Origin of the sequence: Bradyrhizobium sp. LjRoot220 (assembly GCF_964252915.1) — a bacterium.
Classification (GTDB): Bacteria; Pseudomonadota; Alphaproteobacteria; order Rhizobiales; family Xanthobacteraceae; genus Bradyrhizobium.
In genome coordinates this window covers 54,452-247,500 of record NZ_CAXUPS020000009.1, presented here as the reverse complement: position 1 = coordinate 247,500, position 193,049 = coordinate 54,452, and the positions used below count along the sequence as shown (strand labels likewise).

The following is a 193,049-nucleotide window of genomic DNA, read 5'->3' as shown; positions in this document are numbered from 1 at the left end:
ACATGCGAAGTGATGTTTCGCGGACGATTTGAAAGGCGCTTTGTTAGCAGGCCACTTTGTCGATCTTCAATTCCATCTGGTGGAGCCAGACGGGATCGAACCGACGACCTCATGCTTGCAAAGCACGCGCTCTCCCAGCTGAGCTATGGCCCCGTACCAGAAGACGAATGCTTCACGTCGATTATTGAGACGTGATGCGCTCGATCAAGGTGGTGGGCCTGGGAAGACTTGAACTTCCGACCTCACGCTTATCAAGCGCGCGCTCTAACCAACTGAGCTACAAGCCCCTAACACGAGAGGCCGCAATGGCGCGCAGCCGGCTCACGCCAGCTGCATCGCACAAGCGCTAAGCCCCTGGCGCGTGTTCGTCCGCGAAGAAAGAGAAACGTAGACGGCGAAATCCCGCCAATGCAGCTCAACGATCCTGACGATCGTTGGCCACTGATGTTTCTAAAACGGTTCGATAGAAGCAAGCTTCTGAAGAACCATCCTTAGAAAGGAGGTGATCCAGCCGCAGGTTCCCCTACGGCTACCTTGTTACGACTTCACCCCAGTCGCTGACCCTACCGTGGCCGGCTGCCTCCCTTGCGGGTTAGCGCACCGTCTTCAGGTAAAACCAACTCCCATGGTGTGACGGGCGGTGTGTACAAGGCCCGGGAACGTATTCACCGTGGCGTGCTGATCCACGATTACTAGCGATTCCAACTTCATGGGCTCGAGTTGCAGAGCCCAATCCGAACTGAGACGGCTTTTTGAGATTTGCGAAGGGTCGCCCCTTAGCATCCCATTGTCACCGCCATTGTAGCACGTGTGTAGCCCAGCCCGTAAGGGCCATGAGGACTTGACGTCATCCCCACCTTCCTCGCGGCTTATCACCGGCAGTCTCCTTAGAGTGCTCAACTAAATGGTAGCAACTAAGGACGGGGGTTGCGCTCGTTGCGGGACTTAACCCAACATCTCACGACACGAGCTGACGACAGCCATGCAGCACCTGTCTCCGGTCCAGCCGAACTGAAGAACTCCATCTCTGGAGTCCGCGACCGGGATGTCAAGGGCTGGTAAGGTTCTGCGCGTTGCGTCGAATTAAACCACATGCTCCACCGCTTGTGCGGGCCCCCGTCAATTCCTTTGAGTTTTAATCTTGCGACCGTACTCCCCAGGCGGAATGCTTAAAGCGTTAGCTGCGCCACTAGTGAGTAAACCCACTAACGGCTGGCATTCATCGTTTACGGCGTGGACTACCAGGGTATCTAATCCTGTTTGCTCCCCACGCTTTCGTGCCTCAGCGTCAGTATCGGGCCAGTGAGCCGCCTTCGCCACTGGTGTTCTTGCGAATATCTACGAATTTCACCTCTACACTCGCAGTTCCACTCACCTCTCCCGAACTCAAGATCCTCAGTATCAAAGGCAGTTCTGGAGTTGAGCTCCAGGATTTCACCTCTGACTTAAAGACCCGCCTACGCACCCTTTACGCCCAGTGATTCCGAGCAACGCTAGCCCCCTTCGTATTACCGCGGCTGCTGGCACGAAGTTAGCCGGGGCTTATTCTTGCGGTACCGTCATTATCTTCCCGCACAAAAGAGCTTTACAACCCTAGGGCCTTCATCACTCACGCGGCATGGCTGGATCAGGCTTGCGCCCATTGTCCAATATTCCCCACTGCTGCCTCCCGTAGGAGTTTGGGCCGTGTCTCAGTCCCAATGTGGCTGATCATCCTCTCAGACCAGCTACTGATCGTCGCCTTGGTGAGCCATTACCTCACCAACTAGCTAATCAGACGCGGGCCAATCTTTCGGCGATAAATCTTTCCCCGTAAGGGCTTATCCGGTATTAGCACAAGTTTCCCTGTGTTGTTCCGAACCAAAAGGTATGTTCCCACGCGTTACTCACCCGTCTGCCGCTGACGTATTGCTACGCCCGCTCGACTTGCATGTGTTAAGCCTGCCGCCAGCGTTCGCTCTGAGCCAGGATCAAACTCTCAAGTTGGACTTGAAACTTCAAACCGGCTGATCACAACGTTTGACGAGGTCCCACCATTTTTTGCCGGCCGAAGCCGACAAGCTGCCTACGATTCACATCGTGGGCAACGATGGTGTAACCTATGTAAACGTGTACCGCCGAAGTCTTTCGTCCGGCCCCAACACTTCAATACTTGCGTATTCAAGTAATCGAGGCCCGCAAGGACTCCGCCGTCCACGTTTCTCTTTCTTCATCTTCACTTGTCAAACAGCCCGGGACCCGAAGGACCCATCTCCCATTACTAGGAGCTTCCCACTACTGGGAGTTCCGGAAGCATCTTCACCGGACGGCAAATAACAACCGATTGGTATCGGCTGTTGATTCACTCATCATAATGAGGAGCTTCACGGGCGCGACAACTTGCCTTGGCCTCAGGGCCAAAGCAGCGCCGCGCTCAGTGGTCGGGTTATAGGCCCACCCGATCGGACCTGTCAACGCCCTTCGTCAACAAATTGTCGCATGATGTGGAAGAAATTTTGGGGCCCAAGAAGTCTATATGTTTGGGGGCTTTACGCCGTACTTGAGCCACAATCCTGCGACGTTCTGGCTATAACGTAAGCATTGAACCGCCGGATGCCAGTGGGGGCTGCCGGCGCTCATCTACCAGGGACTGGCGATTTCGATGAACCCGTCGCCTTTCCCCACGCGGCCGAGAAACATCGAGAGATCTGCACATCATTGACGTTCGAGACTCCGGCCGGTCTTCTGGCCTCTGATTCCCGAATATCGATTCGTGCGGCGCGCGATGCACCGGAATCCTCCTGATAGGGACGAAACCGGGTCTGGATCGAGCGAAGGTCTTGTCGAATGTTGATGGAATTTGGGGGGACACAGGGTTGAATCAGAAGGCGTCACGCGGGAGCGGCTATGGACGCGAGACCGGGATCATTGATCTTGGTCACGAGCCGCCGCTTTCCGTCGATGGCACCGAGGCCGCGGTAATCGACCGCCGCCGTGTCTCCGTACAATGGTTCAGCGGCACTATTCTGACCGGTCTGTGCGGCGCGGCTCTGATCGGCGGCGCCGTTTTCGCGTCGCTCGACGGCGAAATGACCTTTGCCAAGGTACCGGAGCGCGTCGAAGGTGCGTTGCGCGGCGCGTTCGGCGCCAATGATCGCGCCGCCAGCCTGCACAAGAGCGACCGCCTGCCGCCGCCCGGTGACTCGACCGCCGCCCGCAACGTCCTGCGGGTCTCGACCGTCACCCGGGTTGGCAACCGCGACGTGATGCGGGTTCGGCCCTACATCCGTATCTCCGGCAATCTGTCGATGACGACGAGCGACCTTTCCGCCAAAATCCCGCCCTTCAACGCCCAGCGCATGCTGACCGATGTCGGCGCCCCCACCCCCGCGGCCGCCGACGATCCGAACAACCCCGACGCCGTCGAACCCGACGCCGAGGTCTCCTTCGTCACCAAGGATCTCGCACCGGCGCTGCCGAAGGCGAAACTCGCCGCCGTGGTCGCCCTCGACGAAGTCCTGATGCGGGTGCGCGACGCGGCCAACTGGCGCGGCAACACCGGCGGCGTACGCTATACAACACTGGCAAACGCCACCGCCGATGCCAGTGGCGTGCATTCCGACATGAAGCTGGCCTACGCCACCGAGGGCAACGTTTCCGATCCCTATGCCGGCTTTGAAACCCGCGTGGTGCCGGAAAACGTCACGCTGCTGCCGAAGACCAAAGATCAAATCACCGGCGGCAATCCTTCCAACGAACGCGTTCACGTCGTGAAGAAGGGCGATACCGTCACCTCGATCCTGCGCGATCAGGGTGCGACGCCGGACGAGGCCCGGGCCATCGCCGCAACGCTTGGCGCCCGCGGCCGCGACGGCGGCCTGAAGGAAGGCCAGAAACTCCGCATCCTGATGGCCCCCGCGGCCCCCGGTCCGGGCGTGCGGCTGCAGCCTTACCGGGTGATCGTCGCCAACGAAACCACCATCGAGGCCGTTGCCGCGTTATCCGACATCGGCAAATACGTCGCCGTCGACGTGCAGAGCATGAATACGGTTGCCGAGGCTGCCGCCAACAAAGACGACGACGATGATGATGAGGACGATGGCACCGGCGTCCGGCTCTACCAGAGCATTTATGAGACCGCGCTGCGCAACAAGGTGCCGGCCATCGTCATCGAGGACATGGTCAAGATCTATTCCTACGACGTCGACTTCCAGCGCAAAGTGCAGCCCGGCGATTCCTTCGACGTATTCTTCGCTGGCGAAGACGAAGGCTCGACCATCACCGAAAAGACCGAAGTACTGTTCGCTTCGCTCACGGTCGGCGGCGAAACCAAGAAATACTACCGCTTCCAGACCCCCGACGACGCGGTCGTCGACTATTACGACGAGACCGGCAAGAGCGCGAAGAAGTTCCTGGTGCGCAAACCCGTCAACAACGCGATCATGCGCTCGGGTTTCGGCGGACGCCGCCATCCGATCCTCGGCTACACCAAGATGCACACCGGCGTCGACTGGGCCACGCCTTACGGCACGCCGATCTTCGCTTCCGGCAATGGCGTTGTCGAGAAAGTCGGCTGGGAAGGCGGCTACGGCAAGTACGTCAAGCTGAAGCACAACAACGGTTATGAGACCGCCTACGGCCACATGTCGGCCTTTGCCAAGGGCATGGAGCCCGGCAAGCGGGTGCGTCAGGGCCAGGTCATCGGCTTCGTCGGCTCGACCGGCATGTCGACCGGCGCCCATGTCCACTACGAAATCCTGGTCAACGGCCGCTTCGTCGACCCGATGCGCGTGAAGTTGCCTCGGGGCCGCTCGCTCGAAGGCCCGGTCATGGCAAGCTTCGAGAAAGAACGCGATCGCCTCGACATCCAGATGAACAATCGCGGCAATGCCGCGCGCGTCTCCGACGCTGCCGGTGCGCCATCGGTGCGGCAAGTCAGCAATCGCTGAGCCGTTTCAATTCCCGGCTTTTCACTTCCCGGCTTTTCACCTCGTATGTTCGTTAGCGTGAAGTTGAATGCGCGACTGTTCCGCGACGCGGAATGTTTTGCGTGCGCATGTACTCACCCAAGTTCCTCCGCGACAAAATCGCATCGCACGCGTCGCGATAATGCTTGCGAGCGTTTCGGACGCGGTCCACTCTTGCTGCAACAAGACGACGGGGGGCAGCGGAGGATGCAGGCATATCTGGCACGGCGGTTGTTGGCGCTTGTCCCGGCGCTGTTCTTCGCCAGCCTGATCGTCTTCGTCATCGTTCGGCTGGTGCCGGGCAACGTCATCGACATGATGCTGGCCCAGAACGACGTCGGCGCTGACAAGCTCTCGCGTGACCAGCTGATCGCAACGCTTGGTCTCGATCGCCCGATGTGGCTGCAGTATTTTCACTGGATCGGCGGCATTCTTTTTCACGGCGATTTCGGCCGCTCGCTCTGGCAGAACACGCCGGTGCGCGAACTGCTCGGCGCGCGGCTGCCGGTCACGTTCCAGCTCGGCTTCATGGCGCTGGTCATCGCGCTGTGCATCGCGCTGCCGATCGGCATCTATTCTGCAATCCGGCAGGACACCGCCGGGGACTATCTCACCCGTTCGTTCTCGATCCTGATGCTGGCGGTACCGAGCTTCTGGATGGGCACCATGGTGATGGTGTTCCCGTCGATCTGGTGGGGCTGGTCGCCGCAGGTGGGGTTCGTCCCCTTCACCGAAAACCCGCTGCAGAACCTCAAGCAGATGATCCTGCCGGCGATCATTCTGGGCACCGCGCTGTCGGCCATCACCATGCGCCTGACCCGCACCATGATGCTGGAGGTGCTGCGCCAGGACTACATCCGCACCGCCTGGGCCAAGGGCTTGTCGGAACAACTGGTCGTCATCAGGCATGCGCTGCGCAACGCACTGATCCCGGTGGTCACGCTGATCGGCCTGCAGGCGCCAATCTTGATCGGCGGCGCCGTCATCGTCGAGCAGATCTTCGTCATTCCCGGCATGGGCCTGCTGCTGCTCGATGCCATCAGCCAGCGCGACTACCCGATCATCACCGGCGTCAGCCTGGTGATCGGTCTTTGCGTGATGCTGATCAATCTCGCGGTCGATTTGAGCTACGGCCTGCTCGATCCCAAGGTGAGATACCGCTGATGACGCTGGCGATCGACATCCCGGCCACCACCGGCAGGACCGAGCGCAACGGCGCCCTCCGCTTTGTCATCCGCCTGTTCCGCGAGAAGCCTCTGGGTGCCGCCGGCGGCGTCATCTTCATCCTGTTCCTGCTGTGCGGACTGTTCGCCGACGTGCTGGCGCCCTATGGCATGAACCAGATCAGCCCGCGCAACCGCCTGACGGCGCCGTCCTGGGCCTATCCGTTCGGAACCGACAATCTCGGCCGCGACATGCTCTCGCGCTGCCTGTATGGCGCGCAGATTTCGGTGATCATCGCCTTTACCGCCGCATCGCTGGCGACCGTCATCTCGATCGTGATCGGCATCCTCACCGGTTATCTCGGCGGCAAGGTCGATCTCGTCACGCAGCGCTTCGTCGATGCCTGGATGAGCTTTCCCGATCTCATCATCCTGCTGGTCGTGGTTTCCGTGCTCGGCCCCGGCCTGCCGCAGATCATCGGCACGCTGGGCTTGCTGCTCGGCATCGCCGGCTCGCGCATCATCCGTTCCGCCGTGGTGTCGGTGCGCGAGAACATGTATGTGCACGCCGCCCAATCGATCGGCGCCTCAACCAGGCGCATCCTGTGGCGACACATCCTGCCCAACATCATGCCGCCGATCATCGTGCTGTTCACGACCCGCGTCGGCACCGTGATCCTCGCCGAGTCGAGTCTGTCGTTCCTCGGTCTTGGCGTGCCGCCGCCGACGCCGACCTGGGGCGGCATGCTGTCGGGCTCGGGCCGCACCTTCATGTTCCAGGGACCCTGGCTGGCGCTGGCGCCGGGTCTTTGTCTGACGGTCGTCGTCTACGCCACCAACGTGTTCGGAGATGCCTTGCGGGATCTGCTCGATCCACGCATGCGCGGATCAAGATAGACCAAAAAATAATATCCGGGAGGAAGTCATGTCCTATTCACGCGCCGCATCACGTCTCGCCGCTGCGTCTGTCGCCGTGGCCCTATCGCTTGCAACACCTGCATTCTCGCAATCAGAAGGGCCGCCCAAGCCCGGCGGCACGCTGGAGGTGGGGACGGTTTATGTCACGCTGTCAGCGCTGTCCTGGGATCTCGCCGACTGGAACTGGAAACAGAACCACGATACCGGCCAGGTCTACGAGCAACTGTTCGCCGCAGACCTCTCCAAGTCCAAACGGCTTGGCGGCAAGCATTCGTTCTATGCCGATGCCTGGATTCCTTCGGATGCGATCCGCGGCGAACTTGCGGAAAAATGGCAATGGAAGGAAAATCCGCTCCGCATCGAGATCAATTTGCGCAAGGGCGTGATGTTTCCCGACAAGCCCGGGGTGATGGCGGCGCGCGAACTGGTCGCCGATGACGTGGTGTTCTCGTTCAACCACCGCGACAAGAGTCCGAAGAAAATCGCCACTTATTTCGATCACATCGACAAGGTCGAGGCCACCGACAAGCACACCGTACTTTTCACTTTCAAGAACTACAATGCGGAATGGGATTATCGCTTCGGCTGGGGCTATTATTCCGGCATCATCCCGAAGGAAGTCGCCGATGCAGGCGGCGGCAACTGGAAGAACGTCAACGGCACCGGCCCGTTCCAGCTTGCCGAGTACGTACAAGGCAATTCGAACACCTATGTCAAAAACCCGAACTACTGGGGCACCGAGAAGATCAACGGCGTCGAAACCAAACTTCCGCTGGTCGACAAGGTGGTCTACCGCACCATCAAGGACGAGGCGACCTTCCTCACGGCATTGCGAACCGGCAAACTCGACATTCTCGAAACCATCAGGTGGTCCGCCGTCGATGAGCTGAAGAAGAGCGCGCCGCAGCTCCAATGGTCGAAATGGCTCTCGATGAGCGGCCAGTTTCTCGCCATGCGCGTCGATACCAAGCCGTTCGACGATGTCCGCGTCCGGCGCGCCCTCAATCTCGCCGTCAACAAGCAGGAGATCGTCAAGGAATATTACGGCGGCAATGCCGAGCTGTTCGCCTACCCGCAGCACCCCGATTATCTCGGCTATTTCGAGCCGCTGGAGGCGATGCCTGATACGATCAAGGAACTCTTCACCTACAACCCCGCGAAAGCCAAAAAGCTGCTCGCCGAGGCCGGCGTGCCCAAGGGGTTTACCTTCAAGGTGCAGGTCTGCGCGTGCTCGCCCGACCATATCGACCTGATACCGCTGCTGGCGGCCTATTATGAACAGGTCGGCGTCAAGCTGGACATTCAAACCCTGGAATACGGTGCGTTCCTTTCGGCCATGACCACCAAGACCAATGCGCCGGGCTATCTCATGAACAACGGGCACACCAATCCAACGACGACCATTCGCAAGAGCTTCGTCAAAGGCCAGGTCTGGAACCCGTCGCAATGGTCCGATCCAGAATACGACAAGAAGATGGACGCGGTTTATCTCGAGCCCGACGAGACCAAACGCCAGGCCATGCTGAAGGAGATGACGCGGGAGATTCTGGACAAGGCGCCCTACGTGTGGCTTCCGACGCCGTACATCTTCACGGCCTGGTGGCCTTGGGTGAAGAACTATGGCGGCGAACTCCGCGCCGGCGCCGTTCGTCCGGGACCGATCTACGCCCGGATCTGGATCGATCAGGAACTCAAGAAGAAGATGGGCCATTGAGCGGGACGGCGGCAATGACACGCCCGCTGCTCGAGGTCAAAAACCTGACGACGCGGTTCCGCACCGAGCGCGGCACCGTGACCGCGGTCGATGGGGTCTCGTTCCATGTCGATCCCGGCGAGACGCTCGCGATCGTCGGCGAGTCCGGATCCGGCAAGAGCGTCACCGCGCTCTCGGTGCTGCGCCTGATCCCGAACCCGCCGGGCCGGATCGAGAAGGGCGAGATCCTGTTCGACGGCACCGACCTGTTGAAGCTCGACGATCCCGGCATCCGCGCGGTCCGCGGCAACAAGATCGCGATGATCTTCCAGGAGCCGATGTCCTCGCTCAACCCAGCGTTGACTGTCGGCCTCCAGGTGGCCGAGCCGATCAACGTGCATCGGGGCACACCGTGGGAGAAGGCCTATGAGGCAGCGACTGAACTGATCGGCCGGGTCCGGATTGGCGATGCCGCCAGCCGGCTCGGCTCCTATCCGCACCAGTATTCCGGCGGCATGCGCCAGCGCGTCATGATCGCGATGGCGCTGGCCTGCGCGCCGCGCCTGATCATCGCCGATGAGCCGACCACGGCGCTCGACGTCACGGTGCAGGCGCAGATCCTCGATCTGCTGAAGGAAGTCACGCGCGAGACCGGCTCCTCGCTGATCCTCATCACCCACGATCTCGGCGTCGTCGCCCGGTATGCCGACCGCGTCGCGGTGATGTATGGCGGCCGCATTGTCGAAGTCGCCCCGGCGCGTGAACTCTATGCCCGGCCGCAGCATCCCTACACATCAGGCCTGATGGCGTCCGTCCCCCGCCTCGATGGCGGTGGCGGCCGGCGACTGATGCCGATCGAAGGCCAGCCCCCTGACCTCGCCAGCCTGCCGCCCGGCTGCGCCTTCGGACCGCGCTGCCGATCGATCCTCGACCAATGCCGAACCGCGAAGCCTGAACTGGTTCAGGTCGCCGACCGTCACGCCAAAGCGTGTTTCGCCCATGTCTGACGCGCTGCCCGAAGCCACCAGCGATACCATCCTCCGCGTCGAGGATCTGAAGGTCCATTTCCCCATCACCAAGGGTATCATCCTGCAGCGCCAGGTCGCGACCGTCAAAGCGGTCGACGGCGTCTCCTTCACGATTAGGCGCGGCGAGACGCTTGGCCTCGTCGGCGAAAGCGGCTCCGGCAAATCGACGACGGGACTGGCGGTGCTGCGGATGCTGACGCCGACCGCCGGGCGGATCGTGTTCGAAGGACAGGACATCGCGCCGCACCGGGGCGCCGAACTGCTGGGTGTGCGGCGCCGGATGCAGATGGTCTACCAGGACCCTTATGGCTCGCTCAATCCGCGCATGACGATCCGCAACATCGTCGGCGAACCGCTGGCGGTTCATGGCCTCGATGGCGACAAGGCGGCGACCCGCGACAAGATCGCCTCCCTGATCGCCTCCGTCGGCCTGTTGCCCGACATGGCCGACCGCTATCCGCATGAGTTCTCCGGCGGCCAGCGCCAGCGCATCGGCATCGCACGCGCGCTGGCGCTGGAGCCGAGCCTATTGATTGCGGACGAGCCGGTGTCCGCGCTCGACGTCTCGATCCAGGCCCAGGTCATCAACCTGTTCATGGATCTGCAGGAACACCTCGGGCTGACGTATCTGTTCATCGCGCATGACCTGGCGGTGGTCCGCCATATCTCGACGCGCATCGCCGTGATGTATCTCGGCCGCCTCGTCGAAATCGCCGACCGCGACGATCTCTATCGCAATCCCCTGCATCCCTACACCGAAGCCCTGATGGCGGCGGTGCCGGTCGCCGATCCCGAGGTGGAAGCGCGCCGGCCGCGGGCGGTGATTTCAGGCGAAGTCCCGAGCGCGCTGCGGCCGCCGCCGGGGTGCAGCTTCCACACCCGCTGCCCGCGTGCGATGGCGGTGTGCAAGACCGACCAGCCGCCGTTGCGCGAACTAGGCCCGGGACGCGCGGTCGCCTGTCATCTGCACGCAGGCTGAACCCTCATAAATTCTTGAGGGTCTAGTTCTCAGCGCGTTGTCATTTTTGTGGCGGCCGAGCTGGGCCGTACCGACAAGTTTTGTTTGCCAAACCCCACGGGCGACAGAATACTCACCTCCATAATAAAAAACGGGAGGTTGCGTCATGACGAGCAGGCTTGCATTTGGTGCGACCGTGGCCGCGGCAATGTTTCTTGCCACCGGCGCCGCGGCGCAGACCTATGAGGTTACCAAACTCGTACCGGGCTCGGCGTTTCACGGTGTCCATGGGCTCGGGATCGACAAGGCCGGGCGGCTGTTCGCCGGCAGCGTCGCAGGTGCAGCGCTCTACGAAGTCGATCGCGTGAACGGCACGGCGAAAATTGCGGTTGCCTCCCCGGAAGGCATGGCCGACGACATCGCGTTTGCGCCCGACGGCACCATGGCGTGGACCGCATTTCTCACCGGCGATCTTTATTCCCGCAAGGGCGACGGCCCGGTCAAGAAGCTCGCCTCCGGCCTGCCCGGCATCAACTCGCTGGCGTTCCGCAAGGATGGACGGCTCTACGCCACGCAGGTGTTCCTCGGCGACGCGCTCTACGAAATCGACGTCGAGGGCGCCAAGCCGCCGCGCAAGATCATGGAGAAGATGGGTGGCCTCAACGGCTTCGAGTTCGGGCCGGATGACAGGCTCTATGGCCCGCTCTGGTTCAAGGGCCAGGTCGCCAGGGTCGATGTCGACAAGGGCGAACTGACTGTTGTCGCCGACGGTTTCAAGATTCCGGCGGCGGTCAATTTCGATTCCAAAGGCAATCTCTGGGTAGTGGATACCGCGCTCGGGCAATTGGTGCGGGTCGATCCGAAATCCGGCGCCAAGAAGGTGGTGGCGCAGCTCAAGCCCTCGCTCGACAACCTCGCGATCGACGACAAGGACCGCATCTTTGTCTCCAACATGGCTGACAACGGCATCCAGGAGGTCGATCCGGAAACCGGCGCGGCCAGGCAGGTCATATCAGGCAAGCTGGCGCTGCCCGGCGGCATCGGCGTCGTCTCCGACGGCGGCAAAGACACCCTCCATGTCGCCGACGTGTTCGCCTATCGCACCGTCGATGGCACCACCGGCGAGGTCTCCGAACCCGCCCGCATGCACGCCGACGGCGTGACCCTCGAATATCCGATGAGCGCCACCGCGAAGGGCGACGACGTGATCCTGTCGAGCTGGTTCACCGGCACGGTGCAGTTGATCGACCGCAAGTCCGGCAAGACACGCGACATGCTGCACGGATTCAAGGCGCCGCATGACGCCGTCAAGCTCGGCGACGGCTCAATCCTCGTCAACGAGCTCGGCAGCAAGTCGCTGGTCCGCGCCGGCGGCGAGCACGGCAAGGACCGCACCGTCCTGATCGGCGACCTCGAGGGACCGGTCGGCATGGCCGCTACCGCAGCCGGCGACGCCGTCTACGTCACCGAGGCGTTCGCCGGGCGGATATCAATGGTCGGCACCAATGGCGAGAAGACAATCATCGCCAAGGACCTGAAATTGCCCGAGGGCATCGCGCTCGGGCCCGACGGCATGCTGGTCGTCGCCGAAGTCGGCGCCAGGCGCATCGTCCAGATCAATCCGAAAGATGGGACCGTGACCGAGATCGCCGGCAACCTGCCGATCGGCCTAGCCCCTGCCCCCGGCGGATTGCCGTCCAACATCCCGACCGGCGTCGGTGTCGGCGCGTCAGGGGTGATCTACTTCTCGTCGGATGTCGAGAATGCGATTTACAGGATCACGAAGAAATAGCCGAGCGGACCGGCGACTTCCGATCGCCGGTCATGCAATACGCGGCAGATGCCCGGAATTTCGTGAGCCCTAAAACTTCGTTTTTGCGCCTCGATCTTTGACAGGGCGCTTCACATCATGCGCCAGCCACGCACGATATCGATCCGGAAATTCCGCTCGCAAACCGCGTTGCCCTGATTTCCGCCAAGAAGCGTGACATGAGTTCCATCCCACGCCGTCACGAAACCAACATGACCGCTGGCGCCGGGGGCGAGGGGCATGGTCACAGCGACCGCCCCATATTCAGGGCCTTCCAGGCTCTTTCCGTTTTTCAGCCAGTCGGCCGCCCGTGCCGAAAAGGTCACCGGCGAACGGGCACCGTTTGATTCCTTGATGCACCACGAAACAAAAGCGGCGCACCAGGATACGTCGTCCGGCTGCCGGCCCAGGGTAGTCGCTACAAAGTACTTTTCAATTTCCGGGTTGCTGCCGTTGTCAAATTCCCGGACTTTATTGTTCAATTCCTCCTTGGCCTTCTCCATCCACGGAGCGTCGCCTTTATCATCTGCCGTTTGTGGGGGGCCGACCGCAAGATCTGGATCAATCTTCCCGATCAACCCGGCAGCATTTTCGAAGCCGGTCGACAACCTGGCCTCGATTGCCGAGCGCAAATCCCTGACGGTGATATTGGCGGTCAGCAGGCCCGGTCGCCGCGCAAAGATGGCATCGATATCGGCAGCGGGCATCGGCGCCAATACGTCACGGACCGCCCTGATTTGGTTGGCCTCGGCCAACAAAGCCGGGAGAAGTTCGGCCCCAAAAACACGGGCGAGACATAGCTCTTCCGAACTTGGCAGCCTCTTGTCAGGCAGCCTTTCTCGCGCCTCCTGCGTGAGTTGGACGATAAAGCGCGCCGCGATCGCCGCCTGGGCGAGGGGATTGAAGCGGCCTTCGTCTCCAAACCCCGTTTCGGCCGGAACGTTCACGGCTTTCCACTCGCTCTCGCTAATGGCATAGGGGCCGAAATAGAGGCCGTTCGGGCTGGTGTTGTTCGTCAGCGCCGTTTCGGCATCGGCAAGCGCAATCAGCAGATGAGCGTTGGTGCCGTAGCGGGCTGCAACATCGAGACAGGCCTGCGCAAAATCTTCCGGCACGAAGCTGGACAGGACGGTTTGCGGCGTCAACCAGTCTTGCCGTGCGAACCCCGCATGCGTCGACGTATCCGGAGCCATCACCTCGACTTTTCGCCAAAGTGCGTCAACTTCCTCCAATTTCCTCACAGGCATGTCGATCTCGACACGCAGCAGCCGCTCGGCATCATCCCTCGGTTCGGCGCGCAGCCCAAACGGCCGCGTGTCGGCAAGAAACAATCCGGTTGGGACGGGAACAGCGGGTGGCGGCACGCGCGGTTTCGGTGCCGGCATGTCGCCTTGCACGCCGATCCTGACGACACCATCCGCGACCAATTGTTTGAGAACCGCCATGGCTCCCACCTGGGCGCTCACCGCGGTCATACTGAACTTGTGATCGCCGACGTATTTGCCTGCCGTGTAATGGTTGGTGCATGACCACAGGTAGGGCGACTTCACGGTCGGGTGGTTTCGGCGATATCCGAATCCGTTGTAACGCTCGAGTTCAAACGAGATCCGCTCGATCGACCAACCGTCCTTTCCGATATCCTGCATGCAATGCATGGTCAGGGCGTCGACCGCACTTTCGATCCAGGAAAACGTTGGACCGCCTTTCTTCGGACGGCCACTCGGGACTTGTACCGTCCGGGCGTTGAGGGGGTCACCATTGTGAAGATGCTTCTTCATGTTGAAGCTGGCTTCCAGGCTATGGATCAGCCCAACGATGAACCACGGCACCGTCGTGGCAGCGCTCACTTCATCATAGGTCGATTTAAGCTCGCGTAGCTGCTGCGCAACGCCCTTCACTTTTTGTGCCTTTGCCGGCGGAATGACAGCGGTATCCCAGAGTGTTTTGTATTCTGCGGCAAGATCGACGAACTTGATCATTCTGCGCTCCAGGGGATCGCCGGATTAGTTCTCGGGATTTATCTTCGCGTAGAGTTCCCGAGTAATGTCGGTGCCCGTCAGGTTAAACCTGGCGGCGAGGTTGCCGATGGCATTGCGGGTTTTCGTGTCGATAACGACAGGGGCTACCGGCGCCGACGGAACCTCCAACTTGGCGCCAGCCAGTGCCGTGTTAAGCAATTGCCGCATCGGGGTTTTGGTATGCTCAAAGCGGGCAAACAGGCCGACCTCGAGTCCATTGCGGAATCCCGCCTTCGTGCAATCCGGGTAAAGCCGCTGTGCGTCACGCAATTTCTGGAGGTTCGCATCTGTGGCGATCGCATTGCTGTCGGTTGACAAGACAGCCCGGTTGAAATTCTTCAGTTGTTCGCGTGTGGCCGTGTCGAACCCGTCGGACGGCGTGACGCAGAGCATCCTTTGCAGCTTCTTCCCATCAGCAACCGTGATGGTCTTCTCGACGTCCGTTGTCGCATTGGCCATCAACGGTGGCGGCTGAGGCTGTTCAGCGTGCTGTCCTGGCCGCGTCGGTCGTGCGGTATCCGTACCCGAACCGGGCTGGCCTGAGCCGGCCGCCCTGCCCGCGTTACCGATGCCGATGGAACTGAGCGGGCTCAGCACGGCAACCGGCGCCCGCAATGTCGTCGGCAAGCCCGCCTTGCAAGTTTCCAACGCAGCGGCGTCTCTCGTGATGAGGTTACAGAGGTATCTCATGAGGCCGCCGAGTTCGACAAAGAATCTCGGCTGCGGCATCGGCTCGAGGCCCTGGCTTCTGAGCGCGGCCATCACAGCGAGCCATGCCGGCATATCGTCGTTCCGGCGCGCGTAGATTTCCCTCAACGCCGCAACATGTGCTTCCGTGACCAGGAACGGAGGGGGCCGGTTGTCGATAGCCGGAGTTGCCAGCCACAACTGAACCTCCAACTCAACCGTATCCCTGTAAAGCGCCCCGACGACGCGGCCGTATTTCAGGGCGTCCCTTCCGATCTGGACGAGATTGCTCAACAGTTCGAGAATATTGATCGGATTGATGACAGCGCCGGTTGCGGAATTGAGAAGCTTCTTCGCATCTTCGACTGGCAACGCGATCATCGCCAGATCGAACAATCCGGTCGAATAGTCGAGCATGGCGCTGTCGTAATAGAAACACGGGTCGTTCTCCGCTCCCGGCACCCCGAGCGGATTCCTGTCAAACGCGCAGGCGTAGATTGGCAGGAAGCGCTTGGTGAGCGCTCCGATGCGAATGGCCAATAGCTGCCGGTCGGAATCGTTCTTTGCGGAGACGGATGCGATCCGCGCCAGCGAGACCTGCATGGCAAAGGCACGCAACGCGCGCATGCCCTTCGAGTCGGCCTTCATCCAGTGGTCGTCGAGGACGGCGTCGAGATAACCGCCGCGATTGGTCGTTTCCTTCTCTATGATCGCGCAGCCGCTGTTGAACAGCAGGGCGACCATGAGCAAAATCGACACGACGCCACGCATGCCTGCACACCCCCAACTCCCGTCAGGGATTGTGGCGAGCATGCGCTGAATTGTTCAAGGAGATTCCACATCCTTAGCGAGAAATCGCTTTCCGTGTCTCTTTTCGAACACACCCGCCAAACGTGCGACCGCCCACCACACGCTGGACTTGCGAGCCGAATCCGCGACATCCGGCATGGGAATCGTCGTTTAGGGGAACTGTCAGCACGAAGCCCTCCCGCATCGCGGAGAGGGTCTGGCGACGGGCTAATCAGGTCAGTCCATCTTACGCTTTGCTCCATCTGGGCGCGGCGCGCGCGATGCAGGGCATCGTGGCAGCGTACCGGCCCGCGTGGTCGTTTTTACGGCGCAGTGTTCGCGCAAATCAGGAAGACGATGCCCAGCGCCGTAAGGCCAAACGCGACGGCCGCAAGGGGCAGCAACATGTCGATCGCCGCGTGCATGCCGTGAAGCTTGCTGCCCCAGACCGCGAAGTCAGCTTCCTTCCAGTCGCGGAATGCCGTCTTGTGCTGATGCGCCTGATACGGCCGCTGGGATTTTTTTCCAGACGAGGGACAGCGACCAAGGTACCAGCACCGCCATCAGGAGCAGCGCACTGACCATTGCCAGTGGAAGTTCGATGTCGCTTTGCCGGTCGAACAGAATCCACGCTGCGACAGCGAACCAGGCGACAAAGCCGACCGCTATGCCGTAGATATTGGGGTGAAGCTGATCGAACACCGGCTTGTTGTGGGCGATGAGTTGCCTGGCCATGAGGGCTACCCCTCGGTCTGCTCTCGGTCTTGTCTCGATCTTGCGGGCGGTTGTCCTGCAAGCGGTTCGGGCCGGCGACAGGCTCTCCGGAGCATCATGCTCCGCGCAAGCACACACAAGCGTGCGCCGGGATGGTCCTCAGCCCGCCGTTGCTGCAGCCCTGCCGTGGTACAACCCGCCCGCCCCGGCTGACGTTTCATTAAATTTTCAGCCAGCGGCGATGGAACCGGTCGGGAATTCTCCGGTTGATTTGTGCAGGAAACCTTCAATGGAGGGTGTCATGGAGAACTGGAACAACGCAAAATATTGTGACGTTGCCAACTTGATCCTCGGCGCGGTTCTATTGCTTTCGCCTTGGCTATTTGGATTTACTGCTGAGAGTGCTGCATCTACCAACGCCAACATCGCCGGTATCGCAATCGCGGTGCTTGCCATCGCGGCGCTTGCTGCATTCGCCGTCTGGGAGGAGTGGCTGAACCTGGTCGTGGGACTGTGGACACTGGCTTCGCCCTGGATATTGGGCTTCCAGGGAACCACCGCGATGACGGTCCACGTCGTGATCGGCGCCGCAGTGGCGGTGCTCGCGGCCATTGAACTCTGGCTCATGTCGCAGAATCCGCCCCGTCTGACGACGCACAGCTGAGGTACGAGAGGTTTCCCTTCGCCCGCCCGTGTTGGCGGGCGAAGGGCCGGTTTGAGGGACGAAATGCCATGCAGCGCGTCACCCGTGACGACGTTATCAAGGCGATCGGTCCGGTCGACGAAGTGACCATCGCCGAAATCATTGGCACCGGTGCGACGGCGGACGAACTGGCGGAGGCCCAGGCCTGGATGGTCAATGACGAGCCGCTGATGAACGAGGGCCGGCCGCTGGCGAGCGGCCGGGTTCGCGAACTCATCGATATCCTCGCGGAGTTTGAATCGAGCGAGGATGAAGACGGCAAGGCAGCCAGCCCCGCCACGGACGGGCAGGTCTGACGCCCGCCCCATCAGCGCGAGCGGGTGCCCCCAGCGTCAAGCGCGGCTCAATCGAGCCGCGCCCTCGTCACTATCGTACCTAATTCAGCTTACGCTTCGGGATCGGCGCCTCGAACGTCGCGATCTCGGCGGTCTGCGGCGCCTTGCCGTTGAAGGTCAGCACGTTGCCCTCGCTCGAGATCGCCACGTGATCGCCGTCGGCGATCTCGCCGGCGAGGATCATTTCGGCCAGCGGATCCTGCAGGTTGCGCTGGATCACCCGCTTCAGGGGACGCGCGCCATAGGCGGGGTCCCAGCCCTTGGCGGCAAGCCAGTCGCGCGCCGCGGCATCGAGCGTGAGCGTGATCTTGCGTTCCTCCAGGAGTTTCTGCAGCCGCGCGAACTGGATCTCGACGATCCGGCCCATCTCGCTCTTCTGCAAGCGATGGAACAGGATGATCTCGTCGACCCGGTTGAGGAATTCGGGCCGGAAATGCGCCCGTACCATTCCCATCACCTGATCGCGCACCTCCGAGGTGTCGTCGCCTTCCGGCTGGTTCACCAGGAATTCCGACCCGAGGTTCGAGGTCATGATGATCAGCGTGTTGCGGAAGTCGACTGTGCGGCCCTGACCGTCGGTCAAGCGGCCGTCGTCGAGCACCTGCAGCAGCACGTTGAAGACGTCCGGATGCGCCTTCTCGATCTCGTCGAACAGCACCACCTGATAGGGCCGCCGCCGCACCGCCTCGGTGAGGGCGCCGCCCTCGTCATAGCCGACATAGCCCGGAGGCGCGCCGATCAGCCGCGACACCGAATGCTTTTCCATGTACTCGGACATGTCGAGACGGACCATCGCGGTCTCGTCGTTGAACAGGTATTCCGCCAGCGCCTTGGTCAGTTCGGTCTTGCCGACGCCGGTCGGCCCCAGGAACATGAACGAGCCCATCGGGCGGTTCGGATCCTGCAAGCCGGCGCGCGAACGGCGGACGGCGGTCGCCACCGCCCGCACGGCTTCGGCCTGGCCGACCACGCGCTTGCCGAGGCTGCCTTCCATTTTCAGCAGCTTGTCCTTTTCCCCCTCCAGCATCTTGTCGACGGGCACACCGGTCCAGCGAGACACCACCTGCGCGATGTGGTTGGCGGTAACCGCCTCCTCCATCATCTCGCCGGGATTCTCTTTCGCTTCGATATCGCTGAGCTTCTTCTCCAGCTCGGGAATCCGGCCATAGGCCAGTTCGCCCGCGCGCTGGAATTCGCCGCGGCGCTGCGCGTTGGCAAGCTCGATGCGCAAGGCGTCGAGTTCGCTCTTCAGCTTCTGCGCGTCGGAGAGCTTGTTCTTCTCCGCGCTCCAGCGCGCCGTCAGCGCTGCCGATTTCTCCTCGAGATCGGCGAGTTCCTTCTCCAGCGTCTGCAGCCGGCTCTTCGAACCGGCATCGCTCTCCTTGCGCAGCGCCTCCTGCTCGATCTTCAGACGGATGATCTCCCGATCCATCGTATCGAGTTCTTCCGGCTTGGAATCGACCTGCATCTTCAGCCGCGCCGCGGCCTCGTCCATCAGGTCGATGGCCTTGTCAGGCAGGAAGCGGTCGGTGATGTAGCGGTTCGACAGCGTGGTGGCGGCGACCAGCGCGGAATCGGCGATGCGCACGCCGTGATGCTGCTCGTACTTGTCCTTCAGGCCGCGCAGAATCGAAATCGTGTCCTCGACCGTCGGCTCGGAGACGAAGATCGGCTGGAACCGGCGCGCCAATGCGGCGTCCTTTTCGACGTGCTTGCGGTATTCGTCGAGCGTGGTGGCGCCGATGCAATGCAGTTCGCCGCGCGCCAGCGCGGGCTTCAGCAAATTGGACGCGTCCATCGCGCCATCGGCCTTGCCGGCGCCGATCAGGGTGTGCATCTCGTCGATGAACAGGATGATGCTGCCTTCGGCCGAGGTGACTTCCTGCAGCACGGCCTTGAGCCGCTCCTCGAACTCGCCGCGATATTTGGCTCCCGCAATCATCGAGCCGAGGTCGAGCACCAGCAGCCTCTTGTCCTTGAGGCTCTCCGGCACGTCGCCGTTGAGGATGCGCAGCGCGAGGCCCTCGACGATCGCGGTCTTGCCGACGCCGGGTTCGCCGATCAGCACGGGATTGTTCTTGGTGCGGCGGGACAGCACCTGGATGGTACGGCGGATTTCCTCGTCGCGGCCGATCACCGGATCGAGCTTGCCGTCGCGTGCGGCCTGGGTCAGGTCGCGGGCATACTTTTTCAGCGCGTCATAGGCGTTCTCGGCCGTGGCGCTGTCAGCGGTGCGGCCCTTGCGCAACGATTCGATCGCCGCGTTGAGGTTTTGCGGCGTGACGCCGCCCTTGCTCAAAATGGTCGCCGCCTCGCTGCCCTTCTCGAGCGTGAGGCCCAGCAGCAGCCGCTCCACGGTGACGAAGCTGTCGCCGGCTTTTTCGGCGGCCTTTTCCGAGGCGTCAAACGCCCGCGCCAGTTCGGGGGCGAGATAGACCTGGCCGGCGCCACTGCCGGATACCTTTGGGAGCTTGCCCAGCGCATCCTCGGTCGCTTTAAGGATGGCGTGGGAGTTGCCGCCGGCGCGGTCGATCAGACCGCCGGCCAGCCCCTCACCGTCGTCCAGCAGCACCTTGAGCAGATGCAGCGGCGAGAATTGCTGGTGGCCGTCGCGCACGGCCAGCGATTGCGCAGACTGGATGAAACCGCGCGCACGCTCGGTGTATTTCTCAATGTTCATTTTACTTGCTTCCCTCGGCCTGCCGCCCCCACCCCGAAGGCATGGACGCCGCATCTTCACTGGGTTTCCACGCGGCCGCGTTGACATTCCTCAACCAGCCGGCGGTCGTCGCCATCATTTCAGGCTTGACGCAAATGTGGGCATCTTCGGCCAAAAACGGAAGAGCCCAATTTGCGATTTCAGCATGGTAGCGGGCTGCAAAGGAATCTCTTAAAAAGCCGGATGACCTCATCAAATCCCCCACAGATCACCGGTATCTACCGCTATCCCGTCAAGGGGCTGACCCCGGAGCCGCTCGCCCGCGCGGCGCTGAATCCCGGCCAGACCCTGCTGGCCGACCGCCGCTACGCCATCGAAAACGGCCCCAGCGGCTTCGATCCGGCCGAGCCGAAATGGCTGCCCAAGCCGCATTTCCTGATGCTGATGCGGGACGAGTGGCTGGCCGCGCTGCAGACCCATTTCGACGACGCCAGCCACGTATTGACCATCCGCCAGAACGGCGCGGTCGCGGCCCAGGGCAACCTTGAAACCGCCGAGGGCCGGGCCGCGATCGAGCAATTCTTTGCCACCAGCTATGCCGGCCAGATCAAGGGGCCACCAAAAGTCCTGACCAGTCCGGGGCACAGTTTTTCCGACGTCGCCCGCAAGGTGGTCTCGATCATCAATCTGGCGAGCGTCCGCGCCATCGAGGATATGGTCGACCACCCCGTCCATCCGCTGCGTTTCCGCGCCAACCTCTATGTCGAGGGCTGGCCGGCCTGGCACGAATTCGACCTCGTCGACCGCACCATCGCGATCGGCGAGGCGCGGCTCAAGGTGGTCAAACGCATCACCCGTTGCGCTGCCGTCAATGTCGATCCGAAAACCGCAGAGCGCGATCTCTCGATCCCGAATACCCTGACGCGCCGGCTCGGCCACAACGAGTGCGGCATCTATGCCGAGGTGACCGCCGGCGGCAGCATCGCCATCGGCGACGCGATCATGGCGGAACAGCCGGAATTGTTGTGAGGTAGTTCGGCACGGCCCGGCGACTTCCGCTGTCGTCCTCCGCGAAAGCGGGGGATCCAGTACGCCGCGGCCTGTCGGTTCTATCATCGGCGTCTCTGGATACTGGGTCGCCCGGTCAAGCCGGGCGATGACAACTGAATATGCCTTCGCATTCTCGCGACGCATTGCGCCCGAGGCTTGCTGGAATCTTCAACGCCCCCTCTCAATAAGAGGGCGCAGGGAATGCCGGATGCGCGCTGCACCCGCGATCTCGTGTGCGACGTGCACAAACAAAGGTGCACACGAGCATACAGGGCAGCGGAGAACATCCGACATTCCCTGCGCAATGGCTTTACGGCTTATAACGCGCTCTCCCCGGTGAGCCTATACTCTGTTGCCACCGTCGCTGCGCCGAAATGAATCCGACGCAACTTGACGCCAGCCTAAGGGCGTCAGGACCACACGCCTTTGCCGTACGCTCTCGCGCCGTTCGTTATCGGCACTACCAGCGTCCACCGCGACCCGTCCCAACGATCGTGACGATCATGATACGCCCCTCTGGCGGGACGGGATGGACGAGGATATAGCCTCATTTTCCTTTCTGTAAAAGCGAAATATTTTTTATTTTGGGGCTTGACATTTGTTCTGAATAACAGAATCGATCTGCCCCGGCTCCCGCCTTCGCTCGTTGAGCCACGGCGGACAGGTCGCCAGGGCTATGCCGGGCGCAGCCGTCGACCGGCTTGTCGCCCCTGCCCGATCCGTCCCCGGGCAGGCGGCCGCCCAAAGGGAACCGGCGGCCGCCCAGAAAGTTTACACGGGGTGGAGGACCACCATGCGCAAAGTCTTCTCACGCTTGGACGACGAACAGCGGCAGGCTCTCATCGAGTGTGTCGACCTCAGCACGGCGATTGCTTCAGCCGGACTGATCGTGTCGATCCTCAAATTATTCGTCGACCTGATGACCTGAATCGCTTCGGTGATCGGGCAGTTGGACCTTCGTTAACCCGCTTCAAGGGCGGAGCGAACGCGTGCTCTCGGTTTTGAATCCTGGAGGTGCGTTATGAAACAAGAGCCGATCGTTGAACAGGCGGCGCGAGAAACACCGCCCACGGAAGCCGAGCTGAACTACGGGCTACTGACCGCCGGCGCGATTGCCCTCATGGTCGTTGGAACGGCAATCTACTGGATTTCGTAACCTGCTGAGTTCGGAGCGCGTGGGCGTCAGGAAATGTCACGCGGAAGTTTCCAGTCCGGCCGGGGGTCGTAGGGTTCTTCGACCCTGGCGACATGATAACCGCCGGGAACCACCTGACCGCCTTCCTCGTCCGCCACCGGAACGTCCGTAACAAGCCCCTCTATCAGGGCGGCTTCCCAAACCTCTTTCTCGGTGGGGAATGCAGGTCCGATCTGCTTGTCGCCTTCAAACAGCGCGTACATCTGGCCTCCTGACCAAAACCCCGCCAGCTACAGACGTAACTGACGGGGCTTTGAGATGCTTCCGGTGGATTTTTCCCTCGTCACATCACTCGAATAATCAACGCGTCCGAGGAAGGCCCGTTCCCGTTTTCCCCGCCCGCTTCGCCAGGAGGAAAGCCGCCGACCAGATCGTTCGCAACCACCACCATCACAACGAAACCTGATCGGCTGCGCCGCCATCAACGCGCGGCTCGAGCAACTCACTTTTTTGGAACGGTTCAACACCGCTGCTGTTAGCCAACATCATGAACAGTGCAGACTCATGAACCGTGGAGAACCGAATGCGGCTTATTCCTGCAGTAATCGTAGCTTGCACCCTGGCTTCGCCGATGGCGTGGCCCAGAACACGACGACTTCGCCCGGCGCTGCCGCTGCCCCTGTGCCGGCTGCTGGACCGTGGCGCGCTTCGAAGCTCGTGGGCGTAAACGTCTTCAATGAGCAGAACGAGAGGATCGGCGACGTCAATGACGTGATCATCGATTCCACCGGCAAGGCCGCTGGTGTGGTTATCGGGGTCGGCGGCTTTCCCGGCGCAGGAGAGCATCACGTCATGATGCCCCTCGATAAGGTCAAGTTCTCGAACGAGGCCGGCACGATGACGACCGGCTCGGCCGGTTCGGGTTCAAAGCAATGGTATCCGGACCGCGCTGTGGTTGGCGCCACCAGGGACCAGCTCGAGACGATGACCGAGTTCAAGTACTGACCGAAAGGCTTCGGATCGCGCTGACCTATGACCGAAGCCGCTAGCCCGGTTCGATACGCGCCAGCGGCTTTGGAAAAATCACAGCGACGGAGCAGGTCGGCCGGGTAAGGCAGTCCGTGAAAGGCGTTGATCGTACAAACGTGCTTTGGGGCGCTGGAGAAAAATCATGATCCGTAAACTGGCTTCGGGCCAATACCGGCTCTATTCCCGCAAGGTCAATCCCAAAACCGGCAAGAGGCGCAACCTCGGCACCTTCAAGTCCCGCGCGGCGGCCGAAAAGCATGAACGCGACGTACAGTATTTCAAGAGGCACTGAGGCCAGGGATCACCGAATTGGAACTCTTCAGACCGGATGGTGTTTTGCATCAAACAGCAAAAAGGAGGGTGTCATGCCGCGCGGCGACAAATCCGCCTACACCGACAAGCAAAAGCGTAAAGCCGAACACATCGAGGAAGGCTACGAGCACCGCGGCGTTCCCCGCGACGAAGCCGAACGACGGGCCTGGGCTACCGTGAACGCCGAAACCCACGGCGGCAAAAAGAGCGGGTCGGGGCGGGGCAAGAAGGAAGACCACGCGCCGTCCCGCAAGGGTGGCAAGCTCGGTGGAAAGGCCGCCGCGAAACGCCCGGCATCGGAACGTTCCCGCTCGGCAAAGAAGGCGGCACAGACCCGCAAGCGACGTGCAGCCTAGACCGCCCGATTTGAATCGGAGCGGAGTTCTGTTTTTTGATTTGACGCGTTTTCTTGACGCGAACCGGTATTGAGTTCGGCTGGAAAGCGCCTTGGAAACCGCCTTGGAAACCGCCTTGGGAGGCGAGATATGGCCACTTGCGAAACCTGCGGAAATTCGTACGACAAGGCCTTTCAGGTCTTCATGAACGGCACGTCGCATACGTTCGATAGCTTCGAATGCGCCATCCATGCCCTGGCACCAACCTGCAAGCATTGTGGAACGCGCATCGTCGGGCACGGCCTCGAAAAGGGCGGCGTCTTCTATTGCTGCGATCATTGCGCGCAGAACGACGGCGTCACCGGGCTGCGCGATCGTCTTTGATGCCTGACGTGGTTGTCGCCTCAACCAAGCCGGCGGCGGGCACCATCCCGTTCCGGAACGTGGGCCGCACGGGCGTCGGCAGAAAATCCAGAAGGCGGCTGGCCCGCGATAAGTGAGCAAAAACGACAAAGCCCGCCGGTTTCTTGCCCGGCGGGCTTGGTGGCTGCTTCCTTGATTGGAGGCTTGTTCAAGCTGTTTTGGCAAACATCGTCAGAACGCCGTCGGCGATGTTGATGGCTACGACTTGCGATGAGTTCAGGCCCTTGGCCTTGAGCACAGCTGCCGCCTCCGGCGTCGCGTCAATGGACTTCCGAAGCGACTGAATATCTTCCTCGCGTGTCTGGGCCACGAGTTCATCGACTTTCGAGCGCACCGCGGGTTGCAGATCCTTGACGTCGACGACCTGAATGCTGCGGATGACCGTACTGGACTGCGGGGTCTGCTCCTCGGATTGCGAGGGTGTCGATTGCGAGGGGCTGGATTGCGAAGGGTTGCCTTGTGCCTGCACGAAAGCGGGCGCGCCCAGAGAGAGGGCCGCAATGATGACGGATGTCGTAACGACGCGCATGCGCACTCCTTTTCGGTTTGATTCAGTTTGACCGGAGAGTCTTCTATCCGCACAATTTGGTTGGCGTCTGATTCCGATGTGGCCATTCGGTGAAACCAATGCGGCGGCAATGTGCACGCCGCCAGCCTGCCGGTTTGCCGGCCTCACGCACGCGAATCGGCGTCATTGATCCGCGTGAAGCATCTGCAGCTCGGCGATGCGGCTGTCGGCGCGGCGAAGCCGCCGGCAAAGCTCGCGGTTGATGTTCTGCATCACCAGCACATAGGCATGGATGTCGGTCTTGTAGCACGTGTAGAGCTGTCGGGCGGTGAGCTCGTACAGCACCGTAGCGCTCTCCGCGACGACGGTGGCCGACCGGTTCTGCATTTCGATCAGCGTCATTTCGCCGAAGAAATCGCCGGGATAAAGATCCGTCATGCGGATGACGCGCCCGGAATCCAGCAGCTTGCTCACCACCAGCTGACCGGCGTGAACAATGAACATCGAGCGCCCCGGTTCTCCTTCCGCGACGACGGTGGCGCCGGCGTCGAAGCGGCGTTCGACCAGCATTGAGACCAGGAGATCGAGGCTTGCGTCCGAGAGGCCGCCGAAGAAAGGCGTGGCGAGCAGGAACGCCTTCAGATCTGGGGAGCTGACAGCCATGGGGCTAATATACCCGCGCCCCCGGCGGCGGCAAGCGGCCCAGGCCCGACGCGACGGCTCTGCGACAGGTACGGCGCTGACTTGTCGGGTGCTCAGCGAAGGCGGAAGCGTGCCCGACTTTCTTGCGGAGGCCATTGGCGTCGATGCCGCTGACGATTCCGACATGGCCTCCGCGACGACGCGCGGCTCACGCGGCTCGGGTGAACAACGGCGCCGCCAATTTCCTTTTTCACCTGCCTCACGGTGATGTAGGATCGTGTTCGGGATACATTTGCTTCCCGGCATGGGAATCCTTGCGGATTTTGAAATGAGATACTGCTTTATCGGCTTGCTGCTCGCCAGTTTCAGCGCGCCCGCCCTGGCGGACCCCAAACTCGACGCCCTGGTGGCCGCCTACCCGGACACGCTCGCCTCCTACACCGACAGCGAACTGGTGTGGAAGGACGGCACGCGTATGCCGCTCGGCAGCGCGGTCGAGCGCCCGTTCACCGAAATGCTGGATCACGCCACCATCCGGGATCAGTTCGCCATCCCCTATCCGCTGGCGACGGCACCATTCCAGCCGCCCGGCACCAACGTCGACCCGGGCCGCATCCGAAACGAAGCTTTTTTTCTCAAGATGTATGGCGACTGCCGCAAGGGCCAGGTGCTGTCCAATCTTCGCGAGATCGCCTGGCTGCCCAGGCACGGCGGCGGCACGGTGCGCGCTACCGCCATCAACGGCGTTGCCGATCGGCTGGCGAAGGTTTCAGAAGAACTCGACGCGCTTCCGGCCGACCTGATCCGCTACCTCGTTCCGATGTCCGGCATCTATAACTGCCGGCCCATCGCGCAGACCAACCGGCTTTCGGTGCACGCCTTTGGCGCCGCGATCGACATCAATGCCAAGTTCGGCAATTACTGGCTGTGGTCGAAAGGTGCATCCGGCGCGATCGTCTGGCGCAACCAGATTCCGCAAAAAATCGTCGAGATTTTCGAGCGCCACGGCTTTATTTGGGGCGGCCGGTGGTATCATTTCGACAGCCTGCATTTCGAGTATCGGCCCGAACTGATTGCGCTTGCGAAGCAGGGCCGGCCGAACGACTAACTCAGCCGGGCGCGGCGTGAGGAGACACAATGAAAACCTCGTGGTTTATCGGCTTCATTCTGGTCCTGTCGCTGACCGCCGGTGCTGCTCGCGCAGAGAATCGATTTGCTTTCGTTGTCGGCAATGACGCCTACGTCAATGTGGATCCGCTCAAGAAGGCAGTAAACGACGCCCGCTCCGTCGGCCGCAGCCTTCAGCAACTCGGCTTCCAGGTGACGCTCGGAGAAAATCTTGGATGGCGGGATTTCGTCCAGAAGTTCAGCTCGTTCGAGAATTCGATTCAGCCGGGCGACACCGCCTTTCTGTTCTACGCCGGGCATGCCGTTGAAATCGACGGTGCGAACTTTCTGGTTCCGACCGATGCGCCGCGGGTGGCGGCGCAAGAGCAGCAAAGCCTGCTCAGGGACCTGACCATATCCACCGACAATCTGATCCAGCGGCTCAAGTCCCGCGGCACTCGCATCCAGATTATCGTGCTCGATGCCTGCCGCGACAATCCGTTTCGCCTCACCAACGGGCGCTCGGTGGGCGGTCTGCGCGGTCTTGCGCGCACCTCCATTCCCGGCGGCGTATTCATCATCTATTCGGCGGACTTCGGCGAATCCGCGATGGATCGGCTGTCCGACAGCGACACCAATGCGAATTCGGTCTTCACGCGAAGCTTCCTGCCGTTACTTGAGGACCCCGGGAATTCGCTGGTCGCAGTGGCCAAGCAGACACGCGCAAAGGTGAAGGGGCTGGCCAGCACTGTCGGGCAGACGCAATCACCTGCATATTATGACGGAGTCGACGGCGACATCTTCCTGTCCAGACAAGCCTCCCAGGCGACGACGCCTCCGATTCAAATTCCTCCGCCTGTGGCACAACCGGAAAAGCCGCGTGTCCCCGGGCCGGTCGCCTCGGCAACCAACGAGTCGATTCCACCTCCTCCAGCGCCGGCTCCGACTTCAAGGTCCGCGCAGGACTTCATGTTTGCCAATTCGGATAGCGTTCTGCTGACCCGTGCCATGCTGATCAATCTGTCACCGGATCAGCTTCGCATCGCGCGCAATGAAATTTATGCCCGGCGCGGCCGCTTCTTTCGTGATCCGGCCCTGAGCGCGCATTTCAAGCGCTTCGGCTGGTATCGGCCCTATGCCTGGGAGGTGCCGCTCAATGCGGTCGAAAAAGCCAACGTCAGTCTGATTGCGTCGCTGGAACGATAGAACGGATTGAATCCTTCCCAAGAGGAACCTCGAATGCCCTACGCTGTCGCCAAGGATAATGTCCGCCTTTATTTCGAAGAAGCAGGCACGGGAACGCCGATCATCTTCCTGCACGAGTTCGCGGCCGACCACACCAATTGGGAGCCGCAAATGCGCTACTTCTCGCGCGGCCACCGCTGCATCGCCTATTCGGCGCGCGGCTATACCCCCTCCGACGTGCCGCCGACATCGGACGTCTACACCTACAAGCATTTCTACACTGACGCGCTCGCGGTGCTCGATCACCTCGCAATCGCCAAAGCGCATTTCGTCGGGCTGTCGATGGGCGCCTATTCGTCGCTGCAGATCGGCCTCAACGCGCCGGAGCGCGCGCTGTCGATGACGCTGGCCGGCGTTGGCTCCGGCTCTGCCATCGAAAATCTCGACGCCTTCCGCGCGCAATGCCGCGCCAATGCCGAGCAGTACGAGGCGATCGGATCGGTCGCGGTCGCCAAGGCGACGCGCGAGGCGCCGAGCCGGATTCCCTTTCTGCTGAAAGACCCGCGCGGCCACGCCGATTTCTACGCCGCATTGGCGCGCCATGACGCCAAAGGCTCGGCCAACACCATGCGCAGCTTTCAGGGCGGTCGGCCCTCGATCTACACGCTGACCGATGCGATCCGCACCGTGCCGACGCCGGCGCTGATCATCTGCGGCGACGAGGACGACAATTGCATCGAGCCGAGCCTGTTCCTGAAAAAGCATCTGCCCGCGGCCGGGCTGACGTTCTTCCCGAAGTCGGGCCACGTGCTCAACCTGGAGGACCCCGCGCTGTTCAACGAAATGGTCGAGCGCTTTATTGCGCTGGTGGAAGCGGGGAGATGGCCGGTGCGGGATCCGCGGTCGATGGGGTGACGCCGGTGCGCTCCCTCTCCCGCCCTTGCGGGGGAGGGTTGGGGTGGGGGTGTCTCCACACAACGTGCTCGCCCGGTGGAGAGACCCCCACCCGCCGCGCTCTAACGAGCGCGTCGACCTAAGAGCGAGCTTCGCTCGTCTCGACCCCGCAAGCGGGAGAGGTAAGAACGATGACGGCGATAGTTACTTCTTCCCCCGGGTCAGCAAAAACACGCCCTGCTCGCCGAACATGTTCCAGAACCACCACGGCAGATTGAGCCGCAGCGGGCGGCCGTAGAGGTCGAGGGCGACCGCGCGTTCCATCTTGACGTTGATCTCGTCGCAGAGCTGCACGAAATCCTTGATGGTGCAGAAATGGATGTTCGGCGTGTCGTACCAGGTCGCCGGCAGGTTTTCGGTGCGCGGCATGTGGCCGCCGACCAGCAATTGCAGCCGCATCCGCCAGAACCCGAAATTCGGAAACGAGACGATGGCGCGATGGCCGATCCGCAGCAGGTTTTCCAAGACCACCCTCGGCTGCCGGGTCGCCTGAAGCGTCTGCGACAGGATCACATAGTCGAAGGCGTCGTCGGGATAATTGACGAGGTCGGTGTCGGCGTCGCCCTGCACCACCGCAAGGCCTTTGGCGACGCAGCGGTTGACGCCCTCGCGCGACAGCTCGATGCCGCGGCCGTCAATGCCGCGGCTTTCCAGCAGTTGCAGCAGTTCGCCGTCGCCGCAGCCGACGTCGAGCACCCTTGCGCCGCTCTGGACCATTTCGGCGACCAGCAAATGATCGCTGCGAAGATCTTCGGTGCGGTGCGGCTCGATGCCGTTGAGCGGCAGGGTCTGCTGAGACGACATCGACATATCAACCACCGGTCTCTTTCAGGCCCCGGGCCTTGCCTGCGGACTGCAGAAAGGCGCGGGAGATGTCGAAGAATTCGGGCACGTCGAGCAGGAAGGCGTCGTGGCCGCGATCGGTTTCGATTTCGGCGAACGACACCCGCGCGCTCGACGCGTTCAGCGCATGCACCAGCGCGCGAGATTCCGAGGTCGGGAACAGCCAGTCCGACGTGAACGACACCACGCAAAAGCGGGTCTGGATACCGCGGAACGCCTGCGCCAGCACGCCATTGTGGTCGGCGGCGATGTCGAAGTAATCCATCGCCCGCGTCAGATAGAGATAGGAGTTGGCGTCGAACCGCTCGACGAACGACGAGCCCTGATAACGCAGATAGCTTTCGACCTGGAAATCCGCGTCGAACGAGAACGTCGGCAGCTCGCGGTCCTGCATCCGCCGGCCGAATTTGCGATGCAAGGCCGCGTCCGACAGATAGGTGATGTGGGCCGCCATCCGCGCCACGCCGAGGCCGCGATGCGGATGCGTGCCATGGTCGAAATAGCGCCCGCCGCGCCAGTCCGGATCGGCCATCACCGCCTGGCGGCCGAGTTCATGAAACGCGATGTTCTGCGCCGAATGGCGCGTCGAGCAGGCGATCGCCAGCGTCGAGAACACGCGTTTGGGATAGGCCGCGGTCCATTGCAGCGCCTGCATGCCGCCCATCGAGCCGCCAACCACACAAAACAGCGTGTCGATGCCCAAGCGATCGATCAGCATGGTCTGCGCGCGCACCATATCGGGAATGGTGATGATCGGGAAATCGAGGCCCCACAGTTTGCCGGTGGCCGGATTGGTCGAGGCCGGCCCGGTCGAGCCCATGCAGCCGCCGATCACATTGCTGCAGATGATGAAATAGAGGTTGCTGTCGAGCGGCTTGCCAGGACCGACCAGGGTGTCCCACCAGCCGTGCTTGCCGGTGACCGGATGCGGATTGTTGACATGCTGATCGCCGGTCAGCGCATGGCAGATCAGAATGGCGTTGGAACGGTCCGCGTTCAGCTCGCCATAGGTCTGGTAGGCGATCTGGAACGGCGCCAGATCGACGCCGCAATCGAGCTTGAGCGGCTGGTCGATGCCGAACCTGACGACCTGCGACGTCGGATGGTCCGCCTCATGGGCCCGGTCCTCGCTATGGATGGAGGGACTCGGAATCGAAGGGCTCGGTATCGACTGCACATTCGTCATCTCGGCCACCGACCTCCTCGACGGAGGTCCTCTCGGACAGAAATCAGGCCATAAAAAACCCGGCCTGAACAAAGGTTCGACCGGGATCACTTCTGTCCCCGGCCTGTTTAGCGAGTTGTTTAACGTGGCTGCAAGCCGGCCGGCTCAAATGACCACGGAATGGGCCAAAGCTAGTCCGAAGCGAGCTTTTCGTCAAGGCAGGCCCATGGTTAACCCGCCCGCGACGTCCCCAATGGCGATGTTTCTCTTTGCTTTCGGTGGCCGTCTTTCCTAATCAATGTCGTTGTATTTGCCGGTGATTTCGGCCCCCGGCGCTAAAGGCTAGAACATGTCCAAAGCACCCCCCGCCCCGCCCTCGCTCGCGGTGCTGCGCCAGGAGATCGACGCGATCGACGAGCAGGTCCACCGCCTGTTGATGGCGCGTGGCGACATCATCGATCGGCTGATCCAGGTCAAGGAGACCCAGGAAGTCGGCTCGGCATTTCGCCCGGCGCGCGAGGCCGACATGATGCGGCGGCTGGTGGAACGGCACCGCGGCATCCTCCCGATCGACACCATCGAGAGCATCTGGCGGGTCATCATCTCGACGTTCACCTACGTCCAGGCGCCGTTCGCGGTGCATGCCGACGTCTCGGTCGGCGAATCCGCGATGCGGGATTCGGCGCGGTTTCATTTCGGATTCGTGGTGCCATACGTCTCGCACTTCAGCGCCCAAGCCGCGGTCGAGGCGGTGGCGAAATCGAAGGGCGATCTGGCGCTGGTCTCGGCGGCGTCGAGCCGCACACCGTGGTGGATCGAACTCGAAGCGGACGGCGCACCGAAGATCATCGCGCGGTGGCCGTTCCTCGAACGCGCCGACCATCCGGCCGCGTTGCCGGTATTCGTGGTCTCGCGCGTTGCCGACAACGCCATGGTGACCGAAGTCGAGACCTGGAGCGTGCGCGTCTCCGGCTGGAATGCCGAGATCGCGCGCGCGCTGGCGCCGCTCGCCGAAATCGTCGCCGTGCCCGATACCGCCTTCGACGGCGCGGCGCTGCTGGTGTCGATATCAGGCACCGGGATGGAGAAGATCAAGACCGCCCTGATCGAGGCCGGCGCGTCGGTGCGCTCCTCGGCCCTCGTCGGCAGCCACGCAACGCGTTATACGGTGCCCCCGAACGGGGCGGCCAAATCTTAAGTCGACAAGTCGACGCCCTGACGATCCGGAGCCCAAAAATGTCCCGCCCCGTGCCGAACCCCGGCATTCTCGATATTGCGCCCTACACCCCCGGCAAGAGCCCGGTGGCCGAGCCGGGCCGCAAGGTGTTCAAACTGTCCGCCAACGAGACGCCGTTCGGCCCGTCGCCGAAGGCGCTGGCGGCGTACCGGGACGCGGCCGCGCATTTGCATGACTATCCGGAAGGCACCTCACGCGTGCTGCGCGAAGCGATCGGCCGCGCCTTCGGGCTCGATCCTGCCCGCATCATCTGCGGCGCCGGCTCCGACGAGATCCTCAATTTGCTGGCGCACACCTATCTCAAGCACGGAGACGAGGCGATTTCGACCGCCCACGGCTTCCTGGTGTACCCGATCGCGACCATGGCGAACGGCGCCACGAACGTCGTGGCGGCCGAGACCAATTTCACCGCCGACGTCGATGCGATCCTAAAACTGGTTTCGCCGCGCACCAAGATGGTGTGGCTCGCCAATCCGAACAACCCGACCGGCACCTACATTCCGTTCGACGAGGTCAAGCGGCTGCGCGCCGGCCTGCCCGATCATGTGCTGCTGGTGCTCGACGCCGCCTATGCCGACTACGTCTCGCGCAACGATTACGAGCTCGGCATCGAGCTGGTGGCGACCACCGAAAACACCGTGGTGACCCACACCTTCTCCAAGATCCACGGGCTGGCGTCGCTGCGGATCGGCTGGATGTTCGGCCCGGCCAACATCGTCGACGCCGTCAACCGCATTCGCGGGCCCTTCAACGTCTCGACGCCGGCGATGCTGGCGGCGGTCGCCGCGATCGAGGACACCGCCCACGTCCAGATGTCGAAGAACTTCACCGAGCACTGGCGCAACTGGCTGACCGAAGAAATCAGCAAGCTCGGGCTGAAGGTGACGCCGAGCGTGGCGAATTTTGTGCTGATCCATTTTCCGCTGGAGAAGGGCAAGACCTCGGCGGATGCCGATGCGTATCTGACCAGGCGCGGCCTCGTGCTGCGGGCGTTGAACAATTACGGCCTGCCGCATTCACTGCGGATGACCATCGGCACCGAAGAGGCCAACCGCCTCGTCGTCGACGGCCTGCGCGATTTCATCGCGGGCAAGTGAGAGCCAAGTGAGTACCGAACCCCTCTTCAAACGCGTCGCGCTGATCGGCTTCGGCCTGATCGGCGGTTCGATCGCCCGCGCCGCCCGCGCGCAAGGGCTTGCCGGCGAGATCGTCACCACGGCACGCTCCGCCAAGACCCGCGCGCGGGTGGAAGAATTGCGCGTCGTCGACCGCGTGCTGGAAACCAACGCCGAAGCGGTCAACGGCGCCGACCTCGTCATCCTCTCCATTCCCGTCGGTGCCTGCGGTCCGGTCGCGGAGGAGATTGCGCCATTCCTCGAAGCGGGCGCGATCGTGTCCGACGTCGGCTCGGTCAAGGGCGCCATCGCCCGCGACATGGGACCGCATATCCCGCCGGGCGTCCACTTCGTTCCCGCCCATCCCGTCGCCGGCACCGAGCATTCCGGTCCGGACTCCGGCTTTGCCGAACTCTTCATCAACCGCTGGTGCATCCTGACGCCGCCGGAAGGCACCGATGCCGCGGCGGTGGAAAAGCTGCGCGCGTTCTGGGCCGGGCTCGGCGCCAAGGTCGAGATCATGACGCCGGACCATCACGATCTGGTGCTGGCGATCACCAGCCATCTGCCGCATCTGATCGCCTACACCATCGTCGGCACCGCCGATGAGCTGGCGCAGGTGACGTCGTCGGAAGTGATCAAATTCTCCGCCGGCGGTTTTCGCGATTTTACGCGCATCGCGGCGTCGGACCCCACAATGTGGCGCGACGTGTTCCTGGCCAACAAGGAAGCCGTGCTGGAGATGCTCGGCACCTTCAACGAGGATCTCTCCAAGCTCACGCGCGCGATCCGGCGCAACGACGGCGAGGCGCTGTTCGAGCACTTCACCCGCACCCGCGCCATCCGCCGCGGCATCGTCGAGATCGGCCAGGATTCGGCGGCGCCCGACTTCGGCCGCCCGCACGCGAATTTAACGAAGAAGCCGGAGTAGGACGAAGGGGCCGCTCCACCGCGGCGGCGTCCTACCCGCGAATGAAAGCGTGTCCGCATGCCCGCGGTCCGACGGGCAGCTGTGTCGACCGCATCCCGACCCAACGTCCGCGATGGCCAGCGCCCCCTGCTTCGGGACGGGACGGCCCGCGATCTTTTTTAAAAGATCGGACGGGGGAATCCACGTTGAAATGGTTGGCAAATTCGAGCGTGCCCGCGTTGCCGGCCGCAACAATCAAGAAAAATAATCGAGAATCGGCGCGGTACCGGAAAAAAACGGAAGCCTGTCCGTCTCTGAAGTCATGGGCCGGATTGGCCGGCCCCAGCCAGAAGGACAAGCACCATGTCGATCTATCGCAAAGTTCTGACCACCACCCTGTTCGCTGCCACGATCCTCTGCGGCGCGGGCGCTACCGTACTGACCACTTCGTCTCCCGCCGCGGCGCAGGTCAGGCCCAACTACGGCGGCTTCACGTACCTTGGCAACGCGTCGGCCTACACGTTCGCCCCCCGCAGCGGCCAGATGGGCAACGTGACGTTCTTCGGCGGGCGGCCCGTGGCCCTGCCGAGCCGTCCCGGCCAGATGGGCAACGTGACGTTCCTCGGCGGAGCGCGGCCGTATGCCCTTCCATCGCGCAGCGGCCAGTACGGCGGCGTGACGTACTTCGGCCCCCGCCCGATGAACGCGGTGCCGATCCGCACCGTCCCGACGCCGGGCGTCATCCGGATCCGTTGAGCAGGGTTAACCCGACAGCGACGCCAAGGGGCTCGAATTCACGAGCCCCTTGGCTGTTGCGGCTTGCGCCAATTTCGCAACTGAACGGCCTCAGCAGCAGCGGTAAGCAACGTGAACGGCCGCACTGTCTGGATCGCACCGCGGTCCTGCGGTAAGCTATGTTTGTTGTACAATGCCCCCGTTGGACCTGCTTCCGGAGCATCCCGATGTTCGGCGCACGATCGTCCAGGCGTCTCATCATCCTGCTTGCAATCCTGGGCGCGGGCACCGGCGGCATCGCCTTGCCGTCTATGGCGGGAATGGGCGTGGGAGTCGAACGTTCGATTACCAGCAACGCGGTCCAGCAGGCCGTCGAATCTGCCCGCGACAAGAGCCGGAAGCCCTCCGGCGGCGCCGGCAAGGAGTCCAAATCCGGTACGAAGGCCGTTCCTGCCGAAAAGAAGCCCGTCCAGGCCACGAAAAGAGAGCGTAAGGAAGACAGGAGGCCGGATGGCCGCTCACCGCAGCAGGCGACGCGCACCCCGAGCGGCGTCCCGCCGGCGGGTGAACGGCGCTACGTGCCGAGCGAAGTGGTGGTTGAAGTCGCCAATACCATGAACAGCCAGCAGATCGACACGCTGGCCCAGCGGTTTCGTCTCGCCAATCTCGAGACATTCAACTTCCAGCTTGGCGGCACCACGCTGGTGCGCTTGCGAATTCCCGATGCTCGTTCGGTGACGACCGTGGTGCGCGCGCTCGAGACCGATGCCAGTGTGCTGTTTGCACAACCGAACTATCTCTACGCCCTGATCGAGCAAAAAAGCGCGGTAGCGGCAACCGGTTCGGGCGAGGGCGATCCCGGACAATACATGCTGGACATGCTGGAAAAGATGCGGCTTCGCGAAGCGCATCAGCTGGCGCGTGGCAACAAGGTCCTGGTTGCGGTGATCGATTCCGGTATCGATGTGGCGCATCCCGATCTTGCCGGTGACATTGTCGATACGTTCGACGCGATCGGATCAGATGTCGGTGTCCAGGTCCATCCCCACGGCACCGCCATTGCCGGCGGCATCGCAGCCAATGGCCGCCTGCTTGGCGTGGCGCCGGGCGCTCAGATTCTCGCCATACGGGCCTTCGCTGGAAGCGGCCGCGCCGAGAACGGCACCAGCTTCGCCATCATGAAGGGACTGGACTGGGCGCTGCTGCACGGCGCCCGCGCGATCAATATGAGCTTCTCGGGTCCGAAGGATCCCGGCGTCACGCGCGGCATCGCCGCAGCCTACGCCCGGAACGTCATCATGATCGCCGCCGCCGGCAACAAGGGCGCCAGCTCGCCGCCGCTTTTTCCAGCGGCCGACCGCAACGTCATCGCGGTGACCTCGATCGGCGCGGACGACCGGTTGCCGGCATTCGCCAACCGGGGTCCTCATATCGCGGTCGCAGCACCGGGAGTCGATCTGGTCCTGCTTGCACCGAATGACAGTTTGCAACGCACGTCCGGAACGTCGTTTTCAGCGGCCTATGTTACCGGAACGGTGGCGCTGATGCTCGAACGCAGACCGGGACTAACGCCCGAAGCGGCGCGCGAGGCCTTGACGAAGACCGCACGCCGTCTCGGCGCCCTTGCCGTCGATCAACAGTCCGGCGGCCTCGTCGACGCCTACCAGGCGATTCTCGCGGTTGGCCCGGCGGAGGCGAGCGAGTCGATCGCAATCCCGGCCGCGAGCCGCCAATAGGCTTCAAGCGAGAGATCACGCTATTTCTTGACGGCACCGTCGCGCTTCGGCTCCGGCGGATCGCAGGGATCCTTCGCAGCAGCGCCATTCGACGAGGCTTCCTTGCGCTCCGGAATGGCGGCCCCCGTCTTTCCGGCCTTGGCATTTTTTTCCTTTTCCTTGCAGGCCTGCAGTCGCGCAGCTTCGGTGTCAGCGTCGGAAACGCCGCTCAACTCCGGCTCGCCCGGTCCGCCGAACCGGCTGCTGAGGATCAAGCCCGCGGGTATGGTGACGATCAGCGCCAGCGCAGCCACTAGCGCAAGGGTGAGCCGCTGTCGCGGCAACAAATCCGCGAATGAGAACCACCATCGCGCCCGCAGCTCGACCGGAGGCGGCGGCGCCGGAGTGAACTGCGCGCCGGCACGCGCCAGCAGGTGCTTCGGAACTTCAACCGGATGATCGGCGACCGAGTAGACGAGATCGGCAGCCGATTCGACCTCGGCGCGCAGGCCCGGTTCTCGCGCCAGAGCGCTGGCAAACCTGTCGCGCGCCGCACCAGACAATCGGCCATCGATGAAGGCTGCAACGGAGGCAGGGCTGGAATCCGGACTGGAGGGCGCCGCAGGCCGCTCGGCCAGCCCTTCGGACAGGGTGGCCGCGAGCCTTGCGCGCAGCCGGTCCGACGACCCCGCCGCCGGCGGCTCGGCCGGCTCGTCGAGCAGGCGTTCGATCTCGCGTTTGAAGTCATCGGTCATGGTCTGTTATTCCAATCCTGGCCCCCATCAGATTCAGACGGACGAAGCCGGCCTTTTCTCACGAGCAGATTCACTTTTTCCGAGCCGCGCCGCAATCTCGGTTAACCAGCGCTGCGCTCGCTGTTTCAGGCGATAGACCTCCTCGACGGGCAACTGCATCGCGCGAGCGATCTCACGCGCCGGCATTGGATCGGTCGCCGAAAACACGACCTGGAGATAAAGCTGCTCCTCCGCTGGCAGTTCGGCGGCCGCGGATTTGACCGCCGCCAGCAGCGACGAGCGGGTCTGTTGTTCCTCACTGTCCAGCAGTTGCTGTTCGGGAGTTCCGCCGGAATCCGGAACCGAGAGCCCCTCGCCGTCTTCGCCCGAATTGTCCAGCGAGACCAATTCGCTGCGCGGGGACGCGACGCCCGGCGCCAGGGATACGAGCTCAGCAAGGCGTGCCATGGCGATTCCAATTTCTGCGGCGTCGGGATCCCGTTCGAAGCGCCCGCGCATGGTCATGGCGAGCCGCTCGGCATCGGCCGGGTGCATATTCCAGACGATCGCCGCGTAGATGTCCTGATCGAGTTGCGGCAGGCGCGCGACCGCTGCGGGAAGGCGCCGCCTCGGCGCATCCCGCCGTACCAGATCGATCAAGACGCGTTCGGCAATGGTGAGGACGAACCCGGCAAAGCTGCCGAGCCCGTCATAAGCGCGGATGCGGCGATAATCGTCCTCGATGAATTTGAGGCAAATCTCCTGATAGGCGTCTTCGCGCTGGCCCGTGCCGGCTTCGCGCGGAAACCGCCGCACCACCCGGCGACGAAGATCCGCTCCAAAGAATCGCTCGAAGCGCGCCCAGCTGTTGCGGGGCGTCTCGACAAAGCTGCGCGCGAGCCGGTCCGCCAGAATGTCGCGCGCGACGATGGCAAGATAGGTGGACAGGCGGCTCTGTCCGTCGAACGCCCTAAGCCGCTCGTAACCTTCGGCCTTGAGGCCCTCGACCACTCCGAGGAAGGCGGCCTCGCCATCGGCGCCGTCGCCTTCGAGCTTGACCACGACGGACCAGAGGGTGGCAGCGGTGGCGTCCAGAAATTGTTGCGCAGCAGCCGAATCTCCGGCCACGACCGCTTTGACAAGCTCAATCTCGGGCCGCGGATCTGCACGAAGCATGGGCCAATCCCAGGGAGTGCTCTGGCGTTAAAAAAACCTAATACAGGACAGCCCGTCCGCACAAAGGAAAAGCCGGGGTTTGCGCTCCCTGCAAGCCCATCCGAGCCCATCAAATGGGGGATTCTCGGATTATTGGAACTTTCGCCGGGCCGGTGTGTCTTCGCTGCACTAGCCAGGGTGGGGCAATGCGGCCCTTATGGGGGAGTAAATTCCGGTTAATTCTTTTCGCGGCGGGGGGCCACGTGAAATTCCCGGCGGTAACATCAAGAGGCATCGTTGGGACGCTGGCGCTTGCTGGCCTTGCCGGCATCAGCGCGACGCCTGGCCAGGCAAACCCGGTAATCGAGCAGGATGTTGTGCGCAACGCCGTGCAGAACATCCTGTGGACGGTACGCGATCAAATCCAGAATCGAAGGCTGACGCCACCGGCGCCGGGCGCGATGCGCTTTACGGGTGAGGAATCGGAATTCGACAATAAGCGCCCGTTCGAGCAGAACCCCGCCCGTCACGCCTTCGACGCCCTCGGTTATGCCAAGGCACCTGCGATGGCAGCCGCGCCGCTCCCCACCTGGCTCTACGGGGTCAACGCCATCGGCGCTTATGATGAAACTCTGACGGCCGGAGTTGTGACAAAGGCGACGAGCGGCACCGGCGCGTTTGACGCCACCAAGATCGGTATCTTTACGGCGAGCGACGCGCTGACGTTTGTTGTTACCGGGAGCGGAATCTGGGCCCGTACCTTTGGTGTGGACATCGATACGGCCGCCGGCGCCGGAACGGTAGCTTACACCAACGGAGGCTTCTCTGCGGACTTCACCACAGCCGCGACCTGGTCGCGCGCCAGCGCGTTGAACGTCGGCATCGCCGCGCCGCCAAATACCAGTTCGGTCAGCTACACCGGCAACGTTCAGTACAAATACGATCTGCTGTACGGGGCCTATATCGAGCCGACGATCGGCGTGACGTATACGGAACTCTACACCGCGAACTTCGGCGCCAAGACGGGTGACAGCACCGAGCTGCATGGCGGCGGCCGCATCGGCACCGAAATGAACTGGATGAGCTTCAAGGTACAGCCGCAGCTTTCGGTCGCCGCGTTCAGGAATGTTGATCAGTCCGGGGTGCTCGCCGGTGCCGGGCCGGGCCTGCCCATCCCGGTTGCCGCCGCTACCAGTTCCGGAATGGGTTACCGCGGAGCCGCCAGGGTCAACGTGATCTGGACGCCTAATTTCTCGTCCTTCCTGGATGTTCACGGCTCGGGAATCGCGGGAACGAATACCACCGTGGCGACGCAAACCGTCGGCGGCTCTGCCGGCATGCGCTACAGCTGGTAGCGTTTCCCCATACCTACTTCTTCTGGACCATACGACGAAGTAGCGCGCGCCCACGACGTTATCGCTGGCGAAAATTTGCCTTCGCGCAGCTGGTTATTTGCGCCTGATTCCCCACCGACGAATTCGCATCTTCACCTGCGTTAGCGGGTTGATGAGAGCTCCCCCGTTATGGTTGGTTGTCGACCGACATTTGGCTGCGAAGGTGCGGCCGGCGGAACGGAGTGAAGATGATCATCGGCCACGAGAAGCTGCTTGCGCTTGCCAACCGCATCGTCGCCGCCGGCGGCAGTTCGCCCACGGAAGCTGCCATCGTTGCCGAGCATCTGGTCGAGGCCAATTTGCGCGGCCATGACAGCCATGGCGTCGGCATGCTGGTCGCCTATGTGCGCGACCTCGAGACCGGCACCCTGAAGATCAACCAGCCGCCCGAGATCGTCTCGGATACCGGCACCATCTCGGTATGGGATGCCCGCGCCGGCTACGGCCAGGTGGTTGCGCGGCAGGCGGTGGAATGGGCGATCGAGGCGGCGAGGAAGCATGGCGTGGCGGTGAACGGGCTGCGCAATGCGCACCATATCGGCCGCGTCGGCACCTATGGCGAAATCGCCGCGCGCGCGGGCATGGTGGCGCTGCATTTTGTCAATGTCGCTTCGGGCGCACCGGGCGTCGCGCCGTTCCGCGGCCGCGAGGGCAGATTCCTGACCAACCCGGTCTGCATCGCGATCCCCGGTACCGACAACAACGAGCCGATCCTGCTCGATTTCGCCACCAGCCGGGTAGCGCTCGGAAAGGTGCGGGTGGCGCACAATGCCGGCAAGCCGATGCTGGACGGCGCGTTGCTCGACCACGCCGGCCAGCCCACCACCGACCCGTCGGTGATGTACACCGAGCCGCGCGGCGTGGTGTTGCCGTTCGGGGAGCACAAGGGCTCCGGGCTGGCGCTGGTATGCGAACTATTGGCCGGCGCCATCGTCGGCTCGCCCAGCGTCACCACGTCGACGCCACCCGAACGCGGCATCATCAACGGCATGCTCAGCATCGTGATCGATCCTATCAGGCTGTCGACGCGCGACAGCATGATGGCCGAAATCGACGACATGCTTTCCTGGGTAAAGTCGGCCAAGCCCGCCGACCCGGATCTGCCGGTGCTGGTCGCCGGCGAGCCCGAGCGGCTTGCGCGGGCGCAGCGTATCGCCGATGGCATCGAAATCGACGACACGACCTGGGGCCAGTTGATGGCGATCGCCGAGCGCTATCAGATACGGCTTCAAAGCTGAGGTCACCGGGGCCGAGCGATCGAAGCACTCATGCCCAGCCCGCCCTCACTCCGCGCGGCCATTGGCCGGAGGCAGCGACCCATCGAGGTTTGACGACCGCTCGTTGAAACCCTACGGTTCCAGGCAGGCCACATGTCGCATGCGGCCCTGGTGCGCGTGGCTCGAAGGTGAGCGGTAGAAAACGGTCGATGAGTAACCCTGATCCGCTCCTGCCCGACGAGCCCCTGCCACAGCGCATCTCGAGGATTTTCGCCTGGTTCGCCGGCGCCTGTATCCTGTTTGGCTGCGGCGCGCTGATCTCGGCCGACGTCATTACGCGTTTCCTGTTCAAGCGCGGCATGATCGAGAGTTTTGAGATTTCGGGCTACATGCTCGCGGCCTGTATCGGCCTCGGCCTCGCCTTCACCGTTACCTCGAAGTCCAACATCCGGGTCGACATCCTGCTCGATGCCTTCCCCTACCGTCTGCGCGCGGCCTGCGATCTGCTCGCCTCCATCGCCCTTGCCGTCATCGCGCTGGCGTTGGTCTGGTTCTGCTGGAAGACCCTGGCGCAATCATGGGCCATGAACGCCCGGTCGACCTCGATCATGCAGACGCCGATGGTGCTGCCGCAAGGCGTCTGGTGGATCGGCCTGTTCTGGTTCGCCTTCATGGCCGTGCTGCTGCCGCTGCAAGCCATCACGCGTCTTCTGGCAAGGGACCAGCGCGGCTTCGACAAATTGATCGGCAGCTTGCGCGTGACGGAAGAGCTGGAGCAAGCCGGCATCGACCTAGCCAAGGCAGAGCCGAAGCCGGAGGCGCCGCGGCCATGATCGGCACCGCGTTCAGCCTGCTGATCGGCCTGATGGCGCTTAGTTTGCCCGTTGCGGCTGCGCTCGGGTTGATGGGCTATATCCTCTCGCAGAAATACGCGTTCTTTCCCTTGACCGGCGCGCTCGGCGAACTGGCCTGGAATACGTCGAACGACTTCATTCTGATCGCCGCGCCGATGTTCATCATGATGGGCGAACTGATGCACCGCTCCGGCATGAGCGAGCGGCTGTTCAGCGCCCTCGCCCCGTGGTTCGCGCGCGTGCCGGGCCGGCTGATCCATACCAACATCGCCGCCAGCGCCATCTTTGCCGCCACCTCGGGCTCATCGGTGGCGACCGCCGCGACGATCGGCACGGTCGCAATCCCCAACATGGACAAGGGCGGCTACAATCCGCCATTGTTTCTCGGGTCGATCGCCGCAGGCGGCACGCTCGGGATCCTGATCCCGCCGTCCATCAACATGATCATCTACGCGGTCTTGACCGACACCTCGGTCGCCCAGCTGTACGCCGCGGGATTCATCCCCGGCTTCATGCTGGCCGGGCTGTTCTCGCTGACCGTGTTTGCCGTCGCGATCTGGCGGCCGGGACTGGCGGGGCCGGCGGGCGAGACCGCCGGACTGTGGCCGCGACGGATCGCCGGGCTGAAACACCTGGTGCCGCCGCTCGGCCTTTTCCTCACCGTGGTCGGCTCCATCTATATCGGCATTGCCACCCCGACCGAGGCCGCGGCGCTTGGGCTGATGGCGACGCTGGGTCTGGTGGCGGCCAACGGCCAGCTGACATTGCCCGTGCTGGTCCGCGCCTTCGAAGGCACCGTGCGAACCACCTGCATGATCATGCTGATCATCATCGCCGCCTTCTTCCTCAATTTCGTGATGGTCTCGATCGGCCTCGTCAAGGCGGTCACCGATTCGGTGCTGTCGCTGGGCCTGCCGCCGACGGCGATGCTGCTCGCGATCATTGCTTTTTATCTGATCCTCGGCTGCTTCATGGAGACCCTGTCGATGATGATCGCGACCACGCCGGTGGTCGTGCCTGTCATCACCGCGATGGGGTATAGCCCGATCTGGTGGGGCATCATCTTCGTGATCCTGATGGAGGCGGCGCTGATCACCCCGCCGGTCGGCCTGAACCTCTATGTGGTCCAGTCGGTGCGCGGCCGCGGGCCGTTCTCGGATCTGTGCATCGGCGCCCTTCCCTTTGTCGGCGCGATGATCATGATGATCGGCATTCTGATCGCCTTCCCTGACCTAGCGCTTTGGCTGCCGAGCTTGCTGCAACCGAACAAATAGCCGGCCGAAAGGCTGGCCTGGCCCCTGAGGAGACCTGATGATGTCGATGCGATCAATTGTTGCCGCACTAGCCGTGGTCACCGCCGCCGGCCTCGCGCCGCTGCCGGTGGCGGCCCAGACCCAGGGACTGCCTGCCACCTCGTTCAACGTGGTCGGCAGCATCGGCAATCTGTCGATGTATCTGAACCGCGAAGTGCCGTTCTGGAACGAGAGCGTACCGAAGGAATCCGCCGGCGCGATCAAGGTCCAGTTGAAATCCTTCACCGAACTCGGACTGAAGGGGCCGGAGATCTTCAGGCTGGTTTCTTCCGGCACGCTGCAGTTCGCCACCACCGTGCTGAACTACAATTCCGGCGAAGTGCCGATGAATGAAGCGGCCGACCTGGTCGGCCTCGTCGGCTCGGTGGAGGAGTTGCAGAAGGCCGTCAACGTCCTGCGCCCGAGCTACGCCAAGTTTCTCGAGGAAAAACACGGGCTCAAACTGCTTGGCTTCGGCTCCTATCAGGCCCAGGTGATCTATTGCCGCGATGCCTTCACCAATGTCGCGGACCTCAAAGGACGCAAGGTGCGGGCGTCCGGCGCTTCGCAGCAGGCGTTCGTCTCTTACATCGGCGGCTCTCCGATCACCATCGCCTTCGCCGAGGTGCAACCGGCGCTCGCGAGCGGCGTCATCGATTGCGCCATCACCGGCGCGCTGTCCGGCTACCGATCGAAGTGGCATGAATCGGCAAAGTTCATCTCGCCGATGCCGATCAATTTCGGGCTCGCTGCCCACCTTGCCAATCTCGCATGGTGGAAAACGCTGGACCCGAAGGTGCAGGCCTTCCTGGAGACCCATGTCAGGAAGCTCGAAGATTCGATCTTCGAACAGGCCAAGTCCGAAACCCAGACCGGCATCGACTGCAACACCGGCAACGCCGCATGCAAGGAAGGCCAGCCGGCGGCGATGAAACTGGTCGCCGTGACGCCGGCCGACGAGACCCTGCGCAAGGATGCGCTGGTTAAGGCGATCATGCCCGGCTTTGCGCAACGCTGCGGTGCCGAGTGCGTCGCCAGCTGGAATGCGACCATCGGCCAGTCGCTCGGCCTCAAGATGGGCCAATGAGTTCCACACGAATGGCCGGCGGGATCGAGCTAACGCCGCTCGATCCCGCCGGCTACCGGCATATGCCGTGGAAGAACGGCGGCGGGGTGACGATCGACATCGCCGTATCCATGCTTCCCGGATTCGCGCCGGGCGGCTGGGAAGGAATAGTCTGGCGATTCAGCCGGACCGCCATCGTGACAGCGGGCGCGTTCTCGGACCTGAGCGGCTTCGACCGTCAGCTGGCGCTGGTCGCCGGTCAGGGACTCGTGCTCGAAACGGCTGTTGGCGAGATCGACGTCCGGCAGCCATTCAGGCCGGTGCGGTTTAGCGGCGAGACCGCGATTGTCAGCCGGCTCGAAGCCGGGCCCGTCGAGGTCGTCAATCTGATTGGTGATCGGTCGCGCGTGTCGATCGAGCTTTGCTGCGTTCCGGGCGGCGCAACGCACACCTGCCCGTCCGGCGTCCACATCATCTATGCGGCTGCAGCTTCCTGCGAACTGTCGATCAATGACAGTGCCCGCGAGGTCGCGGCCGGCCATGCGGTGCGCATCGATGCCGGAGAAAGATTTGCGGTCGTAAACCGCCTTGGCACCGCGATCGTCGCCAGTATTATTCCCGTGGCGCGGACATCCGCCTGACCCGCGCGGTTCCCCGTGCGCAAGCGAGTGGTTCCAAAAAAATACATTTGCCGGGAAACACATTGGTAACGCTTCCGGTTGTGTTAGCTTGCCAACATCCCTTCGGCCGAAGACCTTGCCGCCACCAAAGAAACTGCCGTCACCGATCGCGGGTAAAAAAATGTCCGGTATCAAGAAACGACCCATCATCGCCCCCGTCATCGCGTTGCTGGCCTTGCTGTTCGCGAGCGGCGATCCGGCGCGGGCCCAGACCCTGAACGCCGTCAAGCAGCGCGGCACGCTGAATTGCGGCGTCGGCCAGGGGCTGCTCGGCTTTTCCAGCATGGATGACAAAAACGCCTGGAGCGGCTTCGACGTCGATCTTTGCCGCGCCCTTGCGGCGGCGATCTTCGACGACCCGGCGAAGGTAACGTTCACGCCGCTCGATGCGGCCACGCGCTTTGCCGCGCTGCAATCGAACAAGGTCGACGTGCTGTCGCGCAACTCGACCTGGACGATGTCGCGGGAAAGTTCGCTCGGCCTGATGTTCGTCGGCGTCGCCTATTACGACGGACAGGGTTTTCTGCTGCGCCGGGACGCCAGGATCGACACCGCCTTGCAGCTCGGCGGCAAGACCGTGTGCACCCAGACCGGCACCACGACCGAGCTGAATCTCGCGGATTATTTCCGCGCCAACGACATGCCGCTCAAGGTATTGGCGCTCGCGACCGCCGAGGAAAGCCTGAAAGCCTATGACGATCGCAAATGCGACGTGCTGACCAGCGACGTCTCGCAGCTGTACGCCGAACGCCTCAAGCTTGGCGCGCCGGACAGCCACATCATCCTGCCGGAAGTGATTTCAAAGGAGCCGCTCGGACCCGCGGTGCGGCAAGGCGACGACCAGTGGTTCAATCTGGTCAAGTGGACGCTCTATTCCCTGATCAATGCCGAGGAGCTCGGCGTCAAGCAGGCTGGCATCGACGACGCGGTGAAATCAGCCAATCCCAACATCAGGCGCCTGCTCGGCACCGAGGGCGAATTCGGCGCGCAGTTGGGCATTGCGAACGACTGGGCCGCACGCGCCGTGCGCGCCGTCGGCAACTACGGCGAGATCTACGAGCGAAACGTCGGAACGCAGTCAAAACTCAGCATCCCGCGCGGGCTGAATGCGCTCTGGACCCAGGGCGGCATCCAGTACGCCCCTCCCGTCAGATAGTTCATCAGGGGTCAGGCCATGACCGTGGATTATTATGCGCTGCTGACCAAAGCCGTTGCCGGCAAGGACACGCTGGGGCGCGACAGGGTTTACCGGGACGCCCATGACCTCATTGCGAGGTCACACCTGAACCGCGAGGTCGCCGCCTCGCACGTCGCAGCCCTCGAAGCTGCGATCCGGCGCATCGAGGACGACATCGCCGTCGAGGAAGGCCGCGACGCCGCTCAAATCAACGAGGTGTTGTCACCGGCGGGCAGCAACTGGAAGCCATGGGCGTTCGGTGCCGCCGCGCTCGCGGTCGCCATCGCCCTGGCGGCGCTGGTCTATGGATATGTCGTCACCAGAGGCCCCACCCTCGTCGCCACCGGCGTGACGGCGCCACCACCGAAGGCGGCACGCGCCCGCGAAGACGTCGTGATGGCGGACCTGAAGCCCGGCGAAGACGGCGGCTCCTCCGGCGAAGGCCTGCCGTTTTCGCTGCAGCGCCAAGTGGTGTTCTACCGCACCACCGTCGTCCCCGGATCGATCGTGGTCGACCGGGAAAATCGCTTTCTCTATCTGATTGATGGCAACAATTCCGCGCGCCGCTACGGCATCGGGATCGCGCAGGAATGCCTCAAGGGCGGCAGCTTGTTCCGTGTCACCAACAAGCTTGAATGGCCGGACTGGCGATCTTCAGCTGCGACCAGGGACGCCGAGGCCTTGGCCGCGTCGGCCGGCCGTCCCGGCAGTCCGCTTGGCGCCCGCGCGCTGCTGCTGGACAAGCCCGGCCTGCTCATTCACGGTACCAATTCGCCCAACACCATCGGCCACCTCGTCGCCTCCGGATGCATCCGGCTGGTCAATGACGACGTCGAGGATTTGTACCGGCGGGTTTCGCTGGAAACCCGCGTGGTGTTTGTGAGCTAGTGCTGGAGTTCGCGCCGACGGCGGGGGCAGGTAGTTCGCGACATCCGGCTGTGACTGTCGTCACAGCCACCCGGTCATGCCCCGCCTACACCCGCCATGACGGATGGCGGGGATGGTCCCTCCACCGACAACAGGAGAGACCAGCATGGAAAAGCTGAACGCCAAAGAGCGTGAACTGACCATCGACGAACTCGATGCCGCTTCGGGCGGCGCCCTCTACCAGCCGCTCAGCGTGGTTGCCATTGCCTTCCGCGTTGCAATCGAGTCCTTGGTTCACAAGATCATCCGCTAAGCGTCCTGCCAGCGCCGTAGGGTGTTCGATTTCTCGAAGGTGCTGGCAGCAAGCCTCGTGAACGGAGAACGCGCCGAAGGGCGCCGCGTCGCTACAAAAAAATCGACGTCTCCTGTCGGGACGACGCATCGAGGATGAAGTCAACTGAACGCAACAGCGAGACTGCCGAACCGATGCGGCCCGTCAGTCTCGCTTTGGGCAGTCAGCTCAGAAGATTGCGCTGATGCAGTAGCCGATGCCGCCGAGGAGTGCGCCGCCGATGGCACCCGGCACGGCGCCGATGCCGCCGACCGCCGCACCGCCCAGGCCGCCGGTCACGCCGCCGGCGCCCATCGCGACACCCAGTTCCTTCCAGAAGCCACCCGCCGCGGCATCGAGTTCATCGATCGACAGCTCGTGATTGGCAACATCGTTCTTCGTAACGTTCGTCATTCCCAATTCTCCATCCGTTGATGGTGCGAGACCACCCCGCAACCATCGTCAGCGTGTCGCAACAGTTCGGAGAACGCCGTGACGCGAGTCACGCAACGAGAACTTGACCTCGTTAAATACGCTGTTCCAGAAGGGGAACTAATCGAATCCAAAATGTCGGCAGCGAAGTTGGTGTGACCTGCACCGGGATGACATCGCCGATCAAAACAGCGGCGGGATCTGCGCCACTTTCAGCGGGCCCAAAAACACCGCGCCGTCGACGAAGCGCAGCGGGAAGGCGCGCGCCTTCTTACCGTCCAGTTCGGCTGCGGTGCCCAGCGAATTGATGCCGGCGGCAACGCCGACATTGGTGTTCTGCTTGACGACCTTGCCGAGGCCGGGAATCGCCTTGTCGAGTGCGCCGAACAGATTGGTGAGGTCCTGGCTTTTCACGCCCGGCGCCACGCGATCGAGCGTTGCCTGCGGGACGCCCTGCTCCAGCATTTTGTCGATACCCAGCGCCGGAATCACGCGCTCCAAACCCGTCACCGTCATCTGCAACTCGCCCTCGATCTGCCCCTGCGCATTGAGGCCCAGTGTCCCCGCGGCAATAGCGACCAGTTCGCCCTGCTCGATCCGCGAGCGCACGATCTCGACCTTGCCGCCCGCAGCCTGCATTTCGCGAAATCGCTCGGGCCACGGCTTTGGCGAAAAATCCTTCAAGCCGCTGAGTTTGGTCTCGACATCGGATTTGAACGGTGTCGCCAGCAGCGGATGCAGCTCCTGCACGCTGCCCCCTGATATCTTCAGCGCGGTCTGGATCACGGGATTTGCGATCGATGATCCTTCCGCAAGCCGGCCGTGCAGTTCAACGCTGGTGGCGCGCGCCAGCGGCGTCTGCACCGGTCCGTTGACGCGATCGATCGATGGATTGTCGAACACGATCGAAGCGCGCTCCGGAACGGCCGGCAGCCCGGCGACGCTGCTGCGGGCAACACTCCAGTTCACCTTCAGCGACGGCGGCTGGCCGCGATCGGCAATCGTCGCCGGCGCCTTGAATTCGGCGATCAATAACTTCGGCTGGTAGATCGAGGCGATCACCATGATTTCGCCGAGCCGCGCCGTGAACGGCGCCTGCGCGCCCGCGGTTTGCGACACCAGCGTTACGCTGGCGTCCTCGCAGCGGACTTCGAGCCGGAACGGATAGCCCGCGACCGAGCGCTTGCCGCAATCGTAGATCCGGCCGGCCTTGGCTTCCTGCGCCCGCCAGGCGTCGGCACGGACGCCGACCTCGGACGCCGCATAGAACCAGAATCCGCTCCAGGCGACGGCCGCCACCACCAGAAGAGCGGGCAGGATGAAAAGGCGCCAAAGCGGGCGCCGGCGCGGCGCAGGGGTGATGTCGGGCATGCGGCGACCTTTGGATCATGATTTTGTCAAATGTAAGCGAATCGAGCCCCCGCCAAAAGCCGCTGAATTCGCTTCGCTTCTCCCCCTTGTTCTGGTAGCCGTTCCTTGTTTGGACGCGTTTTCTTTACGCGAACCGGTCTCCACCCACGGATCAAGTCCGGGGGCATGCTTCGCTCGAAAACGCTTGTGCCGATGTCCGCGATGACCCTGCTAGATTCGGAATTCTCGAGCGGCGACCTCTGGGTGTTCGGCTATGGCTCGCTGATGTGGCGCCCGGGCTTCGAATTCGCCGAACGGGTGCCGGCCCGGCTGATCGGCGAGCATCGCGCGCTGTGCGTCTATTCCTTTGTCCATCGTGGCACGCCGGAAAAGCCAGGTCTGGTGCTCGGGCTCGATCGCGGCGGCGCCTGCCGCGGCATCGCGTTCCGGATCGCGGAGCAGAACCGCGCCGCCACCGTCGCCTACCTGCGCGAGCGCGAACAGGTCACGTCGGTCTACCGCGAGGTGAAGCGCTCGGTGTGGCTGGAGAACGAGGCGCGGCAGCGCGTCAGCGCGCTGGCCTATGTGGTCGATCGCGGCCATGTGCAGTATGCCGGAAGGCTGTCGCTGGCGGACCAGTTGCGCCACGTGCTGCAGGGTCACGGCCAGTCCGGCGTCAACCGCGACTATGTGCTGGCGACCGTGAAGGCGATCGAGGCGGAAGGTTTTCGCGACAGCCAATTGCACCAGCTGGCACTGATGCTGCACGATTCGCACCCGGTCTTGCACCGGAAACAGCCTACGGAATAGGCGTTTGCGGCATTTTCGCCACCCCACTTCGACGGGGTGGAAAACGGGGTGACGTAAATGGCGTTCTGGGCTAGGTGTCCCGCATGGGCACGACATCACGCCGTTTCGACGGCTTCTTCAAAAGCGAATTCAGGGTCAATGAGGCCGTCGGACGCAGCGTAAGCTACGTTCGGGGCGGCAAGCTGTTGGGTGGCAATTCGGGGTTCGCCCATATCGGCAGCTATCGTTTCGACGGCGACGCGATCGCCGTCGAAGTCACCAGCCGCCGGCACAATTTTGGCGCCAGTCATCAATCGCTGCTCGGCTCCGACATTTCGACCATTGCGGTCACCGGACGGGCGATCGGAAACGCGTTTTGCTTCGAGGGCAGCTCGCCGCAAATGCCCAACGCGGTTTTTCGATCGGTGATGACGCCGCTCGACGAGAGCGAACTCGCCCCGCCCGGCGCGGTCGGCGAAGACGGCATTTCCAACGGCCTGTACTCGATCCACCTGAAAATCCTGGACGGCATGCCCGGCGGCTTGACCGGGGTCATGCTGCTCAGCAACGGCCGCATCCTCGGCGGCGACGCCTTCTTCTATTACCTCGGTTCGTATTCCTCATCCGGCGGCCGCTGGAAGGGCCAGATGGTCAATCAGGAACACACCCCGGCCCTCGGCGAAGACCCGGTCTTCGGCGGCCACGAAATCGGAATCGGGTTTTCCGGGACATGCGACGCGGAGGGCGGCAACCTCGAAGGTACCGCGCTTGCAGGCAAGCGAAGCATCCGGTTCGAGGCCGAGCTGAAACTGATCTGCGCTGCCTAGACTAGATGGAGGGCGGCAACGACCCTCAATTGGCGTGCGCGGTGGCCGGCCGACGCGGCGCCGTCGAACCGGCCGGTTGATCGCCGATTTCGGGCAAAAGCTCGATGCCGATCCCGGCGAGCCGGACCCGCACTTCGGCGGCAACGTATTTCACATATTCCGACAGCAGCAGGCGTAAGGTCGTACCTGAGGTCCACCATGGCTCGTCGCGCCATTTTTCGCCGACCACCGCAAACGGGATCAGCGCGATCTCCGGCATCGCATGCGACAATTCGACGATCGCCCGCGGCATATGATAGTTTGAGGTCACCACGATCAGCGACTTGAAGCCGCGATCCCTGACCCAGCGTCTGGTCTCCGCCGCGTTGCTTCTTGTATTGACGGCCGAGCGGTCGAGGTCGACGCAGCAGCGCAGCAGCGAATGGTTGTCGGGCAGCGTGCGGGAGATGTCGCTGGGGGCATTGGTCGGGTGCACGCCCGAAATCAACAGCCGCTTGCCATAACCGCCGGCCAGCAATTCCATCGCGTCCGACACCCGCGACGAGCCGCCGGTCAGTACCACGATGCCGTCGGCATTGCGGGCCGGCTTGATTTCGACGCCGCGCAGTTGCGAGAGGAAGCCGACGAAGCCCACCGCGGCGCCGACGAAGCCGAGCGCGAGCGTGGCGACGATGGTCGCACGCAGCCAGCCTCGCGGCCGCACGGCCGGCGCTTTCGGCGACGTATCGTCGGGTTGCACAAGCATGCTGTTCTTGATGTCCTCTCCCCGCGCAATTCTAGAAGTTTTTCGGGCGATGTGGAGTCTGGTCCGCTGCTCCCGGATCAAATCCGTGGCACGCTTCGCTCGAAACGCTTTAATCGATGTCGTCCAGCGTGGCGAACAACGTCCGCCGCGAGGCCCAGGCGGTAATCGCGGCGATCAGCACCGCCTGCGCCGCCAGCGCCAGATAGCCGGACGGCCGCAGCGAAAACGTGCCCAGCAAAGCGGCAAATTGATCGCCGACCGGCGTGCCCGAGAACCAGCTCGCGATCGATTCCGAAAAACCAAAACCCAGCATTGCAGCGCCGCCTCCGATCAACCCGCCCTCGAGCCCGAGCCTTAGGAAATGCCGCAGGAAGCGGTTGGCGATGTAGCTGTCGCCGGCGCCGACGAAATGCAGCACCTCGACGATCGGGCGGTTTGCCGCCATCGCGCCACGCGTCGCAAACGACACCGAAATGATGGTCGCCACGATCACCAGCGCCAGGATGCCGATGCCGGCGAAAACCGTCGCCCCGGTCATCGAGCGCATCCGCTCGATCCAGGCGCGATGATCGTCGACGCTGGCGGAGGGGGCTGCCTGCAGCACCCGCGCGCGTAGCGCCGCGAGGTCGGGCGTGGTGCCGGGCTGTACCCTTGCGACGATCACGCGCGGCACCGGCAGTTGCTCGATCGACAGCCCGGTGCCGAGCCATGGCTCCAGCAACCTGGCCGACTCGTTCTTGGTGAAAGGCCGGACCTCGACGATGCCGGCCTGCGCCCGCATCGCCTCGACGGCCGCGATCGCATCGCGGTCGAGATCGCGGCCAGCCGAGGGGCGTACCTGGATGGTGATTTCGCTGGCAACTTCGGATTGCCACTCCGCCGCCGACGCGCTCACCAGCAGCACCGTGCCCGTCGTAATCGAGGCGAGGAACGTCATGATCGCGACCACCGCGACCAGCGCGCGGCCGGAGATCGAGGCGCGCGGCACGATCGGCGACATGTTGCGCGCCCGCGCCGCGACCTGCGGGCGCTCGTGCCCGAGATCGACCAGCGGACCATGCTCGTCACCGGATTTATTCATAGATGTGCAGCCGTCCCTGGTGCAGCACGAGACGCCGCGCCTCGTACTGATCCATCAACGTGATGTCGTGGGTCGCGATGATAACAGCGGTGCCCGACTTGTTGAGCTCGATGAACAGCCGCAGCAGCCGCCGGCCCAGCGTCGGATCGACGCTGCCGGTCGGCTCGTCGGCCAGCAACAATTGCGGCCGCGAGATCACCGCGCGCGCGATCGCCGCCCGTTGCTTTTCGCCGCCGGACAGGATCGGCGGCAGCGCATCCATGCGCTCGCCGAGCCCGACCCATTTCAGGAGATCGATCACTTCGCGGCGGTAGCTGGATTCGTCCCGCCCCATGACGCGGAACGGCAAGGCCACGTTTTCGTAAGTCGTCATGTGATCGAGCAGGCGAAAATCCTGCAGCACGATGCCAATGCGCTTGCGCAAATCCGCAACCTGATCCTTGCCGAGCAGCGAGACGTCGTGGCCGAACAGATTGACCAGACCGCGCGTCGGCCGCAGCGACAGGAATAGCAGCCGCAGCAGCGAGGTCTTGCCGGCGCCCGACGGACCGGTGAGGAACTGGAAGGAATGCGCCGGGATCAGGAACGACAGGTCGCGCAAAATCTCCGGGCCGAGCCCGTAGCGCAATCCGACGTTTTCGAACCGAACCAAGCTCAGCTCCGCTCGAGATGGGCCTCGACTCTTGCCCGACTTTTATTTTGGGCCGTGACCGGGACCCCGTAACTACCCGTACCCTTGCCAATACCCTTGGGCTCGCAAGCCCGGGTTTCGGCGCGAGCCGGACAAAACGGTTGTGCGGCCGTTATGGTTTCCGATTCGTTAACGGTCGCCAGGTAGCATCGGCGCAAAGACACTGTGGAATCGGGCTCCATGCACATCGTCTGCCCCCATTGTACAACATCCTACGCGATCAAGCTGGCCACACTTGGTGCCGCCGGCCGCACCGTCCGTTGTTCCCGCTGCAAGGAAACCTGGCTGGCGCGGCCCGAGGATGCGGTCGAGATCGCGCCTGCCGTGCCTGCGATGGCGGAAGCCAGCCAAGGGACTGCGAATGCCGAGGCGGACGCTGCCGCCGAGTGGGAAGCCATGGCCCGGCAGGAAGAGATGGCCCGCCAGGAGGAGGCGCAGGACGCCCCCGTGATCGACAGCCCGTCGATTTCGGCCGACTGGCCGGCCGAGGGCGAAGGTTCCCGGGGCGGCGAAGCCGACTGGCCGTCGGTCGCCCAGCAGGATGCCGAGGCGCATGGGGAGGTGCTTTCCACCCATCGCTCGCGGCTGTCCAAACTGTTCCGGCTGCCCAAATTGCCGTCCATTCGGGTGCCGTCCATCAGCGCTCCGGTCGCCTGCGCCGCGATGGGCGCACTGGTCGTGGCGCTGATGTTCTGGCGCACCGATGTGGTGCGGCTGCTGCCGCAGACCGCGACGTTCTACAAAATGGTCGGGCTGGACGTGAATTTGCGCGGGCTGGCGTTCAAGGACATCAAGATCACTCACGAGACCGTGGACGGCAAGCCGGTGCTGGTGATCGAAGGCATGATCGTCGGCGAGACCCAGAAGGCGGTCGAATTGCCGCGGCTGCGCTTTAGCGTTCGCGACGAGCAAGGCGCGGAGATCTATGCTTGGAACGCGGTGCTGGAGCAGCCGGTGCTGAAGCCAGGCGAGCGCGCCTATTTCAAGTCGCGGCTGGCATCGCCGCCGCCCGAAGGCCGCAATATCGACGTACGCTTCTTCAACAAGCGGGATCTGGCCGCCGGCCGCGCGTAAGGGTGGCCGGACGTCCCGCGCGCAAATGAGCTTATTCCGATGCCGCGTGTACTGATAGCCGACGACGAAGATTCGATGCGCTCCCTGGTGGCGCGCGCCATCGCCATGGACGGCCACGACACCGTCACCGCCGAGGATGGCGCCGAAGCGCTCGACATCCTGACGCGCGAAAAAGGCGCGTTCGACCTGCTGCTCACCGACATCCAGATGCCGGTGATGGACGGGATCGCGCTGGCGCTGGCGGCGGCGCGCGATTTTCCCGACCTCAAGATCCTGCTGATGACCGGCTTTGCCGATCAGCGCGAGCGTGCCTCCGGCCTCAATGCGATCGTGCATGACGTGGTGACGAAGCCGTTTTCGGTCGCCGACATCCGGACCGCGGTGGCGGATGCGCTGGCGGCGAGGAAGACATAGCCTCGCACGGCCACGGAAGCCGCCACATCCCACGGTGTCATACCCCGCGAATGCGGGGTATCCAGTACGCCGCGGGTTTTCGGTTCAACTACTGACGTCTCTGGAATACTGGGTCGCCCGGTCAAGCCGGGCGATGACAGTGTGGGCTCAATAATCCTTCAGCAGCCGCTCGATGTAATCGAGTTCGATCTGCGGGCGGGATGGATCGCCGAGGCGCCGGCGCAATTCTTCCAGAATCCGGCGCACGCGTTGTACGTCGATCTCGCCGGGGATCTTCACCGAATAGTCGTCGTTGAATTCGTTGTGGCGCAGCGGGCGGCCGAGCGGATCGGTATTCCTTTGCGCGCCCTGCTGCCGGCCGTTCGGGTTGCCTGGACCGTCGCCGGGCTGGTCGCCGTCGCCTTGCTGCATCGCTTCGGCCAGGCTCTGCGCGCCCTTGCGCAGCGCATCCAGCGCGCGGCCTTGCGAATCCACCGCGCCATCGGCGTTACCCTCGCCGAGCCGGCCGGAGGCGTCGCCCATCGCGCCGTCAGCCTGCTCCAGCCCGTCGGCGCCGTCGCCCTGCTCGCCGCCCGGCTGGCCTTGCTGGCCCTGCTGACCCTTTTCGCCGCGCTGGCCTTTCTCGCCGCGCTGGCCCGGACCCATGCCGCGCTTGGCGAGTTCTTCCTGCAATTTCTTCAGGCGGTCGCGCAGGCCCTCCTGGTCCTGTTGCAGGTCGCCCATGTTCTGCTCGCCCTGCTTGCCGCGCATGCGATCGCGCCGCGAGTCCTGACCCTGCTTGAAGGTCTTGTCGCGCAATTGTTGCTGCTTGCGGATCATGTCGCCGAGTTCGTTCAGCGCCTGCTCCATGTCGTCGCCGCCCTGGCCGGGCTGCGCCATCTGCAGGTTTTCCAGCATCTGCTGCAGCTGTTCCAGCAATTGCTTGGCCGCGTCCTTGTCGCCGGAGCGTGACATTCGCTCCATCCGGTCGAGCATACTCTTGAGATCCTGCTGGCTCAGCATCTTGGTATTGGGATCGAGCGGCCGCGCCAGTTGCTGCGGATTGTTCTTGAGCTGCTCGGCGAGCTGACGCAGGAAATTATCCAGCGCGGCGCGCAGATTGTCGGTGAGCTTCTTGATCTCCTCGTCGGTGGCGCCACGCTCCAGCGCCTGCTTCAGCGCGTCCTGCGCCGCGCGCAACGCCTTGTCGATATCGGTGATGTTGCCGTCCTCGATCGTGACCGCGAGCGCCCACAGGCTCGCCACGACCTCGCGCATGGCGTCATCCGTGCGCGCCGCCTCGAGCTGGTGCGAGACGCTGTAGAGGCCGAGATAGTGGCCGGCTTCCGGCGTAAACAGTTCCGGCGCGATCATCAGCGCGGCAAGCGCGGCATAGACCTGGCCGTTCTGGTTGGCGTCGAGCGCCAGGATGCGGCGCTGCTCGATCAGCGCGCGGGCCAGCGGCTTGGTGAACAGCCGCTCCGGCAGCCGCATGTTGAACGGCTCGCTGCGGCCTTCATTGCCGGCCTCGTCCTTGGCGGTCAGTGTCAGCGTGACCTCGGCACCGGCATAGGGATCCTCGCTGAGATCCTTGACGGTCTGGCCGACCCCATTGCGGGTGCGCGCATTCGGCATGACCAGCGGAAACTGCGGCGCCGGGAACAGCGGCCGCGCCTCGGCGGTCTTCTCGCCGGACTTGTCTGCGCCCTTGTCGCCACCCTTGGCGCCTTTAGCCGGCTCCTTGCCGGGATCGGTCGGCCGGGCGGCGAACGAGGCGCGGGCTTCGGTGATGCCGTAATCATCCTCGAGCTTGTAGGACATCTGCAGCGAGCCGCGGGCCTGGCGCTCAGGATCCTTTACCAGCGAAATGGTCGGGGCACGGTCGGGCGTCGCGGCGAACTTCCATGGCGGCTGGCCGGTCGGCGCGCGGACTTGAGCGGTGCCGTCGCTGACGATCTTGAAATGCCGCTCGTTGGTGCCCTTCGGCGCCTGTTCGCCGGGCGTGACTTCGCTGACGCCGCCACTTGCCACGACATCGATCGAGCCACCGCTGGAGCGCACCAGAAGCGTACTGCCGGCGGGAACCGCCAGCGGGCCGCTATTGGGTCCCGTATTGGGTCCAGCGTCCTTGCCCGCGGCGGACAGAATGATCGGCGGCTTGCTGGTGTAGACCGGCGGCGTCACCCAGGCGTCGACGCGGACATTGGCGGGCGCCAGCACGCCGTTCCAGTCGAAGGCCGCGGCGATGCGCATGGCGCGCTCGTCACCGGCGGCAAAATAGGTCGCCACCACCATCACCATGACCAGCGCGCGCAGCGCCCAGGGATCGTGGATCGGCAGGCGCGGCGACGGCAAGCCGGCGCGGATGCGCTTGATCGAGGCCAGCGTCCGCTCGCGCTGCTCCTTCCAGAGCGCCAGCGCTACCGGATCCCTGGTCGCCAGCGTGTCGGTGAGCGCGGTCGCCGGGCGATGGCGAATGCCGGTGCCGCGGTCGAGCCGGCTCAGGCTCTCGTCACGGGTCGGCCAGCGATAGCGCAAAATCGGGACCAGCGCGCCGAGCGCCAGAACGACGAACAGGGCGATGCCGACGACACGGGCGACGAACGGCAGCGCCAGCCACAATCCGGCCCAGGACGCCACCAGAAACAATCCGACGACGGTCAAAAGCCGGGCCAGAATCGGCCACCCGCGCTCCCACGCGATCGCATATTGGGCCCGCTGCAGGGCCTGCGTCAGTTGGAGCCGCGCGGCTGCATCAGGTTCGCGCGCGGGCTCCGTGGGGTCAGGGTTGCCGCCGTTCATCAAGTCTCCAGGTTGCAACTCTCAGTGTCACCGGCACATCAGTCTAGCACAGCGGCGGCAATGAGGCACCTGCTTAGGGACTAACCCACACCCGGAAATACGCATAACACGAAGGCGTGACTGGGGGCCGGCAACCCCCTAACGTCCGCCCGAACCCGTAAAAACACCGACGGAAACGCCAAAGGAAACCTCATGGACAAGAAAACCTGCGACAAGGGCCTGGAAGTGTGTGGGGCCGCGAGGAACTGCCGCGCAAGACCCGAAGCATGCTCAACCTCGCCATGATCTCGATCCTGAACCGGCCGCATGGAAGTGGACAAAGGCTGAGCCGCCAAGAGTTCATCCGTCATTGCGAGCGAAGCGCGGCAATCCACCTCGCCGCACAAAGGAAAGAATGGATTGCTTCGCTTCGCTCGCAATGACGAGATAGGAAAACATCACCATGGAAATCGGATTCATCGGCCTCGGCAAAATGGGCTTCCCGATGGCGCGGCGGCTGATCGAAGCCGGCCATCAACTCACCGTGTTCGATACGCGCAAAGAAGCCGCCGACAAGCTCACGGCGCTCGGCGCGCAACTGGCGTCATCGCCAAAAGACATCGCCGATCGCTGCGAAACCGTGCTGGCGAGCCTGCCGTCGCTGCAAGCCTCGCTTGACGTCGCCACCGGTGCCGGCGGCGTAATCGAGGGCAGGCGCGTCAAGCGCTTCGTCGATCTCTCGACCGTCGGCTCGCAGATGGCGACGAAGATTCACGGCCTGCTGGCCGCCAGGAACATCGTGCAGATCGACTGTCCGGTCAGCGGCGGCGTCGGCGGCGCCGAAAAGGGCACGCTTGCGGTGATGGTCTCGGGCCCGCGCGCCGATTGCGAGATGTTGACGCCCGCGCTTGGAATCATCGGCAAGGTGTTCTTCATCGGCGAGAAACCGGGTTCCGCGCAGACCATGAAGCTCGCCAATAATTTCCTCTCCGCCACCGCGATGGTGGCGACCTCGGAAGCGGTGGTGATGGGCGTCAAGTCGGGGCTGGATCCCGCCGTGATGATCGACGTCATCAATGCCGGCTCGGGAATGAACACCGCCAGCCGCGACAAGTTTCCCCGCGCGGTGCTGCCGCGGACGTTCGACTACGGCTTCGCCACCGGGCTGATGGTGAAAGACGTGCGGCTCGCGCTGGACGAGATGAAGTCGCTGGGCCTGTCGATGGAGGTCGCCGAAGCGGTCGGCCGGCTGTGGGAAGTCGTGATAACGGACATGGGCGCGGAGTCCGACTTCACCGAGGCGATCAAGCCGATCGAAAAGGCTGCGGGGGTCGTGGTAGGCGGGGCAAAGGGCGGCGGTCAGGTCGCGAAGTAGCGCGCCGCGCAACGGCGGGACACGTTCAATAGCCGCTCAAGACCCTTGCAACAGCCGCTCAATACCCCTGGCGGTAACGCCGGCCGCTGCCTTCCGGCCGCCCCGCGTAATACGGATTCTCGATGCACTGGGCGGGAAGGCCCAGTGCCGTCGCATTGCACTGCTCCAGCGAGGTATAGCGGCATTCAATACGTTCACCACCGAAATTCTGGATGGCCTTGAGGCAGACCGGATATCTCGGGTTATAGGCCTGGGCGCGCGCCGGCGACGTCGCCGAAACCGCCGCCATCGTCAAGACAGCCAAAGCCAGAATGCGCATCGGAATCTCCTTCTAAATCGGCACGATGTCGGCGCGCGCCGACAAACATGCCCTGGTCACAGCCACGGCGCCTGACGGTCCATCGCGATCAGTTCGTCGACCTCGATGCGCGGACGGACCACCGCGAATTGATCGTCCTTGACCAGCACTTCGGGCACCAGCGCGCGGGTGTTGTAAAAGCCGGACTGCACCGCGCCGTAGGCGCCGGCGGTCATGATCGCCAGCAGATCGCCGGCCTTGGGCTCCGGGAGCTGGCGGTCGAGCGCCACATAATCGCCGGTTTCGCAGACCGGCCCGACCACGTCGGCGGTGATCGTGGGCGTGCCCGGCACAGCTTCGCGGACCGGCAGGATGTCGTGATGGGCCTCATACAGCGTGGGGCGAATCAGGTCGTTCATCGCCGCATCGATGACGACGAAATTCTTGGCGTCGCCCGGCTTCACATAGATCACGCGCGCGACGAGGATGCCGGCATTGCCGACGATCATCCGTCCGGGCTCGAACATCAGCGTGCAGCCGAGATTATGCGTCACCCGCTTGACCATCGCGGCGTAGGCGGACGGCAGCGGCGGCGCTTCGCGGTCCATGTGATAGGGAATGCCGAGCCCGCCGCCGAAATCGATATGCGAGATGTTGTGGCCGTCGGCGCGCAAGGTGCGCACGAACTCGGAGAGAATCCGGAACGCGGTTTCCATGCGGCTCAGATCCGTGATCTGGCTGCCGATATGCATGTCGGTGCCGGTGACCTCGATCCCGGGCAGCCTGGCGGCACGGGCGTAGACCTCGCGTGCGCGCGCGATCGGAACGCCGAACTTGTTCTCGGATTTCCCGGTGGCGATTTTGGCGTGGGTGCCGGCGTCGACGTCCGGATTGACGCGCACCGAAATCCGCGCGGTCCGGCCGGCCTCGACCGCCAGCCGCGACAACAGTTCGAGTTCAGGCTCGGATTCGACGTTGATGCAGAGGATGTCCGCCGCCAGCGCCGCGCGAAGTTCGGCTTCGGTCTTGCCGACGCCGGAAAACAGGATCTTGCTCGGAGGAATTCCCGCCGCCAGCGCCCGCTTCAACTCGCCGCCGGACACCACGTCGGCACCGGCGCCGAGTTTCGCCAGGGTGCGCAGCACCGACTGGTTGGAATTGGCCTTCATGGCGTAGCAGACCAGCGTCTTCTCGCCGGCGAAAGCCTCGGTGAACACCCGGTAGTGGCGCTCCAGCGTCGCCGTCGAATAGCAATAGAACGGCGTACCCACGGCATCCGCGAGATCGGAAAGATTGACCGCCTCGGCGTGGAGCACGCCGTTGCGATAGTCGAAATGATTCATGGTGCGCTCAATTACCCAGCAGCGGGTCGAGGATGAACGGTTTCTTTTTGCCTCTGGCCGCCTCTGGCGGGGCGTCGGACCCGAAGCCCGGATTGAAGACGCCCGGCTGGGCCGCGCGCTCCGCCTCGGAATCGGCGGCCCCCGCCGGCGACGACGCATTCGATGCGTTCGGCGGCAAATCGAGGCCGCCCTTGCGGCCGCAGCCGCCGAGCGCAAGCGCAGTCACGCTCAGCAGGATGATGGCCCATCCCGACGATGTCGGCCGGTAGTTACGTGTCACAACGAAATCCCCAATACGCGCCGCACCATACAAAGATTGCCTTGCGATGGCGAGACCTGACAACCCCGAGATAATCATGAAATTGCAGCGAAATTTTTGCCCTCAGCCCAATTTTCGCTCTTTTTCCAGCCGCTTCAGCCAGGACTTGGCCTGGGCCGCCACATTCTTCGGCGCGGTGCCGCCATAGCTGGTGCGGCTTTTGACCGAGGCTTCCACCGACAAGACGCGCAGCGCTTCGGCGGTGATCTTGGGCTCGACCTCCTGCATCGCCTGCAGCGGCAGTTCGTGCAGCGCCACGCCCTGTTTCGACGCCAGGCCGACGATGCGCCCGGTGACGTGATGGGCGTCGCGGAACGGCATTTTCAGCGTCCGCACCAGCCAGTCGGCCAGATCGGTGGCGGTGGCATAGCCCTCGCCCGCGGCCGCCTTCATCCTGGTCTCGTCGGGCACGAGGTCGGCGACCATGCCGGTCATGGCCCGGATCGCCAGCGAGAGTGCGGCGAACGCTTCCATCGCGCCCTGCTTGTCTTCCTGCATGTCCTTTTGGTAGGCGAGCGGCAATCCCTTCATCACGATCAATAATGCCGTGAGCGCGCCGATCACCCGCCCCGTCTTGGCGCGCACCAGTTCGGCCGCGTCGGGGTTGCGCTTTTGCGGCATGATCGAGGAGCCGGTGGTGAACTTGTCGCTGAGCCGGATGAGGCCGACCAGCGGCGAGGTCCAGATCACGATCTCCTCGGCAAAGCGCGACATATGCACCGCCGCGATCGACGCCGCCGACAGGGTTTCGAGCACGAAGTCGCGGTCCGACACCGCGTCCAGTGAATTGGCCATCGGCCGGTCGAAACCCAAGGCCTTGGCGGTGGCGTGACGGTCGATCGGAAACGAGGTGCCGGCGAGCGCCGCCGCGCCCAGCGGCGATTCGTTGAGGCGCTTGCGCGCATCGGCAAAGCGGCCGCGGTCGCGCGCCGCCATCTCGACATAGGCCAGCAGATGATGCCCGAACGTCACGGGTTGGGCGGTCTGCAGGTGGGTGAAGCCGGGCATGACCGTGCCGGCATGTTCCAGCGCCCGCTGCACCAGGACATATTGGAACGCGGACAGTGCGGCGTCGGTCTCGTCGATGGTGTCGCGCACGTACAGGCGGAAATCGGTCGCGACCTGGTCGTTGCGCGAGCGCGCGGTGTGCAGCCGCCCTGCGGCGGGGCCGATCAGTTCGGTCAGCCGGCTCTCGACGTTCATATGGATGTCTTCGAGCGCGCGCTTGAAATCGAACGAGCCTTTTTCGATTTCTGACAGAATCGTGTCTAGACCTTTGCCGATATTTTTCGCATCACCCGCAGTGATAATGCCCTGCGCCGACAGCATCGCGGCGTGCGCCTTGGACGCGGCGATGTCCTGGGAATACATGTGACGATCGACGTCGATGGAGACGTTGATTTCCTCCATGATCGCATCGGGGCGCTCGCTGAACCGGCCGCCCCACATCTTGTTGCTCATGACTTCTCGCTCACGACTTCTTATTCAGCTGCGGGTTATTCAGGCTCTGGCTTTTGGCGTCGAAACCGGCGAAACGCCGGACCGGTCTCGGCCGTAACATGAGCACTGCATAGCCGTATCTGATACAGGATGACAAACGATATGCCCGAAACGCCTGCCCCTCGCCCGGCCGCCACGCGCCGGATCCCCATCGCCATCGGCGCGGTCCTGATTGGGGCTGCGATCGGCTTTGCCGGGGTCTACGGCTTCGGCGGCCTCAAGCGTGGTTCGGGCGGCGATTCCGCCTGTGCCGGGGCGGTCGAGCTGGCGCGCAAGATCGGGCCGTTGGCGCATGGCGAAGTGGCCGCGCTGACCATGGCGACGAGCCCTCTGAGGCTGCCTGACCTCACGTTCGAGGATGCCGAGGGCAAGCCCCGAAAGCTCTCGGACTGGCGCGGCAAGACCGTGCTGGTCAATCTGTGGGCCACCTGGTGCGTGCCCTGCCGCAAGGAAATGCCGGCGCTCGACAGCCTGCAGGCCAAGCTCGGCGGCAAGGATTTCGAGGTGGTCGCGATCAACATCGACACCCGCGATCCCGAAAAGCCCAAAAACTTCCTGAAAGAGGCCAATCTGACCCGATTGGCCTATTTCGCCGACGCGAAAGCCAAGGTTTTTCAGGACCTTAAGGGAGTAGGCAAGGCGCTGGGGATGCCGACCTCGATCCTGGTCGACGGCCAGGGCTGCGAAATCGGCAATCTGGCCGGTCCCGCCGAATGGGCCAGCGACGACGCGATCAAGCTGATCAAGGCGGCGGTAGAGCCGGTCAAGGCGGGGTTTTAGACCTCATCCTGAGGCGAAGCGGCGTCTCGAAGGATGAATGGCACGAGTGGGGCCGCATGGTTCGAGACGGCGCTTTCGCGCCTCCTCACCATAAGGGTCTTCTTCTGGGAGGCGTTTCAGGCGATCGCGTTGAGATTACCACCGACGCCCGCTGCAAGGTTGGCGGTCGACGGGATGCCAAGCAGGGTCTGGACCGCGGATTTCTCGGCGTCGTTGTTCTGTTTGATGATCGAGGTCTGGATCTGCTGCTGCAGGCCGCCCGCCTGCATCGCGAGCAGGCTCGAAACCATAGCCATCATGTCCATACGCAACACTCCCAACAGCGGCACCCTACCCGCCCGCTGGTTAATGATGTGTATCCGAAGGCGGTAACCGGCGCGGAACCGGGTCGTTTGGGCGTTTCCTCCCAAGACTGGCGCCACCTGCCGACCGGCAGGTGGCCTCGTCTTTCGGCGAGCGCTTCGTCGTGCGGATTATGCGCCTACCCTGTTGAGGGTAATCTGCACGGATTCCGGTACCAAAATCGTTCCGTCACGATGGTTTGACGTGTGGAAGCAGCAGTGATCAGCGACTCCGTTAATCGTGAGCTGGATCCGCACCGGCTCGCCGGCAGCAATAGGGGCGGGTACGCCACTTACCTGGAACACGTTGGGCAATCCGGCACTCGCATTGATGTCCATGGTGTTACCTCCGAGATCAACCGTCTTCGATTTGTCGCCCGATCCGGTAATCAGTTTCAAGGTGTAGTTCACCCTGACCGCCTTCGCAGGAGCAACGGACGGAGTCATGTTTACGCTGACTTGGTAATCTCCTTTTTGAAGCGGAAGGCATGCCCAGGTCGTTGAGTTGCCGGGTGTTAGCTGTGGAAGCGGAGTCGGCGTTCTCACGATTTCGCATCTGTTGACGTACAAGTCCGCATCGGTCAGCGGTTTGGGCATCGGAGTCACGATAATGGTATCGGAGAGGCCGCTGCCGCTCACGGCGAGGTTGCTGTCCTTAGCGGGTCGCTTGATGATGATCGGCGTCGTTCCTGCATCTAACCTTGCAGGCAGGACGTTGTTCTTCTTTTCAATGCCAGTCCACTTCACGGGGAGAGGATTGGGACTTCGACCGATCACGGTGTAGTCGAGGTCAAATGAGATATCCGAGGTCGTCGCGAATCTCGGGATAAACACGAGGTTCTTTTTCGATAGCGCCTTCAGGCAATCTGAATAGGTCGTGACAGCGTTGGGATCGAGCCCGGTCCAGGCGACATTTCTGAAAGTATCCGAAGTGAATGATTGCGAATTGGACCGCTTGAGCGTCTGGATACTCTCCTTGAATTGCCCGTAGTTCGCACCCATTGGAACACCGTATATTACGGCATTCCCCGCAGCCTCAGCCTTTGCCGAATTGTAGGATGATTCATCGACCTGCTCGGCGAGGCGCCAATCCACGAACTGTTTGTCCGTTCGATTGTACGTCGCCTTGACCAAGGCCCCGTCGCAATCTTTGACTCCGGCCGCATGAGCACCCTGAAGTCCCGAAGCCATCACTGCGACAGCAAGAAACTGGTATCTCGAAAAAATCATAATCAATCCCCTTATGGATATGTGTGAAATACTTCCTTTGATTGCTCAAATATGACTGAACAATCGTGGAGAGTATGGGCTTGCAATGGGAAAGGGTCGCTCGTGCAGATCAGCTTTTCACTCTGCACTCGTAAAGCCATTCATCGTTGTCCGCCTTCTGGCGGTGAACGAGAAATCGGTTAGTTGTAGCAGGGCATTCGGTTACGCCATCCCTGTCCCTGTTATTTGAATTATGGCAGGTCCACTTAACCCTTGGATTTGAAACATCCACCATGCCGTCCATTTCTTTCTCGACTTTGAGTTCTGTAACCCCGTGGACAACAACTTGGTCCCAATCACACTTCTCATTTCCTCTTCCGACCACGCCGTCGGCGCGTACGGGTGTGTAAATTGAGACGGTGGCAAACGTTAAAGCAATCAGTGCGGTAAATTTTGAAGCCATGTCTTGCGCTCTCAAATGCTGGGTGCCGTTGATTAAAAGGTCGTCTGTCAACTGAGCCACCGAAATAGCTCGGTCATTTTGGATTTTGGCGCAATTCAGCGCCACCCACAAGCTCTGGTTGTTTCAAACTCTGGTTGTTTCGGCTTGGGGCCGCGAACGATCGTGGCCTCTGCCGAATCCTCAACCACGCGGAAAGATATAGGTCGCGCGGCCGCGACCAACCCGGCGGCTCGGCAGGGCTGACCGCCTATCGCGCCGGCGCCGGCGAAACCGCCGGCTGGCTGCACGATGCAGTCGCCGAGCAGGGATTGCCGCTGCCGTCCTGCACACGGCGTCTCAGCCTGGATGACAAAAGCGCACGTCAGGCGCTGCAGGCAAGCGCGCCCGGCCCCGCGGCCGAAACCGCCGCTACGCCGCTGATCGTTCGTGACATGTTGAAGCGCGCGGGATGCCGCCTGGCCGACCGATGAGGCGAACAGGCGCCGCGCTCAGCGCGTCGGGACCGGCTTGTCGCCACGGTAGTCGTAGAAACCGCGCTGGCTCTTGCGGCCGAGCCAGCCGGCTTCGACGTATTTCACCAGCAGCGGACACGGCCGGTACTTCGAATCCGCCAGCCCCTCGTGCAGCACCTGCATGATCGACAGGCAGGTGTCGAGGCCGATGAAATCGGCCAGTTCCAGCGGCCCCATCGGATGGTGCGCGCCGAGCTTCATCGCCGCATCGATCGCCTCGACGTTGCCGACGCCTTCATACAGCGTGTAGATCGCCTCGTTGATCATCGGCAGCAGGATGCGGTTGACGATGAAGGCCGGGAAATCCTCGGATACCGCGATCTGCTTGCCGACCCGGGTGACGAATTCCTTGGCGGTATCGAAGGTCTCGTCGTCGGTGGCGATGCCGCGGATCAGTTCGACCAACTCCATCGCCGGCACCGGATTCATGAAGTGAATGCCGATGAATTTTTCGGGGCGGTCGGTCGAGGCGGCGAGCCGAGTGATCGAGATCGACGAGGAATTGGTGGCGACGATCGCTTCCGGCTTCAGCACCGCGCAGACGTCGTGAAATATCTTGCGCTTGACCTCTTCCTTTTCGACCGCGGTCTCGATCACCAGGTCGCAATCCGCCAAGCCGTCGAGGGTCTCACTCGTGGTGATGCGGTCGAGCGCTTGCTTGCGCGCGTCCTCGGTGATGCCCTTCTTGGCGACCTGGCGCGACAAATGGCCGTTGATGGTCGCCATCGCCGATTTCAGCCGGTCGGAGGAGACATCGTTGAGCACCACGTCCAGGCCGGCCAGCGCCGCCACATGGGCAATGCCATTGCCCATCTGGCCCGAGCCGATCACGCCGACCTTGTTGATTGTCACCGCCATATTATCATCCACCCGAACGGCGCGCATATCGCGCCAATTCATCCTTAGGCCTCGGTCTGATCGCGGCCTAAACCTGCGTTTGATGCGCCTTCTTCACGCGAACCGGCACCCGCTTCGCTTGAAAACGCTATCCTTAAAGATAAACACCGGCCAGACCTTACGCGTCCGGCCGCTGTTTGACTATTTTCCGAGCTTGCCGAGCGCCTCGGTCAATTCCGGAACCGCCTGGTACAAATCCGCCACCAGGCCGTAATCGGCAACCTGGAAAATCGGCGCATCCTCATCCTTGTTGATCGCGACGATCACCTTGGAATCCTTCATGCCGGCGAGATGCTGGATCGCGCCGGAAATGCCGATCGCGACGTAGAGTTCCGGCGCCACCACCTTGCCGGTCTGGCCGACCTGCCAGTCGTTCGGCGCATAGCCGGCATCGACCGCGGCGCGCGAGGCGCCGACGCCGGCGCCGAGCTTGTCGGCGAGCGGCTCGATGTATTTGGCGAAATTCTCACGGCTCTGCATCGCGCGGCCGCCGGAGACGATGATTTTGGCAGATGTCAGCTCGGGGCGGTCGCTCTTGGCGACTTCCTCGCCGACGAAGCTGGAAAGGCCGGGATCGGCCGCGGAGGCGGCGTTCTCGATCGCGGCGCTGCCGCCGTCACCGGCCGCGGCGAAGGTCGAGGTCCGCACCGTGATGACCTTCTTGGCGTCCTTGGACTTTACGGTCTGGATCGCGTTGCCGGCATAGATCGGCCGCTCGAAGGTATCGGGCGAGACCACCTTGATGATCTCGGACACCTGCATCACGTCGAGCAGGGCGGCGACGCGCGGCATCACGTTCTTGAAGCGCGAGGTGGCGGGCGCGACGAAGGCGTCATAGGACGGCGCCAGCGCCACGATCAGCGCGGCCAGCGGCTCGGCGAGGTCGTGGGCATAGGCTTCGCCCTCGGCAACCAGCACCTTGGTGACGCCGGCAAGCTTCGCCGCCGCCTCGGCCGCGGCCTTGATGCCATTGCCGCCACCGGCGACCAGCACATGAACCTCGGCACCCAGCTGGGTGGCCGCTGTCAGCGCCTTGTTGGTGGAGTCCTTGACGGTCTCGTGATCATGTTCGGCAATCAACAGCGTCGTCATCAGAGAACCCCGGCTTCGGTCTTGAGTTTCGAAATCAGCTCAGCGACGTCCTTGACCTTGACGCCTCCCTTGCGGCCGGGCGGTTCAGCTGTCTTGAGCACTTCGAGATGCGGCGTGAGATCGACGCCGTAATCGGCCGCGCTCTTGTCGGCGATCGGCTTCTTCTTCGCCTTCATGATGTTGGGCAACGACGCGTAGCGCGGCTCGTTGAGCCGGAGGTCGGTGGTGACGATCGCCGGTCCCTTCAGCTTCAGGGTCTGCAGGCCGCCGTCGACTTCGCGCGTCACCTTGAAATCCGAGCCTTCGACTTCGAGCTTGGAGGCAAAGGTCGCCTGAGACCAGCCGAGCAGTGCGGCCAGCATCTGGCCGGTCTGGTTGCTGTCGTCGTCGATCGCCTGCTTGCCGAGAATGACGAGACCGGGCTTCTCTTCGTCGACGATGGCTTTGAGAATCTTCGCGACCGCCAGCGGTTCGACATTGCCGTCGGCCTTGACGAGAATGCCGCGGTCGGCGCCCATGGCAAGACCGGTCCGGATCGTCTCCGAGGCCTGTGCGGGCCCGATCGACACCACCACCACTTCGGTCGCCTTGCCGGCTTCCCGCAGCCGCAGCGCTTCCTCGACGGCGATTTCGTCGAACGGATTCATCGACATCTTCACGTTGGCGAGTTCCACGCCCGTTCCGTCGCTCTTGACGCGGACCTTGACGTTGAAATCGACCACCCGTTTTACCGGCACAAGAACCTTCATCGATCCTCTTTCGCTTGAATTCTGGGGTTTGGTTGGCTCTTTATTAGCTTGGGCGCGGAACCTAAAGGTCCCGCTATCGGCGGTCAACGCGCGAAAGCCAAAAATCGCGCGCTTTGGAAGGCCTCTCTAGCGGTTCTGGCCGGGCACCCATAACACGTCCCCGGCGCCATTATCGTTCACGGCGCGGCTGGCCACGAACAGGAAATCCGACAGGCGGTTCATATACTGTACGGCAGGCTCGCTGACCGGCTCTTCGGGCTTGGCGGCCAGTTCCACCATCATCCGTTCCGCTCTGCGACATATGGTGCGGGCGAGATGCAGGTATGCCGCAGCCGGGGTACCGCCCGGCAGCACGAAGGAGGTCAGGGGCGCCAGGTGGGCATTGAGGGTATCGATATCGCGCTCGAGCCGGTCGACCTGGCTCGACAGCATGCGCAGCCGCTCCGCCTTGCCGTCGCGCTGAGGCACGGCGAGGTCGGCGCCGAGATCGAACAGGTCGTTCTGGATCAGGCCCAGCATGGTGTCGAGGTCGCGCGCCTGCGCCAGATGCAGCCGCACCACGCCAATCGCGGCGTTGGTCTCGTCCACGGTTCCGTAGGCGGCGACGCGCAGATCGTATTTCGGGCGGCGTTCGCCGCTGCCGAGCGCGGTGGTGCCGTCATCGCCGGTCCGCGTATAGATTCGATTGAGCACGACCATTGGCAAGACTCCTTATTACTTGATTACCTGCCTCTATTTACCCATCGCCCAGACCACGACCATCGTGATGACGATGGCGATGAATTGCAGCAACACCCGCAGCCGCATCAGATGCTGCGAACGGCTGGGCGAGCCGCCCCGCATCATGTTGATGAGACCCAGCAGCAGCACGATTGCAACGGCAGCGACCGCGATGGGGAGGATAATCGAACCCAGAAAGGATGCCATCGGCGCTACATAACACCGCGCCGGTCCGGCCGCTATACGTTCACGGACGCCTGATCGATCTGGCTTTTGGCGCCATAATATCAGAAGCTCGGATCGAACCGTCAATCGCCAGATCAAGGTGGGATGTGAGGCAGATCAGCTACGTCTATCACGTCGCGATGGATGCCTTTTACGAGTTCCTCGCCGATGATGGCTGGGCGATCGCCAGCCATATCGCGCTATCGACGCTGATGGCGCTGTTTCCGTTCCTGATCGTGCTGACCTCGCTGGCGGGCTTCGCCGGCTCCAAGGACCTCGCCGACCAGGCCATAGGCCTGTTGCTGCAGGTCTGGCCGCAACAGGTCGCCGATACGCTGTCAGGCGAAATCCATGACGTGCTGACCACCACCCGCGGTGACATACTGACCATCGGTGCGGCGCTTGCGGTTTATTTCGCCTCGAACGGCGTCGAGGCGCTGCGGGTGGCGCTCAACCGCGCCTATTCCGTGGTCGAACTGCGCAGCTGGTATTGGCTGCGGCTGGAATCAATCGGTTACACGCTGGTGGCCGCCTTCGCGTCGCTGGCGATGGCGTTCCTGATCGTGCTGGGTCCGTTGATGCTGGAATCGGCGCGGCGCCACATTCCCTTCTTCGTTGAAACCAACGAGTACCTTCTCAACATCGCCCGCTACAGCATTACCATCTCGGCGCTGATCGTTGCGCTGTTCATCCTGCACGCCTGGCTGCCGGCCGGGCGAAGAGGGTTTCTGCAGATCCTGCCCGGCATCATCTTCACCATGGTGGCATCGCTGGTATCGAGCATCCTGTTCGGCCAGTATCTGGCGCGCTTCGCCAATAATTACGTGACGATGTATGCGGGACTGGCGTCGGTGATCATCGCGCTGGTGTTTTTGTATTTCATCGCCGCGATCTTCGTTTACGGCGGCGAATTGAACGCGGCGATCATCAAGTCACGGCTGCCGCACGGCGTGTCGCTTCAAGCAGCGCAGTCGCTAGCGCACGTGGACTGACAGGCTTGACCAGGAAAGCGTCGGCGCCGGCGGCGCGCGAGGCCGCCTCGTCTTCGCCGCGCCCCGACACGCAGATGATCGGGATGCGGCCAAGCGGCGGATCGAGCGCCCGAATCCGCCGGATCGCCTCGATGCCGTTGATGCCCGGCAGCACCATGTCCATCAGAACCGCGTCGAAATTTCCTTGCACGATTCGCTTCGGGGCGGCCTCGCCCTGGCCGATGAACTCGGTCTGGTGGCCGAGTTCGGTCAGGATGGCGTTGAGCACGACGCGGCCGAACGGATTGTCCTCGACGCTGAGCAGGTGCAAAGAGCGCGGCGCCTCGATCGGCGGCTCGCCGTCGGCTCCCGACATGATGGTGACCGGGCCATTGGCCGGCGACATCACGACGCTGAGCGTAAAGGTGGTGCCGCCGCCGCGCCGCTGCGTCACGACGATGTCGCCGCCCATGGCGCGCGCGAGCTGCTTGACCGACGACAGGCCAAGCCCGGCGCCGCCGAAGCGCGATGCGATCGAGACATTGGCCTGCGAGAACGGGCGGAACAGGCGCTTGATCTCGCTGAGCGTGAGGCCGATGCCGCTGTCGGATACCGCGAAGGCGACGCCGATTTTGCCCTTGGGCGCGCGCCGCGGCGATACATCAAGCGCGACGCTGCCCTGGTCGGTGAATTTCACCGCGTTGTCGATCAGGTTCTCCAGCGCCGCCCGCAGCCGAACGGGATCACCAACCACGAAGGCGGCGAGTTTTTCGGAAATCTCGACCGACGACTGCAAGCCCTTCGCCGCCGCCCGCCCGGTCAGCGAATCGCCGGCGTTGCGGGCGAGCGTATGCAGATCGAAGAAGTCGTGACGCACGGTGAGACCGGGACCGCTGCTGCGCGCGGCATCGACGAACAGGGTCGCAAGGCTCGCCAGATGCTCCGCGCCCGCCTTGATGGTGTCGACCCAGCGCCGTTCGCGCTCGTCGAGGTCGGACGTGGCCAATAGATTGCTGATCGCCAGAATGCCTGTGAGCGGCGTGCGCACCTCGTGTGCAAAAGCCGCCAACGCCGCTTCGACCACGCCGGGCCCAGCCGCCGGTTTCCGCGGGCTGCGCTTCTTCGCAGCCACGCGGGACACGCGCTTCTTCTTCGGCTGCTTTCTGGTCAGCCGTGCTGGACGCCGTGAACGCGGTGATGCCGCCATAATCCCCCTTACCCGTCTTGCATCAGCATGGCATGCCACAGCGGCCGGAGTCACGATGGCCTTTGAGCAACCCTCAGTAGAATTACGCAAGCCCGACCAAGCGGCGGATGTGGGCCGGCGTGGCGCCCTGCCCACGCAATTCACGCAAGGCAGTGGCCCTGGTCGACTTCGAGAGCTTCTGTCCGGTGCCATCGAGCACCAGCCGATGATGCCGGTAGACCGGTTGCGGACTATCGAGCAGGGATTGCAGCAAGCGGTGCACGCTGGTCGCCCAGAACAGGTCCTGGCCGCGCACCACGCAGGTGACGCCCTGCAGGGCGTCGTCGATCACGACGGACAGATGATAGCTGGTCGGCGTTTCCTTGCGCGCCAGGATAACGTCGCCCCAGTCCTCCGGCCGGGCGGCCACGATTCCGGTTTCGCCGGCCGGGCCTTCGCCATGCTCGATCCAGGTGAGATCGGGGGCTTGCGCCATGGCCGCCGCCATATCGAGCCGCAACGCATACGGCAGGCCTTGCCCGATCAACTGCCGGCGCGCTGGCGCGGAAAACGACTTCGCCGCACCCGGATAGAGCGGCGCGCCATCGGGATCGCGCGGCCATGGTGCAACGCTCTCCCGTTCGGCGACCAGACGGGCGATTTCCGCGCGGCTCTCGAAGGCGGGATAGATCAAGTCCCGGCCCGACAGTTTTTCAACCGCTTCGCGAAAGTCGGAAAAATGGTCGGATTGCCGTCGCACCGGTGTTTCCCAGGATATCCCGAGCCATTCGAGGTCTTCATAGATGGCCGCTTCGAATTCCGGCCGGCACCGCGTCGCGTCGATATCCTCGATGCGCAGCAAAAATTGTCCGCCGCTCGCACGGGCCATGTCGAAATTCAGCAGCGCCGAAAAAGCGTGGCCGAGATGGAGGTAGCCATTGGGGCTTGGCGCAAATCGGAACACAGGTGGCGGCATTGATCTCTTTCGCAGGACATGATGGTTTTAAGGCGCAATGACCATCCATCTCAACTCCCAGACCGACCTCGAAGAAGCAATCGCCGCCCTCGTCGTGCAGGACAAGCGGCTCAAGCCGATTCTCGAACTCACCGGCATGCCGGCGCTGCGGCAGCGCGAACCGGGCTTTGCCGGGCTGGCGCATATCGTGTGCGGCCAGCAGCTCTCCATTGCGAGCGCTGGGGCGATCTGGGGCCGCCTCATCGCGGCGTTCGATCCGTTCGATCCCGAACTGATCCGCAAGGCGCGCGCCGAGCGCCTGGGGCGGCTCGGCCTTTCGGCGGCCAAGATCAAGACGCTGAAAAACATCGCGCGCGAATTGGCCGCCGAGCGATTGAACCTCGACGTGCTGGCGGAAGAGAACGCCGATGCCGCGCACCATACGCTGACCGCGCTGCCCGGCATCGGCCCATGGACCGCCGACGTCTATCTCTTGTTCTGCCTCCGCCATGGCGACGCCTGGCCGGCCGGCGATATCGCAATCCAAGAAGCGATCAAGGTCGGGCTCGGCCTGAAGGCGCGGCCGACGGCAAAGGAAATGGCGCCGCTGGCGGAGCCGTGGCGCCCGCTGCGGGGCGCGGCGGCGCATCTGTGGTGGAGTTATTATCGCGTGCTGAAGAAGCGTGAGGGTGTGCTCGCGAAATAAAATCGCGAAAACAACCCCATGCATAGAAAGGAACCCGCTGGCGGCACTCGTGATTTTGGCTTCAGCCGCGCAGCCGAACCCGGTCCTCGCGTGCGCAAGATGTGACGAAGTCGATCACCGCGCGCACCGCGGGCAGTTCGACGAGATCCGGATGCGCCAGCAGCCAGAGATCGGCGACGCTGACCAGCTTTTGCGGCGCGACGCGAACCAGATCGGGGTCGTCGGCGGCGACAAAACAGGACAGCGCCGAGATTCCAAGGCCGGCCTTCGCCGCGGCCAGCATGTCGCCCTGCGACGAGCAGCGCAGCACCACCGATCCCTGCCGGGTGATGACATCGCTCCAGCGCGCCAGGCGCTCGTTCGAGGCCCGGTCGGCGAACCCGATCACGCTGTGCCCCTTCCACTCGTCGCGCCGTTCCGGCAGGCGCCGCCCCGCCGCATAGGCGCGCGAGGCGTAGAAGCCGGTGCCGAGCCGGCCGATCCGGCGGCCGATCAGATTTTCTTCGCCGCTATCGACCGGACGCAGTACCACGTCAGCCTCGCGGCGGCGCACGCTGGCCGGAAACGGATGGGTGATGATCTCGATCTGGATATGGTCGTGCGCGCGCAGGAACGGCCCAAGCCGCGGCATCAGCCAGTGCGAGGCGAGGGTCGCTCCGATCGAGAGCTTGACCACGCCGCGGGCGTCCGCACCGGTCGCCGACACCGCGGCCTCGGCGCGCAACGCGGCGGCCGCCATGGCATCGACGTGTTCGCGGAATTTGCGGCCCTGCGAGGTCAGCGACAGGCCTTCGTTGGAGCGCGCGAACAGGGGAATGCCGAGCTGGCCTTCCAGTTCGGCGATCTTGCGGCCGACCGTGGGATGGCTGGAACGGAGCTGGCGCGCGGCCGCGGTAAAGCTGCGGGTTTCGGCCACCGCGACGAAGGTCTTGCAGAGGTCCCAGTCCATCGGCGATCAGACTTACGTTCATTACTGAATAGACACCTGTTCAATATTGAACGGATGAGGCGATCGGTCCAGCCCTATAATGCGGCAACAGAGGCCGGCTGGAGCGGAACCGCTCGCCGGCCACGAAACCCAAAAGGAGAATCGAATGCCGTTGCCAGCGTCGCTAGCCAATTCGCTTGAACTGCCGGTGGTCGGCTCGCCGCTGTTCATCGTGTCCGGGCCTGAGCTCGTCATCGCCCAGTGCAAAGCCGGGATCGTCGGCTCATTTCCCGCGCTGAACGCGCGTCCGGTCGAGAAGCTCGGCGAATGGCTGAGCCGGATCGAGAACGAGCTTGGCGAATACAAGGCGCTGCATCCCACCAAGAAGGTCGCGCCCTACGCGGTCAACCAGATCTGCCACGCCTCCAACGACCGGCTGATGAAAGACATGGAGACCTGCGTCAAGCACCAGGTTCCGATCATCATCACCTCGCTGCGCCCGCCGCAGGAGATCGTCGAAGCCGCGCATTCCTATGGCGGCGTCGTGTTCCATGACGTGATCAACGTCAAGCACGCGCGCAAGGCTGCCGAGCAAGGCGTCGACGGGCTGATTCTGGTTTGCGCCGGCGCCGGCGGCCACGCCGGCACGCTGTCGCCCTTCGCGCTGTTGCGCGAGGTCAAGCAATGGTTCAAGGGCACCATCCTGCTGTCGGGCGCGATCTCCGACGGCTGGAGCATTGCCTCCGCGCTCGCGCTCGGCGCCGACCTTGCCTATATGGGCACCCGCTTCATCGCCACCGAAGAAGCCAACGCCGACCTCGCCTACAAGAACGCGTTGACCGAGCACGCCGCGCACGACATCGTCTATTCGAACCTGTTCACCGGCGTGCACGGCAATTATCTCGGCCCCTCGATCGTGGCCGCGGGCCTCGATCCCGACAACCTGCCGATCGCCGACAAGACCAAAATGAATTTCGGCTCCGGCGGCAATACCAAGTCCAAGGCGTGGCGCGACATCTGGGGCTCGGGCCAGGGCATCGGCCAGATCAACGATGCGCCGCCGGTCGCCGAACTGGTCGCGCGCCTCAAAGCCGAATTCGACGACGCGGGCAGCGACTTTCTCAAGCGGGCGCGCGCTTAAGCGGCGGCTCTCGGCTTCGACAATAAATCAAAACAGAGGGATGGGAATGATGAGCGTATCACGCACTGCATTGAGCGTTGTGTTCGCATTGTTGACGAGCGCTGCCATCGCTGCTGAAGACAGGAGCGAAATCCGCATCGGCCAGACATTGCCCTATAGCGGGCCGGTATCCGGCTTCGGCATTATCGGCCGGGCGCAGGAGGCCTATTTCGAGAAGGTCAACGCGGAAGGCGGCATCAACGGCCGCAAGGTCAAGTTCATCACGCTCGACGACGCCTATTCGCCGCCCAAGACGGTCGAGCAGACCCGCAAGCTGGTCGAACAGGACGAAGTGCTGCTGATGTTCGGCTCCCTGGGCACCGCGACCAACAACGCCGTGCATCGCTACCTCAACAGCAAAAAGGTGCCGCAGCTGTTCGTGCTGAGCGGCGCCACCAAATGGGCCGACCCGAAGAACTACCCGTGGACCATGCCGGGCATGGCGACCTATCAGTCCGAAGGCGTGGTATATGCCAAATACATTCTGCAAACCAAGCCGGACGCCAAGATCGCCATCCTCTCGCAGAACGACGATTTCGGCCGCGACTATGTCGCCGGCTTCAAGCGGGCGCTGGGCGAGAAGGCCGCGACCATGATCGTCTCCGAGGCGAGCTATGAGACCAGCGCGCCGACCATCAATTCGCAGCTCTCGACGCTGAAGGCGTCCGGCGCCAACGTGATGTTCGGCGTCGTGCTGGGGAAATTCACCTCGCAGATGATCAAGGGCGTCGCCGAACTCAACTGGAAGCCCGACTTGTTCTTCGTGCCGACATCGGCGTCATCGATCTCGTTCCTGGAGCCCGGCGGGCTGGAAAATGCAGTTGGGTTGATCTCGTCAAGCAACCAGAAAGACACGATGGACACGCAATGGGCCAGTGACGCCGGCGTGAAGGAGTATTTCGCCTTCATGAAACAGTATTTGCCCAATGCCGACCTCAACAATTCGAACTACTCGGCGGGCTACCATTATGCCAACCTGATGGTGAAGGTGCTGGCGGCCTGCAAGGACGATCTCAGCCGCGAGAACATCATGCGCCAGGCCGCTTCGCTGCGTCAGGTTCCGCTGCCGCTGCTGCTGCCGGGAATCACGGTATCGACCGATGCCGACGACTATCTGCCGTTCCAGCAATTGCGACTGCGCCGGTTCGACGGCAAGAGCTGGGTCGGGTTTGGCGAAATTCTGGACGACCGCTAGGGAGTACGTGAGGGTGATCATCGGCGGCGAACGCACCATTACCTATCCGGAAATCCACGACCGCATCGCACGCGCGGCAACGGGATTGCGCAGCCTCGGCGTCAGCGGCGGTACGCCGGTCGGCATGATGCTGCGCAATGACTTTGCGTTGTTCGAGGTTTCCGGCGGGGCTGCGGCGCTCGGCAGTCCCGTGGTGCCGATCAACTGGCATCTGAAGGCCGAGGAGGTTGCCTATATCCTCGCCGACAGCGGCGCGGATATTCTGGTCTGCCACGCAGACTTGTTGCCGCAGATCAAAGACGGGCTATCAGCCCATATCAAGCTATTGATCGTGACCACGCCGCCGGAAATCGCTGCCGCGTTCAATATCCGGCCCGCGCTAACGCGGGTGCCCGATGGCATGACCGACTGGGATGTCTGGCGTGACAGCCATGCGCCAACGCAGGAGCCGCCGATCGGCAGCGCACCGATGTTCTACACCTCAGGCACCACGGGCCTGCCCAAGGGCGTCCGGCGCAAGCCGATGAAGCCGGAACAACAGGCGGCATCCGCGCGGGTCGGCACCATCGCCTATGGCGTCAAGGCCGATGACGATCAGGTCGTCCTGATGAACGGCCCGATGTATCATTCGGCACCGAATTCCTACGGCATGCTGGCGTTCCGCAGCGGCTGCCAGATCGTGCTCGAACCGCGCTTCGATCCTGAAGACATGCTGCAACTGATTGCGCGGCACCGCGTCACCCACATGCATATGGTGCCGACCATGTTCGTGCGGCTGCTGCGATTGCCGGACGAGATCAAGCAACGGTACGACCTCTCGTCGCTGCGCTTCGTCGTCCATGGCGCGGCGCCCTGCCCGCCGCAGATCAAGCGCGCCATGATCGACTGGTGGGGACCCGTGGTGCACGAATATTTCGGCTCCACCGAAACCGGGATTCCGGTGTGGCACTCGGCCGAGGAGGCGCTGGCAAAACCCGGCACCGTCGGCAAGGCGATCGAGGGCGGCATCGTGAAAATATTCCGGCCCGACGGCGCGCTGTGCGAGGTCAACGAGCCCGGCGAAATCTTCATGCGGCAGATCGCGACCTCGGATTTCGACTACCATGGCAAGGCCGAGGCCCGCACGGAAGCCGGCCGCGACGGCCTCGTCAGTGTCGGCGATGTCGGCTATCTCGACGAAGACGGCTATCTGTTCCTGTGCGATCGCAAGCGCGACATGGTGATCTCCGGCGGCGTCAACATCTATCCCGCCGAGATCGAGAACGCGCTGATCGGCATGGACGGCGTGCGCGACTGCGCGGTGTTCGGCATTCCCGACGACGAGTTCGGCGAGCGATTGTTTGCCTGCATCGAGCCCGAACCGACGGCCATGTTGTCGCCCGCCGCGGTGCAGAATTTCCTCCGCGGACGCCTTGCCAATTTCAAGGTGCCGAAGGATATCCAGTTCATGGACGCGATGCCGCGCGAAGCCACCGGCAAGATCTTCAAGCGCAAGCTCAGGGATCTCCATGCCGAGGGGCGACTGCGCGCCATCGTGTAACGGTCACCCTCGGCGTCATTGCGAGGAGCGAAGCGACGAAGCAATCCATCTTGCAGGAAGTTGGATTGCTTCGCTTCGCTCGCAATGACGGGAAATGAGTCCGACACCTAATCGAACGGCGTTTTAAACAGCATTGCTGTTGCAAAACAGTCATCGGTTGGCGCAATGATTACCGCATGTGAAATGCAGGGATCGAGCACATGCACGCCACCGACTTCATCGTCGCCCGCAACGATCTGCAGCAATGCAAATCGATCGAAACGCAACTGCCGGACGCCGCCGCACTGCCAGCCGACGCGCTGCTGGTCAAGGTGAGGCGCTTCGCCTTCACCGCCAACAACATCACCTATGCCGTGCTCGGCGACATGTTGAAATACTGGCAGCTGTTTCCAGCCCCCGACGGTTTCGGCAACGTTCCAGTGTGGGGCTTTGGCGAGGTGATCGCCTCCAGGCATCCAGATATCGCCGCCGGCGAGACCGTGTTCGGCTATTTCCCGATGGCATCGCATCTCGTGATCGAGGCCGCCGACGTCACCAAACGGGGTTTGCGCGATGGCGCCGCGCACCGGCAAGTCGCCGCGCCGGTCTACAACGCCTATGCCCGCGTCAGCGGCGATCCGGCGTTCACCGGCAGACAGGGCGACTTCCAGGCGCTGCTGCGGCCGCTGTTCATGCTGTCGTTCCTGGTCGACGACTTCCTGGCGGAGAATGAATTCTACGGCGCGCGCCGCGTCATGCTGTCCTCGGCCTCCAGCAAGACCGCGTTCGGCCTCGCGCATCTGCTGCACGGGCGTGACGGTATCAAGGTGATCGGACTGACCTCGGCTCCAAACGTCGCGTTCGTCAAATCGCTCGGCTGTTACGACCAGGTCGTGACCTACGACGCGGTGGGGTCGATACCTGCGGATTCGCCGGTCGCCTATGTCGACATGGCCGGCAACAGCGATCTGCGCGAACGCCTGCACCGCCACTTCGGCGACCAGATGAAATATTCCGGACGTGTCGGCCTTACCCACCGCAGCACGTCACCCGACGAGCCGGAGTTGCCCGGCGCCAAGCCGACATGGTTCTTTGCGCCGGACCAGATCCGCAAGCGGGCCAAGGAGTGGGGGCCGGGCGGTGTCGACACGCGCTTCGGCGCGGCCTGGTCCGGCTTCGCGCCAAAACTCGATCAATGGCTTTCCGTAACCGAAGGCCGCGGGCCGGCAGCGGTGCGCGAGGTCTATCTCGACACCCTCAACGGCCGCGTGCCGCCGGACCAGGGGCACATCCTCACTCTTTAGGGAATGTCCGATATCTCCTCACACCCTTCCTGCCGTCTCCTGAATGGGTATAGGCTTGTGGAATAGGGAAACGCCGCACAGACGGCCGGTGACGAGAAACGCGCATGCTCGACAGGACGGACGATATTTCGGTGGCCGCCGAAAATTGGCTTGCGCAGTTCGAGGCGGCGCTGGCGAAATCCGATAGCCGCCTGCTGGAGACGCTGTTCCATCCCGACAGCCATTGGCGCGACGTGCTGGCGCTGAGCTGGAACATCCAGACCGTCAACGGCGCGGACGCCATCCTGAAGGAGCTCGGCCGTTACGCGCCGGCCACTGGCCCTGTTGGATTTGCCGTCGATCCCGATCGCGCCGCGCCGCGCAAGGTGATGCGCGCGGGCACCAACGCGATCGAGGCGATCTTCAAGTTCGAGACCAAAGTGGGACGCGGCAGCGGCATCATCCGGCTGATACCGGATACGGCCGACAGCAACAAGCTCAAGGCCTGGACGCTGCTGACCGAGCTTGGCGAACTCAAGGGCTTCGAGGAGCAGATCGGCGTCGCGCGCCCGCGCGGCAACGCCTATTCGCGCGATTTCCGCGGCCCCAACTGGCTCGACCTGCGCACGGCCTCCGCCGGCTATGCCGAACACGACCCCACCGTGCTCGTCATCGGCGGCGGACAATCCGGCCTCTCGATCGCCGCGCGGCTGAAGCAATTGAATGTCGATACGCTGATCGTCGATCGCGAGAAGCGCATCGGCGACAACTGGCGCAAGCGCTACCACGCGCTGACGCTGCATAATCAAGTGCAGGTCAATCACCTGCCCTACATGCACTTCCCGCCGAACTGGCCGACCTACATCCCGAAGGACAAGCTCGCCAACTGGTTCGAAGCCTATGTCGAAGCCATGGAGCTGAACTTCTGGACCGAGACCGAATTCGAGGGCGGCAGCTACGACGAAGAGGAACAGCGCTGGACGGTGACGCTGCGTCGCGCCGACGGCAGCACACGCACCATGCGTCCGCGCCATGTGGTGCTGGCGACCGGCGTCAGCGGCATTCCGAGCCGGCCCGCGATCGCCGGCCTGAAGGATTTTCGCGGCACGGTGATGCATTCCAGCCAGTACGACGACGGCGAGAACTGGAAGGGCAAGCGCGCGATCGTGATCGGCACCGGCAACAGCGGCCACGACATCGCGCAGGACCTGCATTCGAGCGGCGCCAGTGTGACGCTGTTTCAACGCTCGTCGACGCTGGTCGTCAGCATCGAACCCTCGGCGCAACTGGTGTACGCGCCCTACAACGAGGGCACGCTCGAGGACAATGACCTGATCGCGGTCTCGATGCCGCTGAAAGTCGCACGAAGGAGCCACGCGCTGACGACGGAGAAATCCAGGGAGCTGGATCGAGAGTTGCTTGAGGGACTTGCGCGCACGGGCTTCAAGCTCGATTTCGGCGAGGACAATACCGGCTGGCAGTTCAAATACCTCACCCGCGGCGGCGGCTATTATTTCAACGTCGGCTGTTCCGACCTGATCATCAAGGGCGATATCGCCCTGAAGCAATTTGCCGATGTCGAGGGCTTTGTCGCCGACGGCGCCAAGATGAAGGACGGCGAGACCATCGGCGCTGATCTTGTGGTGCTGGCGACCGGCTACAAGCGGCAGGAAGAGCTGGTGCGGCTGCTGTTCGGTGAAGCGATCATGAACCGCGTCGGCACGATCTGGGGTTTTGGCGACGGCCAGGAGCTGCGCAACATGTACACCCGCACCGGCCAGCCCGGCCTGTGGTTCATCGCCGGCGGCCTCGCGCAATGCCGCATCGGCTCGAAGCATCTCGCGCTGCAGATCAAGGCGATCGAGGAAGGGTTGTTGCCGCGCGGGGCAAGGCCAACCCGCGCGCCCTGAAGCACAATCTGACGAGGACCGGCGTAGCCGGACCGGACTTTCAGCATAGCCAAACCCCGCAGCGCCGACCGTATCGGGCGCCGGACGCGGCTGCGACGACATTCAACCTTGACAATTTTTTCTCATGTGGACAACTTAGGGTCATTGCCAATTTTTTACGCTGTTGAAGCCAAATACTTTTCATCGACGGCGCCGCAGGGGGCGGTGGACCGACATCTATTCCGCGCGATTGGATACCGCTGTTGTCGAAGCAATTCGCGGCGGCACGGCAGCGGTTGTCCGGTATTCGCGTGCAGCAAATTGCATCAGGGAGGGGACGCCAATGGAGGACATCAGAAGATACAGCGGGGCCATCTTGACGGGTCTGGCAGCGCTGGTGGTGGTGGGCGCGCTTTACGTGGTGTTCCTGCTTTTAATGAAACTCGTCAATACGAGCGAGGTAGCCAACGGAACGCTTCCGCTGCTTGCGATCGGCGGCGTGGTGGTGCTGATTCTCCTGCTCACCGCGGTGGCGATGGTTTTCTCGATCCTCAACCTCACCAACAAGGACCAGGCGATGGGCCTTCCGGAGGGCTCTATCCGCGCGGTTATTGCGCTCTCGCTGATCGTGCTGTTCGCCATCCTGTCGGTCTTCCTGTTCCAGAACATTTCGACGGGCGGATCGAAAAACACCATCGCGGAGATGTCGGGCACCGACCGCACGGAATTCATCCGGAGCCACGCCAACGCCCGGGATATTCAGTCGACACCGACCACGGGCAAGCCCGGATTTTACGACGTGACCTACCGGAGCGCCAACGTCGCCAGCGAGGACTTCGCCAAGCAGTTGCTGGTTTTGCTGGGGACGCTGATGACCGCGATAACGAGCTTCTATCTCGGCGCGGGAACGGTGACATCGGCGGTCAAGGCGGGCGGCGAAGCTGCCGCGGCGACGGTCCCCTCGCCGAGCCTGGGCGGCATCAAGCCCGCCACGGCTTCGATTGCCAGGGATGGGCCAGTGCTGCACCTCGAACTTTCCGGAGCGAACCTCAACAAGATGACGCGCGTCAACCTCGTCAAGGCCGGTGTCCCGCCGATTGCCGGCAGCAATGTCAAATCGAGCGCGACCGGAATCATCTGCGACGTCGATATCAGCAAGGCCGATCAGGGCGCATGGGCTGTCGAGGTCGATGACGGTGTGTCGAAGCCGATCAAGGCCCAGGGCAATCTGACCATCACCGCCTGACGGGATACGTCGTCGAGCCAACGGCAGCTGCCCGCGGGTTGCCGCTGGCGAACCCGCGCCATGCGCAAAAGACGCTCGTGCTCCGTCCTCGCCTCTGCGACACTTGGCCGGGAAGGGCTGGATCAACCGGCCGTTGGATCGGGAGCAGCGCATGCCGTCCATTCTGGGCTCAGGCGAACACCGTTACCGCGTGGTGGAGAACTGGGCGAAGCTGCCCGATGGCTGGAGGCTGACCGACGTCGCCTCCGTCGCGGTCGACAGCCGGGACCGCATCTACGTCTTCAACCGCGGCGAGCATCCGATGGTGGTGCTGGATCGCGAGGGAAATTTCCTCAGGAGTTTTGGCGAAGGGCTGTTCACCCGCGCCCATGGCCTGCACATCGACGCCGACGACAATCTGTATTGCACCGATGACGGCGACCACACCGTGCGCAAATGCTCGGTCGACGGCAAGGTGCTCTTGACCATCGGCATCCCGAACCGGCCCAAGCCGTTCATGAGCGGCGAGCCGTTTCACCGCTGCACCCATACCGCGCTGTCGCCGAAGGGCGAAATCTACGTCTCGGACGGTTACGGCAACGCCTGCGTCCATAAATACACGCCCGACGGCAAGCTGCTGAAGACCTGGGGCGAGCCGGGAAGCGATCCCGGCCAGTTCAACATCGTCCACAACATCGCGACCGATGCCGACGGCTGGGTCTACGTCGCCGACCGCGAGAACCACCGCGTCCAGGTGTTCGACGGCAACGGCAAATACGAGACGCAGTGGAACAATCTGCACCGGCCCTGCGCGCTGCACTGCTGCGGCGGCAAGCATCCCACCTTCATCATCGGCGAGCTTGGCCCCGGCATGCCGGTCAACCGCAAGGTGCCGAATCTCGGGCCGCGGCTTTCGATCGTCGACGCCAGGGGCCAGCGGATCGCCCGGCTCGGCGGCGAGGACGGACCGGGCATCGAGACCGGCAAATTCCTCGCCCCCCACGGCCTGGCGCTGGATTCCAGGGGCGACATCTATGTCGGCGAAGTCGGCGTCACCAACTGGAAGACCGACTTTCCGGACACGCCGATGCCGCCCGAGGTCGGGGTCGGCCGCTGCCTGCAGAAGCTGGAGAAGGTTTGAGGCCGGCCGCGCTGCACGGGCCTTCGGACGCCCGATCACGATGGATTGACCTCCAAAAGCCCGCCGCCGAGACCCGAGGAACCATGGCGATTCGGGGGCGGCCCGTGCTGGATAAGGCCCGGAACGCTCTTCACAATCCCGTCACGCTGCCTGTAGTATGCAGGGCGCATGCTGCTTCGCAGCTAACATGGGAGTCAGGAGCGTTTCTTGAACGCACACGTCTCGCAAGGCGGTTGGCCGGTACTGGTGCTGAACGCGGATTTCCGGCCGCTGAGTTATTACCCGCTGTCTCTCTGGTCGTGGCAGGACGCGATCAAGGCGGTGTTTCTCGATCGCGTCAACATCGTCGAACATTACGACCGCGCGGTGCACAGCCCGAGCTTCGAGATCCAGCTGCCGAGCGTGGTGTCGCTGAAATCCTTCGTCAAGCCGACGACGCATCCCGCCTTCACCCGGTTCAACGTCTTCCTGCGCGATCGCTTCTCCTGCCAATATTGTCTGGCGCATGACGACCTCACCTTCGATCACATCATCCCGCGCAGCAAGGGCGGCCAGACCACCTGGGAAAACGTCGTCGCGGCCTGCTCGCCGTGCAACCTGCGCAAGGGCAATCTGACGCCGCAACAGGCGCGGATGTTTCCGCGGCAACACCCGTTCGCCCCGACCGTGCACCAGTTGCACCGCAACGGACGCCTGTTTCCGCCGAACTATCTGCACGATAGCTGGCTCGATTATTTGTATTGGGATACCGAGCTCGATCCGTAGGGGTTGGGTCGTAGGGTGGGCAAAGGCGCGCTTGCGCCGTGCCCACCACTCCTTTCGACGCGAAAATGGTGGGCACGCTTGCGCTTTGCCCACCCTACGAATTCCCTCATCTCTCGCCCTTCAACCTGTCAGCCATCCGCTCGGCGATCGCGACCGTCGTCAGATGGGTGTTGGCGCGCGGGACTTCGGGCATGATCGAGGCGTCGATGACGCGCAGGCCGGTGCATCCGATCACGCGGCATTCGGGATCGACTACCGAGCGGGGGTCGTCGGCGGCGCCCATGCGGCAGGTGCCGCTGGCGTGCTGGGCGTCGCTGCACTCAGTGAACAGCCAGTCGTCGAGCTCCGTGGCGCTGAGCGCCTCGTCCATCGAGCGCCCCGTAGCGCCGTACTCGACGCGGTGGGCGATCTCGGTGATGGCCGGCTGCAGGCAGATTTCGCGCAGCCGGCGCACGCCGTCACGCATGCGAACGAGATCGCTGGGATCGGACAGCATGCGCTCATCCACCGCCGGGTCGATCGTGGGATCTGATGTGGTGATGCGGACGTGGCCCTGGCTGAAGGCCTGATAGACCGACACGGCGATGCGACCGCGCGCGGTGCTGGCCGTCTGATTGACGTCGCGGGCGAGGTTGCCGGCGATCATGATCATGTCATTCTCGCCTGACCCTTCGAGGCCGGAGCTGTAGCGCAGACAACAATTGGTGTGCCGATGCATCAGCGTGCCGACCTGGCCGTGCTCGCGCAAATGCAGCAGCGCATCCATGATCGGATGATCGAGCAGGTTTTCGCCGACCGGCAGATCGGCGAGGACGGGAATGCCCAGGCCCTCCAGCAAGGCTGCTGGGCCGATGCCGGAGCGCTGCAGAATGGCCGGCGAGTGAATGGCGCCCGCGCAGAGGATCACCTCGTGCTTTGCTGTCGGTGCATATGATTTGCCGCCGATGCGCACCCGGACCGCGCGGGTGTGAAGGCGGTTGCCTTCGAACTCTATGCCCTCGACCAGGGCGTCGCCGACGATCCGCAAATTGTCGCGGCCGCGCGCGGGCTCCAGATAGCCGTCATTGGTGGAGACGCGGCGTCCGGCCTCGCTGTTGATGGCGTATGGCGAGACGCCGGTGCCATCAGGCGCGTTGTGGTCGTCGCACCAGCCATAGCCGAGGCCGAGCGCGGATGCGCGTAGCGCACGGTCGACGTTGCCCCAATCCGGCACCGGCGCCCGATACACCGGGATCGGGCCGCGATCGCCGTGATAGGCGGCATCCGGAAAATTCTTGTCGGTTTCGAGCTTGCAGAACCAGGGCAGCATGGCGTCCCAGCCCCAGCCCTCGCAGCCGCTTCTCTCCCAGCGGTCGAGATCGTCAGGCACCGCGCGGATCGCGATCTGGCCGTTGATCGTGGAGCTGCCGCCCATGGCGCGCCCGCGCCACAGCAGGCGCGGCGCCTGCCGCTCGGTTCGCCTTGCAAGCAGCTTCGGCCAGCGGAAATTGTCATCGCCGATGGCGCGCATCGGGTTCGGAATCTGGATGTGCTCCGGCGTGTCTGCCGTGCGAAAATCCTGCCCGGCCTCGAGCAGCAGCACGCGATGCGAGGGATCTTCGCTGAGGCGCGCGGCCAAGGTGGCGCCGGCGGAGCCGCCGCCGATGATGATCGTGTCGTACTCGGAATCAGTCATGCGCGGGGGCACGGCTTTCTGGAGGCGCCAATCATGCGAAACGCTCGTGCCCCGCTCAGTTCACCGACATATCCAGCGGCGGCGCCACGTTGTCCGGCAGCGGGTTGACGTAGGGGGTGCGGGCGGTGCGTTTTTTCAGATCGGCCTTGGCGGCGGCGATCAGCGCAGGCTCGTTCAGCGCCTGGACGCCGAGCGCGGCCATGGCCTTGGCGGCCTGCACCATCGCCTTGTGGGCATGCGGGCTCTTGCCTTGCGCCACGATCTGCCAGGTGTGAAACGGCGTGCCGATGGCGACGGTGGGGGCATGGACCTGAACGGTCGGGACCACCCAGCTGACGTCGCCGACGTCGGTCGAGCCGATCTGCGGATTGCGCTTGGCGTCCAGCGGCACGATGAAATCGGCGAGCGGCCGGTCGGTCGGATCCATGCCGATCGAATGATAGACGGAGGCGATGTCCTTGTCCGTGAGAGTCGCGCGGATTTTTGCGGCGAATTCCTTGTCGGCCGCGTCGAAGTGCGGCGGACCGAGTTCTTCCATGATGCGGTGCAGGGCTTGTTCGAGCGGGGTGTTGTCCAGCACGTTGGAGACGGCGGAGATGATCCGCATCTCCACACTGGTTTCGGTCATCAGCGCCGCTCCTTGCGCGATCTTGTGAACGCGCGCCACCAAGGAACTCATCCCGGGCAGGTCGCGGTCGCGGATCGAATAGCGCACGCGGGCATGGGCCTGCACCACATTGGGCGCGATGCCGCCGGTGTCGAGCAGCGCGTAATGCACGCGGGCTTCGCTCGGCATGTGCTCGCGCATGTAGTTGACGCCGACATTCATCAGCTCCACCGCGTCGAGCGCGCTGCGGCCGAGATGCGGCGACACCGCGGCGTGCGAGGCGCGCCCGGTGAAGATGAAATCGGCGCGGGTGTTGGCGAGCGACGGCGTCACCGCGACTTCCCAGAAACTGTTGGGGTGCCAGGTGATGGCGATGTCGGCGTCATCGAAGGCGCCCGAGCGCACCATGAAGGTCTTTGCCGCACCACCCTCCTCGGCGGGGCAACCATAATAGCGCACGCGGCCCGGCGTCTTGCTCGCGGCAAGCCAATCCTTCACGGCGGTGGCGGCGAGCAGTGCGGCCGACCCCAGCAGATTGTGGCCGCAGCCATGGCCGTGGCCGCCGGCCTCGATCGGCTTATGCTCGGCGACGCCCGCCTCCTGGCTGAGCCCGGGCAGCGCGTCATATTCGCCGAGGAAGGCGATGACCGGACCGCCCTCCCCCCATTCGCCCATCAGGGCGGTGGGAATGCCGGCGACATTCTCGGTGATGCGAAAACCCTGGTGGCGCAGCTCGGCGAGATGCTCGGCCGAAGATCGCGCCTCGGTGTAGCACACCTCCGGCATCGCCCAGACCCGGTCGGCCAGATCGATGAAGCGAGGCTTGATGACATCAATGCCCCGCCAGATGTCGCTGCGATTGTCCATGCTGTGTCCCTGATCGTTGTGCGGCTGAAATCGTATCAGCTTCGCCGGAGGCGGCCTAGCGCGAGCCGGGGTGACCTGCCATGCGGCCGGCATACTGCTGCCGCCTCACATACAACTGTCGTCCTCCGCCTTGTGCGCACTTGCGCACTGGAGCGAGGGACCCAGTACGCCGCCGCTTATCGATAGGCTCATTCTCAAACCCGTCATCCTGAGGTGCGAGCCCCTTCGGCGAGCCTCGAAGGATGAATCGGCCACAGCCGGGCCGTCGTCCTTCGAGGCTCGCAAGCGCTCGCACCTCAGGATGACGGAGATACAGCTTCGCGATCTCGCGGCGCATTGCGCCCGAGGTTTGCAAGTAGCTCTCGCCCTCTCAATCGGCTCTTTTGCCTCCGTTGCGCCCTGAAAACTATTGTCTCCAGGTGCATTGACGCCAGCACCGCGACGTCGGGACCACACGCCTTTGCCGTACGCTCTCGCGCCGTTCGTTATCGGCGCTACCAGCGTCCACCGCGACCCGTCCCAACGATCGTGACGATCATGATACGCCCCTCTGGCGGGACGGGATGGACGAAGATATAGACTGATTTTTGCTTCTGTAAAAGCGAAATGTTTTTTATTTCAAGTCTTGACACGATTTCTGTAAACACGAAGTGATTTGCCCGTCGGGCAACGGCGAGGGGTGGTAGCAAATGCGAACAGCCCCTCTCCTGACCCTCCCGCGCGATTGGAGCCCGATAGCGATTCCAGTATGGCGGTGCGGGGGCCATCGTGCAACGGCTGCCCGCGGGAACGCTTGTTGTCGTCGCGAAGAGCGCGGGCGGATGGGCTCATGTCTCGAAGGACGGGGCGCTCGGCTATGTCGCGGATACCGGGCTGGCGGCGTTGAAGTAGCCGGCGGGGTGATTTCCGCGCGATGCTCAGCGGTCAACGTTCTTTAAAGCCGACGGCGCCACCCATGCCTTTCTTTCAACAAACAACCGACATCCCCTGCCGACTGCAACGACGGGAGACCATCCATGCCCATCTCCATTCCGCGGCTGCTCCCGAGTGTGCTTGCGCTGGCGCTCGTCGTCTCTACGTCCGCGACTGCGGAACCGAAACTCGAGATGCATCGTGTCGGGGTTAACGTGGACGATGGCTCGGGGTGGTATCCGGCGGTTTCGACCAAGGGTTCGTTCTCGATCCTCCTGCCAATTCCCTTCAACGATTTCACGACTCGCGATCCCGGCACCGACGAAGTGACCCATGTCGTCGGCGGCAAGAGTTCGGAGGGAATCAAGATTACGGCGGTTGAACGGCCGGTCACGGCAAAGACACCTGTCGACCTCGCGGCAATCCCGAAATCCTTCTCATCCAATCCGGCCAACAAATTGTCTGACGTAAGCCGCAATAGCAGCGATGGCGTCGATACCCTGTCCTTCTCGGTCGCCAGCCCGACAACGACGGCGCATATCCGCTACATCAGGATGAAAGATGCGCTCTACATACTGACGATTGAATGCCCAAATGCGTATCGCGACGTGGTCGCGGAACGGAAGGATAAGTTCTTCGGATCCTTTAAACTCAAGGGGAAGTCCTGATCGAGAACAGGGATTATGCGACAATATCTGCTCTTTCGGCTGGAGCGGACATCTCTGTCACGCGGCCCGACTTCCGAAAATGACCCGACGCGGACACGGGCTATATTGCTCGCGAAACTGACACGTCCGGAATCCGGCAGCGCGAAGGAGGGCGGATTGAGCCGAAGGCGTAATCCGCCGTTTGTGGCTCCAACGCCCGACATGGCAGTGAGATACTGCGCTTGATTATGTCACCCCTGCGATTGACGCGCGGAGACTTCGGCGGGAATGTTTGCCGGGCAGTTGCACAAGACGGCGGATTACGCCTTCGGCTCCAATCCGCCCTGCGAGCTAGACTATAGCAGACAATTGCGCGCCACTCGGAAAACGGAAAGGCTGATGTTGGCACTTTTCGGACCTGCCCGACCACGCCTATAATGTCCTGTCTTTGTGATAGAGAGGACATGATCTAGCAAACTCAGGCCTCGGCAGCACCGCCAGACGCATGCCCTCATAGGATCGGCACCGGCTATGTCGAAGATGTCGGCTGACTGTGAAGTACTTTACTTTCCCGTGTTCTTGGCCTGGGCTAAGGTGGCGGAAGGCTTCTTACTTTGAAGGAGGCATCAGATGCTCGCGATCAAATGGAGCTCCCGGTATAGCGCTCGCGAATTGGTGATAATGGCTGGGGCGTTTGTCCAACTCCTCGCACTGAATGCATTACGACAAAGGGGTGAAGGCAAACCAAGGCCGCCACTCTGGAAACACTTCGACGACACCCATCATTGGGACTCAATCGCGGAGGAATGGGTTCCCAACGATGATATTAACGATGCCTCTCGCTGACGGGCCCAACGGGCGGTGCGGGCGCGTACAAATAGCTGGATCGGGATGTGAGTTCCTGCTGGCCCCTTGATAGTGGTCAAGCGATTGCTTTTGGGCCGCTTGGCTTCCAGCCCGGATCACTTAGTCAAAAACAGATTGATCTCCTCGAAAAACCGAGCAGCGGCCGGTTCGTGCTTCATAAAAAGATGATTCCGCCCCGGCAGCGCTATGAAACGGGCACCGGGAATCCCGGCCGCCATTTGGCGGCCCGCATCGATCGGGGCCATCAGATCGTCACGCACATGCATGACCAGGGTTGGCACCTGCACTTGCGGGAGCAATTCGCGCACATCGAGATTTCCGACGGCTTCGAAATAGCGAGCAGCGCATTCAGGTGATGTGGTCTTTCGTTGAAGGTCGTTGAACCAATCAGCCTGCTCCTTTGTAGCCTCGGGAATGAACTGCGAGGTGAACATTTGCCGAAATGCCGGATTGTCCGCGCCCCATCCAAAGCGCATCAAAGTTCCCATCGCCTTTCGTTTCTCATGTTCCGCTGGTGATCGCTTGCCGCCGCCCAGCGCAAAACCACCATACAGGATCAAGCGACTAACGCGCTCCGGATGCCGTGCGGTATAAGCAATCGAGATGGCACAGCCTTGTGAGACGCCAAACAGCGGAAAGCGGTCTAGCCCAACGGCATCGACCACGGTTTCGAGATCGCCGACCCATGCCTCAAGAGAAAGTTCATCAACATCCCAATCCGACAGCCCGTTGCCTCGTGCGTCGTATCGAACCAACGTGTGATTCCTCGCCAATCCTTCCAGCAAATGATGCCAGATCGGGCTCTCCCAGTCGTGTTCAAGGTGATTCATCCAGTTCGCCGCCTTGACCAAAGGTGAACCCTGCCCCACGGTTGCATAGGCAAGGCGCACCCCATCGGACGTTCGGCAATATTTGATCTCCTGCGCCATGCTGACGGAATCGAAGTTCACCGAATAGACTTCGACGGGCTTGGCGATGTTCTTGAGGTTCCGAAGCCCCAGCTTCTCGCACGTGAACGAGAGTTTTTCGAGCAAGTGATCGTGTGCCTGGCGCGAAATGCAAATCCCGCCCGGTTCGGCTATACCCTCAAGCCGTGCGGCGATGTTCACACCGTCGCCGTAAATATCGTCATCGTCGATGATGATGTCGCCGAGGTTTATGCCGACCCGGAATTCGATCCGCTTATCGACACTTACCCTGGCATTCCGCTCGCACATGCCGCGTTGCACTTCTACGGCGCATCGTACCGCGTCAACCACGGACGCGAACTCGACCAACATGCCGTCTCCGGTCGTCTTGACGATACGGCCCCGATGTTCATCGATTTTCGAATCGACGAGCGCTTGCCGATGCCCCTTCAATTGAGCGAGCGTGCCTTCTTCGTCCGCGCCCATGAGACGGCTGTAACCGGCCACATCAGCAGCCAGGATTGCTGCAAGCCTGCGTTCCAACGATGCATCCTCCAACCGTCGGTTACCGCTCACGAACCTATCAGAACGAGTCCTTCTTCGCGACTTCCCGGAAGGCAGAGAACCCTGTAAACCGCAACGCCGACGCCAAAACCGAACGCGCCAGCTAACGATCAGCGGTGTACCGTCGCCTGCATCACGACACTACGGCTCCTGCCCGGTGCTCACCCTCAACGAAACGCTTTGGCGGCCGCAGCCGAGTCCGTGTGCTCTTGAAAGGCCACGATCAGGCCACCGCGGACGGTGAGGACGTGCGCGAAGTCGCTCTCGTAGGTGCGCCCGTTGGCCTTGACCTGCCAGACGTAATGGCCGAGCACGACGACCTTGTCGCCCTGTGCAATGAATTCACCGGGCTCGAATGAACGCGCATCCTGTAAACTGGCGAGCGTCGAAAAGAACTCGCCGACCGCGCCGCGCCCCCGTCGCTTGCCGGCAAAAGGCACGTTCTCAACCTCTGGCAACTGCCACGTGATGTCCTCTGACATGGATTGCAACAGCGCCGGGATGTCGCCGGCTTTGAAGTTGGCGTAAGCCTGCTCGACAAGCTGTCGGTTCTCAAGTTCGCTCATCTGCACCCTCCTGGCATCTGGGGTGAAAGCGCGGTCATTTCCAATCGATACGCCTAAAGGGAGCCTTCAAACAACGATCCGTTGATGCTTGTACTCTCGCTCTCGCCCAAGACAGCGTCGGAAACGAAAAAAAGCCCACGCCTCACGATGCCCCCGTTGTTCACAACGTCACTCCCGTTTGTCATACTAATATACGTTGGTTTATATTGACATCGTCGAAAAAATTTTTGCCGAGAGTCGCAAATCGAACCGACCGCCTCGTTTTATCACGGCACAGTGATATCGGGCTGGATTGAAGCTCATCAAAAAGCAAATCGAACGCGGAGCGTGAGCTCTCGTGACGCAAGCGATGCGTCTCGGGAAAAGGCTTTCGCTTGAGAAAGGTGATGTAACCGTGAGTGAAAGCGAAACGAAAGTTGCACCGAACGGAGCGAATGTATTCGGTATGCCACTGTTGGAACTGCCGAAGATCGCGCTGCCTGGCGTGAGCTTCGAGCTTGCCGAGCAGGGCTTCGCCCGCGCGCGGGAAGGCTGCGAGAAGATGAAAGTCGCGTCAGCGGCGATGACGGAAGCGCTGCGCGAGACCTATTCGAGCAACGCCAGAAGCACGACCGACTACGGGCTCAAGGTGCTCGAAATCTCCAACGCCAATGCCGCCTCCGCGATCGATTTCTTCGTCAGTCTCCTGGGCAGCAAGTCAGTTTCGGATGTCGTTACCTTGTCCACCTCGCAGGCGCGCAAAACCTTCGACGCCGCATCCGGCCAGAACAAGGAATTGCTGGCGCTTGCCCAGAAGCTTGCGACGGAAACGGGTGAGCCGATCAGGGATCACTTCGCCAAGATGCTCCACAAAGCCAGCTAAAAAAGCGGCGCCCCAATTCACATAGAGGATTCGTTCAGGAGGGATCCGGCCGGTTGGATCAAGCCCAGCGACGAGCATGCCCACTACATGCTCGATCAAACAAAGGCACAGGTGCGACATGCCCCCCAAGTCATCGCACCGACAAGAGGCACAAATCCAACCGGCCGGTACATTGCTAGAAAAAACAGCAGGTACCATTTCAAGGGAGGGACACATGGGTATGGTTATGGTGAAATGTCCGCAAAGCGGACGCGCGATTCCCACCGGCATCAAGACCGATCGCGAGAGCTTTGGACGCAGGGCGGTGTTCTTCTCGCGCACCCATTGCCCGATCTGCAGCGCCGATCACGCTTGGTTCGCGCGGGACGCCTGGGTCCACGAGCCGAGCGTCCGGACGCGGCGTCTCGGCGCGGGCTCCGGCGCGTAACCGTGCTGCGCGATGGGGGACACCATGGCGCGCATGGATATCTCAACCGAAAAGTCGACCTGGCTGCTGCAGGCCAGGGACTTTCTCGAAGAAGCACGACGGCTAAAGCCGGGCCCCGCGCGCAACGAGCTGCGCCAGACAGCGAAGGTGCTGCACGAGCTAGCGAAGCTCGATGCAAAGTCTGTTCTGCTGAAGTCTGGATCGGCTCTGGACCTTGATTGGCCCAGAGAACCTGACGGGCGGAGGATTCGCTAATCGCCCGGTGCAGCCGTTCTCGAGTTCATCGCCCTTTTCACAGCTTCGCTAAAGGGGGCGATGGGCTTTCCCGAATCGACGCGACGGCCAGTCGCAGCGGACAGGTCGACGGTCACCTCACACGATATCGCCGGATTCAATTTCCGGGATGCGCACAGCAGCGGACGGAACCGCCGGGCGAGATCGGGCGGTGTTGACCGAGCAGATCTCCTCGACTTCGAGACGCATGGTGCCGTGGCATTCGCACGCTGCCGCCGCGAGCCGCGACCGGTCGATCTCGATCCGGCCTCGCTGATCAGACCTGATCGCTCCCGAAGCGCGCAGTTTGCCCATCAGGAGCGTCACCGTCGTTCGTCGCACACCAAGTATTTGCGACAACGCCTGCTGGGTGAGCGGAAGTACGTCCTGGTCGATGCGGTCGCGAAACTGCAGCAGCCAGCGGGCCATGCGGGCTTCGACCGGGTGCAGCGCATTGCAGGCCGAGCCGATCTGGAACTGTACCAGCATCCCCCTGGCGTGATTCTGAACCATGTGCCGGATCGCCGGACTTCGATTGAAGGCAGCGTGAAAGCGCGATGCAGGAATCCGCGAGGCGCTGCCCGCCGCACGGACGACCGCGGTAACGGCCGAAAGTGACGGCCCGAGCACCGAAAGAATGCCGACCGCGCCCTCGCGCCCGACTGCGGCGGTGGCAACCGTCTGTCCGTCCGCCATGTCGATCATCAGCGAGATGGCGCCGCTATGCGGGAAAAAGACATGCGCGATCGGGTCACCCGCTCGCGAAATGACCGCCTCCGGATCGAGCGCCACCGTCTCTGACACGGGTCCCAGCAGATCGAGGTCCGATGACGGCAGCGCTGCAAGAAGGCGGTTACCGGTTCTGTCTGGAGGCTTCACTGAAGGGAGCCCGCGATGAGTTCGCGGCCTTCTTCATTTGGAACGTCGCGAAACGCCGATCTCAACATACGTCTAAATCTGCTCGCTGCACGCGCTCCGGGATCAAACTCACCTTGGTACGCTTTTACGCTCGACAACTAATTTACTCCCCAACAACAACTCCCAACCGATCGACTGCGAAGTAAATTCCGCTCGCAGCATCACAAAGAGTTAGATGCAAACGGGCCGGACGCAACAACAAAATGCGCATGAGTACCACCGTAGTAATGCGGAACGTCTGGTTCCAATTCCGGCGCACGGCACAGGCTTTCCGGCGTACGGCACAGGGCGGAAACGGACGAGACCCATCGATGCGCGAACCCATTGCGACGTCCGCACGTAGCCCTTTTTACACTGGCGATGGACGTCGTCGGTCAGGCCCCCAAGCCGCGCAATGAGGTGAACGCTCCCCAATCGGGCGTTGCTATTGTCTGCGGCAATATGGACGCTGCGCCCGTCTTGAGTGACAATGTCTCCTGCTGGTGAAGTGCCAGTGGTTGCCATCGCGGCCTCATCCGAACCACATCGCCCCATAACGGAAACGCCCCATGTTGATTCCCCTCGCCGAGGTGCCGCGCTGGTATGCCGAGCGCAAACCGCAGGACACGATCGCGGTCAGCCATGGCGCGGATACGCTGAGCTGGGAGCAGCTGGAGCGCAACGCCAACGCCCGCGCCCGGGCTTTTGCGGCCAAAGGTGTAAAACCCGGCGATTTCGTTGCCATTGGGCTGCCCAACAGCAACGCGTTTTTCGAGACGACGTTTGCGGTGTGGAAATGCGGGGCGACGCCGACGTCGCTGACCTGGCGGTTGCCGCGCGGCGAAGCCGCCGCGGTGCTGGAAATTCTAAAACCTTCGCTGGTGGTGGGCGGCCAGCCGGACTGGAATGCGCCGAATTCGCTGCCGGCCGATTTCGTAGCCGACGGTTTTTCCACCGAGCCGATCGACAACCCGGTGGCGCGCTACTGGAAGGCGATGACCTCCGGCGGCTCGACCGGGCGGCCCAAGGTGATCCTCGACCACCGGCCCGCCGTGATCGATACTGCGGGGCCTGCCGCGGTCGGCATGCCGATCGGTGCGTCGCTGCTCAACCCCGGCCCGCTCTACCACAACGCCCCCTTCATCGTTTCGCACACCGCGCTGTTCCACGGCGGACGCGTTACCGGCCTCGTCAAGTTCGACGCCGAGGAGTGCCTGCGCCTGATCGAGGCCCATCGCGTGCAGTGGGTCAATTTCGTGCCCACCATGATGCACCGGATCTGGGCGCTACCCGGCGAGGTGCGGAGCCGCTACGACCTGTCCAGCCTGCAAACCGTGTTTCACATGGCGGCGCCGATGCCGCCATGGCTGAAGGAAAAATGGATCGAGTGGCTGGGGCCCGAGCGCATCTATGAGCTCTATGGCGGCACCGAAGCGCAGGGCGCCACCATCATCTCGGGCGTCGAATGGCTCGAACACAAGGGCTCGGTCGGCAAGATCGGCGAGACCGCGCGGCTGCGCATCATCGGCGAGGACGGCAACGAGGTCGCCACCGGCGAGACCGGCGAGATCTATTTCCTGCCCAATGACGGCGCCGGCTGCACCTATCATTACCTCGGCGCCGAGCCGAAGCGCCGCGCCGACGGCTGGGAATCGCTCGGCGATGTCGGCAGGCTGGATGCCGACGGCTATCTCTATCTCGGCGACCGGCTCGCCGACATGATCCTGCGCGGCGGCGCCAACATCTATCCGGCCGAAATCGAGGCCGCGTTATCGGCGCATCCGCAGGTTCGCTCCTGCGTCGTGGTCGGCCTGCCCGACCCCGAGTTCGGGCAACGCGTGCACGCGATCCTGGAACTCGGGCCCGACACCGATGCGCAGGCGGTTGCCGACGGCATGGGCGATTTTCTGTCCGACCTGCTCAGCCGCTACAAGCACCCGGAAAGTTTTGAAGTGGTCAGCGTCGGGCTGCGCGATGATTCCGGCAAGGTCCGCCGCACCCTGCTGCGCGACGAACGCGCGGCCTGGCTGAAGCAGAATCGCGCGTTCCGGATTCTGCCGGCGCGGGCAGCGGCGAAGGCGGGGTGAGGAAAAGCCGAAATAGACTACATTCTCGGCCGCGATAGCGCGTCCTTGCTGACGAACAGCAGACGCCGACGAAAGGCCGTGGGGCTCTCGGCAGTCAATACCCCCTTGAGCGACTGCAGACCGCCGGCGAAGAACGGTTCGCGAAGCCCATTGCCATGGGTCTCGCTCCAATCCGGTATCGGCAACCCGTAAACACGCGCAAGGTGCTCTGCGACCGCAGCCACATAGGCATCATGCAGGGCATCGATGGAAGCCGGCCGCTCTTCGATCGCCCGCTGGCGCGAGTCCACGTTCGAATAAAACGAATCGAGAAATTCGCGAAGCGACGGGTCGAACTTCTGTTCGCCGGCTTTGACGCGACGGACCACCTCGCTTAGCGATTCTGGCTTTCCATCGAAAAGGCTCATGGCGAGTTCTTCCACATATCTAAAGCGATACGCTTGTAACAGGAAAGCTGCTGGTCAGTTGGTCGTAAGTTGCGGTCAAGGAATACTGGCGCTACGTGACTTAGGGTGCATCGATCGGCGTGCCGGACGGCAACCGGCTCCACAGCATAGGAATACCAATGTCCTTCCGCAGCGACAACAAGGCGTACGAAACCTGGCTCGCCACGCAGTGCGACGTCGTCAAGAAGGACATCATCTACAAGCACAAGCGGATGAGGAAGGATCCCTTCATCTTCCTGCGGGCAACCTATTTTCGCTGGGCCAGGAAGATCGGCGACTGGTGTCCGGAATTGATGGATGCGCCGCAACTGCTTTCGATCGGCGATCTGCATCTGGAGAATTTCGGAACCTGGCGCGATGCGGACGGCCGCCTGGTCTGGGGCGTCAACGACTTCGATGAAGCGGCTGTGATGCCCTATGTGCTCGATCTGGTCCGGCTGGCCACCAGTATTCATTTGGCGTCGAATCCGGCGGTCGATCCCAGGCTTGCCGTCAACGCTGTGCTCAGGGGTTATCGCGAGGGCCTCGACGACCCGCAGCCGGCGCTGCTGTTCGAAGGAAAATCCTGGTTGCGCCGCCTTGCCGAGCCCGAGGGAGACAAGCTGAAGGCGTTCTGGGAAGAAGTCGCCGACTATCCGAAATACGCGCCGCCGCCCGCGATCGCCAAAGCGCTGATCGCAAGCATGCCTGACGGCACGGACGGGAAGACGCTTCGATTGTGCCGCCTGCTCCGCAAGGGCGGCGGCAGCCTGGGGCGGCCGCGTTACGCCGCGGTCGGCCAGTGGCACGGCGGCCATGTGTTGCGTGAGGCCAAGGCGCTGGTGCCCTCGGCGTGGAGCTGGGCCAACGGCGCGGCAGAACCCGAGAAATCGAATTTCCTCACGCTGGCAAACGGCCGGCATCGCGCGCCGGATCCGTTTCTCCGCGTCGACCACAAATTCGTGTTTCGGCGCGTCGCCGCCGATGCCAAGAAAATCGAGCTCGGCGCCGATGCCGGCAAAAAGCTGCAGCTCAAGCTGGTCCGGGCGATGGGGTCCGACGTTGCATCGATCCATGCCGCAGGTTCAGTACCAGTCAAGCAACTGAAGGCGGACCTTGCGAAGCGCCCGCGCCGCTGGCTGAACGCCGCGGCGGAGGTTGCGGCGGACAAGGTCAAGCGCGACTATCGGGAGTGGCGGAGCTGATCGCGTTGCTGCCGCGTGCCGCGAATCGCGATTGGCATTCGATCTGCGATCTCGATCCGGGGCCATTTCGCTGATATAATCCTGCAAGGACTGATCTATCCGGGTTTTGCGGCGTTGGTAGCGGACGCGCAACTGCATGGGAGACCTCGATGGCCGCTTTGACCGAATGGAAAGTGCCGCCGGCCAACCAGCCGCGCCCGGGCGATTACAGTTTCGATCTCGACCGTGCGCTGGCCGCGGTGGTCGGGCTGCATTCGATCATTCCGGCGGACGCCTTCAGCGCCGAGACGCTCGGCACCGAGCGCGCCGGCAATGGCGTGCTGATCGACGACGGGCTGGTGCTGACCATCGGCTATCTCATCACCGAGGCCGAAACCGTCTGGCTGCATCTCGGTGACGGCCGCGTCATGCAGGGCCATCCGCTCGGCTTCGATTTCGAATCCGGCTTCGGCCTGGTGCAGGCGCTCGGGCACCTCGACATCGAGCCGCTGCCGCTCGGCTCTTCGGCCGCCACCAAGATCGGCGACCGCGTCGTGCTCGGCGGCGCCGGCGGACGCACGCGCTCGGTCGCGAGCCGGATCGCGGCAAAGCAGGAATTCGCCGGCTATTGGGAGTACCTGCTGGACGAGGCGATCTTCACCCATCCCGCGCATCCGAATTGGGGCGGCACCGGGCTGATCTCCGGCCGCGGCGAACTGATCGGGATCGGCTCGCTGCAGCTCGAACGCGAGCGCGAGGGCAAGGCCGAGCACGTCAACATGATCGTGCCGATCGACCTGCTGACACCGGTGCTCGACGACTTGCGCAAATTCGGCCGCGTCAACAAGCCGGCGCGGCCCTGGCTCGGGATGTTCACGACCGAGATCGACAACCGCGTGGTGGTGGTCGGCCTCGCCGGCAAGGGTCCGGCGGCGGGCGCCGAAATCAAGACCGGCGACGTCATCCTCGCGGTCAATGGCGACAAGATCACCAGCCAGACCGGCTTCTACCGAAAGCTCTGGTCGCTGGGGCCGGCCGGCGTCGACGTGCCGCTGACGGTCTATCATGACGGCGTCACGTTCGACGTGGTGCTGAGCTCGGTCGACCGCGCCAAGCTGCTGAAGGCGCCAAGGCTCCACTGAGGCGACTGCACTGAGACAGCTTCACTGCACTGAGACGACCGCACTGAGGCGATTTCAATAAAAGCAAGGAATGCGCGATGAGCGAGGCCGTGGTGGACGACATCGTGGCCGTGCTGCCGCCGCTGCTGCAATCGCTCGAGGCGCTCGGCTTCGTCGCGCGCCACCTCAACCCGCCGGATTTCGGCCGCGTGATGGAGGCGGCCGGTACGCCGGACGAGGCGTTGCGCGCGGTGCTCCCGCGACTGACAAAATGGCCCGCGGAATTCGATGGGATCGGGACCGCGCTGGAAGCCGCCAGCGACGCGGCGCTCGCCGCCTTCGACGGCCTGCGCGACGTAGCGAACGGCAATGGCGATCTCATCAGCGTGTTTCGCGCGCTGCGCCATTCGTCGCGCGCGCAGGAGGCGCTTTACACGCTGGTCGCGACACTGCCGCCGGTGAGCGATTTCTTCGTCGAGCCTTCGTTGCGCGAGGATCCCGATCTCGCTGCGCGACTGGCGGCGCCCGCGAACGAAAACACCGGCGTCTTTCACGACCACAACGAGCCCGGCAGCCGCGGGGGCTTCTCGCTCTATGTGCCGGAATATTATACGCCGGACCGCGCCTGGCCGCTGGTGATGGCGCTGCATGGCGGCAGTGGCCATGGCCGCGGTTTTCTGTGGAGCTGGCTGCGCGACGCCCGCAGCCACGGCGCCATCGTGATCGCACCGACGGCTACAGCAAATACTTCAAATAGCAAGACGACCTGGGCGCTGATGGGCGAAGACACCGACACGCCGAACCTGCTGCGCATCCTGGATTCGGTGCGCTCGCGCTGGAACATCGACGCCACCAAAATGCTGCTGACCGGCATGAGCGACGGCGGCACCTTCTGCTTTGTCAGCGGGCTCGAAAGCGCCTCGCCGTTCACCCACCTTGCCCCGGTCTCGGCGACCTTCCATCCGCTGATGGCGGAGATGGCCGACGCCGAAAGGTTGCGCGGCCTGCCGATCCACCTCGTGCATGGCAAACTCGACTGGATGTTCCCGGTGCAGGTGGCGCGGCAAACCAGGCAGTTGCTGTCGGCGGCCGGCGCCGAGGTAACCTACCGCGAGCTCGACGATCTCAGCCATACCTACCCGCGCGAGATGAACGCAAAGATGCTGGCGTGGCTGCGCGGGAATTGACCGCGCGCGGTTCCCGTACAAAGAGACATAATCTCGTCTGAATTTATCATCAAAAGTGAGGGACTTAACGAACGAGGGGGCCTCGTCAGCGCGCGTTGAAACCGCGACAGGATTTTCATGCCCTCCAGTATTTTCTCCGCATCGACATCGCGTTCACCCCTCTCGACATCCCTGGTGCTCTCCAAAGGCGTCAGCCGCCTCGAAACAACGCTGAAGCTGACGACCGCCATCCTGGCGCTCGCGGCCGGCGTCTACACCTATCTCGGTGTTCGCGAACTGCTGAACGGCAGCCAGACGACGGTGTTCTTCGCGGCGGTGATTTATTCCGTCGCGGTGTCGGTCGGCATCTACGCCTTCTGGATTTTCCTGATGCAGTTCATGCCGCACGTGACCGGCCGCCGCGGTCGCGCGCTGATGTTCGGCTGCATGCTGCTCGGGTCGGTGATGATCGTCGCGATGTCGTCATGGCTCAACGCCTCGGCGCTCGCCGGCGCGGCCGCCATCCAGCAGCATCTTGCCATCACCGTGCAGAACTATACCCGCGATCTCGATACCGCGAACACCAACGCGATCGCGGCGCAGGGGCTGTTGCCGGATATTCAGCTCGCCTCGTCCCGCTTCGCCAAACTGGCCGATGCCGAGCGCGCCGGCTCGCTGACCGGCACCGCCGGTTCGGGCACCGTGGTGCAGCTGCTGACCCAGATGTCGGGACAGCTCGACGGTCTGGGACAGGAAGTCCAGGCTTCCGGCAAACGTGTCTCGGCGCTGTATGAGCAAGGCGGCAAGAATCTCGCCAAGATGCGCGAGCTGATTTCCGATCGCGGCCCGATTTCGGCGCGCAGCGACGCCTTCGCGTCGGAATCGCTGGCCTTGATGGGTGTGATTGCCAATCTGCAGCAGACTTCGGTTGCGCCGGCGGTGAAACGGGCCGCAACATCGCTGTCGTCGGGCTTCATCGCGCCGGCCGCCGGTGGCCGCGCCGGCGATCTCGCGGAGCGGCAGACCGCTGTTGTCGGCAAGGTGGAAAGTTCGATCGCGGCACAAGCGGCCTCGCTCTCGGATGCTGCCGACAAGATCCTGGCGATGCCGCGGGTCGAGCCCGGCCGGTTTCAGTCGCTCTCGCCAGCGGAAGCCGTGCTGCGCTATGCCAGCGACTTCATCCCGAGCTGGGCCGGCGCGATCTCGATCGACCTGATGCCGGCAGTGCTGGTGCTGATCCTCTGCGTGGTTCATGCTGCAATCCGGCGCGAAGGCCTGCCGGCGGTCAGTGCCTCCGACATGACCGCAGGAGAACTGGTCGCGGCCATGCAGATGGCGCGTGAGGTCGAGGAGGCCCGCCGCGTCGTGCCGAAGCAAGAACAGATCGCCTCCGGGCCGCCGTCTGAACCAGCGCCGGCAGACGAGAACGTGACGTCGCTGTCCTCGGCGCGACACCCCAAATAGCGCTGACATGTCGACCATTGCGGAACGCTTTCACCATTGGCTCTCGGACAGCGCAGACGAAGTCATGCTGCGCTGGATTTTTCGCGGCCTGATTGCCGCGATTCTCGCTGCGCTCGCCACCGACCTCACTGGCGCCAATGGCTGGATCGCGCCGCACGGTCCCGCGGCATCACCGGCCGAGATCAAACGGGACGCTTCTTCGCTCGATCTTCCCAGCGTCGTCCCATCGATCCTGGCTCCGCTTCTGCCCGGCGGCGATAAACGCCTGACCCCCTTGCCACAGCCGGAAGGCGCGCTGGCAAGGCCGATGACCTTTGAGCTGGTCGGCGGCGGCAAGCTGATGGCCAACGGCACGATCACGCCCGGAATTTCGCAGGCCTTTGCCGCCGAGGTCGGCAAGCGCGGCGACTACATCAAGACCGTCGTTCTGAATTCGCCGGGAGGTTCGGTCGTCGACGCACTCGCGATGGGGCGCCTGATCCGCGAGAAGAACCTCGCAACCGAAGTCGAGGCCGGGAAATACTGCGCCTCGTCATGCGCGCTGATGTTCGCCGGCGGCGTCGAGCGGCGCGCGGGCGACGGGGCGATTATCGGCGTGCATCAGGTCGCGGCCATCGCGACCACGGCCAATGGCCCGCCGCCACGCGACGAGATGAGCATGGCGCAGAAAATCTCGGCGCTCTGCCAGCGCTACCTCGGCGACATGGGCATTAGCTTGCAGGTCTGGGTCCACGCGATGGAAACGCCGCACGACAAGCTGTTCGTATTCAGGCCGGACGAGTTGAAATCACTCAGTCTGGCGACGACGGTGCCGGTTGCGGCACCCGCACCGTCTGCCCCTGCGAAGGTGAGATCGTAGCATCACCTCGCGGGTTCGCCGCATCGCGTGATGCGGCAAAACCCTGCTCGTCTCGGCTTAGCGCCAGCCGCCGGACGCCGAGATTCGTTCGCCGGTCAACCACGCCGAAGCATCCGATGCGAGGAACACCGCGACCTTCGCGATGTCGTCGGGCTGGCCGTAGCGGCCGAGCGGCGTCATGCCGATGACCTGCTTTTCGACTTCGCCTCCCAATAGGCCGGCGTTCTCGATCCCTTCCGATACGGTGGCTCCCGGCGCGATTGCGTTGACGCGGATTTGGCGCGCGCCGAACTCTTTCGCCAGGCTGCGCGTGATCGAATCGACCGCGCTCTTGGTGGCGGCATAGATCACCGAATCCGGCGTCGGATTGAGGCTCGCGATCGACGAGATGTTGATGACGCTGCCACCCTGCGGGCCGAAATAGTTCAGCGCTTGCTGGATGGTCAGCAGCGTACCCAGCACGTTGGTGTTGAACTCGCGGTGAAACTCCTTCTCGGTCATCTTCTCGAGCGGATCGAACTGGTAGACGCCGGCGTTGTTTACCAGCACGTCGAACGTGCCGAACGACGCCTTGGTCTGTTCGAACAGGCGCTTGACGTCGGCGGCATCAGCGACATCGCCCTGCACCGCGATCGCCTTGCCGCCCTTGGCCGTGATGTCGGCCACCACGCGATCCGCGCCTTCGCGGCTGGAAGCATAGTTCACTACGACGGCGGCGCCCGCCGCGGCCAAACCTTTTGCGATACCGGCGCCGATGCCTTTCGAAGCCCCCGTGACGATCGCCACCTTGCCCTTGAGATCACTCATTTGAATTCTCCTGATGGCCGGCCCTGTTGCCGGCGCTTCGTACCCCGCTATCTACTTCGGACTGAATGGCTTATTAGGATCACAGCAATAAAAGGATTTGTGCCTGGAACTCCGGAATGACCACCATCCTGGAAAAAACCGCCGGCCTGGTCGCCTTCGTGCGGACCGTGGATTCCGGCTCCTTCTCGAACGCCAGCCGCGCTATCGGCTCCAGCGCGTCGGCCGTCTCGAAAAGCGTCGCGCGGCTGGAGCGGCGGCTCGGGGTTCGGCTGCTGCAGCGATCGACGCGGACGCTGAGCCTCACCACTGAGGGTGCGGCCTATTACGAGCGCGTCGCGCCGCTACTCCGCGCAATCGAGGACGCCGAGGATGTCGTCCAGATGGCCGCGAGCGCGCGCGGCCTGTTGCGCGTCACGGCGCCGGTGTTTATCGGGCGAATGCTGGTCGGGGAATGGTCGCAGGCGTTCCTGGCGCGGCATCCCCACGTCAAACTCGAACTCAGCGTCAGCGATCGCCATGCCGACCTGATCCGGGAAGGTTTTGATGTCGCGTTGCGTATCGGCGATCTCGCCGATACCGATTTGACCGCGCGCAAGCTTGCGGATCTGCCGATGGCGATGATCGCCTCACCCGGTTACATCGCCGCGCGCGGCGCGCCGCGAATGATCGAAGAACTGCGCAAGCATGCTTGCCTACGCTATCTGCTTGCCGGAAAGCCCTATCCATTCGCTTTCGCCGATGGCACCACCATCACCCCCGAAAGCGTGCTTGATTCAGACGACGGCATTACGCTCTATCACGCCGCGCTTCACGGCGCCGGCATCGCCCAGGTGCTTCGTTTCGGCGTCGAGGACGATTTTGCTGCCGGTCGCTTGGTTGAAATACTGCCTGACGTCGCGATGCCGTCGGTTCCGATGCACGTCGTGCACGCCTTTGACCGGCAATTGCCGGTCCGGGCGCGACTATTCGTCGATTTCCTCGTGGAACGCTTCATCCGGATCGGCAAATAGGCCCGACAAGGAACTTTCCCCAACAGGCCGCGTTGTCCGCGCATCACCGGAGGATGTCATGCGAGTGTTTCTGGGAATGATTTTGGGCGCGCTGCTGCTGGTTTGCGGCGTTTATGTCTATGATTCGATGAACACTTCGAGTGTAGTGAGCGGTCAGGTCGCGCAGACCAACCGCACCATCGTCAACTGGGATGTCGCCGCTTCCGACTTGAGGACGCTGAAAACGCGAGCCCAGGAGGAGTGGACCAAAATCGCGTCGAAGTAACCAGCCGCCGTCGTCGCCTTCATCCTTCGAGACGACGCATCGCGCCTCCTCAGGTTGAGGTCTTGCACCTTGATTTAAATCTTAAGCTCTCATGGCACGGCAACGCCGTGCGTCTCCGGACGATGCAATTGCGTCGCCGGTCGAACCATGTGGCCGAATACGAAGCCGCATCGATCCAATTCAATTCGTATTAATTGCTCGCCTTGGTTAATTGCTCGCCTTGGCCTTGCGCGCGTCCTTGATGACCATTTCGAACTCCGCCATGGTCAGGATGCCTGGAACACGGAACTTGCCGACGATAAAGGACGGCGTGCCGCGGAAGCCGAAGGCTTCGGCCTGGGTGTGATTGCGCGCGAGAACCGCGTCGATCGCCTTGGCATTGGCAGTGAGATCGCGGTTGAGGCGATCCATGTCGATACCCTTCGCGGCAAGCAATTCGCGGGCGCGCGCCTCGGTCAGCCGCGAGCTGACGCCGATCATCGCCTCGTGCGCCGGCATGAACTTGTCCTGATATTTGGCGGCCAGCGCCATCCGTGCCGTGATTTTGGAAACGTCGCCGAGGATTGGCCAATCCTTCAACACCAGGCGGACCTTGCCGTCATCCTGCACGACCTGCGCGATCTCGGGCGCGATCTTGCGGCAATACGGACAATTGTAGTCAAACCATTCGACGATGCTGATGTCGCCATCGGGGTTTCCGGCCGCTGGAATTTCCGGATCGCGCAGCACCAGCGCTTCCGTCAGCACCGCGTCGTCATCACGTGCAAACGCCGAACGCGGCAGCGCGGCGGCGCCAAATAGCGCTGCGCCTGCGCCAAACAAGCCAAGCGCTTCGCGCCGGCTGAGTCCCGGATTGGTTCCGGCTGTTTTATTCGATTTGTACATGCTGCTCTCGCGACGGTCTCGCCCACCCTGTCTACGCCCAACGTGGCGATATGTTACGCGCCAGCATATAGAGCGCCACCGCAATAATGACCACGGCGAACACAATGTTGAGCGCGCCGCGCCGCTCGGCGAGGTGGCGCGCGGCGCGGGTACCGGCCAATCCGCCGGCAATACCGCCCGCCACGAACAATCCGGCCAGCGCCCAGGAGATCAGGCCGGACCAGGCATAGCTCGCGGCGGTGGTCATGCCGAACGCAGTGACGGCGACCAGGGAGGAGCTGACCGCATTCATGATCGGCATTCCCGTGGCAAGCATCAGGGCCGGCACGATCAGGAATCCGCCGCCGATGCCGAAGAAGCCCGATAGCGTTCCGGTTGCGAGACCAAGGCTGACGATGGCCGGCATGTTGGACATCGACATCTTGACATCAGGCAGCCCGATCCGCGCCCGCGTCTTCAGCATCAGGAGCGCGATGACGATCATGACCAGCGCAAACAGCGCCAGAAGGTTCTTGCCATCGACCATCTTGCCGAGGATCGATCCGCCGAACGCGCCGACCATCCCCGCCGCGGCAAACAGCAGCGCACAGGACCACACCACCGTGCCGCCGCGCGCATGGTTGGACAGATTGACCGCGGCGTTGGCGGCCACCGCAATGGCGCTGGTGCCGATCGCAACATGGGGTTCACTCACGCCGACCACATAGACCATCAGCGGCACCGCCAAGATCGAACCGCCGCCGCCGACCAGGCCGAGCGAAAACCCGACCAGCATCCCCGACGCCAGTCCCAACACACTTTGCGTCGTGGAGATGATCAAGACGGAAAACTCATGTGCACGGCGGGTTGGCTTCCTGATTCGCGCGAACCGGGAATCCCCTTCGCTTGAAACCGCTATAGGAGAAATTTCTGCAGACCGCCATGGCCGCAGCACAAACCTGCACTGCACAGAGCTCAGCGCGCCAGCAATGCCCGCGGTCAGGCCCGCGCGTGTACGTTCTCTTTCGACGCCGCACGCTCGCGGCGCGGCAGCGCCATCAGCGTGCCCGTCATGGTCGCAACCAGAGTTTCAGCGCCGTCATGCTCGGCGTAGGCGCGGCCCTCGCACACGGTCAGCGTACGGCCCGGCTTCACGACGGTGGCGCGGAACGCGAAGCGTCGCCCGCGGGCCGGCGCCAGCAGATTGGTCTTGAACTCCACGGTCAGGATGTCGGAGCCAACGGGCATCAGCGTGAAGGCGGCAATACCGCACGCACTGTCGAGCCCGGCGGTGATGATCCCGGCATGCACGAAACCGTTCTGCTGGGTGAAATCGGGCGAATAGGCCATCGCGAGATCGACCTCGCCCGGCTCCAGCCGCGCGATCGAAATCCCGAGCGTGCGCATCGCGTGCTGGCGCTCGAACGTATCGATCGCGATCTCGCGATAATCCGGATTTTTCGGCTGGAAGCGCGCCATGCCGCTCATGCCGGCACCAGTCGCGTCCGTCTCCATCGTTCGCTCCCGTCGTTCGATTCTTGCTTCGATTCTTGATACGGTAGCGTATCAAGGTTCGGGCGGAGTAGCAATACGGCACCGTATCAGGAATTGGTGAGTCGCTGACATGACCGACGGCAAGAGCGAGAGCCGCAAGGACGAGAACCGCAAGGACCAGACCTGGATCGAGGCCGGCCTGGCGGAAATCGCGCGAACCGGCGTCGAGGGCGTGCGGGTGGAAGTGCTGGCGAAGAATCTCGGCGTCACCAAGGGCGGATTCTATCGCCGCTTTAGGGATCGTGCGGCGCTGCTGGCGGGCATGCTGCAGAACTGGAGCGCCGGGCGCATCGCCGCGATCGAAAGGCAGACCAGCCTCGATGGCGCCACCGCGCGCGAACGCCTGCGGGCGCTGGTCGCGCTCTATTCGGAGCGGATGAACACCGAGGGCATGGCGGTGGAGCTTGCGATCCGGCAATGGGCGCGATCCGATGAGGCCGCTGCTGCCGCGGTCGCCAGCGTCGACGCCGCGCGCCTGCAAAATGTCGGACAGCTCTATCGCACGGCAGGGCTGGCGGCAGAGGAGGCCGACGCGCAGGCGTTCCTGTTCTACTGCTTCATCTTCGGCCAGAGCCTGCTGTTCCTCGAACGCAGCCCGCGCAAGCGTGCGCAGCTGATCGCAAAGTCAGCCGAGAAACTGCTGTCGGATGAAAGTTAGGCGAAGAGTTAGAACGAACAGCATCCACGCTGGAGGTGAGCTCCCTCTCCCGCTTGCGGGGGAGGGTTGGGGTGGGGGTGTTGCCACGAGTCAGACCGTTCGCGTGGAGAGAGCCCCCACCCGGCGCTGACGCGCCGACCTCCCCCACAAGCGGGAGAGGTGACACGAACCTGCCGATTTCAGCCTTGGCTCACGCGGTGGGTTTCAGCCGCTTGGTGCATTCGCTGTAGTAACCGCCGCCCTTCTGGATCCACTTCAGGCCGCCATTGCCGCCCGTGGTCTTGTTGGCGTTGTACTGGTCGACGCAGGTGTGCATGCGCGCCTTGCCCGCGGTCTCCTTGGAATATTTCGGATCGACCGCGCTCGGATAGACCGCAGGCCCCGACGGCACCGCCGGCGCGGTAGCTTCCTTCGCAGGCGCTTCCTTCTTGGCTTCCTTGGCAGCCGGAGCCGCGGCTGGTGCGGCAGTCGGTGCCGCGGCGGTGGCGTCCGCACCGCATTGCGCTTTGCGGAAGTCATTCCATTTCTGGCCGCCGAGCGTGCCGGCGGTCTTGGCCGCCTGGTATTTCGCGCTGCATTCCTGCGCGGTCAGGGCCTGCGCCGGCGACGTCACCATGAACGCCGCAAAACCCGACACCGCCATCGCGCAGAGCATTTTCGCTTGATTGGTCATCCTAAGGCTCCCTTGGGTAGTCATAGTCATCTGCACCTCCCATCCTAGCGCAACCACAGCTTGCGACAACGCGAGGCACGATTTTCCGTTCAAAATAAATTGGCTGTCAAAAAAGCCGATATTCCGGTCCATTCACTTGACGTTCAGCATTGCGGCGCGACGGTCGCGCCCTCGCTTTCAATCCGAGGTACCCTCCATGACGAAGATCTCTTCCCTGATCACCGCGACCGCCATTGCTTCGCTGTTCTTGATGGGTGCCGCGTCGCCGCAAACGGCAGCGCCGGCGATAAAGACCGAGGCGCCGAAGACCGAAGCCAAGACCGAAGCCAAGGCGCCGGCCGAAAAGAAGGAAGCGAAGCCGCGAACCCCCGGCTCCCTCGAATGCTCCAAGCAAGCCGACGAGAAGGGACTCAAGGGCAAGGAACGCAAAAAATTCCGTTCCGCCTGCAAAAAGGAATTTGCCGACAAGGAAAAGGCCGCCGCCGACAAGGCGAAGTAACCGCTTTCGCTGTCCCGCCCGGCGCGAGGGCTACAACGCATCTGCCGTTTCACGGTATTAGATGGCGCCTGCGGACCCTCGCGGGCGCCATTTGCTTGCCCGCGGTTTGACCGCCCGCGCCGGGCCGGATCGCGGCCGGCCTACGCATTGCAGCAATCGCGTGGCGCATTTGTCCCGCGATGCGGGATTTGCCATAAGGCGGCGTGAGCCTGATCCCCGCATCAATGGCGTCGGCCATTCCTGACCGTGCCAAGATTCTCTCCACGCTCGAGACGATCGTCCTCGGCGCCGCCGGCGGCTTGCTGTTTCTTTGGGTAAACCTGCCGGGCGGGCTGATTTCCGGCGCGATGTTCGCGGTCGGCATCGCCGCGATTTGCGGACGGCCGCTCGCGATGCCGCCGATCCTGACGCAGAGCGTGCTGCTGCTGCTCGGGATCACGCTGGGCTCGCTGGTGTCGCGGCAGCTGATCCAGCATATGAGCTCCTATCCGCTGACCATTGGCCTGCTCGCGCTGGCCACCTTCTGTTCGACCTTCGGCAGCAGCCTCTATCTGCAACGCTTCCACGGCTGGGACCAGACCTCGGCCTTGCTGGCGGGAAGCCCCGGCGCGTTGTCGCAAATCACCATCCTCGCCGCCGAGAAGGGGGCCGATGTCGCCGGGATCGCCGTGGTACAGACCATGCGCGTGATCATCCTGACCGCCGCGTTGCCGCTGCTGCTGGCCTTGACCGGGATCGCGCCATCGGCGCCGGCAACGGTGACCGCCATCATCGCCTCGCCGCTCGAACTGGCGGCGCTGATTGCAGCGGGAATCGCGGTCGCGCTGATGCTGCTGATGATGAAATTTCCGGCAAGCTGGATGTTCGGCGCGATGATCGCCTCCAGCCTGCTGCACGGCACTGACATGATCGAGGGCGGCCTGCCGCCCTGGATGCGCGGCATAGCGCTGGTCGGCATCGGCGCGGTGATCGGCACGCGCTTTGCGCGGGTGAAGCGCTCGACCCTGCTCAGCCACGTCAACGCCGGGCTGGGCTCGTTTTCGGTCGCGATCGTGATCTCGGCGGTCTTCGTCGCCATTATCGCGCTGACCACGAATGTGCGGCTGGCCGATGTCGTGGTGGCGTTCGCGCCGGGCGCGATGGACGCCATGCTGGCGCTGGCGCTGACGCTGCATATCGACCCGATTTTCGTTGGCGCGCATCATCTGTCGCGCTTCGTGTTCGTCTCCATCACGACACCCGGCATCGTCCATCTGTTCGGACGGCCGCAGGAAGACGTGGACGATTAGCGCTAAGACCTCATCCTGATAGCCCGTCTTCGCCCGTTGGGCTTCGCCGGGCACGCTTTGTCCTTTTTGGTGAGTGGCTGCGCCACGCGTAGCCCGAAGGGCAAAGCGTGTTCGAGACGGCGCAAGCGCCTCCTCACTATGGGTCTAGGCTCTGGACGTCTTCCTGATTCCCCACGCCGCGATCCCGGCCATCAGCAGCGAGATCAGCACGTTGTAGCCGGCGAGCGAGAGGCCGAGAAAACGCCACTGCACATCGTCGCAACGGATCACCTTCACGGTGTCGAGCCGCTGCAGCAGGCTGCCGGCGCTGCCGAGATCGACGAGCGGACCGGAGCAATCGGTCGGGCCCTGCCAGAACTTCCATTCGACGCCGGCGTGATAGCCGCCGAGCCAGACGTTGGCGAGGGCAGCCAGCGCCAGCAGCGCCAGGCCGGCCAGCACCACCGGGCGGGGGGCGTCCCGGGAAGCCGCGAAGGCGACCAGAAGTCCGAGCGGGACTGCCAGATAATAGGCATAGCGCTGTTCGAGGCAGAGCGGACAGGGCCGGATATCGAGCACCAGCTGGAAGAACCAGGCCCCCGCCAGGGTCGCCGCCGCAATCGCCGCAATCGCCAGCGCCGCGACGGCAGCCGGATTGGCCGTACCCCGCGCATGCAAGGGATGGGCGGTGGCATTCAAGGTCACGGGGCGTTCTCCAATTATAACAAGGTCCTATCCCGCTGATATGGCCCTGTCGAGGCGCGGGACAATCACATCCGCGCGGGTTGACCGGGGGAAACCGCCCGCTATATTCCGCCGGCTTCGCGGCACCGGCCCTTCAGGCCGATCCCCGAATGCCCCTGTGGCGGAATTGGTAGACGCGCTCGACTCAAAATCGAGTTCCGCAAGGAGTGCTGGTTCGATTCCGGCCAGGGGCACCAAGGAAAAAACATTAGCAATAACAATGGCTTAATGGCTTTGTTCGATTCCCGATTTTCGCGGCGAATTGAAAGCAACAGTTAAAAGTTCGCGGCAGCAAATCGGAATTTGAATACATCAGCGGTCCCCCAATCCCGTGTAACTCACTCCAGCCGTCCGTTTTGTTGGTATTTTTGTTGGTATCGGGGGACCAAATATTCACGGCTAATTTCGCTATTCCCGAACGAGGGAATTGAGCAGATGGCCCGCAGGAATGATGGCGCGGGCGCCAATCCAAACCAGATCAGGACCGACGTCGACTGCCGCGCCGCCCGACCGAGATTCGACGATGGCGCGTGGTTGCCCCGCCAAGATTTCTGACGTGACCGGGGGCGGTCTCTATCTCTTCGTCACGCCGGACGAGAACCGGCCCGGCAACACTGCCTCCAACCTCTGGCAGATGGGCTACCGCTTTCACGGCCGTCAGAAAACCTATTCTATCGGCCCGTACGCCAACGGCAGGGATGGCACGTTCTCCCTCGCCGACGCGCGGTGCGAGCGCGACAAAGCCAAAGACCTGCTCAAGGAAGGCAAAGACCCGAGCACCGAGAAGCAGCTCGACAAGCACAGGCAGGCGGCCGCCCGGCCTTTCGAGCAAAGGGCCGACGAGTGGCTCGCGAAGAAGAGGGTCGAGAAAGTCAAACGCGGCAGGATCGTCGCGGTGCGCGACCCCAAGACCATCGAGGTGCTTGAGCTCCGCGTCGGCTATGTCGAGGATCGCTTCGGCAAGCTGTGCAGGCAGGACATCAAGCGTCCGGATGTGCTCGCTTTCATGCGTTCATACGAAGCCAAGGGAAAGCTGGAAACCCGCGACCGCGTGCGCAGTATCGGCGAGCAAATCTGCAACTATGCCAATGTCGAAGACGACGGCTACAATCCATTCCGCAACCTGAATGGGCAGATGATTGCCAACAATTCGACGCAGCGTCCCGGCGTCACCGAACCACGTGACGTGACTCGCGTTTTCAAGCTCGTCACCGCACCGTGGACGAGAGCGAGGTTTGAATCCGAGCTTTGTTCGGCGCAAGAGAGGATGTGTGCGCACAGGACGCACGTCCCGAATGACGCCACTGTCAAGCGGGGGGAGCGCTTCGCCGTCGGCCCCGATTCCGATCAGGGCCCCGTCCCTCCCCAGCGTTGGAGGTTAACCGGCGCAGCCCCGCGGAGGGGCGCGTCGTGTGCGGCAGTTTTCTCCGAGGGCCACTTTCAACCTTTGGAGAACATCATGCCACGTAAGTCATCTCTTTACACCGATGCGGAAATTGCGCTCGCGAAGCGCCTTTTCGCGCAAGCGCAGGCCAGTGGGATCTTAAAGCCCCGCGCGGTCTCATCGCGATCGCACTGAGCAACGGCTATCGCCAATCCGTCTCGCAGGCCGTGACCTGTCGGGATTACCTGCGTGACGCGCGGGAGGCATTCGCTTCGTGTCGGCGTCGGTGGTCCGCGCCGTTACCTGAGCTGTGTTGCCTCGTCATTCAGCTGGACAGAGGTAGATGTCGGCTTGCTGATCGTAGGCGAAGTCTTCGCGGGAGAACGTCCCATCGTCGCGGGCCGACCTGTCGAACACCGGGATGTGCGGCTCGAAGAACAAACGGTCCCAGCGCTCAAACGCTACGCTGCGCCAAGACCGCCAACCCGGTGGGTGGTTTTCTCCGGGCTTGGGGGCTTGGGGCGTGGACCGGGGAGCTTTGAGGCGACTCCTTGCCCGTTCCGAAGTTGCGAAACGGCCCCAGCGCCTAGGGGACGTACGCTGAGGCCGGGTAAGTTGCGTGTCCGCGCGTCTGACGGACACCGGCCTCAACGTCGGCTATTGCCACTTGTTCCCGACGTTCGCTGTCGGGCAGCGTTGGGAATCGTGCGACCCCGAGTCGCCTGACTAAAAATCGCATCGGTCTGTTTTGAGTCCGGTACCGAACAGACAAATAAAAAATGACGGCTTTAGCATATCGGCCGTGGGGCTAGTTAGGAACATGAGCGAAGGTGACAAGAACGCCGCCAAGTTCGCCCGCCTTCCGCTAGTGGAGAGGAGAGCGCCATGGCGGAACGGCGTTTCAAGCAGATCGACCCATTGGACAAATGCCTTTTGAGGGAGGCCGAGCGTCGCTGGAGAGAGGCCCGAGTTAACATGTTTGCGTTGGAGCGCGACAGGCCTGCTCGCAAGCGCGAGATGGAAACGCAGGCTCACACACTAAAGAAAGGCTTCTTTGCACCGAAAGGCTGATAAGGTCGCCTCTTCGCACTGCGGACCGTTCCGTTTTTGGGACGGGTTTGTTCATGCTTAGAGCACCCGAGCATACCCCATAGGAAGTACCTCGTTCAGAGTATTAAGGTAAGGCCGCCCTCCGTTAGCGGCGGCGTTCAACCGCTAGCGTAGCGGAAAGCCTCCCGCCGTCACTGCCGCTCCCTTACGGGCGCTCTGGATCACCAAGATTGCGGCCTGTAGGTTTTGCTTCCGGGTGGCCGCTGGCGTCTTTCCGGCCGGCAGTGGTTTACAGATATCGTCTGCCGTGATCGGTCCCGATGCTTCAAGCGCGGCAGGTTGGCTAGGGCATCAGACACGCTGCGGAATGCCACGGTGCCACACGAAGGTGCTCTCGACTAACGATCTTTAATCTCCACGAGATGCCGAGGCGCCCGCTATAGCGCCGTGCCCAAAGCGATCCAAATCGCAAGAGCGATACACCAGACAATAGCTGTGTATGGCAGGACAATGCGCATTTTTCCCTCCGCTCCAAAAGCTAAAAACCAAGGCGGGTGAACATTTTTTGACGACGATAGTTCTGATTGACGAGGCGCGGTGCTCAGCCTGCGTTGATCACGATTGATCGAATCGCAGATAGACTGTCGCTCGACGGCGCGCCGGGTCTATGGCTCAATCGGGGTACCCCGAGATCGCTTTTGCGAAGGAGATACTCCGGTTGCGCCGCATCCACCCGAATATCATCACGTGTTAGAATAGTTTGTACTGAATCACAGCCTGGGACTGGACCAATGAAGTCCAATCTATCGATTGGCGTTCGCGTTCGAATGAGTTCTCTTGGTGCGTCACGCTGCGCGCGCCTTGCCAACAAGACGGGAACAATTGTTGGAGGGAGCGTCTACGTTAATAGCATCAGCGTCCTGTTTGATGGTAATCGAACGCCGACCACAATTCATTGCGAATACGTTGAAGTAATGCCACCAGCCCTGGACACAACGCGAGACAGCCTGGCGAAGCGGCACTGAAAGCGAGAATTTCGCCGCGGGACACCATCATCGGTTAGCCGAAGGATTGTCTCGGCTTCGATGATTCTGTCTGATCCTTCCTCCACCCGCTTGGCAAAGGTCTCGCGACACTCCGCGACTCCTCGGATCGCACGGTTGCGACGAACTTCCAGCGTCATCAGCATCCGGTCGAGCACTTCCAATTCGGCCGCCAGGCTTTTGATCGCTTCGGCTTCGATGGCGGTTTCATCGAGATGAAAGCGACCGAGGATCTCCGCCACTTCCTCCTTGGCCTTCGGATCAGTGAACCAGGCCAAAGCTAAGTCCTGCGAGTCTTCATACGGAGTTGGTTCGCCCGGTTCGTTCCACAGCTGCACCAGCAGGTTCTGGAAGGCCATGAGGGCCTTTTCACGAATGCCGGCTCCCTCAATGGCGGCCGGTAGCCCGGTCGAAAGCCAGTCGGCCGGACGGCGACGTATGCGATTCAATGGCGGAGGGCGCGCCGTCAACCAGAACGTCAATTCTTTGCCGCAGATGATCAACCAGCTGTTCAGCGCCGATCGTCAGGCAGCCATGATGTCCCCAAGGCACCTCGACCACGTCGAGTTGAGAACTGAGATGCCGCCACGCCCGGCCGTCGTGTTCGGCCGCGTAAAACGTCACAGGGACCTCGAGCGGTGCCGGAAGATATTGCGCCATCGCGGCTGAATAAGCGCGCCACAACGCCGGCGGAATCTCGAGTTCGACGGTCGTAATCGGCGCGCTCGTCGACGCCTTGGAGCGACGCTCCAGCTCCGCCATTTTTTCATACGCCCAGCGCAAAGGGTTAGACGGAAGCAGGGGCTTCATCAGCCGGATGATCGCCCGCGGCACCGGACGGGCACTGACGGTCGGCGGGTCGATCATCGCAACCATATCAACCTTGTGGCCGGCTGCCATCAGCAGGCGGGCTGTTTCAAACGCCACCATGGCGCCGTTGCATTTGCCAGCCAGGAGGAAAGGACCGCTGCTCTGCCTCTCCAGAATAAGCGGCAGGCGGTCGGCGGCCATCGCCTCGATCGACGGCGGAATCCGCTCCCCACGAAGACCATGAGGATCGATCGAAATGATCGGGCAATCGGGCCCGAAAAGCTCTGCCATCCGCCGCACACCCAAGTGGCCGCTGACGAGGTCACCGTTGAAAAAGAACAGCGGAGGCCGATCACCAATGGCGCCGAACTGGAAGAACGGCGTCGCCGGGGTGCCTGTCTGCATGGCGATTTTGGGGGCAAGTTGGCGGATCGTTTCTGCCCCGTACAGAATCGTTTCCGGTACGGGCTGGCCGATGAGCCGCTCGATTTCGATGAGCATTTCCATCGCCAGCAGGGAGTCACCACCGCTGGCGAAAAAGTCATCGTCGACCGTCACAGCCTCGGACTTGAGCAGCCTCCGCCACAGCTTCAGCAATTCAGCTTCCAGATCCAATGGCCCTTTGTTCACAGCAGGCGCGGGCATCGCCCCCTGATCACCCAACAGCCGGTCGAGCGACTCGCGCAGCCGTCGCCGCTGAACCTTTCCCGTCGCCCCCTTTGGCAGTTGGTCGAGGATCAGAATGCGCCGCGGAATCTTGAACGAGGCCAACGCGCGTTGCAGGAACTGGCGAAGCTCCGCAGGTGTCGTCTGCGCGCCGGGATGGGGAACGATGGCGGCTGCGACGTCCTCGCCAAGTCGTGGATGGGGGATTGCGAAAGCTGCGGCCTCGGCTATGGCGGGATGGCGTAGCAGCGCGGATTCGACCTCGGCAGGGGCGATCTTCTCACCGCCGCGGTTGATCAGTTCGCTCAGGCGCCCGTGCAACGACAGAAAGCCGTCTTGGTCGAGGCTGCCGATATCGCCCGTGCGAAACCAACCTTCTTTGAAAGCAGCTTGATTGAGTTCCGGCGCATCGACATAGCCAGACATCACGGTGGGGCCACGAACCCAGACCTCGCCCCGCTCGCCAGCTGGTAAGGGATGTCCATCCTCACCAACAATGGCCACGGTATCAGGCCAAGGTTGCCCGCAAGTCCCTGGCCTGTTTGGACCAGGCGGCGGCAGGTTGCTCGCGATTTGCGCGGCTTCGCTGGAACCATAATGTTCCAGCACCGGCACGCCCAAAATGAGCTGCAGGCCGATCTGCACCTCCTTCAGGAGTGGCGCGCCGCCCGATACAACGAACCGCAGAGTGTGCGCCGCCTGCGCATCTTCAAGGCTTATTGCCTTGTCGAGCACGGCATTGTGGAGCGTGGGACCCGCCGAGTACCAGGTCGGCCGCAGGACATCGAGCCATTCATCGAGCGCCACGATGGCACTGTTCGCCGGGATGGCAATGCTGCCGCCCGTCAGCAGCGGTGTGAAGACCGTTACTTTGAGCCCATGGGAATAGTAGGGGGACGACACGCTCAGGCAGCGGTCCTCAGGTGTGAGGCCGAACCAGGCCTGAAGCCGTGCGGCCGCCGCCAGCATATTGCCATGACTGAACGGAATGAGCTTTGGCTGCGCGGTCGTGCCCGACGTCTGCAGGATGAAGGCAGGCGAGCCCGGATCAGGCTCAGCGTCGATCGCGGGGGAGTTGGAGACCTGCACGGCGATATCTAGTCCAAGCTGACCGTGTCCGATCGGAGCGGCTTCGATCACGACGAGCCCTCTCCGCTCAGCGGCCTGATGCGCTTCAAAGGCCCTGCCTTGCGGCACGAGGAGAGCGTTCAGGCGCAGCATGTCGAGACGTTGATCGAATTCCGCTTCGGACAGTCGCGGATCAAGAGGAACCGCGATGCTGCAGCAGGCTACGGCCACGATGGCGAGAACCGCCTCCGCGCCGTTCGGCATCAGTACCCCGATCCGGGCCTTGCAATCGAACCCAGCCAAACGCAGCTTCCGGCGGATGCCGTCCAACTGGCGCTGAAGAGCGTGGTACGTCAGCGGCGCAAACTTGGTGGAGATGATCGCATGCTGGTGTGGGAACCGGCTGGCAGTCCGACCGATGACTTGGCCCAGCGTGCACTCGCGGGCGCACGAGGCGATTCCCCCGCCAGCAAATTCCCCTCGCCGCTTCGAATCGTAATGAACTACGTCCGGCGCAACCGGCATTAGACCGTCCATTTGGCTCCTCCTTGGCGCTATCACCTTAGCGGGAGAAAGTAGCAAACGGCGACGGGCTACAGGACGTACCCCCTAATTTCTAAGCACAGGTTTGATATGTTCGGCGTCGTCGTCCAGACACACGCCTCAACGCCGGTCATGCCACTTGTCAATCCGGCCGCGCTCTACATTCTCCGGCAGGCTTAGGCCGATGCCTGGACAGCGACGCCACTGCCAGATACCGAAGCGTCCGCTATGGCGCCGTGCCCAAGGCGATCCAAATCGCAACAGCTATGCACCAGACAATGCCCGCTTATGGCAGAGCAATACGCATTTTGCCTCCGCTCGAAAACACACGAAAGCAACGGGTGAACAATATCTGAATAACGGTTCGTTCGCCCTGATTGAGGCCTTCGATGACCGTGCGCCGGCGCACACAGCCCGCGTTGATCAAGACGTGCACGAATCGAACCTAGACTGTCGCCAGACGACGCGCCAAGTCTACCACCCAATGGGGGCACCCTTAAAACCCGCTTCTGCGCCAAGGAAATGCTCCGGTTGAGCCGCATCAAGCCGAATATCGTTATGTGTATGAATAGCTCTGCACTGCGTCGATTGCAGCCTGGATTGTCCAATGAAGTCCAATCTATCGGTTGGCGTTCGCGTTCGAATGAGCGCTCTTGGCGCGTCACGCTGCGCGCGCCTTGCCAACAAGACGGGCACGATTGTTGGAGGGAGCGTCTGCGTTAATAGCGTCAGCGTCTTGTTCGATGGAAATAAATCGCCGACCACAATTCATCGCGAATACGTTGAAGTCGTGCCGCCAGCCCTGGACACAGGACGAGACCACCTGGCTAAGCGGCACTGAAAGCGAGAATTTCGCCTCACCCGATTGGGTTAGAGCGCGCCACCAATACCGATGAGGCTATCGTCTCATGCGAAATGGCCGGCCGTGCTGACGGTATGTGTAATCCAGCATCGACGTCGCCGATAACTTGGTACTTCCAGGCTACCTTTATTGATTGACCGGCACGGATTTTCGCTCAGCCTGTTCCCAACTTGCATCAATCGGAAGAGATGGGCTGCGCGGGCTTGTCTTCAGGGGCTCCCGCGCGATCGCTCTGCGAAATCGCGAGCGCCGCAAGCACCGTCCGGTTACTGACTTCGAGCTTCTGAAAAATGTGATGAAGATGCACCTTGATGGTGCCGTCGGTAATACTCAGCCGCCGGCCAATTTCCTTGTTCGACAATCCTTCCGACACCAGGCGCATGATCTGGCGCTCGCGGTCCGTCAACGTTGTCAGCGCACTCTCGGCGACCGCGCTTTGCTCCCGAGCTATCGTTTGCTCAGGCGAAAACAGCGGCAACAACCGCTGACCTGGCGCAACCTCGCGCAAGGACTGCAGCAGAGCTTCGGGCGCCGCATCCTTCCTCATGACGCTGTAGCCGTCGGCCGCAGCTGCCATAACCAGTTCGCAGTCTTCATCAGATGCGGTGAAAAAGACCAGTCGCGTGGAAAGATTCTCGGAATTGATGATGGAGAGAATTTCCGAATTGGTCACGCCAGGTATTGAAACGCCGAGAATTGCGATGTCCGGCCCGAACTTCCGCAGCGCCTCGATGCAACTCGCACCATCACTGCAACTCGCAACAATATTGAAGTCGCTGTGTGCGCCAAGCAGGTGGCTCAACCCCTGCAGAACGATTGGATACCGGTCTGCGATCACTACGCTTGTACAACGCATCGGGCCTTCCTCAGCCTGTCCCCCAATAAGTTAAACCCCACTCGCCCCCGCTTGTTTCCTTGCTAGCCTAAACGAGTTCGAAACAAATTTCCAACAAAGCACCGCTTTTGTTGCCGCAACGCAAAACGAGGTTAATCCGCGTCCTGAATCTGTCAGCCTGTCTACGTCGTCAAAAGATGTAACTCCTTCGAAGTGCTTCCGTAGTATTACGGACTGGTTTCGAGTGTCAGATTACTTCGGTTTCGCTTTCCATCATTTGAAGCTCTCTCCCGCCAGCGCATCCGCGCCTGGCCACCCATCAGCAGCGTAGAAATTTTACAACGCTAGACCAGCGCCCCGCGATCAACTCGCTCGGAGAATGCGGAGGAAAAGGTCGTTCGCCACTATGAACGACATCCATCTGGCCGCGCGAGTACTATAACCAAAGGTATATAGGGATACGCGAAATTCGATTCTAACATTCGTAAAAGCTTTATTAATGCCGAACCCTCGAAAACTGCCAAGTTAATTTCCTGCGAACGAAAGAAAACAAGCATCACAGATACGAGGCCCTTCAATTCCACCAACGAGAACCCTGTGAAGGAAGGAGCGAAAACGACTGAAGAAGACGACCGACTGAAGAACAAGCCAATCATAGATCAAAACAATTGCGTCTGGCTGGGAGAGTAAAATGCAGAGGCAGAAATCTTTTTCAACGGTTCTTGTTGGACGGAGCATCTTAATCCGGGAAGGAATTGCTAGAGTCCTACGCGCAGCAAATTGTCGCACATCCGCCTCGGTATCGTGCGCCGATGATCTGCCGTCCGGCAAGCTCCAGCCGAACCAATTGCTGTTTCTCATTGTCCACACCGGCGACGATTTCAGCGTCGCCCTAGAACAAATCGAACTCTTGCGGGAGAGGTATCCGGGAGGCCGCTTTGCAATCGTGGCCGATCATTATCGGCTAGATGAACTGGTTTCGGCATTTCGGGCGGGCGCCAACGGTTTCTTCGTCGACGTCATGACGTGCGACGTATTCATCAAATCCGTAGAGTTGGTGATGATGGGTGAAACATTTTTTCCGCCGGAATTCCTGTCGTTGTTTCTCGATTCCAAAGGCAACCATGTGCTTGAGGCGGCGCCGAGCAACGAAAACGGCGAGGCAATCCTCGTTGCACCCGAGGACACGATCGCGCCGCAGCTTTCCCCTCGGGAGAAGTCGATCCTGCGCGGCCTGATCGAAGGCGAGTCCAACAAATGCATAGCCCGAAAAATCGATATCGCCGAGGCGACCGTGAAGGTCCACGTCAAGGCAATCCTGCGCAAGATCCGGGTCCAGAACCGGACACAAGCGGCGATCTGGGGGATGAACAACCGGGCAAGCAGCAACTCTCAGCCCTCAATCTCAAATGCGGGTGAGCGACATTCGACTCCGATCGCTGCCATCTCCGAAATCAAGCAAATCGGGGGGCCGGCGCCAGTTGACGTGGTTAACCACGAGGCAAGCCATGCCGACGTAGCGCGTTTCGATCGAATGATCCCCAAGGACGTCAACCCAAGGACGCTTTGGCGCAGCACGCGGAGGGTTTGAAAGTCGGTACCGCCGCGGTTAGCAGCGCGCTCGCGCGAGTCACTGGCCCCGGCAAGGAATCCGGACGAATGGTTGCTGTGCCAGCGCGCCAGGGTTGCCGCACGCCTCCTCTGAATTGGGGGCTTGCCCGGATGGGGCGTCGCGCCCGGGCAAGGAAGCCAGCTTCGCCACCCCTCAGGAGCACGGGATGCTAGTGGCGCGTGATTGCGCTGGTCCTAGTGCGCGAGGGCGCCTCGCCGCCGCTTGGATCGATCCGGCGGATTCTCAAACTTGAACTGCGCGACCTGCCGCCAAAGCTGCACCTCGTAGCCGTTCCCCAGCTGCTTGGCGCGCTCTTTCGCTGCATCGTCGTCAGTACAGTCAAAGTTGACCACGCCCACCAACCGGCCATGTTCGTCCGAAACGTAGACACGATAGTGCGGCATCGTTTGTCCTTAGCGTCGCCGTTTTACCTGCAAGTCACGTTGTGAGGCCTGGAGATTTCGGGTCTTAACGGACTACCTCTGATAGGCTGCCGCAACCCGTCCTCAGGCCCGCTCATGTGGTCGGACAATTCGGTGCTTGCTCAACACCCCTGGAGCGGACGCTCGGCTGCGACGGCCGGCGACGGCCGGCATGCCTGGACCGCCGCTCCTGGACCTCAAGCTGGATACCACGATAACCGTTGGGGTTCTGCAATTGCCAACGCCAATGGTCCGCGCACATTTGCTCCAACGATCGCGCCGATTTCCAACCCAACTCCTCTTTCGCGAACGTCGGGTCGGCATAACAGATGGCGACATCACCTGCCCGGCGTTCCCCGATCTCATAGCGAACCGACCTGCCGCTCACCGCCTCAAATGTTCGAATGACTTCCAGAACGCTGCTGCCGTTGCCAGTTCCAAGATTGACCGTGAGCACTCCGGGCCGTTTCAGGTGGCCCAGGACACTCAGGTGACCGGATGCAAGATCGACGACATGGATGAAGTCGCGGATACCGGTGCCATCCGGAGTGTCATAGTCGTTTCCCCAAACCAGCAGCTTTTCTCGTTCTCCAATCGCCACTCGCGCCACAAACGGCAACAAGTTGCTCGGGACGCCCAGCGGGTCTTCTCCGATGAGTCCGCTTTCGTGAGCGCCAACCGGATTGAAGTAGCGCAGGATACCAATCCGCCAATCGTCGTCGGACCTGTAGAGATCCCTCAGCATTTCCTCGATAAAGAACTTCGTACGGCCGTACGGATTTGTCGGTCCGAGCGGGTGCTTCTCGTCGAGCGGCAGATAGCTGGGTACGCCGTAAACAGTTGCGGAGGAACTGAAGACGAGCGACTTCACGTTCGCCCTCTTCATCGCCGACACGAGTCGCATCGTTCCCAAGACGTTGTTCTCGTAATACGTCATGGGCCGAATGTGGGAATCGCCCACGGCTTTCAGCCCCGCAAGGTGAATAACCGCAGTCACCCCGCACGTACGTAGTATTTCGTACATTGCCTCCTCATTCCGGATGTCAGCGTGCCGGAAGATAAGCGACCGCCCGCAGATGGATTGCACCCGTTGGAGAGAGGCTTTGTTGCTGTTGGCGAGATTGTCGACTGCGACGACGTCGAGCCCGGCGTCCAGCAAGGCGACACAGACATGGGACCCGATGTAGCCAGCGCCGCCAGTCAACAAGATCATTTTGGCCACTTTCCGCATTCGTTCAACCGGCTTCCGTGCTATGAATGCTTGGGCGCCGGCTTCGCTCTCCAGGCTCGGACTCGCGATCACGGATCTGCGAGAAAACTTCGGCAGCCGCGCCAAGGCGTGTCGCGGCGCAGGCGAATGCCGTAAGGGCGAAGCCCGCCACACTTCCGTCGCGGCAGCCCCCGTCACCTCCTCCCGACGCGCAGCGAATCGTTCCCAGTCGTCTCGATCCGGCCTATCCCTGACGGGATACTTGAACTGCTTAGGCTTCGGGGAGAAGCGTCAGGACGGTCATGGTATCGCAAGGTGACCTCGACTGCGTCACCCGGCTGCAACTCGGTATCTTCGCCTGTCACAATCCGTTCCTGGCCCGCGTCGCCTTTTCTAATGATGGCGATCTCCGTTTTGTTACCGCTTCCACGTGCGAGTTGTGATCGCACCATCGAAGTGTACTGAAGCTTCTCGCCAACGCTCTGCAGCTTCTCGCGAATCTGGTTGAGCTTTACGCTGGTGTCTTGCAGCTCACGGAGCAGATCGAGCCTCCGCTGATCGTCAAGCCTTGCCAGCTTTCTGGTGAGCTCCTCCTGCTGCTTCTTGGCCTGCAGCAGTTGCGCAGTGGTCTGCAACTTCCGGGTTGACGACAGCAACACCGCGCGACGGGCATCCGTAACACGAGGGCTGGTCAGAGAACCCCTGCCGAAGAGATCGGATGCTTTCTGCAGTTCTTCGAGGTCTGAGTGAAGTCCCTCTTCCTCTTTCTTCTGCTGCTCCGAGAGCACGCGGATCTCGTCGTCTCCCCGTCGCACGCCACCCTGAAGAAATGCCGTTTCCTGTTGAAAGTCACTCTGCTTCGTTTTCAGGTATTCCGTTTCTGCATTGACGATTTCCGAAATCGCCGATCGAGCGATGGGCACGTCCGTCAGAATGCCTGGATTGAGCTGCGTCGCCTGTCCGAGCTCATTCTTGACGCGCCACATCCGCGCCTGTTCTTTGGCAAGATCTGTCCAAAGCGATCCGTATTCGCTCCTCAAATCCGCCGACTCGAGATACGGATTATTCATTCTGATACGCATGATGTCGTAGCCGCCTGCCACCGCGACGAGCTGGCGTGCCGTGATGGACGGACGATAAGGGTACTCGCCCGGCTTCGACACGTCCCCATTTACGTATAACGGCCTGTATTCCGCCACCATCGTTGTGACGTGATCCGCGTCTATCACGATGACGGCTTCGCGCTGTCGAAACACCTTGCTCGCCAGTGCGGCACTAATCTTGTCTCGGACCTGCGGCAAGGGCAGGCCGGTTACGGGAAGCATTCCGACCAGTGGCAACGAAATATTGCCGTCCATTTGGACGGCAGCACGATGCCGCAGCTCCGGCACGCCCGCCACCGAGACCTCCAGCACGTCTCCGATGCTTACCCGATACTCGGCCTTTGCCTGGGGAGCGAAAATCGTCAGGCCAACGGCCACCAGGCCCCATTTGATGCTGCTGATGCTGCGGCCCAGGTTGCTGCCGAAGACATCGATATGGAAATCATTGCGCAGTCCAGAGTTCGGCATGGTAGCAATTCCCTGCATGGACGTAGTCTATGGGTGAAGTTCTTCAAATCTCTCGATGGAAGGCAGCGTGCCTGCATCGCTATCGCCCGAGCGACGGTCCAAAGAGGCGCTCCGCAAGACTTCCGTTCTTGCTCCCCTCATTGGCGCTGGGCCGCTCAGTGCCTCTCCTTCGCTGTCCGATTGATCCGTGCTGAACATTGCGAGCGGATTACGTTCCGACAATTCTAGTCCCGCGTTGCCGCAGCTCAATCGACCATCGTGGTTACCCCTCCGTACCCATTTATTGCAAGTTCGAGCCGGCGACTCCGATGGTACTGGTTTGGCCACGAAGTGACTGGGTGGCAGAGTGCAATGAGTTATGCCTCCTTTACCAATTTGCCGGCCTCTACCGAGTTGCCGGCACGTTCGGTCGGCGTCGGCAGGGCAATCCCGGCACGCGTCGGCAGGAACCGATTGGCTGTCCTGTTGGTGTTGGCCGCAGCTACCGAATTCCTGCTCGTAACCGTCGCGGCCTATTCCGCAGCCGTCCTCTACCATCGGTTAGTCCTGCTGAGCCCGCCGGACGCTGCCAAGTACATTCAGGAATCTCTTCTGATTTCCGCATTGCAGTTGCTCTTTTCCATAGGGCTCCGGCAATATTCGCGGATCCAGACGCAGCCCCGGCACGTCTTCCTGTGGAGCGGCGCCAGCGGGGTCTTCTTCGTGTTCACCTTCCTCATCTCGACGCTATTCGTTCTGAAGGTCTCAGAAGGCTACTCCCGCGCCACCGTCATAGCCCAAGCTGTGGGTGTCCTTCTCACGGTCCTTGGCACACGGGCGGTATGGTTCTCATTACTGCGCCGCGCCATTGCAACGGGGCTGATCGACGCCAGGCGCATCATTCTTATTGGAGACCAGGGGCACTGCCTGAAGTTTTCCGTTCGGGCAATGGATACCGGAATTCGGACCATCCACTCGTTTGATTTTCCGACGCTACGCAGCGACGCCTCGAGATCGGCGCTCCCCAGCGCGGTCCAAGTGCTACCTGATGCACGCCAGCTTGTCGCAAGCTGCCGGCCCCTCCGCGCAGATGACATTGTCATATTGCCTTCGGAAGCGGATGTTCCGTCTGCTCTCGCGCTCGCCGGCGCCTTGTCAGACCTCCCAGTTGACGTTCACGTCCTCCCTGTTGGATCCATCGATCTCATGGCCGTGTCGCGGGTCACTCAGTTCGGCGACATGGTGACGATGCGGATCTTCCAGTGTCCCCTCGCTCCCTTCAACCGGGCAATAAAGCGTGCATTCGACGTCGCTGCTGCAATCGCCGGGCTTATTATGCTTAGCCCCCTCTTCGTCATCGTTGCGATCGCGATCAAGCTCGATGCGCCAGGACCGGTGTTCTTTCGCCAGACACGGCACGGCTACAACAACGAGCCCATTCGCGTGCTCAAATTCAGATCAATGACCGTGATGGAGGATGGTGACAATTTCAGCCCTGTCACCAGACACGATCCACGGGTAACTCGTCTGGGACGGCTCTTGCGCCAAACCAATGTCGACGAGCTTCCGCAGTTGTTCAATGTCCTGGCCGGTGACATGTCGCTCGTCGGGCCCCGCCCACACGCGACCGCGCAAAACGAGGTGTTCGTTGAGCTGATCTCGTCATTTTCCCGGCGCCACAACGTCAAGCCTGGCATTACCGGCTGGGCTCAGGTCAATGGATACCGTGGCGAGACTGATACCCTCGATAAGATGCAGCGTCGTGTGGAGCACGATCTCTACTACATCGACAACTGGTCACTCCTTCTCGATCTCAAAATCGTACTCATGACCTTCTTTTCCAGAAAGGTGTATTGGAACGCCTACTAAAGCGACTCCGGCTGCCGCATCTTCCGCCAGCTGACCTTTTATTTGGTAATTCGCACAGCGCACCAGGCTTGGGTATCCGTGGTGTCCCATTTGCGCCCGTTGCGCGGAACCGCGGTAGTACAACTAGCAGGGCTGGGACGTGAAAATGCAGCAGACTTTTAGAACTGATAGCTCCGCAAATCAGGATACTACGCCGCCTGAGTCTCGCTCGCCAATCGAGCCCCTGCTAGACGGGGTTGCCTTCATACGGCGGCACCTCTCGATTATGTTGCTGACGTGTTTTGTAACGGTTAGTGTGGCTCTACTCTACCTCGCTGTTGCAGTACCGACGTTTACCGCCACCGCGAAACTCGTCGTGGATGCGAAAGCGACTCCAGGAGACACCGCATCCGCGTCAACGATGGTGGAAGGTCAGATCGCAGTTATAAAGTCTGAAGGTCTCGCTCGCACCGTGATACGGAAGCTCGGCTTAACAGAGGATCCGGAGTTTACCAGAGGCGGCCTGCGCAGCACGATCAGGTCGAAATTCCGGCTGCTCGGCTTGATTAAGCCAGACACGGAATCCAGCGTGATGCAACGCGTTCTCGAATCGTTCGATCGCAAGCTTTCGGCCAAGCGCGTCGGCACTACGTACATTGTCGAGATTGCCTTCGACTCCGTCGACCCTGAGCGCGCGGCACAAATCCTGAACACCGTTGCGGAGATGCATATTGCGGCGCAAATGGATGCAAGAATCAAATCGTCTTTGCGAAGTGAGAAATGGGTCAAGGATCAGATAAAGGAATTAAGCAGCCAAGCGTCAGCCGCCCAAAACGCTCTGGCGAATTACCGTAAGAACAAGAGCGCAGAGCCTGTCGATCCAGGAACACCCCCACCGCAATTGACGTCGAAAATGCAAGGTGACCTCCCCGAACTCGAAGCCGCCGTGGAATCCACCGCAAAGGCTTATGATAATTTTCTTCGTGTGCTGCGTTACATGGAGGCGCAACAGCAATCCACACCGACGTTACAAGTGTATCTGCTGATCGAAGCGGCCCCTCCAATGAACGCCAGTTCGCCGAAATCGGCAATCGTGCTTGGAATATCGATCATGGGGGGCGTGCTTCTTGGTGTTGCCATCGGAATGCTGCGCGATCTGTCAGATCGAGGCTTCCTCACCCGGGGGGGCGGCACCACGCCAGTGGTGGTCCTTCAGCAAGGTGACGCGGCGCCGGGCAAACAGAACTATACACCCGCGGCCCTGTCGACGCTTCGACGCCAGAATCCGAGGGAGGAGCCCGGAGGGGTAGCGGAGCACGGCGGGGTCAGGCGCGGCCTGGACGCGTGATCGAGTCGAGAGGATGACGACGTCACGGCCGGGCTCGGGCACAGCGGTGGTTCAAGGTGGCGACGCTTCAGCCGGCCTCCCTTCGGCACGAACCGGAAGGGGTAATCCAAAAGGGTCGCGGCTCGATCCGGCAGCACGAATATACTCAATGGGGCGTCCTCGATATAACAAACTCATTGTTGATTTTTTATCGTCGGCGCCAGCCGTAGTTGTTCACAGCGGCATATCTCCTGGACTCCTACTCCTCATCGTCGAGTGGAGCCGACAAGGGTGACGCGGTAGAGCACGCCCTCGGCGCAGCACGAAGCGTATATAGCAAGAAGCGTACATGGCAGTTTGCTTTGTGCAGTTGTTTAATGAAGTGAATCGAGGGCCTTGGATGCTTGGATCCCTCTTTGGGAAGTCTGTACTTGCCTTCGCTTATCGTTGCTCTGGCGCAGTAGTCACGTTCGCCTTTGGCGTATGTTTTGCCAGAATGATGAGCATCGAGGAGTATGGCGTTCTCGTATCGCTGATGACCTTCGGATTGATCGCCTCGACGATTGGCCTCGTCGGTCAGCAACTTCTTGTGCTGCGGGAAATACCAAGTCTCGCGGCCCGGAAAGACTATCCGGCGATCGGCTCGATCGTCTCAAGGCGGGTTCGTGTGACATGCGTGGGCAGTATTGCAGCGACCATGATCGCGGTCCTGATATTCGTCGTCGCGCACGGCCGGGGAGGAATATTTGGACGCTGGGAGTATTCCACGAGCCTGCTTCTGATACTGCCATTGGCCTTGATCGAGATGCAGAGTTCTGTCGGTCGCGCGCTCGGCTCCGTCTATCTCGCCCTCGTGCCGAAGGACGTGTTGTGGCGATTGTTCATCATACTGGTGGGCGGAGCTCTCTTCGCAACGTATGGCCATCTACTGAAAGCGGCAGATGTTTTTGTGATCGCAACCGGCGTCCTGATCCTGCTGATCGCCATTCCGGAAGTTTACCTACGACATCTCGCCGACGGCCATAATAGACTGTTCACCACGGCGGCGAGGCGATCGAAGGAGAGCATTGCCGACACCCTCTCCACTTCAGCACCGTTCTGGGTGACCAGCGCAGCCCTCGTCCTGTTCGTTGCAATCGACATTGTCGTCGTCTCGGTTATGGTTGGTCCAGAATCCGCCGGATATTACTACGCCGCCAATCGGATCGCGCTCCTTCTCGATTTTTTCCTGGCGACCTTCTGCGTTCCCGCTGCACCGCTCATGGCGAGCCTGTTCGACGAGGGCCGTCGCGCGGAGATCACACGTGTTATGTCGAGTGCGACACTGGGCGCCTTTCTCGCAGTTCTTGTATGCGTCGTGGCATTGGCCCTGGTCGGCGACACCGTGTTGATGGCGTTCGGAGAAAGTTTTGTCCGCGCTCACGGCGTCCTGATGGTCCTGTCGGTCGGCATGCTGGTATCAACATACTTCGGCGTCGGCAGTATCGCGCTGAACATGACCGGTCACCAGCGCGCCGCTATGTACATCATGGTCGTCACTTCCGCGCTGGGGTTCATGGCCATGATCGGCGCGACCTGGAAGTTCGGGATTTGGGGAACAGCGGTCGTTGTCGCCATCGCGTGGGTGGCGAACAGGGCATCGATGGCGGCCTACATCTATGCGAAGGAAGGGATCGATCTCACCGCCACCACGGCGCTGCTCGGTGTCTTGAAACGCACCAAACGGGTGCCCGCATGAAGGTGGACCAGGGCGCTTCGATCACGAGATTTCAGGAAGCCGGCTTTCGATGAGCCGGTGCGGCCTCTCACCGCTAGTGCATGGATTACGGGCACGTGCCTTACCGCCCGTGCATTGCGCGGCTTCGGGGATAGGGCCTGGCGAGTGGGCCACCTGGAGAACGATAGCTGACCGAGGTCTTGCAGAGACAGATGTTTAACAAATTTCATAAGCAATCGGCGTCGCGGCTCAACGTCGTGGTGGTCACCCCCCTCGGTGAAGGAGGGAAAGGTGGCATCGATCGCATGATGGATTCCATCCGATATGAATTTCGCGAGCACCCGCGTGCCGAGGTCGATCTTCGGTTTGTGGCCAGCCGCGGAGCGAACATATATCTGTCGCCCATCGTGCTAGCCTGGGCGCTTCTTAGAATAATCTACCTGCAAGCGTCGCAAGGGATCGATGTTATTCACATCAATCTTTCTGCGAATATGAGCGCATACCGGAAGTTTATCGTTGCAGCAGTCGCGTCAGCGTTGCGCATTCCCTACGTCGTCCATCTACATTCAGGTGAATTCGGTCACTTCTGGGAATCGTGCAATGGATTTCCGCGCCGTCGGATAGAAATTCTGTTTTCCAAAGCCAAGTTCGTCATAGTTCTCGGTCGGGTATGGTCAGATTTGATCGTTACAAATTTGCCGGAACTGGCGGACCGCATAATCATCATGCCCAATTCGACCAGGAAGCGGCGACATGACTTTCACGCCGATGGCCCGGTCAAAATCCTGTTTCTCGGCCGCCTTGGCCCAGCCAAGGGAATTGGCGAGCTCCTCGATTCGTTCGAGATGATTCGGCATCGCAATGACTGGCAAGCAACGCTTGCCGGTGATGGAGCAGTGACAGAGACCCGTATTTTGGTCGAACGCCTTGGGCTTGCCGAACGCGTGAGCGTACCTGGATGGCTCGATGACCGCGGTGTAACGGCTAAACTGCAGGAGGCTGATATTCTTGTTCTGCCTTCCTGGGTCGAGAACCTACCAATGTGCGTGGTGGAAGCTTTCGCTCATGGACTGGCCGTTGTGTGCACTCCAGTCGGTGCCTTGCCAGAGATTGTGGAGCACGAAAGGACAGGCCTCTTGGTACCTGTGAAGAACGCCCCGGCCCTGGCGCAAGCGTTGGGGCGGCTTCTAACTGATCCCGCGCTTCGTGCCCGGCTCGGGATTCAAGCGCGCGCCCAGCATGCCATCCAATTTGAGATCGGCGCCTACGTCGATAAACTCGTAGGCGTGTGGCAGGGAGCTTCACGGGCGGAAAGGCGCCGAGCCGACCGTTCAAGCTCGATGACCGCCGGCGCCCGGTGATCGCCAGCACGATTATTGGGTTTGACCCTCATGCACCCTGGCGCCGGTTCCGATTGATGAGATCGTATCGGGGCAGGTCGTGCCGAATAGACAGGCGCGCTTCTCATAGCGTTAACCGGCGAGTTGACGCGGCCGCATTGTATGCGGGTCCCGACCACCTTTCAGGAGTACCCACAATTGGTAGCTACTCAGCTACCGGTGAACTCGTCGATGTGTTTTTATTCTCAACGCTATTACCTACACTGGCTCAATGAGGTCGGCACCTCCGGGACGACCGTAACAGCAGAAGAGGTAACGGGTGGATTCGAGCCCGAGCAACTGTCATCGGCACGGGGCGTCAGCACCCGCTGAGTGGTCCTAATGAACCAGATTCTGAAAAACTGTCTGTATTACGGCGCCAGTCGAATTGGAGAACTGCCTTTCTTGCGCGCACGCCTCGCGGCCAGAGCCGCTATCATTCTATTTCATGAGATACAGCGAGATTGCCAGTCGGAGTTGATGACCGGAATGTCAGTTTCGCTTTTCGAGTATTCACTCAATTGGCTGCAGCGAGAGGGATGGTCAATCGTCAGCCTGGACGAGTGTCTTGAGAAACTGGCAAGGAACGATCAATCGCGCCGTTATGCTGTTCTGACTTTCGACGACGGCTACCGCGACAATGTCTCGGTGGCGCTTCCAATCCTCGAGCGCCATAACGCGCCGTTCATGATGTACGTTCCCACTGGCGCCCCAACGCGAACCATGCAGTCTTGGTGGCTCGCTTTGCGAAAATTGTTCCTCTCGAGCGACAAGGTTACAATCGACGCATTGGGCCGGCAATTCCAATGTTCTGATGTTCGAAGCAAGACATCGGCATTGGCCGAGGTGAGCCAATGGGTTCACCAGGATTACCGGCGCAGCGCAATGCTCGCGCCGACGTTTATTGAGAATGGGATTTCGCTAGCGGCATTGAATGACGAATATTTCCTGGACGAACGCGAGCTTGGCATGCTTGCGCGTCATCCACTCGCGTCAATCGGCGGCCATGCGACCTCACATGCAGCGCTTGCCACCCTGGACGAGCCTTCAGCGCGGGCAGAATTGGCCGATAACCGTGGCTATCTTGAAAATCTGCTTCAACTACCGATTCGGCACCTTGCATATCCGTATGGCGGCCCCGCGGCGTGCGGCCCTCGTGAAGAGCATCTGGCGAACGAGGTTGGCTTTCAAACTGCGGTAACAACGCGACAAGGGCGGTTGTACGATCACAAGGTGAGTCAATTTGCACTCCCCAGAATCGGATTTGGCAGTCGTTTAGGCTTCACGGCTCGAATGAGTGGTACCATCGAGGCGGTGCAGACGCCATGACCCTGCCCTCACCGTCTTCATCCAGTTTGACGTTCGACAAGTATGAAGCGCGGCTGGACGAGCAGATCATCGGGACTGGTGATCGAAATTTTCGGATTCGCAGAGGCGTACACTAGCAGGTTCAGGATGCCCGTTGAAATTGCTCTCAGCATGAACAAGTTTGATGGATCAGGATTACTCTCACGGACAGTCAGTTCGCTAAAACTTGGCTTAATCGCCCGCATCTGTCTGGGCTTGAGTCCTCTCTTTCTTGTCCTTGGACCGGCCTCACCAACCGACGCCCCCCGGCTTCTTTTCAAGTCGGGCTTCGAGGGGAGCCTGCTGTTGGGTGAACCTTATGATTGTGAAACATCATGTTGGCAGGACATCAAGGGTTCTGATTCAGCGACCGGCTATAGCTGGCCACCCGAAATTTGGCAGGGCGGCGCAAAGCTTCAACTGCTCGCCGACACGCCCGTTACGCCAGACACGGTCAGCACGTATGTCTTCAATGAACTCCAAAGAGCCGCGGGGCCTCACGGTCGGCCAACCTCGGTTCTGTATAGTGAGATACGGAAGCACGGCGGCAGGTCAACACAAACCCCGTTTCTTCTCACGCCCTCCACCACCGCTTTGCAAGGCGACCTCTACGTCAGCCAATGGATCAAACTTCAGCCTGACCTTCTGGAGCGGCTTGGGCCAAACAGCTGGTGGGTGCTCTTCGAATGGAAGACCAATGCACAGCAGAGGCTGATTACTTATATCTACACCGACAGTTTGAACAAGCCTTACTGGTATCTGAAAACGGACGATCATTCGGGTGGTGTGGCCAAGGAGTTCTGGAAAGTTGCGAACCGCACCGCTCCGGTGCCGATCGGGGAATGGTTCAAGTTCGAAATTTTCTGGCACCGGAGTTCTCAACGCGATGGTCGAGCGTGGCAAGCCATCAATGGACAGATAGTGTTCGATCACTTCGGACCATTGCTTGGCGGAAACGATCCCATAGACCGGATTATGCTAACGCAAGTCTATGCTGGTGGATCTCTGCCGTTGTATCAGTGGGTCGACGACATCGAAATATGGGATGGATTTCCCTGCGGAGACGGCGTGCCCTGTGGGACCAAGGGGGCTGTTCCCCAATGACGGATGCATGGTGAAATGTGGCGGCGGACCAAAGCGCATCGTCGCAGCCGCAAGGCCGACGGTGTTCAAGCTGAGGGTCGCCGCATCAAGGACTTCACGATGACTCAGCGGTACAAATCGATTGCGGAGCTCATCGCATGTCGCATCAACGACAGCATCGAGCTCATCCACGTGCCGGAAAGCAACGCTGCCTGATCACCTCATCATCCATGATCCCGGATAGCTCCTTCTGTCCTTTCCCGGCCATGAAAAGCACGAACAACAGATTGGACTGATGGAATATCACACCGTTCGTGACAAAAAGCACGAGGAACAACGCAATGCAGGCCATCCTGTATTCAGGATCCAAGCGCGATAGGATCACGTACCATGCATAGAGGACGGCTGCTGTGCCGGCGAGTCCGTAACAAACCATCAAATTGAGAAGGTCGTTATGCGCAGACAACGGGAAGGATCCGTATAGCCAGATCGCACCACGCCCGAACAGCAACTCCAGCAACGATGACTTTTCCAGCATTTGACCGTAGTAGAGCCAAATTTCGTCGCGCCCGCTCGTCAAGTTCGTGGTGTCCTGCTCGAAGGAATTCCGATCTCGATAGAGAATTCGCTGGAGGAAGGCGTCCATCAGTTCGGAGTTCGACAGAAGGAAAGCGATACAGGCGCCCGAAACGACGAGCGTCACCAGAAACGCTCTCAGGTTGAACGAGCTGTATTTCTTGATCAAGAATGCCAGAAGGAAACCCAGGAGGGCGGATCGGACGTTAAAAGCGGTTAGCAGGATCAATGTAACGATCGGAAGCCCGATCCACTGATTGATAATCAAAATTGAAAACTTGGCTATCGTCTGGGCGACGACATGGAAAGGTTGCTCATTGAGGCTGGTCAACAGATCTGCGTCGAGCCCGCCCGCGCGCAGAAAGAAAATGAGCAATAGTCCGCACAACACGGGTGTGCCATATACCAAAGCACGCCTGCGTAGCACGACAAACATTGACGGCTTGCAGCGCGACAGGAACAGCAGGAATATGATCGGCAACAGGACTGTTACGGAAAAATAGAGTTGTGGGGTCGCTGCGGCAGGTATCCAGAGCAGGTTGACGATCACCAGCCAGAAGACGGCAAGGCAAATAGCCATGTCCCCGCGAGTGCTCCCCGATAGAGCAATCCTTATGGCCGTCAGCCCTACCGCTACAACGACATAAAGAGCCACCACCACTGTTCCCTTATCCTCGGGACTAAGGATATCGGTAGCGCACCTAAACATAAGGAAGAAGAACAGCGCGTTCACAAACATCCGCGAGCGCTCCCTAGGGGGTCGCAACTTTCAAGTTTCCTGGTTATCTTTGAATCTGCCACAACCTCCCGAGGGGACCGATACGCCATGAAGGGCTACCAACATTGTGCCGCTCCGCTAGCCCGAAGAGATCGCGGGGTGTCAGATCCACGTATTTCAAGGCGAAACGCTATCGGCTATAGTAGCTGCACAAGTGGATGGGTCGGTGGTCGCAGCAGTCGGCATGAAAAGCATCAACGATCTGAAACTGCTGTCGAGACCCGTTCTGGACCGGTTAGCCTGGTACCATGCCCGCCTTGCAGCAATGGCCCCGGCCGAGATTGCTCACCGGCTCGTTGAGGCTGCCGCCAAGCAGGCTTCGCGTCAGCGTAGTCGCGGCTGGGAGGCAGTTGAGCCAGTTGGTTCGTTGGCGATGATGCCTGGCGTCGCCTCCCGGATTCATGCCGCTTCGCTGGATATTTCTTCGCTCATCGCACGCGAAGCCGACTGCGTCCGCACAGGTTGCTTTCATCTCCTCGGCGCCCGATGGCCAGAGCCGCCTGTCATGCCGGCTGCCCCCGGATTTTGGCGCATTGATCCGGACGATGGCGAACCATTTCCCCAATGGGACGCCTTCACCTTTGACATCTCTTTCCGACATGGCATCGGCACGCGAGAGATAAAACGCATCTGGGAGCTCAATCGGCTGCAATTCTTAGTCCCGCTTGCCGCCGATGCAGTGCTGAAAAATGATCGGCAGCCTGCCCTCTTGGCTACTGGCCTGATCAGATCATGGATGGCGGGCAATCCACCTTTTCGTGGTCCAGCCTGGAATTCCGGAATCGAGCTGGCGCTTCGCACCATTTCCGTTGCACTTGCGCTTTCCATCATAGGGATAGAACGCCTTGACGCCGCCACGCGCAGTGCGGCGCTTCGTTTCTTCTTTGCACATGTCGACTGGATCAGGCGATTTCCATCGCTGCATTCTTCCGCGAATAATCACCGGATTGCCGAACTTGCAGGACTGATCGTCGGTTCGACGATGGCTCCCGGGTTTCCCGGTGCTGTCACATTGCGCGAGAATAGTTGGCGCGCGCTGCTCGTCGAGATCGATCAGCAAGTTCATCCGGACGGCGTGGGTGCCGAACAATCTCCCGGTTATACTGCATTCTCGATCGAGTTATTCCTCGTTGCGGCCACTGCACTTGGATACGAACGCAACTTGCCGGCGGCTACCAAGGACCGGCTCTCGGCTTGGGCTGAGCACTCTCTTTGGCTGATGGACGCCGACGCAAGAGTACCTGCGATCGGCGATTTCGACGATTGCCGTGCAATCGCGACAACGCAAGCGCCTGAGCCAAGGTATGTCGCGTCCCTTGTCGCGGTGGTTTCGGGTTGCGTAGGCCGCCCGGGTCTCGCTCCACCGGCCAAGGATCCGGGTATTCGCGATGCAGTTCTGGGATCCGCCGCGGCATCACCAACACAACCGGCTGGAACACGTTCATTTACGAGCGGGGGTTACTCGGTAATCCGAAGCAGCCATAAGGCACCTATAGTTCTGACGTTGGATCATGGGCCAGTCGGCTACTTGTCGATCGCCGCTCATGGCCACGCCGACACCCTCGCCATCTGGCTCTCTGCAGGCAACCAGCCTGTCATCGTTGATGCTGGAACATACCTGTATCATTCGAGCAGGGATCTACGGGATCTGTTCAGGCATACCTCAGTTCATAACACTTTGACTCTTGACGGCACCGGATCAAGTCGCCCTTCAGGTCCCTTCAATTGGGCGACTAAGGCCAACGCGCGGCTGGTTTCGTCCGAAGGCGCCCCGGTTTCGCGTATTGTCGCCGAGCATGATGGCTACCTTGCACAATACGGTCTTGTACACCGGCGAACTGTGCAGTTTGACGGCGCTTCTCGCTTCACGATCATTGATGAACTTATCGGAGCCTCTGCCGGCAAGAACGTTACTGTATCTTTCCTGCTCGACCCATGCTGCCGATCAACGGTCGATACGGATCGCACCGAGGTCCTGATTGCCAACAAGGACGGTGACGTCGCACGGATCGCTAGCATCGGTCCACTAAGAGCCAGGATTGTACGCGGCGATGAAGCAACAGGCCTTGGCTGGCTGTCGCCGTCCTTTGGCGTGCGCCTCCCTACGGATCAGATACTTTTTGAAGGGCTTCTAAACGGTCCCTCGACGATCACGATTGGCGTCGTGTAGAAGCCTCAACAGTACTGCCTTCGAGCGTGGCGGATTGGTGCATACTCTAGTGGCCTCGCGCCGAGTACCCGGCCAGGAGGCCGTGTCCTCATATTATTGCCGTACGATAACCAACCGATTTAGGCCCACGCCGCCACGTCTGGAAACACGACTCGCATCGGACGGGTTGCCACGAAGGGGTAATCAGAAAGGGTTTTAGCCGGCCCGCGATTTACGGAATAGAGTTGCATACCAGTATTCAGGTGATCCTTTTGCCTTCCCGGAACCCGTGCGCGTCGAATGGGATGCTTCACGAAACGTTCCGCTGGTGGCCAGAGCCGACCCCTGATCGCGTGAAGGGGTTTGTTCAGCATGTCCGGACTCGCCATGGCGGAACACGATATAGATCCAGTCTACCGTGCACGGGAGGCTAACAAGAGCTTAGCTCTTGTCGATATCATAAAAGACAAAATCCGCACGCCAATAGATGACATACTCGTTGTCGGTTGCGGATCAGGGCGTGAAGCGGGTCTCCTCGCACGAGGACTTAAGTCCAAGACGGTGGGAATCGATATCGGAGGTGAGTTCTCGTTCGATCATGCTGGATCCGCGCCGGCAAAACTATTTGAAATGGACGCCAGAGAGCTCCAGTTCCCCGATGGTGCTTATGATTTTGTTTTCTCATTCCATGCTCTAGAGCATATTCCTCATCCGGAAAAGGCACTCGCAGAGATGGCTCGTGTTCTGCGATCAGGTGGAACTTATCTAATCGGCACTCCAAACAAGCATCGGCTGATCGGCTACGTGGGCTCAGCAACCTCGATGAAAGATAAGATCCTGTGGAACTTCGCTGATTTCAAGAAACGCTTGAAAGGCGAGTGGAGCAATGAAGCCGGCGCTCATGCAGGTTTCACGCAACAAGAGCTCTTCGATCTGTGTTCTGCGGCGTTTGGCGGCAATCCTATCTCTGTCTCTGGTCAATACTATTCGAAGCTTTACGGAAGACTTGCAACGGGGCTGAGCATGACTGGAATGCATTCAGTCCTTTTCCCATGTGTCTACGTTATGGGGAAGAAGGCCTGAGACTCCGGCAGAAATCCGCTGTAGTTACCATAGCGGGTGATACGGCGGAGCGAAAGGCGGCTCATAGGCGCCAAATTCCGACCCAGTCATTCAGGTCCCATGCCAGGTGCGTAGCGCCGACGCGAGCCAGCGTCGAAAACAACTCGGTTGCCCCGACTGGGCGGACGGATTCATTTCACGGTGCTATCCTGAAGGTACGCAAGAAGATTTCAAGATTTGTCAGTGACCAAAGAATTCTTTCGTGGTTCTGTCGGCCGTTGAAGTGCTCTGTTACAAGCTTGCGAAGCTTGGAGCCGCTTATCATTTTCGCTACGCTGGACGTTTCACTCACCAGCATGTCCTGTACGAAATCACGGTAAGGACCTCTGAACCATTCTCCGATCGGTACACGAAATCCAACCTTTCTCCGCCGTACGATTTCCGGTGGCAAGATCTTGTCCATTGCCGCGCGCAGCACTGTCTTGCCGCCCTTGCCTCCCGTCAGAAATTCGTCCGGGAAACGCGCTACGACGCCGGCCAGCGTGGTATCCATAAAAGGCATCCGGCCCTCGATCGACCCCGCCATCATCATTCGATCGCCGCGTTCCAACAGGTTGTCTGGAAGCCATGATGTCTGATCGAAAAATAATGTACGCCGCAGACTGGATTCTGCCCCCGACGAATATGGGAAGAGATCAGGCGGCGCTGCCGAGAGGAGCCGACGACCCAGCATTGCTTCGCTTTCGCCAACCGAAAGGCCGCCGAACCATACTCGCATGCGGTTCACAAGGTCGCGCTCGCCTGCGGCCAGTGCAAGGATCTTCACTCGCCGCATCCCATAGGGCAACGAACGCACCAGCGGGTAGATCAGCCGTTCGTGCAACAGGTGCGGCATCAGCCATTGGTACAGACTTATCCACTGCTCAGCCCGATGCTTGGGATATCCCCCCATCAACTCATCGGCGCCTTCTCCGGTGAGTACCATCTTCACGCTCCTGGAGGCCATCTCCGAAAGCATGAAGATCGGGACGTCGGATGCCTCACTGACGGGAGCTCCACGACGCAAGACGGCGGTCGACCAATGCTTCATGAAGGCGTCGGGTTCGACGAATAGTTCATTGTGAACGGTAGCAAACCGACCTGCAATGACACGCGCATGATCGAGCTCCGAATACTCCCCTTCGCGAAAGCCTACTGAGAACGTTCGCACAGGCTCGGCGCTATGCTTGACCATGGTTGCCACGACCGCTGACGAGTCGATACCACCCGAAAGATAGGCACCGAACGGCGCGTCGCTACGCATGCGAATGCGAACGGCCTCGTCGAATGTCCCTTCGAACAGACGCACTGCATCATCGAACGACTTGATGTCCGGCACTGTCGTCGCAACCGGCGGCGTAAAGTAGCGTGTCGTTTTCAGCGTTCCGCGCTGCCATACGGCATAGTGGCCAGGCTGCAGCTTCTTGACCGCATCGAAGAACGTGGAAGGTCCCGGGACATATCGGTTAAGGAGATAGTGGCCGAGCGCTTCGGAATCGAACGTTCGGTTGAACCCCGAAAACTGAACGAGCGGTTCAATCTCCGAGCCGAAGAGAAGAACACCCTGCATCTCGGCGAGAAACAGGGGTTTTTTGCCGAAGGCATCGCGGGCAAGTATCAGCCGCTGCTCCGCTTCATCCCACAGCGCAAAGCCGAACATGCCGCGGAATCTTCGTACTGCCTCGAATTGCCAGGCCCGATATGCCTCGATGACCACTTCGGTGTCCGAGTTCGTGCGAAACCGATGGTCAAGCGCAACGAGTTCCTGCCGCAGTTCAATGTAATTATAGATTTCGCCGTTGAAGATTAACGTGAAGCGGCCATCTTCACTCGTCATTGGCTGCGCGCCGCCACCGATATCAATAATCGAAAGCCGGCGGTGGCCGAAGCCGATCTGAAATCGCTCATCGGACGTCTCGTGAAGCCAGTAGCCCGAGCCGTCAGGTCCCCGATGAAACATCAGATCGGTAAGACTGATAAGCGCCTTGCAATCCTGATGCTTCCCTGCCCCAAGAATCCATCCAAATATCCCACACATGGCTATTATGCCCTATCTGGACGGCAATCAGACGATAGCCGACATATGCACTTTCCGGGCACCGCTGCGATGAAGCCATCAATCAGAACGAGCAAGGCCAGACGACCGCAGGAATACTTGCCCGTAACCAGATCGCCGGCATCAGCCCGGTACGGCAGCGCGTCGCTGGCTGCCCGGTGAATATCTTAGATCGAAGGCTTTCTCATACGCGTTCAGGAGGTTTGCCGTCTCGTGGTCCCAGGCGAGTTCGTCATGGATCCTCTTCTGGCCGAATGCGCCCATACGGTCACGCCGCACCGGATCATCCACGAGCTCCAAAACCTTGTCGCCGAAGTCCGCGGTATCGGTATTCCGCGCATATAACGATGCCTCTCCGGCTGAAACGCGCCCCTCGGTGAGGTCAAACTGGACAATAGGCTTACCCAGCGCCATGTACTCCATGATCTTGTTCATGGTTGATTTGTCGTTCATCGCGTTGGGACGGTCCGGGTTCACGCAGACGTCTGCTGTCGAGAGTATTGTGAACAGGGTTGTATCATCAACACGGCCGGCGAACGTGACCAAATCGTCCAGCTCAAGGGCCGTTGCAAGTTTCTTGACTTCCTCCAGCTCCGGCCCGCTCCCGACAATGACGAACTGGACGTCATCGCGGTTTCGTGCCCTGCGGATGTGCGTGATCGCTTCCAGTAGCAGCTCGATTCCCTCTTGTTTTCCAATGACGCCCACATACGCGACAAGGAATTTCCGCCCCTTCTTCCAGGCCGGGTCCGGTCGAAGTGACCGAACACGAGAAAGGTTTGGACCGGAGCGCACCACGAACACGCGATCTGGGTTCATTCGCCCCCGCTCAATGGCAATGGTGCGATATGATTGGTTTGTTGCTATTGATACGTCAGATAATGCGAATGTAATGCGTTCAAGCAGAACCATAACCCGCCAAAGAGAGCCACGTTGTCCGAATTTTGCTTCATAAAGTTCCGGGTTGATATCGTGTTGATCGAAGATGAAAGACTTTCCAAATAGAAACTTATGAAATGCACCAACCACGAAAATGAGATCCGGCGGATTGCAAGCGTGGACTACATCAAACCCGCGCGTGGTGAGAACCTTCAAGCTCAGCACGAACTCCCAGAACAATGCCACGCTGTACTCGGCGAGATAGCCCAGGACCCCGCGTCCTTCTCTCGGCAACCAGTGACGATAGACGGCGATTCCGTCGATAATTTCAAAAGAGGCGGTCGCGCCCGGTCCTTTGGGACAAATTATGGATACTTCATAGCCATGCCGCGACAATGTGCTGGCCTCCGACCACACCCGGCGGTCGAACGGAACTGGAAGATTTTCAACGATGATAAGCACCCGGCGGCGGACCGAACCATCGATCCCGGTTTGGGCAGCGGCGTCAGCCAAATCCGGAGAAGAGGCATTCGAACCGACCAATTTGTGGAGCTCGGGCTTGACGCCAGCCGACTTGAGAGAGTGCGCTGGACCCGCTTGATCGAGGCGGCTTGCACCGCGACTGTTACGAAAGTGTGTTAACATCGATGACCCGCCTGGTGCGTAACGCCATTTGCTTCGCCCATCCTCTGGTGTCGATGACCAGGTCGAACAGCTCCGACTCTGCGACCGACCTTGAGACCAGGAGTTTGCGGAGTGCGGGCAAACTCGAGAACGCATAGCCGAGATTCTGGCCCAACAATTTGGACGGCTCGACGTGAGGATCGTAGATCGACAAGCCAATGTGCGACTGAAGGAATTTGCGAGCCAAGTCGATATTGGGACTCTCGCGAAGATCGTCGCTGTTATCCTTGAAGGCGAGCCCCAGCATAAGCACCTGTCCGCCCGCCCGGACTGTCTTCACGCAACTCTCAAACAGAAAATTCTTGTGCGCGTCATTCGACCTCAGTAGCGAGTCCACAAGGTGCGTATGCGCCCCAACATCGCTTGCGATGTATTGGAGCGCGCGAACGTCTTTCGGCAGGCATGAGCCGCCGAATGCGCCGCCTGGCCTCAGATAATATGGCGAGATGTTGAGCTTCGTGTCAGAGACGAATATGCTGTGAACAGTGGCTGCGCTAATATTGAGCTTATCGCAAACGCGACCAACCTCGTTGGCAAACGCAACCTTTAATGCGTGAAACGTGTTGTCGACGAATTTCGTCATCTCTGCCGGACGATAAGTCGTATAGAAGACGGGCGCCTTTATTCTTGCGTTCAACTCGTCAAGAGCTGAGCACCGTCCCCCATCCTTCGTCCCAATCACGATCTTCGGCGGATTGACGAAGTCTTGGATCGCTACCGATTCACGGAGAAACTCCGGATTGTACACCAGCTCGACCAGATCCATCCTGTCTTTCAACGCTTCCTCGAAGATCGGAAGCACCAGTTCCTCGATCGTGCCGGGCCGCATCGTCGAGCGAAATACGACCGTCAACGTCGTCGTTCGAGTGGGGCCGACCAGCTCCGCGATCTGATGGGAAACCTCCACGATATAGCTCATATTGTGAGACCCGTCCGGCGCGCTGGGCGTTCCCACACAGACTATGGCCATGTCGCAACTGTCGAGATGCGGGCTCGCATCCTTCGTCGCGCGCAGCAAACCTTTCCTGATAGCACGAGCCACAAGCTCATCGAGACCGGGCTCCGTGATCGGCGACTTACCGGCATTGACGATCGCCACTTTTTCATCGCTGACGTCGACACCAATGACTTCGTGGCCATCCCTGGAGAGGCAGGCGGCCGCCGTCATGCCGACATAACCAAGTCCGAACACCGCAATTTTCATCCTGCTACCATAGCCTTGGGCTTGCCAGGCAAGTGTAAGCAGAAGGGTTGTTACCTGGGGCTGAGTGGGTACCCAATTGTGAGTACGGTGATGCACCAACTCTCGGTTGCGTCTGCATTCGTATGCAAGCAACGCGAGCCGCACCCGACCACCGCCGCAGTCGCAGGGGAAGCTAGGCGATCAACATCGCTCACCGGATCAGGCACGACAACAGCTCTTTGACGAAGACTTTTAGAACTGCTCGTGAAGATGTTGCTGCTTGGCTACTGCTACGGCATCCGTTCCGAACGGCGGTTGTGCGAAGTGGTGCACTGAACCTGGCCTACCGCTGCTTCTGTCGGCTCGGCCTCGAGGGCGAGGTACCGGACACTCGACCTTCTCCAGGAATAGAGCCCACCGCAGAACGCCTTGAGCTCTGTCCCGAGCGCATTGCGGCCGATAGCGTCTACGGGTCAGCGGAGATGCTGGGTTGGTTGGTAAACGAGCGGGCGATCGAGCCGCACATTCCTGTGTTCGATAAAACCGGCCCGTGCCGACGGAAGAGTCTCGCGAAAGACTTCGCCTACGATCGACAACGCGACACTTACATCTGCCCAGCCGGCATGGAGCTGACCTCGGCCGCCACTCTCGTGAATGATGGGACAACACTGCTTTATCGCGCCAGCAAACAAAACTGCGACTCCCGCGAATTTGAGCGCCGTTTCTCTCCGAAGAGACCGACCCCGCGTTCGATCCACGAAAGCCGCCCGGGAAGTCGCGCGCGATATCGCCAAGATGGATGCTATGTGGCGTCGCGGCGTGAACGGGAGAAGATCGACGCGCTGTTCGCACAGACGTGCTGTTCGCACATCTGAAGCGCCGTCGCTTTCGATCTCCCGCAACGCTGACGACGAAGCAATCTGATAGAAAAAAATCGCGCGTGTCCCTTGAATCGACCCGATATGCGCACGTATTGGGCTCACATACATGGGTATAAATCATACTTTGAAAGTTTTTTCGCCATTTTTGCTTATTACCCAGCCAACCAGCAGTCGGGGGGGCGAAATCCCACTGCTTTGAAATACCCCTCGCGGTTCGAGGCTGCAATGCTTTGAAATGCGTTCGCGGTGCCAGGCGCCGCGAGCAACGGTATATCGTGCGCCATCTGCACGGCAGTGAAATATCCTCGCGGTTCGAGGCGCAATGCTTTGAAATGTGCTCGCGGTGCCAGGCGCTGCGAGCAGCGGTATGTCGTGCGTCATCGTGATGCACGGCAGTGGAATTCCCAAACTTCAACGTTCAAAAGGATCCCGGAATGGCTTCCGCACCTGTAATCAAGTCGATCTCTCCCGATACCCTCACTGTGGGTGATAGAATCACCAGCGACAACGAGCTAACGGTGGCTGGGACGGCTGGGGCAAACAGCACGATAAACGTATTCGACGGCACGACGCTTCTCGGCACGACCACGGCGAACAGCAGCGGCGCGTGGGCCTTTGCAACCAAGCCATTGTCGGACGGCGTTCACAGCTTCACCGCGACGAGTGCGGATGCAACCGGCACAAGTCCGGCATCGGCGGCCCTGAGCGCGACGATCGTACCGAACATCACCTCGTTCTCGGGTGCCACTGGTTCCAGCGTAACGATCGATGGCATCAGAGCAGGAGTCCAGAACGCGAACGAGTCGTGGAGCCTGACATCGCCGGATACCCACACGCTCCGATTTTCGCTCCACTCCGGAGATAATTGGAGCACTTCCGGCTGGAACGACCTTACACAGAATAACGGGGCGGAGCGTTCCGAGATCAGGCTTTTGCCGGAGTATGCACAACACACCCAGATAAACGTGGATTACCAGCTTACGGTACAACCGGGCGCGGCGAATACTGCATCGTGGATGCTCCTCAGCCAGTTTCACGAAACGCCCTCGGACGGTCCGCCTCCCTTCGCTGTCGAGATGGTCGGCGAACGTATGCGAATCGTCTTGCGGTATCAGGAGCCGGGCCAGTCGGGCACAACGACAAAGGTGGTCTATACGGATCCAAACCCCATTGAACGGGGTCACTCGTATGACATGAACATTCAGGTCAACTTCGACAACACCGGAAATGGCTATCTCAATGTTTGGAGAGATGGCGTCCAGATTGTCGACTATAACGGGTCGATAGGATACGAGAGCGGGCAATCCTACTATTGGAAGGAAGGCGTCTATCGTTCGCCGGCCGCTGAAACAATGACGGTTGATTTCAGTAACTTGCACATCACGACCGGGTCGGCACCGGCCCCCACGATACCGACGACGCCAACCACGCCCACGACGCCAACGACCCCGGTAAACCTCGCGCCGACAGTGCTGCAGGCGTCCGCTTCACCGGGGACGGGAATCGAGCATGTCGGCGATACCATTACATTGACGCTCGGCTTCAGCGAGGCCGTGACCGTCACCGGTACGCCTACGCTGTCGCTCAATGATGGCGGCAAGGCCACCTATGTGAGCGGGACGGGCACGAGTTCGCTCACCTTCAAAACGACGGTCGCGGCGACCGACACCGATACCTCGGCGCTTGCCATCACCGGCGTCAATCTTCCGACCGGCGTGAGCATCAAGGATTCCGGCGGTCTCGCAGCGAACCTCTCGGGCGCGGTGAAGACGTTTACCGGTCTGCAGATCGATCCGATCTTGCCGGCGGTGACGCAAGCCACGGCTTCTCCGGGAACCGGCACCGAACACGTCGGAGACACGGTCACGCTGACGCTCGGCTTCAACGAGGCCGTGACGGTGTCGGGCACGCCGACGCTGTCGCTCAACGACGGCGCGACCGCCACCTATGTGGGCGGCTCCGGAACGAGCGCGCTCACCTTCCGCACCACGGTCGCATCGACCGACACCAATACGTCGGCGCTCGCGATCACCGGAGTCAATCTGCCGAGCGGCGCGAGCATCAAGGATTCGTTTGGTGTTGCGGCGAACCTTGCGGGCGCAGTGAAGACGTTCACCGGTCTGCAGATCTCGACGACAACGACAACCCCAACAACCCCAACCACCCCGTCATCGATCGCGCCCACCCTTTCCATTGCGGACGACTCGCTTTGGGTGGCCGGAGGCGGCGGCACGGTCGATTTGGGACTAAGCGTCTCAACCACCGATCCCAACGACGCCGTGACGGTGAACATCAAGGGACTCCCGAAGTACGAGACGATCACCGACAATCTCGATGGTCATACGTTCAGAGGGAAGAACATCACGTTGACGGCCGCGCAAGTCGAGAGCGGGCTAACGCTGCAATCGAACTATCGCGGTTCGGATAAGCCGGTTGCGACGCTCACGGTGACGGCGACGGGGAAGGACCCGGTCACCAACGCTGTTACGACTTCGGCGCCGCAGACGATCACCGTGGTCGATCCTCCGCCTGAGACCGCGCCGACCAAAGCGTCCCTGGTAAGCCAGGGCTTTGCGCACCAGCAGCAGCACGCGGACCCGGTCACCAGCACCGTGGCGACCACCGCGCCGCAGCCCATCAGCGTGACTGATCATCTGCCTGCTGCCGCCGCGAGAACAGGGTTCCTGGCAAACCAGGGCTTTGCGCTGCTGCAGGAGCATATGGACTCGGTCAGGAGCACTCTGGCGACCTCTGCGCCGCAGGCGATCAACGTGAGCGATCAATCACCTCCGACCAGCACTGCCATCGCGTCCCTGGCAAACCAGGGCTATGCGCTGCTGAACCAGTATATGGCTTCCAACCCCGGCCGGGTCGATCTCGGTCAGATTGTGTCGGCTGTATCGAATGGCATCACTTGGGGTCAGGATTCGTTCCTCACCAGACCACCTGCCTGATCCGCTTCCGCACCCGGGCGCTCGTCGCCCGGGTGCGGCAACATCGAAATTTGTGAATGCATGAGAAGGAACATCGGAAGCGGTCGGTAGCCGCGAAGGGTTGAGTAAAAAACATGGCGATCCAGAATGGAAATGCCCACGCCGCAGATCTAGGGCTTCGAGCCCTGGCCCTGTTCCTGCGGATTCATGGCGTAAACGCGGCGCCCGACCAGCTCCGCGATCGATGCGGAAGCGACGCAATCGGCATCCGCGCAATGCTGCGCTGTGCGCGCGAGTTTGGAGTCAACCTCAGTTCGCGAACGACGCATTGGAAGCGTCTTTCAGGCATCCAGTTGCCTGGAATCGCATCGCTGCATGACGGCGGATTTCTGCTTCTCGGAAAAATCGACGACAGGGGTGCGCTTGTGCTGCATCCGACCTGGTCAAATCCCAGGGTGATGACGCGCACGGAATTCGAAGAAATCTGGGACGGCCGCTTAATCCTGCCCGGACCTCAGAACGTCGCTAATCGGGTGCTTCACGCACTCGCCGGCATCAGCACCCGCGGAGTTGACCTGGCGCGCCGTGCCGGCGACGCCCTGCTGGGTGCCCTCGAGCCTATGATGCGTACGCGCGATACCTTGATAAAAGCCCGCGACACCTTGATGCGTGGAATTTTCGCCGCTCGAGGCGATAGTGCTTCCCCGCCGGTGAGCACCGAATTCACGGCGGCGAGTACCGATTCCGACAATGGCGATGAATCCGCACTCATTGCGCTGACGATATTGCTGCGTAGCCATGGTATCGCGGCCGACCCGGGTCAAATCCGCCATCGGGTAGGCGCGGCGCGCGTAGGTGTTACCGAAATCCTGCGCTGTGCCAAAGAATTCGGGCTCAAGGCACGGGTACAGAGGACGAGCTGGAACCGGCTTGCGGTTACCCCGCTACCGGGGATCGCGGTGCTGCGCGACGGCGGATTTCTGATCCTTGGCAAAGTGATCGACGACAATCTCCTCGTTCAGCGCCCGTTGTCTCCCCAACCCGAAACAATCACGCAGGACGAACTGGAGGCGATCTGGGACGGCGACATCATCCTGATGGCCCGGCGCGCGACCCTGACGGATCTCTCCCGGCGTTTCGATATCGGCTGGTTTGTCGGCGCAGTCCACAAGTATCGCAGCCTGCTCAGCGAGGTGCTGGTCGCCTCCTTCTTCATTCAGGTCTTTGCCGTCGTCTCACCACTATTCTTCCAGGTGGTCATCGACAAGGTGCTCGTGCATCGAAGCATGAGCACGCTCGACGTTCTGATCATTGGCCTGGTCGCCCTCACCGTCTTCGAGGCCATTCTCGAAACGCTGCGCGTCTATCTGTTCGCGCACACGACAAACCGTATCGACGTCGAACTCGGCGCCCGGCTGTTTCGTCACCTGATGGCGCTGCCGATCGCCTATTTCCAGACCCGCCGCGTCGGCGATTCGGTGGCACGCGTCCGCGAGCTCGAGAATATCCGCCAGTTCCTGACGAGCTCGGCGCTTACGCTGGTCATCGATCTGCTGTTCACGGTCGTTTTCCTTGCGGTAATGTTCTACTACTCGACGACGTTGACGCTGATCGTCCTGGCGTCCTTCCCGTTCTACATCGGTATCTCCGCAGGAGTTGCGCCGCTGTTTCGCCGGCGCCTCGATGAGAAGTTCAATCGCGGTTCCGAGAATCAGGCCTTCCTGGTCGAGAGCGTGACCGGTGTCGAAACTCTGAAGGCCATGGCAGTCGAGCCGCAGATGCAACGCCGCTGGGAGGAGCAACTCGCCGGCTATGTGGCCGCAAGCTTCCGCGTGCTCAGCCTGAACAACACGGCGAGCCAGGCAGTCCAGATGATCAACAAGCTGGTTATCGCGGCAATCCTTTACTTCGGCGCCAGGCTGGTGATCGGCGGGGAGCTTACGGTCGGCGAGCTCGTCGCCTTCAACATGCTGGCCGCGCGCGTCAGCACGCCGGTGCTGCGGCTCGCACAGATCTGGCAGGATTTCCATCAGGCCCGGCTGTCGATCGATCGACTCGGCGACATCCTCAACACCCTACCCGAGCCGAGCTTCAATCCTGGCCGCGCCGCGCTGCCGGCGATCCGCGGCAAGGTCACATTCGAGCACGCGACCTTCCGCTACCGCATCGACGGCCCCGAGGTACTGCACAACGTCTCCTTCAGCGTCGAGCCCGGCCAAGTCGTGGGCATCGTGGGTTCCTCGGGCTCGGGCAAGAGCACCATCACCAAGCTGATCCAGCGCCTCTATGTGCCGGAGAGCGGACGCGTGCTGGTCGACGGCGTCGATCTCGCGATGGTTGATCTGAGCTGGCTGCGACGACAGATAGGTGTCGTGCTGCAGGAGAACGTGCTCTTCAACCGCTCGGTTCGCGAGAACATCGCGCTCGCCGATCCGGCCATGCCGATGGAGCGGGTCATCGAGGCGGCATCGCTCGCCGGCGCTCACGACTTCATCCTTGAGCTGCCCGAGGGCTATGACACCGTGGTGGGCGAACGCGGCAGCAGTCTGTCCGGCGGGCAGCGCCAGCGTATCGCAATCGCGCGCGCACTTATCACCGATCCGCGCATCCTCATCTTCGACGAGGCGACAAGCGCCCTGGACTACGAAAGCGAGCGCGCCATCCAGCAGAACATGAAACAAATTTCTGCCGGAAGGACCGTCTTCGTCATCGCGCACCGGCTCTCTACCGTGCGCAATGCAAACCGGATCATCACGATCGAGCATGGTCGGATCGTTGAGGACGGCAGCCATGATGAGCTGATCCGCACGAACGGTCGTTACGCGAACCTTCACTATCTGCAGGCTGGTATCCATGACGTCCGCTAACCGAAACGTCGTTGCATTTCCGAGAGCCGAAGTTCGTCGGCGCGAGAACGAAATTGCGTTCCTGCCGGCGGCTCTCGAAATCACCGAATCGCCTCCATCGCCGACCGGGCGTGCGATCGGGGCGAGCATCATCGCACTCTTCTGCGTCGCGCTGGCTTGGGCGTCGCTCGGTAGCGTCGATATCGTCGCCACGGCGACAGGTAAGATCGTGCCGGGTGGACGCACAAAGCTGATCCAGCCGTTCGAAACGGGCGTTGTCCGCGCCATCCAGGTTCGCGACGGACAGCGTGTCAAGGCCGGCGACGTCCTGATCGAGCTCGACCCGACGATGACGGAAGCCGACCAGGAGCGCCAAAAGAGCGATCTCCTTGCGGCCGAGCTCGAAGTCGCGCGGCTGCGCGCGGCACTGGCGGCGGATCCGCTCGTCGCCTTCCGGCCGCCGCAGAGCGCAAGCGCCGCCGAGGTCGAAATGCATCGCCAGTTCCTGATCAGCCAGCGCGCCGAACAGAACGCCAAGCTCGCGGAGATCGAGCGCCAGCTGGGTCAGAAGGAAGCGGAACGGGCCACCACGTCGGCGAGCGCGGCGAAGCTGCAGGCGACGATACCGGTGCTGCAGGAGCGCGTCGACATCCGCAAAGGTCTCGTCGAGAAGGCATTGGCCTCGAAGGTGATCTATCTCTCGGAGTACCAGGAGCTGGTCGGCCTTCAGCAGGACCTGGTCTTGCAGCAAAGTCGACTGCTCGAAGCCGACGCGGCCACCGCGTTGCTGAAGGAAACGAAGGAAAGGACCGCAGCGGAGTATCGGCGCACGACCTATGACGCACTCGCGAAGGCCGAGCAGAAGGCTGCGAGCGCCGCACAGGAGGTGGTCAAGGCGGATCGGCGCACGAAACTACAGCGCTTGACCGCACCAGTCGACGGCATCGTGCAGCAGCTTGCCGTTCATACGGTGGGAGGCGTGGTGACGCCGGCACAGGCGCTGGCCGTGGTAGTTCCGAGCGACAGCCAGCTCGAGATCGAGGCCATGCTCTCCAATCGCGATATTGGTTTCGTTCATCCGGGACTGAAGGCCGAGATCAAGGTCGACACCTTCAACTTCACGCGTTATGGGCTCCTTCACGGCGACGTGCTCAGCGTGTCGTCGGATGCCATCACGCGCGACAGGCCACAGGGCGGTTCGAGTGACCGGGGATCGGGTACAGCACAGAGCAGCAGTGAGCCGAAAGGTCAGGAACTGGAATATGCCGCGCGCATTTCGCTCGACCGTCCGCACATGCAGGTGGAGGACAAGCTCGTCCAGCTCGGCCCCGGAATGGCGGTGACGGTCGAAATCAAGACCGGCACGCGCAGGATCATCAGCTACCTTCTGTCGCCACTGGCGCGATACAAGCAGGAGTCGCTGCGAGAGCGGTAGACGAAGCGGAACAGCATCGATGAGCCTTGCGGGCAACTGGAGGCGGACAATTGCCCGTAAGGCGCTGTCCGCTTTCGAACGAAGCTGCCGGCCGTGGAGACGATTGCGCGGATGTCGCTGGTTGATTGGCGTATGCGCTAGCGACGCAGCGCTTCCAGCCGCGCCTTCGCCTCCTGGATTCCTGCGGCGTCGGCCCTTGCATAGAGGCCTTGCGCCTTGCTTGCATCGCCGCGCGTGCCGTGAGTTCTCCATTTCGCAAGGATCAATGGGTCGTAGGTTTCTGCCAGCGCGAAGCTCGCCTGAGCGCTCCCCATCTCGACGGCGCGCTCGAGTACAAGCCGCGCCGCGCCTATATCGCCCTGGCGGAGCAGCGCGCTCGCGCGCGCGACCAACCCTGTCGCCACCGCGGCTTGCTCGGAATCGAGATGAGCATCGCCGCGAGCAGGCGCCGCTGGTGGCGGCTCGGTACGCGCCGTTGCAAGATCCTGCTGCAACCACGCGGGCCGCTCGCGCGCGTCCTGTGCTGATTTGCGATGCAACGGCGCGCCGATTGCTGCCGCCTCTTTGAGTTCCGCCGCCTCATCTCCAGCTTTGCGGGCCTGCGCCTTGTACGCATAGATCGCGCTCCGCGTCAGCGAAAGGTCTTCCAGCAAATCGGCCTTTTCGTGCTCTTTCTGCATCGATCGCCTCGACTCCGCGGCACTGGCTACCGTCGCCTGCTTCCGCCGCGAAGCTTCCTCGTCTGCCTTTGCCGCCAGCGCGGTCTGGGTCTCGACGTCACGCCTCGCCGCTGCAAGCTCCTGCTCCAGCCGCGCGGATCGCTCACGCTCCTGTTGCCGGGACTTCTGCAACTCCGCCGCACCGCTCTCCCCCGCCGCTTTCAGCCGGGAAGTTTCCTCGCCTGCTTTCGTCGCCAGCGCGGTCTGGGTCTCGACGTCACGCCTCGCCGCTGCAAGCTCCTGCTCCAGCCGCGCGGATCGCTCACGCTCCTGTTGCCGGGACTTCTGCAACTCCGCCGCATCGCTCTCCCCCGCCGCTTTCAGCCGGGAAGTTTCCTCGCCTGCTTTCGTCGCCAGCGCGGTCTGGGTCTCGACGTCACGCCTCGCCGCTGCAAGCTCCTGCTCCAGCCGCGCGGATCGCTCACGCTCCTGTTGCCGGGACTTCTGCAACTCCGCCGCACCGCTATCCCTTTCCTGCTTCAGCCGGAAAGCTTCCTCACCCGCTTTCGCCGCCAGCGCGGCCTGGGTCTGGACGTCACGTCGGGCCACCGCCAGATCCTGCTCCAGACCTGCGAACCGCTCGCGCTCGTCCGGAGCGGCCTTGCCAGGCGACGGCGCGCCGTTTGCAGCTGCTTGCCTGAGTTCCGCCGCTTCGTCTCCAGCTTTGCGGGCCTGAGCCTCGTATGCATAGATCGCGCTTCGCGTCAGGGAGAGGTCTTGTGCCAGCGCGTCGGCCTTTGCGCGCGACTGCCTTAGTTCGGCAGCCCCGGCTTCCGCCGCCTGCTTCCGCCGCAAAACCTCCTCGCCTGCCTTTGCCGCCAGCGCGGCCTGGGTCTCGACATCACCCCGCGCGGCCGCAAGATCCCGCTCCAGCCGCGCGGACCGCTCGCGCTCCTGGTGCAGGGACGTCTGCAGCTCCACCGCGCCGCTCTCCCCCGCCTTCAGCCGGGAAGCTTCGTCACCCGCTTTCGTCGCCAGCGCGGTCTGGGTCTCGACCTCATGCCGCACCGTCGCCAGATCCTGCTCCAGCCGCGCGGACCGCTTGCGCTCCTGTTGCAGGGACTTCTGCAGCTCCGCAGCGACGCTCTCCACCGCCTGTTTCGACCGGGAGGCTTCCTCGCCTGCCTTTGCAGCCAGTGCGGTCTGGGTCCCGACATCGCGTCGCGCCGCCGCGAGATCCCGCTCCAGCCGCTCCGCCAGCTCACGCGCCTGTTGCAGGGAGTTCTGCAACTCCGCCTCACCGCTCGGCGCAGCCTGCCTCACGCGCGCGGTTTCTTCGATCGCTTTAGCCATCAGAGCGGCCTGGGTTTCGACATCGCTTCGCGCCGCCGCAAGACTCTGCTCCAGCCTCTCGGCCCGATCGCGCTCCTGCTCAAGACGTTGCAGCAACTCGATATCGCGCCTTGCATTGGTGAGTTCGCAGGACAGGATCTCCGCCCAGTGATGTTCCTGTTCCGGAGACTGCCTTGTGTCGCCGATCGTCGCTTGTACAACCTGCACCGATCTGTTGTTGCCGCCTCGGCTCGGCGGCAAGGCTACTGAATCCCCATCACCTTCGGTTCCAACAGAATCAAGATTGCGGGCAGCCGTCACGTGCTGCGCATCCGCCAACGGCCGCTCTCGAGCGGGGCAGGCCTGCGTTTCCGACGCCCATGTCATTGCGAGCATGGCGGCGGCCATCCACAGGGGCGCGGATCGTCCGGGCGCTGGCAGCTGCCTCACTGTCCTTTGCATTGTCTTCTGCGCAAACGGCGGCGTGTCCGCATCGTTGCGCGACGCGCTTGCGATATCGGAGACGGTATTTAATCCGTCACTGAGAATAATCGTGCGGCCCATCTGCAATCACCCCTCGCTTGGCGATGCGACCTGTTCAGGTCGCGCTATTATGCGCTCCGCCGCCACGCAAATCCTACGGTTCGCATGGGGGACCCCCACCTCTTTCGGGTTAGGGTTTGACATAGGACCAACCCTTCTCCTGCAGCTCCATCACGCGCACGACGCCTGACTTCACCACCTCCGCCTGGCGAACAATCGGGATGTCCTTGTTCTCGGCCTTGTGCATTCTTTCCTGAGTGTTGCCGCAGGCCTTGAACGATACCTCCGGCGTACTCAGCGCCATCTCCTCGATACGGGCCTTTACCGGCGAGGTGTCATCGCGCAGCATATGCAGGCCGGGCCCGAACGTGACCACCTCGATTTTCACCTTCTCGCCGGCATCCTTGTAGTATTGCGCAACGTTCGTGGCGTTGTTGAGTGCGAGATTCATGGCGGCGGGGTCGTTCGTGTTCACTTGCAAAATCAAACGGTGCGCTTTGGAGTCGGATGCAAGCCGAGCGTTGGCGGCAAGAGGGGATCGTGTCCTTTTTTGTGTGGTTGCTTTGTTATGTGTGGCGGCCTTTGCTGCAATGCGCTGATGGTGCGTAGCGGGCTCCGTCGTTGTCGGCACCCAGTACCGCCCGCCTTGCTCCGCCGCAGCGAATGGCACGGCGAACAGTGCCGTTGCGGCTGTTATGGTGATTACTCTCGCAATATATTGAAACATGCTCATGATGCCTCTCCTATCAATACATGTCATTGGACTGCTCATCCGTTAGGTCTCGTGGCTGGATGTGGCCACCTGCACACAGTGGTCATCTTCGCACGCACCGCCTCCAACCCGCCTAGCGAGAACACTGCGTCCAGAGCAGTCCCCATCCGGGATGTAAGATGAATGCTGAGGCTTCCACCGTCTGGAAGGGACTGCAGCAAGCGAACAACGTCGCCCCCGAACGCGACTCCGATTCCGGACGCCGGCACGGCTGCCGCGATCTGCAGCCCCTGACCGTCGTTGACGCGATAGGAAATCGCATAATCGTTGCCGCGGCCGGGAACGCCGGGCCCGGCGACCACCAGTTCGCTCCGCCCGCCGCGGCAGCGAATCGAAAGCTTCACTCCGGATTCCCCTGCACCATCGCGTGACGATGTTGTGGCGGTAGCGACCGGTGAATAGTCGACGGGTGAGATCGTCACGCTAATGATCCAGTTGTTTCCCTGGTTCGCCTGACGAACCGCGGTGGTCCGCGGGGCCTTCTCGGGGCACTCCAGGCCTTCTACGCGTTCCGCCGGAGAACAATCGTAAAGCTGCGCTGTCGGATGATCTTGCGCCCCTTGCGCCAACGCAATGCCGCTTGCGAGCGCGATTCCAGCCACGAACCGGACAGCCACGCGTCTCATTGCGATGGATGCGCAGCGCGCGGTTCGCGATCGAGCCACGCCTGCGCCGCAGGGAAGCGCGCAAGACCAGGAACGGTAGCCGCGAGATTGATCGATTTCCACTTCTGATCGAAGCCCGGCTGCTGCAACTTTTCAATCCGCGAGAATAGATAATCCACAAAGCGCGCGAGGCGCTCAAAGCGGTTCGATTTGGCTGGAAAGTTGAAGGCGACGAGAGCAGTCGGCACCGCAATAGTCGTTACGCGTTCGCCCTGCTTGATCAGATTGGGATACTCTGCGGCATCGAGCGCAGCTGGAAGATAATAGTCCTCGAACTTGCTGTCATAGGGGACGGGTAGGAACTTGAACCCTGACTCCCAGCGGCCGCGCACGAAAGCATCCACCGGCTTCGAGGTAATGAAGACGACCGCGGCCATCTCGCCCTTGCGCATCTGCTCGAGCGCGATCTGGTGCGGGATGAAGGTCTTTTCCACCTCGAGGCCAAGACGACTGAAGATCAGCGGCCCCGAATAGGCTGCCGCGGTGCCCTGGGTATTGAAGTTCACCTTCTTGCCGACGAGATCGTTCAGGCTCTGAATCTCGGGACGAACGAAGATATGAAGCTCGGACGGAAACAAGTTCAGCACATAGGCCAGCCGTTGCTGAATATCGGGCACTTGGCTCTTGTATTCCTCAAGCACGTCGGAATTTATGATGGCAGCATCGATGCCGCGCAAATATAGCAGTGAGTTCACGTTCTCCGTGGCTCCGCGCGTCACGATCGGAAGAACGTGCAGTTTGTCACCATCATCCACGACGCGGGCTACTTCAGCCGCCAGGCGGATAGGCGCGCCCTCAAGAAGACCTCCGGCGAGGCCAACCGTCCAGGCGTTCATCGTGACTTGCGGCTTTTGCGGCGGTGCCTCACGTCGCAATTGACGAGTAGCAGGTTGAGTCTGTGCGTCCACGTCGGACGGTTGAATGATCGTGAGCAGCGGGGCCAGCGACGCCAGCACAAGCAGCTTGCGCAACGCAGCCTTTGCGTTCCGCGCCCCAACTGCAATCACCTGTCCCATGGTGATATCCTTTTCCAATCCGTCACTACGCAGTTTTATGCACCTCGCCTGCGCATCCTATTCCTTGCATGGAGGAACCACACCTACCCCTTCGGACTATGCTGTGCGCGGAGCCCCCATCATGTGAACAGATGGAACGGTGCGTATTGCACCGGCTTTCGCACGTCGTCCTCTCACGATTCTCGTTTCAATGCGGCGGCTGATATCCGTGGGTAACCCTTCAGAGGTACACCTAGCGGAGATTTTGAGCATCATTAGGCGGTTGCGGTAGAACCGGAGCGAGGCGCAATTGAAAGGCAGGCGCCGACCACTCCGGGGAGCTCCCGCTGCTTCTTTTCCTGTAGGAATCGCAACTCGCGTCCTGATGCCGCCGATAAGCAGCCTACCGGCGCTACCCGGAAGCATCAGCGCGCGCAGCAGCGAGGGATCGATCGAGTGTTTGGCCTACATCAGATCGAACTTCGATCACTACGGGGCCCTTGGCCGACATTGCTTCCGCAACGACCTCGGCTGCCTGCGCTGCGTTCGTGATCGTATAACCCTGCGCGCCGAATGCGCGGGCAAGGGCCGCAAAGTCGGGGTTAGACAGGTCTGTACCGCAAGGACGTTTCGGAAACGCTTTCTCCTGATACGAACGGATGGTGCCGTACGATTGATTGTTGGAGATGACGATCTTGATATTGAGCCGGCGGGCAACGGCTGTTGCCAGCTCGTTCCCGGTCATCAGGAAACCGCCATCTCCGCAGAACGCGATCACCTGATTGTTCGGATAACGAAGGCTCGCGCTCAATGCAGAAGGAACACCACTGCCCATCGCGCCGCAGGCGGAGCCAAGCAGCCGGGCCGACGGCTGGAAGCGGAATATGCGGTGTACCCATGCGGCGAAGTTGCCGGAATCGGTCGTCACGATGCCATCTGCAGGGAAGCGCTTGACGATGGCCGCAACAGCATGCCCGAAGACATCAGCGCTGGGGATGCCCAGCTCGGGCCATGCGTGCACCGCCCCTCGAGTTTTCGCCACGGCTTCGATCCACCCACCGCGCTCGCGCGACACGACCGGCAAGTCGAGCCAGGACCTCAAGAACGGATGCGCCGACGCGACGATTGGAAGGTCCGTATGGAAGTGGGTCCCGATCGCATTCGGATCGGGATAGACGTGAACCAGAGGCTGCGACGGCGGCGATTGTCGCGGAAACCGAAAGCCCAGGGACGACAGGTCGCCGAGCCGCGTTCCGATCGCAACGATCAGATCCGCCTGCTCAAAGAGTTCAACATGCGCTGGCGACGTGAAGAATCCTAGCTGTCCAATCCAGAGCCGGTGATCGTTCGGAAACTGATCTTGCATCTTGTTGGTGGCCGCGACCGGTATATTCCAGCGCTCGCTCAGCGCGATCAAGTCCTTACGAAATTCCGCGGTGCGACACTCTCCTCCGACCAGCAGAATCGGTCGCTCCGCCTTGCCAAGCATGACGGTCGCCTGCTCCACGGCGGCTCGGCTGGGCTCGGCTCGCGCGACGCCGTGAACCCTGGCGGAGGGCAGACCCGCCTCCATTTCGAGAACGTCTTGAGGAAGCTCGATCACCACCGGCCCGGGCGTGCCGCCAAGCGCCACGGAAAATGCGCGCGCCATCATTTCGGGCAGCTGGGCCGCCGAATCGATTCTGGTGGACCATTTGATAAGGCCACTGAACGCCCGCCCCGTGTCGATCTCCTGCACTGCGTCACGATTCAGCTCAGACGTACCGACCTGACCAACCAGTAATATGAGGGGTATGGCCTCCTGGGAAGCTACATGCAGACCAAGCGCCGCGTTGGATGCGCCCGGCCCGCGGCTCACCATCACCACGCCGGCCCGGCCGGTGAGCTTGGCGTCGGCAACTGCGGCAAGACTCGCGCTTCCCTCGTGGCGGCAAGTCACGAGATCGATCTCATCGCGTTCGTACAGAGCGTCAAGGAGCGCAAGAAAGCTTTCGCCGGGTACGCTAAATGCCCGGTCGACGCCGTGCGCGATCAGAGAATCCACGAGTAGGTCGGCAACTCGAAAAGCCATGCGACACGATCTCGGTTGGAAGGTCATCTTCATCACGCCGCAAGCTTTACCGCGTGCGCAAATTCCCAATACAGCTTCCGCGCACGCGCATAGAACGGCCCCGGCATGAGCGGCCGGTCGTCGATCCGGATCACCGGCACAACCTTGGCGAAATTGCCGCTTGAAAAGATCTCGTCCGCGGCAAGGAAATCGGCATAGCGCAGCGTGGCCTCCACCACGGTGACGCCCGCTCCGCGCAAGAGGTCGATCACCCGCTGCCGGGTGATGCCGTTCAGGAAGGTGCCGTTCGCCACCGGCGTGTAGACTACACCGTCTTTCGCCATGAACACATTGGCATTGCCGAACTCCGCGACGTTACCCAGCATGTCCAGCATCAGGCAGTTCTGGAACCCGCGCGAGGCGGCCTCAATCAGCGCACGCGAACAGTTCGGGTAGAGACAGGCGGCCTTGGCATCGACCGGCGCGCACTCTGCGGTCGGTCTGCGGAACGGCGACAGCGTGATCGCGTTGCCGACAGGCTTCGGTATCGGCGCTTCGTAGATGCAAAGGCACCAGTCCATCGTTTCCGGATCGAAGAGCACGCCGCCGCCCACACCATTCTGCGGCCAATACATAGGGCGGATGTAGAGCTCGGCATTGGCCGGGAAGCGCGCGATGCCTTCGTGCGCCAGACCTAGCCACGTGTCGAGATCGACGATCGGCTTGAGCCCGAAGTTGAGCGCGGATTGATTGACGCGGGCGCAATGGCGGTCGAGATCGGGCGTAACGCCTTCGAAGGCGCGAGCGCCATCGAACACGGTCGAGCCGAGCCAAAGCCCATGGGTGCGCGGCCCCATGATCGGCACATTGCCCTCGCGCCACTGGCCTTGGAAGAATGTCCATGTCTGCGAATGGCTGACACACTTGACGTTGGGAATCATCACGGCTCTCCATTGGGCAGCAGAGTTACGGTCCATAGATGACCAGCTCGGTATCCGACAGATCGGCAAGCCGCGGACACTGCGGACCCTTGAAGTATTTGCGGCCGCGCTTTCCCCTGTAGAAGCCGACCAGATCCTTCATGCGACCGTTGGCGTCGAGGGCGAGCAAGATCCGGCCGCGCCGGAGCAGGAAGCGGCCGATGGCGCCGGCGCAGGCGACATAGTCGGCCACATCGGGGCAATAGATCAGCCGCATCGCCAGCAGGGGGATCCGGCGTCTACGCATCGGCTGCAGGACGAAGGGGTAGGCGCGGCCGTCGCCCGCGCGGCACACCAGGCTTAGGCAGCCGTAGGCCGCGTGCCGCGTAAGCAGCGCGAGCTCGGCATCGGACATGCCGTCGACCGCATGCGCGCCCTGCTGAACGACTTCGACGCGCATATCCTTCGCCGGACGCGACAGCACCGGAAAGGAAAAGAACAAGCCGCGGCAATAGGCGCGGAAACCCTGGGCCTCAATGGTCCGCCAAGTCCAGAGCGCCGGGCTGATGTTGACGTAGGTGACGCGCTTGTGGCGCTGCGCGACGCTGGTTAGCATCGGGGCGTAGTTGCGGAAGGCAGGTTCCACATACCAGCTGGAGAGATTGCAGCGGATCGAGGTCCCGCCCCCATCGTCCCGTTCCGTGTAGATCAACAGCAGAACGCCGACGGGCATCCCTTCATGGTCGAGCATGTACCCGAAGCGAGGGAAACCATCGGGTACCTCGCGCACGGAAGCGCGCCGGAGCCCGTCCATCCAGTAGTCGCGCGATCGGCGGGCAAAGCCACGCGTCAGAAGATCGGCGATGGCAGCAAGATCGGCTGGTCCTATCTCGCGGCATCGGATCACGGTCCGAACTCCATCATACAATCCGCTCCCGCTTCTTCGTCGGCAGGTCGGCGAGCGAGAGCCCGGCTAGCGGATCGCGGCCGTTGCTCCGGTTTTCCATGTTGCCCGGACGCACCCATGATCTACGCCGCGGCCGATCTGGGCCTCGTCCGATAACTCCCGTTGAAGGCAAACGGCTTTGAGCGTCCAGCTCGCTGCGACGCCATGTACAGCAGCCAGTTGCGGTATATGCGCTTGGCCGGCGGATGCCAGACGTTTCTCAAATCCTTCGCCAGTTGGTCGACCGGAAAATCGGCGAAAAGCTCCGGACTTCTGTCGGAAAGCGCTTTCCGCCGGAAGACCGTCAGAATCTCTTCCGCCTCCGAGGCGAAATATCCTCTCGGTATCGTCGGACAGACCTCGCTCTCTCTCCGGAGGAAACGCCCCAGGTCCCTTCTGAATTCAGCCAGCAGGCTATGGGTGTCGTACTCCGGATGGCCCTGGAAATGGACGAAGAGGCTCTTCCTCTGTTGTTTGACGAAGCAATCGACGCCGGCCTCTGCCGACTTGGTGAGAACGGAATATCCGCAGCTCTCGATAGGCCCCTCCTGCACCTCGTTCCACCGGGCGTGCGGTGTTCTGAAGGTCGCCGGAACGTTCCGCATCAAGGGATGATCTCTCGTCTTCGTTTGAGCGAAGACGCCGATGCATTTGGCAGGCAGCTTGTGGCGCTCCACACCATCCAGGTGCAGGACGGCCCCATGGACGGCCAGACAGGAAAACACCGAAGAAACGGTGCTCTCCCTGGCCCAGTCGATGATTTGGACGAAGGTGGACCAGTATGGTTCTTCCGTCAGGCTGGCGGCTCTCGGTTCGGCGCCGGTCACAATCACTCCGTCCAGGCTCCTGTTCAACAGATCGTCGGTGCCACAGTAGTAGCGACGCACGTAATCGCGCCCCCAATCCGAACGGGGCGTCGTTTCCATCGTGTAGAAATGCAGCCTGACCAGGAGCTCTCCGGCCGCCGCGCCGAGCAGGTCGAACAGCTGGCGCTCGGTGGACATCAAGGCGGAGTCCGACATGTTGTTGATCAGGCCGATATCGAGACATTCCTTCCGGTTTCCCCGGGACGCGACCTCGCTTCCGTTTCGCGCTCTTGAGAAGAGGTGATGTTCGTACGAGTCTATGTTTACTAGGACGGGCATCGGAATGCCTTCATGGTTGACCTGCATTCAATCTGCGGCACGGAGCGCCTGATTGAGGTCGGCGATGATGTCGTCGGCGTGCTCGATACCAACGCTTAGCCTGATCATCTCGGGCCGCACGCCGGCCCTTTCCTGCTCTTCGGACGACATTTGCCGGTGGGTGGTCGATGCCGGGTGGCAGGCAAGCGATTTCGCGTCCCCGATATTGACCAGCCGCTTGAACAGTTTCAGGGCGTCGTAGAACCGCTTGCCGGCCTCGAATCCTCCGGCCACGCCGAAGGTCAGCAGCGAACAAGCGCGGCCGCCCAGATATTTCTGCGTCAGCGCGTGATAGGGGCTATCGTCAAAGCCCGCATAGTTGACCCATCCGACGCGGCGGTCGTCGCGCAGAAACCGCGCGACCTTCTCGGCATTCTCGACGTGCCGTTCGATCCGCACCGCGACGGTCTCGATGCCCTGGAGCAGCAGGAAGGCGTTAAAGGGCGCCAGGATGGAGCCGGTGGTCCTCTGGGAGACGGCACGGCAGCGAGCGATGTAGGCGGCGGCCCCGTAGCGCTCGGTGAAGACCAGCCCGTGGTAAGATTTCTCTGGCTCGTTCAGCATCGGAAAGCGCCGGCGATGCTTCGCCCAGGGGAACCTGCCGCTATCGACGATGATTCCACCGAGCGTGGTGCCGTGCCCGCCCATGAACTTCGTCAGCGACTCTACCACGATGTCCGCTCCGTATTCGATCGGTCTGAGCAGGATCGGGGTAGGAACCGTATTGTCGACGATCAGCGGCACGCCATGCCTGTGGGCGACCTCGGCTATCGCTTCGATGTCGCAAACGTTTCCGGCCGGATTTCCCACGCTCTCGCAGAACACCGCACGCGTATCGTCGTCGATCAGTCTTTCCATGCTAGCCGGACGGTCGTCTTCCGAGAACCGGACCGTGATGCCCTGCCTCGGCAAGATGTGCGCGAACAGCGTATGCGTGGTGCCGTAGAGCTGCGGGACCGAGACGATGTTGCTGCCCATCTCCGCGATGTTTACCACCGCATAGTTCACCGCGGCCTGGCCACACGCCACGCTGAGCGCCTCGACGCCTCCTTCCATGGCGGCAACGCGCTTCTCCAGCACGGCGTTGGTCGGATTGCCGATCCGGGTGTAGCGGAAGCCGTCCACTTCGAGGTTGAAGAGCGCGGCGCCATGGTCGGCGCTGTCGAAGGCGTACGAGGCGGTCTGATAAATCGGCACGGCGACGGCTTTGGTGGCCGGATCGTTGTCGAAGCCGCCGTGGACGGCGAGGGTCTCTCTTTTCATGGAGGTTGGCCCTTCGGCTCTTCGCTCGCGCGCTACCTCGGGAGTTCGTTGGTGCATTTCAGTTCCTCGAATGCCGAAGTCGTCTACCGGTCGTTCCGCGGGAAGCCGAGCAGGTCCCGCACCGCGGTCGGCCACCTGGCGACCGATTTGCCGTGGGTATGGAACATGGCGACGGCGAGACGATCCATTCCGAAGGCCACGCAAGCGGTATGGGCCGGCTCACCGGTCGCGTCCGCAATGCCCCAGGCGGTGCCGAAGTGATCGCGGTGATAGTTGAAGCTCATGCATGCAGTCGGTTGCTCCTCGGAGCGCAGAGGCACCAGCAACTCGAATTTCAGCGACTGCTGCTTTTGGCTCACCGCCATCATCTGGCCGACACGGCCGAAGAACGGATCGCTGGCGTAGTCAACCCTGAAGGTCAGTCCGAGATCGCGGGCGATCTCCTGAGCGAGCACCATCCAACGCTCCCGAAACGCCGAGACGTGGTCGGGGCTGCCGATGCAAACGTATTCGCGCATCCTGAAGGACTGCAGCCGGTCGAGATGGCGCGATGGCTCGCGACGGAAGCAATCGGCGGCCACGTCGAAGCACAAGCCGCCCGCCGGCAAGGGACCCCGGCTCGCCGCGATCGGATAGACCGGATAGCAGGCGGCCGGCGACAGCACGAGGTCGGCCGGTGAAAGTGACATGGTCCAGTCGCCGCCGGCATCGAAACAGCTGACCGCCGCGTCGATCTCACTTTCCGTGCCGTGCAGGCCGCAGACACAGCCGAGCAGGTTCGGAAAGCTCTTCAGATAGCCCGACCTCTCAAGCTGCGTGCGGTTCATGACGGGAGGAAAGCGCATCACCTCGGTGTCCGGTTCGCGGTGCCGCGTGATCAGCGCCGCGAGCCCCTCCACGACGTCTTCATAGAGCGCGGTGCGGCCATAGACACCCGGAGAGCCCATCTTATGGAACAGGACATCGGCAAGATGGTCCAGCGGATCAGCCTGAGTCGGATCGGGTTCCGCCGGTGCAGCAAACATGGCTACGTTCATTTCAAGCCCCATTTCTTCGAGAAAAAAATCAATCGCGCAGGGACGCCGGGACCGCGCTCATCAGAGTGGCGCTACCCATGCTCGCAAGGATGCGATCGTTGTTGATCATGATCGGAGCCGACAGCACATCGCGGAGGTGGCGGCCGACGCTGACATCGGTGTCGTTGCGATAGCCGGACAGGCCGCACGCACGCATCGCATGCATGACGACCGCGACCGCGAGCTCGGAGGCCTCCACCTTGAGAAGGTTGATCGAGGACTGAAAGTCGATGGACGAAAGCGCGCGCTCGTCTTGTTCGCGGGCCGCAAAGGAGTCGAGGTTCGCGGCGATGATGGCGCGCAGTTTCGTCAGAGTCATCTTGGCCGCGGTAAAATGCGGCGCGCCGGGAGGCAGGTTGCCTCCGGCCCCGCGGGCGGCCTTGCGGATGAAGAGTTGCGCCCGGTCAACCGCCGCAGCCGCGATTCCCGCCCAGACCGACGACCAGCATAGGTGCGCGACGGGCGTCATGGTCTGCGCATGGATCTTTTCGTATGCCACGGGGAATATCTGTTCCGCGGAGCCCTTGAAGCTCAGCTTGAAGCCGGCGCTGCAGGTGCCACGCATGCCGAGCGTCTCCCATGCGAGAGTTTGCTCCAGCGTGTAGTCGTCCCGTGTGATGGCCAACAGTACCTGATCGGATCCGGTGGCGTCGTCGGCGCGGCGAGCGATGGTTACGATGCCGTCCGCCTCGGCGCCGTAGGAAATCACCGTCGCGTCGCGCACCAGCGAGATCTCGGCGCCCTCGCGCTCCACCGCGGCCGAGCTGAAGCGTATGTTTCCGCCGTTCTGGCCTTCCGTGGTCGAAGACGCCAACAGCATTTGTTCGGCCGCCACCCGGCGCATGAGCCTTTCGTGCCAGCTGCTGCCCGCGCCGTGACGGATCAGACACGCGATCTTGGTCTGATGCATCGCGAAGATCATCCCGGCCGAGGCGCAGGCGCGTCCGAGCGCGTAGCACATGTCGGCCACCTCGGAAATCGACGCGCCGTCGCCGCCGAACTCGATCGGGATCTGGGCGCCTAGAAGTCTCTCCCTGCGCGCCGCGTCAATGGCCTTCAGCGGGAAGCGCGCCTCGCGGTCGACCGGTTCAGCCTCCATCGCCGCAGCCTCCGCGACGGCGGCAGTCCGCTGCTGAAACGAGGCGCGATCGGGAGAAAATGGTACTCGGCTGCTTTCCCGGGCGAGGCTGCGGAACTGGACTTCCTGCACATTCATGGCCAACGGCTCCCATTTGCTTGATGGTCGGAGACCCGAACTGGGTCGAGATGAATTCCGCGCGAGTTCGACGGCGGCAATCTAACCGACCGCAGTTGCGGAGTCGGCGGCGCAAAGGTGGATGTTGCCCAGAACGTGCTCCCAAGCGAGGTACCCCCGAAGTGGAGCTACTGACCTAAGCTGCAGTCAGGTATCGTCACGTCGATCATGATCTGCCCCGTGACGCGATGAGTGGAGCTGAAATGCAAGACTTTGCCGCCAACGTCCAAGAGCGTGTTCTTTCCGTCGTCAGGAACGTCCTCGCGCAGAACGCTATCATCGCGGATGTCCACCCGGAATCCCGGCTGGTGGATATCGGACTGGACTCGATGGATATGGTCGCGCTGATGCTCAGGGTCGAAGCCGAGTTCGATCTCACCCTTCCCCAGCCCGAGATCACGCCCGAGAATTTTCAATCGGTGAAGACGCTGGAGGTTATGATCCTCAACCAACTCGAACCCGGGACGGGATAAGGGAGATGCGTCTTGTGCGATCGAGCGAAACCTCATCGACAGTGATCGCAAGGTCGCGCGCGGTCCGGTGCGCCTTGTCACTCCTTCCGCCGCAGCTCTACCGCCTCGCGACCTGGTCGGCGCGAACGACGAGCGAAATCATCTCGGTCAGATCATGAAAGCATGCGCAGTTCAGCGGGCGACTGAAAGCGGCGACCCGCGACACAGACCCTCTGCCACCAAAGCGTGGCTGAAGGCCATCGAACTGACCTCGCGGATCGAGGCCGAGCCGCAACGGCTTTTCGGCGACGTCGTGGAAGAATGGGCGAAACGTCAACCCGAACGCCCTGCACTTCGCTCGGACCGCCAATCCTTCACGTACGGGGAGCTCAGCGCCCGGATCAGCCAATATGCGCGTTGGGCGCGGAGCTTGGGCGTCCGCGCCGGCGACACCGTCTGTCTGTTGATGCCGAACCGGCCGGAGTACGTTGCCTGCTGGCTCGGCATCAGCAGCATTGGCGGTACGGTGGCGCTAATCAACACCCGGCTGGTCGGCCGGTCCCTTGCCCATTGCATCGACGTTGCGCGTGCCGACCACATCGTTCTTGCCGCCGATTGCATGCATGCGTTTGAAGCCGCACGTCCGCACCTGGATCGCGTGCCCCAAATCTGGAGACTCGGTCCCGGCAGCGCTGGCGCCGACCTGGATGCGGCGCTCGCCTCCGCGGATCCGCGCCCGCTGTCCTCCGTCGAGCGCGGCGACGTCACGATCAATGAACGGGCCCTGCTGATCTACACCTCGGGCACCACGGGATTGCCAAAGGCGGTAAACGTCAGTCATCGCCGCATCCTCAGCTGGGGAGGATGGTTTGCCGGGCTGACAGACGCTTCCGTCCACGACCGGCTTTACGATTGCCTCCCGCTCCATCATTCGGTGGGTGGTGTCGTCGCGCCTTGCAGCATGCTTCGCGCCGGCGGTTCAGTCGTGATCGCCGAGAAGTTCTCCGCGGAAGACTTCTGGGACGACATCATGTATTTCGACTGCACCGTCTTCCAATATATCGGTGATCTCTGCCGCTACCTTCTGAACGCACCGGCGTCCGGGCTAGAGGTCGGACACGGGCTGCGGCTGGCCGTCGGCAACGGATTACGCGGCGACATCTGGGAGGCGTTCGCGAAGCGTTTCGCGATTCCGCAGATCCTGGAATTCTACGCCGCGACGGAAGGTAATTTTTCGCTATTCAACTTCGAAGGCAAACCCGGCGCGATCGGCCGTATCCCGCCGCTGCTGGCGCATCGCTTTCCCGCCTCGATCGTGAAGGTCGATGCCGACAGCGGCAGCCCGGTCCGCGGCGACGACGGGCTCTGCATCGCCTGCACCCACGGCGAGGTCGGCGAGGCGATCGGACGCATCGGCACCGCAGATCGGGGCGGCGGACCTTTCGAAGGCTATACGGAGCCGGCCGAGACCGAGAAGAAGATTCTCCGCGACGTGTTTGCGGGAGGCGATGCCTGGTTCCGGACTGGCGATCTGATGTTTCGCGACCAGCAGGGCTACTTCTATTTCGTCGACCGGGTCGGCGACACCTTCCGCTGGAAGGGCGAGAACGTCGCGACCAGCGAGGTGAACGACGCAATCAGGGACTGCCCCGGCGTTCTTGACGCCTCAACCTACGGAGCCGCCGTCCCCGGCGCCGACGGCCGCGCCGGCATGGCGGCCTTGGTCGTGGACCAGCGTTTCGATCTTGGGATCTTCGCGGAACACCTGTCGCGCCGGCTCCCGGTCTATGCCCTTCCGGTCTTCGTCAGGTTCTGCGGGGAGCTCGACGCTACCGAGACCTTCAAGAAAAACAAGCAGCGGTTGATCCGCGAGGGATTCGATCCTTCCGTCGTGAACGACCGGCTGTTCCTGCGCGATCCGGCGACCGGCGCCTATCGTTCGATCGACCGGGCCGTCTACGCGCGCGTCGTGGAGGGCGGAATCAGGTTCTAGGGTCGGCTCGAAAGCCGCTTTTTTGAAGAGGTGAGGTGTTCATGTCGGTAAAGTTGAGGATTTTCTCGGCGATGCAGCAGATCGCTGAAGAGCAAAAGGTCACCCTTCCGCCGCTCCGGGCCGATCTGCCGCTGCAGGACACCGGGTTCGATTCTCTGGCGTTCGCGATCCTGGTCGCGCGGCTGGAGGACGATCTCGGCATCGATCCGTTCACCATCGCGGAGGACGCCGCCTTCCCGTCGACCGTCGGCGAGTTCATCAGAGCCTACGAGAATGTCCCAGCCTGACGTCTTAGCGCTGCGCGAATGTCTCGGCCCGGAGCTGAAGGGCCGTACGATCTCCGATGCCCGGCATGTCATATCGCTGACCGACATTCTCGGGTACAGCTGTCTGATCGGCAGATTTCGCGAGCTGTCCGGCCGCTCGGTGTTGCTTGCGACGTCGGGACAGCTGCAGTCTGCGCTCGCGATGATCGAGCTCGATGGCGTCGCACGTCGCATGCTTCTGTGCCCGCCCGACCTCGATCCGGATCACATCGAGGCCCTGCTTGCGAATGCCGAGATCGACGCCATCGTGACCGACAGGCCGCTGCACCGATGCGATGATGGCGCCTATCTGGTCGTCGGCGCCGGTCTCCCTGAACGGCCGGGTGCGGGATGGAAGACCGAACGCGCGACCGAGTGGCTGATGCTGACCTCGGGCACATCCGGGCCGCCCAAGATCGTCGGCCATACGCTCGACGGGCTGGCCGGCGCGATCGTCGCCGACGGAGCTGCGCGCTACCAGAACGCGACCTGGGCGACGTTCTACGACATCCGTCGCTACGGCGGCCTGCAGATCTTCCTGCGCGCGGTGATCGGCGGCGGATCGATGGTGCTGTCGGACCCCAGGGAAACCATCGTCGATCACGTAGCACGGCTGCGCGCGGGTGGCGTCACCCACATTTCCGGGACGCCGTCGCACTGGCGCAAGCTCCTGATGAGCAGCGCGGTCGCGGACTTCTCGCCACGCTATGTTCGCCTGTCCGGCGAGATCGCCGACCAGGCGGTGCTCGACGGCCTCGCCCGGGCGTTTCCGCATGCGTCGATCGGCCATGCCTATGCTTCGACCGAGGCCGGCGTCGGTTTCGCGGTCAACGACGGGCGCGAGGGTTTTCCCGCCGACCTGATCGGGCAGAACCGCGACGGCGTCGAGATGAAGGTCGTCGACGGCTCGCTTCGGATCCGCTCTCACCGCACGGCGCGCGCCTATATCGGCACCGGCGCGCCGCAGCTCACCGACGCCGAGGGCTTCGTCGACACCGGTGACTTGGTCGAACTGCGCGACGAGCGCTACTACTTTGTCGGCCGGCGCACCGGCATCATCAACATCGGCGGACTGAAGGTGCATCCCGAGGAGGTCGAGACCGTGATCAATCGACACGAGTCCGTGCGAATGTCGCGCGCGAGGTCGCGCAGAAGCCCGATCACTGGCGCCATCGTGGTCGCCGATATCGTCCTCGCCGACGGCACCGACGCGGGTCGCCACGAGACGATCCGTACGGAGATTCTCAGCCGGTGCAACGACTCGCTGGCAGCATACAAGGTGCCTGCGGTGATCCGCTTCGTTGAGCGGCTCGACCTCACGGCGGCCGGCAAACTGACGCGCGCCGATGCATAACGTCCTCGTCACCGGCGGCAGTCGCGGCATTGGACTTGCGATTGCGCGCAGGCTTGCCGCATCCGGCGAGTACAACGTGGTGGCGGTCGCGCGCCGCGAGAGCGAGGAGCTGGGACGGACCATCGGCGAGGCGGGAGCGGACCGCCTGCACTTCAGGGCGTTCGATCTCAGCCAGACCGACAAGATTCCCGCCTTCGTGAAGGAGCTGCGCGACGCCTTCGGCGCGATCTACGGCCTCGTCAACAATGCCGGGATCAGCGCCGAAGGGCTGCTGGCCAACACGCGCAATTCCGAGATCGAGGCGTTGATCCGTCTGAACGTGATGTCGCCGATCGTTCTGACCAAATACGTGGTGCGCCATATGATGGCCGACGGCGCCGGGCGCATCGTCAACATCTCCTCCATCATCGCCTCGACCGGCTACAACGGCCTGTCCGTCTACGCCGCGTCCAAGGCCGCGGCCGGCGGATTCACCCGTTCGCTGTCCCGCGAGGTCGGCAAGCTCGGCATCACCGTGAACGCGATCGCGCCCGGCTTCGTCGACACCGAATTGACCAAGTCCTTGGACGACGACGGCCGCCGGCGGATCGCCGGCCGCAGCGCGTTGCGCCGCCTGCCCGAGGCCGACGACGTCGCTTCCATGGTCGAGTATCTCCTGGGCGAAGGCGGCCGGAACATCACCGGCACTGTGCTGACGGTGGACGCCGGCAACACCGCCTAGATGTCGCCGGCCCCTCACCTCGCCGGGAAAAGCGCTGCGATGAAAGTCGTTAGCCGGCTGCTACAAGGCGCTCCGAGCGACGCCCGCCGGGAACGAAGGACATGCGCTTGAGCTTGTTAACGGCGCGGACGGCCAAACCAAGCCTCGACGCGATGACCGTGCAGCCCTCGCAGTGATCTCCGTGCAAGCGGCTAACAATCTGGGCCTTACAACCCCGCACCTGCTTACGCCAGCCTACGAGCCCGTCTAAATACTGGACACTTCGAACGGTTGTAGTCCTGGAATACTGTCAAGACGAACAGCTCTCGGAATTTTCTCTCGTGCTCCGCCTACCGTGACTTGCCGGGAAAGTACCGGCTGAACACTTCCTGAACAGCGATCAGACTGCCAAGCTGGCCCTCCAGCTCCTGCACGCGCTTTTCGCCGGCTATCATCTGCGACTCGTAATCTTTGATTATGGACGCGTCCTTGGAATCCCGGGTCATATATTCTTCGTAATCCGTGCCCACGGCAAAGGAAGCCAGATCGCGGGCCGCATCTACTCGCCCACGCAACGCGTCCCTCTCCTTCTGAACTGACGCAACCGCGGCGTTAATCGCGGCAGCAATCGAACCGAGCCGTTCGCTATCGGTCTGAGCATCGCGCTCAGCGGAACGAACCTCGAAGCCTCGAATCATACCCGGTCTCCTTGTCGCACCAGCTTCGTCATCACCCACCCTTTTTCGCCGGGCGCCGGAAGATAGCGCCAGAAAGACAGCTTTGCCCAGCCTATCGGACCCCTGGACGATCAACAACGTGATCCTGTTCGGAGCGAAGCAATCCGACAACCTGCCCAAAAATCGCCATGCAGACGGGCACGCCGGAAAGGCCGTTTTTCCAGTTCAGTGCCGGTGGCGATCGGCCTCCCCTGTACTTCTTCAATGGGGAGTTCGTCAGAGGTCACTCGTGTGTGCGGCGAATGGGGGAGCTTTTCGGGCCCGATTACCCGATCATCTCCATCATCCCCATGGTCTTCGTGATACTGCCGGAGGTGCCTCTTTAGAGGTAACCAGCGTTGAGCGACCTGTTGGGCGCGCCACCCAGCTTAAGTGCGGCAAGTTGGCCTCTTCATTCTTTTTGGGATAATCTAATCTCATCCGTCCCGGGAGAATTAGCAATCTGCAACTCGCGTAGCCGGGACGCTGTTGAACCGTGCATGCTCATTCAATCCGCTGAGGTGATCGATGCCGCTTGCGCTTATTGAAATCGGCCATTGCAACCTGGATCTCAAACCATCGCCGATCGAGCCATCCTGGATCCTTGAAGGCAATCCGGAAGCCCGCTCGCATGTGCTGTCGACCAGCGCGGACGGCGCTGCCACAACCGTGATCTGGTCCTGCACCGAGGGCAAGTTCAACTGGTACTACGATGTCGACGAGACCATTGTGATCCAGGAAGGATCGATCGTGCTTGAGAGCAAAGGCATGCCACCGAGACGCCACGGCGTCGGTGACGTGATCGTTTTCCGCAACGGTGCCCACGCCAAATGGCATGTCGAGGGCTATGTGAAGAAGGTCGCCGTCTTCCGCCAGACCAATCCGTTCTTGCTCGGTTTGGCCGTTCGCGCCGTCAACAAGCTGAAGCGGACGTTCTTCGTTTCCCGTCAGTTGACTTCCTGATTGCTGTTCCGCCATGCGGAGCATTCGGATGTTGCTCGGCCGCGACAGCGCAAGACGCCTGGTGGCGGCGGCACAGGCGGAGACTTCACGCCAACTCGCGATCCTCAATAAGGCCCTACATGACGGCAACTAAGGGCGCACCCTATGGGAAAGATTAGACCTGGAACCAAGACCGTGCTCGATCGAAGTACAGGATAACGCGACCGGCGAAGACGCCAGCGGCCCCGCCAACAACCTTTTGGAGTGCGTCCAAGGTTCGAGCGTGACGGTCCGGAGTAAGCAGCTGCAGAACTTCAAGCAACGCGGCGCTGCCAAGCACGAAGATTAGGACGGCAGAAGTTCGTCGTGGATAGGCTAAGCAGAAGAGCGCGCCGAGAACGGCAAACGCTGCAACATGTTCAAGGTTCGACAAGATCGGAAAAGTTGGCCTATCTCGAGGAGGGCACTGGGTCGCATAGACAACAAAGCACGCACCAGCCCAAGCGGCGATCGTAAGAAGGAACCTTTGAGACATGTGGCCTTCCTTCCAGCGATATCGACCGCCATGTCGCGCGATTATTCCTCGGCGGTGTTGCAAGCCATGATGCGCACCCGGTTGGCCTACTGACGGTCCATGAGGTCGCGGATCAGCGTTTGGTGGTCGGTGTCCCCATTGGCGGTCTCGCGCCAGGCGCGGCCTAACCGGGGCCCCGAAATCATCCAGCATAGGTATACGTCCCAGTCCGGTTCTTGCGGCACATCCCACGCGAGCGACGCATACTCAAAGCTCCCGTTCCGGCGAAAACAAACCGCGGCCGGTACCGTGCTCCAATCTTACGGAGACACAGCCTGGGAATGCGAGGTATCTCACAATGGGTAATAGCCGGCAGCACGGCTCCAGCGCATTGCTGACACCGCTGGAAACGCTTAGTCCAGCAAGGCGCCGCAATTCCAGGCACTCGGGCGCGCGCGGTGAGCGGATACGCCGCGCTCAGTCGAGGCCCCGGCGCCCTAGTGGTGCTTCACGATCCGCTTGAACTTGGTGACGATCGCCATTGTCGACGGATCGGTAGCTACTCAAGGGATGATGAACCTTGAGATGATCTTCGGTGAACCGAGGTGCGATCGTCGCGGTGGCGCGTCCACATGACACTGTCCCGTCCTCCGGCCGTATAACAATACGTTCTTACCTCCTGTCTGGCTAACTCAGAGTGTCCAGCGCTTTAAGGACCGGCCCCGCCCAGAGGACTTCCCTGCGGGAGTCGGATTCCGCATCGCCTTCGCAAGATATCAGACGGTCAAATGGGGCAATTTTGAAAAGGGAGGACTGACAAATCGGCCGATTGCGGAACGGAGGAGCCAATCAGGTCTTTCGGCATCACAACATAGAGAAAGCCTCAACTCCGAGGAAGAACTGAGGCCTCTACGGCGGCTACTTGGGGTTTGCGCCAGACGTTTCAGGGGGACGTCCAGCAGCGCTTGAAACGACCAAGAGACTTCAAGGTTCCTGCAATAAGCATCTGGATACGCGACGACTTCTTGCGGGGTAGTCCAAAAGAGCGTCAGGTCGCGCCTCTGTGCCTGTCGATCGGTGAGACTGAGAGTTCTTATCGCGGGCACTAGGAAGCAAGTGACTCAGTCGCAAGTCTGGCAATCGTGAATTTCGTCGGCTGTCCGGAAGCCGATCTGAACGTTGGCACCGCCAGGAGATCGGGTAGTGATCTGCGCGGGTGCGCCTCTGCGCTCAGATCGCCAAACGGTCGAACAACGTCTCCTCGGCTGCAATCGGGCGTGGGGGGCGGCGATGCCCATCTCCGGCATCGATGTCAGGGCACTCAAAATGTTGTTGAGGCACATCGCCTGATGCTGGAACATTCGTTCGCGAGAGCTACCCTGCACTCCGGATGCCGGAGTAACTTCAGCCAACGAAAAGGTAAGCTGACCGGCCTCACTGTCCAATTCGCACGGACTTACGACAAAACCTCGTGACGATTGGTTGCGAGTTGATACCGCTAGCTGACCCTTGCGGGTCTGAAATAAAGCACGCTTTGCTGCACCAGAAGGGCGCAACGCTCGGTAGCCTCTCTCCGGTAGCTCGATCACAAACTGCCATTACGCGCCTGCACTGGCACCCGCACGTCGTTAACGATGATGGACTTGACATCCCTCGGGATCGCCGCCTGCCACATATAACCAAAGGTATATAGGGATATCCGGAATTCGAATCTAACATTCGTAAAAGCTTCACGACGTAAGACCGAGTCCTTTTTTCGAGAGTTTGACATTTCATCCTCTGAAGCGGAGTGCTCCACCGATTGAAGGCTAAAAAATTTGATATCAGGATTTCCACCACCTGAAGAAGAGATCCCTAACTTGCCGAACAATCACCGAACGAGGGCCGCAGTGCAACGGCCCCAGACAGTTAGTGCGCGTAAAGAGCTGGGAGGTTCACAATGCGGAGACCACAACCCGCTTCAATCATATTAGTCGGAAAAAGTATTTTACTCAGGGAAGGACTTGCCAGACTCTTGTGCTCAGCAAATTTTCGCATTCTCGCCTCGGTATCATGCGCCGATGATTTGCTTCCAAGCAAAGCCACACTTCCCCGACAGCTAGTTCTCATTGTTCATACCGGCAATGACTTTGACCCAGCGCTCGAACAAATTGAACTTATCAGGGAACGGCATCCAGGCGGACCCATTGCGGTTGTTGCCGATCACTATCGGGTAAGCGACCTGGTTTCAGCATTTCGGGCAGGCGCCAACGGCTATTTAGTGGACGTGACGACCTGCGATATATTCATCAAATCCGTAGAACTGTTGATGATGGGCGAAGTGATTTTCCCGCCGGCGTTTCTGTCATTCATGCTCGATGCCGGAAGCAGCCAACTGACCGAGAGGACGACCCGCGATAAAAGCGGCGAGCCGATCCTCGTTACGACTGAGGACACGATCGCGCCGCAACTTTCCCCGCGGGAGAAATCGATTTTGCGCTGCCTGATCGAAGGCGACTCGAACAAATGCATAGCGCGCAAAATCGATATCGCCGAGGCAACCGTGAAGGTTCACGTCAAGGCAATCCTTCGCAAGATCCGGGTCCAGAACAGGACGCAGGCCGCGATTTGGGGAATCAACAACGGAACACTGCCCCGGCCGGCAAGCAGCAGTCCTCCGCCCCCAGTCTCCGATGCGAGCGAGCGACCGCCGAACTCCATCTCTGCGATGTCCGCTATCAAGCAAGTGCAAGCGCCGACGCTGGCAGACGTGGTCGACAAGGAAAATCACGCCGAGGTCGTTGACTTCGACCGCTTGATCCGCAAGGGCATCACCCGAACAGCGGCCCGTCGCTAAATGCGGGAAGGTCATTCGGCCAAGCCATAGGTTTGGGCAAGCTCCGCTTGGCGCCGCTGCACCTTCGGCGCGCGTTTTCTTGAGACCCTGGGGTCGCATTGATCGGAGCTCCCTAACGACGAGATGCGCACCGCCCCAGTTTCGCACCCGAACAACCTCGGCAAAGCGCAACAAACGCGATCAATACCGGAGGGAGCCGAAGCGCGGGCCGAAATCGAACGTCTCCAAAAAGGGGCCTGATAGCGCTAGTTGATATTACTCAGTCAGCAAGAACGTATCGCCTTCACCTCGAGACGACGTAATTTCACGACGGCGCCCCGCTGCCGCCCTGGCCGCTTCACGAAGCTATGCTTGCTGGACGAGCGAATGCAACGCCTTAACCGCGGCCTCCCGGTCCTCCACAGGTACAAACAGACTGACCGAATGCGACGACAACACGTAAGTGTCGGGAGCAATTCCGTGATGTCCGAGAATCTGCAGAAGCGCTTCGAAGCAAAAAAATGTGGTCAAGCCAAAACCGGTTTATCGTCCTGGATTGATCCGCACCGAAGCGCGCGAGGTCGTATGAACGTATCCCGAGCCCCTCGGGACAGGTTTATACGTGATTGGGTGCCGGTTGATGCTGCCAGGTGACCCTTTCGGTTCGAGCGCCAAGGTTGGGTTGCGCTTACGCAACTAACCTCCCTGACTCGAAATCATTCCGTGAGATCGTTTCCATTCATTCCATTGATCGTGACACGCGACGCGAATTGCGGCGGTTGCTGGCGCATCTCGCGTGATAGCGGCCGCTCCGACGAATCACGCCCTATCTTTGGCTTCAGTTCGGCCAGATCAATGAAGGCGTCGGCCTGACGCCGCAGATCGTCAGCCGCCATCGGCGGTTGACTGACGATGGTAGAGATGACAGTCACGTGGACACCGCGGCGCTGCACCGCTTCCAACAGCGGGCGCAAGTCGCCATCGCCCGAGAACAGAAACATCCGGTCGAAATGATCGGCAAGCTCGATCGCATGGACGGCGAGTTCGATATTCATGCTGCCCCTCACCTTGCGGCGACCACCAGGGTCGATGTACTCCTTGGTGAGCTTGGTGACGACGGTGTAGCCGTTATAGTCGAGCCAATCGATGAGGGGACGGACCGACGTGTATTCCTGATCCTCGATGATGGTCGTGAAGTAGAACGCCCGCAGCAGCGCGCCCCGATCCTTGAACTCCTTGAGCAGACGCTTGTAATCGACGTCGAAACCGAGCGCCCTGCAGGTCGAGTAGAGATTGGCGCCATCTATAAAGAGCGCGATCTTTTCGGATGGCAACATTTACAACTGACCTCTTAATTCGAAATGGGCAGGTCAGCAGAGCGATCGACTCGTGCTCCGCCAGCAGATTGGAAGCCACCGAAGCTGTCCGACGTCACGAGCCAAGCGCACTGACGACGGCTCTGAGAAAGATCCTTGATGCGCCAGAGGCGCTGTTGCGTCGACCCACCCGTCGTGTCGCAGTTCGGCGCATCGTATCAGGCTATCTGGCCGGCTCAGGATCGGTCCGGTCGGGGCCGCCGAGAATGGCCGCACTCGCCTCAAGCAAGGCAAGATAGTTTTCATAGCAAACCAAAAAGCAAAGATCGACCAGTTCAAGAGCGGCTTCCCATGAACCCTCGTTCGGTGCGGATCTCGCGCCTCCAGAAATTACGTATGGTCGGAAGACGCTGCTGCTCTCTCGGCGTTTTGCTCCCGGTCGGTTGCCGTTCGAGCAGTGGATCAGTTGCAGGTTTGGCTTTGACATTTCAATCCCAGATTTGTGGCGGGACAGGATGGAGGTCGCTGAGCAAGCTGGTTTGGTAATGCGGTCATTCCGGACGCCGACAGCCAGCGTCCAAGGCGACCAGGTCGATGGAGCGAGATACCTGCTGCTGCCCGGCTCTCCAGTCAGCGTAATCACGGAGATTTACCGGACCATTGAACGGAGGTTCATCCGTACGTTACATTTGGGTAAGAGGAGCATACTTAAGTTTAGGACCGGCAACTTGGTTGGTGAGGGTTTGGCGAGCGTCGCATCCACTCCCGCAATGCGCGTTCCGCGAGGATCAGCCGGAGCTTGCGGCCGCGACGAACGGCCGCGACGATAAGCCCTTTGAGGCGCACGTATCGCGATGCACCATGCCTCCGAGCCCTGAAAAAGTTGCTAGGATGCCGTCCGTTAGGAAGTCCCATATTGTTTGCCGCTGACGGTCGTGATCGTCCATAGCGTGGGCTCCGGTGGCCGAATGCCATGCGTAACCAGCTACTGAAATCCCGGCGGCCTGCTGAGCAATTGCTGCTCGGCGGAATGGCGCTGGCGTCGCTGACGGTGGCTTGCATCTGGCTTGTGCTCGGTCCCGCCCCGGAGGTTGCCGACTATTTGATTGCGATTGCGCTACTCTTCGCCCTGTTTATCGCCTCATTGATCGTGATGCACCTGGTGGGGAGCACCCGCAGGCAAATCGAAGCCGCGCTTGAGAGCCGAGCAAGCGCCGAACAGCGTGCGATAGAAGCCCTGCGCGAGAGCGAGGCGCAGTGGAAGGAGGTCTTCGAGCACAACCCCGTCATGTATTTCATGGTCGATGCGGACGGTACCGTCTTGTCAGTGAACACCTTTGGTGCCGCGCAGCTCGGCTATCGGGTCGACGAGCTGTGTGGACAATCGGTGCTGAAAGTCTTCTTTGAAGAAGACCGAGATACCGTCCGCGAAAGCGTTGCAGTCTGCCTCGCGAACATCGCCCAAACGCGCAGCTGGGAGATCCGAAAGACTCGGAAGGACGGTTCGGCGCTTTGGGTTCGTGAAAACGCCAAGGCCATCCAGCGGCGGGATAACCGCTCGATCGTCCTGATCGCATGCGAAGATATCACCGAGCGCAAGGAGGCTGAAAAGGCCTTGCGGCAGAGTGGCAGCTATTTGGCCGAAGCACAGCGATTAAGCCACACCGGCAGCTTTGGCTGGTGCGTCGCCACCGGTGAAATTATCTGGTCGGACGAGACTTTCAGAATATTCGGCTTCGACAAGGCACCCTCCGTCGCGGTCGACAAGGTCGTGCAGCGCATTCATCCCGACGATCGAGCGGGCGCGCAACAGACGATCGACCAGGCATCGAGCGACGGGAGGGATTTCGATCACGAATATCGATTGCTGATGCCTGACGGCCTGGTAAAATATGTCCATGCAACGGCACATGCCGTAACCGACGCACAGGGCGGCATCGAGTTTGTCGGAGCGGTGACGGACGTCACGGCGCGCAAGAGAGCGGAAGAAAAACTGCAAGAGGCGCAGGCTGAACTTTCGCACATCACGCGTCTGACGGCGCTCGGCGAGTTGGCGGCATCGATAGCCCACGAGGTGAACCAACCGCTTGCCGCTGTCGTTGCCAACGCCGCAGCAGCCCTGCGTTGGCTCGACCGCGACACTCCTAACCTGCAGGAAGCGCGCGGCGCTCTAGTATCTATTGTCAATGATGGCACCCGCGCGGGCGAAGTGATCCAGCGGGTCCGTTCCCTGGTGAGCAAGACCTCAGATCATATGGTGCCGCTCGACATCAATCGAATCGTCAACGAGGTAGTCTCCTTGTTGCATCGAGAACTGTTCAGTCACCGGATATTGCTGCGGTTGGAACTCGCCCCCGCGCTCGGCCTGGTCCTCGGCGATAGGATCCAGATCCAGCAAATAATCCTCAATCTCGTGATCAACGGCATCGAAGCGATGCAACCGGTCACGGACCGGCCGCGCAAGCTGGTGATCCGAACGAATCAGGAAGGCGTTCACCAGATTCTGGTCACGGTCAAAGACTCCGGTGTCGGATTGGCCGCCCAAGACGCTAATCGACTGTTCGATCCTTTCTTCACCACCAAGTCCGGCGGCATGGGCATGGGCCTGTCGATCTGTCGATCGATCGTCGAATCCCACGGCGGGCGGCTGTCAGCCTCCAGCAATGTCGGGCCCGGTGCGACGTTTCAATTCAGCCTGCCGATGCATCAAGAGGACGATACGCCATGATCGGCCGCTCGACATCGGCTCGCAACGAGGCGAATCTGGAAGATCCGGTCGTCTACGTCGTTGACGATGACGCGTCGGTGCGTGAAGCACTCAGGAATTTGTTCCGCTCGGTAGGCTTGCGGGTCGAAGTGTTCGGTTCGGGACCCGAGTTTCTGCAGAGCAAGCTTCCGGACGCTCCCAGCTGCCTGATTCTTGACATAAGGTTGCCCCGAATGAGCGGCCTCGACTTTCAGGTCGACCTTGCCAGGGCGGGTATCCACATTCCAATCATCTTCATGACGGGGCACGGCGATATTCCGATGACGGTCAGGGCGATGAAAGCCGGGGCTGTCGACTTTCTGACCAAGCCATTCCGCGATCAGGACATGCTGGACGCTGTCACAACGGCAATCGAACGCGACCGAAATAGCAAAAGTGAAGCAAAGATCCTTTCTGATCTGCATGCGCACTTCGTGACCCTGACTGCTCGGGAGCGCGAGGTGATGACGCTGGTCACGGCCGGGCTCATGAACAAGCAGATCGCGGCCGAAATCGGAATTGCCGAGATCACCGTGAAAATACACCGCGGGCAAATCATGAGAAAAATGGCCGCGAAGTCGCTGGCCGATCTGGTGAAGATGGCCCAAGCGCTCGGATTACAGCGCACGGCGTCGCCGAAGTGACCTGGCGGATAATTAGGCGATCCGCTTGCGCGCTGCAAACCTAAGTATGATTTTTCGGCCTTGATTTGCGACGCACTGTGCGGTCAAGCAGCTTGCAGCAGGTGGAATTCTGCTTGCACCTCAGGAAGGACCGCTTTGTCCAACCCAGCCGTAATTTCAATCATTGACGATGACGTCTCCGTTCGCGGCGCGACCTGCAATCTCGTGCGATCGCTTGGATACGTCGTTCATACATTCGCCTCGGCCGGCGAGTTCCTGCGGTCGCCTCATCTGGATGACACATCTTGCGTCATAGCCGATGTTCAAATGCCAGTCATGAGCGGTCTCGAACTGCAAGCTCAATTGCTCGCCGACGGGTACCGGAAGCCCTTCATTTTCATTACGGCGTTTTCAGGCGAGAACGCTCGCGCGCGAGCTCTGAAGGCAGGAGCGAGCTGTTTCCTGACCAAGCCTTTCACCGAAGATGCGTTGATCGACTGCCTCGACGCAGCCCTGCAGGAACACGGCGAAGGGACGAGCAAATGATCCGATTGGCTTAGTGCACATCTCGCACCTCATGACTCTGATCGGCGCGACAAGAGAATGCAACAACACTATTCCACCCGTTCTGGCCGGCCGGCCCCGGGCATACGTAGGGATAAGAGGAACAACCATCTAGACAAGTTGAATATCGAAGTGAAGGGAATGACGATGAGCCATGGCATTGCCCCTCCATAATCCGCCGGCGCAATAGCGCAGTACACCGCGATCAGTGATTGGCAGTTCCTCCGAAGCAGATCGCCATGCGTAGAGGCTCACACTGTTCCGAATATGATGGCGAAGACCTCAAGATAATGTTTCTGCGAAGTCCAGCGCGTGAACACAACTGCGGATGCGTTTGTCTCGACCGGGGCCAGGAGAAGTTCATTAGCCTGATACTGCGAACGAACACGGAGGCTGCTTCATGATCAATCGTTGCGACAATTCGGACTGCAACCGTCCCTTCGGGCTGGTCCGATTCAACTGGTACTTCGGCCAGTTTTGCTCTGCCAGATGCCGCGAGAACCACAAACGTCAGCGGGACCGAAACAGATCCTATTGGAGATGGCTCTACAAATGCCCCGAACCGTCGCATCGCATGCTCCAGGGAACAGGATCGGACTGAACGTCTGGATTGGGACAGCGTGGAATTCGAGGAGCCATCATGTCAACCGCACATGCGATGATAGTCGGAGCGTTGCTCGCGTGGATGCCGACTGTTCTTGTGTTCGTCTGGATCGTTCGGGATATCCGAAACACACGCGGCGAAGAATGCGACTAGCGTTGCCGGATCCAGAAACAGGCCTGTGTCTGACAAGGGCCATCCGGCGGGCGGTTTTGGTCAATTGAGGCGCCGTTTGGGATTTCAGCCGAGGCAACAAACCCGCCCGCTAATGGATAGTTGCCACACTTGCCCCGCGTGCGCGCCGGCCATTAACCGTCCTTCGGGGCGGACTTCACCTCGCGCACCTGCCAGCTTTAGTCGGCTGCGATCCCCGCACTTTGGCGTAGCCGCCCATCAGCGCATGCGAACTCACGTCGTCGACGGCACGACCGTCAGTCGATTTCGGGCTTCCAGTTCAACGTGAGATCTATATCCCCGGGAAAGATCTGCCAACGCGACCGTCATCGAGCTCAACGATTTGGCTCCCGGCGTGGGAACGGATCTTCAGTCGATGCTGCGGTGGCCCATCGCCCGCAGCGCCTCAAACATCGTGCCGAAGCAGGCCTACATCCTTGCCTTCAGCGACACCTTCTAAGCACTGGGCGCGGCACTGATCGTCGCGATATGCTGGCGGGTCTCCTGCTCAAGAAGCCCGACCGCATCGATGCCGGTGGTGCGCATTAGAGATTTGTGGCAAATTTCTCGAAGGATGAAAGCCGGATCTGGGTCTTGGCGCAACATCCAGGCGGCCAGACGGCGCCCCTCCTCGGCCTCCCCTCGCCGTCTGAAGCTTTTTTAAGAAGCGCTCCAGCGCGGCCCTCCGTGAGTCGCGGGGCGCGCCTACTGCCGGGGGCCTGCTGTTTATTTTTGCCAACTATTACCGCGTCACCTTGTTGGTATTTCTGTTGCTATCGACAGCAGTTGGCGACGGAAACTATTTCAAAATCAAATGATTATGGTACTAGGCGATTGTCGGCCAGGGGCACCGCGCTTCGCCTGCGGCTAAGCGTGGCGCAGCCACGCCACAGCAGAGCGTGGCGCAGCCACGCAGACGAAGCGTGCCCGGCATAGCCCGAAGGGCGACGAGGGGCGAGGCATGCTGCTACGCGGCTTCCATCCTTCACCTGGCGCGGCCGGCTTGAAACCATCATTGCGGGTTAAGCGATCGCCTCGTACCGTCGGCAGGATTGCCACCTCCGCAGGAACCAGCAGGCTCACCCGATGGACATGCTCGTCAAGCTCTACGCGCTGCCCGATTCCCGGCCGGCCTACGATCGGTTGCTCGAGGCCGGACTCGTCATGCGCCGTGCGCTGGCTCCGGAAAAGCACAAGGTCATCGGCTGGGTGCGGCAGAATTTCAGCGAGGCATGGGCCAGCGAAGCCGATGTCGCGTTCGGCCGCCAGCCGGTCTCCTGCTTCATCGCGCTCCGGGAAAAAACCATCGTCGGCTTCGCCTGCCATGATGCAACCTGTGCCAACTTCTTCGGTCCCACCGGCGTCGATCCGGCGGCGCGTGGCGGCGGAGTCGGAAAGGCCCTGCTGTTCGCCTGTCTCGAGGACATGCGGCAACAAGGCTTTGGCTACGCCATCATCGGCGGCGTGGGACCGGCAGAATTTTATTCGAAGGCGGTCGGCGCGGTGGCGATCGATGGCTCGGAGCCGGGGATTTATCGCGGGCTGCTGTAGCGTCCCGCCTTCGCCGAAGCTTCGGCCGGACAAGTCCTGGACGCTATTTCTCGGACGACTGACCGTTAGATCCGGACGATGGAAGATCGCTCTTGATCGGCCATTCGATCAGCCTCGCTCTCTTCATCCGAATACGCGCCGGCATCGGGCACGAGCGAGCCCGCTTCGGTTTCCGCCAATTCGGTGCGGTTGCGGCCGAGGCGTTTGGCCTCATAGAGCGCCTTGTCGGCGGCGGCGATCAGATCGCGATGCTTTTTTTCCGCGCCGGGCACCAGCGACGCGACGCCGATGCTGAGTTTCGCATGATCGCGCTGCATCTCGTCCGCGCCGCAGCGGATGATCAGATCCTCGCGAATCTGGGCCGCCAGCGTGGCCGCGTCGCCGAGCGACGTCTCCGGCAGCAGAACGGCGAATTCGTCACCGCCATAGCGCGCACCGATATCCGAAGGGCGCTTGACGTTCGCCGCGATCGACGCGGCAACGGCCTGCAGCAATCTATCGCCGGCCTGATGGCCATGCGCGTCGTTGTAGGTCTTGAAATGGTCGGCGTCGATCATCAGCAGTGCGACAGGCGCGCGGCTGCGCATCGCGCGGCGCCATTCATAGGCCAGTGTCCGGTTGAAATGCCGACGGTTGGCAAGACCGGTGAGCCCGTCAATGGTGGCCAGAATGGTCAGCTTCCTCTCCGCGGCACTGCGGCGCGCGAATTCGCGATGCAGGAAAACCGCCAGCATCACCGTCACGGCGCACAGCGCGACCATCAAGGCGCCGATCGCGAGCGCCTGGCGCCACCATGCCGCAAAGACGTCGTCGAGTGACTGCCCGACCACGACGATCAGCGGCGAATTGCCGACTTGGGTATACACGAACAGCCGATTAATCCCGTCCGATACCGCGCGGGACTGATAATGGCCACTGGAGGCCTTCGGGAAGTGGGCGAACAATCCGGCGCGCTTGATGCTGCTGCCGATAAAATCCTGGCGGAACGGCCAGCGCATCAGCACGATGCCGTCGGTGCGCGCCAATGTCACCGTGCCATTTGGACCGAGCGAAACATCCTTGAACATCGCCTGAAAATGGTCCTGCAGCATGGCCGTGAGCACGACGCCGGCAAAGGAGCCGTCGGGATGCGACAGCCGCCGGCTGAACGCCACCAGCGAGAGGCCGGTGATGCGGGATGCGAGCGGACGACTGATGAACAGGCCGGGATATTCGTTATCTCTGTGAAACTGGAAATAGTCCCGATCGGACATATTGTGCTGCGGCGGGGTGAGTTTTTTTGAATCATGCGTGATCCGCCCGGTCTCATCGATGACGAACATCGATGTCGGATGTCGCGCGGTGGCGGAATAATCGAACAGCACCAGCTGGCGCATTTCCGGGCTGAGGCGGTCGAGACCGGGCAGCTTCAGATTGTTCATCACCCCTTCGAGCGAGAGATCGAGCAGGTCCACGTTGCGCGCGATTTCGGCTTTGAGCGAATTGGCGATGCTGGTGGCGACTTCGGTGGCGCGCGCTTCGGTCGCCCGACGCGCCTCCAGCAGAACCCAGCCGCACACAGTGGAAAAACTCAGCGCCAGCAGAACAACCGGAAGGGTCATCCGGTGATGCGACTGCGTCCATGCCCAACCGGAAGCCTCGCGCGCCTCGCCGGGCTCGCGCGACCAGAGGGACTTCCACAACGGTTTGTTTGCTTCCGCTATTGCCACGGAATTCACTTTCCAGACGTTTCCTTCGCCTTTTGTGCGCCAATCGGACGAGTTCGGCGTTAATCGCGAAGTGAATTTTCCGCGCGTGGTTCACAAATTGTTCGCGGAACTGGTTAGAATTGCGTGATCGGGCAACTTGCCGTGGAACTACGGACTCCTTTTGCGCTGCACGCAGACAGCGATGGGCCGCGATGCCTGTCGGCATGGGCGCTCAGTCGATCTGACTCGGCCCCGAGGTTCCCACCTCCGCCTTGCCGTGCACCAACGTCACCGTAACCGCGCGGGGCCGGGTCAGCACTTCCGGCTGCAGGATCTGGTCGAGTTGTTGCGGCGTCAACAGTTTTTTGGCCAGCACCAGATCGTAGACGCTCTGGCCCGTGATCAGCGCTTCCTGCGCGATCTCGGTGGCGTTGGCGTAGCCGATATAGGGATTGAGCGCGGTCACGATGCCGATCGAATTCTCCACGCCGCGGCGCAGGTGCTCGCGGTTGGCGGTAATGCCGTTGACGCACTTTGCGGCCAGCGTCAGGCAGCCGGCGCGGAGATGGTTGACGCTCTTGAACAGGCTGTGCGCAATGATCGGCTCGAACGCGTTGAGCTGCAACTGGCCGGCCTCGGCGGCAAAGCTGACGGTAATGTCGTTGCCGATCACCTCGAAGGCGATCTGGTTGACGACCTCTGGAATCACCGGGTTGACCTTGCCCGGCATGATGCTGGAGCCCGCCTGCATCGGCGGCAGATTGATCTCGTTCAACCCGACGCGCGGTCCCGACGACAACAGCCGCAGATCGTTGCAGGTCTTCGACAGCTTGACTGCCACCCGCTTCAGCACGCCGGAGAGCTGAACGAAGCTGCCGCAGTCCTGCGTCGCCTCGACCAGGTTCGAGGCGGTCACGACCGGAATGCCGGTGACCGAGCGCAGGTGCCGGCACACCAGGCCGGCATAATCCGGGTGCGAGTTGATGCCGGTACCGATCGCGGTCGCGCCCATGTTGATTTCGCACACCAGCAGCACGGCTTCCTTCAGCCGCTGCTCGTCTTCCCCCAGCATGACAGCATAGGTGGAAAACTCCTGCCCCAGCGTCATCGGCACCGCGTCCTGCAACTGGGTGCGGCCCATCTTGATGATGTCCCTGAACTCATCGGACTTGCGCTCGAACGCCTCGCGCAGCACCGCCATGGCGTCGACCAGCCGCATGATGCCGGCATAGGCCGCCAGCTTGAGCGCCGTCGGATAGACGTCGTTGGTGCTCTGGCTCATGTTGACGTGCTCGTTGGGGTGCAGGAATTTGTAGTCGCCCTTGGGCCGGCCGAGCAGCTCCAGGGCGCGATTCGCGATCACCTCGTTGGCGTTCATGTTGGTGGAGGTGCCGGCGCCGCCCTGAATGACATCGACCACGAATTGGTCGTGCAGTTCGCCTGCTCGCACTTCCTCCGCGGCGGCGACGATGGCGTCGGCCAGTTTGGCATCGAGCAATCCCAGTTCGCGGTTGCTCTTCGCCGCGGCGACCTTGATCGAGGCCAGCGCCGTGATCAGGTCCGGATAGATCGAGATCGGGGTGCCGCTGATCGGGAAATTCTCCACCGCCCGCAAGGTGTGAACGCCGTAATAGGCCTCCACCGGCACGTCACGGTCACCCAGCAGATCATGTTCGCGTCGCGTCGTCATCGGGGGGACCTTTCGCCGGGGTGGCAGAGAGAATTCTGATAAGAGCAGGAGACGGGGGATTTTCCTAGTCTTGGATCGCTGGCTTCAATCCGTCATCCCCGGGATGAACGCAATTGCGTTCACCCGTAGGTGCGCGCTCTTGCGCGCCTCGAAGGACGACGGCCCGTCTGTGGCCGATTCATCCTTCGAGGATCGCCCAGCGGTGCAACTGCACCGCAAGGCTCGCACCTCAGGATGACGGGTATAAGTCCGCATTCTCGCGGCGGATTGCGCCCGAGGTTTGCCAGAAATTTCCCGCCCTCGTGAGTAGAGGGCGCAGGGAAGACCGGGTGCGCGCTGCACCCGCGGTCCCGTGTGCGGTTGGTAGATAGAAAGCTGCACACGAGCATACAGGGCAGCGGTGAACACCCGGCCTTCCCTGCGCAATGGCTTTACGGCTTATAACGAGCTCTCCCCGGAGAACGGCTCTTTTGCCTCCGTTGCGCCCTGAAAACTATTGCCTCCAGGTGCATTGACGCCAGCACCGCGACGTCAGGACCACACGTCTTCGCCGTACGCTTCGGCGCCTTTGGTCAAGGGCACCGTCACGTCCACCGCTACCCGTCCAACGTCCGTGACCACGGCCGACGCCCTTCTGACTAGGACGGGATGGCCAAACTATGCCCCTGAGTCGGCCTTCCGTAAAAGCGAAATATTTTTTATTTTGGGGCTTGACATTGATTCTGGATAACAGAAGTTATTCTGCCACCGCTTCTGCCATGGCTAAGCCGGGCGCGGCCGTCGGGTCAAAATGTCGCGGCGCAATTCATCCGATGGTCGCAATGGGCTGCACCCAATCCTCACCGCTGCCCGAGCCCGATCAGGTTGCGGCCCTTCTGCACCAGGAATGCCAGTCCGGCCGGTTCGGCGTGATGGCGATGCAGCGCGAGCGATCCAAGGACGTGGTGGAGGTTTCCCGGCAGCGATTGCAACTCGGCCTTCAGATCGGCCGCGACCGCCGCCATCACCTCGTCGAGCTTTCGTCCCCAGTCGGTCTGGTCGATGCGATCGATCCAGGTTCGCAGCGCGTGCTCCATGTCGTAGATATCGGTGAGAATGTCCTTGGCAATCGAAATTCGGTTGCTCTTCAGCGCGTGATTCAACTCTATTCGCTGGTCGTCGAGATGATCGAGCACCATCGGGATGCTGATCGCATAGCGGGTCGCCGCTATCTCGGCGGCGTTCTTGCTGCGCGCCGACTTGGTCGCGAGACGCGCCAGCTGCCACGGTACCTTGAGGCGCTTCGTCACTGCGGTCAGGGCAAACGGCATCGCTTCGGGATGCTTGGCTGCGAACGTGTCCAGCTGTCCGCGAATCCTGGAAAGCGCGTCGCCGTCGAAATTATCCACCTTGGACGGCAGCGATCCATTGAAGGCGACGATGGCGTCGCGCAACCGCAAGGCCAGCAGGATCTTCTTGAGATCGTCAAAGCTGGCGCGGGAGCCGGTATATTTGCCAAGTCCGCTTCGTACGTCGGCAAAGCCCTGCTCGGAGCCGAGGAACCCCTCGATCGTCTTGATCACCTTGGACTGGAAACCGGCAACGATCAGCTTGGCTTCGTCCGGATTGTCCTTCACGATGAGCTGCTTCATCCGATCGCAATAGTCGCGGGCCATCGATGGCAGCAGATCCTGGTTGATCCATTCCCAGATCGGCGCAAGCGATCCGCGCGAGATCTGTCCGGAATTGGCGCGCTCGGGCGAGCGGTCGACGAACAAGGCCTCGATCGCCTTGAAGAAGTAGCGCGACGGATTGCCTATACGATTGTGCGGCTCGCCGCTCTTGCGAAACTCGGCGCGCAGTTCCGCCAGGATGATTTCGAAACCCGAAATATCCTCGTCGTACATCTGCATCCGCTCGATTTCGACGAGCAGGCTGCTGCGCGCATGCGACGTCAGATGACCGAGATATTTTCGGATTCGGTCGATCTGGATTTCATTGCCTGTCGTCACGTGGAAAGGGTCCTTGATGAGCGGCCTGGAAGTGTGGAGCCTGTTCCTTGCAACCAGATTACTTTTTGGCCCCGTAAATTCACGGTCGGATTACGGTTCCGGCAAATGGGACTGCAAATGGGACTCATGGATGCTCCATCCCTTCGCGCGCACAAGGGTCAGTAAACCACCGGATGCCGAGCGCCGGGAGAGCGGCCACGGTTTTCGGCGAAGGAACTGTGTGCGTTGCCCGATCAATTCGATTAAAGCTGATGGCGTCCGGAGCAGGCGCGATCCGCGCGGCGCGGCGCCCTCCGCTATGCCCTCCCCCATGAATATGGCTGTCCTAAAGCCCCGCCGCAGGGTTAAACTCGCGCAGGGGCCGCGGGGACAGGCGGCCGGAGCCTTTTCATGACGAGCGATGAGCCGCTTTCGCAAGCCATTTCCGTCTTGCTGGTCGAAGACGACGCGCCGACGTTGTGGCGGCTGCAGGATGCGCTGACCAAGGCCGGCTATCAGGTCCGTGCCGCGGCGACACTGGCCGAGGCTCGCGCCGGCCTCGCGCAGGGTTCGCCAAAAGTGCTGCTGACCGATCTGCAATTGCCCGACGGCCACGGCATCGACCTGATCCGCGAAACGCGCCAGCGCTTTCCCGACACCGAGATCATGGTGATCTCGATTCTCGGCGACGAGGAGAGCGTGATCTCGGCGATCACGGTCGGCGCCACCGGCTATCTGCTCAAGGACGCATTTCCGACCGACATCGCCGCCACCGTCCGCGACCTGGTGGCTGGGCATTCGCCGATCTCGGCCTCGATCGCGCGCTTCATCGTGCGCCGGACCCAGAACAATCCGGAACCGCCGCCCGGCCCGCCGCTCAACACCGCAAAGCTCACGCCGCGCGAGATCGATATCCTCTGGGGCATCGCCAAGGGATTTAGCTATGCCGAGATCGCGGGCCATCTCGGCCTGTCGCGCCAGACCGTGCCCGGGCACATCAAGAGCATCTATCGCAAGCTCGAAGTGCATACCCGCGGCGAAGCGGTGTTCGAGGCGGTGCAGCAGGGCCTGATCCGGCTGTGAGCGAGGACGCCGCAATACAGGCCCCTCCCGGTGAGGTGCGACGGCGGCTGCAGGTCTCCCGCCTGTTGCAATATGTGCTGCTGCAGGCGCTGATCGCCGTCGCCTGCGGCTTTATCCTGCGACAGCCGCTGCCCGCGCCACCGGACAATTACGCCGTGACCGAGTTCAGGCTGCGCGAAGGTGGCACTGAGCGTTCGGTAACGCTGCCGCACTTCGCCAGCGCGCGGTCGCCTGCCGACGCTCAGCCGATCTATTCCGGCCGGTTCATCTGGCCGGCCGAGCAGCCGCCGCGCGCGTGGTCGATCTATCTGCCGCGTTTCACCAATGCCGCCGAAGTCGCCGTCAACGGCGTCGTGGTGCTGGACACCAGGCGCGACCCCGCGGCCAATCGGCCCGACCGCAACACACCCCAGATCGCGGTGATTCCGTCGGCACTGCTGCATGGCGGTTCGAACGAACTCACCATTCGCGTGATGGTATGGGGCCCGATCTCGGCGTTTCTCGACGTGGCTTACGTCGGACCGGACGATGTCGTTCGTCCCTATTACGACCAGCGGACCTTGTTGTTCGGCACGCTGCCGATCGTGTTTTCGGCATGGCAGGCGATCCTCGCGGTCATTCTGACGATCATGTGGGTGATGCGGCGCCATGAACCGGCTTACGGCATGCTGGCGGCGGCGATGGCGGTCGGCGTCCTGCAGGCGTTCCTGTCGACCCCGCTCGCCGAGCACCGCTACGCCGCGCTCAATTCCATCGCGATCGCATCGGCGCCGCTCGAAAGCGGGCTTGTGCTCGCCTTCGGCATTCTGTTCTTCGGCCGCAAATGGCCGCGCTGGGGCCCCATCATCTTCGTGCCCGGTGCGATCCTTGTCGTTGCCGGGCTGATCGGCGGCCAGGCTTCGGTCCGGGCGCTGTATCTTTTCATTGGCTCGCCGATGGTCGGACTCTGTCTGGTGATGATGGCGCTGATCGCTGGAAATGCGGTGCTGCGGCGGCAGGACTTCGCCAGCATGCTGCTCGGCTGCGCGGTCACGATCGTGCTGACCAGCTGGATCCATGACATGCTCTCCGTGCTGCAGATCGTAGCGGACCGGCGCATCTTCTTCTCGCGATTGTCCTATTCGGCGATGCTGGTGGCGATCGGCGCGGCGCTGACCTGGCGGTTCGCCCGGGCGCTCAACCAGGTCGACAGCTTCGCCGGCCGCCTCATCACCCAGGTGCGCGAGGCCGAGGACAAATTGAAAGCCAGTTTCGCCCGCGAGGAGGAACGCGCGCGGGCCGCGGCGCTGGCGCGCGAGCGCAACCGGCTGATGCGCGATCTGCACGATGGCCTCGGCGGCCAACTCGTCAGTATCGTGGCGCTCAGCGAACGCGGCAATGACGCGAGCGCGCCGATCGGCGACGCCGCGCGGGCGGCGCTGAAGGATCTGCGCCTCGTCATCGATTCCATGGACGACATCGGCGGTGACCTGATGCTGGCGCTGGGATCGTGGCGCGAGCGTGCGATGGCGCAGTTGCGTCCGCACGACATCGAGCTCGATTGGCTGATCACGCCGCCAGGTCTGCCGGTGCATCCGGAATTGCGGCCCTGGCACGTGATCCAGATCATGCGGCTGCTGGACGAAGCCCTGACCAACGCGGTCAAGCACGCGCATGCGCGCCGCATCACCGTCAGCATCGAGACGCGGCGCGATGGCTCGGGGCTCGACCAGGGCTGCATTACGATCGAGGACGACGGCAACGGTTTTGCGCTGGCAGCAGGCGGCGCAGCGCCCGCCGGGGGCGCCAAGGCGGGCCGCGGCCTGCGCAACATGCAAAGCCGCGCCGCGCGCTGCGGCGCCGGGCTCGATTTGACATCCGGCGCCGGCGGAACGCGGGTGGGGCTGACCTTGCCGCACCGCTTTCCCGACAGCGACGCTAGTGGCTAGCTGGATGTGAAATGATTTTGTTAGTCGGCCCCGTCCACAGACTAGCGATCCGGGTGGAGCAAACTCTCTCCAGACGAACAGCCGGACTCGTGGCGAAACCCCCACCCCGACCCTCCCCCGCAAGCGCGGGAGAGGGGGCGCTGCGCCATCGTGGACGCCGTTCGCGCTCTGGCTTACCGGCGGCCGACACGGTTGACCGGGCCGCCGCGGTTCATCGGCGTGCCGGCGCGGACACCGACGCCGGGCGCACCGACACCGACCGCGCCGACGCGGGGCGTCGCAACCACGGCGGCGGCGGCCACCGGCGTCGGCCGCACCACGCAGCCCTGCGGCACGCCCACCGTCTTGCAATAGACCACGGCAGCCTGGGCCGAGCCGGTGCCGAGCGCCAAAGCTGCCACGGTCGAAAGCGCCGCCACGGTCAGACCGGCGCTCAGCCATCCAGAATTCCTCAACATGCAACCTCTCCTGATTTTGCCGTGCAGCCTTGCGATGGACCGACCGGTCACCGCAGCCGACGCGGGGAGGTATTTGGGCCAGACCCGCGTGCCGCGACATCCCATGAAGATGGTGTGGCGGTGTCGCGGGGCGTTTGCAGGAGACATTTGGCTGCCATGAACATGGCATGGACCGCGCCGCCGGCTTCGACGAGTTTCCGCGGGCGCTTTGCTCAATCCGTCAATGCCCCCTCGATAAGGTGATCCATGAAGAAGTCCGTCCAAAAATCCACGCGTGTGTCCATCCTCGTCTCGCTCGCCTTTGTGCTCGCCGCCGGCACGCCGGCCTCGGCGCAATCCGGGCCGAGCCGCGAAGAGCAGATGGCCTGCCGCTCGGATGCCGGGAAGTTCTGCGCCGAGCATATCGGCAAGCCGCCACAGATGAACGCCTGCCTGCGCGAGAACAAGACGAAACTCTCCGACCCCTGCCGCAAGGTGGTGGAATCGCGCGGCGGATAGGTCACGCGATTGAGAGCTTCGGTTCTGAATAATCAGAATCGAAGCTTTGGCTTTTTGACGCGTGTTGTTCACGCGAGCCGATGTCCACCCGGATCGTGCGGAGCAAGCTTCACGCGAAAACGCTTTGGGAATCGATCAGTCCAGATCGAACAATCTGATCCGCGGCGTCGCGACCGGTTCGGCGGCGAACACCTGCCGCGGCTCGGTCTCTTCGCGGACCCTCACCTCGAACTCGCGAAGCTCCTGATCCTGCCGCGGCCGGCGTCGTTCCGTCCATAGCTGACGGCGCTCGGCCCTGCGCTTCTCCTCGGCGGCGCGTCTCGCCTCTCGCCTGAGATCGCCGTCGCGTGACTTCACGTCGCCGTCGCGTGACTTCACGTCGACATCGCGTGCCTTCACGTCGATATCGCGCGATCTGGCCAAAGCGGCTTCGGGGGTTTTGATCGCTTCAGAATTTGCTTTTTCAGACGAAACGGCCTGCGTTACCGGTACAGCGTTCGGCTGCGGTGATACTGCGGGCGGCGTGCCGGCGGCGGGCCGTGCCTGCGCTGAAGCCGTCGGCGCGGGTTCGCCCTGCGGTCCTTTCGGGGCCGGCGCCGGCGCTGGATTCGACGCAGTCGCCGCACTGGACGGCGCCGGTTCCGCCGACACGTTCGCCGCCGGGATCGGCTTCTCCGACATCCGCAGTTCGAGCTTGCTCATTTCGATCCTGGGCGCATGCGGGCTGACCATGTTCGAAATCAACACGCCGCCGCCAAGGCCCGCGGCAACAGCCGCGACCACGGTTCCCACGCCTGCAAAATAGGCTGTCGATGTGCGCATGGCCCGGCTCCTTAAGCCCACGCGGGAAAACGCGCGGCAAGGGCCGATGTTCCAAAACGGGAAAATGTGGAAACGGCGGAACCCGCGACGACGCGTGGTCGCCGCGACCGCTCAGATCATGTCACTCAGATCATGGAGGCTACTTTTTCCAGCCCGATGATGCGGGCGAGCGAACGCACTTCGCTCTTCTGGTCTTCGCGCAACTGGAACAATAGCGGCATCGCCGCCGATTTCAGTTGCTGGACTTCTTCAGCCTCGGGATCGATCGGGATGCTGGGGCCGTTGGGATCGGCCTGGCGCTTGGCGTGAATCTTGCGGGCGACGGCGCGAAGCGCGGTCTCCACCGGCGGCCAGTAGGATTCCTGCGAGGCGGACAGTTTCAAGCGCTCCTTGATTCCGGCGATCTGGTTGTCGCTCAGCAGCGCGTAATTCTTTTGCGGAGCCGGCTTGGCGGCCGCCTTGGGCCTGGCCGGCGCCGGAGCGGGCGCCATTGCAGACCCCGGAGCGGGCGCCGCGACTTTCGGAATGTCGATGTCGGCCGGCGCAGTCGAGGCATAGGCCTGGCGCAGCGGCTCGCTCAGCACAGGGGCAGCCTGCGGCGGTTCGAACGCGGCCAGCGCGGCGACCGCGAGCCGGTCCTTCTTGTTTTCCTTGTTCGAAACCGGGTTTTGGACCGCGGCCGGCGCGGAAGCCAGTTCGTACCGCGCGGCGGGTACGCTGTCGCGGCCGAGAATCGCGGTGGCAGCGGCGCCGGCCACCAGCACACAGGTCAGCGCAACGATCATGATGGCTTTGGTCAAAAGCGTCTCCATTCCGCCGATCCCGGAGCCTTGCCGGCTCCAGTCTCTTGATATTTTGACGCGCCTTCTTGACGCGAACCGGTCACCCCGGATCGCGTCCGGGGCATGCTTTTGCTCGGAAACGCGGTCGAGGACCCGCGAAAATTGGACGGTAATTAAGGCTTTACCATGCCATTCAAGGGGTTATGGGGCGCGGAAAAGCGTGGAAATCGCGCCGAATCGACAAAAAATCAGGCCGCCGCAGCGAGATCGTAGGCTTCCTGGATGTCGGCGACGATATCGGAGGCCTCCCAGAGCGCGTCGGGGGCGACCGAGCGCAGGCTGATGGTCCAGTTGCTCTTGCCGGTACGGGGCATGCTGACGATGTCGAATTCGACGTTGCGGCACAGAGGATGCCGATCGAGCGCGCGGGTCACCCGCCACTTGATCTCATCGATGGTCGCCGGGGTTTTGGCATAAAACTGATCGAAATCCATCTTGCGCCCCCTTATTTGCGGACAGCCCGGCTGTGGCGGCGGGCTATCCTGTGGGCCTATTGTTGAGACCGATTTGGTTAACGGCCCGTTAAATCGAGAGCGGCACGAGGAATGAC

General features: G+C 61.9%; 171 protein-coding genes, 3 tRNA genes, 1 rRNA gene, 2 pseudogenes and 1 riboswitch (1 of these 178 cut by a window edge). Of the genes and pseudogenes, 100 read left to right on the top strand and 77 right to left on the bottom strand.

Features of this window, described 5'->3' with window-relative positions; genetic code table 11:
• Positions 1–77: 77 nt before the first annotated feature.
• The 3 genes from ACSQ84_RS30200 to ACSQ84_RS30190 form a co-directional block, all read right to left on the bottom strand.
• Positions 78–153, bottom strand: a tRNA-Ala gene (locus ACSQ84_RS30200).
• Between the two features lie 57 nt (positions 154–210).
• Positions 211–287: transfer RNA gene (locus ACSQ84_RS30195), tRNA-Ile, on the bottom strand.
• 208 nt (positions 288–495) lie between these two features.
• A 16S ribosomal RNA gene (locus ACSQ84_RS30190) occupies positions 496–1,986 on the bottom strand.
• Between the two features lie 869 nt (positions 1,987–2,855).
• On the opposite strand from ACSQ84_RS30190, the gene ACSQ84_RS30185 reads away from it, so the two are divergent.
• The 7 genes from ACSQ84_RS30185 (at position 2,856) to ACSQ84_RS30155 (ending at position 12,498) form a co-directional block, all read left to right on the top strand.
• Positions 2,856–4,928 carry a peptidoglycan DD-metalloendopeptidase family protein gene (locus ACSQ84_RS30185; RefSeq protein WP_436215368.1) on the top strand — a complete coding sequence of 691 codons (2,073 nt, stop codon included), beginning with the start codon at positions 2,856–2,858 and terminating at the stop codon, positions 4,926–4,928.
• Positions 4,929–5,153: 225 nt separating this feature from the next.
• The gene (locus ACSQ84_RS30180) at positions 5,154–6,110 is read left to right on the top strand and encodes an ABC transporter permease (protein WP_436215367.1); all 957 of its coding nucleotides are present in this window, start codon (positions 5,154–5,156) and stop codon (positions 6,108–6,110) included.
• A complete protein-coding gene (locus ACSQ84_RS30175; RefSeq protein WP_436215366.1) occupies positions 6,110–7,006 on the top strand; it encodes an ABC transporter permease in 897 nt (298 codons plus the stop codon). The genes ACSQ84_RS30180 and ACSQ84_RS30175 overlap by 1 nt, the downstream gene beginning before the upstream one ends.
• A gap of 28 nt (positions 7,007–7,034) precedes the next feature.
• Positions 7,035–8,741, top strand: coding sequence for an ABC transporter substrate-binding protein (locus ACSQ84_RS30170; protein ID WP_436215365.1), 1,707 nt, complete (start codon positions 7,035–7,037; stop codon positions 8,739–8,741).
• A 14-nt stretch (positions 8,742–8,755) separates the two neighbouring features.
• On the top strand, positions 8,756–9,727 hold the full coding sequence (locus ACSQ84_RS30165) for an ABC transporter ATP-binding protein (RefSeq protein WP_436215364.1): 972 nt from the start codon (positions 8,756–8,758) through the stop codon (positions 9,725–9,727).
• Entirely contained in the window at positions 9,720–10,727 is a 1,008-nt protein-coding gene (locus tag ACSQ84_RS30160) for an ABC transporter ATP-binding protein (protein ID WP_436215363.1), read from the top strand. Before ACSQ84_RS30165 ends, ACSQ84_RS30160 begins: the two co-directional genes overlap by 8 nt.
• A gap of 145 nt (positions 10,728–10,872) precedes the next feature.
• A complete protein-coding gene (locus tag ACSQ84_RS30155) occupies positions 10,873–12,498 on the top strand; it encodes a Vgb family protein (protein ID WP_436215362.1) in 1,626 nt (541 codons plus the stop codon).
• A gap of 110 nt (positions 12,499–12,608) precedes the next feature.
• On the opposite strand, the gene ACSQ84_RS30150 is transcribed toward ACSQ84_RS30155, so the two are convergent.
• The 3 genes from ACSQ84_RS30150 to ACSQ84_RS30140 all read right to left on the bottom strand — a co-directional run bounded on the left by ACSQ84_RS30150 (position 12,609) and on the right by ACSQ84_RS30140 (position 16,745).
• A complete protein-coding gene (locus tag ACSQ84_RS30150; protein ID WP_436215361.1) occupies positions 12,609–14,495 on the bottom strand; it encodes a TIGR02594 family protein in 1,887 nt (628 codons plus the stop codon).
• A gap of 24 nt (positions 14,496–14,519) precedes the next feature.
• Positions 14,520–15,992 carry a hypothetical protein gene (locus ACSQ84_RS30145; protein WP_436215360.1) on the bottom strand — a complete coding sequence of 491 codons (1,473 nt, stop codon included), beginning with the start codon at positions 15,990–15,992 and terminating at the stop codon, positions 14,520–14,522.
• Between the two features lie 474 nt (positions 15,993–16,466).
• Positions 16,467–16,745 carry a hypothetical protein gene (locus ACSQ84_RS30140; RefSeq protein WP_436215359.1) on the bottom strand — a complete coding sequence of 93 codons (279 nt, stop codon included), beginning with the start codon at positions 16,743–16,745 and terminating at the stop codon, positions 16,467–16,469.
• A gap of 280 nt (positions 16,746–17,025) precedes the next feature.
• Here ACSQ84_RS30140 and ACSQ84_RS30135 point away from each other — a divergent pair, with 280 nt between their 5' ends.
• Positions 17,026–17,388 (top strand): SPW repeat protein, encoded by a 363-nt coding sequence (locus ACSQ84_RS30135; RefSeq protein WP_436215358.1) that lies wholly within the window; start codon positions 17,026–17,028, stop codon positions 17,386–17,388.
• Between the two features lie 68 nt (positions 17,389–17,456).
• Positions 17,457–17,723: a hypothetical protein gene (locus ACSQ84_RS30130; RefSeq protein ID WP_436215357.1), complete on the top strand. Its 267-nt coding sequence runs from the start codon at positions 17,457–17,459 to the stop codon at positions 17,721–17,723.
• 79 nt (positions 17,724–17,802) lie between these two features.
• Here ACSQ84_RS30130 and clpB read toward each other — a convergent pair whose 3' ends face one another.
• The gene (gene clpB, locus ACSQ84_RS30125; protein WP_436215356.1) at positions 17,803–20,442 is read right to left on the bottom strand and encodes an ATP-dependent chaperone ClpB; all 2,640 of its coding nucleotides are present in this window, start codon (positions 20,440–20,442) and stop codon (positions 17,803–17,805) included.
• 222 nt (positions 20,443–20,664) lie between these two features.
• On the opposite strand from clpB, the gene ACSQ84_RS30120 reads away from it, so the two are divergent.
• From ACSQ84_RS30120 to ACSQ84_RS30110, 3 genes are all read left to right on the top strand, one after another.
• Positions 20,665–21,450: an MOSC domain-containing protein gene (locus ACSQ84_RS30120; RefSeq protein WP_436215355.1), complete on the top strand. Its 786-nt coding sequence runs from the start codon at positions 20,665–20,667 to the stop codon at positions 21,448–21,450.
• A gap of 814 nt (positions 21,451–22,264) precedes the next feature.
• Entirely contained in the window at positions 22,265–22,399 is a 135-nt protein-coding gene (locus tag ACSQ84_RS30115) for a hypothetical protein (protein ID WP_436215354.1), read from the top strand.
• Between the two features lie 93 nt (positions 22,400–22,492).
• Positions 22,493–22,627, top strand: a complete 135-nt coding sequence (locus ACSQ84_RS30110; RefSeq protein ID WP_436215353.1) for a hypothetical protein — start codon at positions 22,493–22,495, stop codon at positions 22,625–22,627.
• 26 nt (positions 22,628–22,653) lie between these two features.
• On the opposite strand, the gene ACSQ84_RS30105 is transcribed toward ACSQ84_RS30110, so the two are convergent.
• Positions 22,654–22,869: a hypothetical protein gene (locus ACSQ84_RS30105; protein ID WP_436215352.1), complete on the bottom strand. Its 216-nt coding sequence runs from the start codon at positions 22,867–22,869 to the stop codon at positions 22,654–22,656.
• A 247-nt stretch (positions 22,870–23,116) separates the two neighbouring features.
• Between ACSQ84_RS30105 and ACSQ84_RS30100 the strand changes: the two genes are divergently transcribed.
• From ACSQ84_RS30100 to ACSQ84_RS30085, 4 genes are all read left to right on the top strand, one after another.
• Complete coding sequence (locus tag ACSQ84_RS30100) at positions 23,117–23,611, top strand: PRC-barrel domain-containing protein (protein ID WP_436215351.1); 495 nt, start codon at positions 23,117–23,119, stop codon at positions 23,609–23,611.
• Positions 23,612–23,777: 166 nt separating this feature from the next.
• Positions 23,778–23,927 (top strand): hypothetical protein, encoded by a 150-nt coding sequence (locus ACSQ84_RS30095; RefSeq protein WP_436215350.1) that lies wholly within the window; start codon positions 23,778–23,780, stop codon positions 23,925–23,927.
• 73 nt (positions 23,928–24,000) lie between these two features.
• Positions 24,001–24,303 (top strand): plasmid stabilization protein, encoded by a 303-nt coding sequence (locus ACSQ84_RS30090; protein WP_436215349.1) that lies wholly within the window; start codon positions 24,001–24,003, stop codon positions 24,301–24,303.
• Positions 24,304–24,432: 129 nt separating this feature from the next.
• Complete coding sequence (locus ACSQ84_RS30085) at positions 24,433–24,666, top strand: hypothetical protein (protein WP_436215348.1); 234 nt, start codon at positions 24,433–24,435, stop codon at positions 24,664–24,666.
• Positions 24,667–24,853: 187 nt separating this feature from the next.
• On the opposite strand, the gene ACSQ84_RS30080 is transcribed toward ACSQ84_RS30085, so the two are convergent.
• Positions 24,854–25,234 (bottom strand): hypothetical protein, encoded by a 381-nt coding sequence (locus ACSQ84_RS30080; RefSeq protein WP_436215347.1) that lies wholly within the window; start codon positions 25,232–25,234, stop codon positions 24,854–24,856.
• Positions 25,235–25,396: 162 nt separating this feature from the next.
• Positions 25,397–25,876, bottom strand: coding sequence for a Crp/Fnr family transcriptional regulator (locus tag ACSQ84_RS30075; RefSeq protein ID WP_436215346.1), 480 nt, complete (start codon positions 25,874–25,876; stop codon positions 25,397–25,399).
• 307 nt (positions 25,877–26,183) lie between these two features.
• On the opposite strand from ACSQ84_RS30075, the gene ACSQ84_RS30070 reads away from it, so the two are divergent.
• From ACSQ84_RS30070 to ACSQ84_RS30060, 3 genes are read left to right on the top strand one after another with little or no spacing between them, the layout of a single operon-like run.
• Entirely contained in the window at positions 26,184–26,963 is a 780-nt protein-coding gene (locus tag ACSQ84_RS30070; RefSeq protein ID WP_436215345.1) for a M15 family metallopeptidase, read from the top strand.
• Between the two features lie 29 nt (positions 26,964–26,992).
• Entirely contained in the window at positions 26,993–28,168 is a 1,176-nt protein-coding gene (locus ACSQ84_RS30065; RefSeq protein WP_436215344.1) for a caspase family protein, read from the top strand.
• 33 nt (positions 28,169–28,201) lie between these two features.
• Positions 28,202–29,062, top strand: a complete 861-nt coding sequence (locus ACSQ84_RS30060) for an alpha/beta fold hydrolase (RefSeq protein ID WP_436215343.1) — start codon at positions 28,202–28,204, stop codon at positions 29,060–29,062.
• Between the two features lie 183 nt (positions 29,063–29,245).
• Here ACSQ84_RS30060 and metW read toward each other — a convergent pair whose 3' ends face one another.
• Entirely contained in the window at positions 29,246–29,905 is a 660-nt protein-coding gene (gene metW, locus ACSQ84_RS30055) for a methionine biosynthesis protein MetW (protein WP_436215411.1), read from the bottom strand.
• 7 nt (positions 29,906–29,912) lie between these two features.
• Complete coding sequence (gene metX, locus ACSQ84_RS30050; RefSeq protein WP_436215410.1) at positions 29,913–31,130, bottom strand: homoserine O-acetyltransferase MetX; 1,218 nt, start codon at positions 31,128–31,130, stop codon at positions 29,913–29,915.
• Between the two features lie 86 nt (positions 31,131–31,216).
• A riboswitch (SAM riboswitch) is annotated at positions 31,217–31,296 on the bottom strand.
• Positions 31,297–31,458: 162 nt separating this feature from the next.
• Here metX and ACSQ84_RS30045 point away from each other — a divergent pair.
• The 5 genes from ACSQ84_RS30045 (at position 31,459) to ACSQ84_RS30025 (ending at position 36,842) form a co-directional block, all read left to right on the top strand.
• Positions 31,459–32,307, top strand: a complete 849-nt coding sequence (locus ACSQ84_RS30045) for a chorismate mutase (protein ID WP_436215342.1) — start codon at positions 31,459–31,461, stop codon at positions 32,305–32,307.
• 38 nt (positions 32,308–32,345) lie between these two features.
• Complete coding sequence (gene hisC, locus ACSQ84_RS30040; RefSeq protein ID WP_436215341.1) at positions 32,346–33,443, top strand: histidinol-phosphate transaminase; 1,098 nt, start codon at positions 32,346–32,348, stop codon at positions 33,441–33,443.
• A 7-nt stretch (positions 33,444–33,450) separates the two neighbouring features.
• Positions 33,451–34,392, top strand: a complete 942-nt coding sequence (locus ACSQ84_RS30035; RefSeq protein WP_436215340.1) for a prephenate/arogenate dehydrogenase family protein — start codon at positions 33,451–33,453, stop codon at positions 34,390–34,392.
• A gap of 342 nt (positions 34,393–34,734) precedes the next feature.
• Complete coding sequence (locus ACSQ84_RS30030; RefSeq protein ID WP_436215339.1) at positions 34,735–35,127, top strand: hypothetical protein; 393 nt, start codon at positions 34,735–34,737, stop codon at positions 35,125–35,127.
• Positions 35,128–35,333: 206 nt separating this feature from the next.
• Positions 35,334–36,842 carry a S8 family peptidase gene (locus tag ACSQ84_RS30025; RefSeq protein ID WP_436215338.1) on the top strand — a complete coding sequence of 503 codons (1,509 nt, stop codon included), beginning with the start codon at positions 35,334–35,336 and terminating at the stop codon, positions 36,840–36,842.
• 20 nt (positions 36,843–36,862) lie between these two features.
• Here the strand turns inward: ACSQ84_RS30025 and ACSQ84_RS30020 are convergent, their stop codons facing one another.
• Positions 36,863–37,576, bottom strand: coding sequence for a hypothetical protein (locus ACSQ84_RS30020; protein ID WP_436215337.1), 714 nt, complete (start codon positions 37,574–37,576; stop codon positions 36,863–36,865).
• Between the two features lie 33 nt (positions 37,577–37,609).
• On the bottom strand, positions 37,610–38,566 hold the full coding sequence (locus ACSQ84_RS30015; RefSeq protein WP_436215336.1) for a sigma-70 family RNA polymerase sigma factor: 957 nt from the start codon (positions 38,564–38,566) through the stop codon (positions 37,610–37,612).
• Between the two features lie 407 nt (positions 38,567–38,973).
• Here ACSQ84_RS30015 and ACSQ84_RS30010 point away from each other — a divergent pair, with 407 nt between their 5' ends.
• The 9 genes from ACSQ84_RS30010 to ACSQ84_RS29970 all read left to right on the top strand — a co-directional run bounded on the left by ACSQ84_RS30010 (position 38,974) and on the right by ACSQ84_RS29970 (position 47,570).
• Complete coding sequence (locus ACSQ84_RS30010; RefSeq protein WP_436215335.1) at positions 38,974–40,065, top strand: hypothetical protein; 1,092 nt, start codon at positions 38,974–38,976, stop codon at positions 40,063–40,065.
• A 227-nt stretch (positions 40,066–40,292) separates the two neighbouring features.
• Positions 40,293–41,342 (top strand): malate/lactate/ureidoglycolate dehydrogenase, encoded by a 1,050-nt coding sequence (locus ACSQ84_RS30005; protein WP_436215409.1) that lies wholly within the window; start codon positions 40,293–40,295, stop codon positions 41,340–41,342.
• Between the two features lie 188 nt (positions 41,343–41,530).
• The gene (locus ACSQ84_RS30000) at positions 41,531–42,154 is read left to right on the top strand and encodes a TRAP transporter small permease subunit (RefSeq protein ID WP_436215334.1); all 624 of its coding nucleotides are present in this window, start codon (positions 41,531–41,533) and stop codon (positions 42,152–42,154) included.
• A complete protein-coding gene (locus tag ACSQ84_RS29995) occupies positions 42,151–43,449 on the top strand; it encodes a TRAP transporter large permease (RefSeq protein WP_436215333.1) in 1,299 nt (432 codons plus the stop codon). The genes ACSQ84_RS30000 and ACSQ84_RS29995 overlap by 4 nt, the downstream gene beginning before the upstream one ends.
• A gap of 40 nt (positions 43,450–43,489) precedes the next feature.
• On the top strand, positions 43,490–44,554 hold the full coding sequence (locus ACSQ84_RS29990) for a TRAP transporter substrate-binding protein (protein WP_436215332.1): 1,065 nt from the start codon (positions 43,490–43,492) through the stop codon (positions 44,552–44,554).
• Complete coding sequence (locus ACSQ84_RS29985) at positions 44,551–45,174, top strand: HutD/Ves family protein (protein WP_436215331.1); 624 nt, start codon at positions 44,551–44,553, stop codon at positions 45,172–45,174. The genes ACSQ84_RS29990 and ACSQ84_RS29985 overlap by 4 nt, the downstream gene beginning before the upstream one ends.
• 160 nt (positions 45,175–45,334) lie before the next feature.
• Complete coding sequence (locus ACSQ84_RS29980) at positions 45,335–46,369, top strand: amino acid ABC transporter substrate-binding protein (RefSeq protein ID WP_436215330.1); 1,035 nt, start codon at positions 45,335–45,337, stop codon at positions 46,367–46,369.
• 18 nt (positions 46,370–46,387) lie between these two features.
• Positions 46,388–47,278: a L,D-transpeptidase gene (locus ACSQ84_RS29975; protein ID WP_436215329.1), complete on the top strand. Its 891-nt coding sequence runs from the start codon at positions 46,388–46,390 to the stop codon at positions 47,276–47,278.
• 145 nt (positions 47,279–47,423) lie between these two features.
• A complete protein-coding gene (locus ACSQ84_RS29970) occupies positions 47,424–47,570 on the top strand; it encodes a hypothetical protein (protein WP_436215328.1) in 147 nt (48 codons plus the stop codon).
• A 207-nt stretch (positions 47,571–47,777) separates the two neighbouring features.
• Here ACSQ84_RS29970 and ACSQ84_RS29965 read toward each other — a convergent pair whose 3' ends face one another.
• Both ACSQ84_RS29965 and ACSQ84_RS29960 read right to left on the bottom strand, forming a co-directional pair.
• Entirely contained in the window at positions 47,778–48,002 is a 225-nt protein-coding gene (locus ACSQ84_RS29965) for a hypothetical protein (RefSeq protein WP_436215327.1), read from the bottom strand.
• Positions 48,003–48,203: 201 nt separating this feature from the next.
• Positions 48,204–49,391 carry a DUF2125 domain-containing protein gene (locus tag ACSQ84_RS29960; protein WP_436215326.1) on the bottom strand — a complete coding sequence of 396 codons (1,188 nt, stop codon included), beginning with the start codon at positions 49,389–49,391 and terminating at the stop codon, positions 48,204–48,206.
• Positions 49,392–49,583: 192 nt separating this feature from the next.
• Here ACSQ84_RS29960 and ACSQ84_RS29955 point away from each other — a divergent pair, with 192 nt between their 5' ends.
• Positions 49,584–50,180: a gamma-glutamylcyclotransferase gene (locus ACSQ84_RS29955; RefSeq protein WP_436215408.1), complete on the top strand. Its 597-nt coding sequence runs from the start codon at positions 49,584–49,586 to the stop codon at positions 50,178–50,180.
• Between the two features lie 83 nt (positions 50,181–50,263).
• Positions 50,264–50,986 carry a GrlR family regulatory protein gene (locus ACSQ84_RS29950; protein WP_436215325.1) on the top strand — a complete coding sequence of 241 codons (723 nt, stop codon included), beginning with the start codon at positions 50,264–50,266 and terminating at the stop codon, positions 50,984–50,986.
• Positions 50,987–51,011: 25 nt separating this feature from the next.
• On the opposite strand, the gene ACSQ84_RS29945 is transcribed toward ACSQ84_RS29950, so the two are convergent.
• The 3 genes from ACSQ84_RS29945 to ftsE form a co-directional block, all read right to left on the bottom strand.
• Entirely contained in the window at positions 51,012–51,731 is a 720-nt protein-coding gene (locus ACSQ84_RS29945; protein ID WP_436215324.1) for a YdcF family protein, read from the bottom strand.
• 109 nt (positions 51,732–51,840) lie between these two features.
• Complete coding sequence (locus tag ACSQ84_RS29940) at positions 51,841–52,812, bottom strand: cell division protein FtsX (protein WP_436215323.1); 972 nt, start codon at positions 52,810–52,812, stop codon at positions 51,841–51,843.
• Positions 52,805–53,464, bottom strand: a complete 660-nt coding sequence (gene ftsE / locus ACSQ84_RS29935; protein ID WP_436215322.1) for a cell division ATP-binding protein FtsE — start codon at positions 53,462–53,464, stop codon at positions 52,805–52,807. The genes ACSQ84_RS29940 and ftsE overlap by 8 nt, the downstream gene beginning before the upstream one ends.
• A gap of 219 nt (positions 53,465–53,683) precedes the next feature.
• Between ftsE and ACSQ84_RS29930 the strand changes: the two genes are divergently transcribed.
• Positions 53,684–54,577 carry an MJ0042-type zinc finger domain-containing protein gene (locus tag ACSQ84_RS29930; RefSeq protein WP_436215321.1) on the top strand — a complete coding sequence of 298 codons (894 nt, stop codon included), beginning with the start codon at positions 53,684–53,686 and terminating at the stop codon, positions 54,575–54,577.
• Between the two features lie 39 nt (positions 54,578–54,616).
• A complete protein-coding gene (locus ACSQ84_RS29925) occupies positions 54,617–54,991 on the top strand; it encodes a response regulator (RefSeq protein ID WP_436215320.1) in 375 nt (124 codons plus the stop codon).
• Between the two features lie 147 nt (positions 54,992–55,138).
• On the opposite strand, the gene ACSQ84_RS29920 is transcribed toward ACSQ84_RS29925, so the two are convergent.
• Positions 55,139–57,772, bottom strand: a complete 2,634-nt coding sequence (locus ACSQ84_RS29920; protein WP_436215319.1) for a TIGR02302 family protein — start codon at positions 57,770–57,772, stop codon at positions 55,139–55,141.
• Positions 57,773–57,993: 221 nt separating this feature from the next.
• Between ACSQ84_RS29920 and ACSQ84_RS29915 the strand changes: the two are divergent.
• Together ACSQ84_RS29915 and ACSQ84_RS29910 are read left to right on the top strand one after the other, a co-directional pair.
• Positions 57,994–58,080 (top strand): annotated as a pseudogene (locus ACSQ84_RS29915) (4-carboxymuconolactone decarboxylase); the annotation flags it as partial.
• 134 nt (positions 58,081–58,214) lie between these two features.
• Entirely contained in the window at positions 58,215–59,126 is a 912-nt protein-coding gene (locus tag ACSQ84_RS29910; protein WP_436215318.1) for an NAD(P)-dependent oxidoreductase, read from the top strand.
• A gap of 58 nt (positions 59,127–59,184) precedes the next feature.
• Here ACSQ84_RS29910 and ACSQ84_RS29905 read toward each other — a convergent pair whose 3' ends face one another.
• The 4 genes from ACSQ84_RS29905 to argH all read right to left on the bottom strand — a co-directional run bounded on the left by ACSQ84_RS29905 (position 59,185) and on the right by argH (position 62,547).
• Positions 59,185–59,445 (bottom strand): DUF3551 domain-containing protein, encoded by a 261-nt coding sequence (locus tag ACSQ84_RS29905; protein WP_436215317.1) that lies wholly within the window; start codon positions 59,443–59,445, stop codon positions 59,185–59,187.
• A 56-nt stretch (positions 59,446–59,501) separates the two neighbouring features.
• Complete coding sequence (gene lysA / locus ACSQ84_RS29900) at positions 59,502–60,767, bottom strand: diaminopimelate decarboxylase (RefSeq protein ID WP_436215316.1); 1,266 nt, start codon at positions 60,765–60,767, stop codon at positions 59,502–59,504.
• A gap of 7 nt (positions 60,768–60,774) precedes the next feature.
• Positions 60,775–61,047: an LPS translocon maturation chaperone LptM gene (gene lptM, locus ACSQ84_RS29895; protein ID WP_436215315.1), complete on the bottom strand. Its 273-nt coding sequence runs from the start codon at positions 61,045–61,047 to the stop codon at positions 60,775–60,777.
• A 102-nt stretch (positions 61,048–61,149) separates the two neighbouring features.
• Positions 61,150–62,547, bottom strand: a complete 1,398-nt coding sequence (gene argH, locus ACSQ84_RS29890; RefSeq protein ID WP_436215314.1) for an argininosuccinate lyase — start codon at positions 62,545–62,547, stop codon at positions 61,150–61,152.
• 141 nt (positions 62,548–62,688) lie between these two features.
• Here argH and tlpA point away from each other — a divergent pair, with 141 nt between their 5' ends.
• Positions 62,689–63,366, top strand: a complete 678-nt coding sequence (gene tlpA, locus ACSQ84_RS29885) for a thiol:disulfide interchange protein TlpA (protein ID WP_436215313.1) — start codon at positions 62,689–62,691, stop codon at positions 63,364–63,366.
• Positions 63,367–63,482: 116 nt separating this feature from the next.
• Here tlpA and ACSQ84_RS29880 read toward each other — a convergent pair whose 3' ends face one another.
• The 3 genes from ACSQ84_RS29880 to ACSQ84_RS29870 all read right to left on the bottom strand — a co-directional run bounded on the left by ACSQ84_RS29880 (position 63,483) and on the right by ACSQ84_RS29870 (position 65,484).
• Complete coding sequence (locus ACSQ84_RS29880) at positions 63,483–63,671, bottom strand: hypothetical protein (protein WP_436215312.1); 189 nt, start codon at positions 63,669–63,671, stop codon at positions 63,483–63,485.
• A gap of 168 nt (positions 63,672–63,839) precedes the next feature.
• A complete protein-coding gene (locus ACSQ84_RS29875) occupies positions 63,840–64,937 on the bottom strand; it encodes a hypothetical protein (RefSeq protein WP_436215311.1) in 1,098 nt (365 codons plus the stop codon).
• A gap of 109 nt (positions 64,938–65,046) precedes the next feature.
• Complete coding sequence (locus tag ACSQ84_RS29870; protein ID WP_436215310.1) at positions 65,047–65,484, bottom strand: hypothetical protein; 438 nt, start codon at positions 65,482–65,484, stop codon at positions 65,047–65,049.
• 29 nt (positions 65,485–65,513) lie between these two features.
• On the opposite strand from ACSQ84_RS29870, the gene ACSQ84_RS29865 reads away from it, so the two are divergent.
• A complete protein-coding gene (locus tag ACSQ84_RS29865; protein ID WP_436215309.1) occupies positions 65,514–65,849 on the top strand; it encodes a hypothetical protein in 336 nt (111 codons plus the stop codon).
• Positions 65,850–65,867: 18 nt separating this feature from the next.
• On the opposite strand, the gene ACSQ84_RS29860 is transcribed toward ACSQ84_RS29865, so the two are convergent.
• The 5 genes from ACSQ84_RS29860 to ACSQ84_RS29840 form a co-directional block, all read right to left on the bottom strand.
• Complete coding sequence (locus ACSQ84_RS29860) at positions 65,868–66,776, bottom strand: 3-hydroxybutyryl-CoA dehydrogenase (RefSeq protein WP_436215407.1); 909 nt, start codon at positions 66,774–66,776, stop codon at positions 65,868–65,870.
• A 153-nt stretch (positions 66,777–66,929) separates the two neighbouring features.
• Entirely contained in the window at positions 66,930–67,880 is a 951-nt protein-coding gene (locus ACSQ84_RS29855; protein ID WP_436215308.1) for an electron transfer flavoprotein subunit alpha/FixB family protein, read from the bottom strand.
• Complete coding sequence (locus tag ACSQ84_RS29850) at positions 67,880–68,629, bottom strand: electron transfer flavoprotein subunit beta/FixA family protein (protein WP_436215307.1); 750 nt, start codon at positions 68,627–68,629, stop codon at positions 67,880–67,882. Before ACSQ84_RS29850 ends, ACSQ84_RS29855 begins: the two co-directional genes overlap by 1 nt.
• 126 nt (positions 68,630–68,755) lie before the next feature.
• Entirely contained in the window at positions 68,756–69,328 is a 573-nt protein-coding gene (locus ACSQ84_RS29845) for a cob(I)yrinic acid a,c-diamide adenosyltransferase (protein WP_436215306.1), read from the bottom strand.
• Between the two features lie 33 nt (positions 69,329–69,361).
• Entirely contained in the window at positions 69,362–69,556 is a 195-nt protein-coding gene (locus tag ACSQ84_RS29840) for a twin transmembrane helix small protein (protein ID WP_436215305.1), read from the bottom strand.
• A 158-nt stretch (positions 69,557–69,714) separates the two neighbouring features.
• Here ACSQ84_RS29840 and ACSQ84_RS29835 point away from each other — a divergent pair, with 158 nt between their 5' ends.
• Positions 69,715–70,566: a YihY/virulence factor BrkB family protein gene (locus ACSQ84_RS29835; RefSeq protein ID WP_436215406.1), complete on the top strand. Its 852-nt coding sequence runs from the start codon at positions 69,715–69,717 to the stop codon at positions 70,564–70,566.
• Here the strand turns inward: ACSQ84_RS29835 and ACSQ84_RS29830 are convergent.
• Positions 70,502–71,752, bottom strand: coding sequence for an ATP-binding protein (locus ACSQ84_RS29830; RefSeq protein ID WP_436215304.1), 1,251 nt, complete (start codon positions 71,750–71,752; stop codon positions 70,502–70,504). The genes ACSQ84_RS29835 and ACSQ84_RS29830 overlap by 65 nt on opposite strands.
• Positions 71,753–71,834: 82 nt before the next feature.
• Complete coding sequence (gluQRS, locus tag ACSQ84_RS29825) at positions 71,835–72,707, bottom strand: tRNA glutamyl-Q(34) synthetase GluQRS (protein ID WP_436215303.1); 873 nt, start codon at positions 72,705–72,707, stop codon at positions 71,835–71,837.
• Between the two features lie 37 nt (positions 72,708–72,744).
• On the opposite strand from gluQRS, the gene ACSQ84_RS29820 reads away from it, so the two are divergent.
• A complete protein-coding gene (locus tag ACSQ84_RS29820; protein ID WP_436215302.1) occupies positions 72,745–73,392 on the top strand; it encodes a DNA-3-methyladenine glycosylase family protein in 648 nt (215 codons plus the stop codon).
• Between the two features lie 61 nt (positions 73,393–73,453).
• Here ACSQ84_RS29820 and ACSQ84_RS29815 read toward each other — a convergent pair whose 3' ends face one another.
• The gene (locus ACSQ84_RS29815; RefSeq protein WP_436215301.1) at positions 73,454–74,341 is read right to left on the bottom strand and encodes a LysR family transcriptional regulator; all 888 of its coding nucleotides are present in this window, start codon (positions 74,339–74,341) and stop codon (positions 73,454–73,456) included.
• 145 nt (positions 74,342–74,486) lie between these two features.
• Between ACSQ84_RS29815 and ACSQ84_RS29810 the strand changes: the two genes are divergently transcribed.
• From ACSQ84_RS29810 to ACSQ84_RS29775, 8 genes are all read left to right on the top strand, one after another.
• Entirely contained in the window at positions 74,487–75,461 is a 975-nt protein-coding gene (locus tag ACSQ84_RS29810) for an NAD(P)H-dependent flavin oxidoreductase (protein WP_436215300.1), read from the top strand.
• Between the two features lie 46 nt (positions 75,462–75,507).
• A complete protein-coding gene (locus ACSQ84_RS29805) occupies positions 75,508–76,695 on the top strand; it encodes an ABC transporter substrate-binding protein (protein ID WP_436215299.1) in 1,188 nt (395 codons plus the stop codon).
• Positions 76,696–76,708: 13 nt separating this feature from the next.
• The gene (locus tag ACSQ84_RS29800) at positions 76,709–78,235 is read left to right on the top strand and encodes an acyl-CoA synthetase (RefSeq protein ID WP_436215405.1); all 1,527 of its coding nucleotides are present in this window, start codon (positions 76,709–76,711) and stop codon (positions 78,233–78,235) included.
• Positions 78,236–78,435: 200 nt separating this feature from the next.
• On the top strand, positions 78,436–79,518 hold the full coding sequence (locus ACSQ84_RS29795) for a DUF2855 family protein (RefSeq protein ID WP_436215298.1): 1,083 nt from the start codon (positions 78,436–78,438) through the stop codon (positions 79,516–79,518).
• Between the two features lie 104 nt (positions 79,519–79,622).
• Positions 79,623–81,407 (top strand): flavin-containing monooxygenase, encoded by a 1,785-nt coding sequence (locus ACSQ84_RS29790; protein WP_436215297.1) that lies wholly within the window; start codon positions 79,623–79,625, stop codon positions 81,405–81,407.
• A gap of 322 nt (positions 81,408–81,729) precedes the next feature.
• A complete protein-coding gene (locus tag ACSQ84_RS29785; RefSeq protein WP_436215296.1) occupies positions 81,730–82,632 on the top strand; it encodes a hypothetical protein in 903 nt (300 codons plus the stop codon).
• A gap of 151 nt (positions 82,633–82,783) precedes the next feature.
• Positions 82,784–83,752, top strand: coding sequence for a peptidyl-alpha-hydroxyglycine alpha-amidating lyase family protein (locus tag ACSQ84_RS29780; RefSeq protein ID WP_436215295.1), 969 nt, complete (start codon positions 82,784–82,786; stop codon positions 83,750–83,752).
• Positions 83,753–83,959: 207 nt separating this feature from the next.
• Positions 83,960–84,517: an HNH endonuclease gene (locus ACSQ84_RS29775; RefSeq protein WP_211994154.1), complete on the top strand. Its 558-nt coding sequence runs from the start codon at positions 83,960–83,962 to the stop codon at positions 84,515–84,517.
• A gap of 106 nt (positions 84,518–84,623) precedes the next feature.
• Here the strand turns inward: ACSQ84_RS29775 and ACSQ84_RS29770 are convergent, their stop codons facing one another.
• Together ACSQ84_RS29770 and ACSQ84_RS29765 are read right to left on the bottom strand one after the other, a co-directional pair.
• Positions 84,624–86,192 (bottom strand): GMC family oxidoreductase, encoded by a 1,569-nt coding sequence (locus ACSQ84_RS29770; protein ID WP_436215294.1) that lies wholly within the window; start codon positions 86,190–86,192, stop codon positions 84,624–84,626.
• 55 nt (positions 86,193–86,247) lie between these two features.
• Positions 86,248–87,666, bottom strand: coding sequence for a M20 family metallopeptidase (locus tag ACSQ84_RS29765; protein WP_436215293.1), 1,419 nt, complete (start codon positions 87,664–87,666; stop codon positions 86,248–86,250).
• A 768-nt stretch (positions 87,667–88,434) separates the two neighbouring features.
• On the opposite strand from ACSQ84_RS29765, the gene ACSQ84_RS29760 reads away from it, so the two are divergent.
• Positions 88,435–88,557 carry a hypothetical protein gene (locus tag ACSQ84_RS29760; protein WP_436215292.1) on the top strand — a complete coding sequence of 41 codons (123 nt, stop codon included), beginning with the start codon at positions 88,435–88,437 and terminating at the stop codon, positions 88,555–88,557.
• Positions 88,558–88,793: 236 nt separating this feature from the next.
• Positions 88,794–89,246, top strand: coding sequence for a hypothetical protein (locus ACSQ84_RS29755; RefSeq protein WP_436215291.1), 453 nt, complete (start codon positions 88,794–88,796; stop codon positions 89,244–89,246).
• Positions 89,247–90,187: 941 nt separating this feature from the next.
• On the opposite strand, the gene ACSQ84_RS29750 is transcribed toward ACSQ84_RS29755, so the two are convergent.
• Together ACSQ84_RS29750 and ACSQ84_RS29745 are read right to left on the bottom strand one after the other, a co-directional pair.
• A complete protein-coding gene (locus ACSQ84_RS29750) occupies positions 90,188–91,543 on the bottom strand; it encodes an alpha/beta fold hydrolase (protein WP_436215290.1) in 1,356 nt (451 codons plus the stop codon).
• A 188-nt stretch (positions 91,544–91,731) separates the two neighbouring features.
• Positions 91,732–92,130 (bottom strand): nuclear transport factor 2 family protein, encoded by a 399-nt coding sequence (locus tag ACSQ84_RS29745; protein WP_436215289.1) that lies wholly within the window; start codon positions 92,128–92,130, stop codon positions 91,732–91,734.
• 445 nt (positions 92,131–92,575) lie between these two features.
• Between ACSQ84_RS29745 and ACSQ84_RS29740 the strand changes: the two genes are divergently transcribed.
• The 3 genes from ACSQ84_RS29740 (at position 92,576) to ACSQ84_RS29730 (ending at position 93,674) form a co-directional block, all read left to right on the top strand.
• The gene (locus ACSQ84_RS29740) at positions 92,576–92,992 is read left to right on the top strand and encodes a phasin family protein (protein WP_436215288.1); all 417 of its coding nucleotides are present in this window, start codon (positions 92,576–92,578) and stop codon (positions 92,990–92,992) included.
• Positions 92,993–93,206: 214 nt separating this feature from the next.
• Positions 93,207–93,419, top strand: a complete 213-nt coding sequence (locus ACSQ84_RS29735; protein ID WP_436215287.1) for a hypothetical protein — start codon at positions 93,207–93,209, stop codon at positions 93,417–93,419.
• Positions 93,420–93,443: 24 nt separating this feature from the next.
• A complete protein-coding gene (locus tag ACSQ84_RS29730) occupies positions 93,444–93,674 on the top strand; it encodes a hypothetical protein (RefSeq protein ID WP_436215286.1) in 231 nt (76 codons plus the stop codon).
• A gap of 117 nt (positions 93,675–93,791) precedes the next feature.
• Here the strand turns inward: ACSQ84_RS29730 and ACSQ84_RS29725 are convergent, their stop codons facing one another.
• Positions 93,792–94,529, bottom strand: a complete 738-nt coding sequence (locus ACSQ84_RS29725; RefSeq protein WP_436215404.1) for a Crp/Fnr family transcriptional regulator — start codon at positions 94,527–94,529, stop codon at positions 93,792–93,794.
• Positions 94,530–95,158: 629 nt separating this feature from the next.
• Here ACSQ84_RS29725 and ACSQ84_RS29720 point away from each other — a divergent pair.
• A complete protein-coding gene (locus ACSQ84_RS29720; protein WP_436215285.1) occupies positions 95,159–96,676 on the top strand; it encodes an AMP-binding protein in 1,518 nt (505 codons plus the stop codon).
• A 17-nt stretch (positions 96,677–96,693) separates the two neighbouring features.
• On the opposite strand, the gene ACSQ84_RS29715 is transcribed toward ACSQ84_RS29720, so the two are convergent.
• Entirely contained in the window at positions 96,694–97,098 is a 405-nt protein-coding gene (locus tag ACSQ84_RS29715) for a hypothetical protein (protein WP_436215284.1), read from the bottom strand.
• A 143-nt stretch (positions 97,099–97,241) separates the two neighbouring features.
• Between ACSQ84_RS29715 and ACSQ84_RS29710 the strand changes: the two genes are divergently transcribed.
• The 5 genes from ACSQ84_RS29710 (at position 97,242) to ACSQ84_RS29690 (ending at position 102,895) form a co-directional block, all read left to right on the top strand.
• Positions 97,242–98,306 (top strand): DUF2252 family protein, encoded by a 1,065-nt coding sequence (locus tag ACSQ84_RS29710; protein ID WP_436215283.1) that lies wholly within the window; start codon positions 97,242–97,244, stop codon positions 98,304–98,306.
• 149 nt (positions 98,307–98,455) lie between these two features.
• Entirely contained in the window at positions 98,456–99,427 is a 972-nt protein-coding gene (locus tag ACSQ84_RS29705) for a S1C family serine protease (RefSeq protein WP_436215282.1), read from the top strand.
• Positions 99,428–99,504: 77 nt separating this feature from the next.
• Entirely contained in the window at positions 99,505–100,593 is a 1,089-nt protein-coding gene (locus tag ACSQ84_RS29700; protein ID WP_436215281.1) for a phospholipase, read from the top strand.
• 117 nt (positions 100,594–100,710) lie between these two features.
• Positions 100,711–102,036 carry a hypothetical protein gene (locus ACSQ84_RS29695; protein WP_436215280.1) on the top strand — a complete coding sequence of 442 codons (1,326 nt, stop codon included), beginning with the start codon at positions 100,711–100,713 and terminating at the stop codon, positions 102,034–102,036.
• Positions 102,037–102,043: 7 nt separating this feature from the next.
• Positions 102,044–102,895, top strand: coding sequence for a hypothetical protein (locus ACSQ84_RS29690; protein ID WP_436215279.1), 852 nt, complete (start codon positions 102,044–102,046; stop codon positions 102,893–102,895).
• 57 nt (positions 102,896–102,952) lie between these two features.
• Here ACSQ84_RS29690 and ACSQ84_RS29685 read toward each other — a convergent pair whose 3' ends face one another.
• Positions 102,953–103,702 (bottom strand): SDR family NAD(P)-dependent oxidoreductase, encoded by a 750-nt coding sequence (locus tag ACSQ84_RS29685; protein WP_436215278.1) that lies wholly within the window; start codon positions 103,700–103,702, stop codon positions 102,953–102,955.
• 116 nt (positions 103,703–103,818) lie between these two features.
• On the opposite strand from ACSQ84_RS29685, the gene ACSQ84_RS29680 reads away from it, so the two are divergent.
• On the top strand, positions 103,819–104,712 hold the full coding sequence (locus tag ACSQ84_RS29680) for a LysR family transcriptional regulator (protein WP_436215277.1): 894 nt from the start codon (positions 103,819–103,821) through the stop codon (positions 104,710–104,712).
• A 58-nt stretch (positions 104,713–104,770) separates the two neighbouring features.
• A complete protein-coding gene (locus tag ACSQ84_RS29675) occupies positions 104,771–104,977 on the top strand; it encodes a hypothetical protein (protein WP_436215276.1) in 207 nt (68 codons plus the stop codon).
• Between the two features lie 207 nt (positions 104,978–105,184).
• Here the strand turns inward: ACSQ84_RS29675 and ACSQ84_RS29670 are convergent, their stop codons facing one another.
• The 3 genes from ACSQ84_RS29670 to ACSQ84_RS29660 form a co-directional block, all read right to left on the bottom strand.
• Positions 105,185–105,862, bottom strand: a complete 678-nt coding sequence (locus ACSQ84_RS29670) for a DsbA family protein (RefSeq protein ID WP_436215275.1) — start codon at positions 105,860–105,862, stop codon at positions 105,185–105,187.
• A gap of 31 nt (positions 105,863–105,893) precedes the next feature.
• Complete coding sequence (locus tag ACSQ84_RS29665; protein ID WP_436215403.1) at positions 105,894–106,679, bottom strand: sulfite exporter TauE/SafE family protein; 786 nt, start codon at positions 106,677–106,679, stop codon at positions 105,894–105,896.
• A gap of 161 nt (positions 106,680–106,840) precedes the next feature.
• Positions 106,841–107,320, bottom strand: coding sequence for a PaaI family thioesterase (locus ACSQ84_RS29660; protein ID WP_436215402.1), 480 nt, complete (start codon positions 107,318–107,320; stop codon positions 106,841–106,843).
• A 145-nt stretch (positions 107,321–107,465) separates the two neighbouring features.
• On the opposite strand from ACSQ84_RS29660, the gene ACSQ84_RS29655 reads away from it, so the two are divergent.
• Positions 107,466–108,053 carry a TetR/AcrR family transcriptional regulator gene (locus ACSQ84_RS29655; RefSeq protein WP_436215274.1) on the top strand — a complete coding sequence of 196 codons (588 nt, stop codon included), beginning with the start codon at positions 107,466–107,468 and terminating at the stop codon, positions 108,051–108,053.
• 190 nt (positions 108,054–108,243) lie between these two features.
• Here the strand turns inward: ACSQ84_RS29655 and ACSQ84_RS29650 are convergent, their stop codons facing one another.
• Positions 108,244–108,726 (bottom strand): hypothetical protein, encoded by a 483-nt coding sequence (locus ACSQ84_RS29650; protein ID WP_436215273.1) that lies wholly within the window; start codon positions 108,724–108,726, stop codon positions 108,244–108,246.
• A 196-nt stretch (positions 108,727–108,922) separates the two neighbouring features.
• Here ACSQ84_RS29650 and ACSQ84_RS29645 point away from each other — a divergent pair, with 196 nt between their 5' ends.
• Together ACSQ84_RS29645 and ACSQ84_RS29640 are read left to right on the top strand one after the other, a co-directional pair.
• Entirely contained in the window at positions 108,923–109,225 is a 303-nt protein-coding gene (locus ACSQ84_RS29645; RefSeq protein ID WP_436215272.1) for a PsiF family protein, read from the top strand.
• Positions 109,226–109,428: 203 nt separating this feature from the next.
• Entirely contained in the window at positions 109,429–110,514 is a 1,086-nt protein-coding gene (locus tag ACSQ84_RS29640) for an AbrB family transcriptional regulator (RefSeq protein ID WP_436215271.1), read from the top strand.
• Positions 110,515–110,658: 144 nt separating this feature from the next.
• On the opposite strand, the gene ACSQ84_RS29635 is transcribed toward ACSQ84_RS29640, so the two are convergent.
• Complete coding sequence (locus ACSQ84_RS29635; protein ID WP_436215401.1) at positions 110,659–111,171, bottom strand: disulfide bond formation protein B; 513 nt, start codon at positions 111,169–111,171, stop codon at positions 110,659–110,661.
• Positions 111,172–111,349: 178 nt separating this feature from the next.
• On the opposite strand from ACSQ84_RS29635, the gene ACSQ84_RS29630 reads away from it, so the two are divergent.
• From ACSQ84_RS29630 to ACSQ84_RS29620, 3 genes are all read left to right on the top strand, one after another.
• A tRNA-Leu gene (locus ACSQ84_RS29630) sits at positions 111,350–111,434 on the top strand.
• A gap of 326 nt (positions 111,435–111,760) precedes the next feature.
• Positions 111,761–112,816, top strand: coding sequence for a tyrosine-type recombinase/integrase (locus tag ACSQ84_RS29625; RefSeq protein WP_436215270.1), 1,056 nt, complete (start codon positions 111,761–111,763; stop codon positions 112,814–112,816).
• Positions 112,817–113,506: 690 nt separating this feature from the next.
• Positions 113,507–113,692 (top strand): hypothetical protein, encoded by a 186-nt coding sequence (locus tag ACSQ84_RS29620; RefSeq protein WP_436215269.1) that lies wholly within the window; start codon positions 113,507–113,509, stop codon positions 113,690–113,692.
• A 931-nt stretch (positions 113,693–114,623) separates the two neighbouring features.
• Here the strand turns inward: ACSQ84_RS29620 and ACSQ84_RS29615 are convergent.
• The 3 genes from ACSQ84_RS29615 to ACSQ84_RS29605 all read right to left on the bottom strand — a co-directional run bounded on the left by ACSQ84_RS29615 (position 114,624) and on the right by ACSQ84_RS29605 (position 119,519).
• On the bottom strand, positions 114,624–115,073 hold the full coding sequence (locus ACSQ84_RS29615) for a hypothetical protein (protein ID WP_436215268.1): 450 nt from the start codon (positions 115,071–115,073) through the stop codon (positions 114,624–114,626).
• A 28-nt stretch (positions 115,074–115,101) separates the two neighbouring features.
• Complete coding sequence (locus tag ACSQ84_RS29610) at positions 115,102–117,795, bottom strand: AMP-binding protein (RefSeq protein WP_436215267.1); 2,694 nt, start codon at positions 117,793–117,795, stop codon at positions 115,102–115,104.
• 1,043 nt (positions 117,796–118,838) lie between these two features.
• Positions 118,839–119,519: a LuxR C-terminal-related transcriptional regulator gene (locus ACSQ84_RS29605; protein ID WP_436215266.1), complete on the bottom strand. Its 681-nt coding sequence runs from the start codon at positions 119,517–119,519 to the stop codon at positions 118,839–118,841.
• Positions 119,520–120,189: 670 nt separating this feature from the next.
• Here ACSQ84_RS29605 and ACSQ84_RS29600 point away from each other — a divergent pair.
• Entirely contained in the window at positions 120,190–121,089 is a 900-nt protein-coding gene (locus ACSQ84_RS29600) for a LuxR C-terminal-related transcriptional regulator (protein ID WP_436215265.1), read from the top strand.
• A gap of 215 nt (positions 121,090–121,304) precedes the next feature.
• On the opposite strand, the gene ACSQ84_RS29595 is transcribed toward ACSQ84_RS29600, so the two are convergent.
• The 3 genes from ACSQ84_RS29595 to ACSQ84_RS29585 form a co-directional block, all read right to left on the bottom strand.
• Positions 121,305–121,514, bottom strand: coding sequence for a hypothetical protein (locus ACSQ84_RS29595; protein ID WP_436215264.1), 210 nt, complete (start codon positions 121,512–121,514; stop codon positions 121,305–121,307).
• Positions 121,515–121,626: 112 nt separating this feature from the next.
• Positions 121,627–122,745, bottom strand: a complete 1,119-nt coding sequence (galE, locus tag ACSQ84_RS29590; protein WP_436215400.1) for a UDP-glucose 4-epimerase GalE — start codon at positions 122,743–122,745, stop codon at positions 121,627–121,629.
• A gap of 191 nt (positions 122,746–122,936) precedes the next feature.
• Entirely contained in the window at positions 122,937–124,313 is a 1,377-nt protein-coding gene (locus tag ACSQ84_RS29585) for a polysaccharide biosynthesis/export family protein (RefSeq protein ID WP_436215263.1), read from the bottom strand.
• Between the two features lie 351 nt (positions 124,314–124,664).
• On the opposite strand from ACSQ84_RS29585, the gene ACSQ84_RS29580 reads away from it, so the two are divergent.
• The 6 genes from ACSQ84_RS29580 to ACSQ84_RS29555 all read left to right on the top strand — a co-directional run bounded on the left by ACSQ84_RS29580 (position 124,665) and on the right by ACSQ84_RS29555 (position 133,014).
• Positions 124,665–126,161, top strand: coding sequence for an undecaprenyl-phosphate glucose phosphotransferase (locus ACSQ84_RS29580; RefSeq protein ID WP_436215262.1), 1,497 nt, complete (start codon positions 124,665–124,667; stop codon positions 126,159–126,161).
• 145 nt (positions 126,162–126,306) lie between these two features.
• Entirely contained in the window at positions 126,307–127,488 is a 1,182-nt protein-coding gene (locus ACSQ84_RS29575; protein ID WP_436215261.1) for a GumC family protein, read from the top strand.
• A 328-nt stretch (positions 127,489–127,816) separates the two neighbouring features.
• Positions 127,817–129,205: an oligosaccharide flippase family protein gene (locus tag ACSQ84_RS29570; RefSeq protein WP_436215260.1), complete on the top strand. Its 1,389-nt coding sequence runs from the start codon at positions 127,817–127,819 to the stop codon at positions 129,203–129,205.
• A 191-nt stretch (positions 129,206–129,396) separates the two neighbouring features.
• Complete coding sequence (locus tag ACSQ84_RS29565) at positions 129,397–130,545, top strand: glycosyltransferase family 4 protein (protein WP_436215259.1); 1,149 nt, start codon at positions 129,397–129,399, stop codon at positions 130,543–130,545.
• Positions 130,546–130,905: 360 nt separating this feature from the next.
• Positions 130,906–131,892 carry a polysaccharide deacetylase family protein gene (locus tag ACSQ84_RS29560; RefSeq protein ID WP_436215258.1) on the top strand — a complete coding sequence of 329 codons (987 nt, stop codon included), beginning with the start codon at positions 130,906–130,908 and terminating at the stop codon, positions 131,890–131,892.
• A gap of 126 nt (positions 131,893–132,018) precedes the next feature.
• Positions 132,019–133,014 (top strand): hypothetical protein, encoded by a 996-nt coding sequence (locus ACSQ84_RS29555; RefSeq protein ID WP_436215257.1) that lies wholly within the window; start codon positions 132,019–132,021, stop codon positions 133,012–133,014.
• Positions 133,015–133,177: 163 nt separating this feature from the next.
• Here the strand turns inward: ACSQ84_RS29555 and ACSQ84_RS29550 are convergent, their stop codons facing one another.
• The gene (locus tag ACSQ84_RS29550) at positions 133,178–134,308 is read right to left on the bottom strand and encodes a hypothetical protein (protein WP_436215256.1); all 1,131 of its coding nucleotides are present in this window, start codon (positions 134,306–134,308) and stop codon (positions 133,178–133,180) included.
• 205 nt (positions 134,309–134,513) lie between these two features.
• Between ACSQ84_RS29550 and ACSQ84_RS29545 the strand changes: the two genes are divergently transcribed.
• Both ACSQ84_RS29545 and ACSQ84_RS29540 read left to right on the top strand, forming a co-directional pair.
• A complete protein-coding gene (locus ACSQ84_RS29545; protein WP_436215255.1) occupies positions 134,514–136,517 on the top strand; it encodes an alginate lyase family protein in 2,004 nt (667 codons plus the stop codon).
• A gap of 366 nt (positions 136,518–136,883) precedes the next feature.
• Positions 136,884–137,579: a class I SAM-dependent methyltransferase gene (locus ACSQ84_RS29540; RefSeq protein ID WP_436215254.1), complete on the top strand. Its 696-nt coding sequence runs from the start codon at positions 136,884–136,886 to the stop codon at positions 137,577–137,579.
• A gap of 175 nt (positions 137,580–137,754) precedes the next feature.
• On the opposite strand, the gene asnB is transcribed toward ACSQ84_RS29540, so the two are convergent.
• The 3 genes from asnB to ACSQ84_RS29525 all read right to left on the bottom strand — a co-directional run bounded on the left by asnB (position 137,755) and on the right by ACSQ84_RS29525 (position 142,420).
• The gene (gene asnB / locus ACSQ84_RS29535) at positions 137,755–139,635 is read right to left on the bottom strand and encodes an asparagine synthase (glutamine-hydrolyzing) (protein ID WP_436215253.1); all 1,881 of its coding nucleotides are present in this window, start codon (positions 139,633–139,635) and stop codon (positions 137,755–137,757) included.
• Between the two features lie 141 nt (positions 139,636–139,776).
• Positions 139,777–141,075: a glycosyltransferase family 4 protein gene (locus ACSQ84_RS29530; RefSeq protein ID WP_436215252.1), complete on the bottom strand. Its 1,299-nt coding sequence runs from the start codon at positions 141,073–141,075 to the stop codon at positions 139,777–139,779.
• 82 nt (positions 141,076–141,157) lie between these two features.
• The gene (locus tag ACSQ84_RS29525) at positions 141,158–142,420 is read right to left on the bottom strand and encodes a nucleotide sugar dehydrogenase (protein WP_436215251.1); all 1,263 of its coding nucleotides are present in this window, start codon (positions 142,418–142,420) and stop codon (positions 141,158–141,160) included.
• A gap of 249 nt (positions 142,421–142,669) precedes the next feature.
• Between ACSQ84_RS29525 and ACSQ84_RS29520 the strand changes: the two genes are divergently transcribed.
• The 6 genes and pseudogenes from ACSQ84_RS29520 to ACSQ84_RS29495 all read left to right on the top strand — a co-directional run bounded on the left by ACSQ84_RS29520 (position 142,670) and on the right by ACSQ84_RS29495 (position 150,494).
• Positions 142,670–142,735, top strand: coding sequence for a hypothetical protein (locus ACSQ84_RS29520; protein WP_436215399.1), 66 nt, complete (start codon positions 142,670–142,672; stop codon positions 142,733–142,735).
• Between the two features lie 146 nt (positions 142,736–142,881).
• The gene (locus tag ACSQ84_RS29515; RefSeq protein WP_436215250.1) at positions 142,882–143,274 is read left to right on the top strand and encodes a hypothetical protein; all 393 of its coding nucleotides are present in this window, start codon (positions 142,882–142,884) and stop codon (positions 143,272–143,274) included.
• Positions 143,275–143,714: 440 nt separating this feature from the next.
• Positions 143,715–146,234 carry a heparin lyase I family protein gene (locus ACSQ84_RS29510; RefSeq protein WP_436215249.1) on the top strand — a complete coding sequence of 840 codons (2,520 nt, stop codon included), beginning with the start codon at positions 143,715–143,717 and terminating at the stop codon, positions 146,232–146,234.
• A gap of 113 nt (positions 146,235–146,347) precedes the next feature.
• Positions 146,348–146,671 (top strand): annotated as a pseudogene (locus ACSQ84_RS29505) (cysteine peptidase family C39 domain-containing protein); the annotation flags it as partial.
• Between the two features lie 207 nt (positions 146,672–146,878).
• On the top strand, positions 146,879–149,080 hold the full coding sequence (locus tag ACSQ84_RS29500) for a type I secretion system permease/ATPase (RefSeq protein ID WP_436215398.1): 2,202 nt from the start codon (positions 146,879–146,881) through the stop codon (positions 149,078–149,080).
• The gene (locus ACSQ84_RS29495) at positions 149,067–150,494 is read left to right on the top strand and encodes an HlyD family type I secretion periplasmic adaptor subunit (RefSeq protein ID WP_436215248.1); all 1,428 of its coding nucleotides are present in this window, start codon (positions 149,067–149,069) and stop codon (positions 150,492–150,494) included. Before ACSQ84_RS29500 ends, ACSQ84_RS29495 begins: the two co-directional genes overlap by 14 nt.
• 137 nt (positions 150,495–150,631) lie before the next feature.
• Here the strand turns inward: ACSQ84_RS29495 and ACSQ84_RS29490 are convergent, their stop codons facing one another.
• The 10 genes from ACSQ84_RS29490 to ACSQ84_RS29445 all read right to left on the bottom strand — a co-directional run bounded on the left by ACSQ84_RS29490 (position 150,632) and on the right by ACSQ84_RS29445 (position 164,115).
• Positions 150,632–153,049: a hypothetical protein gene (locus tag ACSQ84_RS29490; RefSeq protein ID WP_436215247.1), complete on the bottom strand. Its 2,418-nt coding sequence runs from the start codon at positions 153,047–153,049 to the stop codon at positions 150,632–150,634.
• Between the two features lie 109 nt (positions 153,050–153,158).
• Positions 153,159–153,761, bottom strand: coding sequence for a DsrE family protein (locus ACSQ84_RS29485; protein ID WP_436215246.1), 603 nt, complete (start codon positions 153,759–153,761; stop codon positions 153,159–153,161).
• A 661-nt stretch (positions 153,762–154,422) separates the two neighbouring features.
• Positions 154,423–155,481 carry a TAXI family TRAP transporter solute-binding subunit gene (locus tag ACSQ84_RS29480; protein ID WP_436215245.1) on the bottom strand — a complete coding sequence of 353 codons (1,059 nt, stop codon included), beginning with the start codon at positions 155,479–155,481 and terminating at the stop codon, positions 154,423–154,425.
• Positions 155,482–155,872: 391 nt separating this feature from the next.
• On the bottom strand, positions 155,873–157,531 hold the full coding sequence (locus ACSQ84_RS29475) for a thiamine pyrophosphate-dependent enzyme (RefSeq protein ID WP_436215244.1): 1,659 nt from the start codon (positions 157,529–157,531) through the stop codon (positions 155,873–155,875).
• A 32-nt stretch (positions 157,532–157,563) separates the two neighbouring features.
• On the bottom strand, positions 157,564–158,451 hold the full coding sequence (locus ACSQ84_RS29470) for a branched-chain amino acid aminotransferase (protein WP_436215243.1): 888 nt from the start codon (positions 158,449–158,451) through the stop codon (positions 157,564–157,566).
• 25 nt (positions 158,452–158,476) lie between these two features.
• Entirely contained in the window at positions 158,477–159,358 is an 882-nt protein-coding gene (locus ACSQ84_RS29465) for an acyl-CoA acyltransferase (protein ID WP_436215242.1), read from the bottom strand.
• 101 nt (positions 159,359–159,459) lie between these two features.
• The gene (gene metA, locus ACSQ84_RS29460) at positions 159,460–160,548 is read right to left on the bottom strand and encodes a homoserine O-succinyltransferase MetA (RefSeq protein WP_436215241.1); all 1,089 of its coding nucleotides are present in this window, start codon (positions 160,546–160,548) and stop codon (positions 159,460–159,462) included.
• Entirely contained in the window at positions 160,549–161,823 is a 1,275-nt protein-coding gene (locus ACSQ84_RS29455) for an O-acetylhomoserine aminocarboxypropyltransferase/cysteine synthase family protein (protein ID WP_436215397.1), read from the bottom strand.
• An 83-nt stretch (positions 161,824–161,906) separates the two neighbouring features.
• Positions 161,907–162,860, bottom strand: a complete 954-nt coding sequence (locus tag ACSQ84_RS29450) for an amino acid--[acyl-carrier-protein] ligase (RefSeq protein ID WP_436215240.1) — start codon at positions 162,858–162,860, stop codon at positions 161,907–161,909.
• A 28-nt stretch (positions 162,861–162,888) separates the two neighbouring features.
• Complete coding sequence (locus ACSQ84_RS29445; RefSeq protein ID WP_436215239.1) at positions 162,889–164,115, bottom strand: acyl-CoA dehydrogenase family protein; 1,227 nt, start codon at positions 164,113–164,115, stop codon at positions 162,889–162,891.
• 242 nt (positions 164,116–164,357) lie between these two features.
• Between ACSQ84_RS29445 and ACSQ84_RS29440 the strand changes: the two genes are divergently transcribed.
• The 5 genes from ACSQ84_RS29440 to ACSQ84_RS29420 all read left to right on the top strand — a co-directional run bounded on the left by ACSQ84_RS29440 (position 164,358) and on the right by ACSQ84_RS29420 (position 168,979).
• On the top strand, positions 164,358–164,627 hold the full coding sequence (locus tag ACSQ84_RS29440; protein WP_436215238.1) for an acyl carrier protein: 270 nt from the start codon (positions 164,358–164,360) through the stop codon (positions 164,625–164,627).
• Between the two features lie 154 nt (positions 164,628–164,781).
• Positions 164,782–166,599: a long-chain-acyl-CoA synthetase gene (locus tag ACSQ84_RS29435; protein ID WP_436215237.1), complete on the top strand. Its 1,818-nt coding sequence runs from the start codon at positions 164,782–164,784 to the stop codon at positions 166,597–166,599.
• Positions 166,600–166,640: 41 nt separating this feature from the next.
• On the top strand, positions 166,641–166,886 hold the full coding sequence (locus ACSQ84_RS29430) for an acyl carrier protein (RefSeq protein WP_436215236.1): 246 nt from the start codon (positions 166,641–166,643) through the stop codon (positions 166,884–166,886).
• On the top strand, positions 166,873–168,258 hold the full coding sequence (locus ACSQ84_RS29425) for an AMP-binding protein (protein WP_436215235.1): 1,386 nt from the start codon (positions 166,873–166,875) through the stop codon (positions 168,256–168,258). Before ACSQ84_RS29430 ends, ACSQ84_RS29425 begins: the two co-directional genes overlap by 14 nt.
• Entirely contained in the window at positions 168,251–168,979 is a 729-nt protein-coding gene (locus ACSQ84_RS29420) for an SDR family NAD(P)-dependent oxidoreductase (RefSeq protein ID WP_436215234.1), read from the top strand. The genes ACSQ84_RS29425 and ACSQ84_RS29420 overlap by 8 nt, the downstream gene beginning before the upstream one ends.
• 329 nt (positions 168,980–169,308) lie before the next feature.
• On the opposite strand, the gene ACSQ84_RS29415 is transcribed toward ACSQ84_RS29420, so the two are convergent.
• Positions 169,309–169,656 carry a hypothetical protein gene (locus ACSQ84_RS29415; RefSeq protein ID WP_436215233.1) on the bottom strand — a complete coding sequence of 116 codons (348 nt, stop codon included), beginning with the start codon at positions 169,654–169,656 and terminating at the stop codon, positions 169,309–169,311.
• A gap of 546 nt (positions 169,657–170,202) precedes the next feature.
• Between ACSQ84_RS29415 and ACSQ84_RS29410 the strand changes: the two genes are divergently transcribed.
• Positions 170,203–170,637, top strand: coding sequence for a cupin domain-containing protein (locus ACSQ84_RS29410; protein WP_436215232.1), 435 nt, complete (start codon positions 170,203–170,205; stop codon positions 170,635–170,637).
• Between the two features lie 154 nt (positions 170,638–170,791).
• Here the strand turns inward: ACSQ84_RS29410 and ACSQ84_RS29405 are convergent, their stop codons facing one another.
• Complete coding sequence (locus ACSQ84_RS29405; protein WP_436215231.1) at positions 170,792–171,151, bottom strand: VanZ family protein; 360 nt, start codon at positions 171,149–171,151, stop codon at positions 170,792–170,794.
• Positions 171,152–173,069: 1,918 nt separating this feature from the next.
• On the opposite strand from ACSQ84_RS29405, the gene ACSQ84_RS29400 reads away from it, so the two are divergent.
• A complete protein-coding gene (locus ACSQ84_RS29400) occupies positions 173,070–173,966 on the top strand; it encodes a LuxR C-terminal-related transcriptional regulator (protein WP_436215230.1) in 897 nt (298 codons plus the stop codon).
• A gap of 695 nt (positions 173,967–174,661) precedes the next feature.
• On the opposite strand, the gene ACSQ84_RS29395 is transcribed toward ACSQ84_RS29400, so the two are convergent.
• The gene (locus ACSQ84_RS29395) at positions 174,662–175,282 is read right to left on the bottom strand and encodes an NYN domain-containing protein (protein WP_436215229.1); all 621 of its coding nucleotides are present in this window, start codon (positions 175,280–175,282) and stop codon (positions 174,662–174,664) included.
• Between the two features lie 952 nt (positions 175,283–176,234).
• On the opposite strand from ACSQ84_RS29395, the gene ACSQ84_RS29390 reads away from it, so the two are divergent.
• The 4 genes from ACSQ84_RS29390 to ACSQ84_RS29375 all read left to right on the top strand — a co-directional run bounded on the left by ACSQ84_RS29390 (position 176,235) and on the right by ACSQ84_RS29375 (position 181,520).
• Positions 176,235–177,989: a PAS domain-containing sensor histidine kinase gene (locus tag ACSQ84_RS29390; RefSeq protein WP_436215228.1), complete on the top strand. Its 1,755-nt coding sequence runs from the start codon at positions 176,235–176,237 to the stop codon at positions 177,987–177,989.
• On the top strand, positions 177,986–178,651 hold the full coding sequence (locus tag ACSQ84_RS29385) for a response regulator transcription factor (RefSeq protein WP_436215227.1): 666 nt from the start codon (positions 177,986–177,988) through the stop codon (positions 178,649–178,651). Before ACSQ84_RS29390 ends, ACSQ84_RS29385 begins: the two co-directional genes overlap by 4 nt.
• Before the next feature lie 135 nt (positions 178,652–178,786).
• Positions 178,787–179,176 carry a response regulator transcription factor gene (locus ACSQ84_RS29380; protein WP_436215226.1) on the top strand — a complete coding sequence of 130 codons (390 nt, stop codon included), beginning with the start codon at positions 178,787–178,789 and terminating at the stop codon, positions 179,174–179,176.
• Between the two features lie 1,879 nt (positions 179,177–181,055).
• Positions 181,056–181,520, top strand: coding sequence for a GNAT family N-acetyltransferase (locus ACSQ84_RS29375; protein WP_436215225.1), 465 nt, complete (start codon positions 181,056–181,058; stop codon positions 181,518–181,520).
• A 65-nt stretch (positions 181,521–181,585) separates the two neighbouring features.
• Here the strand turns inward: ACSQ84_RS29375 and ACSQ84_RS29370 are convergent, their stop codons facing one another.
• The 3 genes from ACSQ84_RS29370 to ACSQ84_RS29360 form a co-directional block, all read right to left on the bottom strand.
• A complete protein-coding gene (locus tag ACSQ84_RS29370; protein ID WP_436215224.1) occupies positions 181,586–183,121 on the bottom strand; it encodes a sensor domain-containing diguanylate cyclase in 1,536 nt (511 codons plus the stop codon).
• A 319-nt stretch (positions 183,122–183,440) separates the two neighbouring features.
• Positions 183,441–184,898 carry an aspartate ammonia-lyase gene (gene aspA / locus ACSQ84_RS29365; protein ID WP_436215223.1) on the bottom strand — a complete coding sequence of 486 codons (1,458 nt, stop codon included), beginning with the start codon at positions 184,896–184,898 and terminating at the stop codon, positions 183,441–183,443.
• Between the two features lie 839 nt (positions 184,899–185,737).
• Positions 185,738–186,889, bottom strand: a complete 1,152-nt coding sequence (locus ACSQ84_RS29360) for a hypothetical protein (protein ID WP_436215222.1) — start codon at positions 186,887–186,889, stop codon at positions 185,738–185,740.
• A 390-nt stretch (positions 186,890–187,279) separates the two neighbouring features.
• Here ACSQ84_RS29360 and ACSQ84_RS29355 point away from each other — a divergent pair, with 390 nt between their 5' ends.
• Both ACSQ84_RS29355 and ACSQ84_RS29350 read left to right on the top strand, forming a co-directional pair.
• Complete coding sequence (locus ACSQ84_RS29355) at positions 187,280–187,951, top strand: response regulator (protein ID WP_436215221.1); 672 nt, start codon at positions 187,280–187,282, stop codon at positions 187,949–187,951.
• The gene (locus tag ACSQ84_RS29350; RefSeq protein WP_436215220.1) at positions 187,948–189,879 is read left to right on the top strand and encodes a sensor histidine kinase; all 1,932 of its coding nucleotides are present in this window, start codon (positions 187,948–187,950) and stop codon (positions 189,877–189,879) included. The genes ACSQ84_RS29355 and ACSQ84_RS29350 overlap by 4 nt, the downstream gene beginning before the upstream one ends.
• Before the next feature lie 173 nt (positions 189,880–190,052).
• Here the strand turns inward: ACSQ84_RS29350 and ACSQ84_RS29345 are convergent, their stop codons facing one another.
• Positions 190,053–190,337 (bottom strand): hypothetical protein, encoded by a 285-nt coding sequence (locus tag ACSQ84_RS29345; protein ID WP_436215219.1) that lies wholly within the window; start codon positions 190,335–190,337, stop codon positions 190,053–190,055.
• Between the two features lie 246 nt (positions 190,338–190,583).
• Here ACSQ84_RS29345 and ACSQ84_RS29340 point away from each other — a divergent pair, with 246 nt between their 5' ends.
• Complete coding sequence (locus ACSQ84_RS29340; RefSeq protein WP_436215218.1) at positions 190,584–190,835, top strand: cysteine rich repeat-containing protein; 252 nt, start codon at positions 190,584–190,586, stop codon at positions 190,833–190,835.
• A gap of 135 nt (positions 190,836–190,970) precedes the next feature.
• Here ACSQ84_RS29340 and ACSQ84_RS29335 read toward each other — a convergent pair whose 3' ends face one another.
• The 3 genes from ACSQ84_RS29335 to ACSQ84_RS29325 all read right to left on the bottom strand — a co-directional run bounded on the left by ACSQ84_RS29335 (position 190,971) and on the right by ACSQ84_RS29325 (position 192,933).
• Positions 190,971–191,657, bottom strand: a complete 687-nt coding sequence (locus tag ACSQ84_RS29335) for a hypothetical protein (protein ID WP_436215217.1) — start codon at positions 191,655–191,657, stop codon at positions 190,971–190,973.
• A 125-nt stretch (positions 191,658–191,782) separates the two neighbouring features.
• Positions 191,783–192,457 (bottom strand): hypothetical protein, encoded by a 675-nt coding sequence (locus ACSQ84_RS29330; protein WP_436215396.1) that lies wholly within the window; start codon positions 192,455–192,457, stop codon positions 191,783–191,785.
• Positions 192,458–192,687: 230 nt separating this feature from the next.
• Positions 192,688–192,933 (bottom strand): hypothetical protein, encoded by a 246-nt coding sequence (locus ACSQ84_RS29325; protein WP_436215216.1) that lies wholly within the window; start codon positions 192,931–192,933, stop codon positions 192,688–192,690.
• A gap of 111 nt (positions 192,934–193,044) precedes the next feature.
• Here ACSQ84_RS29325 and ACSQ84_RS29320 point away from each other — a divergent pair, with 111 nt between their 5' ends.
• Positions 193,045–193,049, top strand: partial view of a hypothetical protein gene (locus ACSQ84_RS29320; RefSeq protein WP_436215215.1) — the 5' end (the start) only. The gene runs 649 nt beyond the window's last position; the window shows 5 of its 654 coding nt (coding positions 1–5); its start codon is at positions 193,045–193,047; its stop codon lies beyond the right edge, outside the window.

What these genes read in the sequence shown, in the direction of transcription:
- ACSQ84_RS30180 (WP_436215367.1), top strand. Translation starts at nt 5,154, where the DNA reads ATGCAGGCATATCTGGCACGGCGGTTGTTGGCGCTTGTCCCGGCGCTG.
- ACSQ84_RS30175 (WP_436215366.1), top strand. Translation starts at nt 6,110, where the DNA reads ATGACGCTGGCGATCGACATCCCGGCCACCACCGGCAGGACCGAGCGC.
- ACSQ84_RS30170 (WP_436215365.1), top strand. Translation starts at nt 7,035, where the DNA reads ATGTCCTATTCACGCGCCGCATCACGTCTCGCCGCTGCGTCTGTCGCC.
- ACSQ84_RS30165 (WP_436215364.1), top strand. Translation starts at nt 8,756, where the DNA reads ATGACACGCCCGCTGCTCGAGGTCAAAAACCTGACGACGCGGTTCCGC.
- ACSQ84_RS30160 (WP_436215363.1), top strand. Translation starts at nt 9,720, where the DNA reads ATGTCTGACGCGCTGCCCGAAGCCACCAGCGATACCATCCTCCGCGTC.
- ACSQ84_RS30155 (WP_436215362.1), top strand. Translation starts at nt 10,873, where the DNA reads ATGACGAGCAGGCTTGCATTTGGTGCGACCGTGGCCGCGGCAATGTTT.
- ACSQ84_RS30150 (WP_436215361.1), bottom strand. Translation starts at nt 14,495, where the DNA reads ATGATCAAGTTCGTCGATCTTGCCGCAGAATACAAAACACTCTGGGAT.
- ACSQ84_RS30145 (WP_436215360.1), bottom strand. Translation starts at nt 15,992, where the DNA reads ATGCGTGGCGTCGTGTCGATTTTGCTCATGGTCGCCCTGCTGTTCAAC.
- ACSQ84_RS30140 (WP_436215359.1), bottom strand. Translation starts at nt 16,745, where the DNA reads ATGGCCAGGCAACTCATCGCCCACAACAAGCCGGTGTTCGATCAGCTT.
- ACSQ84_RS30135 (WP_436215358.1), top strand. Translation starts at nt 17,026, where the DNA reads ATGGAGAACTGGAACAACGCAAAATATTGTGACGTTGCCAACTTGATC.
- ACSQ84_RS30130 (WP_436215357.1), top strand. Translation starts at nt 17,457, where the DNA reads ATGCAGCGCGTCACCCGTGACGACGTTATCAAGGCGATCGGTCCGGTC.
- clpB (WP_436215356.1), bottom strand. Translation starts at nt 20,442, where the DNA reads ATGAACATTGAGAAATACACCGAGCGTGCGCGCGGTTTCATCCAGTCT.
- ACSQ84_RS30120 (WP_436215355.1), top strand. Translation starts at nt 20,665, where the DNA reads ATGACCTCATCAAATCCCCCACAGATCACCGGTATCTACCGCTATCCC.
- ACSQ84_RS30115 (WP_436215354.1), top strand. Translation starts at nt 22,265, where the DNA reads ATGCGCAAAGTCTTCTCACGCTTGGACGACGAACAGCGGCAGGCTCTC.
- ACSQ84_RS30110 (WP_436215353.1), top strand. Translation starts at nt 22,493, where the DNA reads ATGAAACAAGAGCCGATCGTTGAACAGGCGGCGCGAGAAACACCGCCC.
- ACSQ84_RS30105 (WP_436215352.1), bottom strand. Translation starts at nt 22,869, where the DNA reads ATGTACGCGCTGTTTGAAGGCGACAAGCAGATCGGACCTGCATTCCCC.
- ACSQ84_RS30095 (WP_436215350.1), top strand. Translation starts at nt 23,778, where the DNA reads ATGATCCGTAAACTGGCTTCGGGCCAATACCGGCTCTATTCCCGCAAG.
- ACSQ84_RS30090 (WP_436215349.1), top strand. Translation starts at nt 24,001, where the DNA reads ATGCCGCGCGGCGACAAATCCGCCTACACCGACAAGCAAAAGCGTAAA.
- ACSQ84_RS30085 (WP_436215348.1), top strand. Translation starts at nt 24,433, where the DNA reads ATGGCCACTTGCGAAACCTGCGGAAATTCGTACGACAAGGCCTTTCAG.
- ACSQ84_RS30080 (WP_436215347.1), bottom strand. Translation starts at nt 25,234, where the DNA reads ATGCGCGTCGTTACGACATCCGTCATCATTGCGGCCCTCTCTCTGGGC.
- ACSQ84_RS30075 (WP_436215346.1), bottom strand. Translation starts at nt 25,876, where the DNA reads ATGGCTGTCAGCTCCCCAGATCTGAAGGCGTTCCTGCTCGCCACGCCT.
- ACSQ84_RS30070 (WP_436215345.1), top strand. Translation starts at nt 26,184, where the DNA reads ATGAGATACTGCTTTATCGGCTTGCTGCTCGCCAGTTTCAGCGCGCCC.
- ACSQ84_RS30065 (WP_436215344.1), top strand. Translation starts at nt 26,993, where the DNA reads ATGAAAACCTCGTGGTTTATCGGCTTCATTCTGGTCCTGTCGCTGACC.
- ACSQ84_RS30060 (WP_436215343.1), top strand. Translation starts at nt 28,202, where the DNA reads ATGCCCTACGCTGTCGCCAAGGATAATGTCCGCCTTTATTTCGAAGAA.
- metW (WP_436215411.1), bottom strand. Translation starts at nt 29,905, where the DNA reads ATGTCGTCTCAGCAGACCCTGCCGCTCAACGGCATCGAGCCGCACCGC.
- metX (WP_436215410.1), bottom strand. Translation starts at nt 31,130, where the DNA reads ATGACGAATGTGCAGTCGATACCGAGCCCTTCGATTCCGAGTCCCTCC.
- ACSQ84_RS30045 (WP_436215342.1), top strand. Translation starts at nt 31,459, where the DNA reads ATGTCCAAAGCACCCCCCGCCCCGCCCTCGCTCGCGGTGCTGCGCCAG.
- hisC (WP_436215341.1), top strand. Translation starts at nt 32,346, where the DNA reads ATGTCCCGCCCCGTGCCGAACCCCGGCATTCTCGATATTGCGCCCTAC.
- ACSQ84_RS30030 (WP_436215339.1), top strand. Translation starts at nt 34,735, where the DNA reads ATGTCGATCTATCGCAAAGTTCTGACCACCACCCTGTTCGCTGCCACG.
- ACSQ84_RS30025 (WP_436215338.1), top strand. Translation starts at nt 35,334, where the DNA reads ATGTTCGGCGCACGATCGTCCAGGCGTCTCATCATCCTGCTTGCAATC.
- ACSQ84_RS30020 (WP_436215337.1), bottom strand. Translation starts at nt 37,576, where the DNA reads ATGACCGATGACTTCAAACGCGAGATCGAACGCCTGCTCGACGAGCCG.
- ACSQ84_RS30005 (WP_436215409.1), top strand. Translation starts at nt 40,293, where the DNA reads ATGATCATCGGCCACGAGAAGCTGCTTGCGCTTGCCAACCGCATCGTC.
- ACSQ84_RS30000 (WP_436215334.1), top strand. Translation starts at nt 41,531, where the DNA reads ATGAGTAACCCTGATCCGCTCCTGCCCGACGAGCCCCTGCCACAGCGC.
- ACSQ84_RS29995 (WP_436215333.1), top strand. Translation starts at nt 42,151, where the DNA reads ATGATCGGCACCGCGTTCAGCCTGCTGATCGGCCTGATGGCGCTTAGT.
- ACSQ84_RS29990 (WP_436215332.1), top strand. Translation starts at nt 43,490, where the DNA reads ATGTCGATGCGATCAATTGTTGCCGCACTAGCCGTGGTCACCGCCGCC.
- ACSQ84_RS29985 (WP_436215331.1), top strand. Translation starts at nt 44,551, where the DNA reads ATGAGTTCCACACGAATGGCCGGCGGGATCGAGCTAACGCCGCTCGAT.
- ACSQ84_RS29980 (WP_436215330.1), top strand. Translation starts at nt 45,335, where the DNA reads ATGTCCGGTATCAAGAAACGACCCATCATCGCCCCCGTCATCGCGTTG.
- ACSQ84_RS29975 (WP_436215329.1), top strand. Translation starts at nt 46,388, where the DNA reads ATGACCGTGGATTATTATGCGCTGCTGACCAAAGCCGTTGCCGGCAAG.
- ACSQ84_RS29970 (WP_436215328.1), top strand. Translation starts at nt 47,424, where the DNA reads ATGGAAAAGCTGAACGCCAAAGAGCGTGAACTGACCATCGACGAACTC.
- ACSQ84_RS29965 (WP_436215327.1), bottom strand. Translation starts at nt 48,002, where the DNA reads ATGACGAACGTTACGAAGAACGATGTTGCCAATCACGAGCTGTCGATC.
- ACSQ84_RS29960 (WP_436215326.1), bottom strand. Translation starts at nt 49,391, where the DNA reads ATGCCCGACATCACCCCTGCGCCGCGCCGGCGCCCGCTTTGGCGCCTT.
- ACSQ84_RS29955 (WP_436215408.1), top strand. Translation starts at nt 49,584, where the DNA reads ATGTCCGCGATGACCCTGCTAGATTCGGAATTCTCGAGCGGCGACCTC.
- ACSQ84_RS29950 (WP_436215325.1), top strand. Translation starts at nt 50,264, where the DNA reads ATGGGCACGACATCACGCCGTTTCGACGGCTTCTTCAAAAGCGAATTC.
- ACSQ84_RS29945 (WP_436215324.1), bottom strand. Translation starts at nt 51,731, where the DNA reads ATGCTTGTGCAACCCGACGATACGTCGCCGAAAGCGCCGGCCGTGCGG.
- ACSQ84_RS29940 (WP_436215323.1), bottom strand. Translation starts at nt 52,812, where the DNA reads ATGAATAAATCCGGTGACGAGCATGGTCCGCTGGTCGATCTCGGGCAC.
- ACSQ84_RS29930 (WP_436215321.1), top strand. Translation starts at nt 53,684, where the DNA reads ATGCACATCGTCTGCCCCCATTGTACAACATCCTACGCGATCAAGCTG.
- ACSQ84_RS29925 (WP_436215320.1), top strand. Translation starts at nt 54,617, where the DNA reads ATGCCGCGTGTACTGATAGCCGACGACGAAGATTCGATGCGCTCCCTG.
- ACSQ84_RS29920 (WP_436215319.1), bottom strand. Translation starts at nt 57,772, where the DNA reads ATGAACGGCGGCAACCCTGACCCCACGGAGCCCGCGCGCGAACCTGAT.
- ACSQ84_RS29910 (WP_436215318.1), top strand. Translation starts at nt 58,215, where the DNA reads ATGGAAATCGGATTCATCGGCCTCGGCAAAATGGGCTTCCCGATGGCG.
- ACSQ84_RS29905 (WP_436215317.1), bottom strand. Translation starts at nt 59,445, where the DNA reads ATGCGCATTCTGGCTTTGGCTGTCTTGACGATGGCGGCGGTTTCGGCG.
- lysA (WP_436215316.1), bottom strand. Translation starts at nt 60,767, where the DNA reads ATGAATCATTTCGACTATCGCAACGGCGTGCTCCACGCCGAGGCGGTC.
- argH (WP_436215314.1), bottom strand. Translation starts at nt 62,547, where the DNA reads ATGAGCAACAAGATGTGGGGCGGCCGGTTCAGCGAGCGCCCCGATGCG.
- tlpA (WP_436215313.1), top strand. Translation starts at nt 62,689, where the DNA reads ATGCCCGAAACGCCTGCCCCTCGCCCGGCCGCCACGCGCCGGATCCCC.
- ACSQ84_RS29880 (WP_436215312.1), bottom strand. Translation starts at nt 63,671, where the DNA reads ATGGACATGATGGCTATGGTTTCGAGCCTGCTCGCGATGCAGGCGGGC.
- ACSQ84_RS29875 (WP_436215311.1), bottom strand. Translation starts at nt 64,937, where the DNA reads ATGATTTTTTCGAGATACCAGTTTCTTGCTGTCGCAGTGATGGCTTCG.
- ACSQ84_RS29860 (WP_436215407.1), bottom strand. Translation starts at nt 66,776, where the DNA reads ATGCGCGCCGTTCGGGTGGATGATAATATGGCGGTGACAATCAACAAG.
- ACSQ84_RS29855 (WP_436215308.1), bottom strand. Translation starts at nt 67,880, where the DNA reads ATGACGACGCTGTTGATTGCCGAACATGATCACGAGACCGTCAAGGAC.
- ACSQ84_RS29850 (WP_436215307.1), bottom strand. Translation starts at nt 68,629, where the DNA reads ATGAAGGTTCTTGTGCCGGTAAAACGGGTGGTCGATTTCAACGTCAAG.
- ACSQ84_RS29845 (WP_436215306.1), bottom strand. Translation starts at nt 69,328, where the DNA reads ATGGTCGTGCTCAATCGAATCTATACGCGGACCGGCGATGACGGCACC.
- ACSQ84_RS29840 (WP_436215305.1), bottom strand. Translation starts at nt 69,556, where the DNA reads ATGGCATCCTTTCTGGGTTCGATTATCCTCCCCATCGCGGTCGCTGCC.
- ACSQ84_RS29835 (WP_436215406.1), top strand. Translation starts at nt 69,715, where the DNA reads ATGGATGCCTTTTACGAGTTCCTCGCCGATGATGGCTGGGCGATCGCC.
- ACSQ84_RS29830 (WP_436215304.1), bottom strand. Translation starts at nt 71,752, where the DNA reads ATGGCGGCATCACCGCGTTCACGGCGTCCAGCACGGCTGACCAGAAAG.
- gluQRS (WP_436215303.1), bottom strand. Translation starts at nt 72,707, where the DNA reads ATGCCGCCACCTGTGTTCCGATTTGCGCCAAGCCCCAATGGCTACCTC.
- ACSQ84_RS29820 (WP_436215302.1), top strand. Translation starts at nt 72,745, where the DNA reads ATGACCATCCATCTCAACTCCCAGACCGACCTCGAAGAAGCAATCGCC.
- ACSQ84_RS29815 (WP_436215301.1), bottom strand. Translation starts at nt 74,341, where the DNA reads ATGGACTGGGACCTCTGCAAGACCTTCGTCGCGGTGGCCGAAACCCGC.
- ACSQ84_RS29810 (WP_436215300.1), top strand. Translation starts at nt 74,487, where the DNA reads ATGCCGTTGCCAGCGTCGCTAGCCAATTCGCTTGAACTGCCGGTGGTC.
- ACSQ84_RS29805 (WP_436215299.1), top strand. Translation starts at nt 75,508, where the DNA reads ATGATGAGCGTATCACGCACTGCATTGAGCGTTGTGTTCGCATTGTTG.
- ACSQ84_RS29795 (WP_436215298.1), top strand. Translation starts at nt 78,436, where the DNA reads ATGCACGCCACCGACTTCATCGTCGCCCGCAACGATCTGCAGCAATGC.
- ACSQ84_RS29790 (WP_436215297.1), top strand. Translation starts at nt 79,623, where the DNA reads ATGCTCGACAGGACGGACGATATTTCGGTGGCCGCCGAAAATTGGCTT.
- ACSQ84_RS29785 (WP_436215296.1), top strand. Translation starts at nt 81,730, where the DNA reads ATGGAGGACATCAGAAGATACAGCGGGGCCATCTTGACGGGTCTGGCA.
- ACSQ84_RS29780 (WP_436215295.1), top strand. Translation starts at nt 82,784, where the DNA reads ATGCCGTCCATTCTGGGCTCAGGCGAACACCGTTACCGCGTGGTGGAG.
- ACSQ84_RS29770 (WP_436215294.1), bottom strand. Translation starts at nt 86,192, where the DNA reads ATGACTGATTCCGAGTACGACACGATCATCATCGGCGGCGGCTCCGCC.
- ACSQ84_RS29765 (WP_436215293.1), bottom strand. Translation starts at nt 87,666, where the DNA reads ATGGACAATCGCAGCGACATCTGGCGGGGCATTGATGTCATCAAGCCT.
- ACSQ84_RS29745 (WP_436215289.1), bottom strand. Translation starts at nt 92,130, where the DNA reads ATGAGCGAACTTGAGAACCGACAGCTTGTCGAGCAGGCTTACGCCAAC.
- ACSQ84_RS29740 (WP_436215288.1), top strand. Translation starts at nt 92,576, where the DNA reads ATGCCACTGTTGGAACTGCCGAAGATCGCGCTGCCTGGCGTGAGCTTC.
- ACSQ84_RS29735 (WP_436215287.1), top strand. Translation starts at nt 93,207, where the DNA reads ATGGGTATGGTTATGGTGAAATGTCCGCAAAGCGGACGCGCGATTCCC.
- ACSQ84_RS29730 (WP_436215286.1), top strand. Translation starts at nt 93,444, where the DNA reads ATGGCGCGCATGGATATCTCAACCGAAAAGTCGACCTGGCTGCTGCAG.
- ACSQ84_RS29720 (WP_436215285.1), top strand. Translation starts at nt 95,159, where the DNA reads ATGTTGATTCCCCTCGCCGAGGTGCCGCGCTGGTATGCCGAGCGCAAA.
- ACSQ84_RS29710 (WP_436215283.1), top strand. Translation starts at nt 97,242, where the DNA reads ATGTCCTTCCGCAGCGACAACAAGGCGTACGAAACCTGGCTCGCCACG.
- ACSQ84_RS29705 (WP_436215282.1), top strand. Translation starts at nt 98,456, where the DNA reads ATGGCCGCTTTGACCGAATGGAAAGTGCCGCCGGCCAACCAGCCGCGC.
- ACSQ84_RS29700 (WP_436215281.1), top strand. Translation starts at nt 99,505, where the DNA reads ATGAGCGAGGCCGTGGTGGACGACATCGTGGCCGTGCTGCCGCCGCTG.
- ACSQ84_RS29695 (WP_436215280.1), top strand. Translation starts at nt 100,711, where the DNA reads ATGCCCTCCAGTATTTTCTCCGCATCGACATCGCGTTCACCCCTCTCG.
- ACSQ84_RS29690 (WP_436215279.1), top strand. Translation starts at nt 102,044, where the DNA reads ATGTCGACCATTGCGGAACGCTTTCACCATTGGCTCTCGGACAGCGCA.
- ACSQ84_RS29685 (WP_436215278.1), bottom strand. Translation starts at nt 103,702, where the DNA reads ATGAGTGATCTCAAGGGCAAGGTGGCGATCGTCACGGGGGCTTCGAAA.
- ACSQ84_RS29680 (WP_436215277.1), top strand. Translation starts at nt 103,819, where the DNA reads ATGACCACCATCCTGGAAAAAACCGCCGGCCTGGTCGCCTTCGTGCGG.
- ACSQ84_RS29675 (WP_436215276.1), top strand. Translation starts at nt 104,771, where the DNA reads ATGCGAGTGTTTCTGGGAATGATTTTGGGCGCGCTGCTGCTGGTTTGC.
- ACSQ84_RS29670 (WP_436215275.1), bottom strand. Translation starts at nt 105,862, where the DNA reads ATGTACAAATCGAATAAAACAGCCGGAACCAATCCGGGACTCAGCCGG.
- ACSQ84_RS29660 (WP_436215402.1), bottom strand. Translation starts at nt 107,320, where the DNA reads ATGGCGCGCTTCCAGCCGAAAAATCCGGATTATCGCGAGATCGCGATC.
- ACSQ84_RS29655 (WP_436215274.1), top strand. Translation starts at nt 107,466, where the DNA reads ATGACCGACGGCAAGAGCGAGAGCCGCAAGGACGAGAACCGCAAGGAC.
- ACSQ84_RS29650 (WP_436215273.1), bottom strand. Translation starts at nt 108,726, where the DNA reads ATGACCAATCAAGCGAAAATGCTCTGCGCGATGGCGGTGTCGGGTTTT.
- ACSQ84_RS29645 (WP_436215272.1), top strand. Translation starts at nt 108,923, where the DNA reads ATGACGAAGATCTCTTCCCTGATCACCGCGACCGCCATTGCTTCGCTG.
- ACSQ84_RS29625 (WP_436215270.1), top strand. Translation starts at nt 111,761, where the DNA reads ATGGCGCGTGGTTGCCCCGCCAAGATTTCTGACGTGACCGGGGGCGGT.
- ACSQ84_RS29620 (WP_436215269.1), top strand. Translation starts at nt 113,507, where the DNA reads ATGGCGGAACGGCGTTTCAAGCAGATCGACCCATTGGACAAATGCCTT.
- ACSQ84_RS29615 (WP_436215268.1), bottom strand. Translation starts at nt 115,073, where the DNA reads ATGGCCTTCCAGAACCTGCTGGTGCAGCTGTGGAACGAACCGGGCGAA.
- ACSQ84_RS29610 (WP_436215267.1), bottom strand. Translation starts at nt 117,795, where the DNA reads ATGGACGGTCTAATGCCGGTTGCGCCGGACGTAGTTCATTACGATTCG.
- ACSQ84_RS29605 (WP_436215266.1), bottom strand. Translation starts at nt 119,519, where the DNA reads ATGCGTTGTACAAGCGTAGTGATCGCAGACCGGTATCCAATCGTTCTG.
- ACSQ84_RS29600 (WP_436215265.1), top strand. Translation starts at nt 120,190, where the DNA reads ATGCAGAGGCAGAAATCTTTTTCAACGGTTCTTGTTGGACGGAGCATC.
- ACSQ84_RS29595 (WP_436215264.1), bottom strand. Translation starts at nt 121,514, where the DNA reads ATGCCGCACTATCGTGTCTACGTTTCGGACGAACATGGCCGGTTGGTG.
- galE (WP_436215400.1), bottom strand. Translation starts at nt 122,745, where the DNA reads ATGATCTTGTTGACTGGCGGCGCTGGCTACATCGGGTCCCATGTCTGT.
- ACSQ84_RS29585 (WP_436215263.1), bottom strand. Translation starts at nt 124,313, where the DNA reads ATGCCGAACTCTGGACTGCGCAATGATTTCCATATCGATGTCTTCGGC.
- ACSQ84_RS29580 (WP_436215262.1), top strand. Translation starts at nt 124,665, where the DNA reads ATGAGTTATGCCTCCTTTACCAATTTGCCGGCCTCTACCGAGTTGCCG.
- ACSQ84_RS29575 (WP_436215261.1), top strand. Translation starts at nt 126,307, where the DNA reads ATGCAGCAGACTTTTAGAACTGATAGCTCCGCAAATCAGGATACTACG.
- ACSQ84_RS29570 (WP_436215260.1), top strand. Translation starts at nt 127,817, where the DNA reads ATGGCAGTTTGCTTTGTGCAGTTGTTTAATGAAGTGAATCGAGGGCCT.
- ACSQ84_RS29565 (WP_436215259.1), top strand. Translation starts at nt 129,397, where the DNA reads ATGTTTAACAAATTTCATAAGCAATCGGCGTCGCGGCTCAACGTCGTG.
- ACSQ84_RS29560 (WP_436215258.1), top strand. Translation starts at nt 130,906, where the DNA reads ATGAACCAGATTCTGAAAAACTGTCTGTATTACGGCGCCAGTCGAATT.
- ACSQ84_RS29555 (WP_436215257.1), top strand. Translation starts at nt 132,019, where the DNA reads ATGCCCGTTGAAATTGCTCTCAGCATGAACAAGTTTGATGGATCAGGA.
- ACSQ84_RS29550 (WP_436215256.1), bottom strand. Translation starts at nt 134,308, where the DNA reads ATGTTTGTGAACGCGCTGTTCTTCTTCCTTATGTTTAGGTGCGCTACC.
- ACSQ84_RS29540 (WP_436215254.1), top strand. Translation starts at nt 136,884, where the DNA reads ATGGCGGAACACGATATAGATCCAGTCTACCGTGCACGGGAGGCTAAC.
- asnB (WP_436215253.1), bottom strand. Translation starts at nt 139,635, where the DNA reads ATGTGTGGGATATTTGGATGGATTCTTGGGGCAGGGAAGCATCAGGAT.
- ACSQ84_RS29525 (WP_436215251.1), bottom strand. Translation starts at nt 142,420, where the DNA reads ATGAAAATTGCGGTGTTCGGACTTGGTTATGTCGGCATGACGGCGGCC.
- ACSQ84_RS29515 (WP_436215250.1), top strand. Translation starts at nt 142,882, where the DNA reads ATGCTGGGTTGGTTGGTAAACGAGCGGGCGATCGAGCCGCACATTCCT.
- ACSQ84_RS29510 (WP_436215249.1), top strand. Translation starts at nt 143,715, where the DNA reads ATGGCTTCCGCACCTGTAATCAAGTCGATCTCTCCCGATACCCTCACT.
- ACSQ84_RS29500 (WP_436215398.1), top strand. Translation starts at nt 146,879, where the DNA reads ATGCGTGGAATTTTCGCCGCTCGAGGCGATAGTGCTTCCCCGCCGGTG.
- ACSQ84_RS29495 (WP_436215248.1), top strand. Translation starts at nt 149,067, where the DNA reads ATGACGTCCGCTAACCGAAACGTCGTTGCATTTCCGAGAGCCGAAGTT.
- ACSQ84_RS29490 (WP_436215247.1), bottom strand. Translation starts at nt 153,049, where the DNA reads ATGGGCCGCACGATTATTCTCAGTGACGGATTAAATACCGTCTCCGAT.
- ACSQ84_RS29485 (WP_436215246.1), bottom strand. Translation starts at nt 153,761, where the DNA reads ATGAGCATGTTTCAATATATTGCGAGAGTAATCACCATAACAGCCGCA.
- ACSQ84_RS29480 (WP_436215245.1), bottom strand. Translation starts at nt 155,481, where the DNA reads ATGGGACAGGTGATTGCAGTTGGGGCGCGGAACGCAAAGGCTGCGTTG.
- ACSQ84_RS29475 (WP_436215244.1), bottom strand. Translation starts at nt 157,531, where the DNA reads ATGGCTTTTCGAGTTGCCGACCTACTCGTGGATTCTCTGATCGCGCAC.
- ACSQ84_RS29470 (WP_436215243.1), bottom strand. Translation starts at nt 158,451, where the DNA reads ATGATTCCCAACGTCAAGTGTGTCAGCCATTCGCAGACATGGACATTC.
- metA (WP_436215241.1), bottom strand. Translation starts at nt 160,548, where the DNA reads ATGCAGGTCAACCATGAAGGCATTCCGATGCCCGTCCTAGTAAACATA.
- ACSQ84_RS29455 (WP_436215397.1), bottom strand. Translation starts at nt 161,823, where the DNA reads ATGAAAAGAGAGACCCTCGCCGTCCACGGCGGCTTCGACAACGATCCG.
- ACSQ84_RS29450 (WP_436215240.1), bottom strand. Translation starts at nt 162,860, where the DNA reads ATGAACGTAGCCATGTTTGCTGCACCGGCGGAACCCGATCCGACTCAG.
- ACSQ84_RS29445 (WP_436215239.1), bottom strand. Translation starts at nt 164,115, where the DNA reads ATGAATGTGCAGGAAGTCCAGTTCCGCAGCCTCGCCCGGGAAAGCAGC.
- ACSQ84_RS29440 (WP_436215238.1), top strand. Translation starts at nt 164,358, where the DNA reads ATGCAAGACTTTGCCGCCAACGTCCAAGAGCGTGTTCTTTCCGTCGTC.
- ACSQ84_RS29435 (WP_436215237.1), top strand. Translation starts at nt 164,782, where the DNA reads ATGAAAGCATGCGCAGTTCAGCGGGCGACTGAAAGCGGCGACCCGCGA.
- ACSQ84_RS29430 (WP_436215236.1), top strand. Translation starts at nt 166,641, where the DNA reads ATGTCGGTAAAGTTGAGGATTTTCTCGGCGATGCAGCAGATCGCTGAA.
- ACSQ84_RS29425 (WP_436215235.1), top strand. Translation starts at nt 166,873, where the DNA reads ATGTCCCAGCCTGACGTCTTAGCGCTGCGCGAATGTCTCGGCCCGGAG.
- ACSQ84_RS29420 (WP_436215234.1), top strand. Translation starts at nt 168,251, where the DNA reads ATGCATAACGTCCTCGTCACCGGCGGCAGTCGCGGCATTGGACTTGCG.
- ACSQ84_RS29415 (WP_436215233.1), bottom strand. Translation starts at nt 169,656, where the DNA reads ATGATTCGAGGCTTCGAGGTTCGTTCCGCTGAGCGCGATGCTCAGACC.
- ACSQ84_RS29410 (WP_436215232.1), top strand. Translation starts at nt 170,203, where the DNA reads ATGCCGCTTGCGCTTATTGAAATCGGCCATTGCAACCTGGATCTCAAA.
- ACSQ84_RS29405 (WP_436215231.1), bottom strand. Translation starts at nt 171,151, where the DNA reads ATGTCTCAAAGGTTCCTTCTTACGATCGCCGCTTGGGCTGGTGCGTGC.
- ACSQ84_RS29400 (WP_436215230.1), top strand. Translation starts at nt 173,070, where the DNA reads ATGCGGAGACCACAACCCGCTTCAATCATATTAGTCGGAAAAAGTATT.
- ACSQ84_RS29395 (WP_436215229.1), bottom strand. Translation starts at nt 175,282, where the DNA reads ATGTTGCCATCCGAAAAGATCGCGCTCTTTATAGATGGCGCCAATCTC.
- ACSQ84_RS29390 (WP_436215228.1), top strand. Translation starts at nt 176,235, where the DNA reads ATGCGTAACCAGCTACTGAAATCCCGGCGGCCTGCTGAGCAATTGCTG.
- ACSQ84_RS29385 (WP_436215227.1), top strand. Translation starts at nt 177,986, where the DNA reads ATGATCGGCCGCTCGACATCGGCTCGCAACGAGGCGAATCTGGAAGAT.
- ACSQ84_RS29375 (WP_436215225.1), top strand. Translation starts at nt 181,056, where the DNA reads ATGGACATGCTCGTCAAGCTCTACGCGCTGCCCGATTCCCGGCCGGCC.
- ACSQ84_RS29370 (WP_436215224.1), bottom strand. Translation starts at nt 183,121, where the DNA reads ATGACCCTTCCGGTTGTTCTGCTGGCGCTGAGTTTTTCCACTGTGTGC.
- aspA (WP_436215223.1), bottom strand. Translation starts at nt 184,898, where the DNA reads ATGACGACGCGACGCGAACATGATCTGCTGGGTGACCGTGACGTGCCG.
- ACSQ84_RS29355 (WP_436215221.1), top strand. Translation starts at nt 187,280, where the DNA reads ATGACGAGCGATGAGCCGCTTTCGCAAGCCATTTCCGTCTTGCTGGTC.
- ACSQ84_RS29345 (WP_436215219.1), bottom strand. Translation starts at nt 190,337, where the DNA reads ATGTTGAGGAATTCTGGATGGCTGAGCGCCGGTCTGACCGTGGCGGCG.
- ACSQ84_RS29340 (WP_436215218.1), top strand. Translation starts at nt 190,584, where the DNA reads ATGAAGAAGTCCGTCCAAAAATCCACGCGTGTGTCCATCCTCGTCTCG.
- ACSQ84_RS29335 (WP_436215217.1), bottom strand. Translation starts at nt 191,657, where the DNA reads ATGCGCACATCGACAGCCTATTTTGCAGGCGTGGGAACCGTGGTCGCG.
- ACSQ84_RS29325 (WP_436215216.1), bottom strand. Translation starts at nt 192,933, where the DNA reads ATGGATTTCGATCAGTTTTATGCCAAAACCCCGGCGACCATCGATGAG.